The organism is Deinococcus koreensis, from assembly GCF_002901445.1.
Classification (GTDB): Bacteria; Deinococcota; Deinococci; order Deinococcales; family Deinococcaceae; genus Deinococcus; species Deinococcus koreensis.
In genome coordinates, this window is the sequence record NZ_PPPD01000001.1 from 1,331,878 (window position 1) to 1,554,754 (window position 222,877).

217 protein-coding genes and 2 tRNA genes (2 of these 219 running past the window's edge) are annotated in these 222,877 nt (G+C 69.7%); 104 read left to right on the forward strand and 115 right to left on the reverse strand.

Annotated features, from left to right (window positions below):
* On the reverse strand, positions 1-244 hold the 5' portion of the coding sequence (locus tag CVO96_RS06325) for a PaaI family thioesterase (protein ID WP_103311485.1). It extends 179 nt beyond the left edge of the window; 244 of the gene's 423 nt are visible here — the first part of the coding sequence; it begins with the start codon at positions 242-244; its stop codon lies off the left edge, out of view.
* 103 nt (positions 245-347) lie between these two features.
* On the opposite strand from CVO96_RS06325, the gene gcvT reads away from it, so the two are divergent.
* The 4 genes from gcvT to CVO96_RS20725 all read left to right on the forward strand — a co-directional run bounded on the left by gcvT (position 348) and on the right by CVO96_RS20725 (position 6,901).
* Positions 348-1,418: a glycine cleavage system aminomethyltransferase GcvT gene (gene gcvT, locus CVO96_RS06330; protein ID WP_243398190.1), complete on the forward strand. Its 1,071-nt coding sequence runs from the start codon at positions 348-350 to the stop codon at positions 1,416-1,418.
* 120 nt (positions 1,419-1,538) lie between these two features.
* Positions 1,539-1,898: a glycine cleavage system protein GcvH gene (gene gcvH, locus CVO96_RS06335; protein WP_103311487.1), complete on the forward strand. Its 360-nt coding sequence runs from the start codon at positions 1,539-1,541 to the stop codon at positions 1,896-1,898.
* Between the two features lie 169 nt (positions 1,899-2,067).
* On the forward strand, positions 2,068-4,932 hold the full coding sequence (gene gcvP, locus CVO96_RS06340; RefSeq protein ID WP_103311488.1) for an aminomethyl-transferring glycine dehydrogenase: 2,865 nt from the start codon (positions 2,068-2,070) through the stop codon (positions 4,930-4,932).
* Positions 4,933-5,455: 523 nt separating this feature from the next.
* Positions 5,456-6,901: a DUF6575 domain-containing protein gene (locus CVO96_RS20725; RefSeq protein ID WP_133161751.1), complete on the forward strand. Its 1,446-nt coding sequence runs from the start codon at positions 5,456-5,458 to the stop codon at positions 6,899-6,901.
* 176 nt (positions 6,902-7,077) lie between these two features.
* On the opposite strand, the gene CVO96_RS06345 is transcribed toward CVO96_RS20725, so the two are convergent.
* Together CVO96_RS06345 and CVO96_RS06350 are read right to left on the reverse strand one after the other, a co-directional pair.
* Entirely contained in the window at positions 7,078-7,326 is a 249-nt protein-coding gene (locus tag CVO96_RS06345) for a hypothetical protein (protein WP_103311489.1), read from the reverse strand.
* 4 nt (positions 7,327-7,330) lie between these two features.
* Complete coding sequence (locus CVO96_RS06350) at positions 7,331-7,543, reverse strand: hypothetical protein (protein WP_103311490.1); 213 nt, start codon at positions 7,541-7,543, stop codon at positions 7,331-7,333.
* Between the two features lie 423 nt (positions 7,544-7,966).
* On the opposite strand from CVO96_RS06350, the gene CVO96_RS06355 reads away from it, so the two are divergent.
* The gene (locus CVO96_RS06355) at positions 7,967-8,185 is read left to right on the forward strand and encodes a DUF433 domain-containing protein (RefSeq protein ID WP_103311491.1); all 219 of its coding nucleotides are present in this window, start codon (positions 7,967-7,969) and stop codon (positions 8,183-8,185) included.
* Between the two features lie 12 nt (positions 8,186-8,197).
* Here CVO96_RS06355 and CVO96_RS06360 read toward each other — a convergent pair whose 3' ends face one another.
* From CVO96_RS06360 to CVO96_RS06375, 4 genes are all read right to left on the reverse strand, one after another.
* A complete protein-coding gene (locus tag CVO96_RS06360) occupies positions 8,198-8,554 on the reverse strand; it encodes a HepT-like ribonuclease domain-containing protein (RefSeq protein ID WP_165795221.1) in 357 nt (118 codons plus the stop codon).
* Positions 8,555-8,559: 5 nt separating this feature from the next.
* Positions 8,560-8,847 carry a nucleotidyltransferase family protein gene (locus CVO96_RS06365; RefSeq protein ID WP_103311493.1) on the reverse strand — a complete coding sequence of 96 codons (288 nt, stop codon included), beginning with the start codon at positions 8,845-8,847 and terminating at the stop codon, positions 8,560-8,562.
* Between the two features lie 48 nt (positions 8,848-8,895).
* Positions 8,896-9,279: a type II toxin-antitoxin system VapC family toxin gene (locus CVO96_RS06370; protein ID WP_279326998.1), complete on the reverse strand. Its 384-nt coding sequence runs from the start codon at positions 9,277-9,279 to the stop codon at positions 8,896-8,898.
* Positions 9,280-9,721: 442 nt separating this feature from the next.
* Positions 9,722-10,486 (reverse strand): sugar nucleotide-binding protein, encoded by a 765-nt coding sequence (locus CVO96_RS06375; protein WP_103311495.1) that lies wholly within the window; start codon positions 10,484-10,486, stop codon positions 9,722-9,724.
* 154 nt (positions 10,487-10,640) lie between these two features.
* Between CVO96_RS06375 and CVO96_RS06380 the strand changes: the two genes are divergently transcribed.
* Positions 10,641-11,021 carry a nuclear transport factor 2 family protein gene (locus CVO96_RS06380; protein ID WP_103311496.1) on the forward strand — a complete coding sequence of 127 codons (381 nt, stop codon included), beginning with the start codon at positions 10,641-10,643 and terminating at the stop codon, positions 11,019-11,021.
* An 84-nt stretch (positions 11,022-11,105) separates the two neighbouring features.
* On the opposite strand, the gene CVO96_RS06385 is transcribed toward CVO96_RS06380, so the two are convergent.
* Together CVO96_RS06385 and CVO96_RS06390 are read right to left on the reverse strand one after the other, a co-directional pair.
* Entirely contained in the window at positions 11,106-11,429 is a 324-nt protein-coding gene (locus tag CVO96_RS06385; RefSeq protein WP_103311497.1) for a cupin domain-containing protein, read from the reverse strand.
* Positions 11,430-11,485: 56 nt separating this feature from the next.
* Positions 11,486-11,935, reverse strand: coding sequence for a hypothetical protein (locus CVO96_RS06390; RefSeq protein WP_165795222.1), 450 nt, complete (start codon positions 11,933-11,935; stop codon positions 11,486-11,488).
* A 239-nt stretch (positions 11,936-12,174) separates the two neighbouring features.
* On the opposite strand from CVO96_RS06390, the gene dnaG reads away from it, so the two are divergent.
* Positions 12,175-13,941, forward strand: coding sequence for a DNA primase (gene dnaG, locus CVO96_RS06395; protein WP_103311498.1), 1,767 nt, complete (start codon positions 12,175-12,177; stop codon positions 13,939-13,941).
* Positions 13,942-14,330: 389 nt separating this feature from the next.
* Here the strand turns inward: dnaG and zapE are convergent, their stop codons facing one another.
* From zapE to CVO96_RS06410, 3 genes are all read right to left on the reverse strand, one after another.
* The gene (gene zapE, locus CVO96_RS06400) at positions 14,331-15,338 is read right to left on the reverse strand and encodes a cell division protein ZapE (RefSeq protein WP_103311499.1); all 1,008 of its coding nucleotides are present in this window, start codon (positions 15,336-15,338) and stop codon (positions 14,331-14,333) included.
* 1 nt (position 15,339) lies between these two features.
* On the reverse strand, positions 15,340-16,038 hold the full coding sequence (locus CVO96_RS06405; RefSeq protein WP_165795223.1) for a S4 domain-containing protein: 699 nt from the start codon (positions 16,036-16,038) through the stop codon (positions 15,340-15,342).
* A gap of 388 nt (positions 16,039-16,426) precedes the next feature.
* On the reverse strand, positions 16,427-17,389 hold the full coding sequence (locus CVO96_RS06410) for a homoserine dehydrogenase (RefSeq protein ID WP_103311501.1): 963 nt from the start codon (positions 17,387-17,389) through the stop codon (positions 16,427-16,429).
* Between the two features lie 354 nt (positions 17,390-17,743).
* On the opposite strand from CVO96_RS06410, the gene prfA reads away from it, so the two are divergent.
* The 3 genes from prfA to CVO96_RS06425 are packed head-to-tail and all read left to right on the forward strand — an operon-like array spanning position 17,744 to position 19,990.
* The gene (prfA, locus tag CVO96_RS06415; protein WP_103311502.1) at positions 17,744-18,841 is read left to right on the forward strand and encodes a peptide chain release factor 1; all 1,098 of its coding nucleotides are present in this window, start codon (positions 17,744-17,746) and stop codon (positions 18,839-18,841) included.
* Positions 18,828-19,313 (forward strand): NUDIX hydrolase, encoded by a 486-nt coding sequence (locus tag CVO96_RS06420; protein ID WP_103311503.1) that lies wholly within the window; start codon positions 18,828-18,830, stop codon positions 19,311-19,313. Before prfA ends, CVO96_RS06420 begins: the two co-directional genes overlap by 14 nt.
* Before the next feature lie 20 nt (positions 19,314-19,333).
* Positions 19,334-19,990: a Dph6-related ATP pyrophosphatase gene (locus CVO96_RS06425; protein WP_207795280.1), complete on the forward strand. Its 657-nt coding sequence runs from the start codon at positions 19,334-19,336 to the stop codon at positions 19,988-19,990.
* A 568-nt stretch (positions 19,991-20,558) separates the two neighbouring features.
* On the opposite strand, the gene CVO96_RS06430 is transcribed toward CVO96_RS06425, so the two are convergent.
* The gene (locus CVO96_RS06430) at positions 20,559-21,029 is read right to left on the reverse strand and encodes a transcription elongation factor GreA (protein WP_103311505.1); all 471 of its coding nucleotides are present in this window, start codon (positions 21,027-21,029) and stop codon (positions 20,559-20,561) included.
* A 145-nt stretch (positions 21,030-21,174) separates the two neighbouring features.
* Here CVO96_RS06430 and CVO96_RS06435 point away from each other — a divergent pair, with 145 nt between their 5' ends.
* Positions 21,175-21,525 carry a hypothetical protein gene (locus CVO96_RS06435; RefSeq protein WP_103311506.1) on the forward strand — a complete coding sequence of 117 codons (351 nt, stop codon included), beginning with the start codon at positions 21,175-21,177 and terminating at the stop codon, positions 21,523-21,525.
* A gap of 65 nt (positions 21,526-21,590) precedes the next feature.
* Here the strand turns inward: CVO96_RS06435 and CVO96_RS06440 are convergent, their stop codons facing one another.
* Genes CVO96_RS06440 through CVO96_RS06450 form a run of 3 tightly spaced genes read right to left on the reverse strand, consistent with a single transcriptional unit; the run spans position 21,591 to position 24,272 of the window.
* Complete coding sequence (locus CVO96_RS06440; RefSeq protein WP_243398192.1) at positions 21,591-22,724, reverse strand: phosphohydrolase; 1,134 nt, start codon at positions 22,722-22,724, stop codon at positions 21,591-21,593.
* A 5-nt stretch (positions 22,725-22,729) separates the two neighbouring features.
* Entirely contained in the window at positions 22,730-23,527 is a 798-nt protein-coding gene (locus CVO96_RS06445; RefSeq protein ID WP_103311507.1) for an enoyl-CoA hydratase/isomerase family protein, read from the reverse strand.
* A 4-nt stretch (positions 23,528-23,531) separates the two neighbouring features.
* Positions 23,532-24,272 carry a phosphorylase family protein gene (locus CVO96_RS06450; protein WP_103313333.1) on the reverse strand — a complete coding sequence of 247 codons (741 nt, stop codon included), beginning with the start codon at positions 24,270-24,272 and terminating at the stop codon, positions 23,532-23,534.
* Positions 24,273-24,602: 330 nt separating this feature from the next.
* Between CVO96_RS06450 and CVO96_RS06455 the strand changes: the two genes are divergently transcribed.
* The 7 genes from CVO96_RS06455 (at position 24,603) to CVO96_RS21695 (ending at position 31,775) form a co-directional block, all read left to right on the forward strand.
* Entirely contained in the window at positions 24,603-25,793 is a 1,191-nt protein-coding gene (locus tag CVO96_RS06455; RefSeq protein ID WP_103311508.1) for an S-layer homology domain-containing protein, read from the forward strand.
* Between the two features lie 285 nt (positions 25,794-26,078).
* The gene (locus CVO96_RS06460) at positions 26,079-26,531 is read left to right on the forward strand and encodes a lipopolysaccharide assembly protein LapA domain-containing protein (RefSeq protein WP_112778678.1); all 453 of its coding nucleotides are present in this window, start codon (positions 26,079-26,081) and stop codon (positions 26,529-26,531) included.
* Positions 26,528-28,669, forward strand: a complete 2,142-nt coding sequence (locus tag CVO96_RS06465; protein ID WP_243398193.1) for a single-stranded-DNA-specific exonuclease RecJ — start codon at positions 26,528-26,530, stop codon at positions 28,667-28,669. Before CVO96_RS06460 ends, CVO96_RS06465 begins: the two co-directional genes overlap by 4 nt.
* The gene (locus CVO96_RS06470; protein ID WP_243398194.1) at positions 28,650-29,234 is read left to right on the forward strand and encodes a GNAT family N-acetyltransferase; all 585 of its coding nucleotides are present in this window, start codon (positions 28,650-28,652) and stop codon (positions 29,232-29,234) included. Before CVO96_RS06465 ends, CVO96_RS06470 begins: the two co-directional genes overlap by 20 nt.
* 9 nt (positions 29,235-29,243) lie before the next feature.
* Positions 29,244-30,416, forward strand: coding sequence for an acetyl-CoA C-acetyltransferase (locus CVO96_RS06475; RefSeq protein WP_103311509.1), 1,173 nt, complete (start codon positions 29,244-29,246; stop codon positions 30,414-30,416).
* A 49-nt stretch (positions 30,417-30,465) separates the two neighbouring features.
* Positions 30,466-31,140: an ankyrin repeat domain-containing protein gene (locus tag CVO96_RS06480; RefSeq protein ID WP_103311510.1), complete on the forward strand. Its 675-nt coding sequence runs from the start codon at positions 30,466-30,468 to the stop codon at positions 31,138-31,140.
* A gap of 107 nt (positions 31,141-31,247) precedes the next feature.
* Positions 31,248-31,775 (forward strand): hypothetical protein, encoded by a 528-nt coding sequence (locus CVO96_RS21695; RefSeq protein ID WP_103311511.1) that lies wholly within the window; start codon positions 31,248-31,250, stop codon positions 31,773-31,775.
* Positions 31,776-31,879: 104 nt separating this feature from the next.
* Here the strand turns inward: CVO96_RS21695 and CVO96_RS06490 are convergent, their stop codons facing one another.
* The 4 genes from CVO96_RS06490 to CVO96_RS06505 form a co-directional block, all read right to left on the reverse strand.
* Entirely contained in the window at positions 31,880-32,206 is a 327-nt protein-coding gene (locus CVO96_RS06490) for a Rieske 2Fe-2S domain-containing protein (protein WP_103311512.1), read from the reverse strand.
* A gap of 76 nt (positions 32,207-32,282) precedes the next feature.
* On the reverse strand, positions 32,283-32,654 hold the full coding sequence (locus CVO96_RS06495) for a hypothetical protein (RefSeq protein ID WP_103311513.1): 372 nt from the start codon (positions 32,652-32,654) through the stop codon (positions 32,283-32,285).
* 136 nt (positions 32,655-32,790) lie between these two features.
* Positions 32,791-33,687, reverse strand: coding sequence for a hypothetical protein (locus CVO96_RS06500; RefSeq protein ID WP_133161752.1), 897 nt, complete (start codon positions 33,685-33,687; stop codon positions 32,791-32,793).
* Positions 33,688-33,755: 68 nt separating this feature from the next.
* Positions 33,756-34,628, reverse strand: coding sequence for a fructosamine kinase family protein (locus tag CVO96_RS06505; protein WP_103311515.1), 873 nt, complete (start codon positions 34,626-34,628; stop codon positions 33,756-33,758).
* Positions 34,629-35,492: 864 nt separating this feature from the next.
* On the opposite strand from CVO96_RS06505, the gene CVO96_RS21400 reads away from it, so the two are divergent.
* A complete protein-coding gene (locus CVO96_RS21400; protein ID WP_243398195.1) occupies positions 35,493-36,317 on the forward strand; it encodes a hypothetical protein in 825 nt (274 codons plus the stop codon).
* 223 nt (positions 36,318-36,540) lie between these two features.
* Positions 36,541-38,100, forward strand: coding sequence for a tetratricopeptide repeat protein (locus CVO96_RS06515; protein WP_165795224.1), 1,560 nt, complete (start codon positions 36,541-36,543; stop codon positions 38,098-38,100).
* A 52-nt stretch (positions 38,101-38,152) separates the two neighbouring features.
* On the opposite strand, the gene CVO96_RS06520 is transcribed toward CVO96_RS06515, so the two are convergent.
* Positions 38,153-39,148 carry a ribose-phosphate diphosphokinase gene (locus tag CVO96_RS06520; RefSeq protein ID WP_103311517.1) on the reverse strand — a complete coding sequence of 332 codons (996 nt, stop codon included), beginning with the start codon at positions 39,146-39,148 and terminating at the stop codon, positions 38,153-38,155.
* Positions 39,149-39,499: 351 nt separating this feature from the next.
* Here CVO96_RS06520 and CVO96_RS06525 point away from each other — a divergent pair, with 351 nt between their 5' ends.
* The gene (locus CVO96_RS06525; protein ID WP_133161753.1) at positions 39,500-39,898 is read left to right on the forward strand and encodes a hypothetical protein; all 399 of its coding nucleotides are present in this window, start codon (positions 39,500-39,502) and stop codon (positions 39,896-39,898) included.
* Positions 39,899-39,976: 78 nt separating this feature from the next.
* Here CVO96_RS06525 and CVO96_RS06530 read toward each other — a convergent pair whose 3' ends face one another.
* The 4 genes from CVO96_RS06530 to CVO96_RS06545 form a co-directional block, all read right to left on the reverse strand.
* Positions 39,977-42,229, reverse strand: coding sequence for a fimbria/pilus outer membrane usher protein (locus CVO96_RS06530; RefSeq protein WP_103311519.1), 2,253 nt, complete (start codon positions 42,227-42,229; stop codon positions 39,977-39,979).
* On the reverse strand, positions 42,204-42,974 hold the full coding sequence (locus CVO96_RS06535; protein WP_103311520.1) for a fimbrial biogenesis chaperone: 771 nt from the start codon (positions 42,972-42,974) through the stop codon (positions 42,204-42,206). Before CVO96_RS06535 ends, CVO96_RS06530 begins: the two co-directional genes overlap by 26 nt.
* Positions 42,975-43,071: 97 nt before the next feature.
* On the reverse strand, positions 43,072-43,500 hold the full coding sequence (locus tag CVO96_RS06540) for a hypothetical protein (protein WP_103311521.1): 429 nt from the start codon (positions 43,498-43,500) through the stop codon (positions 43,072-43,074).
* A gap of 95 nt (positions 43,501-43,595) precedes the next feature.
* Positions 43,596-44,177 carry a hypothetical protein gene (locus CVO96_RS06545; RefSeq protein WP_133161754.1) on the reverse strand — a complete coding sequence of 194 codons (582 nt, stop codon included), beginning with the start codon at positions 44,175-44,177 and terminating at the stop codon, positions 43,596-43,598.
* Between the two features lie 397 nt (positions 44,178-44,574).
* On the opposite strand from CVO96_RS06545, the gene CVO96_RS06550 reads away from it, so the two are divergent.
* The gene (locus CVO96_RS06550; RefSeq protein WP_133161755.1) at positions 44,575-46,683 is read left to right on the forward strand and encodes an AfsR/SARP family transcriptional regulator; all 2,109 of its coding nucleotides are present in this window, start codon (positions 44,575-44,577) and stop codon (positions 46,681-46,683) included.
* A 17-nt stretch (positions 46,684-46,700) separates the two neighbouring features.
* On the opposite strand, the gene dnaJ is transcribed toward CVO96_RS06550, so the two are convergent.
* The 3 genes from dnaJ to tdh form a co-directional block, all read right to left on the reverse strand.
* On the reverse strand, positions 46,701-47,828 hold the full coding sequence (gene dnaJ, locus CVO96_RS06555; protein WP_103311524.1) for a molecular chaperone DnaJ: 1,128 nt from the start codon (positions 47,826-47,828) through the stop codon (positions 46,701-46,703).
* Between the two features lie 126 nt (positions 47,829-47,954).
* The gene (trpS, locus tag CVO96_RS06560) at positions 47,955-48,950 is read right to left on the reverse strand and encodes a tryptophan--tRNA ligase (RefSeq protein WP_103311525.1); all 996 of its coding nucleotides are present in this window, start codon (positions 48,948-48,950) and stop codon (positions 47,955-47,957) included.
* Between the two features lie 212 nt (positions 48,951-49,162).
* Positions 49,163-50,194 carry an L-threonine 3-dehydrogenase gene (gene tdh / locus CVO96_RS06565; protein ID WP_103311526.1) on the reverse strand — a complete coding sequence of 344 codons (1,032 nt, stop codon included), beginning with the start codon at positions 50,192-50,194 and terminating at the stop codon, positions 49,163-49,165.
* A 204-nt stretch (positions 50,195-50,398) separates the two neighbouring features.
* On the opposite strand from tdh, the gene CVO96_RS21040 reads away from it, so the two are divergent.
* Positions 50,399-50,536 (forward strand): hypothetical protein, encoded by a 138-nt coding sequence (locus CVO96_RS21040; protein WP_165795225.1) that lies wholly within the window; start codon positions 50,399-50,401, stop codon positions 50,534-50,536.
* A gap of 113 nt (positions 50,537-50,649) precedes the next feature.
* Positions 50,650-51,078, forward strand: coding sequence for a uracil-DNA glycosylase (locus tag CVO96_RS06570; protein ID WP_103311527.1), 429 nt, complete (start codon positions 50,650-50,652; stop codon positions 51,076-51,078).
* Between the two features lie 77 nt (positions 51,079-51,155).
* Here CVO96_RS06570 and CVO96_RS06575 read toward each other — a convergent pair whose 3' ends face one another.
* The 3 genes from CVO96_RS06575 to treS all read right to left on the reverse strand — a co-directional run bounded on the left by CVO96_RS06575 (position 51,156) and on the right by treS (position 54,187).
* Positions 51,156-51,773 (reverse strand): DoxX family protein, encoded by a 618-nt coding sequence (locus CVO96_RS06575; protein WP_103311528.1) that lies wholly within the window; start codon positions 51,771-51,773, stop codon positions 51,156-51,158.
* Between the two features lie 64 nt (positions 51,774-51,837).
* Positions 51,838-52,527 (reverse strand): futalosine hydrolase, encoded by a 690-nt coding sequence (mqnB, locus tag CVO96_RS06580; protein WP_103311529.1) that lies wholly within the window; start codon positions 52,525-52,527, stop codon positions 51,838-51,840.
* Position 52,528: 1 nt separating this feature from the next.
* Entirely contained in the window at positions 52,529-54,187 is a 1,659-nt protein-coding gene (gene treS, locus CVO96_RS06585; RefSeq protein ID WP_103311530.1) for a maltose alpha-D-glucosyltransferase, read from the reverse strand.
* A 62-nt stretch (positions 54,188-54,249) separates the two neighbouring features.
* Here treS and CVO96_RS06590 point away from each other — a divergent pair, with 62 nt between their 5' ends.
* Entirely contained in the window at positions 54,250-54,699 is a 450-nt protein-coding gene (locus CVO96_RS06590; protein ID WP_103311531.1) for a GNAT family N-acetyltransferase, read from the forward strand.
* Between the two features lie 476 nt (positions 54,700-55,175).
* A complete protein-coding gene (locus CVO96_RS06595) occupies positions 55,176-57,347 on the forward strand; it encodes a sensor domain-containing diguanylate cyclase/phosphohydrolase (protein WP_103311532.1) in 2,172 nt (723 codons plus the stop codon).
* A 104-nt stretch (positions 57,348-57,451) separates the two neighbouring features.
* Here the strand turns inward: CVO96_RS06595 and CVO96_RS06600 are convergent.
* Positions 57,452-57,525, reverse strand: a tRNA-Gln gene (locus CVO96_RS06600).
* Positions 57,526-57,823: 298 nt separating this feature from the next.
* On the opposite strand from CVO96_RS06600, the gene CVO96_RS06605 reads away from it, so the two are divergent.
* The 3 genes from CVO96_RS06605 (at position 57,824) to CVO96_RS06615 (ending at position 61,848) form a co-directional block, all read left to right on the forward strand.
* A complete protein-coding gene (locus CVO96_RS06605) occupies positions 57,824-59,707 on the forward strand; it encodes a 30S ribosomal protein S1 (RefSeq protein WP_243398196.1) in 1,884 nt (627 codons plus the stop codon).
* Between the two features lie 303 nt (positions 59,708-60,010).
* Positions 60,011-60,874 carry an NAD-dependent epimerase/dehydratase family protein gene (locus CVO96_RS06610; RefSeq protein WP_103311533.1) on the forward strand — a complete coding sequence of 288 codons (864 nt, stop codon included), beginning with the start codon at positions 60,011-60,013 and terminating at the stop codon, positions 60,872-60,874.
* Positions 60,874-61,848: an aldo/keto reductase gene (locus CVO96_RS06615; protein ID WP_103311534.1), complete on the forward strand. Its 975-nt coding sequence runs from the start codon at positions 60,874-60,876 to the stop codon at positions 61,846-61,848. The genes CVO96_RS06610 and CVO96_RS06615 overlap by 1 nt, the downstream gene beginning before the upstream one ends.
* A 2-nt stretch (positions 61,849-61,850) precedes the next feature.
* On the opposite strand, the gene CVO96_RS06620 is transcribed toward CVO96_RS06615, so the two are convergent.
* The 15 genes from CVO96_RS06620 to mscL form a co-directional block, all read right to left on the reverse strand.
* Positions 61,851-62,582, reverse strand: coding sequence for a GNAT family N-acetyltransferase (locus tag CVO96_RS06620; RefSeq protein WP_103311535.1), 732 nt, complete (start codon positions 62,580-62,582; stop codon positions 61,851-61,853).
* A 9-nt stretch (positions 62,583-62,591) separates the two neighbouring features.
* Positions 62,592-64,613, reverse strand: coding sequence for a polyphosphate kinase 1 (gene ppk1 / locus CVO96_RS06625; RefSeq protein ID WP_103313336.1), 2,022 nt, complete (start codon positions 64,611-64,613; stop codon positions 62,592-62,594).
* 409 nt (positions 64,614-65,022) lie between these two features.
* The gene (gene fabF / locus CVO96_RS06630) at positions 65,023-66,261 is read right to left on the reverse strand and encodes a beta-ketoacyl-ACP synthase II (protein ID WP_165795361.1); all 1,239 of its coding nucleotides are present in this window, start codon (positions 66,259-66,261) and stop codon (positions 65,023-65,025) included.
* 102 nt (positions 66,262-66,363) lie between these two features.
* Positions 66,364-66,594 (reverse strand): acyl carrier protein, encoded by a 231-nt coding sequence (gene acpP / locus CVO96_RS06635; protein WP_103311537.1) that lies wholly within the window; start codon positions 66,592-66,594, stop codon positions 66,364-66,366.
* Between the two features lie 153 nt (positions 66,595-66,747).
* The gene (gene fabG / locus CVO96_RS06640) at positions 66,748-67,497 is read right to left on the reverse strand and encodes a 3-oxoacyl-[acyl-carrier-protein] reductase (RefSeq protein ID WP_103311538.1); all 750 of its coding nucleotides are present in this window, start codon (positions 67,495-67,497) and stop codon (positions 66,748-66,750) included.
* The gene (locus CVO96_RS06645) at positions 67,494-67,949 is read right to left on the reverse strand and encodes a hypothetical protein (protein WP_133161756.1); all 456 of its coding nucleotides are present in this window, start codon (positions 67,947-67,949) and stop codon (positions 67,494-67,496) included. The genes fabG and CVO96_RS06645 overlap by 4 nt, the downstream gene beginning before the upstream one ends.
* Positions 67,950-67,960: 11 nt before the next feature.
* Positions 67,961-68,497 carry a DinB family protein gene (locus tag CVO96_RS06650; RefSeq protein WP_103311540.1) on the reverse strand — a complete coding sequence of 179 codons (537 nt, stop codon included), beginning with the start codon at positions 68,495-68,497 and terminating at the stop codon, positions 67,961-67,963.
* 10 nt (positions 68,498-68,507) lie between these two features.
* The gene (gene fabD / locus CVO96_RS06655; RefSeq protein WP_103311541.1) at positions 68,508-69,413 is read right to left on the reverse strand and encodes an ACP S-malonyltransferase; all 906 of its coding nucleotides are present in this window, start codon (positions 69,411-69,413) and stop codon (positions 68,508-68,510) included.
* The gene (locus CVO96_RS06660; RefSeq protein WP_103311542.1) at positions 69,410-70,516 is read right to left on the reverse strand and encodes a beta-ketoacyl-ACP synthase III; all 1,107 of its coding nucleotides are present in this window, start codon (positions 70,514-70,516) and stop codon (positions 69,410-69,412) included. The genes fabD and CVO96_RS06660 overlap by 4 nt, the downstream gene beginning before the upstream one ends.
* A 186-nt stretch (positions 70,517-70,702) precedes the next feature.
* Positions 70,703-71,650: a TIGR03885 family FMN-dependent LLM class oxidoreductase gene (locus tag CVO96_RS06665; protein WP_103311543.1), complete on the reverse strand. Its 948-nt coding sequence runs from the start codon at positions 71,648-71,650 to the stop codon at positions 70,703-70,705.
* Positions 71,647-73,257: an alpha-amylase family protein gene (locus CVO96_RS06670; protein WP_103311544.1), complete on the reverse strand. Its 1,611-nt coding sequence runs from the start codon at positions 73,255-73,257 to the stop codon at positions 71,647-71,649. The genes CVO96_RS06665 and CVO96_RS06670 overlap by 4 nt, the downstream gene beginning before the upstream one ends.
* Positions 73,258-73,349: 92 nt before the next feature.
* Positions 73,350-74,336 carry a beta-ketoacyl-ACP synthase III gene (locus tag CVO96_RS06675; RefSeq protein WP_103311545.1) on the reverse strand — a complete coding sequence of 329 codons (987 nt, stop codon included), beginning with the start codon at positions 74,334-74,336 and terminating at the stop codon, positions 73,350-73,352.
* A 182-nt stretch (positions 74,337-74,518) separates the two neighbouring features.
* Entirely contained in the window at positions 74,519-75,862 is a 1,344-nt protein-coding gene (gene tig, locus CVO96_RS06680; protein ID WP_103311546.1) for a trigger factor, read from the reverse strand.
* 459 nt (positions 75,863-76,321) lie between these two features.
* Complete coding sequence (locus tag CVO96_RS06685) at positions 76,322-77,575, reverse strand: aminotransferase class V-fold PLP-dependent enzyme (RefSeq protein ID WP_103311547.1); 1,254 nt, start codon at positions 77,573-77,575, stop codon at positions 76,322-76,324.
* Positions 77,576-77,690: 115 nt separating this feature from the next.
* Positions 77,691-78,071 carry a large conductance mechanosensitive channel protein MscL gene (gene mscL, locus CVO96_RS06690; RefSeq protein ID WP_103311548.1) on the reverse strand — a complete coding sequence of 127 codons (381 nt, stop codon included), beginning with the start codon at positions 78,069-78,071 and terminating at the stop codon, positions 77,691-77,693.
* A 194-nt stretch (positions 78,072-78,265) separates the two neighbouring features.
* Here mscL and nth point away from each other — a divergent pair, with 194 nt between their 5' ends.
* From nth to CVO96_RS06705, 3 genes are all read left to right on the forward strand, one after another.
* The gene (nth, locus tag CVO96_RS06695) at positions 78,266-78,952 is read left to right on the forward strand and encodes an endonuclease III (protein WP_243398198.1); all 687 of its coding nucleotides are present in this window, start codon (positions 78,266-78,268) and stop codon (positions 78,950-78,952) included.
* 90 nt (positions 78,953-79,042) lie between these two features.
* Positions 79,043-80,269 (forward strand): MFS transporter, encoded by a 1,227-nt coding sequence (locus tag CVO96_RS06700; RefSeq protein ID WP_103311549.1) that lies wholly within the window; start codon positions 79,043-79,045, stop codon positions 80,267-80,269.
* A gap of 88 nt (positions 80,270-80,357) precedes the next feature.
* Positions 80,358-81,083, forward strand: coding sequence for a zinc ribbon domain-containing protein (locus tag CVO96_RS06705; protein WP_103311550.1), 726 nt, complete (start codon positions 80,358-80,360; stop codon positions 81,081-81,083).
* A gap of 298 nt (positions 81,084-81,381) precedes the next feature.
* On the opposite strand, the gene CVO96_RS06710 is transcribed toward CVO96_RS06705, so the two are convergent.
* The 6 genes from CVO96_RS06710 to CVO96_RS06735 form a co-directional block, all read right to left on the reverse strand.
* Complete coding sequence (locus tag CVO96_RS06710; RefSeq protein WP_103311551.1) at positions 81,382-82,347, reverse strand: asparaginase; 966 nt, start codon at positions 82,345-82,347, stop codon at positions 81,382-81,384.
* Positions 82,348-82,380: 33 nt separating this feature from the next.
* On the reverse strand, positions 82,381-83,310 hold the full coding sequence (gene hemC / locus CVO96_RS06715; protein ID WP_103311552.1) for a hydroxymethylbilane synthase: 930 nt from the start codon (positions 83,308-83,310) through the stop codon (positions 82,381-82,383).
* Positions 83,311-83,545: 235 nt separating this feature from the next.
* Positions 83,546-83,899, reverse strand: coding sequence for a DUF2089 domain-containing protein (locus CVO96_RS06720; protein ID WP_103311553.1), 354 nt, complete (start codon positions 83,897-83,899; stop codon positions 83,546-83,548).
* Between the two features lie 88 nt (positions 83,900-83,987).
* Positions 83,988-84,644 (reverse strand): SHOCT-like domain-containing protein, encoded by a 657-nt coding sequence (locus tag CVO96_RS06725; protein WP_103311554.1) that lies wholly within the window; start codon positions 84,642-84,644, stop codon positions 83,988-83,990.
* Between the two features lie 79 nt (positions 84,645-84,723).
* Positions 84,724-85,035, reverse strand: coding sequence for a hypothetical protein (locus CVO96_RS06730; RefSeq protein ID WP_103311555.1), 312 nt, complete (start codon positions 85,033-85,035; stop codon positions 84,724-84,726).
* A gap of 166 nt (positions 85,036-85,201) precedes the next feature.
* A complete protein-coding gene (locus tag CVO96_RS06735; protein ID WP_103311556.1) occupies positions 85,202-86,095 on the reverse strand; it encodes a DUF4097 family beta strand repeat-containing protein in 894 nt (297 codons plus the stop codon).
* A gap of 192 nt (positions 86,096-86,287) precedes the next feature.
* Here CVO96_RS06735 and CVO96_RS06740 point away from each other — a divergent pair, with 192 nt between their 5' ends.
* The 5 genes from CVO96_RS06740 to CVO96_RS06760 all read left to right on the forward strand — a co-directional run bounded on the left by CVO96_RS06740 (position 86,288) and on the right by CVO96_RS06760 (position 90,817).
* The gene (locus CVO96_RS06740; protein WP_103313338.1) at positions 86,288-87,676 is read left to right on the forward strand and encodes an RNB domain-containing ribonuclease; all 1,389 of its coding nucleotides are present in this window, start codon (positions 86,288-86,290) and stop codon (positions 87,674-87,676) included.
* A 120-nt stretch (positions 87,677-87,796) separates the two neighbouring features.
* On the forward strand, positions 87,797-88,066 hold the full coding sequence (locus tag CVO96_RS06745; RefSeq protein ID WP_103311557.1) for a hypothetical protein: 270 nt from the start codon (positions 87,797-87,799) through the stop codon (positions 88,064-88,066).
* Positions 88,067-88,154: 88 nt separating this feature from the next.
* Positions 88,155-88,496: a hypothetical protein gene (locus CVO96_RS06750; RefSeq protein WP_103311558.1), complete on the forward strand. Its 342-nt coding sequence runs from the start codon at positions 88,155-88,157 to the stop codon at positions 88,494-88,496.
* 75 nt (positions 88,497-88,571) lie between these two features.
* Entirely contained in the window at positions 88,572-89,681 is a 1,110-nt protein-coding gene (locus CVO96_RS06755; RefSeq protein WP_103311559.1) for an agmatine deiminase family protein, read from the forward strand.
* Positions 89,666-90,817, forward strand: coding sequence for a GNAT family N-acetyltransferase (locus CVO96_RS06760; RefSeq protein ID WP_103311560.1), 1,152 nt, complete (start codon positions 89,666-89,668; stop codon positions 90,815-90,817). The genes CVO96_RS06755 and CVO96_RS06760 overlap by 16 nt, the downstream gene beginning before the upstream one ends.
* A 31-nt stretch (positions 90,818-90,848) precedes the next feature.
* Here the strand turns inward: CVO96_RS06760 and CVO96_RS06765 are convergent, their stop codons facing one another.
* The gene (locus CVO96_RS06765; protein ID WP_103311561.1) at positions 90,849-91,718 is read right to left on the reverse strand and encodes a VOC family protein; all 870 of its coding nucleotides are present in this window, start codon (positions 91,716-91,718) and stop codon (positions 90,849-90,851) included.
* Positions 91,719-91,781: 63 nt separating this feature from the next.
* Positions 91,782-92,414: a DsbA family protein gene (locus CVO96_RS06770; RefSeq protein ID WP_103311562.1), complete on the reverse strand. Its 633-nt coding sequence runs from the start codon at positions 92,412-92,414 to the stop codon at positions 91,782-91,784.
* A 112-nt stretch (positions 92,415-92,526) separates the two neighbouring features.
* On the opposite strand from CVO96_RS06770, the gene CVO96_RS06775 reads away from it, so the two are divergent.
* The 3 genes from CVO96_RS06775 (at position 92,527) to CVO96_RS06785 (ending at position 95,418) form a co-directional block, all read left to right on the forward strand.
* Positions 92,527-93,702: a substrate-binding domain-containing protein gene (locus CVO96_RS06775; RefSeq protein ID WP_103311563.1), complete on the forward strand. Its 1,176-nt coding sequence runs from the start codon at positions 92,527-92,529 to the stop codon at positions 93,700-93,702.
* Positions 93,699-94,475: a molybdate ABC transporter substrate-binding protein gene (modA, locus tag CVO96_RS06780; RefSeq protein ID WP_103311564.1), complete on the forward strand. Its 777-nt coding sequence runs from the start codon at positions 93,699-93,701 to the stop codon at positions 94,473-94,475. The genes CVO96_RS06775 and modA overlap by 4 nt, the downstream gene beginning before the upstream one ends.
* A gap of 145 nt (positions 94,476-94,620) precedes the next feature.
* Entirely contained in the window at positions 94,621-95,418 is a 798-nt protein-coding gene (locus CVO96_RS06785) for an ABC transporter permease (RefSeq protein WP_103311565.1), read from the forward strand.
* A gap of 70 nt (positions 95,419-95,488) precedes the next feature.
* Here the strand turns inward: CVO96_RS06785 and CVO96_RS06790 are convergent, their stop codons facing one another.
* Together CVO96_RS06790 and thrC are read right to left on the reverse strand one after the other, a co-directional pair.
* Positions 95,489-96,460: a potassium channel family protein gene (locus CVO96_RS06790; RefSeq protein ID WP_103311566.1), complete on the reverse strand. Its 972-nt coding sequence runs from the start codon at positions 96,458-96,460 to the stop codon at positions 95,489-95,491.
* A 157-nt stretch (positions 96,461-96,617) separates the two neighbouring features.
* Positions 96,618-98,072, reverse strand: a complete 1,455-nt coding sequence (gene thrC, locus CVO96_RS06795; RefSeq protein WP_103311567.1) for a threonine synthase — start codon at positions 98,070-98,072, stop codon at positions 96,618-96,620.
* 292 nt (positions 98,073-98,364) lie between these two features.
* Between thrC and CVO96_RS06800 the strand changes: the two genes are divergently transcribed.
* From CVO96_RS06800 to CVO96_RS06820, 5 genes are all read left to right on the forward strand, one after another.
* A complete protein-coding gene (locus CVO96_RS06800) occupies positions 98,365-99,288 on the forward strand; it encodes an ABC transporter ATP-binding protein (protein WP_243398199.1) in 924 nt (307 codons plus the stop codon).
* Positions 99,285-100,136 (forward strand): ABC transporter permease, encoded by an 852-nt coding sequence (locus tag CVO96_RS06805; protein WP_103311568.1) that lies wholly within the window; start codon positions 99,285-99,287, stop codon positions 100,134-100,136. Before CVO96_RS06800 ends, CVO96_RS06805 begins: the two co-directional genes overlap by 4 nt.
* Positions 100,137-100,599: 463 nt before the next feature.
* On the forward strand, positions 100,600-101,190 hold the full coding sequence (locus CVO96_RS06810; RefSeq protein ID WP_243398200.1) for a DUF1349 domain-containing protein: 591 nt from the start codon (positions 100,600-100,602) through the stop codon (positions 101,188-101,190).
* Positions 101,187-102,413 carry a sensor histidine kinase gene (locus CVO96_RS06815; protein ID WP_243398201.1) on the forward strand — a complete coding sequence of 409 codons (1,227 nt, stop codon included), beginning with the start codon at positions 101,187-101,189 and terminating at the stop codon, positions 102,411-102,413. The genes CVO96_RS06810 and CVO96_RS06815 overlap by 4 nt, the downstream gene beginning before the upstream one ends.
* Positions 102,410-103,012: a response regulator transcription factor gene (locus tag CVO96_RS06820; RefSeq protein WP_103311569.1), complete on the forward strand. Its 603-nt coding sequence runs from the start codon at positions 102,410-102,412 to the stop codon at positions 103,010-103,012. The genes CVO96_RS06815 and CVO96_RS06820 overlap by 4 nt, the downstream gene beginning before the upstream one ends.
* A 21-nt stretch (positions 103,013-103,033) precedes the next feature.
* Here CVO96_RS06820 and CVO96_RS06825 read toward each other — a convergent pair whose 3' ends face one another.
* Complete coding sequence (locus tag CVO96_RS06825; protein WP_103311570.1) at positions 103,034-103,270, reverse strand: hypothetical protein; 237 nt, start codon at positions 103,268-103,270, stop codon at positions 103,034-103,036.
* 60 nt (positions 103,271-103,330) lie between these two features.
* Between CVO96_RS06825 and aguB the strand changes: the two genes are divergently transcribed.
* From aguB to CVO96_RS06850, 5 genes are all read left to right on the forward strand, one after another.
* Positions 103,331-104,224: an N-carbamoylputrescine amidase gene (gene aguB, locus CVO96_RS06830; protein WP_103311571.1), complete on the forward strand. Its 894-nt coding sequence runs from the start codon at positions 103,331-103,333 to the stop codon at positions 104,222-104,224.
* A 317-nt stretch (positions 104,225-104,541) separates the two neighbouring features.
* The gene (locus tag CVO96_RS06835) at positions 104,542-105,402 is read left to right on the forward strand and encodes a MurR/RpiR family transcriptional regulator (RefSeq protein WP_103311572.1); all 861 of its coding nucleotides are present in this window, start codon (positions 104,542-104,544) and stop codon (positions 105,400-105,402) included.
* Positions 105,403-105,463: 61 nt separating this feature from the next.
* Positions 105,464-106,717, forward strand: coding sequence for an ABC transporter substrate-binding protein (locus CVO96_RS06840; protein ID WP_103311573.1), 1,254 nt, complete (start codon positions 105,464-105,466; stop codon positions 106,715-106,717).
* Between the two features lie 278 nt (positions 106,718-106,995).
* The gene (locus tag CVO96_RS06845) at positions 106,996-107,901 is read left to right on the forward strand and encodes a carbohydrate ABC transporter permease (protein WP_103311574.1); all 906 of its coding nucleotides are present in this window, start codon (positions 106,996-106,998) and stop codon (positions 107,899-107,901) included.
* A complete protein-coding gene (locus CVO96_RS06850) occupies positions 107,898-108,776 on the forward strand; it encodes a carbohydrate ABC transporter permease (RefSeq protein ID WP_103311575.1) in 879 nt (292 codons plus the stop codon). The genes CVO96_RS06845 and CVO96_RS06850 overlap by 4 nt, the downstream gene beginning before the upstream one ends.
* Positions 108,777-108,833: 57 nt before the next feature.
* Here the strand turns inward: CVO96_RS06850 and CVO96_RS06855 are convergent, their stop codons facing one another.
* On the reverse strand, positions 108,834-109,145 hold the full coding sequence (locus CVO96_RS06855) for a type II toxin-antitoxin system CcdA family antitoxin (protein ID WP_103311576.1): 312 nt from the start codon (positions 109,143-109,145) through the stop codon (positions 108,834-108,836).
* Between the two features lie 200 nt (positions 109,146-109,345).
* On the opposite strand from CVO96_RS06855, the gene dnaK reads away from it, so the two are divergent.
* From dnaK to CVO96_RS06880, 5 genes are all read left to right on the forward strand, one after another.
* Positions 109,346-111,232, forward strand: a complete 1,887-nt coding sequence (gene dnaK / locus CVO96_RS06860; RefSeq protein ID WP_103311577.1) for a molecular chaperone DnaK — start codon at positions 109,346-109,348, stop codon at positions 111,230-111,232.
* A 227-nt stretch (positions 111,233-111,459) separates the two neighbouring features.
* The gene (locus tag CVO96_RS06865) at positions 111,460-112,095 is read left to right on the forward strand and encodes a nucleotide exchange factor GrpE (RefSeq protein WP_103311578.1); all 636 of its coding nucleotides are present in this window, start codon (positions 111,460-111,462) and stop codon (positions 112,093-112,095) included.
* A 14-nt stretch (positions 112,096-112,109) separates the two neighbouring features.
* On the forward strand, positions 112,110-112,394 hold the full coding sequence (locus CVO96_RS21760) for a VF530 family protein (RefSeq protein WP_103311579.1): 285 nt from the start codon (positions 112,110-112,112) through the stop codon (positions 112,392-112,394).
* An 80-nt stretch (positions 112,395-112,474) separates the two neighbouring features.
* Complete coding sequence (locus CVO96_RS06875; protein WP_103311580.1) at positions 112,475-113,383, forward strand: DnaJ C-terminal domain-containing protein; 909 nt, start codon at positions 112,475-112,477, stop codon at positions 113,381-113,383.
* 134 nt (positions 113,384-113,517) lie between these two features.
* Entirely contained in the window at positions 113,518-114,159 is a 642-nt protein-coding gene (locus CVO96_RS06880; RefSeq protein ID WP_103311581.1) for a hypothetical protein, read from the forward strand.
* Positions 114,160-114,211: 52 nt separating this feature from the next.
* Here CVO96_RS06880 and CVO96_RS06885 read toward each other — a convergent pair whose 3' ends face one another.
* Together CVO96_RS06885 and CVO96_RS06890 are read right to left on the reverse strand one after the other, a co-directional pair.
* Positions 114,212-114,631 carry a CBS domain-containing protein gene (locus CVO96_RS06885; RefSeq protein WP_103311582.1) on the reverse strand — a complete coding sequence of 140 codons (420 nt, stop codon included), beginning with the start codon at positions 114,629-114,631 and terminating at the stop codon, positions 114,212-114,214.
* Positions 114,632-114,717: 86 nt separating this feature from the next.
* A complete protein-coding gene (locus CVO96_RS06890) occupies positions 114,718-115,170 on the reverse strand; it encodes a winged helix-turn-helix transcriptional regulator (protein ID WP_103311583.1) in 453 nt (150 codons plus the stop codon).
* A 90-nt stretch (positions 115,171-115,260) separates the two neighbouring features.
* Here CVO96_RS06890 and CVO96_RS06895 point away from each other — a divergent pair, with 90 nt between their 5' ends.
* Positions 115,261-116,037 carry an SDR family oxidoreductase gene (locus CVO96_RS06895; protein ID WP_103311584.1) on the forward strand — a complete coding sequence of 259 codons (777 nt, stop codon included), beginning with the start codon at positions 115,261-115,263 and terminating at the stop codon, positions 116,035-116,037.
* A gap of 74 nt (positions 116,038-116,111) precedes the next feature.
* Here the strand turns inward: CVO96_RS06895 and CVO96_RS06900 are convergent, their stop codons facing one another.
* The 3 genes from CVO96_RS06900 to fba form a co-directional block, all read right to left on the reverse strand.
* On the reverse strand, positions 116,112-118,727 hold the full coding sequence (locus CVO96_RS06900; protein WP_103311585.1) for a S8 family peptidase: 2,616 nt from the start codon (positions 118,725-118,727) through the stop codon (positions 116,112-116,114).
* Positions 118,728-118,879: 152 nt separating this feature from the next.
* Positions 118,880-119,596: a hypothetical protein gene (locus CVO96_RS06905; protein ID WP_103311586.1), complete on the reverse strand. Its 717-nt coding sequence runs from the start codon at positions 119,594-119,596 to the stop codon at positions 118,880-118,882.
* A 124-nt stretch (positions 119,597-119,720) separates the two neighbouring features.
* On the reverse strand, positions 119,721-120,638 hold the full coding sequence (fba, locus tag CVO96_RS06910) for a class II fructose-1,6-bisphosphate aldolase (protein WP_103311587.1): 918 nt from the start codon (positions 120,636-120,638) through the stop codon (positions 119,721-119,723).
* Positions 120,639-120,799: 161 nt separating this feature from the next.
* Here fba and CVO96_RS06915 point away from each other — a divergent pair, with 161 nt between their 5' ends.
* The 5 genes from CVO96_RS06915 to CVO96_RS06935 all read left to right on the forward strand — a co-directional run bounded on the left by CVO96_RS06915 (position 120,800) and on the right by CVO96_RS06935 (position 127,415).
* A complete protein-coding gene (locus CVO96_RS06915; protein WP_103313341.1) occupies positions 120,800-121,951 on the forward strand; it encodes an aminotransferase-like domain-containing protein in 1,152 nt (383 codons plus the stop codon).
* Between the two features lie 84 nt (positions 121,952-122,035).
* Entirely contained in the window at positions 122,036-122,377 is a 342-nt protein-coding gene (locus tag CVO96_RS06920) for a hypothetical protein (protein ID WP_133161757.1), read from the forward strand.
* A gap of 333 nt (positions 122,378-122,710) precedes the next feature.
* Positions 122,711-124,516 (forward strand): 2-oxoacid:acceptor oxidoreductase subunit alpha, encoded by a 1,806-nt coding sequence (locus CVO96_RS06925; RefSeq protein WP_207795281.1) that lies wholly within the window; start codon positions 122,711-122,713, stop codon positions 124,514-124,516.
* Positions 124,513-125,571, forward strand: coding sequence for a 2-oxoacid:ferredoxin oxidoreductase subunit beta (locus CVO96_RS06930; RefSeq protein ID WP_103311590.1), 1,059 nt, complete (start codon positions 124,513-124,515; stop codon positions 125,569-125,571). Before CVO96_RS06925 ends, CVO96_RS06930 begins: the two co-directional genes overlap by 4 nt.
* A 353-nt stretch (positions 125,572-125,924) precedes the next feature.
* Positions 125,925-127,415, forward strand: a complete 1,491-nt coding sequence (locus tag CVO96_RS06935) for a nitronate monooxygenase (RefSeq protein ID WP_423739360.1) — start codon at positions 125,925-125,927, stop codon at positions 127,413-127,415.
* A 69-nt stretch (positions 127,416-127,484) separates the two neighbouring features.
* Here CVO96_RS06935 and CVO96_RS06940 read toward each other — a convergent pair whose 3' ends face one another.
* Positions 127,485-128,036 (reverse strand): hypothetical protein, encoded by a 552-nt coding sequence (locus tag CVO96_RS06940; RefSeq protein ID WP_133161758.1) that lies wholly within the window; start codon positions 128,034-128,036, stop codon positions 127,485-127,487.
* A gap of 174 nt (positions 128,037-128,210) precedes the next feature.
* Here CVO96_RS06940 and CVO96_RS06945 point away from each other — a divergent pair, with 174 nt between their 5' ends.
* Positions 128,211-130,142: an alpha/beta fold hydrolase gene (locus CVO96_RS06945; RefSeq protein ID WP_103311592.1), complete on the forward strand. Its 1,932-nt coding sequence runs from the start codon at positions 128,211-128,213 to the stop codon at positions 130,140-130,142.
* Positions 130,143-130,209: 67 nt separating this feature from the next.
* Here the strand turns inward: CVO96_RS06945 and CVO96_RS06950 are convergent, their stop codons facing one another.
* From CVO96_RS06950 to CVO96_RS06960, 3 genes are all read right to left on the reverse strand, one after another.
* Positions 130,210-131,118, reverse strand: a complete 909-nt coding sequence (locus CVO96_RS06950; protein ID WP_103311593.1) for an ROK family protein — start codon at positions 131,116-131,118, stop codon at positions 130,210-130,212.
* Positions 131,119-131,414: 296 nt separating this feature from the next.
* Positions 131,415-131,720: a hypothetical protein gene (locus tag CVO96_RS06955; RefSeq protein ID WP_103311594.1), complete on the reverse strand. Its 306-nt coding sequence runs from the start codon at positions 131,718-131,720 to the stop codon at positions 131,415-131,417.
* Positions 131,717-132,229 (reverse strand): acyl-CoA thioesterase, encoded by a 513-nt coding sequence (locus CVO96_RS06960; protein WP_103311595.1) that lies wholly within the window; start codon positions 132,227-132,229, stop codon positions 131,717-131,719. The genes CVO96_RS06955 and CVO96_RS06960 overlap by 4 nt, the downstream gene beginning before the upstream one ends.
* A 90-nt stretch (positions 132,230-132,319) precedes the next feature.
* On the opposite strand from CVO96_RS06960, the gene CVO96_RS06965 reads away from it, so the two are divergent.
* Positions 132,320-132,697: a cell division protein FtsB gene (locus CVO96_RS06965; RefSeq protein ID WP_243398203.1), complete on the forward strand. Its 378-nt coding sequence runs from the start codon at positions 132,320-132,322 to the stop codon at positions 132,695-132,697.
* An 84-nt stretch (positions 132,698-132,781) separates the two neighbouring features.
* On the opposite strand, the gene CVO96_RS06970 is transcribed toward CVO96_RS06965, so the two are convergent.
* Together CVO96_RS06970 and CVO96_RS06975 are read right to left on the reverse strand one after the other, a co-directional pair.
* The gene (locus tag CVO96_RS06970; protein ID WP_103311597.1) at positions 132,782-134,086 is read right to left on the reverse strand and encodes a thymidine phosphorylase; all 1,305 of its coding nucleotides are present in this window, start codon (positions 134,084-134,086) and stop codon (positions 132,782-132,784) included.
* Between the two features lie 111 nt (positions 134,087-134,197).
* Positions 134,198-134,656 carry a (4Fe-4S)-binding protein gene (locus tag CVO96_RS06975; protein WP_103311598.1) on the reverse strand — a complete coding sequence of 153 codons (459 nt, stop codon included), beginning with the start codon at positions 134,654-134,656 and terminating at the stop codon, positions 134,198-134,200.
* Positions 134,657-135,332: 676 nt separating this feature from the next.
* On the opposite strand from CVO96_RS06975, the gene CVO96_RS06980 reads away from it, so the two are divergent.
* Positions 135,333-135,533: a hypothetical protein gene (locus CVO96_RS06980; RefSeq protein WP_103311599.1), complete on the forward strand. Its 201-nt coding sequence runs from the start codon at positions 135,333-135,335 to the stop codon at positions 135,531-135,533.
* Positions 135,534-135,547: 14 nt separating this feature from the next.
* Here the strand turns inward: CVO96_RS06980 and CVO96_RS06985 are convergent, their stop codons facing one another.
* Positions 135,548-136,648, reverse strand: a complete 1,101-nt coding sequence (locus tag CVO96_RS06985) for a GNAT family N-acetyltransferase (RefSeq protein ID WP_103311600.1) — start codon at positions 136,646-136,648, stop codon at positions 135,548-135,550.
* A 237-nt stretch (positions 136,649-136,885) separates the two neighbouring features.
* On the opposite strand from CVO96_RS06985, the gene CVO96_RS06990 reads away from it, so the two are divergent.
* From CVO96_RS06990 to CVO96_RS07015, 6 genes are all read left to right on the forward strand, one after another.
* Positions 136,886-137,278, forward strand: a complete 393-nt coding sequence (locus CVO96_RS06990) for an endonuclease dU (RefSeq protein ID WP_341476185.1) — start codon at positions 136,886-136,888, stop codon at positions 137,276-137,278.
* A gap of 117 nt (positions 137,279-137,395) precedes the next feature.
* A complete protein-coding gene (locus CVO96_RS06995) occupies positions 137,396-137,833 on the forward strand; it encodes a MarR family winged helix-turn-helix transcriptional regulator (RefSeq protein WP_103311601.1) in 438 nt (145 codons plus the stop codon).
* The gene (locus CVO96_RS07000; protein ID WP_103311602.1) at positions 137,830-138,804 is read left to right on the forward strand and encodes a ring-cleaving dioxygenase; all 975 of its coding nucleotides are present in this window, start codon (positions 137,830-137,832) and stop codon (positions 138,802-138,804) included. The genes CVO96_RS06995 and CVO96_RS07000 overlap by 4 nt, the downstream gene beginning before the upstream one ends.
* Before the next feature lie 78 nt (positions 138,805-138,882).
* A complete protein-coding gene (locus CVO96_RS07005) occupies positions 138,883-139,851 on the forward strand; it encodes a ring-cleaving dioxygenase (protein WP_103311603.1) in 969 nt (322 codons plus the stop codon).
* Positions 139,852-139,941: 90 nt separating this feature from the next.
* Positions 139,942-140,541 carry an alpha/beta hydrolase gene (locus CVO96_RS07010; protein WP_103311604.1) on the forward strand — a complete coding sequence of 200 codons (600 nt, stop codon included), beginning with the start codon at positions 139,942-139,944 and terminating at the stop codon, positions 140,539-140,541.
* Between the two features lie 88 nt (positions 140,542-140,629).
* Positions 140,630-141,571, forward strand: a complete 942-nt coding sequence (locus CVO96_RS07015; RefSeq protein ID WP_103311605.1) for a DUF4384 domain-containing protein — start codon at positions 140,630-140,632, stop codon at positions 141,569-141,571.
* Between the two features lie 77 nt (positions 141,572-141,648).
* Here the strand turns inward: CVO96_RS07015 and CVO96_RS07020 are convergent, their stop codons facing one another.
* From CVO96_RS07020 to CVO96_RS07050, 7 genes are all read right to left on the reverse strand, one after another.
* The gene (locus CVO96_RS07020; protein WP_103311606.1) at positions 141,649-143,400 is read right to left on the reverse strand and encodes a M3 family oligoendopeptidase; all 1,752 of its coding nucleotides are present in this window, start codon (positions 143,398-143,400) and stop codon (positions 141,649-141,651) included.
* 60 nt (positions 143,401-143,460) lie between these two features.
* On the reverse strand, positions 143,461-144,318 hold the full coding sequence (locus CVO96_RS07025; RefSeq protein WP_103311607.1) for a PSP1 domain-containing protein: 858 nt from the start codon (positions 144,316-144,318) through the stop codon (positions 143,461-143,463).
* A 238-nt stretch (positions 144,319-144,556) separates the two neighbouring features.
* A complete protein-coding gene (locus tag CVO96_RS07030; protein ID WP_103313342.1) occupies positions 144,557-144,934 on the reverse strand; it encodes a RidA family protein in 378 nt (125 codons plus the stop codon).
* A gap of 311 nt (positions 144,935-145,245) precedes the next feature.
* Positions 145,246-147,057 (reverse strand): pilus assembly PilX N-terminal domain-containing protein, encoded by a 1,812-nt coding sequence (locus CVO96_RS07035; RefSeq protein ID WP_103311608.1) that lies wholly within the window; start codon positions 147,055-147,057, stop codon positions 145,246-145,248.
* Positions 147,058-147,059: 2 nt separating this feature from the next.
* Positions 147,060-147,941 carry a PilW family protein gene (locus CVO96_RS07040; RefSeq protein WP_103311609.1) on the reverse strand — a complete coding sequence of 294 codons (882 nt, stop codon included), beginning with the start codon at positions 147,939-147,941 and terminating at the stop codon, positions 147,060-147,062.
* Positions 147,928-148,362: a type II secretion system protein gene (locus tag CVO96_RS07045; protein WP_103311610.1), complete on the reverse strand. Its 435-nt coding sequence runs from the start codon at positions 148,360-148,362 to the stop codon at positions 147,928-147,930. Before CVO96_RS07045 ends, CVO96_RS07040 begins: the two co-directional genes overlap by 14 nt.
* Complete coding sequence (locus CVO96_RS07050) at positions 148,359-148,886, reverse strand: GspH/FimT family pseudopilin (protein ID WP_103311611.1); 528 nt, start codon at positions 148,884-148,886, stop codon at positions 148,359-148,361. The genes CVO96_RS07045 and CVO96_RS07050 overlap by 4 nt, the downstream gene beginning before the upstream one ends.
* Before the next feature lie 922 nt (positions 148,887-149,808).
* Here CVO96_RS07050 and CVO96_RS07055 point away from each other — a divergent pair.
* The 11 genes from CVO96_RS07055 to CVO96_RS07105 all read left to right on the forward strand — a co-directional run bounded on the left by CVO96_RS07055 (position 149,809) and on the right by CVO96_RS07105 (position 159,169).
* Positions 149,809-150,096 carry a V-type ATPase subunit subunit G family protein gene (locus tag CVO96_RS07055; RefSeq protein ID WP_341476167.1) on the forward strand — a complete coding sequence of 96 codons (288 nt, stop codon included), beginning with the start codon at positions 149,809-149,811 and terminating at the stop codon, positions 150,094-150,096.
* A complete protein-coding gene (locus tag CVO96_RS07060; protein WP_103311613.1) occupies positions 150,093-152,177 on the forward strand; it encodes a V-type ATP synthase subunit I in 2,085 nt (694 codons plus the stop codon). Before CVO96_RS07055 ends, CVO96_RS07060 begins: the two co-directional genes overlap by 4 nt.
* A gap of 17 nt (positions 152,178-152,194) precedes the next feature.
* Positions 152,195-152,500, forward strand: a complete 306-nt coding sequence (locus CVO96_RS07065) for a V-type ATP synthase subunit K (RefSeq protein ID WP_103311614.1) — start codon at positions 152,195-152,197, stop codon at positions 152,498-152,500.
* A gap of 1 nt (position 152,501) precedes the next feature.
* Complete coding sequence (locus CVO96_RS07070) at positions 152,502-153,071, forward strand: V-type ATP synthase subunit E (protein ID WP_103311615.1); 570 nt, start codon at positions 152,502-152,504, stop codon at positions 153,069-153,071.
* Between the two features lie 9 nt (positions 153,072-153,080).
* Positions 153,081-154,067 carry a V0D/AC39 family V-type ATPase subunit gene (locus tag CVO96_RS07075; RefSeq protein ID WP_103311616.1) on the forward strand — a complete coding sequence of 329 codons (987 nt, stop codon included), beginning with the start codon at positions 153,081-153,083 and terminating at the stop codon, positions 154,065-154,067.
* Positions 154,064-154,411 carry a V-type ATP synthase subunit F gene (locus CVO96_RS07080; RefSeq protein ID WP_103311617.1) on the forward strand — a complete coding sequence of 116 codons (348 nt, stop codon included), beginning with the start codon at positions 154,064-154,066 and terminating at the stop codon, positions 154,409-154,411. The genes CVO96_RS07075 and CVO96_RS07080 overlap by 4 nt, the downstream gene beginning before the upstream one ends.
* A gap of 122 nt (positions 154,412-154,533) precedes the next feature.
* Positions 154,534-156,282 carry a V-type ATP synthase subunit A gene (locus tag CVO96_RS07085; protein WP_103311618.1) on the forward strand — a complete coding sequence of 583 codons (1,749 nt, stop codon included), beginning with the start codon at positions 154,534-154,536 and terminating at the stop codon, positions 156,280-156,282.
* The gene (locus CVO96_RS07090; RefSeq protein WP_103311619.1) at positions 156,279-157,694 is read left to right on the forward strand and encodes a V-type ATP synthase subunit B; all 1,416 of its coding nucleotides are present in this window, start codon (positions 156,279-156,281) and stop codon (positions 157,692-157,694) included. Before CVO96_RS07085 ends, CVO96_RS07090 begins: the two co-directional genes overlap by 4 nt.
* A 97-nt stretch (positions 157,695-157,791) precedes the next feature.
* Positions 157,792-158,466 carry a V-type ATP synthase subunit D gene (locus CVO96_RS07095; RefSeq protein ID WP_103311620.1) on the forward strand — a complete coding sequence of 225 codons (675 nt, stop codon included), beginning with the start codon at positions 157,792-157,794 and terminating at the stop codon, positions 158,464-158,466.
* A gap of 84 nt (positions 158,467-158,550) precedes the next feature.
* Positions 158,551-158,814 carry a hypothetical protein gene (locus tag CVO96_RS07100; protein ID WP_133161759.1) on the forward strand — a complete coding sequence of 88 codons (264 nt, stop codon included), beginning with the start codon at positions 158,551-158,553 and terminating at the stop codon, positions 158,812-158,814.
* Positions 158,807-159,169: a type II toxin-antitoxin system PemK/MazF family toxin gene (locus CVO96_RS07105; protein ID WP_165795226.1), complete on the forward strand. Its 363-nt coding sequence runs from the start codon at positions 158,807-158,809 to the stop codon at positions 159,167-159,169. Before CVO96_RS07100 ends, CVO96_RS07105 begins: the two co-directional genes overlap by 8 nt.
* 2 nt (positions 159,170-159,171) lie before the next feature.
* On the opposite strand, the gene CVO96_RS07110 is transcribed toward CVO96_RS07105, so the two are convergent.
* The 7 genes from CVO96_RS07110 to ftsH all read right to left on the reverse strand — a co-directional run bounded on the left by CVO96_RS07110 (position 159,172) and on the right by ftsH (position 167,631).
* Positions 159,172-159,636: a Uma2 family endonuclease gene (locus CVO96_RS07110; RefSeq protein WP_243398204.1), complete on the reverse strand. Its 465-nt coding sequence runs from the start codon at positions 159,634-159,636 to the stop codon at positions 159,172-159,174.
* A 111-nt stretch (positions 159,637-159,747) separates the two neighbouring features.
* Complete coding sequence (locus CVO96_RS07115) at positions 159,748-162,018, reverse strand: xanthine dehydrogenase family protein molybdopterin-binding subunit (protein WP_103311623.1); 2,271 nt, start codon at positions 162,016-162,018, stop codon at positions 159,748-159,750.
* Positions 162,019-162,424: 406 nt separating this feature from the next.
* On the reverse strand, positions 162,425-163,159 hold the full coding sequence (locus CVO96_RS07120; protein ID WP_165795227.1) for a cytochrome c biogenesis CcdA family protein: 735 nt from the start codon (positions 163,157-163,159) through the stop codon (positions 162,425-162,427).
* 133 nt (positions 163,160-163,292) lie between these two features.
* A complete protein-coding gene (locus CVO96_RS07125; protein ID WP_103311625.1) occupies positions 163,293-163,775 on the reverse strand; it encodes a TlpA family protein disulfide reductase in 483 nt (160 codons plus the stop codon).
* An 85-nt stretch (positions 163,776-163,860) separates the two neighbouring features.
* Positions 163,861-165,057 carry a hypothetical protein gene (locus CVO96_RS07130; RefSeq protein WP_133161760.1) on the reverse strand — a complete coding sequence of 399 codons (1,197 nt, stop codon included), beginning with the start codon at positions 165,055-165,057 and terminating at the stop codon, positions 163,861-163,863.
* Positions 165,045-165,650 (reverse strand): sigma-70 family RNA polymerase sigma factor, encoded by a 606-nt coding sequence (locus tag CVO96_RS07135; protein ID WP_165795228.1) that lies wholly within the window; start codon positions 165,648-165,650, stop codon positions 165,045-165,047. Before CVO96_RS07135 ends, CVO96_RS07130 begins: the two co-directional genes overlap by 13 nt.
* A gap of 115 nt (positions 165,651-165,765) precedes the next feature.
* Positions 165,766-167,631: an ATP-dependent zinc metalloprotease FtsH gene (gene ftsH / locus CVO96_RS07140; protein ID WP_103311628.1), complete on the reverse strand. Its 1,866-nt coding sequence runs from the start codon at positions 167,629-167,631 to the stop codon at positions 165,766-165,768.
* 193 nt (positions 167,632-167,824) lie between these two features.
* On the opposite strand from ftsH, the gene CVO96_RS07145 reads away from it, so the two are divergent.
* Positions 167,825-168,487: a response regulator transcription factor gene (locus CVO96_RS07145; protein ID WP_103311629.1), complete on the forward strand. Its 663-nt coding sequence runs from the start codon at positions 167,825-167,827 to the stop codon at positions 168,485-168,487.
* A gap of 49 nt (positions 168,488-168,536) precedes the next feature.
* Positions 168,537-169,931, forward strand: a complete 1,395-nt coding sequence (locus CVO96_RS07150) for a sensor histidine kinase (RefSeq protein WP_103311630.1) — start codon at positions 168,537-168,539, stop codon at positions 169,929-169,931.
* A 73-nt stretch (positions 169,932-170,004) separates the two neighbouring features.
* Here CVO96_RS07150 and CVO96_RS07155 read toward each other — a convergent pair whose 3' ends face one another.
* A complete protein-coding gene (locus tag CVO96_RS07155; protein WP_103311631.1) occupies positions 170,005-171,279 on the reverse strand; it encodes an MFS transporter in 1,275 nt (424 codons plus the stop codon).
* A 343-nt stretch (positions 171,280-171,622) separates the two neighbouring features.
* On the opposite strand from CVO96_RS07155, the gene CVO96_RS07160 reads away from it, so the two are divergent.
* From CVO96_RS07160 to CVO96_RS07170, 3 genes are all read left to right on the forward strand, one after another.
* Positions 171,623-172,402 (forward strand): NTP transferase domain-containing protein, encoded by a 780-nt coding sequence (locus tag CVO96_RS07160; protein WP_103311632.1) that lies wholly within the window; start codon positions 171,623-171,625, stop codon positions 172,400-172,402.
* A 78-nt stretch (positions 172,403-172,480) separates the two neighbouring features.
* Positions 172,481-172,717: a ferredoxin gene (locus tag CVO96_RS07165; protein WP_103311633.1), complete on the forward strand. Its 237-nt coding sequence runs from the start codon at positions 172,481-172,483 to the stop codon at positions 172,715-172,717.
* 330 nt (positions 172,718-173,047) lie between these two features.
* Complete coding sequence (locus CVO96_RS07170) at positions 173,048-173,983, forward strand: magnesium transporter CorA family protein (RefSeq protein WP_103311634.1); 936 nt, start codon at positions 173,048-173,050, stop codon at positions 173,981-173,983.
* A 118-nt stretch (positions 173,984-174,101) separates the two neighbouring features.
* On the opposite strand, the gene CVO96_RS07175 is transcribed toward CVO96_RS07170, so the two are convergent.
* The 3 genes from CVO96_RS07175 to murI form a co-directional block, all read right to left on the reverse strand.
* Positions 174,102-174,461 carry a DoxX family protein gene (locus CVO96_RS07175; protein ID WP_103311635.1) on the reverse strand — a complete coding sequence of 120 codons (360 nt, stop codon included), beginning with the start codon at positions 174,459-174,461 and terminating at the stop codon, positions 174,102-174,104.
* Between the two features lie 102 nt (positions 174,462-174,563).
* Positions 174,564-175,319: a ribonuclease PH gene (rph, locus tag CVO96_RS07180; RefSeq protein ID WP_103311636.1), complete on the reverse strand. Its 756-nt coding sequence runs from the start codon at positions 175,317-175,319 to the stop codon at positions 174,564-174,566.
* Positions 175,316-176,158, reverse strand: coding sequence for a glutamate racemase (gene murI / locus CVO96_RS07185; RefSeq protein WP_103311637.1), 843 nt, complete (start codon positions 176,156-176,158; stop codon positions 175,316-175,318). Before murI ends, rph begins: the two co-directional genes overlap by 4 nt.
* A 43-nt stretch (positions 176,159-176,201) precedes the next feature.
* Between murI and CVO96_RS07190 the strand changes: the two genes are divergently transcribed.
* Entirely contained in the window at positions 176,202-176,990 is a 789-nt protein-coding gene (locus CVO96_RS07190; protein WP_103311638.1) for a TSUP family transporter, read from the forward strand.
* A 40-nt stretch (positions 176,991-177,030) separates the two neighbouring features.
* On the opposite strand, the gene CVO96_RS07195 is transcribed toward CVO96_RS07190, so the two are convergent.
* From CVO96_RS07195 to CVO96_RS07225, 7 genes are all read right to left on the reverse strand, one after another.
* Positions 177,031-177,636 carry a histidine phosphatase family protein gene (locus CVO96_RS07195; protein ID WP_103311639.1) on the reverse strand — a complete coding sequence of 202 codons (606 nt, stop codon included), beginning with the start codon at positions 177,634-177,636 and terminating at the stop codon, positions 177,031-177,033.
* Positions 177,633-178,013, reverse strand: coding sequence for an ACT domain-containing protein (locus CVO96_RS07200; protein ID WP_103311640.1), 381 nt, complete (start codon positions 178,011-178,013; stop codon positions 177,633-177,635). The genes CVO96_RS07195 and CVO96_RS07200 overlap by 4 nt, the downstream gene beginning before the upstream one ends.
* A gap of 104 nt (positions 178,014-178,117) precedes the next feature.
* Complete coding sequence (locus CVO96_RS07205; protein ID WP_103311641.1) at positions 178,118-178,639, reverse strand: DinB family protein; 522 nt, start codon at positions 178,637-178,639, stop codon at positions 178,118-178,120.
* A 63-nt stretch (positions 178,640-178,702) separates the two neighbouring features.
* Entirely contained in the window at positions 178,703-179,311 is a 609-nt protein-coding gene (locus CVO96_RS07210) for a GNAT family N-acetyltransferase (protein WP_207795282.1), read from the reverse strand.
* 53 nt (positions 179,312-179,364) lie between these two features.
* A complete protein-coding gene (locus CVO96_RS07215) occupies positions 179,365-179,763 on the reverse strand; it encodes a DUF3224 domain-containing protein (RefSeq protein WP_207795283.1) in 399 nt (132 codons plus the stop codon).
* Between the two features lie 93 nt (positions 179,764-179,856).
* The gene (locus CVO96_RS07220; RefSeq protein WP_103311643.1) at positions 179,857-180,318 is read right to left on the reverse strand and encodes a DinB family protein; all 462 of its coding nucleotides are present in this window, start codon (positions 180,316-180,318) and stop codon (positions 179,857-179,859) included.
* A gap of 3 nt (positions 180,319-180,321) precedes the next feature.
* A complete protein-coding gene (locus CVO96_RS07225) occupies positions 180,322-180,816 on the reverse strand; it encodes a DinB family protein (protein ID WP_243398205.1) in 495 nt (164 codons plus the stop codon).
* A gap of 86 nt (positions 180,817-180,902) precedes the next feature.
* Here CVO96_RS07225 and CVO96_RS07230 point away from each other — a divergent pair, with 86 nt between their 5' ends.
* Positions 180,903-181,910 (forward strand): helix-turn-helix transcriptional regulator, encoded by a 1,008-nt coding sequence (locus CVO96_RS07230; protein ID WP_103311644.1) that lies wholly within the window; start codon positions 180,903-180,905, stop codon positions 181,908-181,910.
* Between the two features lie 157 nt (positions 181,911-182,067).
* Here the strand turns inward: CVO96_RS07230 and CVO96_RS07235 are convergent, their stop codons facing one another.
* The 10 genes from CVO96_RS07235 to CVO96_RS07280 all read right to left on the reverse strand — a co-directional run bounded on the left by CVO96_RS07235 (position 182,068) and on the right by CVO96_RS07280 (position 196,187).
* A complete protein-coding gene (locus tag CVO96_RS07235; protein ID WP_103311645.1) occupies positions 182,068-183,219 on the reverse strand; it encodes an ATP-binding protein in 1,152 nt (383 codons plus the stop codon).
* A gap of 195 nt (positions 183,220-183,414) precedes the next feature.
* Positions 183,415-184,266, reverse strand: a complete 852-nt coding sequence (locus CVO96_RS07240; RefSeq protein ID WP_103311646.1) for a carbohydrate ABC transporter permease — start codon at positions 184,264-184,266, stop codon at positions 183,415-183,417.
* Positions 184,267-184,378: 112 nt separating this feature from the next.
* A complete protein-coding gene (locus CVO96_RS07245) occupies positions 184,379-185,503 on the reverse strand; it encodes a carbohydrate ABC transporter permease (RefSeq protein ID WP_103311647.1) in 1,125 nt (374 codons plus the stop codon).
* A 131-nt stretch (positions 185,504-185,634) separates the two neighbouring features.
* Complete coding sequence (locus CVO96_RS07250) at positions 185,635-186,870, reverse strand: ABC transporter substrate-binding protein (protein WP_103311648.1); 1,236 nt, start codon at positions 186,868-186,870, stop codon at positions 185,635-185,637.
* A gap of 223 nt (positions 186,871-187,093) precedes the next feature.
* Positions 187,094-188,659 carry a lysine--tRNA ligase gene (gene lysS, locus CVO96_RS07255; RefSeq protein ID WP_103311649.1) on the reverse strand — a complete coding sequence of 522 codons (1,566 nt, stop codon included), beginning with the start codon at positions 188,657-188,659 and terminating at the stop codon, positions 187,094-187,096.
* 111 nt (positions 188,660-188,770) lie between these two features.
* A complete protein-coding gene (locus CVO96_RS07260; RefSeq protein WP_103311650.1) occupies positions 188,771-189,262 on the reverse strand; it encodes a GreA/GreB family elongation factor in 492 nt (163 codons plus the stop codon).
* A 122-nt stretch (positions 189,263-189,384) separates the two neighbouring features.
* Positions 189,385-190,509 carry an MFS transporter gene (locus CVO96_RS07265; protein ID WP_243398206.1) on the reverse strand — a complete coding sequence of 375 codons (1,125 nt, stop codon included), beginning with the start codon at positions 190,507-190,509 and terminating at the stop codon, positions 189,385-189,387.
* Positions 190,510-190,580: 71 nt separating this feature from the next.
* Positions 190,581-193,472, reverse strand: a complete 2,892-nt coding sequence (locus CVO96_RS07270) for a GAF domain-containing sensor histidine kinase (RefSeq protein ID WP_103311651.1) — start codon at positions 193,470-193,472, stop codon at positions 190,581-190,583.
* Positions 193,473-193,633: 161 nt separating this feature from the next.
* Positions 193,634-194,326: a response regulator gene (locus CVO96_RS07275; protein ID WP_165795229.1), complete on the reverse strand. Its 693-nt coding sequence runs from the start codon at positions 194,324-194,326 to the stop codon at positions 193,634-193,636.
* A gap of 118 nt (positions 194,327-194,444) precedes the next feature.
* Entirely contained in the window at positions 194,445-196,187 is a 1,743-nt protein-coding gene (locus CVO96_RS07280; protein ID WP_103311653.1) for an ABC transporter substrate-binding protein, read from the reverse strand.
* 294 nt (positions 196,188-196,481) lie between these two features.
* Here CVO96_RS07280 and hslO point away from each other — a divergent pair, with 294 nt between their 5' ends.
* Positions 196,482-197,393 (forward strand): Hsp33 family molecular chaperone HslO, encoded by a 912-nt coding sequence (gene hslO, locus CVO96_RS07285; protein WP_103311654.1) that lies wholly within the window; start codon positions 196,482-196,484, stop codon positions 197,391-197,393.
* Between the two features lie 86 nt (positions 197,394-197,479).
* Here hslO and CVO96_RS07290 read toward each other — a convergent pair whose 3' ends face one another.
* Positions 197,480-198,493, reverse strand: coding sequence for a nucleotidyltransferase domain-containing protein (locus tag CVO96_RS07290; RefSeq protein WP_103311655.1), 1,014 nt, complete (start codon positions 198,491-198,493; stop codon positions 197,480-197,482).
* 160 nt (positions 198,494-198,653) lie between these two features.
* On the opposite strand from CVO96_RS07290, the gene CVO96_RS07295 reads away from it, so the two are divergent.
* The 3 genes from CVO96_RS07295 to CVO96_RS07305 are packed head-to-tail and all read left to right on the forward strand — an operon-like array spanning position 198,654 to position 201,707.
* Entirely contained in the window at positions 198,654-199,922 is a 1,269-nt protein-coding gene (locus CVO96_RS07295; RefSeq protein WP_103311656.1) for a S1C family serine protease, read from the forward strand.
* A gap of 38 nt (positions 199,923-199,960) precedes the next feature.
* Complete coding sequence (locus CVO96_RS07300; protein ID WP_103311657.1) at positions 199,961-201,088, forward strand: tRNA nucleotidyltransferase/poly(A) polymerase family protein; 1,128 nt, start codon at positions 199,961-199,963, stop codon at positions 201,086-201,088.
* 7 nt (positions 201,089-201,095) lie between these two features.
* Positions 201,096-201,707 carry a site-2 protease family protein gene (locus CVO96_RS07305; protein ID WP_103311658.1) on the forward strand — a complete coding sequence of 204 codons (612 nt, stop codon included), beginning with the start codon at positions 201,096-201,098 and terminating at the stop codon, positions 201,705-201,707.
* Between the two features lie 56 nt (positions 201,708-201,763).
* Here the strand turns inward: CVO96_RS07305 and trhA are convergent, their stop codons facing one another.
* A complete protein-coding gene (gene trhA, locus CVO96_RS07310) occupies positions 201,764-202,405 on the reverse strand; it encodes a PAQR family membrane homeostasis protein TrhA (protein WP_103311659.1) in 642 nt (213 codons plus the stop codon).
* 265 nt (positions 202,406-202,670) lie between these two features.
* On the opposite strand from trhA, the gene CVO96_RS07315 reads away from it, so the two are divergent.
* Positions 202,671-204,737, forward strand: a complete 2,067-nt coding sequence (locus tag CVO96_RS07315; RefSeq protein ID WP_207795284.1) for an NAD(P)-binding protein — start codon at positions 202,671-202,673, stop codon at positions 204,735-204,737.
* A 7-nt stretch (positions 204,738-204,744) separates the two neighbouring features.
* On the opposite strand, the gene CVO96_RS07320 is transcribed toward CVO96_RS07315, so the two are convergent.
* A complete protein-coding gene (locus tag CVO96_RS07320) occupies positions 204,745-205,281 on the reverse strand; it encodes an HIT family protein (RefSeq protein WP_165795230.1) in 537 nt (178 codons plus the stop codon).
* A 10-nt stretch (positions 205,282-205,291) separates the two neighbouring features.
* On the reverse strand, positions 205,292-206,800 hold the full coding sequence (guaB, locus tag CVO96_RS07325; protein ID WP_103311661.1) for an IMP dehydrogenase: 1,509 nt from the start codon (positions 206,798-206,800) through the stop codon (positions 205,292-205,294).
* 183 nt (positions 206,801-206,983) lie between these two features.
* Here guaB and CVO96_RS07330 point away from each other — a divergent pair, with 183 nt between their 5' ends.
* The 4 genes from CVO96_RS07330 (at position 206,984) to CVO96_RS07345 (ending at position 209,118) form a co-directional block, all read left to right on the forward strand.
* The gene (locus tag CVO96_RS07330) at positions 206,984-207,691 is read left to right on the forward strand and encodes an alpha/beta fold hydrolase (protein ID WP_103311662.1); all 708 of its coding nucleotides are present in this window, start codon (positions 206,984-206,986) and stop codon (positions 207,689-207,691) included.
* 107 nt (positions 207,692-207,798) lie between these two features.
* Positions 207,799-207,874 (forward strand) — tRNA-Ala (locus CVO96_RS07335).
* A 99-nt stretch (positions 207,875-207,973) separates the two neighbouring features.
* A complete protein-coding gene (locus tag CVO96_RS20730) occupies positions 207,974-208,186 on the forward strand; it encodes a hypothetical protein (protein ID WP_207795285.1) in 213 nt (70 codons plus the stop codon).
* A 137-nt stretch (positions 208,187-208,323) separates the two neighbouring features.
* Positions 208,324-209,118, forward strand: a complete 795-nt coding sequence (locus tag CVO96_RS07345; RefSeq protein ID WP_103311664.1) for a carboxypeptidase-like regulatory domain-containing protein — start codon at positions 208,324-208,326, stop codon at positions 209,116-209,118.
* 88 nt (positions 209,119-209,206) lie between these two features.
* On the opposite strand, the gene CVO96_RS07350 is transcribed toward CVO96_RS07345, so the two are convergent.
* Positions 209,207-210,964 (reverse strand): outer membrane protein assembly factor BamB family protein, encoded by a 1,758-nt coding sequence (locus CVO96_RS07350; RefSeq protein ID WP_103311665.1) that lies wholly within the window; start codon positions 210,962-210,964, stop codon positions 209,207-209,209.
* A gap of 97 nt (positions 210,965-211,061) precedes the next feature.
* Here CVO96_RS07350 and CVO96_RS07355 point away from each other — a divergent pair, with 97 nt between their 5' ends.
* The 4 genes from CVO96_RS07355 to CVO96_RS07370 all read left to right on the forward strand — a co-directional run bounded on the left by CVO96_RS07355 (position 211,062) and on the right by CVO96_RS07370 (position 214,449).
* Complete coding sequence (locus tag CVO96_RS07355) at positions 211,062-211,625, forward strand: hypothetical protein (protein WP_243398207.1); 564 nt, start codon at positions 211,062-211,064, stop codon at positions 211,623-211,625.
* Between the two features lie 339 nt (positions 211,626-211,964).
* Positions 211,965-212,885: a PEGA domain-containing protein gene (locus CVO96_RS07360; RefSeq protein WP_103311666.1), complete on the forward strand. Its 921-nt coding sequence runs from the start codon at positions 211,965-211,967 to the stop codon at positions 212,883-212,885.
* Between the two features lie 57 nt (positions 212,886-212,942).
* On the forward strand, positions 212,943-213,938 hold the full coding sequence (locus tag CVO96_RS07365; protein WP_103311667.1) for an MBL fold metallo-hydrolase: 996 nt from the start codon (positions 212,943-212,945) through the stop codon (positions 213,936-213,938).
* 49 nt (positions 213,939-213,987) lie between these two features.
* On the forward strand, positions 213,988-214,449 hold the full coding sequence (locus CVO96_RS07370; protein WP_103311668.1) for a hypothetical protein: 462 nt from the start codon (positions 213,988-213,990) through the stop codon (positions 214,447-214,449).
* Between the two features lie 252 nt (positions 214,450-214,701).
* Here CVO96_RS07370 and CVO96_RS07375 read toward each other — a convergent pair whose 3' ends face one another.
* The gene (locus CVO96_RS07375) at positions 214,702-217,551 is read right to left on the reverse strand and encodes an HD domain-containing phosphohydrolase (protein WP_103311669.1); all 2,850 of its coding nucleotides are present in this window, start codon (positions 217,549-217,551) and stop codon (positions 214,702-214,704) included.
* Between the two features lie 457 nt (positions 217,552-218,008).
* Here CVO96_RS07375 and CVO96_RS07380 point away from each other — a divergent pair, with 457 nt between their 5' ends.
* Complete coding sequence (locus CVO96_RS07380; protein ID WP_133161761.1) at positions 218,009-218,440, forward strand: hypothetical protein; 432 nt, start codon at positions 218,009-218,011, stop codon at positions 218,438-218,440.
* 76 nt (positions 218,441-218,516) lie between these two features.
* Here CVO96_RS07380 and CVO96_RS07385 read toward each other — a convergent pair whose 3' ends face one another.
* The gene (locus CVO96_RS07385) at positions 218,517-219,650 is read right to left on the reverse strand and encodes a citrate/2-methylcitrate synthase (protein WP_103311671.1); all 1,134 of its coding nucleotides are present in this window, start codon (positions 219,648-219,650) and stop codon (positions 218,517-218,519) included.
* 170 nt (positions 219,651-219,820) lie between these two features.
* Between CVO96_RS07385 and tsaB the strand changes: the two genes are divergently transcribed.
* Together tsaB and CVO96_RS07395 are read left to right on the forward strand one after the other, a co-directional pair.
* Positions 219,821-220,381: a tRNA (adenosine(37)-N6)-threonylcarbamoyltransferase complex dimerization subunit type 1 TsaB gene (tsaB, locus tag CVO96_RS07390; RefSeq protein WP_103311672.1), complete on the forward strand. Its 561-nt coding sequence runs from the start codon at positions 219,821-219,823 to the stop codon at positions 220,379-220,381.
* A 191-nt stretch (positions 220,382-220,572) separates the two neighbouring features.
* Complete coding sequence (locus CVO96_RS07395) at positions 220,573-221,424, forward strand: CAP domain-containing protein (RefSeq protein WP_165795232.1); 852 nt, start codon at positions 220,573-220,575, stop codon at positions 221,422-221,424.
* A 56-nt stretch (positions 221,425-221,480) separates the two neighbouring features.
* Here CVO96_RS07395 and CVO96_RS21045 read toward each other — a convergent pair whose 3' ends face one another.
* Positions 221,481-221,729 carry a YrhB domain-containing protein gene (locus CVO96_RS21045; protein WP_103311674.1) on the reverse strand — a complete coding sequence of 83 codons (249 nt, stop codon included), beginning with the start codon at positions 221,727-221,729 and terminating at the stop codon, positions 221,481-221,483.
* Between the two features lie 115 nt (positions 221,730-221,844).
* Positions 221,845-222,877: the 3' portion of a cytochrome P450 gene (locus CVO96_RS07405; protein ID WP_103311675.1), read on the reverse strand. 209 nt of this gene lie beyond the right edge of the window; 1,033 of the gene's 1,242 nt are visible here — the last part of the coding sequence; its start codon lies beyond the right edge, outside the window; the stop codon is at positions 221,845-221,847.

Genomic DNA, 222,877 nt, shown 5'->3' on the forward strand with positions numbered 1-222,877 from the left:
CGCTGGTCAGCACGCCCACGGCGTCGTCCCAGAGGCCCAGGGCGGCCGCCCCACAGGCGCTGTCCATCACGGCCGTGAAGGCCCCGGCGTGCATGAAGTCGTCGTGCTGGGTGGTCGCGTCCGTCAGGGGCACGCGCACATGCACCTCGCCGGGCGAGGCGTGAACCACCTGGGCGCCCAGCGTCCTCATCAGGCCCTGGCGGTCAAAGAGGGCCTGCTGGACGGCCATCCGGGCTTCGGTCATGGGGCAGTGTAGGGCACCGGAAGACCAGCCGACGCGCGGCCCCGACCCACACCGCGTCCAGCCCGGCCGGACACCCCACCCCCCACTCCGGTACAGTTTTCGTGTGAGTCAACCTGCCGAACTGCCGCTCAAGCGCACGCCGCTGCACGGAGCCCACCTGCGGGCCGGGGCGCGCATGGTGCCCTTCGGCGGCTGGGACATGCCGGTGCAGTACGCGGGCGTGAAGGCCGAGCACGACGCCGTGCGGAGCCGCGCGGGCGTGTTCGACGTATCGCACATGGGCGAGTTCCGCGTGACGGGCGAGGGCGCCCTGGCCTTCCTGCAGAGCGTGACCACCAACGACGTGAGCAAACTGCGCCCCGGCCGCGCCCACTACAACTGGCTGCCAGGAGTGGCCGGCGGGCTGGTGGACGACATCTACGTGTACATGGTGCGGGAGGGCGAATACCTGCTGGTCGTGAACGCCAGCAACGTCGCCAAGGACTGGGCGCACCTGCAGGCGCACGCGGCCGGTTTCGACGTCCAGCTCAGCGACGAGTCCGACCGCTGGAGCCTGCTCGCCGTACAGGGGCCGCTGGCGGAGAACCTGCTGCAGCCGCACGTGAGCGTGAATCTGGCCGAGAAGAAGAAGAACGCCTTCTTCCCCGCGCGGCTCTTCGGCTTCGACGTGATGCTGGCGCGCACCGGCTATACCGGCGAGGACGGCTTCGAGGTCTTCGTGGACGCCAGTGAGGCCGAGACGGTCTGGGACAAGCTGCTCGCCATCGGGATCACGCCGGCCGGGCTGGGCGCCCGCGACACGCTGCGGCTGGAAGCGGGCCTGCCGCTGTACGGGCATGAGTTCTCCGACACCATCCACCCGCTGAGCAGTTCGTACACCTGGGTCGTGAAGGACAAGGCCCACGTGGGCCGGGAGCATATCGACCTCGCGCCGCCACACCGGCTGATCGGCCTGCGCCTGGAGCGCGTGCCCGTGCGCGAGGGCTACCCGGTCAAGGTCGGCGGGCAGGTCGTGGGCCACGTCACCTCCGGCACCAGCAGCCCCACGCTGGGCCACCCCATCGCCCTGGCCCTGGTGGACGCCGCCCACGCCGGAGCCGACGTGTTCGAGGTCGAGGTGCGCGGCAAGGATCACTCGGCGACGAGGATGGAACTGCCGTTTTACAAGCGGTGACGAGGCTTTGAGCCGTGAGCCCTGAGCTATGAGCAAAAGACTCAAAGATTCCAACCCGCGCTCTCTATCCTGCTCATAGCCCACCGCTCAGAGCCCAGAGCCCCCTCCGAAGGAGAATTCATGAATACCCCCAACGAACTGAAATACGCCGCTTCGCACGAATGGCTCGCCGCCGACGGCACCGTGGGCATCTCCGACTTCGCGCAGGATCAGCTGGGCGACGTGGTGTATGTCGAGCTGCCCGAGGTGGGCCGCGAGGTCAAGGCCGGCGAGACCGTGGCCGTGGTCGAGAGCGTCAAGACCGCCTCCGACATCTACGCGCCCGCCACCGGCACGATCACGGCTGTGAACGGTGAGCTGTCCGGCACGCCCGAACTCGTGAACTCTGGGCCCTATGAGGGCGGCTGGCTGTTCAGGATGGACGTGACCAAGGAAGGCGACCTGATGGACGCCGGGGCCTACGCGAGCGCGAATAACTAGAAGGTCAGGGGCGGAGACGGTGATCACACGCGTTACCCCTCTCCCCAGCCCTCTCCCGCAAGGGGAGAGGGAGCAAAGATGAACTCCCCTCTCCCCTTGCGGGAGAGGGGCCGGGGGTGAGGGGGCGTGTGACCACCTTCACCGCCCACCACACCCAAGGAGTCCCCCCATGCGTCCCCTGACCGAACTGCTGCAGACCACCGACTTCACCGACCGCCACATCGGGCCGACTGCCGCCGAGCAGGCCGAGATGTTAGCCGAGCTGGGCGTAGCAAGCCTGGACGAACTGAGCGACACCACGCTGCCCGAGAGCATCCGTTTTGCGGGAGAATTGAACGTGGGCGGGCCGGTCACGGAGGCGCAGGCGCTGGCTGACCTGAAGCGGGTGGCGGCGAAGAACAGGGTGTTCCGCTCCTATATCGGGATGGGGTACCACGGGACGCACACGCCGGGCGTGATCCTGCGGAACCTGCTGGAGAATCCGGGCTGGTACACGGCGTACACGCCCTACCAGGCCGAAATCTCGCAGGGACGGCTGGAGATGCTGCTGAACTTCCAGCAGACGGTGATGGACTTGACCGCCATGCCCGTGAGCAACGCCTCGCTGCTGGACGAGGCCACCGCCGCCGCCGAGGCGATGACCCTGGCCAAGCGCGCGGGCAAGAGCAAGGGCAACACCCTGTACGTGGCCGACGACGTGCACCCGCAGACGCTGGACGTGATCCGCACGCGCGCCGAGTACTTCGGCTACGAGGTCGTGAGCGGCCCCGCCGACGGCGACCTGCCGGAGGGCACCTTCGCCGCGCTGGTGCAGACGCCGGGCACGTATGGCGACCTGCACGACCTCTCCCCCATCGCCGAGCGGGTACACGCGGCGGGCGGCCTGCTGATCGCGGCGACCGACCTGCTGGCGAGTGCCCTCGTGAAACCCGTGGGCGAGATGGGCGCGGACATCGTGATCGGCTCCGCCCAGCGCTTTGGCGTGCCGATGGGCTTCGGCGGGCCGCACGCGGCGTTCCTGGCGTGCCGCAGCGACTTCCAGCGCTCGATGCCGGGCCGCGTGATCGGCGTGAGCAAGGACGCACGCGGCAAGAACGCCCTGCGGATGGCGATGCAGACGCGCGAGCAGCACATCCGGCGCGAGAAGGCGACCTCCAACATCTGCACGGCACAGGCGCTGCTGGCGAACATGGCCGCCGCGTATGCCGTCTACCACGGGCCGGAAGGCATCCGGACGATGGCCGAGCGCGTGCAGCGGATGACGGGCATCCTGGCGAAGGGCCTGCGAGAAGGAGGCCACACCGTCAACGAGACGTTCTTCGACACGGTGACGTTCGAAGGCGATACCCAGTTCATCCAGAAGCGGGCCGAGGCCAGGGGCATCAACTTCCGCTACGAGGGTGAGGCGTACCTTCCCACCCGCATCTCGATCAGCCTGGACGAGACGACCACGCCCGCCGACCTGGTGGACATCCTGGAGATCGTGACCGGGCGGGAGATCGACCTGAACGCGCTCGACGCCGATGCCATCGACGGCATCCCCGACCCCCTCAAGCGCACCAGCGAGTACCTGACGCACCCCGTCTTCAACACGCACCACTCCGAACACGGGATGCTGCGTTACCTGAAGTCGCTGGAGAACAGGGATTACAGCCTGACGCACGGCATGATTCCGCTGGGCAGCTGCACCATGAAGCTGAACGCCACCACGCAGATGATCCCGGTGACGTGGCCCGAGTTCGGGCAGCTCCACCCCTTCGCGCCCGCCGATCAGACCGAGGGCTACGCCGAGCTGCTGAACGAGCTGGAGGCATGGCTGGCCGACATCACCGGCTACGACGCCGTAAGCCTGCAACCGAATTCCGGCGCACAGGGCGAGTACGCGGGCCTGCTGGTGATCCGCAAGTACCACGAGAGCCGGGGCGAGAGCCACCGCACGGTGTGCCTGATTCCGGCCTCCGCGCACGGCACCAACCCCGCCAGCGCCGCCATGATGGGCATGCAGGTGGTGGTCGTGAAGACCGACGACCAGGGCAACATCGACATGGACGACCTGAAGGCCCAGGCCGAGAAGTACAGCGACACCCTGGGCGCGCTGATGATCACCTACCCCAGTACGCACGGCGTGTACGAGGAGCGCGTGACGGAGGCCTGCGAGCTGATCCACGCGCACGGCGGGCAGGTGTACCTGGACGGCGCGAACATGAACGCCCAGGTGGGCCTGACCAAGCCCGGCGTGATCGGCTCGGACGTGTCTCACCTGAACCTGCACAAGACCTTCGCCATTCCGCACGGCGGCGGCGGGCCGGGCATGGGCCCCATCGGCGTGAAGGCGCACCTGGCGCCGTTCCTGCCCAACCACTCTGTACGCCCCACCAGCGAGAGCCGCACCGGGGCCGTGAGCGCCGCGCCGTATGGCAGCGCCAGCATCCTGCCGATCTCGTACCTGTACATCCGCCTGCTGGGCGCGGGGGGGCTGAAGAAGGCCACGCAGGTCGCGCTGCTGAGTGCGAACTACATCGCGCGGCACCTGCAGGGCGCGTACCCGGTGCTGTACACGGGGCGCAATGGGCGGGTGGCGCACGAGTGCATCATCGACCTGCGCCCGCTGAAGGCCGCCAGCGGCATTACCGAGGAAGACGTCGCCAAGCGCCTGATGGACTACGGCTTCCACGCCCCCACCATGAGCTTCCCGGTGCCCGGCACGCTGATGATCGAGCCCACCGAGAGCGAGCCAAAGGCCGAGCTTGACCGTTTTATCGCCGCCATGCTGGGCATCCGCCGCGAGATTCAGGATGTGCAGGACGAGCTGATCGCGGCGGCCGACAGCCCGCTGAAGCACGCGCCTCACACCCAGGACGACCTGATGCAGGAGGAGTGGACGCGGGCGTACAGCCGCGAGACCGCCGCCTATCCGACCGGCGTGCAGAAGCAGTGGAAATATTGGCCGAGCGTGAATAGGGTAGACAACGTGTACGGCGATAGGAATTTTGTCTGTAGCTGCCCGCCTGTTGAGGATTGGGTGGAGGCGTAAGTTAAGCAACGCTGGGTAGCAGCGTGGGTTAGGATGAATCGTCGCAAATATCTTAACCTGTGAGGTTTTCATAGCATGCCTTTCGACGGTCAACATCCTGACGAGCCCGTGTTTCCATCCCACTGCAAGCCGAGCAACGTAGTACCGGGCGACGATGACACCCTATACGTGCGCTTCCTAACGTCAATGCCGCTTACGGAGGAGGATTTCAAAACGCACGCCGAACTCGGTCGGGTAGATCCCAATAGTGCCTTATACTGCCAAGCTTGCACACTCTCACTTTTTGCACCGTTTGAGAAAGCAATTGGGCAATTACGCCGCCGAGTTCAAGGGCAACGCAATAGCACTACCGTACAGACGCCTGTTCTTGAAAATGACGTAGCGGTCGCTGTTGGTAGTGATCTAGATGGCGTCATTGAGAAGGGGCGAAAGGGCCACCATTCTTGGTGGATAAGGAGCGGAGCCGACAGATCAACCGCATTTCGAACGATTGATCTTAGATTTATCTCGACAGGATCTTGACATGTTAACGTTTAGAGGGGCTAATGTTATTCCGTTCAACACTCCTCTAGGTGCATGGGACGACCTAACGTATCTTGAAGTTTTTGAATACTATGATGCTCCATTGTTGTTTTCTGCTGTAGATAGTTTAGGGAAAATCTACTTATCTGTGCAAATTAGTGACGATAAAAAAAGAAATGTAACTGTATGGTTATATAGTGAAATATCTTATTCAAACTACGTATTACTAAGGCAGGGTGATATAGATTTTAGGCGATCCTTCAGCTACGATGATCGTACACCTTATGTTTTAGTCTCAATATATTATGAAACGAAGTCTTGTGAATTTTCACTTATACCCAAAAGTGATCTCGATACAAACTGGCTCCCCGAAGAAGGCGAATTCCTAGGCGAAGATGAGCTTGAAGAGCTTGGAGATGTGCCTCTAGTCAACAAGGTTTTACTTGTGGAATCAAACTCTAGTATATTGATCAATGATAAACAAATTGAGAATTTTCCCGTTTATTTTGACATCAATTCCAATAGATATTATAGAATATATGACGCGATCAAAGCGTTAAAGCTTTCAAATCTTAAAAATCAATCATCAGCAAGAAATTTTACAGATGATCTACCTCATCCTTTCATATCGCTTGCATTTAAAGGAGGTGGATACTCAGTTAAGTTCCCCAGCATAAAGCTATGGGGTGAATCAGCAGATTTAGTTACATCGTCTTACCGAAAAGCATACTACGCTTCCCGTAAAGATGCGGGACACAGCAAGCCTATTTCGTATCCAAATGCACTAGGCTTAGCTGCGAGTGTGACGTTTGAATTATACCCTACAGATCAAAATGGGTTATTTGGATTTGATCCGAAAGAGCATTCGGAATCGTATACATTAAATAATATTGCAAACATCCTAGAGCTGATTCAAGTCGGCGATCTAAATACCTCAGAAGAGAATGTGTCATTTTTAGATTTGATGCTCCAATCTATAGAAGATCTTTCTCCTAAAGAAAACTCAAATTATGAATATGTTGAAGTCAGAGTAGGAGCGGCTCAGGATAAGCCTGTACGCATCTTTACAATATCTCAAGAGACTACGGAATTAATTAGGTCAGCGCGTATCGCTTTAGCCGTTAGAAATGAACAGGCAATGATAATTCGTTTAATTGGTGTTATCTATGAGGTAAAATTCGATTATCAACAAAAACAAGCCAATGTTTGGGTAGATATAATTAGTATTCTTGAAGGTGATGTAGGAGCGCTGAGGGTCGTAGAGCTTCATACAACTATTGACGATGTAAGCGAAATTCTAAAGTACGTATCTGAAAGACCCGTCGAAATAACTGCCGTATACAATGTTGTTGAGCGTTCCAGAGGCAGAGCAACTCGGATGCGCTTGATTTCTATTGAAGAATATGCTCCAAACAACAGTGGTGGCTCAAGCTTTTCTGTAAGCTAAATGTATGTTTTAGAGAAAGTTCTAAATACTATTTCTTTATATATTAGGCTTCCATTTTGGCTTTTATGTGTCAAGCGGGGTAGGGATTCCGCTGTTATAAGCGCTGTCTCTATCCCAGCTCCAGCCTGTGCTTTGGCGGGGTGAGAGGGCGCGGTGGGGGGTGGGTGGGGCGACCTCTACTCCACCTCATCCCCAGGCAAAGGAGCCACGTCCGGCACCTGAGCCATCACCGCATCGAACTTCTCCCGTCTGGCACGGGCTGCACGCTCTTGGAGCCACGTCACCGCTTCTGGGTCAACTTCGGCGTCCCCAAGTTCTGCCTGCTTATGTAAACGCTGCTGCTTGTAGTCGTGGTCTGGGTCGGCGTCAAACTGGCCGACTGCTGCGAGGATCGGAGGCTGCCTGCTTTCCTCATCGTCCGTCATGCGCTCACCCCCTACTGCCGTCCACAACTTTTGCAGCTCTGAGCAGACAGTCGCGCGCTGGATCGTAGCCAAAATGTACCTGCCTCAGAAGTTCCAGCGCCTCAATCCGCTCGGCGGCCGTGCGGCTCAGCCAGTACGCCAGGTCGCTGCCCTCCTGCTCGTCCAGGCTGGTCACGTCCACGGCCTGACGGTTCATTCTGACGTGCCGGACGGTCATACAAGAATTCTATCGTGTCTGGGCTGAGCCTCTGCTTCTGCCTGTGTTTGGGCGGGTGAGGGGGCGCGGTGGGGGGTTGGGTGAGGCGGAGGAAATGGGCGGGTTCGTCGCTGAACTTCCCCCTCACCCCAGCCCTCCGCTTCGCGGCTCTCCGAGTCACCCGCGAGGGGAGAGGGAGCTTGAAAGACGAAGCGTCGCCCCTTGCGACTCACCGAATGCCGTCGTGCGCGCAGCGCGCGGGCAACGCCGCGATCTCGCAGACAGCACATACGGCGCCCACGCCAACGAGACCACCGGGCAGGGCCAGCTCAGGGACGGTGGCGACCACATGCCGAGCGCAGCGCTTCGCTCCCCCTGCCCCCCTGGCTGGGGGGTGGGGCAGCGCCGCAGGCACCCACCTTCCAAACTCCCTAAACTACCCCCATGCCCATCTCCATTGACCCGGAAATCAACGGTGGGAAGCCCACGGTCTCGGGCACCCGCATCAGCGTGCAGACCGTGCTGGGCCACTTGAGCGCCAGAGACAGCGTGCAGGACGTGCTGGACGCCTACCCACGATTAAAGCGCGAAGACGTGCTCGCCTGCCTGGAATACGCGGCGCGGCTGGCCGGGCACGCCGTGACCTTCGAGAAGATCGCTTGATCAGCGCCCGCCTCACCTGAGTTGGTTTTCATCTACACCCAGACCGGCCAGCGCTGCTATCAACAGAGGCCGCAGCGCAGGCAGATGTTCGGTCAGCACAGGCACGACTTCCTCGGGGTCGACAGCGTCGTAGTCGTGGATCAGCACGTCACGGAGTCCGGCCATGCCTTTCCACGGGATTCCGGGGAACTGGGCACGCACCGTATCGGGGCACCGCTTGGCCGCCTCACCGATGATCTCCAGATTGCGGTGAACAGCGTCCCGGATCAGGCGGCTCCCCCGGTACGTATCCGGGTCACCCCCCGTGAATTCCCTAATGGCGTCCACACTGTCGAGCATCTGAACGAGATACAGGGCGGCATTCTTCATCGCGCTCAGAGGGGCTGGGCTTCACGCTGCACACGCTCACGGATCAGGGGATGCAGCGTATCCGGGTTGGCGACGTCAACGGATACTCCCAACAGCTCCTCAACCTCAACCTTGAAGGCAGCCCGATCCAGCAGACTGCGCCCGGCCTCCAGGCGCACCAACAGATCAAGGTCGCTGTCCGGGCCAGTCTCTCCCCGGGCCGTGCTGCCGAAGATCTGCACCTCGGCCACACCATGTTTGCGGGCCAGCGCCTGTAGGGCGTATCGGTGCGCGCGAATCCCGGAAAGCTCCATGCGTAGAGTGTACGCTCCGCCCGCCGCCGGGCTGGGAAGGTACCCCGTTCAACCAGAAAACCAGTTCTCCACCGTCAACCCCTCCACCCGCCGGAACTTCCCCTCGTTGTTGGTCACCAGCGTCACCCCCACACTCAGCGCGTGCGCGGCGATCTGCAGGTCGAGGGGGCCTACAGGCTGGCCCAGGCGGTGCGGGTGCGCCCGCAGGGTGCCATAGCGCCACGCCGCCGCCTCGTCGAAGGGCAGTTCCAGCAGAAAGGTCTCCAGCCGCTCGCGCGTACCCGACCGAGTGCTTTGGGCCGCTCCATAGGCCAGTTCCGCGACGGTCACGCTGCTGACCGCCAGTTCCCCGAGCTGGTACTGCACGAACTTTTCCCGGACGGCCGCCGGGCGATGGTTCAGCACATAAACACAGATATTGGTGTCCAGCACATACCGCAGCGGCGGGCCGCTCAGAGTTCTCCCCAGTCGCGTTCCTGCTTCTGCACTTCAGCAGGCGGACTGCAGAAGGCCGCAGCTGCCCCGAGCCTCCGCTTCTGCCTGTGCTTTGGCAGGGTGAGGGGGCGGAGGGGGCTGGGTTGGGCTGAGGCGGTTTCACCCCCTCCCAGCCTCCCCCATGAAGGGGGAGGGGTTTTTAGTCGAAGCGTCGCCCCTTGCGACTCACCGAAAGCCGTCGTGCGCGTAGCGCGCGGGCAACGACGCGTTCCCGCACGGAGCAGATACGCCGCCCGCGCCACCGAGACCACCGGGCAGGGCCAGCTCAGGAACGATGGCGACCACATGCCGAGCGCAGCGCTTGGCCCCCCCTGCCCCTCCGGGGTAGGGGGCTGGGGGGTGGGGCAGCCCGCCGCAGGCACCCACCCCGAACCCTCTTCTACCCCAGCCGCCCCCGAAGCCCAGGCATCCTCTCCACCCCATCGGCCAGCCGCTGATCGTGCCGGTAGTCCTCCGTCTCCTCGACCTGCCAGGGCTGCCCCAGCTGCCGGGCCAGCGCGCGCACGAGGTCGGGGAAGTTCAGCGCGTCGTTGGCGTTGCTGTCCAGATGTACCGGGCCACGGGAGGCGTCCTGGGCGAGCCCCACCAGGGCGGCGGCCGTGTCGTCCATGAACGAGCAGGCGGGAATCCAGTGGCGGCTGGCGCGGATACGGCCCTGCTCCCGCTGCTGCGCCCCGAGCTGCGCGACCATGTTGTTGCCCGTGGCGTCCGGGTGGATCTGCCAGCCGATGCGGGCGATCACAGCGTCCGGATTCGCGGCCACGATGGCGTCCTCGCTGCGGATCTTGAGCTGCCCGTAGCCGTCCTGCGCGGTACGCGGGTCGCGTGGCTGGTGCGGGCCGTCCGGGTCGTGGTGAAAGACCATCGCGGTGGAGGTGAACACGAAGGGCAGGCCGTGCTGTGCGGCGTAGGCGGCCAGCCGCCCGGCCCAGCCCTCGGAGCCGATGGCAAGGTGGAAGATGCCGCGCGGCTGCAGGGTGTCCAGCCACACCTGGGCGGCGTGCAGGTCGTCGGGCGGGGTGGTCTGCCGGTTCCAGCCGACGGCCCTGTGCCCCTGGGCCTGCAGGGCGGCGGCGACGTGCGGGGCCAGGGTGCCGTTCAGGCCAGTGATCAGCCAGGGGCGGTGGGGGGCGGGGTGGCTCATGGTGGCCCAGTGTAGAGGGGCAGTCTAGGCGCACAGGGGGAGTGAAACCGGGCACACTGGCGCCGGGCACCAAACCTTTATCGCCACTTCACGCCCCCTCCATACGGTGCCCCCGCCCACCCTCCGGCCACGCGGCCCATGCTGCCATAGGCCCATGACGATCACGGAAGACTTCATGGCTGCCCTCCAGACCGCCGAGCAGAGCGGCGACGTGGGCCCCCTACTGGCCCTGCACGCCGACAGCGTGAACCTGATGAACCTCACCGAGAAGACCTGGGAGGGTCAGGAGGGCGCCCGGGAGTTCTGGCAGACCTACCTGGGCAACTTCGAGCAGATCCGCAGCGAGTTCACCGCCCACCGCGAGGCCGACGGCCTGGGCGTGATGGAGTGGATCGCCACGGGCCGCCTGAAGGGAGGCCGCGACCTGAAGTACCGGGGCGTGAGCCTGATCACCCTGGAGGGCGACAAGGTGAAGGTCTTCCGCACCTACTACGACTCCGCCGCCTTCGTGGCCCCGGTGGCCGAAGAGGCCTGAGCCGGACGACCACCCGGACGATGACAGCGCGCCCGCCCCGGAATGCCGGTGGCGGGCGCTGCCTTGTTGGCTGACTTGCGGGTCTTATTTGTCGGTGGCCGGGCTGGTGACTTCCACGGCGGTCAGGGTCTCGGTGATGCGGTAGGTGTGGGAGGCGCCGCGCGGCACGCAGTACGAGTCGCCGGGCTGCAGGGCGATGCTCTGGCCGTCCACGACGAGTTCGGCACGGCCCTCGATGACGTAGCCCAGGGTCTCGTAGTCGTTGACCGTCTCGGGCTTGCCCTCGTTCGGTTCCTCGCGGTGCCACAGGCGCATGGAGCCGGTCTCGCCGCGGATCAGGTGGTGCTCGCCGTCGGGGCCGTGGGTCGTGTCTCGCTGGCTGAGCTTGTAGCGGCTGGTCTGGGTCATGCCCCCAGCGTGGCGCCCACCGCCCGGGAGCGGGTGAGCGGGCGTTCAGGCCGGGTTCACGGCCCCGGTGCGGGCGGCGCCTCGTCCGTCCGCGGGCGGCTGCGCCACGCCAGCCACGCGGCCCAGGCGTTCACCAGGCCGCCCAGCAGGTGCCACACGCTGGCCTGCCCCACCGCCGCCCAGGCCAGCGCCACCCCCAGCCCGGCGAGGTTCAGGCCCACCCCGGCGCGGAAGGTGAGCCACTCGTGCGGCGTGGCGTACATCGGGGTGCGCGGCTGCGGGTCGCCCATGGCGTCCAGGGCCTCGGCGTAGCGGATCAGGGTGAGCACGCCGTAGACCAGCAGCAGCCCGCCCAGCAGCATTCCGCCCAGGCCCAGGTAGGGGCTGGCCACCCCGTAGTCCAGCGCCCCCAGCCCGAAATGCGCCAGCGCGGCCAGCACACTCACCAGCGCCAGGCCCAGCGTGCGCGGCGTGGAGTAGTTGGGAGGATCACCGAGGGCTGGCATGGATACCCCCAGCTTGCCCCCCACTCTCCCCCGGAGGATGAGGAGATGCCCATCCAGCCGCCATCCATGGGAAACAGCCGTCCAGCACGGCGCTTTTGCCCCCTGTTCGGCAGGCGCCGTGAGGAGTAGACTGGCAGACTACCGGACACGTTCGGGCACCCCGCCATGGGAAGGCCAGACCTCCGGCGGTCAGCGCGGGGTCGATGAGCGCGGAGTCAGGGCAGGGGGGGTGAAGCACAGTGGGCACCAAAGAAGACGTCCGGACGCGGTTGAACATCGCGGAGATCGTGGGTGAACACGTGCACCTCTCCCCCGCCGGCAAGGGCCGCCTGAAGGGGCTGTGTCCGTTCCACAAGGAAAAGAGCCCCAGCTTCCAGGTCGATACCGAACAGGGCTACTTCTACTGCTTCGGCTGCAAGGCCGGCGGCGACGTGTTCTCCTTCGTGCAGCGCACCGAGAACCTGAGTTTCGGCGACGCCCTGCGCAAGCTGGCCGAGAAGGCGGGCATCCAGGTCGAGGCCAAGTACGGCGAGAAGAGCAGCCGCGACCTTTACGACGTCAACGCCTTCGCGCTGAGCTACTTCCGCGAGCACCTGCCGGGGCCGGCGCTGGACTACCTGAGCCGCCGGGGCCTGAGCAGCGCGACCATCGACTCCTTCGAACTCGGCTACGCCCCGGAGGGCTGGGACGGCCTGCTGAGGCACGCCCGCGTGAAGGGCCTGTCCGAGCGGCAACTGCTGGACGCCGGCCTGCTCACCGAGAACCCCGAGAACGGCCGCATCTACGACCGCTTCCGGGGCCGCGTGATGTTCCCCATCCGCGACCACCTGGGCCGCCTGGTGGGCTTCGGCGGCCGCGTGCTGGACGACTCCAAGCCCAAGTACCTGAACACCCCGGAAACGGAGGCCTTCCGCAAGGGCGAACTGCTGTACGGCCTGGATAAGGCCCGCGCCGCCCTGAAGGACAGCCGCTCCGAGCTGGTGGTGGTCGAAGGCTACATGGACGTGATCACCATGCACCAGCACGGCTTCACCGGCGCCGTGGCCAGCTTGGGCACCGCCCTGACCGCCGAGCATGCCACGCTGCTCGAGCGCCTGGGCGTGCAGGGCATCACGCTGCTCTTCGACCAGGACGAGGCCGGGCTCAAGGCCACGCTGTCGGGGCTTGATCAGGTGGTGGGCGCCAAGTTCCGCGTGCGGGCGACCTCGGTGCCCAGCGGCAAGGACCCGGCCGATACCCTGCTCGCCGGCGGCGACGCGGCGCTGCGCGAGGCCCTGCGCGGCGGCCTGGATGAAGTCAAGTACCGCGTGCAGGCGGCCATCGACAAGCACGGGGTGAGCACCTCCGAGGGCAAACGCCGCATCCTGACCGAGCTGCTGCCACGTATGCAGAACCTCGATCCGCTCGACGAGATCGCCGAGGGCGTACGCAACGCCGCCTGCGAGACCCTGGGCATCAAGCCCGAGGCCCTGATGGAATGGATCGGCTCGAAGGCCAAGCGCCGCCAGCTGACCGACACCCACCTGGCCGGCATGAGCACCGTGCGCTCCGAGGAAGACCACGAGCTCTCGCTGCTGCGGCAGCTCTTGGTCAACCCCAGCCTGCTCGCCAAGCTGGACGGCTCGACCCCGTGGCGCAACGAGGCGGTTCGCAAGGTCATGCTCGCCCTGCAGGGCGCCGGGGGCGAGGGGGACATCCTGGAACTCTTCCGGGGCCAGCCCGAGGAACAGCTGCTGATCCGCCTGATGTTCGAGGGCCGCGATTCGGGCACCCTCTCCCGCGCCCACGCCGAGCAGTACGACCAGAAACGCGGCGCCTACGCGGCTACCGCCGTGGACGACATCCAGGTCAGCATGAGCATCGACGCCATGCGCGCCGAGGTGAATCTCCTCAAGGCCCAGGTCGGCGCCGCCGCCCCCACCGAACAGCTGGGGCTGCTGAAGCAGATTCAGGAACTCCAGCGCGCGATCGAGGCCGAGAAGCGGGGGCGAAGAAGTCTGACGTAGAGGGTGGGGGTGGTTGGGCGCTGAGTGGGTCACGCTCACCCCTTCGCCGGCTGAGGTGAATACGGCAGGATCGGTGTGAACGGTGGTCACACGCCCCCCCACCCCTCTCCCGCAACGGGAGAGGGGAGTTTAGTTTTTGGTTTTGAAAGTCGATCAGCCGTTCACAGCGTCCCGCCTATCTTCTCACCGCAGACCGCCACCGGCCGTCGTGCGCGAAGCGCGCGGGCCTATCGCGAAATCGGAGGATGGCGTCGAGGCCGGACAAGTCAATGCCGAGTCCCGCCGACCATCTCCAGTCAAATCTCTTCCCTAGCGGAGCGCTGCTCCCCCTGCCCTCTGGGTAGGGGGCTGGGGGGTGGGGAAATCCCTTGCGCAGCTCTACCGCAGCCCTACTCCACCCCCCGCCCCTCCCGCACCATCTCCGAGAGCCGCGACAGACACCGGCTGTACTTCTTCGCATACGCCCCATGCCGGTAGGTTTCGCTGAACAGCCCCCCCAGCGGCGCCCCCGTGAAGGCCGCCGGCAGCCCCAGGTCGTACAGCTTGTCGATGAAGTGCACGAAGCGCAGCGACACGTTCTGGTCGGGCATGGGCGTCAGCTCACGCACACCGACCGCGCCGACGCCCGAGAGGAGCTGCGCGAAGCGGCTGGGATGCACCTGCAGCAGGTGGCGGTTGAGGTCGCGGTGGTTGAGTTCGGCCAGCGTGGCGGGGGGCTGCCGGCCCGCCCACCGCGCGTAGTCGGCCCCGCTCAGGGTGTCCTCCGGGGCGGTGCCGCGCTGGCGGTAGTCGGGGCCGTCGAGGCGGTGGGTCTCGAAGCGCTCGGCGATGCCCTGGATCTGGCGCTGGAAGTCAGAAGCGTTGAAGCGGCCCTGGCCCAGCGCGCCGGGCTCGGTGTTGGAGGTGGCGACCACCGAGGTGCCGGCAGGCATCAGCTGACCCAGGAAGGTGTTCGCCATGTGCGTGTTGCCGGGATCGTCCAGCTCGAACTCGTCGATGAGCAGCAGGTCGTGGGCGCGGAAGGTTTCCACGGCGCGGGTCATGCCCAGGGCGCCGATGATGTACATCAGATCCTGAAAGCTCATGATGGCGCGCGTGCCCTGAGCAGCGAAGTAGGTGCTGGCGAGCAGGTGGGTCTTGCCCACCCCGAAGCCGCCGTCGAGGTACAGGCCGCGCCCCTCGGGCTTGGCGCGGCGGAACAGCCGGAAGCCGCCGGGCCTGACCTGGGCACCTTTCAGGAACGCCTGCAGGCTGGTGCGGGCCTCCTGCTGGCTGGGGAAGTCGGGATTGGGGCGGTAGGTCTCGAAGCGCACCCCCTCGAAGCGGGCGCTGGGGGTCAGGGCGGTGATCAGGGCCTGGGGATCGGAGGCGGGCTGGCGGGCGGTGAGGTCGATCACGTCATTTGTGAACGTCGAGTTCGACCTTGTAGTTGCCGCGCCGGGTCTCGTTCACCACGCGCTTGAAGTCGATGCGGCCCAGCCCGTCGGCCGAGAGGCTGTCGCCCTCGCGGATCTCGCTGCTGGCCCGCGCGGGGGCGCCGTTGAGGCGCACCTTGCCGCCGTCGATACCCTGCTGGAAATACGCCCGGCTGACCCCGAAGCCCTTGGCGCCCACCACGTCCACGCGCATGGAGGGCACCACGACCTCGCGCAGCTTGGAGCCCCTGCCGGCGCTCTCGCCCAGTTCCTCGACCTGCACGGGACGGCCGCCCAGCTCGCTCAGGGTCTCCAGCGCCTGCGCCGCCTTGCCGCTCGCGGCGATCAGGAAGTCGCCGCGCTCCTCGCGCACGTCGCCCAGCTGATCCTCGGCCAGATCCAGACGCCGCAGCTGCACCAGGAAGTCCTGCGCGTCCCAGGCCGGGCCGCCGTCATCGAGCGTCACGCGGAACACCGAGACGCCGGCATCGACCTCCGGAATATGGGCGGGGTGCAGGGTCAGCACGACGCGCCGGGCATCGGGGAAGCCGCCGGCGATCTTGTGGCGCAGGTCGTCCTCATTCAGGAGGCGGCGGTCGATCTCGTTCGCGTCGACGAACTCCGTGCGGATCACCCGGCCTCCACGGGCTTGCGCGACCAGGGTGGCGAGCTTCTGTTTCATGGGGTGAAGGATAGTGCCTGAGCTGCGGGACAGGCCGGATGACGGACACGATGAGGGAGTGGGGGATGGATGGCGGGGAGCGGGCGGGAGCGGTGCGGAGTCGCCCCCTCACCCCAGCCCTCTCCCTCGAGGGGAGAGGGAGCAGTCGAATGGTTTTGAAAGTCGATCAGCCTGAAGAAGCGTCCCACCCAGCGAATGAACGCAGACCGCCACCGGCCGTCGTGCGCGAAGCGCGCGGGCCTATCGCGAAATCGGAGGATGGCGTCGCGGCCGGACACGCTACCTTCAACCCAAGCACGCCGCGCCAGTCAAAACTCTTGCCGAGCGCAGCGCTGAGCTCCCCCTGCCCTCTGGGTAGGGGGCTGGGGGGTGGGGAAGCCCGTCCAGATCAATGCAGCGGAACATGCCCAGGAAACCCGAGCAGATAGTCCAGCAAATCCCCCACCATCGCCGAGGCCGTCACCATCCCCCCCGCCCCGCCGCCCGCGAAGATCAGGGTGCCGCATTCCTCGCCCTCGTAAACAAGCGCGTTGCGGCTGGCCCCGGCGGTACACAGCGGATGGTCGTTCGGCAGCCGCCGGGGCGCCACGGTGGCCTTCCATCCGTGTCCATCCTTCTCCAACTCCGCCACCAGCTTGATGCGCTCCCCGTGCCCCCGGGCGTCCTCGATGTCCTCCGGCGTGACGCCCTCGATGCCCTGAATCTGCACGGCGCTGTAGGGGAAGTCGCCGTCGGCGCTGAAGCGGGCCAGCACGGCGAGTTTGTGGGCGGTGTCGAAGCCGCCGACATCCAGGGTGGGCGGGTCTTCGGCGTAGCCCAGGGCCTGCGCCTCCGCCAGCGCCTGCGCGTAGTCCTTGCCCGCCTCCATCTGGCCCAGGACGAAGTTGCAGGTGCCGTTCAGGATGGCCTGCAGCCGGGTAAACGTGCTGGCGCGCAGTACGGTGCTCATGGGGCCGATGACCGGGGTGCCGGCCATGACGCTGGCCTCGTAGTACAGGCGGCCATCCTGGGCGTAGGGGCGCAGCTCGTCCCAGCGCTCGGCGAGCAGGGCCTTGTTGGCGGTGATGACCGGGCGCCCGCTTCTCAGGTAGGGGCGCAGGATCTCCAGCGGCCGGTCGATGCCGCCCATGCACTCGACCACCACGTTGCATTCCTGCAGGAAGTCGCAGGTGTCGGTGACGCGGGTGCCCGGGGGGATGGAGCGCACCCTGGTCACGTCGCGCACCAGCACGCCCGCGATCTCGATCCGCACGCCCAGGTCGGTGAAGACGCTCTGGCGCCGCTGGATCAGGTTCAGGACGTCCTGGCCCACGGTGCCGCTGCCCAGGACGCCCACAGTGACGGTTCTCATGGGGTGGACTGTAACGCGCCGGGGATCGGGCTCCGGAGGGCCGGGATAGGTGTGGATCGGGTGGGCCGCCAGATTGGGGGCGAGTGACCGGCCGGGCCGGGAGGCGGGCGGTAGACTGCGGCATGTTGTTTCCTGTGTCCACACTCTGTCTGCCGTCTCCCGTGGGGCCGGCTGTACCTTCGCCGTGGCGGGTGCCCACGCGAACGGCGTATGTCACGTGATGCGCTGCTCATCCAGTGCGGGGGGACAGGCCGCCCCACCGCGCCCCTCCCCTGTGGCCGGCTCTGTGGTCGGCTCTGTACCCGGCCGGGGTACTCCAGACGCTGAGCCCCGCAGCCGGCAGGCGGGCCGCCCATGAGTTCGCGCCTGGACGAACTGGCCTCGGAGTTCGGGCTGGTCGAGCGCTCGCTGGGTGATCCGGCGGCGCTGGCCGACTCGCGCGAATACGCCCGCCTGACCCGCCGGCACCGCGAACTGCTGCCCCTGGTGACCCTGCTGCGCGAGCGGGATGCCCTGGCGGCCGACCTGGCGGGGGCCCGCGAACTGCTGGCCGACTCCGACATGCGCGAGCTGGCCGCCGGGGAGGTCACGGCCATCACGGCGCGGCTCTCGGAGATCGAGGCCGAGCTGGAAGTGCTGCTGCTGCCCACGGATCCGGACGACGCCAAGAACGTGATTCTGGAGCTGCGGGCGGGGGCGGGCGGCGCCGAGGCCGGGCTGTTCGTGACCGACCTGCTGCGCCTCTACACCCGCTACGCCGAGGGCGCCGGCCTGAAGGTCAGCGTACTGGACGCCAACGAGTCCGACCTGGGGGGAGCGAGCAAGGTCGTCGCGGAGGTCAGTGGCGAGTTCGCCTTCCGGGCGCTGAAGTGGGAACGCGGGGTGCACCGGGTGCAGCGCGTGCCCGCCACCGAATCGCAGGGCCGTATCCACACCTCCACGGCGACCGTGGCGGTGCTCCCCGAGGCCGAGCCGGACGAGGTGCACCTGAATCTGGCCGAGGTACGCATCGACGTCTACCGCTCGCAGGGGGCGGGGGGCCAGGGCGTGAACACCACCGACTCCGCCGTGCGCGCGGTCTACCGGGCGGGCACACCCGACGAGATCGTGGTGATCTGCCAGGACGGAAGATCGCAGATCAAGAACCGCGAGAAGGCGCTGCAGGTGCTGGCCTCTCGCCTGGCCGAGCGGGAACGGGCCGCCCGCGACGCGCAGGAGCGCAGCGAGCGCGCCTCGCAGGTGGGCTCCGGCGACCGCTCGGAGAAGATCCGCACCTACAACTACCCCCAGAACCGCGTGACCGACCACCGGCTGGAGGGCGACGACAAGAACCACCCGCTCGACAGCGTGATGTCCGGCGCCCTGAGCCCCATCGTGGCCGCCCTGGCGCGGGCAGAACGCGAGCGGCAGCTGATCGCCGTGAGCCGGGAGGGGCAAGATGGCGCGGCGTGACCTGCTGGTCGCGGCGGGCATCCTGCGCGACCGTTTCGGGCGGGTGCTGCTGGTGGGCAACGACTGGCAGGGCCACGGGCGCGTGCGCCACACCCTGCCGGGCGGCGTGGTGGAACCCGGCGAGACCCTGCCCGAGGCGCTCTACCGCGAGATCTTCGAGGAGACGGGCCTCAAGCTGACCGGGATCAAGCACATGGCCTACACCGTGCACATCGAGGACGAGCGCCGGGGCGAGCGGGCCATCGCGGTGGCCTTCGAGGCGACCTGGGACGGCCTGCTCAACCCCGCCGACCCCGACGGCTTCATCGTGGAGGCGCGCTTCTGCACGCCCGAGGAGGCGCTGGAGAAACTGGAGTCGCCCCCCATGCGCGAGCCCCTGAGCGACTTCCTGACCACTGGCGAGCCGGGGCGCTTCTACGCCTTCAAGGGCTGGGACGGCCGGGGAGGCCTGAGGATTCCGGGCCTGAAGTGAGTCTGGAATCCTCTTCGTTCGTGACCTCCTGGAGCGGCGGCAAGGACAGCGCCCTGGCGTATCACCGCGCCACGCGCGCCGGAGGTCGGCCGCTGGCGATCCTGACCGTGCTGGATGAGAACGGAGAGCGCACCCGCTCGCACGGCCTGCGCCCGGAGGTCATGCGAGCGCAGGCCGACGCGCTGGGCGTGCCGCTGTGGACAGCGCGGGCGAGCTGGGCCGCCTACGAGGCCGAGTTCACGGCGCTGCTGGCGCGGGCCGCCCGGGCAGGGGCGTCGAGAGCGGTCTTTGGGGACATCGACCTGCAGGCCCACCGCGACTGGGAGGAGGGGGTGTGCGCCCGCGCCGGTCTGGAACCGCACCTTCCCCTCTGGCTGGAGGATCGCCGCCCGCTGGTGGACGACCTGCTGCGTCTGGGCTTCCGCGCATTGATCGTCGCCGTGCGCGAGGACGCCCTGCCCACTGACCTCCTGGGCCGCGAGTTGGACGCCCCTCTGGTGCGCGAGATCGAGGCGCTGGGGGCCGACGCCTGCGGTGAAAACGGCGAGTATCACACGGTGTTGGTGAACGGCCCGGATTTCAGGAACCCACTGAACCTCGTCCCCGGCCCAGCGGGCATCCACCACACGGGCGAGGGTTCTCTGCGCGTGGCGACGCTGGATCTGGTACTGGCGTAGGACATACAGACTCCGACTCCACCGGCAGGAGTGGGAACACACCCACAACAGGCTTTCCAGAACTCCAGCCCTGTGAAAAGACCGAAGCACCCCCATTGCCCCTCTAACGAGCGCCGTTGAACGTGGCCCCACCCGCTCGGGGGCGGCCCCTCGCTCATCCAGACCAATTCACGTAGGCTCACTCCCTCATAGGCGCGAAGCGCGCGGGCAAGGCCGCGAACACGCGAAGAGCAGGTACGAAGCCCACGCCAACGAGACCACCGCCAGAGCCAGTGGAAAGACCGTGGCGACCACATGCCGAGCGCAGCGCTTCGCTCCCCCGCCACCAGGTTCCAGGCGCGTGCACAGGAACAGCGGCAACGCGCCGGCCGCCCGGCGCGGCGAAGACGTGGCCCCTCTGGGGATGGGGGCTGGGGGGTGGGGAAGCCCGCTGCAGGCGCCCACCTTCAACGTGCCCTTCCTACATCCGTGCCTGAGCCCATCCCCTCCAGAAGCTGCCCACCCCAGGAACCAGCACCGACAAAAAATCAGCGCGAGCCAGCTGCCCGCGCCGATCCCCCCTCCCCTCTCAGTCGTATTCGACAGCCACGATCTCGAACTTCGTGGTGCCCTTGGGGCCGGGAACCTCGACCACGTCGCCGGCGTGCTTGCCGCTCAGGGCCTTGCCGATGGGCGAGGCGTCGCTGACCTTGCCCTTCAGGACATCGACCTCGTAGGTGCCGACCAGCTCGAACTGGCGTTCCTGGCCCTTGCCGTCCTTCACGCGGATACGGGCGCCCAGGCCGGCCCCGCCGGTGGCGTCCTCCTCGACCACGATGGCGCGGTGGAGCTGCTCCTCCAGGGCGGAGATGCGCGACTCGTTCTCGCTCTGCTCCATGCGGGCTTCGTCGTAGGCGGCACTTTCCCGCAGGTCGCCGTCGGCGATGGCGCGGCCCATGTTCTCGCTGATCTGCTCGCGGCGCGTGGTTTTCAGGGTATGCAGGGTTTCCGCCAGTTTGTCATACCCCCGTTGGGTCATGGGAATGCGGTCGTTGGTCATAGCAATCGAGTATAGAGCAGTCGGGCAGAGGGCAGGAACGAAATGGGGCACTTTCCAGCGCTGCGCGGCCCCTCGCGGGCGGCCGATCAGAATTCGTGAAGGTGGCCCTTAGCCGCCCGGCGCGGCCGGCGCCTAGGCTGCGCCCATGACCGGAAACGATGACCAGCGTCCTGAAGAAACGACCGACGAGGTGCCGGGCAAGGAAGGCACGGTGGTGGATGAAGGCACCACGGGCGAACTGCTGCAGGACAAGATGGCGACCGAGTCCATCCTGCGCAGCGACGTGGCCTCCGAGAGCAGCAACCCCAACGACCAGCCGGGTTTTCAGGACGGCCTGCTGGGCGGCAGCGACTTTGAAGACCGCCAGGGCACGCCCAACAACGACGGCGACTCCGACCTGGAGGGCGACGCCCGCGGCGGAGCAGGAGCCGCCCGCAGCGGCGGCGTGGACGGTGGCCCCGCGCGCACCACGCCGCTACCGGGAGCGAAGAAGTAGAGGAGGCGGATGGCTGATAGCAGATGGCTGATGGCTGAAAGATCTTGAGCCATCTGCCATCTGCCCTAACTCCGCTGCCCGCCGATCCCCAGGTTCTCCACGACCGCCTGCTGCGCCTTCTTCTGGCTGTCCTTGACCTCGACCTGCACGCGTTCGCCGTCTTCGAGATCCATCACGAAATGGTCACCCTCCAGACGCACGCGGGAGAGGATCTGTTCGTCGCCCTCGGGGCGGGTCGTGGCGCGCAGTTCCACGTAGCGGCGCATGGGCGTGCGGATCACCTTGGGGGCCAGCACCTCCTCGACCTGGAAGATGCCGCCCGAGTTGTTCATGGTCACGTTGATGAGCACGGGCATGGTGCGGCCCTTCTCGATCACGACCTCATCGACCGCCAGCGCGGAGATGGAATGGATGTCCACCGAACCCAGCGAGAAGGCCTTGCGCCCGCGTCCCTTGGTGATGTCGGTGCCGTCGGCCACGGCGGTGATGCCGGCCTCCAGGGTCAGCGGCGGGGGGTTGAGGTCGTGGGAATTGATCGAGCCCAGGATGAACGAGCGAACCTTGGTGCGCTTGAACACGTCGGGATACAGCGGCCCCATGATCCGGTCGAGGATCGGCAGCGCCAGCGTGACCCCGTGCGCCTCGTGCCCGACGCGGTGGATCTGGTTGCCGATGTCGTGCAGCATGGTGCCCAGGATCACGGTCAGGTACACGTCGTCGGCGTCGCCCACGCCGGACTCCATCAGGTCGGGCTTCACGCCGGCGTCCAGCAGCAGCTCCGTGATCGCCAGGCTGGCCGCCCCGGTGATGAAGGAGTGCACGCGGCCGTGGTCGTTGTACCCCAGCTTGCGCATGGTGATGTAGTTGGACATGTCCCAGTGGGCCAGAGCCTCGGGGTCGCTGCGCAGGGCCTCATAGGCGGCCAGGGCTTTCGGGAACTCGGCCAGATCGGCGCGGATGGCGAGACTGGCCTCCTCGATGAGCTTGGCCCGCGGCGTGGTGAACTCGACGACGCGTTTCCCGTGCTCGCCCGTCGCCGGCAGCTCGCTGTGGCGGCCCTCGACGTCCTGCACGGCGCCGCCCTGCACGCTGAGCTTGAACTTCTGGTCGCTCTGGCGCCGGGCGGGCCGGTCGGGCCGGGGCTGATCGTCCGGGTTCTGGCGCCGCTCGGGGCCCGGTGGGCGCGGGTCGTCGCTCATGGTGGCTACTCCCCCTGGAAGGCCGGACGCCGCTTGTTCAGGAAGGCGTCCACACCCTCCTTGAAGTCGGCGGTGGCGGTCGCCAGCCCGAACATGTCGGCCTCGATCTCCAGGCCCGCCTCCAGGCTGGTGTCCAGACCGCGACGCACGGCTTCCTTCACCAGCGAGAGGGCAATCGGCGCGTTCCGGAGCATCAGTTCGGCCACCTCGCGCGCCCTGGTCAGGGCGTCGTCGGCCACGTAGTTGACCAGACCCATGCCCAGGGCCTCCTCGGCGGGCACCTGGCGGGCCGTGAGCATCATGTCCAGGGCGCGGCCCGCCCCGATCAGGCGCGCGAGGCGCTGGGTGCCGCCGAAGCCGGGCAGCAGGCCCAGCCCGACCTCGGGCAGGCCCAGGCGGGCCGTGCCGGCGGCCACGCGCACGTCGCAGGCCAGCGCCAGTTCCAGACCGCCGCCCAGCGCGTAGCCGTTCACGGCCGCGATGGTCGGGATGGGCAGGCCCGCGATCCGCGACATCACGTCCTGGCCCGAGAGCGCCAGCTCGCGGCCGTCGTAGACGCTCTGCACCTGAGTGAACTCGCTGATGTCGGCGCCGGCCACGAAGGCCTTCTCGCCGGCGCCCGTGATGATCAGCACGCCGACCTCGGCGTCCTCCACGATCAGGTCGACGGCCCGGGCGATCTCGCTGAGGGTCTCGGCGTTCAGGGCGTTCAGGGCGCCGGGGCGGCTGATGGTCAGCACCGCGATGGGGCCATGCTGGTCAATCTGGACGGTGTTGAATTCCAGTTCGTCGAGCTGCGTCATGGCCTCATCCTGACACGGGGCCGGATGAGGGGGCGGAAGCCAGGGCCACGATGGCCTCCAGCGCCACCCTGACCATGCGGTCGACGCCGGCCGCCAGCACGTCGTCTGGCACCAGCTGCGGGTCGCCGATATCGTTGGAGCAGGCGGTCAGGCAGCCGGCGCGCAGGCCACGCTGGGCGGCCACCAGAAAGATCGCGCTGGCCTCCATCTCGAAGCCCAGCACCCCGCGCGAGGCCCACAGCCGGGCGTGCTCGGGCGTGCTCGCGTAAAAGGCGTCCTCGGTCATGACCAGCCCGACGTGGTGCGGGGCCTCCAGGCGGCGGGCGGCCTGCACGGCGGCCTCCACGACCTCGAAGCTGGCGGCGGGGGCGTAGGGCGCCCCGCCCAGCAGCTGCCGGGTGGTGCCGTCGTTGGGCACGGCGGCGGTGGCGATCACCAGATCCGCCGGGGCGACCTTCGGGGTGGCGCCGCCCAGGGTGCCCACCCGGATCAGGGTCTTCGCGCCCAGCCGTGAGAGTTCCTCGGCCACGATGGCGGCGCTGGGACAGCCCATGCCGGTGGTCTGCACGCTGACGGGCACCCCCTGGTAGGTGCCGGTGAAGCCCAGCAGCTGGCGGTGGCTGGTGTACTCACGCGCGCCCTGCAGGTAGGTTTCGGCGATCAGGCGGGCGCGGTTGGGGTCTCCGGGCAGCAGCACATACGGCGCGACCTCTCCCGGCTGGGCCCGAACGTGGATCTGGTTCATGTGCGAAGTATAGGTGCCGTCTGGATGGGCCTTCACGGGAAGGGAGGGCGCCTCACCCCACCAGATCTTCTCATGAAAATTCAAAGCCTTAGGGATTTAAATATTTCTCATTTTATGGCTCCTAAGTTCGTGTGGCAGGAGCACGATCTTCTCACGCAGAATCTGAAGTCGCTCATTTTATCCTCATTGTGACAAAAGAAACGTTGCCGATTGGCTGAACGTGAACCGGAAACGGCTTCAGTTCACAAAGGGCTCACTGCACATGCCTACGGTAAGCGCAGGACGACGGACGGCCCAGGCCCCCCCGTGAGCCCACTTCAAGGAGACTCCATGCGCAAATCACTGCTTCTCGTCACCACCCTGGCCCTGAGCCTCGGCGCCGCCGGCGCCCAGACCACCCCTGCCGCTCCCGCCGCCACCCCCGCCCAGGTCACCCTGAGCGACGTCCCGGCCGGCCACTGGGCCAAGGACGCGGTCGACAAGATCGTCTCCTGCGGTCTGGTGCAGGGCTTCCCCGACGGCACCTTCCGCGGCAACGAGAACCTGACCCGCTACCAGGCCGCGCTGGTGTTCTACCGCCTGCTGCAGTCCGGCACGCTGGCCCAGTGTGGCTTCAGCGCCGGCGACATGACCACCATCTCCAACGGGATGCAGGAAGTCAGCACCGAGCTGGCCGCCATCGCCAACCGCGTGACCGACCTGGAGAAGCTCAGCGCTGACCAGCAGGCCCGCATTACCGCGCTGGAAGAGAAGATCAACGCGGTGGGCACCGCCGGCACCGGCACCGCCAGCGCCGACGTGACCGCCCTGCAGGCGCGCATCGACGCCCTGGAAGCCGCCATCCGCAACATCCCGGCGGGCCCCGCGGGCCCGGCCGGTCCTGCGGGCCCCGCCGGCCCGGCCGGTCCTGCGGGCACCAGCGCGACCGTGACCACGCCCCCCGTGGCCACCACCCCCGCCGAACCCGCCCCGACCACGGTCGTGATCGGCGAGCCCGCCCCCGAAGCCGCCATGAACGCCAGCTCCCTGTACGCCGGTGTGAGCGTGGGCGCCCGCACCAGCCAGGATCAGTGCGTGGTGCGCGGCAACCCCGTCAGCTACTGCGTGACCGCCGGCGCCGTGATCGGCTCGACCAACGTGATCGGCCCCGTGGGTGCCCGCGTCGCCGCCGAGTACCAGCCCGGCAACAACGGCGTGAGCGCCGACGTGAACGCCACCTACCACCTGAACTCGGGCGGCAGCCTGACCCCCTACGTGGGCGCGGGCCTCGGTCTGACCAGCAGCCAGGCGCGCACCGGCTCCGGCCAGGCCACCGACCTGTACGCCAACGTGCTGCTCGGCGCCGACTTCCGCATCACCAACTCGATCGCCGCCTATGTGGAAGGCAACGGCCGCTACTACCTGAGCAACAAGGGTCTGGGCGCCGGTCAGGGCAATGTCGCTACCAACACCGACGCTCAGAACGCTGCCCGCCGCGGCTTCGGCGTGGCCGTCAAGGCCGGCCTGAAGTTCTACTTCTAAACCTCTGAGCACCCCGGGAACTGAGGTTTCCGGACACCGTGGCCCTCCTCGTGGGGGCCACGTTTTCTGTTACCGATATCCGGCTGTTCGTTGTCTGATCCGGGCCCGGCTGGCGTCGGTGCCTCCCCGAGATCCACCAGCCGTCGGCCGGCCTCTGCCGTCTGACCACCGGAGGCCCGGCCTGCCGCTTCGGTTCCATCCCTCATGCTCCAGCCCCGGTGCCCCAGCCCCGATGGCGGGGTTTTTTCCGGTCGCCAGCGGCGGAGCGGCGCTACACTGAGGGCTATGCGGTTCGTGTCCTTTCTTCAGGTGCTGCTTCTGCTGTCCATCGCGGCGTACCTGCTGCTGGTCACGCTGGAGAATCCGCTGCCCGTGCGCCTGCCCCTGCCGCTGGGCGGCGGCGAACTCTCGCTGTCGGTGGGCCTGACCGTCACGCTGTTTCTGGTGCTGGGCGCGCTGTACGCCACGCTGCTGCTGCTGCCGCCCGTGTGGCGTGCCCAGGCCCGCCGCCGCCGCGAGGGGCAGGAGCGCGCGCGGGTCGAGGAGCGGCTGACCGCCACCCTGCAGGCCCGCCTGGGCTCCATGGCCGCGCCAGTGCCCGGCGCTGGCATGAGCGGGGGTCTCAGCAGTGCCAGCCCCAGCCATCCCAGTGTCAGCCACCACAGCGCCGAGGGGGCCCCCGGCAGTGAACTGCACCTGCAGACGCCCACCGCGGCCCCCGAGCGGGACGTGATATGAGCCCGAGATCCAGCCAGGCGCCCGACCGGCCCGAAGCGTCATGGCTCCTGGCGCCGCCCGCCAGCCGCGAGGAACTGCTCTCGGTGATGCGGACGTGGCGGGTCTCGCCGCCGGTGGCGCAGGTGCTGAGCGGGCGCGGGCTGACCCCGGCGCTGCTCGACCCGCCGCTCTCCCCCACCCCCAACCCGGCCCTGCGGGAAGCGGCGCGGCGGCTGGTGCGGGCGATGGGAGCGAACAAACGCATCCGTATCCACGGCGACTACGACGCCGACGGCGTGAGCGCCACCGCCGTGCTGGTGCTGGGCCTGCGGGCACTGGGCGCCGACGTGCACGGCTTCATTCCCCACCGGCTGAACGAGGGCTACGGGGTTCACCCCGACAAGGTCGAGGAACACGCCGCGGCCTGCGAGGTGCTGGTCACGGTGGACTGCGGCGTGACCAACGTGCAGGAGGTCGCGGCGCTCGTGGCGCGGGGCCTGGAGGTCATCGTCACGGATCACCACGCGCCGGGCCCCGATTTCCCGGCGGCGCTGGTCGTCCACCCGAGCCTCACCGATCACTACGACCACGCCCTGCACAACCTGACCGGCGCGGGCGTGGCCTACCACCTGCTGTGGGCGGTGCACAGCGAACTGGGCCTGCCCGAACCCCGCGCCCTGAGCGCCCTGGCGACGCTGGGCACGGTGGCCGACGTGGCCCCGCTGATCGGTGAGAACCGCGCCCTGGTGCGCGCCGGGCTGGACGCGCTGGCCGAGACCGAGCTGCCGGGCCTGCGGGCGCTGCTGGAGGCCGGGCGGGTGCGGCGGCCCACCGCCCGCGACGTGGCCTTCATCCTGGCGCCGCGCATCAACGCGGCCGGCCGGCTGGGCGAGGCCGACATCGCGCTGGAGCTGCTGACCACCGCCAGCGCCCACGACGCCCGGCGGCTGGCCGAATACCTGGAGATCCGCAACGTCGAGCGCCGCAAGCTGCAGGACGACATGTTCGAGCAGGCGCTGGGCATCGCCGACCCGTCCGACCCCGCGCTGGTGGTCACGCACGAGGGCTGGCACGCGGGCGTGATGGGCATCGTGGCGAGCAAGCTCCTCGAGACCTTCCACAAGCCGGTGTTCATCATCGCGCAGGGCAAGGGTTCGGTGAGGAGCACGCCGGGCATCAGCGCCGTGGACGGCCTGCGCTTCAGCGATGACCTGCTCCGGCGCTACGGGGGGCATCCGGGCGCCGCCGGCTTCGCCATCGAGGATGGGCAGCTCAGCGCCTTCCGCGAGCGCATCCACGCCTTCGTGCGGCAGTTCCCGGCCCCCCGGGCGCGCGTGCGGCTGGACGCCGGGCTGCCGATCCTGGGCGCCACCCCCGACCTGCTCACCGAAACGGCCGCCTTCGAGCCCTTCGGGGAGGGCCATGCGCCCCCGCTGTGGCACGTGCGCGACCACCTCAGCGAGACCCGGCTGGTGGGCAAGCGCGGCGACAGCCTGCAGTTCAGGGTGGGGCCGCTCCGGGGCATCAAGTACGGCGAGCACGACGACACGCCGGGCGAGCGCGACCTGGCCTCTCATCTGGTGAGCAGCGAGTGGCGCGGACAGAGCCGCCTGGAATTCCACGCCCAGGCGCTGCGCCCCCCCGGTCAGGTCACCCTGGACGTGTCGGAGAGCGGCGCCAGCGTGCCCCGCCTGCAGCCGCAGGGGGCCATGGAACACCTGCGCGCGGGGGCCAGCGCCTACGCCCTGGGGCCGGTCGCAGCCTACCTGAAGGACAACGTGCCGGGCCTGACCCTGGTGGAGGGCGGCGAGGCGCATCCGGGCGGCGAGCTGATCCTCTACGCCCTGCCGGCCGAGGACGACCTGCGGCGCTGGCTCGCGGACGGGCGCGTGGCCTTCGCCTTCGGGCCCAAGACCCTCTCGGAGCTGGAGGGCGCCCTGACCCGCCACCACCTGGCCGCCCCGCCGCCCAACCCGCTGCAGGACGCGACCCTGGACGATCCTCACATGGAGGCCGCCGCCGACGCCTACCGCCGCTGGCAGTGGGCGCACCACCACAAGGTGCTCGACGACGCCGGCTGGAGCGCGAGCGTGTACGCCATGCTGGGGCTGCCGGCCCTGGCAACGCCCGATCACGACCGTGCGCTCAGTCCGGCCTGACCCTCCCCGCCTGCGCGAGCGCCGCCCGAACGACCTGAGCGCCCTGGCCGCCGTGCTGGAGCGGGTACACCGGGTCGACGGCTATCCCTCGGTGTGGCCGGCCGAGCCACTGGCCTTCATCGCGCCGCCCCACACGCTGGGCGCCTGGGTGGCCGAGTGCGGGGAGCGCGTGGCAGGTCAGGTGATCCTCCGCGCCGTCCCTGGGGCTGTTCCTGGGGTCGTCTCTGGGGCCATCTCTGGGGACGTCCCCGCCTGGGTGCGCGCCACGGGCCTGCACCCCGGCGAGGTGGGCATCGTGTCGCGGCTGTTCGTCGATCCGGCGTGGCGGGGGCAGGGGCTCGCCCGCCAGTTGCTGCAGGTCGCCCAGGCCGCCGCGACCGCTGCCGGCCGGCGGGCGATTCTGGACGTGAACGAGAAGAACCGCGCCGCCACTGCGCTGTACGAGCGGGCGGGCTGGCAGCAGGTCGCCACGGTGCAGGGCGACTGGCTGGAGCCGGATGGGCAGCCGCCCACCGTGCGGGTCTACGTCTGGCCTGACGCCCCTGCCGCCCCGCCCCACCGCTAGACTTCCCCTATGGACAACATCGTGATCGTGGCGGCGAAACGCACGCCGATCGGCAGTTTCATGGGGAGCCTGAAGGACGTGACGGCGGCGCACCTGGGGGTCACGGCCGCGAAAGCCGTGCTGGACGGCGTGGACGGCGCCGATATTGCCGACGTGATCGTGGGCAACGTGCTGCAGGCGGGGCAGGGCATGAACGTGGGGCGGCAGGTGGCCCTGGGCGCCGGGCTGCCCCACGACATTCCCGGCCAGACGGTCAACCGCGTCTGCGGCAGCGGCCTCCAGGCGGTGATGAGCGCCGTGCAGGGCCTGCGGGCCGGCGACGGTCAGCTCTATCTGGCGGGCGGCACGGAAAGCATGAGCCGCGCGCCCTACCTGCTGCCGCGCGCCCGCGAGGGCTACCGCCTGGGCCACGCGCAGGCCCTCGACTCGATCCTGTCGGAGGGCCTGACGGACGTGTTCCACGACTACCACATGGGCGTGACCGCCGAGAACATCGCCGCGCAGTGGGGGCTCACGCGGGAGGATCAGGACGCCTTCGCGCTGGAGAGCCAGACCCGCGCCGCGGCCGCGCTGGCCGGCGGCTTCTTCGGGGACGAACTGGTGGGCGTGGAGGTGCCGGGCAAGAAGGGGCCGACCGTGTTCGACACCGACGAGTACCCGCGCCCCAGCACGGCCGAGGGGCTGGCGAAGCTGCGGCCCGCCTTCCAGCAGGGCGGCACGGTCACGGCCGGCAACGCCTCCGGCCTGAACGACGGCGCAGCCATGCTGCTGGTCGCCACCGAGGACTACGCCCGTGCCCACGGACTGCCGGTGGTGGCCGAGATCGCCAGCTACGCCGCCATCGGGGTCGATCCGGCGGTCATGGGGATCGGGCCGGCGAGGGCGGTGCCGGTGGCGCTAGAGCGGGCTGGGATGACCCTGGCGGACGTGCAGCTCTTCGAGCTGAACGAGGCCTTCGCGGCGCAGTCGCTGGCGGTGGTACGCGACCTGGGGGCCGACCCGGCGCGGGTGAACATTACCGGGGGCGCCATTGCGCTGGGCCACCCCATCGGGGCGAGCGGGGCGCGGGTGCTGGTCACGCTGATCCACCAGCTGCGCCGCACCGGCCAGGAGACCGGAGTCGCCAGCCTGTGCATCGGCGGCGGCATGGGCGTGGCGATGGTCGTGCGGGCACGGGGCTGAGGCCGTCTGGCCCCGGATCAGGCCGAACCCGTACCGGTAGCATGAGTCCATGACCCTCGATCCCGCCCCGCCGACCGAGTCCGAGCGCGCCCTGTTCCTGGCGATCCAGGCCAGCGACGCCGGGCAAGTGCGCTCGCTGCTGCAGGTCGAGCCCGCGCTGCTGGGGGCGGTCAGTCCCATGGGCGTGTCGCCGGTGCTGTTCGCCACCTACTACGGCCGGCACGAGATGGCGCAGGTGCTCATCGAGGCGGGCGCGCCGCTGAACCTGTTCGAGGCGGCGGCGGTCGGGCACGCGGCGCGGGTGCGGGAACGGCTGGACGCTGGAGACGACGTGAACGCCCTCAGTCCGGACGGCTTCTCGCCACTGGGGCTGGCCGCCTTCTTCGGGCGGGAGGACGTGGCCGCGCTGCTGCTCTCACGGGGCGGGGACGTGGGGGCGGTCAGTGCCAACGCCATGCGGGTGCAGCCCCTGCATTCGGCGGTGGCGGGGAACCACGCGGAGCTGGCGCGGACTCTGCTGGACGCCGGGGCCGATGTGAACGCCGCCCAGCAGGACGGCTTCACGCCGCTGATGGGCGCGGCCCAGAACGGCAACGCGGCGCTGGTGGCCGAACTGCTGGTGCGGGGCGCCGACAGGTCGGCCCAGACCGGGGATGGACATACGGCGGCCGATCTGGCGCAGGAGGAAGGGCACGCTGACGTGCTGGACGTCCTCCGCCACTGAGGCCGGGGAAGGATGAGAGCCTTCTCACCTCTGGCCGCCGGGACGACCTGAAGGGAACGGAAACGCGCGCCTTAGCCCAGGCTTAGGCTCAGGACGGACACTGGGGCATGACCCGCAACGACGATGACCGCAGCGCAAACCCGCCCCTGAGCGGCCCGACCGGCGCGCAGACCGGCGGCAACGCCCCCGAGCCGCAGGCCGTCCAGCAGGGCGCCTACGCGACCACGCCCGCCGACGACCGGGTGGGCGCGGCGGATCACGGCAAATACGAGCCGGTCGAGGTGCCGCCGGCCAAGGCCGTGACCGGGCAGTTCGACCACCTCGCCACGCGCGACGTGTCGGCCATGGAACACAGCCTGCAGACCCCGGAGTTCGCGGGGGCCGAGACGGTCGCCCCGCTGGGCGGCGAGGGGACGGCGCTGGACGGCGTCATGCCCTCCGGGGGCCTGGGCCTGGGGGTCAGCCCCGCCGAGGCGGTTCGCCACCACCTGGCCGACGCCAACCTGAACCCCGGCTACACCCCGCCCAGCCTGCAGGGCCCGCCCCACGTCAGCCAGCGCCCGGCCGACCTGCCCGAGGGCGAGACGGCCGAGCTGCAGAGCGAGGTGCAGGGCGGCGGCCCGGAGCGGCGCTGAGCCAGGGGAGAGCCCGATCACCGAGACCCGGACGCGCAGGTGTCCGGGTCTCTGTTCATCTCACGAGGTAGAGTGCGAGTACCACTCACCCCCGCTACAGCGTTCTACAGCGGCAGGACGTACACCACGCCGTCCTCGATCTCGGTCTTGTACAGCCGGACAGGCTTCACGGCCGGCAGGGTCTTGGGTTTGCCGGTCGCCAGCTCGAACTTCGCGCCGTGCTTCTCGCAGGTGATCCGGCCCATGCTGACCTCGCCGCCCAGCAGGGGGAAGTCCTTGTGGGTGCAGTTGTTGCGCAGGGCGTAGAACTGGCCCTCGTGGTTCACCACCAGCACGCCCACGCCGTCCACGACCACCACGCCCTGGTACCCCTCGGGCATCTCGTCCACCCGTCCGGCCTGCACCCGACCCTGCTGTACCTGCTCGCTCATCGGGGCGAGTGTAGAGCACGGCGGGGACTGGCACTGTTCACCAGATCGGGTCAGCAGGTCGGCTCAGCAGCCCGGGTCAGCAGGGCGTGTCGATGCAGATGATGCCGCCCAGCCTGTTCGCGAACTCGCTGGCGACCTGCTGCGCGGCCGGGAAGGAATCGCTGGTGGCCATGACGACTGCCATCACGCGGGCCGATCCGCGCCCGACGCAGGTGGTGGACAGATACACGCCTCCCTTCTGGCCGGCGACCTCCAGCGGGCCGCGCCGGACGTTCGCGAAGCCCAGTTGGCGGGCCGCGTCCTGCGCGAAGCGGTAACAGGTCGCCTCGGACGCCGTCTTGACTTCCAGACGCACGAAGTACAGGGCGGCGGCGGTGGCCGGGGTTGCCGTGGCGAGGCCCAGCGCGGCCAGGGTCACGAGGGAACGGAACGCCGTGGTGCGGAACATGGTGAACCTCCCTGGAGCGGGGGCCCGGATGCCTGCGGGGCCCCCGCCCCTCAGCCCCCCGCGCACGCCTCCACTCTCCGCATCCGCCGTGATCAGGCCATGACCGCCCGCGCCCCGCCGGACAGAGGGGAGCCCGTCACACTCCGCAGCCGCTCTCCAGGCGGATCTTCAGGCCCCCGGTCGGCGTCCATTCCTGCGCCGAGAAGGCGTCGCCCTCGTAGTAGGCGCCGTGGGTGAGCACCTCCATGCGGCCGTCGCCGTTCAGGTCGGCGATGCCCGCCAGCCGGTGCAGGGTCGCCATCGGCATGGGGTCGGCGCTGTCCGGATTCCAGGGCCTGAGGGGCGCCACATGTTCGCCCAGCACCACCGTCCGCACCTGTCCGGCGACCACATGCCGGAGCAGCAGCAGGCTGTAGTCGCCCGGCTGGCCCACGGGCGGCGGAAACTCGCCCTGCCTCTGGACGAAGCGCGACGCCTCGATGATGACCTCCTGGGTGCCGTTGCCGTCCAGGTCGGCGCGAATCAGCGCGGTGAGCCTGACCTGGGGCGTTCTCAGGCCGCGCCTCACGAGTTCCTGCCGCACGATCTCGCGGTAGGCCGTCAGGCCCGTCGGCAGCGGGGTCACGGGGCGTGGGCGGGTGTTCAGGGCCGGGGACGCGAAGACCTCGAAGGCCCCAGGGGCGGCTCCGGGCGTGACCGGCACGTGGAAGGCGTCTTCACAGGGCACCCCCAGCGAGACCGCGCGGCCGCCGCGAACGGTGGAGGGCGGCCCCCACAGCGCCTGCCGGCGGTAGCGCTCCTGCCCGCTCAGGCGGCTGGCCAGCGCCGGCCCGGCCGCGATCCAGCGGCCCGGCTCCCAGGCCCCCAGCAGCAGCGGGGCCTCCTGGCCGGGCGAGCCCATCAGCACCGGCAGGGGCGCAGGCGCGGCGTTCGCCAGGCCGGCGCCCAGACCACTCAGGCCCAGGCCACCCAAGCCCAGCCCACACCCGACGAGTCCCCACCAGACGCCGCGCCGCCACCCTGAACTGGACATGCCCCAGCGTAGCCCCTCCTGGCCGTGATCCCAGTCGGCCCTGCCGCTGGGGGCAGGGGACGCCCCGGTCAGGCCGGGTCGAGGGCCTGCTCCAGGGCCGCCCGCACGCGCCCCAGGTACCCCGCCCCGAACATGTTCAGGTGCGCCAGCAGCGGGTAGAGGTTCCAGAGGGGCACCCGCGCCGGCCAGCCCGGAGCCAGTGGACGGGCCTCCCCATAGGCCGCCATGACCCGCGCTGGCACCGGGCCGAACAGCCTCAGCAGGGCCAGATCGACCTCGCGGTGGCTGAAGGCCACCGCCGGATCGATCAGGGCTGGGCCGCGCGTGCTGTACAGCACGTTGCCGTGCCACAGGTCGCCGTGTACCAGCGCGGGGGGCTCGGCGGGAATGAGCGTGTCCAGACGTGCGCGCAGGGCGCCGAAGCGGGCCAGATCGGCTGGGCCGAGGAGCCGCTGGGCCCGCCTCAGCTGCGGTTCCAGGCGGGACGTCCAGTAGAACCCGGCCGCCGTGGGGGCCGGGGCGTTGATCTGCGGCAGCGCCCCGAAAAAGTTGTCCGCGCCGCCCCCGAACTGCGGCGCCGTGACGCCATGCAGCGCGGCCAGGCCCCGCCCCAGCGCTTCCTCGTCGGCGGGGGTGGGCGCCGCGGGCGTCAGGTACTCCAGCAGCAGGTAGGCCCAGCCGCCGGGCGCGTCGCCGTGGGCGATCACCTCCGGCACGGTGAGCACCCCGGGAGCGCGCAGCCGGGCCAGCCCCTCGGCCTCGGCGGCGAACAGTCCCGGCAGGCCGCGCCGGCTGGCCTTGAGCACCACCTCGCCACGGTCGGTGTGCAGGCGGTAGACGTCGTTGATGTCGCCCCCGGTCAGCCGGGCCGCCCCCCGAACCGGCGTGCCCAGGCTCATCTCGATCAGGGGGCGCAGGGCCGGGGGCAGCTCGGCAGGCATGACGCATGATGGCAGCTCTCCTGGCGGGGGCCTGAGACACAGCGGACTGCACCAAAAGGTGGACGCCTTCCGGCGAGGGGAGGCGTTTACTCAGCTGAGTACACCCCTCAATTCCTTCGCCCACGCCCGAGCGCGTGGGTCGTTTCCCCGGTTTCCACCCGCCTCCGGAGGTAGTTCCTATGGTTCAGTCCGCCCTCGATCTTCTGCACGCCGCGCTGCGGGCGCTGCTCACGCTGGCCCTGCCGCTGGGCCTGATCCTGGGGGCGGCGCTGCTGGCCCTGCTGGTGATCGGTCTGCTCGACCGTGAGCGCCTGCGCTCTGCGCTCCCCCTGATCGCCGCGCGGCTGCCGGCCCTGGCGGGCTGGGGGGTGGTGCTGCTGGCACTCGGCGCCGGCGCCCTGCTGCTGCGCGTGAGCCGGCAGGCGGTGGACGTCCGCCTGGGCACCCAGCAGAGTGCGCGCTATGCCAACGCCGCCGACCCGGACGGCGGCCAGACCGTGCAGAGCGCCCCGCGCGCCAGCCTCGTGCAGACCACCACCTACACCCGCAGCCTGAGCCTGCCCCGCGACATCTACACCCGGATCAACGTGCAGGGGGGCTGGGAGAGCCTGCTGCCGTACCTGGGCTCGCCCACCGGCTCCAGCATCCAGGCCCTGCGCGAGGGCTTCGTGCGCCGGGGAAACAGCCTGGTCTACTCGCGCGAGGTGACCCTGCAGACCGAACTTCCCGTGAACCTGGACACCAGCCGGGTCAGCACCGACCTGAAATTCGTCGATCCGGCGGGCGGGCGGGCGGGGCAGTTACTACAACGCGGCGTTCAAGGCCGACTACACCTTCAGCAACCCCACGCCGGCGCCCGCCACCATGCGCTTCGCCTTTCCCCTGCCCACCGGCAGCGGCACCCTGAGCAACTTCCGCCTCACGGTGGACGGCCGGGACTTCCGGGCCAGCGATCTGGTGAATGGCAGTCTCTGGGAGGGGGAGATTCCCGCGCGGGGCGTGGTCAGGGTGAGCGTGGCCTACCGCAACCAGGGGGCGCGCAGCTGGAGCTACCAGCTCGGGCAGCGGCGCGAGGCCATCAAGTTCTTCAACCTGAACATCACCACCGACCGCCCCGCCAAATTCCAGCGCTACACGCTGTTCCCGACCCGCCAGACGCGCAACCCCCTGAGCGGCCAGCAGTCGCTGAGCTGGCAGCTGCAGGACGTTATCACCGCGCAGGACGTGGCGGTGGTGTTCGCCCAGGGCAGCCTGCGCGAGACGCTGAGCAAGGTGGGCGCGATCAAGCCCGCGGCCCTGGCGCTGGCCGCCCTGCTGTGTCTGGCCTTCGCCTGGTCGCGCCGCGCTTCCCCGCAGCCCCTCACCCTGCGGCCGCTGGCCCTGGCCGCCGCGCTGCTGGGCCTGAGCGTGGGCTTCACGCTGGGCGGCGTGCTCAGCGCCTACCTGAGCGTGCCGCTGGCCGAGACGCTGGGCGCTCTGGCGGGGCTGGGTCTGGCCCTGCTGGCCCTGGGCCGGGCGCTGTGGCTGCCGCTGGCGCTGGGCGCGGCGGTGCCGCTGGCCTTCCTGAGCGGCGGCCACGCCGGGCTGCTGCTGACCGCCCTGGCCGCCCTGATCCTGGTGCTGCTGCGCTCCGGTTACAGGGCTGCCCCGCTGGGAATGCGCGGCCGGCCGACCGGGCCACTGGGCTGAGCGAGTGGGCTGATCAATTGGGCCGGGCCGACGGTTCCGAACACGCCGCGGGGTCAGGCGGGAGTCTGGCCCGCTGCCCGGTGCAGGCAGTTGGGGCCGGGGGGTGTAGACGGGGGGCGCAGGGGCGCCGGAGGGAGCACACGGGCCGATCGTCATCTGGATTAAGAAATCCGTAGGCCCCATGGTGTCAGACTGTGGCAGAGATCACCACGGAGGTCTGTCTGTGCTCCCTGCCCGACGAGTCGCCCTCACCCTGCTGGTCGCCCTGCTGCTGGGCGGCACCACGCGAACCACCGTCAATACGGCGGCGGCGGACTTCGGCGCGGGGCGCTACGCCCAGGCGCTGCCCGGCCTGCGTGCTCAGGCCGCCGCCGGCGACGTGCAGGCGCTGCTCCTGCTGGGGCGCAGCGCCAGCGCCGGCCTGGGCGTGAGCGCCGACCACGCCCAGGCGGCCGGGTTCTTCCGCCGGGCGGCCGAGGCCGGCAGCGCCGCCGCGATGGCGCAGCTGGCCGGCCTGTACAGCGCCGGGCGGGGGGTGCCCCAGAGCGACCGCGAGGCCGCGACCTGGTACCTGCGGGCCGCCGAGGCGGGTCAGACCCAGGTGATGGGGCAGGTGGGCGACCTGTACGCCGAGGGCCGCGGGGTCAGCCAGGACTTCTCTCAGGCGGCCCACTGGTACGCGGCCGCCGCCCGGGCCGGTCAGGCGAACGCGATGTACCGCCTGGCCACCCTGTATGCCGATGGCCGGGGCGTGCCCCCCAGTCCGGCCGAGGCGGCCACCTGGTATCTGCGGGCCGCGCAGGCCGACCACCCGGCCGCCATGAACAGCCTGGGAGACGCCTACCGCGAGGGCCTCGGGGTGCCGCGCAGCGACGCGCGGGCCTCGCGGTGGTACCTGCAGGCCGCGCGGGCCGGGCAGGTCGCGGCCATGCGGAACATCGGCTTCATGTTCGAGGCCGGGCGCGGCGTGCCCAGGGATGAGCGGCAGGCGGCGGCGTGGTACCTCAAGGCGGGCGGCGCCGGGGAGATCCGCGTGATGCAGGATCTGGGGCAGCGCTACGAACTGGGCCAGGGCCTGCCGGCCGACGCCGGGCAGGCGGCGGCGTGGTACGGGCGCGCGGCGCAGGCCGGCGACCGCAACGCCATGAACAGCCTGGGCGACCTGTACGAGAGCGGCCGGGGCGTACCCCAGGACGACCTGCAGGCGGCCCAGTGGTACCGCAGGGCGGCGCTGGCCGGGCAGGTCACCGCCATGAAAAACCTGGGATTCATGTACGACTACGGCCGGGGGCTGCGCCACGACCCGGCGGCGGCGGCGAGGTGGTACCGCAAGGCGGCGCAGGGCGGGAACGCCAACGCCATGAACTACCTGGGCGACCTGTTCTGGGCCGGCCGGGGCCTGCCACAGAGCCACGCCCAGGCGGTGGCCTGGTACCGCAGGGCGGCCGAGGCCGGGCAGATCACGGCGGTCAAGAATCTGGCGCAGGCCTACGAATACGGCCTGGGCGTGCCGCGGGATCTGGAACGCGCCGCCCGGCTGTACCGGAGATCAGCCTGGGGCGGCGACATCAACGCCATGTACAGCATGGGCCGGCTCTCCCGCCTGGGGCAGGGGGTGGCCCGCAGCGAGGCCCAGGCGACCCAGTGGTTCCTGCAGGCGGCCAGCGCCGGCCACCGTGAGGCCCGGCGCGAGCTCGCCCGCCGCTACGACCTGGGTCTGGGCGTGGCCCGCGACCCCGAGCAGGCGCAGCTCTGGCTGGGCCGCGCCGCACGGGGGGAGTAGGGGAAGCGGGAGGGGAACTGCGCTGGCCGCAACGCGGCGACCCCAGGAACGCCTACGAGAACAGGGTGCTGACGCTGGCGCCGGTGTGGATGTTGGAGATGGCGTTGGCGAACAGAGGCGCGACGTCCAGCACGGCCAGTTTGCCCCCCGACGCCGCCATCTTCTCCGGGGAGACCAGCACGGTGTTGCAGCTGGCGACCTGGGTCACGTCCAGGGCCGCGATGCGCTGGATGGCCGGGCCGGAGTACACGCCGTGCGTGACCGCCACATAGACGTCCTTGGCCCCCAGGCTGCGGGCGATGTTCACGGTCTCCACCAGCGAACCGGCGGTGCTGATCTCGTCGTCGACGATAAAGACCGTGCGGCCCTCGACATCCCCGATCAGGGCGCGCGGGCGCACCTCGGTGTCGGAGAGGCGCTCCTTGTCGATCATGGCGAGGCCGGAGTCCAGGCGCCGGGCGATCTGGCTGGCGCGCTTGATGGAGCCGGCGTCGGGCGCCAGCACCACGCCGTTGTGGGCGTCCGGCACACAGTTCTTGAAGTGCTGCGTGAGCACCAGATCGGCCGAGAGGTGGTCGACCGGCACCTTGAAGAAGCCGTGCACCTGGGGGCTGTGCAGGGTCATGGTGAGCACGCGGTCGGCGCCGGCCTCCTGCAGCAGATCGGCGACCAGCCGCCCGGCGATGGAGATGCGCGGCGAGTCCTTCTTGTCGGAGCGGGCGTAGGAATAGTACGGGATGACGGCCGTTACGCGCCCGGCGCTGGCGCTCTTGGCGGCGTCGATCATCAGCATCAGTTCCATGATCGAGTCGCTGACCGGGTAGCTGAAGGTCTGCACGATGAAGATGTCGCCCTCGCGCAGCGACTCCTCGTAATGCACGATCAGGTTGTCGTTGGTGAACTTCTCGGTCTTGCTGTCGCCCAGCGGAATCCCGAGGTTGTCGCAGATCGCCTGCGCCAGCGGTCGGTTGCTCTGTCCGGCAAACACCAGCAGGGGCGAACGGCGACTCTCAAGGACGGGGGTCGGAGCACGGTGAGGGACGGACACGAAGAAGCCTCCAGGGGGAAGGGGGAACCGGGACGAGACCAGCGGGGACAACCGAAACGTGTGCAGCATACCTGTCCACGCCGGGGGTGTCATGGCGCCCGCAGTCCGGTGGGGCGTCTCCAGGCGGGGAACAGCGCCGCCCCCCTCCCCCGCCCTGCCCGCTCCGGCCTGGATGCTTCTGGGCTGGACGTGTCTGGGCTGGATGTGTCTGTGTTGGATGTGAAAGAGGTCGCACGCCCGCCGGCCACCGTCAGAGAGCGGTGAGCCCCCGGCCCCTAGCCTCAGGGCCGGCGCCGGACGATCTCCAGAGGTCATCCAGGTGATCACTGGCGCCGCCCCTGGAGGCCCACCATGAACGCCGAACTCCACAGAGCAGGGCACCGGCAATCCGCGCACCACCGATCAGGGCGCGTCCCGCTGGCAGGGCTGGCCGTGGGCCTGTTCACCCTCGTCACTGTCGCCCAGGGGCAGACCAGCGTCGCCCTGAACTTCACGCTGAGGGTCGGGGGGGCCTGCGAAGTGCGCTCGGTGGAACTGCCCGTGGTCATCCTGCGCTGCACGCGGGGTTTCTCGCCGGCCGATCCCCACACCGTCCTGGCGGCCGGCGCCCTGCCCACGGCCCCGCTGGTCTGGATGGGCGCCACGCCGGCTCCGGATGGCGGCACCCTCAACGAGTACCGGGTGGCCACCGATATCCAGCAGATTCAGGCCCCCTCCGCCTCGCCTGAAGGCTGGGTCGAGTACTACTGAAGCGGAGGCGACCGGATCGAGGACGCCTGAGCCGGGCCGGCTGGGTTCAGCAGACGACTGGGGTCACCAGAAAGGCCCTCAGGGCGTCTGCGGGACGGACGCACAGACGCCCTCCTCGGCACCCGGCGCCAGGGTGAGGAGGCAGCGCCGCGTTCCCGCCGGATCACGCAGCTCGCCGGTACGGGCCGCCCCGGCGCGGGGCACCAGGCCGTAGCCCTCGTCGTCGAGCAGGATCTTCTCGCCGTCCAGGTACAGGTCGGCGCCCGCCGCCACCTCGGTCGGCGTCCAGCGCAGGCGCACGAAGGTCGAGACCTTGAAGTTGTCGCGCCAGTCGACCACCGTCAGGCCGGTGGCGGCGGGCAGCACCTCGGCCTCGACGCTGCCGATACTGACGCCCAGCGGCAGGTCGCGGGGATTGACGCGGAGACTGACCGCCTGGGCCGGGGTGATCTGCGTGATCAGGGCGTCGCCCTGCGCGTTGGTCACGACTCCGCCCAGCCCATTGACCGTGAGCGCCAGCCCCGGCACCCCGGTTCGCACCAGCACGCCGCGCTGGGCCAGCCCCGCGGAGAGCAGCAGCCGGCCGTCCAGATAGGCGACGGCGCCCGTGACCTGCGCGCTGGCCCCACGCGTGTTGGCCGACACGCTGGCGTCGATGCCCCGGCTCAGGGCGTAGGACACGCCGACCTCGCTCAGGTCGGCACTCAGGGAGAGCGACTGCGAGGGATCGGGGCGGTAGTTCAGGGCGACGCTGGGCGACGCCACGCCGGGCCCCACGCTGATCCCGGCGCTGCCCTGCAGCCTGGGCGTGAACACGTAGCTGCCGCGCAGCGCCGCCGACCAGCCCCCCGGCCGCGCCGTGCCGCTCAGATTGACCGAGCTGCGGTCGTTGATCACGCGCGACACCCCGCCGTCGATCTGCCAGGTGTCCGGCTTCAGGGCGCTGGAGGCGCCGGCCGAGAAGGCCCATGGGGCCGCGTTGTAAGTGGCCCGCAGGCTCAGCGTGCTGTTCGGCAGGTCGGCCACGGGCACCTGCACCGCTCCGCTGAGGCCCAGCGGCCCCCGGCTGTAGCCCAGCGTGCCGCTGACGCGGGTGTCCAGCGGCGCGGGGCGGCTGTCCTCGGCCGGCGCGGCGCGGGCGACCTGCACGCCCAGCCCCCCCGACACCGGCGAGCCCGCCACGCTGACCTGCGCCCCGGCGCTGAAGGCCCCGCTGCCCGAGACGCTGCCCTGCGCCTGCACGGCCACCGACGGCGTGAGCGAGTAGGCCACGCTGCCCGCGCCGCTCCAGCCCGCGCTGCCGGCGTCGTCGCTGTAGCCGGCGCTGAGGCTGGCCAGCAGCCCGCCGCTCAGGCTGGCCGCCGACGGGGCCACGTTCTCCAGCGTGCGCGGCGTCACGCCGTTCTCGTCCTCGATCAGGAACTGCAGGGTGTTGCGGGCCTGCCGGGGCAGCGGAATGTTGCGCAGCGTGACCTCGCCGGCCGGCGCCTCCACGCTGCCCAGGCGCTGGCCGTTCACCACCACCGTGATCACCGACGGGTTCTCCAGCTGCAGCGCGGTCGGCGGCGCCACGGCCGGCACCACGCGCCGGTAGGTCGCCGTGACCCCGCTGAAGCTGGAGGTCGAGAATCCCGGCTGGGTCACCCCCGGCGCCCCGTGGTAGGCGGCGTACACCGCGAACGACGGACTCACGGCGTACTGCGCGGTGGCCCGCAGCTGCACCCGCGTGTCCTCGCCCGGGCGACGGCTCGCCACCGCGCCGACATAGCCGGTCGCGTTGCCCAGGCCGCCGCCCACGCCCACGTACCCCCCCAGGGTGCCCAGCGCCGCGGCCGGCTGATCGGGCGCCCGTTCGCCGCGCAGGTCGTAGGTGGCCGCCGCCTGCACCCCGAAGTCCACTCCGAAGGCCGGCACCACCGGATAGGGCGCCGGAACCAGCGTCTGGCCCACGTCGATATCACGCTGGCCCAGCCGCGCCAGCACGGGCGAAATCCGCAACTGCTGGGTCTCGGCGCGGTAGCTCACCCGCAGTTCCGGCAGCAGGCGCAGGTAGGCCACGCCGTCGCAATCGACCCGCGCGGCCACATAGGCCTGTTCGTTCGGGCGCAATACCTCCGGGGGCAGCAGCAGTCCGGTCACGCGGGCGTCCTCGCGCTCGATCCGCACCACCACGCTGCCGCGCGAGGACTGCCCCACCTGCACGTCCAGCAGTTCCTCGGGCGAGTCGCAGCCGGCGGCGCCCGCCAGTCCGGCCGCGGCCAGCGCCAGGGCGACGGCTAACGCCAGTCTCCCAGGGCTGCCAGAACTACGGGAGCGCGACGGTCTGCTCACGGATCTGCCCGTCCTCGGCTTCGTATCTCATGGTCAGGGGGCCGGGCTGCTCGGCCAGCCCCGGCAGGTTCAGGGTGATCGTGCTGCCCGAGAGCAGGGGCAGTACCGCCGTGCCCTGCGTGAGCGTGCCCCGCGTGAACCTGACCTTTCTGAGGATGGTGCGGCGGGCGCCGCTGTTCTGCAGCACCAGCGAGATGTCCTTGCCCGCCGGCGTGGCCGTGACCGCCAGCCTGGGCTGGGCACCGGGCGGCGTGACATACACCGGCAGCGAGAAGGTCAGGGCGATGTTCATGCCAGTCGTGGCACCCTTACCGACACTGCCGGCCCCGACGCTGGGGAGTGCGACGCCCTCGATGGGCACCTGCTTGACCACCAGCCGGTAGGTCAGCTCCGAGCCGCCCGGCTTCTTGCGCACGCCGACACGGATCAGCTGCGAGCCGCCGGGCTTGACCGTAAACGTCGCCGGATTCACGATCAGGTCACGGGTCTCGTCCAGCACTTCCTGACCATTCACGATGTGCCACAGCGCTCCTGTCACCTCGAAGCGGGCGGGCGTGGTCGTGCCGTTGATCAGGGTCGTTTCGGACACCAGATTCCTGGAGGCGTCGATTTCCAGCAGGGTCGGGGTGAACCCGAAGTTCTGGGCCTGAACAGGGGTCATGACAATGGCGAGCAGCGCCGACGCGGCCACCAGGAACCGCCGGGCGAGTCCCCAGGACAGAGAGGGGGGCCGAAGATGCAGCATGAAGTTCTCCTTGGGAATCGGGGCCGATGCAGAGACGCAGATAATGACGCGTGGCCGGTCACAGGACGCTGACCGGCAGTGACATTCAGGACTGCCGTTAGGGCAGGGATGGTCGAAGGGAAAGGGTGAGCGGCTGGGTGTAGCTTCCGACGGGCACCCATTGGCCCGCCTGGGCGATCAGCGCGAAGCGCAGGGTCTGGCTGCCGGTGACCGGCAGGCCGTTCAGCAGGGGCAACCCCTGGTCTATGGTCAGGCTCAGTGGAGCGGCGCCCTGGACGTTCCGGGAAGCGGCGCTATACACAGTCAGGCTCAAGGTGCTGTCCGGGGTGGCGCTCAGGCCCGGCCCTTCCAGCCACAACCGGGCCGTGTCCTGTGGCGTTCGGCACTCGATCCGTACGGCCAGCGTGCCGGTGGTGGCCCGCAGCGCGCTGTAGGTCGGCATGTCCACCTGTGCCTGCGTAATGACGCATTGAGCGCTGGACTGCCCCAGAACCAGAGCGAACAGGATGGCAGGGACGCGGAACATAATCACCTCTGGGTGCAGCCGGGGGTAGAGGCAGCAGGGAGCTGAAGCAGAGCGGGCGCCCTGGATGGAGACCAGCGCGCCCGCCTGTTCGGGGCTCAGTAGCTGACGGTGACGTTCAGCGTGCCCTTGTAGTTGCCCACGGTCGGCTCGAACTGGCCGGGTTTGGGCTTGAACGCAGCGAGCATGCTGTAGATGTCGCCGTTGCCGCCGGGCACGTTGCCCGGGCCGAAGGTCAGCACGAACTCGCCTTCCAGGGTCTTGTCGTCGTTGTTCGTGCCGGCCGACAGGTCGAAGCCGTCCAGGGCCAGCGACATCTTGCCGTCGAGAACCGTGGGGGCCGTGTCGGAGTCAGTGATCTTCTCGACCACGAAGGTGTTGCCCTTGCCGTACAGGGTCTCGGCCTTGATGGTCACCCTGGTGCCGGTCTGGCAGCGGAAGTTGGGCTCCTTGCCGTAGGTGCTGACGACCACGGTGGCCGGGTTCTTGTCCGTGCCGTTGTAGGTGGCACCCTTGGCGCTGTCGTAGCTGGCGTTCAGATCCACGGCGCAGCCCGGAACGACCGCCATGTGGAAGTTCAGCGCGGTCTTGGCGCTGCCGGGGCTCCGGCTGTCCCCATTGCTCTGAGCCTGCGCCATACCCATCGAAACCGCCGCGACAATCATCAGTGCTTTTTTCATAGTGACCTCCCCAGGTCTGCTCCGCGTTGGCAGAAGAAGGACGCCTGCACCGTGTGCTGGTGCGGCTTTTCCGTGATCGTTCTGCTCGGAACGTCTTCACTGTATGAGGGCCCCATAGGGGTGTCAACAAGCTTTTGCCGGGGTCAGCTCAAGTGGAGTTAATTTGAACCGAGACAAATTATCAGCTGGCTGTTGCGTCGTTAACAGACGTTAAAGCCGGGGGCACTCCTGGCGAGCCGGGCAGGGGAATCGCAAAGGTGCCCGGATAACATCTCCGTTAAAGACCCCTGCCCTCGTTAAAGGGCTACCCGGCGGGGGTACGGGCTTAATGAAGGGTTTTTAAGGATTCCATGTCGAATTGGCGGGCGGGCTAGCGGGAATCGGTACAGAATCACGTGTGATTCATGAAGTTCCTCTGACCACTGGACAGAACGCAGGCTATGAGTCATCCACATGCTCCTCATCCTCTCTTCGCCCTGCCATCCGGATCACGGTCTTCGGGGCGCTGCAGATCACCGGCCCGGCGGGATCGCTCAAGGTCTCGGGGCGGGCGTCGACGCTGCTCGCCTATCTGGCGCTGGAGGGGACGCCTCTGCACCGCAGCAAGGCCGCCGAGCTCCTGTGGCCCAGCATGGGGCCACTGGCCCTGCGGAACCTGCGGGTCGAGCTGACGGCCCTGCGCCGGCAGGGGGTCGAACTCAGCCCGAACCGCTCGCCTTTCCTGAAACTGGAGGCCCGCACCGAACTCGACGATCTCGCCGCAGCGCCCAACGCGGCCGCCCGCAGCGCCCTGGCGGCCACGCTGGGTCGGCCGCTGCTGACCTTCAACGACCACGGCAACGCGGCGCTGTCGACCTGGGCCCGCCGGCAGCGCCAGCGGCTGACCCAGGCCGCCCAGGCACCGTACCGCCCGGCCGGGCCAGTGGCCCCCGCCGCCCAGCCGGAACGGGGAGCCGCCTCCGGCCCGGCCGTGCCCCCTCCCGGATCAGGCCAGGCGATCCGCTCCCGGGCCGCCGACGGCCTCGTGGACTGGCTGGCCGCGCGCCTGCTGCCGGATGTCCAGGCCTATGTCCGGACGCCCTCGGTGCGGCCCCAGCTGCTGCTCTACGTGGGGCGACCGGGCAGCGGGCGACGGGAGACGCTGGAACGCCTCCTGCCGCAGCTGGGCCTGAAGCGGGTGGAGGTGACGGCGGCCCCCGGCCTGAACGAACTGCTGGCCGCGCTGGAGGTCAACCTGGCGGCCACGCTGGGCGAAGCCCCGCCCCTGCCGGAGTCGACGGAGCTGGCGCGGGTGGGGCCGCTGCTCATGCGGGCTGGCCCGCTGGCCATCGTGCTGCGCGACGCCGAGCGCCTAAGCAGGGAGTCGGTGCGCCTGATCGATTTCCTGATGGGCCTGTCCCACCCCCTGCTGGTGATCGCCCTGACCACCCCGGCCGGTCAGGCCGGGCTCGAGGGGCTGCTGGGGCACCATGACCAGCCGGGCTGGCTGCAGGTGATCCACGCCCCGGCCCTGACCCCGGAGAGCCTGGACGCCGCTTCCCTGGTTGCGCTGCCGGCCGCCCAGGCCCAGCACGCCGACATCCGTTTCGAGGCCATCCGGCAGACCGAGGGATTCCTGGCCGCGATCCGCAGCGAGCTGCCCACCCTGTCGTCGGCGCGCGGACGCCTGAGCCCGAATCTCAAACGGACGCTGCGGGCCGAGGTCGCGGTGGCGCTGGGGGACGAGGTGGCCGCCCTCCAGACCCTGGCGCTGCTTCCGGGGCCCTTTACCGAAGCCACCGCGCAGGGCACCCTGCATCAGGCCGGGAATCAGCCTGAGGGCCCGTCCGGCCTGGAGCACCGGCCGGCGCGGGGGCTGATCCGGCGCGCCCTGCAGGCCTGCATCCTGGAACGGGTGGACAGCGTGCTGGCCGTGAGGATGCCGGAGATCCAGCTGCGGCTCCCGGATTCGGCCCCCCTGCTCTGTTTCCGCAGCGAACTGCAGCGCGCCGCCCTGGCCGGCTCCCTGGACGCGGACGTGCGCCAGAGCCTCAAACGCCGCCTGTGTGTGGTGCCGGTCACGGCGCAGTCGGCCGGGCCGGAGGTGAGCCTCACGCCGCTCACGGCGGCCCTGGGGGTCGGCGGCGCCAGCCAGACCCACCATCTGCCCGGCGGCTACGCCGTGCTGGCGCGCGAGGACGGCTGGACGGTCATGCGTCTGGGGGCGGCCGGACACACGGTTCCCCGGCTCGAACTGAACTTCACGCCGCCCGCCCACGCCAGCCGCTGGCAGCTCCAATTGCGGCTTCAGCGCCTGGACAGAGGGCCGGAGGACAGCGGTATCCATGTCCTGCACAGCCCCAGCGCCGGGCAGCGGCCGCAAGTCCTGAGCGCCCGCCCCTGGTCACAGCCGCTGGAAGAGGGAGCGTGGGTTCAGGCCGCGGGCGACCTGAGCGGGCGGCACCTGTGTCTGTCGGTGCAGGCCAGCGACGTGATTCTGCACCTGGGCCACCCCCAGTTCAGCTGAGCGGGGCAGCAGCCTCTTCAGTCGCCCCGGAAGATCTTCCCGACCTTGCCGAGAAAACCCTCGTGTTTTTCGTTCACCTCGTCGCCCACCGCGCGGGCGTAGGCCAGCAGCGCCTCGCGGGCCTCGGGGGTCAGCGCCCCCGGTTTGGGCACCACCACGTCGTATTCCACGATCAGGTCGCCGTTGCCGCGTCCCTGCAGGCGGGGCATCCCCTTCTCGGCCAGGCGGTGCAGTTCGCCGTGCTGGGTGCCGGCCCTGACCTCGACCGTCAGGGGGCCGTCCAGCGTGGGCACCTCGACCTTGCCGCCCAGCGCCGCCTTGGCGAAGCCGATCCTGGCCGGGTAGATCAGGTGCTCGGCCTCGCGGCGCAGCTGGGGGTGTTTCTCCATCTCGATATGCACGTACAGGTCGCCGGGGCCGCCCGGCCCCTCGTTGCCCTTGCCCGCCACCCGGATGCGGTAGCCCTCGTCGATGCCGCGCGGCAGCTTGACGCCCACGCGCTCGCTGCCCAGGGTGCGGCCCCGGCCCTTACAGACCGTGCAGGGATCCTGGATGATCTGGCCCTCGCCCCGGCAGGTCGGGCAGGGCTGCTGCGTCTCGACCACGCCGAAGATCGTGCGGGCCTGGGCGCGCACCGCCCCCGCGCCGCCGCAGGTCGTGCAGGTCTTGGGGGGCTGGCCGCCGGGCTCGGTGCGGCTGCCGTGGCAGTGCTCGCAGCTCGTCAGGCGGTCGACCGTGACCTCGACCTCCTCGCCGGCGCGGGCCTGCTGCAGGGTCACGAAGGCTTCGGTTTCCAGGTCGTCGCCCCGTGCCGGGCCGCGCCGCCCGCGCCCGCCCACCGCGCCGCCGAACAGCTGCTCGAAGATGTCCATGGGGTCGAAGCCCGCGCCGCCCATGCCGCCGAAGGGGTCGCCGCCCGGGCCCGGCATCCCCGCGCCCGGCGCCGTGCCGTAGCGGTCGTAGTGGGCGCGCTTGTCCGTATCCGACAAGACCGCGTAGGCCTCGTTGATCTGCGTGAACTTCTCGGCGGCGCCGGCTTCCTTGTTGCGGTCCGGGTGGTACTTCAGGGCCAGTTTGCGGTAGGCACTCTTGATCTCGTCGGCGCTCGCGCTTTTCGCCACGCCCAGCAGTTCGTAATAGTCCATGTCGTGTCTGTCGCCGGGCCTGTGCTGCGGGCCGGGCCTCCGCCCTGCAGGTTAACACGACCACACTCAGGAAAAGTAGGTCAGGATAGAGAGGTCGTGCGGATGTGTGAACCCCCCGAGGGGGCGTCAGAAGTAGTCCAGTCCCACTGCCTCCCGGACGGCCCGCATCGTCTGGGCGGCCACCTCGCGCCCGCGCCCGGTGCCCTCCCGCACGATGTCCTGCACGGCGCCCATATCTCGGGCGAAGACGGCGCGGCGCTCGCGGATGGGCGTTAGCACCGCGTCCAGCACCTCTACCAGCCGCCGCTTGAGGGTCACGTCGCCCAGGCCGCCCTGCCCGTAGTGGTGCTTGAGGGCCGCCACCCCGGCCTGATCCGGGTCGAAGGCGTCCAGGTAGGCGAAGACCGGATTGCCCTCCACCCGGCCGGGGTCGGCGGCGCGCAGGTGGCCGGGATCCGTGTACATGCCCATCACCTTGCGGCGCACCTCGTCGGCCGGGTCGCAGAGGAACACCGCGTTGCCCAGCGACTTGCTCATCTTGCCCTGGCCGCCTAACCCCGGCAGGCGGGAGACCGGGCTCAGCAGTTCGCGCGGCTCCACCAGCACCGGAGCGTACAGACTGTTGAAACGCCGCACGATCTCGCGCGTCTGCTCGATCATCGGCAGCTGATCGGCGCCCACCGGCACGAGGTGCGCCCCGAAGGCCGTGATGTCGGCGGCCTGCGAGACCGGATAGATGAAAAAGCCGGCGGGGACGTTCTCGCCGTAGCCCTTCTGGGCAATCTCGGCCTTGACGGTCGGATTCCGGCGCAGATGGGAGACCGTGACCAGATTCAGGTACAGCACCGTCAGCTCGGCGATTTCGGGCAGCTGCGACTGGATCACGAAGGTGGCCTGCTGGGGGTCGAGCCCCACCGCGAGGTAGTCCAGCGCCACCTGCCACACGTTGTCCCGCACCTGCCGGGGCCGGTCGAAGTGGTCGGTCAGCGCCTGGATGTCGGCCAGCAGCACGTAGGTCTCGTACTCGCCCTGCAGGGCCACGCGGCTCCGCAGCGAGCCCGCGAGATGCCCGAGATGAAGCGGGCCGGTGGGGCGGTCGCCGGTCAGGATGCGTTCCTTCATATGTCCTCCAGAAGTCAGAGCCCAGAGCAAAAAAAGCGGCGCCCGGAGGGTCTCCAGGCGCAGCGTGCGAAAAGGTATGGCACGGTCAGGGGCACCCGGCTATCCGGGCCACCACCAGTTCCGTGCAGCGGGGGTCATGGCCGCATCGTAGAGGGCTCGCCGGGGCCGAGGCGATAGCGCGAGTGGCCTACTCCCCGTTCAGGCCTCCCCGTTCAGCTCTCCCAGTCCAGGATGACCTTGCCGCTCTGGCCGCCCAGCATGTCGTCGAAGCCCTGCTGGAAGTCCTGAATCCCGTAGTGGTGCGTGATGACCGGGCTCAGGTCGAGGCCCGACTGGATCAGCGCGGCCATCTTGTACCAGGTCTCGAACATCTCGCGGCCGTAGATGCCTTTAATCGTCAGCATCTTGAAGATCACGGCGTTCCAGTCGATGTCCACGCGGCCGCTCGGGATGCCCAGCAGGGCCACCTTGCCGCCGTTGTTCATCACCGAGACCATCTGCGCGAAGGCGGCGCCCGAGCCGCTCATCTCCATGCCGACGTCGAAGCCCTCGTGCATCCCCAGTTCACGGGTGGCGACCTCCCAGAGGTCTTCCCGCGCCACGTTCACGGCGCGGGTCACGCCCATCCGGCGGGCCAGCTCCAGGCGGTAGTCGTTCACGTCGGTGATGACCACGTTCCTGGCCCCGACGTGCTTCGCCACGGCGGCCGCCATCACGCCGATCGGCCCGGCCCCGGTGATCAGCACGTCCTCGCCCACCAGGTCGAAGCTCAGCGCGGTGTGCACGGCGTTGCCGAAGGGGTCGAAGATGGCGGCGATGTCGTCGGGGATGTCGTCCGGCAGCTTGAAGGCGTTGAAGGCGGGCAGCACGAGGTACTCGGCGAAACTGCCGGGGCGGTTCACGCCCACGCCCTGGGTGTTGCGGCACAGGTGGCGCCTTCCCGCGCGGCAGTTGCGGCAGTGCCCGCAGGTGACGTGGCCCTCGCCGCTCACCCGGTCGCCGACTGAAAAGCCGCGCACCTCAGAGCCCATGCCCGCGACCACGCCCACGTACTCGTGGCCCACGACCATCGGCACCGGGATGGTGCGCTGCGCCCACTCGTCCCACCTGTAGATGTGGACGTCCGTGCCGCAGATGCTGGACTTGCGCACCCGGATCAGCAGGTCGTTGGGGCCGGGGGTGGGCACCTCAGTCTCCACCATCCAGATGCCCTCCTGGGCGCGCAGTTTGCTCAGGGCGCGCATGGTGTGGGAAGCGGTGTCGGGGAGCGCGGGGGAAGGAGCGGTGGAGGAGGGTGTGGAGGAAGGAACAGTCACGCCCTGCGTTCTAGCGCCGCCAACACTCGGACGCAACGCAGCGGATCACCGGCCACCCCCGAGGCGGCCCCTGAACGCTTCCATAAGCCGCTCCCCGACATGACGCCAGGGCTCTAAGCGTAGGCTGGGGGCATGATCAAGTACCGCCGCCAGAACGCCCTGGAGCCCGAGAAGGACGCCGAGATCAGCGTGGACATAACCCCGCTGCTGTTCTTTCTGGTGGGGTTCCTGGCGGTGCGCGCCCTGATCCACACGGTCAGGACGGCCTGAGCCACAAGGGCGGCCTGAACCCGGCGCTGGCTGGGCCTGACCTTGGCTGGGCGCACGCCCCGCCCACACGCAGGAGCAAACCCTCCCCCGAGCGAATGCTTTAGGCTGTAGCCATGACGACCCCCACCCCTCAGCCCGAACAGTTCAGAAGTGCCGGCAGCAACCGCTATGTGGTGCCCGGCTGGACGAATCTGGTTCCTGGCAAGCCCGATACCATCGAGATCCAGATGGACGTGGCCGCCGGGGATCTGGGCCGCACGCAGGCCAGCCTGCTCATCGAATACTGGGCCACGCCCAACGACATGACCCTGCAGAGCCTGCTGCCGGTGCGCGCCCTGCCCACCGTGCCGGAAGGCTGGTGCGTGTTCGTGCCGGCCCAGGGCCGCGTGATGGTACGCGCCATCGACCCCGAGCCCACCCCGCCGGTGCTGGCGAGCCACTGGATCAACGTCGATCCGGCCACGCCTCCGGGCACCACCGTGCACGTGAAGGTCGAGTTCCCGGCGCCGGTCAATCAGGCCCGCAATCTACTGAACCCCTGAGCGCTCCAGCCGCGTCACCGTCGCCCCCAGCCGCTCTGGACTGGGGGCGAATTTTCATAGACTCAGCCTTCGCAGGCTCAGCGCTGACCCGGGGCGCGGCCGAAGCGGCGGCGCAGGCGGCTGTTGCGCATCTGGATCTCTTCGGCCCGCTCGGCGGCGGCGGGGTCGTGGATGAGGCGCCCGCCCCGCGTGGTGGCCCCCACGACCAGCGCGGCCGCGACCAGCACCAGGTTCTTGATGATGTACTGGCCCTCCAGGGTAGGCACGAAGGGCGCGACCTTGAAGGTCTCGTGCGGGAAGAAGGCCAGCGGCAGGAAGGTGCCGGCCATCTGCGCGAACAGCAGCAGCAGCGTGACCCGCAGGAAGCGGCCGCTCAGCAGGCCCAGTCCGATGGCGCACTCCCAGGTGGCCAGCACCGGCAGGCTCACCGCCGGGGGAATGTGCCCGAAGCTCAGCACCGAGATGGTGTTCGTGGCGAGTTCCTGCGCGACGCTGAGCCCCGGAAAGAACTTCTGCACCCCGAACCAGAAGAACACCACGCCCAGCGAGAGGCGCAGCAGCAGGATGCCGTGCCGCGCCCACCAGCTCACCATCCGGAATTCCAGGGCGTCCAGCTGCGTGGCGAAGATCGGCGGGGCGGCGGGCGGCCCCACCGGCGAGCGGGAAGGGGTGGAGGTGGGCTCAGGTGCAGTCATGGTTGGCTCCGTCGGCGGAGAAGGCCCGCTCACCTCAGCTCTATGCGGCCCAGACCGAACTGGATCAGCCGGGCGGCCCGCGCTGGTCGGCCGCCCCCCTGACCAGCAGCCCCGCCAGCACCGCCTCCAGCCCGCGCCGGGTGGCGTCCAGGGCCTCGCCGATCCGCCACGCGGCGCGGTCGCGGGGGCCGACCAGGTTGCTCACGCCGCGCACCTCGACCACCGGCACCCCGGCCAGCAGCGCGGCGTGCGCAACCCCGGCGCCCTCCATGCCCTCCGTCAGTGCGCCGGGCACGCGGGCCTGCAGCGTGCGGGCGGTCTCGTGGTCGCCGGTCACGCTGCTCAGGGTCAGGGTCGGGCCGAAGGCGGCGCCCAGACGCTCGGCCACGGCCCCCGCTCCCGTCCAGGCAGCGAAGCGGGCCGGGTGGGGCCGATCCGGCAGCACCGAGAGGCCCAGCCCGTCCAGCCCCAGCCACGCCCCGCCGTCCCAGGCGCCCAGGTCGGCCTGGACGATCTCGCTCGACACGGCCAGGTCGCCGGGCCCCAGGCCGCTGGCCGGGTAGGCCCCGCCGATGCCGGCGCTGACCGCCAGCGCGAAATCGGCGCCCAGCAACGCCCGCTGGGTCGCCAGCGCCGCCGCCACCGGGCCGACGCCGCTCACCACGACCTGCACCCCCAGACCGGGGGCATCCAGCCCACCCAGCCGGGCCGCCTCGCCCGGAGTCGCGACGACGACCAGCGCCCGGTTCCTCATCTCAGTTCAGCCGCAGCCAGTAGTAGTCGTACTTGCCCAGGATCATGGGGTAACTCCCTTCGCCCACGGGCGGAAAGGGGCTGGCGCCGGCCAGGGTCACGGGAATGCGGCCCGCGTAGGCGCCGAGCTGCAGGTGCACGGCCTGTGCGTTGGCCGCGAAGTTGCTCACGATCAGCAGGGTCTCGTCGGGCGTGGTGCGGGTGAAGGCCAGCACGGCGGGGTTGTCGGTGTCGATGAACTCCAGCGCCCCCACCGCGAAGCCCGGGTGGCGGCGGCGCAGTTCGAGCTGCCGCGACATCCACTTGAGCAGCGAGCTGGGATCCTGCTCCTGGCTCTGCACGTTCACGCGCCCATAGCCGTACACGGTGTCCGAGATGGGCGGAAAGAAGCACTGATCCGGCGTGGCCGTGGAGAAACCGCCGCTCATGCCGGCGTTCCACTGCATGGGCGTCCGCACACCATTGCGGTCGGCCTGCGAGAGGTCGTCGCCCATGCCGATCTCGTCACCGTAGTACAGGATCGGGCTGCCGGGCAGCGCCAGCAGCACGGTGGTCAGCAGTTCGATGCGGCGGCGGTCGTTGTCGAGCAGCGGGGCCAGCCGGCGGCGGATGCCCACGTTGATCTTCATGCGGGTGTCGGGCGCGTAGGCGGCGTACATGAACGAGCGCTCGTCGTCCGTGACCATCTCCAGCGTCAGTTCGTCGTGGTTGCGCAGGAAGGTCGCCCACTGCCCGAAGGCCGGGATGGCGGGCAGGCGGCCCATGATCTCGCGGATGGAGGTGGTGTCCTCCTTTTTCAGGCTCATGTACAGCCGGGGCATCACCGGGAAGTTGAAGCACATGTGGAACTCGGGGTCTTCGTCGGTGCCGAAGTACTCCACGACCTCCTCGGGCCACTGGTTGGCCTCGGCCAGCAGCAGGCGGCCGGGGTACTCCTGATCGACCATGCGCCGCATCTGCTTGAGGATCTCGTGGGTCTCGGGCAGGTTCTCGCAGTTGGTGCCTTCGCGCTCGATCAGGTAGGGCACGGCGTCCACCCGGAAGCCGTCCAGGCCCAGATCCAGCCAGAAGCGCGCGGCGGACAGCAGTTCCTCGACCACCCGCGGGTTGTCGTAGTTCAGATCCGGCTGGCTGGAGAAGAAACGGTGCCAGTAGTACTTTCCCGCCACCTCGTCGAGCGTCCAGTTGCTCGTCTCGGTGTCGGTGAAGATGATCCTGGCCCCGGCGTACTCCTGGCCGGTCTCGCTCCAGACGTAGTAGTCGTGGTACTCGTTGGGGCTGCCGTCGGGCAGCACGGGGCCGCGCCGCGCCGCCTGGAACCAGGGGTGCTCGCTGGAGGTGTGGTTGGTCACCAGGTCGCCCACGACCTTCAGGCCGCGCGCGTGCGCCTCGCGCAGGAAGACCTTGAAGTCGTCCAGCGTACCCAGATCGGGGTGGATGTTCACGTAGTCGGCCACGTCGTAGCCGTCGTCGCGCAGCGGGCTGGGAAAGAAGGGCAGCAGCCACAGGCAATCCACGCCCAGGGTTCGCAGGTAGTCCAGCCGGCCGGTCAGGCCCGGGAAATCGCCCTTGCCGTCGCCGTTGCCATCGGCGAAGGTGCGAACGGAGAGTTCATAGAAGACGGCGCTCTTGTACCACTCGGGCGCGGCAGATGAGGTCATGATGGGAAGTGTAATTCAGGCCAGCACTGGAAGCACTTCCACTTTTAGACACTTCAGACCCCATGAACCCCACACTGCGCCCCTACCGCCCAGCCGACCGCGCCGCCTGCCTGGCGCTGTTCGACTCCAACGTGCCGGAGTTCTTCGCGCTCCACGAGCGCGCCAGCTTCGAGACCGATCTGGAGCAGGCCACCGAATATTTCGTCGTCGAGGACAGTGAAGGGGTGGTGGCCTGCGGCGGCGTATGGGTGGGCGGGGACGGCCACGCGGATCGACCGGGCGGCTTCGTCTGGGGCATGGTGCGGCGTGCCCTGCACGGTCATGGTTATGGTTCCCTGCTGGTGCAGGCCCGGCTGGAGCGGCTGCGTGAGCTGGGCGTGCGGGAAGTGCGGCTCGACACCAGCCCCAAGACCGCCCCCTTCTACGCCCGATTCGGCTTCCGGGAGGTCGGGCGGGTGGCGGACGGCTACGGGCCAGGACTTGACCGGGTGGATATGGCGCTGACGCTGTAAACAGCCACAGACCACCCACGGACAGGCATGTTCCCGCCCGCTCTGCAGCCGCGGCAGCCTGATCACGCGCCAGATCTTCCGAGAGCGCGCCAGAGTCAGTCCGGCCGCCGCTGCGCCCGGGTCAAGGGGCTGCACGGCCTTGCCCGGGCAGACGCAGATGGAGCCTCAACTGGTGGCGTGACGCGGATCCTGCCCTCTACTTGGCCCCTGAGACCGTTTCAGAAGGACGCCTGAGCAGGCAGAGCGCCCGCCTCCCGCCTGCCGCAGCCGAAGAGATCGGCTGCCGACCGTCCTTCATCTGATCCACATCTTTTCTGCCATCTGGATGCCCCGCGGCGCCCTGGAGCGCTCAACTTCCCTTCACCAATTCAGCGCACTTCACATGAAGAGTTGACCAAGACGCACATACCCCATTCGTAAGAGCCGTGTGAAGCGCAAGTTTCTAACATGACCCCGATGAGTTTCCGGTGGCAACTATGAGAGGGACACGTGTTCACTCCCGCTGGCTGCTGGCAATTGTGGGCATCGCGCTCCTGGCTGGGATCGTCCTCAGCGTGGAGCGCCTGCGGAGCTACGTGGTGGCCCAGTACGAGATCGTGACCTTGCTGAGCGATATCGGCAGTGTGGCCAACCGGATCAGCGCCCTGGAATGGCAGGCCGTCAGCCTGGGCCGGGTGTCGTCTGAACTGGGCGAGGCCCACGACCGGCAGGTGGGCAACCTCAGGCGCGACGCCCGCCGCCTGATGGGCAGCGGCAACCCGCAGGAACTCCGGGAGGTGACCCAGGCCCTCACGGCCTATACCGCCGGAGTGGACGCCGAATTCAGGGCCCTCCGGGCCGGGCGGATAGAGCTGGCGCGGGAGATCGACGAGACCCGGGTCGATCCCATGTACACCACGCTGACCCGCCTGATGGACGCCTCCACCCAGCGGCTGCGCGAGAAGGCGCAGAGGGCCGAGCAGCTCAGCCGCCTGGTCTCGGCGGGCGTCATCGTGGTGGGCCTGCTGCTGTTGATCGGGCTGACCCTCGCCTTCGAGGGGCTGGCCCGCCGGGCGCGGCTGGCCGTGGACGAGCGGCGGCGGCTGGAGGCCCTGGATATCCGCGACGCGCTGACCGGGCTGCTCAACCGCACCGGTCTGGCGCGCAGCTACGCCGCCCTGGACGCCGGGCTGCCGCTCGCGGTGGTCATGGCCGACCTGAACGACCTGAAATCGACCAACGACGTGGCCGGGCACAGCGCCGGCGACCAGGTGCTGCGGCGGGTGGCCCACGCGCTGCAGCGGGGCCTGCCGCCCGAGGCCCTGCTCGCCCGCTGGGGCGGCGACGAGTTCCTGGCGATCCTGCCTGGTACCGACCGGAGCGGAGCCGAGACCCTCCTGCGCGAGGTCTTGCGGGATCTCGACAGCCAGCACCGGGAGGTCGTCACCTTCGCCTTCGGGGTGGGCGAGGCGGTGTCCGGCGAGGCGCTGGACCGGCCCCTGGCGGTGGCCGACGCCGCCATGTACGAGCACAAGGCGCGGGTGCGGGGCACGGTCGTCTCCGGGGCCCGCCACAGCACGGTGGAGGAGTTCGTGGCCCATCTGGCGACCCTGGGCACCGAACACGAGATCCTGAGCCTGGCCCTGCCCACCGCGCGGGCCCTGCTGGGCTTCGATGTGCTGCTGTACGTGGAGGGCAGCGCGCAGGGCTACCACGTGCGCGCCTTCGACAGCGAGAGCCTGGAGGTGCCGGTCGCCCTGCTGCAGGGGCAGAGCACCCCCTTCGCGGGGGGCGTGATCGCGGCGGCCATGGCCAGCGGCCAGACCACCTGGAGCAACGATTACGCCACGGATCCGCGCGCCCTGCCCAGCCTCGGCGGCTTGCGCATCAAGAGCTGCGGGGCCAGTCCGATGACCTGCCGGGGCGTGGCCCAGGGGGCGGTGGTGATCGGGCATCTGCGCACCTGGCGGCCCGTGACGCCGCAGGTGCGCCGGGTCATCGAGACCCTGGCGCTGCAGCTCTCCGACGTGCGCGAGCGGCACCTGATGGTCAGCGACCTGCGCCGGGCGCTGGAGGGCGGGCAGCGCGCCCTGGGCATCGCCCTGGAACTGCGTGACCTGGAGACCGCCGGGCACACCGAACGGGTGGTGACGCTGGCCAGCGAACTCGCCCGGGCCCTCAAGCTGCCCCAGGAGACCCAGGAGATCCTGCGTCAGGGCGCGTACCTGCATGACCTGGGCAAGCTGACGGTGCCGGACGCCGTGCTGCTCAAGCCCGGCCGCTTCACGCCCGAGGAACGCGCCATCATGGAGACCCACGCCCTGCGGGGCTACGAGATCGCCTCACAGATCGCCGGACTGCCGCAGGGCACGCTGGAGGTGATCCGCTCGCACCACGAGAAGTGGGACGGCACCGGCTACCCGGCCCGGCTCTGCGGCGAGGCGATTCCCCTGCTCGCCCGAATCTTTGCCGTCTGCGACGTCTACGACGCCCTGACCAGCGAGCGGCCCTACAAACGCGCCTGGTCGCATCAGGAAGCGCTGGCCGAGATCAGCGCCCAGTCCGGACGGCACTTCGACCCCAGGGTCGTGCAGGCCTTCGTGGAACTGGCTCCGGGGGCGTGGCGCCGGGCGCCCGGGGCCGATACGCCGTACCATGTGGGCCAGTGACCGCGGTAGGAAGGTTCAAGGCAGTGCTGGTGCCCCGACCCCTGCATCTCGGAGATCCGGCAAGGAAAAACCCCGCCTCTCGGCGGGATCTTTCTTTTTACTGGTGGCTGGGGCACAAGGACTCGAACCTTGATCGACAGTGTCAGAGACTGTTGTCCTGCCATTAGACGATGCCCCACCGTGTGCTGCTCTGACGGTCGCCCGGACACAGCGGAACTGCACCTGAGCGACGGAGAGTATAACGGCCCACCAGCAGGGCGTCAATATGGGGCCCACCATCGTCCGGGGAGGCGGGCCGCCTCAGATTTCGGTCAGGAATCTGTGGACTGCGTACAGATCGCGCTTGTGACAAACAGGGCACTCTGGTACACTGAGGTGTTGCCGCGCTGTCGTTGAGCCCTGAGGGGCCCACGCGGGCAGGTATCAGGCTAGGGCCCGCTCGCCAGCTGGCGGCGCGCCCAGGAGGACAAGAGTTCATGGAAGACAACACCCAGACCCCCGCCCAGAACGGCGGGACTCAGCCCGCGACGGGCACCGCACCCACCAGCGCTCCGGCCCCTGAACTGGCCCCGGTTTCCACTCCGGCCCAGGAGCGCGAATACCCCGCCATGACCATGGAGGACATCCTCGCCACTGAGGCGCAGGAACCCCAGAGCGTCACGCGCGGCGATATTGTGGACGGCACCATCGTGTTTATCGGCCAGGAAGGCATCGCCGTGGATATCGGCGCCAAAGTCGAGGGCATCATTCCCCTCAACCAGCTCGGCGAGGAAAGCGTGTCGCTCGAGCAGGCGCAGGAGATGTACAAGTCCGGCGACAAGATCGAGGCGTACGTCGTGCGCGTCGATCTGCCCAACAACCAGATCGTGCTGAGCAAGAAGCGGGCCGATCAGGACAAGGGCTGGCGCGTCCTGGAGAAGATGCAGGAAGCCGACGAGGCCTTCGAGGTCGAGGTGCTGGAGAAGGTGCGTGGCGGTCTGGTGGCCCAGGTCGAGGGCATCCGGGCGTTCCTGCCCGCCAGCCAGGTCGACACGCGGCGCGTGAACGACCTCGATCCCTACGTGGACAAGCCGCTGATGGTCAAGCTGATCGAGCTGAACCGCAAGCGCAACCGCGTGATCATCTCGCACCGCGCGATTATGGAGGCCGAGAAGGCCAAGGCCCGTGAAGCGACCGTGCATCAGCTGACCCCCGGCGCCGAGTTCGAGGGCGAGGTCGTGGAGATCACCGACTTCGGCGTCTTCGTCAACCTGGGCGGCATCGACGGTCTGGTGCACCGCAGCGAACTGACCTACGGCCGCTTCAACCACCCCCGCGACGTGGTCAAGGTGGGCGACAAGGTGCAGGTGCAGGTCATCGACGTCGATGAAGGCCGCGAGCGCATCAACCTGAGCATGAAGGCCCTGACCCAGGACCCCTGGGAAGGCGCCGTGGATCGCTACTCGATCGGCCAGAAGGTCACGGGTAAGGTCACGAACCTCACCAACTTCGGCGCGTTCGTCGAGCTGGAGCCCGGCCTGGAAGGGCTGGTGCACGTCAGCGAGATGAGCTGGACCAAGCGCGTCCGTCATCCCAACGAAGTGATGAAGGAAGGCGACGAGGTCGAGGCCGTCATCCTGCGGATCGACCCCAAGGATCGCCGGATCTCGCTCGGTATCCGTCAGACCACCGATGATCCCTGGAGCGCGTTGCCTGACCGTTACCCGCCCGGCACGCCGGTCAAGGGCAAGATCACCGGCATGACCGACTTCGGCGTGTTCATGGAGATCGAGGAAGGCATCGAGGGCCTGATCCACATCAGCGAACTCGACCTGAACCGCGTGAACAACCCGGCCGACTTGTTCAAGAAGGGTGACGAGATCGAAGCCGTCATCCTGAACATCGACCCCGTGGAGCAGCGTGCCAGCCTCAGCCGTCGCCGCTTCCTGGGCGGTGGCCCGGCCCCGACCCAGGGCGGCGCCGGCGGTGGCAGCCGTGACTACGTCTCGCAGGGCGGCGGCGCCCGCAGCGACCGCTACAGCGGCGCTGGTGGCCCCCGCACCGGGGGTGGCGGCCGTGGCCGTGGCCGCGACGCGGACTACGCCTACAACGCCAAGGACGCCCAGCAGGGCGGCAAGATCAGCACCAAGCTGGGCGACGTCTACGCCGACCTGTTCGCGCAGTTCGGTCTGGGCGGCGACAAGAAGGCCGACGTGGTGGCGGAAACGCCCGCCGAGTCGACTCCTGCCCCGGTGAGCACTGCTTCCACAAGCACTGCGGCTCCGGTCGAGACGGCTCCTGCTGAAACGGCTCCGGTCGAGACGGCCCAGGCCGACACGAACCAGAGCGACACCGACACCAGCGAAAACCCCCAGGCTTAAGCCCAGGCGGATTTCAGAAGAGCCCCGGATGCCTTGTGCGTCCGGGGCTTTTCAGTGATGTGAGGTGTGAGTTGGCGCGGAAGGCGACCCCTCTCCTCCGGAGCTGTACCAGCCAGTCTGCTTCGCAGCCAGCTCCCCTTAAAGGGAGCTAAGAAGAGCGTGCCAGTCGCACTTTTCCTTGCCTCCCTTTTGAGAGGAGGTGCCCCGGAGGGGCGGAGGGGTCGCCTAAGGCGCTAACGAAAACATCACCAACCATGCTCGTTATCTGGCACACGGCATCATATACCTACACGGAGGCAAACCATGAATATCGTCGTTACCGGTGGCAGCGGCAAGGTCGGCCGGGCCACCATCCGGGAACTGCTGGCGCACGGGCATCAGGTGCTCAATCTGGATCGGGCGCCGCTCGCCGAGCGGCTCTGTCCCTTCACGCAGGTCGATCTCACGGACTTCGGCGAGGTCATGGGGGCGCTGTCGGGCATCGACCAGCAGCCGACCGGAACCGTGGAGGCGGTCGTGCACCTCGCGGCCATTCCCGGCCCCAGCCAGCGCCCTGATCACGTGACCTTCGCCGAGAACACCGTCAGCACCTACAACATCTTCGAGGCGTGCCGGCGTCTGGGCATCCACAACATCGTGTCGGCGTCCAGCGAAACGCTGCTGGGCTATCCCTTTGCTGAGCCGCCGAGGAGCGTGCCGGTGGATGAGAGCGTGCGCGAGAGCCGGGTGTCCTACGCGCTGTCCAAGCTGCTGGGCGAGGTGATGGCCGAGGAGTACGCCCGCGAGCACCCGGCCATGAAGTTCATCTGCCTGCGCTTCTCGAACGTGCTGGACGACGCCGATTACGCCCAGGCCCAGGGCTGGCAGGATGATCCGCAGATCCGCCGCTGGAACCTCTGGAGCTACATCGACGTGCGCGACGCAGCGCAGGCGGTGCGGCTGGGCCTGGAGAGCGACCTGACGGGGATGCACGCCTTCATCATCGCCAATGCCGACACGGTGATGCACCGCCCCAGCCGCGAGCTGATGGCCGAGGTGTTCCCGGACGTGCCGTTCACGGCGGATATTCCGGGCACGCAATCCCTGTTCACCATCCAGAAGGCGAGGACGATGCTGGGCTTCAACCCGAAGCACGGCTGGAGACAGCGGTCATCGGGGAGGGACTGATGCAGTACGTCAAACTGGGCCGCAGCGGCCTGAAGGTCTCGCGGATCGCGCTGGGGTGCATGTCGTACGGCGATCCGGCGTGGCGCGACTGGGTGCTGCCGGAGGAGCAGGCCCGCCCCTTTATCCAGCGGGCGCTGGAGCTGGGCATCAATTTCTTCGACACCGCCGACATGTATTCCATCGGGCGCAGCGAGGAGATCACCGGCCGGGCGCTGGGGGACTTCGCGCGGCGCGACGAGGTCGTGCTGGCGAGCAAGGTGCATCACCCCATGGGCGAGGGCGTGAACCAGCGCGGGCTGTCGCGCAAGCACCTCTTCGACGGCGTGCAGGCGAGCCTCAAGCGCCTGGGCACCGATTACATCGACCTCTACCAGATTCATGGCCGCGATCCGGACACGCCCATGGACGAGACGCTGGGCGCCCTGCACGACCTCGTGCGGCTGGGCATGGTGCGCTATATCGGAGCGTCGAACCACTTCGCCTATCAGGTGGCGCGGGCGAATGGGATTGCTGAACTGCGGGGCTGGACGCGCTTCGTGAGCGTGCAGGATCAGTACAGCCTGCTCTACCGCGAGGAGGAGCGCGAGATGCTGCCGCTGTGCCGCGAGGACGGTATCGGTTTTCTGCCGTGGAGCCCGCTGGCGCGCGGCTTCCTGGCCGGTAACCGCCAGGGAGACACCGGGCAGACCACGCGCGGTGAGAGCGACACCATGAGCCGCACCCTCTTCGGCAGCGCGGCGGACGTGGAGATCGTGCGGCGCGTGCGGGAGGCGGCCGAGGCCCGCGGCGTCACGCCGTCGCAGGTGGCCCTGGCCTGGACACTGCGGCACCCTGGCGTCACGGCCCCGATCATCGGCGCGACGAAGATGCACCATCTGGAGCAGGCCGTCGCCGCCGTGGAGGTCGTGCTGAGCGACGACGAGGCGCAGCGGCTGGAGAAACCCTACGTAACCCGGCCCAGCACCCTGAGCTGACTTTACGCGGGCGCCGGGGACACGAGATGGAAGCTTCCGTCTGCCCCAGCCTGCGCCGCGAGGGCGGCCAGCGCCTGCCCGGTGCGGCGTTCGCCCAGCCAGTCCTGCCAGTAGGCGCGCATGGTGTTCAGGAGGAGTTCGGCCGGAACGCTCTCAGCCGGGTCGCGCGGGCAGTACAGCAGATCCATGTTCGTCACGGGGCCGCCGTCCGGGCCGCCTGTGGGCTGCTGGTACGTCACCTTCACCTGCCGGAAGCCCAGGCTCCCGAAGGCCGCACGCCGCTGGGCCGGGTCGGAACCGACCGCCCGCTCAGCCTTCCAGTCCTCAGGCGTCAGGCGCTCCGGGGCCACCACATCGATGAACACGCCCGCGACCCGGCCGTGGACGGCCTCATCCAGCCAGTCCAGGCGGGCGTCGTGCAGGCGGCGGGCGAGGCCCTGGCCCCGGAGTTCGGGCGCGGTCGCCAGGTAGCTGGAAAAGCCGGAGCCGACCTCCGGGAAGGCGTGGAAGAGGGTGCCGCCGACGACCTTCCCGGCCTGCTCGGCCACCAGCAGCAGGTTGCGGCGCTGCGGAGTCTGCCACTCCAGCAGCCGCGAGATGAAGCCGGCGGGAATCAGCATGTCCGGCTCGAAATACGTACGATCCTGCAGCGCGCCGAAGCCAGGAATGGCCAGGTCGTCCGGCTCCGTGACGCGCCGGAGAGTGATCGCCCCTGCGGCTGAAGGGTCAATCATGCAGGGCCGTCAGAGTTCCGGCAGTTCGGGGTGGCGGGCCCGGGCGAAGGTCTGCTGAGCGCTGCGTTCGCCACTGAGCTTCCCATAGTGCCCGTCCGGGCCGAGTTCCCAGGAGCCGCGCTCGTCGGCCCACTCGGTGTCCATGATGGCCAGGAGTTGTGCGCGGTGGGCGTCGTCCAGCACCGGGGCGATCACCTCCACGCGGCGGTCGAGGTTGCGGCTCATCCAGTCGGCGGAGCCGAAATAGACCTCCGGGTGGCCGCCGCCCCCAAAGGCGTAGACGCGGGCGTGTTCCAGATAGCGGCCCAGCAGGCTGCGAACGCGGACACTCTCAGACAGGCCCGGCAGCCCAGGACGCAGGCAGCAGACCCCCCGGATGATCAGCTCGACCCGTACCCCCGCCGCCGCCGCACGGTACAGCGCCTCGATCATGCCGGGATCCGTGAGCTGGTTGACCTTGATGCGCGCCCAGGCGTCCTGGCCGGCGGCGGCCTGCTGGGCCTCACGCTCCAGCAGGGCCTCGAAGCCGGGACGGGCGGTGTCCGGGGCGACCAGCAGGTGGTGGTACTCGGCCTCGGCGTAGCCGGTCAGGTGGTTGAACAACTCGGCCACGTCCGCGCCCAGTTCCGGGTCGGCGCTGAGCAGGCTGAAATCGGTGTACAGCCGGGCGGTCTTGGGGTTGTAGTTGCCGGAGCCGATGTGCACGTAGCGTCGCAGGCCGCTCTCCTCACGCCGCACCACCAGCGCCACCTTGGCGTGGGTCTTGAGGCCCGCCATGCCGTACACCACGTGCGCCCCGGCGTGCTCCAGCTTCCTTGCCCAGGAGATGTTGCGCTGCTCGTCGAAGCGGGCCTTGAGTTCGATCATGGCCACGACCTGCTTGCCATTCTCGGCCGCCTCGCGCAGTGCGCCCAGCAACCGGGGGTCGTCGCCCGTGCGGTAGAGCGTCTGCTTGATGGCCAGCACCTGCGGGTCGCGGGCCGCTTCTTCCAGGAAGTTCAGGATGTTGGTGAAGCCGTCGTAGGGGTGGTGCAGCAGTACGTCGCCCCGTTTCAGGGTGCTGAAGACGCCGTTTTCCTCGTCCTGATCCAGATCGGGGACGGCGGGCACGTAGGGCGGAAAGGCCAGATCCGGACGCGTCACCGGCAGGCCCATCAGGTCGGCGGTGCCCAGCGGGCCGTCGAGCAGGAAGATGTCCTCCGGGGCCAGGTGCAGCCGCTCCTGCAGGAAGGTGATGATGGGCGCCGGAGTGCCCTGCATGACCTCCAGGCGCACCGCCGAGCCGAAGCGGCGGCGGCGCAGGCCGTCCTCAATGGTGGCGAGCAGGTCTTCGGCCTCCTCTTCCTCGAACTCGTAGTCGGTGTTGCGGGTCACGCGGAAGATGTGCGCGGCGAGCACCCGGCGGCCCTTGAAGAGGTCGCCCAGATGCGCGGCGATCACGTCCTCGAGCAGCAGCATCGCCCCCCCCACCACCACGATGCGCGGCAGCACGCCCACCGGCACCTTGACCCGTGCGAAATCCGGATCGTCGTCGCCGGCCTCCAGCAGCACCGCCAGGTTCAGGCTGAGGTTGCTCAGGTACGGGAAGGGGTGGCTGGGATCGACCACCAGCGGGGTGAGCACGGGCTGGATCTGTGCCAGGTACTGCTCGCGCAGCGCCGCGCGGGCGCGCTTGCCCAGCTCGCTGACCCGCATGAGCTTCACGCCATGCCCGTGAAGTTCCTTCAGGGTCGTCCGCGCGGCCTTCTCGATCTCGCGCAGCATCTCGTGTGTCCGGCGGCGCACCAGGGCCAGCGTCTCGCGCGGCTGCAGGCCGTCGGGGCCGGGCACGGAGACGCCGGCCGCGATCTGACGGTGCACGCCCGCCACGCGCACCATGAAGAACTCGTCGAGGTTGCTGCCGCAGATGGCGGCGTACTTCAGGCGTTCCATGGGCGGGTTACGCCCGTCGCGCGCCTCGGCCAGCACCCGCTCGTTGAAGGCCAGCCACGACAGCTCGCGGTTCAGGTAGCGGCTCTCGGGATTCGCCACCGTGCTGTGGGTGGTGACCGCGTGTCCGGTGCCCAGCCCGTTCCCTCCAGCGCCCTCCCCTTTGCGCGTGCCCTTGCGGCGCACCTGGGCAGACCGCCGGGCAGGCGGGGCGGGGGCGGGTTCGGGGGGCTTGGGGGGCACGGTCAGGACTCCTTGGAGGTCGAGATGGACGGAGTAGAGGGGAGGGCAGTCAGGGCCACGTCACGGTGCCCGGTGATCTCATTAAACCAGAGACGACGGTGAGAGCCTCACAGAACTGGCACCCACCGCCTTCTGCACTCGTTTAGACGAGGTTGCGGTGAATCGAAGACGCACCCGACCGAAGGGAGAAGCGAGAAGTACCGAATTTCAGGAGATGGACGAACATCCAGCTCTGTTCTGGATGTTCGGGAATCGGATGAATTCGTTCTTACACCCGCCTGAAGAGCAGCGCGGCGTTCTGGCCGCCGAAGGCGAAGGAGTTGCTCAGGGCGTAGTCCACCTGCTTCTGGCGGGCCCCCTCGGGGATGTAGTCCAGGTCGAGTGCCGGATCGGGATCCGTGAGGTTGATGGTCGGGGGCAGGACGCCGTCCTTCAGGGCCTGGGCCACGGCGATCGCCTCGACCGCGCCCGCCGCGCCCAGCAGGTGCCCGGTCATGGACTTGGTCGAACTGACTGCCAGCGCTCTGGCGTGCTCGCCGAACACGTGTTTGATGCCCTGGGTCTCGTGCAGGTCGTTGAAGTGCGTGGAGGTGCCGTGCGCGTTGACATAGCCCACCTGATCCGGATTCACGCCCGCCGTGGCCAGCGCCATCCGCATGGCGACCTGCGCGCCGCGCCCCTCGGGGGCCGGCATGGTGATGTGGTGCGCGTCGGCCGAGGTGCCGTAGCCCACGACCTCGGCGTAGATGGTCGCGCCGCGCTGAACCGCGTGCTCGTACTCCTCCAGCACCACCACGCCCGCGCCCTCCCCCAGCACGAAACCGTCGCGCGAGGCCGAGAAGGGCCGACTCGCCAGGGTGGGCTCGTCGTTGCGGGTGGAGAGCGCCTTCATGTTGGAAAAGCCGCCGATGGCCATCGCGGTGATGCTCGCCTCGGCGCCGCCCGCGATCATCAGGTCGGCCAGTCCGAGCTGGATGTAGCGCGCCGCGTCCCCGATGGCGCCGGTGCCGGTGGCGCAGGCCGTGACCACCGTGGAGCTCGGGCCGGTGGCGCCGAAGCGCATGGCCACGTGCCCGGTCGCCATGTTGGCGATCTGCATGGGAATGAACATGGGCGAGATGCGCCCGGCGCCGCGCTCCACGTACACCCGCGCCTGATCCTCGAAGGTCTTCATGCCGCCGATGCCCGAGCCGATGACCGTGCCGGTGCGCTCGCCGCGGATCTCCTCTTCCGAGAGGCCGCTGTCGCGCACCGCCAGCTCCGCGCCGGCCAGGGCGAGCTGCACGTAGCGGTCGAGCTTGCGGGCCTCGCGCGGATCGACGAACTCGTCCAGGCTGCCCTTCACCTCGCCGGCGATCTTGCTCGCCGTGTCCGAGGCGTCGAAGTGCGTGATCGGGCCGATGCCGCTCTGTCCGGCCCGCTGCGCCCCCGCGAACGCCTGGGCGCCAATGCCGATGGGCGTCACCGGGCCCAGACCCGTGATGACCACCCGTTTCAACCCTGTAATGACGCTCAAGGCATCCCTCCTCAAGGCAGAGGCGGAACACGGTCTGCACCGCGCTCCGCCCGACCTCAGTTTTCCGCCCCCAGGGGAAGCGGAGAAGCGCGTTTACTGCTTGCTTTCGATGTAATCGACCGCGGCCTGCACGGTGCGGATGCCCTCGGCGTCCTCATCGGAGATGGTCACGCCGAACTTGTCCTCCAGACCCATGATCAGTTCCACGGTCTCCAGGCTGTCGGCCCCCAGATCCTCCACGAAGCGGGCCCCCGGCACCACCTTGTCTGCGTCCACGCCCAGTTTCTCGACGATCACGTCTTTTACATCATCAAAAGTCGCCATAGTTCGTACCTCCTGTCCTTGAAGTCTGCGCCAGTCTACACGTGAGCGCGCCACAGCGGCGCGGCTTTGAACGGGGTGCAAGGGCGGCAGATGGCCGATGGCTGATGGCAAAGACATCCCTGGCCTTCTGCCTTGTGCCATGTGCCCTCTGCATCAATGCGGGTTCAGCCCCCCGTCCACCCCGATCGTCTGCCCCGTGATGTAGGCGGCCCCGTCGGAGGCCAGGAAGGCGACCAGGGCGGCGACCTCCTGGGGCTGGCCGAAGCGGGCCAGGGGGATGTTCGCCAGGTAGCCCTTCTGCACGTCCTCATTCAGCTCCGCCGTCATGTCGGACTGGATGAAGCCCGGCGCGACGGCGTTCACGGTGATGCCGCGCCCGCCGTACTCCTTGGCGAGCGCCTTGGTCAGCCCGATCAGGCCGGCCTTGGAGGCCACGTAGTTCGCCTGCCCCGGATTGCCGGTCAGGCCCACCACGGACGCGATGTTGATGATGCGCCCGGTGCGCGCCCGCATCATGTGCTTGATGGCGGCGCGGCAGGCCACGAACGCACTGCTCAGGTTGGTCTGCAGCACGGCGTCCCAGTCCTCGTCCTTCATGCGGATGGCGAGGCCGTCGCGGGTGATACCGGCGTTGTTCACCAGCACGTCCAGGCGGCCGAACGCCCCGATGACCTCCTCGACCAGCGTGCCGGCGTTCGCGGGCGTGCCCAGGTCGGCGCCGAAGACCTCCGCCCGGACACCGTGGGCGCGGGCCTCCTCGGCCGCCTTCTGAGCTTCCTCGGCGTTGCGGCCGTAGTGGATGGCGACGTCGAAGCCGCTGGCAGCGAGGTGCAGGGCCATGGCGCGGCCCAGGCCCCGGCTGGAGCCGGTGACCAGGGCGACTTTACGGGGGGTGTCGGTCATGGAGTTCCTTTGCTGAGGGTGAAGGTGGAGGCGGTGCCCGACACTCGGCACGACCACTGCCACGGGTCGGTAGCCGCCGGGCCTGAGATGGGCGTGCAGGTCAAGTTCAGGTCTGCCTGAGACGGGCGCTGCAGGGTCAGGGTGTATTCGTCCGGGATCGGGGAAAGCTGAGGGCGCAGGTAGCGGTAGCTCGACCCACCCATCACAGTGCCGGTCACCGTCAGCGCCTCGGCGTTCAGCGTTCCGGTGCCGCTCACGGTGTACCGACTGGAGGTGTCGTAGATGGCGGTCAGGTCGAGGCGCAGGGTCTGCCCCGTGACAGTCCCCGTCCACGTTCCGCGCAGGATGCTGGGATGATCCGCGAAGGCGATGGGCGTGGGGATAAAGCCGACCTCACGGGTGCAGGCGGTCAGCAGAGCAAACATCGTCACGGCAGCCAGAACTTGAGCCATTCCGTAGTGTGTCATGGCTCACTCTGTTCAGGCGGGGCAGCTTCGCCCGGTACCGCCCGCACCCCGTCCAGATGATGCCGGTTGTGCAGCAGCGTGAACTGCAGCATCTCGCGCACGCTCAGCTCGCCCAGCACCGGATGGAGCATGGCGTAGGCGTCCAGATCGGCCTCGCTCCAGTCGTCCAGGGCACGGATCAGGTCGCTCAGCGTGCTCTCGTACCGGGTGACCAGGGCCGTCTGGTCGCCCACCGGCTCCGGCAGGAAGCGGCCCGAGGCTTTCGCGCCGCCCGCCAGCGCCGCCCGGTAGGCCGTCTGGAGGTCGGCGTAGGAACGGGAGGAACCGGCCGGATTACGCGTCGGCAGACGGTCACGGGCACCCAGCCCCCGGACGACCGGCGCGTTCGAGCGGATCAGGTGGTCGGCCACGTGGGCGGGCGACCAGCGCTCGGCGCTGCCGTCCACGAAATCGGCGGGGCTCAGGGCGAGGAGATATGCGCCCACCTCGTTCCGCGTCTGGGCCAGGGCGTCCAGCAGCTCCTCGCGGGTCACAGCGCCCCCCTCACAGCGCGAAGTCCCGCACCTGCCCGGCCGTGCCCACGTTGATCGTCCGGGCGTCGGGCAGGATGCGTTTGACCAGTCCCGTGAGCACCGTGCCGGGGCCGAACTCGATGAACACGTCCGCGCCGGCCGCCTGCAGGGCCTGGATGGTCTCGACCCAGCGCACCGCCCCGGTGATCTGGCGGGCCAAAAGATCGGGCAGCGCGGCGGGATCGCTGTTCGCGGTGGCCGTGACGTTGGCGTAGACCGGGAAGGCGGGCGCCTGGAACGTGGTGGCCTGCAACTCCGGCGTCAGACCGTCCTGCGCGGGCTGCATCAGGGCGCAGTGGAAGGGCGCGCTGACCTTCAGGGGGATGGCCTTCAGGCCACGTGATTTCAGCTCGGCACCCGCCGCCTCCACCGCCGCCTTCTCGCCGGAAATCACCGTCTGGGTCGGCGCGTTGAAGTTGGCGGGCTGCACCCCGTCCAGGCCGGCGCAGACCTCCAGTACGGCCGCCGGGTCGCCCATCACGGCGCTCATGGCGCCCACGCCCACCGGCACGGCGGCCTGCATCAGCTCGCCGCGCTGCCGGGTCAGGCGCAGGGCGTCCGCCAGTTCCAGCGCGCCGGACGCGACCAGCGCGGAGTATTCGCCCAGCGAGTGCCCGGCGGCGAACGCGGGGCTCAGGCCAGTCTGGGCGGCCCAGGCCCGGTACGCGGCGACCGAGGCGGCCACCAGCGCGGGCTGCTGGTTGGCGGTCAGGGTCAGGTCGTCGGGGGGGCCGGTCTCGATCAGCGCCCGCAGGCCGGGCAGCGTGGCGTCGGCCTCGGCATAGACCTGCTGCGCCGGGGGGAACGCGGCCGCGATATCCACCCCCATCCCCACGCTGTGCGAGCCCTGACCGGGGAACAGAGCGGCGATCCTCACGCCCCTACCTCGGTGCCCTCAGCCTTCTGCCTTCTGCCCTCCGCCTTCTGCGCGCCCAGCGACGGCGCCCCGCCCCACCACTTCATGGTTCCGGCCGCCCAGCTCAGGCCACCGCCGAAGGCCACCAGCAGGAGTTGCTGACCGTCCTGCACGCGGCCGTCCTGCACCGCCTCTGCCAGCACCAGGGGCACCGTGGCGGAACTGGTGTTGCCATAGCGGTCGAGGTTCACCACGGTCTTGCTCATGGGAATCCCGAAGCGCTCCATGGCGGCCTCGATGATGCGGATATTGGCCTGATGCGGAATCACCCAGTCCACGTCGCTGCTCTGCAGGCCGGTCTTCTTCAGCACCTGATGGCCGCTATCGCCCAGCACGCGCACGGCGAACTTGAACACCTCGCGGCCGTTCATGCCGGCGTATTCGCCCATGGGGGTGCCGTCGGGGAGGTGGTCGGCAATGGCGCCCATGAACAGCGCCGGGCCGCCGGCGGAGTCGGCCCCCAGCACGAAGTCCTGAAAGCCGTAGCCCGCCGGCACCGGCCCCACGACCGCCGCCCCCGCGCCGTCTCCGAACAGGAAGGCGGTGTTGCGGTCGTCCTGATCCACGATCTTGCTCAGCACCTCGCCGCCGATCACCAGCACCCGCCGCGCCGTGCCGCCCAGGATCAGGCCCTGGGCCATGCTCAGGCCGTACACGAAGCCCGAGCAGGCGGTCGAGAGGTCGAAGGCCCCGGCGCCGGTCAGCCCGACCTGCCCGGCGATCAGCGCCGCCGTGGAGGGAAACATGGCGTCTGGGGTGGCGGTCGCGCAGATGACCATGTCCACGTCTCGCAACGCGTCCGGATCGCGGGCCAGCAGGTCGCGCACCGCGCCGACGCCCATGTGCGAGGTGAATTCGTCCGGCGCCGAGAAATGCCGCTCGCGGATGCCGGTGCGGGATTCGATCCACTCGGCCGTGGTCTCCAGGCGGGTCTCGAAATCAGCGTTGGTGACGATGTGGGGCGGGGCGTAGGCGCCCAGCGCGGTGATGCCGAGGCTGGGCCGCCCGCCCACACTCCCGGTGCTGTCGTTCCCGGTGTCGGCTCTTCCGGTGCTGTGGGTCATGGCTCCACGGTAACATTGTCTGAACGAGCGTTCAATGAATGTCCAGGCGCCGGGTCATGTCCTGCTTTCCCCCACCGGCCCGCGCTGTTGACCTGTGCGGGTTCCAGCTGGCAGCGGTGACCAGAGGAGTGGGTGACCGTCACAGGCGGCGGCCTGCGTGGAGTGAACGGGAGTGCCGCTCCCCCGTCACCGCAGCGCGGGCAGCACCTCCCCGGCGAAGGTGTCGATAAAGCGCTCCTGATCGCGCTCGACGCCGTGCAGGTAGAGGCGGTCGAAGCCCAGGGCCAGATCGGCCCGCAGCCACTCGGCGTGCTGGGCCGCCTCCGGGCTGACGCGCACGCCGGGCCGCAGATCCTCCGGCCGGACGACCTCGCCCAGGGCGTCGAACTGATCCGGGCGTTTCAGGTCGGACAGGACGCGGCTGTCGAAGACGTTCGTGCGCCACTGCTCGTGCGCCGCGTGCAGGTCGAAGGCGACGTGTACCTGCAGGCTCATGGGCTTGCCCTCGCCGCCCCCCTCGCGGAAGGCGTCCACGATGGCGCGCAGCCTGTCCGGCGGGACGTTCACGGTGATCAGGCCGTCGGCCCAGCCTCCCACCCAGCGGGCGGTCTCCTCGCTCAGGGCCGCGCCGTACAGCGGGGGCGGCGTCCGGGGGAGAGTCCACAGCTTCGCCTCGTCGACCTCGAAGAATTCCCCCCGGTGCGTGACCGTCTCGCCCCGCCACAGGGCGCGCATGACCTCCACGGCTTCCAGCAGCCGGCGGTTGCGCTCGGGCTTGGTGGGCCAGCGGCCCCCGGTGATGTGCTCGTTCAGGAACTGGCCGCTGCCCAGGGCGCACCACAGCCGGCCCTCGAACATCTGCGCCAGGGTGGCCGCCGCCTGCGCCAGCACCGCCGGGTGGTAGCGCTGCCCGGGCGCGTTGACCATGCCGAAGCTGAGCTCCGTGCGGGCCAGCGCCGCACCCAGCCACGACCACGCGAAGCCGCTCTGGCCCTGCCGCGCCGACCAGGGATTGAAGTGATCCGAGCACATGGCCGCGCCGAAGCCCGCCGCCTCAGCCCGCTCGACCAGGCGCAGCAATTCGGCCGGCGAGAACTGCTCGTGTGAGGCGTGGTAGCCGATCAGCGGGGTCATGCCTGGCCCTCCTGTGCCCACCACACGAAGCCGTGGGGGCCCAGGTCGGCGCCGCCGGGCCGTACCGTGCTGCCGGGCGCACAGACGATAGGCCGGACAGCGGGCGGCAGCGCCAGATCGATGGCGCGGGGGTGCGCGGTGAAGTTGTGCAGGGCGTACAAGGCTGCGGGGCCGTCCCCGACGCGGTGGGCGAGCACGCCCTCCTCGCCGCTGTCCAGCGCCGTCCAGGCGCCGCGCCCGCAGACCGGGTGCACCCGGTAGACGCGGGTCAGGGTCTGCACGAAGTGCAGCAGCGAGGCCGGGTCATCCGTCTGAGCCGCCACATTGACGTGCTCGGGCGAGAAGTCGCCCTCCGGGAAGGGGCGCACCGGATCGCTGGAGGTGGTGAAGCCCGCCCCCTCCGCCGCCGTCCATTGCATCGGGGTTCGCACACTCTCGCGCTCCTTCAGATCCAGGCGATCGCCCAGGCCAATCTCGTCGCCGTAGTACAGCACCGGGGTGCCGGGCAGCGAGAACAGCAGGCTGTAGAGCAGCCGCAGGCGGGCCGGGTCGCCGCCCAGCATGGGCGAGAGGCGCCGCCGGGTGCCCCGCCCGTAGGCCTGCATGTCGTCCTGCGGGGCGAAGGCGGCGAATACGCGCTCCTGCTCGGCCTCCGTGAGCTGCGCCAGCGAGAGTTCGTCGTGGTTGCGCAGGAAGTTGGCCCAGTTGCCGCCGGGGGGCAGGGCCGGCAGGTGGCCCCAGGCCCGCGCGACCGGCTCAGCCCGGCCGTCGGCCAGCGCCAGGTACAGGTGGTTGTTGAAATAGAAGTTCAGCAGCAGGTGCATCTCGTCGCCGTCGCCGAAATAGGGGCGCAGCTCGGCGGGGGGCTTGTCGGCCTCGGCCAGCAGCACGCCCTGGGGGTCGATCTCGGTCACGGCCGCGCGCAGACGGCGCAGGAAGGCGTGGGGCTCCTCCAGGTGCTCGGCGTGCGAGCGGTCGACGACGATGAACGGCAGCGCGTCCAGCCGGAAGCCGTGGACACCGCGCCGCATCCAGAAGCGCACGACCTCCAGGATCTCCTCGCAGACCGCCGGGTTGGCGATGTTCAGATCCGGCATGAAGTCGTAGAAGGTGTGGAAGTAGAACTGCCCGGCGGCCTCGTCGCGCGCCCAGTTGGAGGTCTGCGGCCCCGGAAAGACCAGGTAGGGGTCGTGGTGCTCGGGCGGCGAGTCGGCCCAGACGTAGTAGTCACGGTAGGGGCTGTTCGGGTCACGGCGCGCGGCCTGGAACCACGGGTGCTCCCGCGAGGTGTGGTTGAAGGGGATGTCCAGCAGCACCCGCAGGCCCACTGAGCGCGCCGCCGCCACGAAGCGGTCGAAGTCCGCCAGCGTGCCGAAGCGGTCATCCACCCCGCAGTGGTCGGTCACGTCGTAGCCGAAGTCCTGCCGGGGCGAGGGGTAGAAGGGCTGCACCCACACGGCGTCCACGCCCAGCGCCGCCAGGTAGGGCAGCCGCCCGGTCAGGCCGGCGAAGTCGCCCACGCCGTCGCCGTCCGAGTCCTGAAAGGTCTCGACGTTCAGCTCGTACAGCACGGCCGTCTCCGACCAGTGGGGGGCAGGGTCAGGCACGCTCGGCTCTCATGGCCGCCCATGCTAGAGAGGCCGCCCGCCGGGCGGATCAGGCCCGCTTCAAGGGGCCTTGAGGCTCAGCACCCCGGCCCCTACCACCTGAGGGCCGCCGCGCCCCAGCTCAGGCCCCCGCCGAAACCCGCCAGCACGAGCTGATCGCCGCGCCTGACGCGTCCGTCGGCCACCGCTTCCGCGAGGGCCAGGGGGATAGAGGCGGCCGAGGTGTTGCCGCAGCGGTCGAGCGTGATCACGGTCTTGGCCATCGGCAGGCCCAGCCGCTCCACCGCCGACTCGATGATCCGCACGTTCGCCTGATGCGGAATCAGCCAGTCGATATCGGAGCTGTGCAGTCCGGCCTTCTCCATCGCCTGTGCGGCGCAGTCGCCCAGCACGCGCACGGCGAATTTGAACACCTCGCGGCCGTTCTGGGTGAGGTACGAGCCCATCGGGGGGCCGCCGGGCAGGTGGTCGGCCACGCCGCGCAGGAACAGGCTGGGGCCGCCCGCGGAGTCGGCGCCCAGCGCGAAGGACTGGAAGCCCGAGCCCTCCGGCACCCCTCCCACCACCGCCGCGCCCGCGCCGTCTCCGAACAGGATGGCGGTGGAGCGGTCGTGCGGATCGACCACCCGGCTCATGACCTCGGCCCCCACGACCAGCACGCGCCGGGCCACGCCGCCCGCCACCAGCCCGTAGGCCACGCTCAGCGCGTACACGAAGCCCGAGCAGGCCACGCTGAGATCCATCGCCGCCGCGCCCGAGAGCCCGACCTGCCCGGCGATCAGCGCCGCCGTGCTGGGAAACATGGCGTCGGGGCTGGAGGTCGCGCAGATCACGCTGTCCACGCCCTCCAGCGCGGCCGGGTCGCGGGAGAGCAGATCGCGTACGGCCTGCACGCCCAGGTCGCTCGTCTGCTGCTCCGGCGCGGCGTGACGGCGCTCGCGGATGCCGCTGCGCGACTCGATCCACTCGGCGGTGGTCTCCAGATGCGCCTCGAAATAACTGTTGGGAATGACCCGCTCGGGCAGATACGACCCCAGCGCCGTGATCCCGATGCTGGGGCGGAGGGAAGAAGCGGTCATATCCGCAACCTAACATTCTTTGAACAGCCGTTCAATGAATTGAGTTCAGAGAAGAGGCTGGCCTTCGGGGTGGGCCGAGCGGTGCTCCCATACGCCCCACGCCCGAGGTGCGGCGGCCTCTTCCCGGCAACGCGAAAGGGGCGCCGTCCCGCAGGACACGCCCCCTCCACTCAGGCCCGCGCTTACTCTTCGGTCTTGGTCTCTTCGGGCTTGCTCTCTTCAGCCTGGGCTTCCTCGGGCTGAGCGTCCTCAGGCTGAGCGTCCTCGGTCTTGGCCGGCGCCGCGTCCGCATCCTGCCCGAGCTGCGAGAGCGCCTGCTGCAGCCCCTTCTCGCGCACCAGGCTGGTGTAGTACGAGTTGATGCCGTTCGGGCCGAGCTGCTTGCTCAGGGCGTCGGGGGTCAGGCCGTTCGCCTGGGCCAGCGCGGTCATGGTCTGGTTGAACTCGGCGTCGCTGACCTGCACTTTCAGGTCTTCGGCGAGCTGCTCCAGGGCCAGGTCACGCCGCACCCGGGTCTCGGCGTTCTTGGCGAGGTCGGCCATGAAGTCGTCGAGCTTGTTCTGCTCTTTCATGAACGATTCGTACTCGCCCCACTTCACGCCCTGGCGGCCCAGATCGTCCTGGATCTCCTCCAGCATGGCCTCGCGGCGGCGATCCAGCAGCGCCTGGGGAATCTCGACCTGCATCCCTTCCACCAGATGCGTGACGAACTCCTCGCGGCGGGCGGTGTCGCCCTCCTGCGTGGCGCGGCGCTCCAGCTCTGCCTTCAGGTCGGTTCGCAGCCGCTCCAGCGACTCGAAATTCAGGCTGCTGGCGAACGCGTCGTCCAGCGCCTGCAGCTGCTTGGTCTTGACGTCCGCGATCTTCACGGTCACGGTGTGCTCGGGGTGCTCGTGGTCGCCGTGCTGGTGGGCCGGCACGGTGATCTCCACAGTGTCGCCCTTCGCCTTGCCGAGCAGCGCCTCGCGCACGTGGGCCTCGGCCACGTCCAGATACACGGGGTAGGTGCCGCCGTCCTCGCCCTGCTCCTCGATGGTGACCTGATCGGTGGCCTCGATGGGCCGCTCGACGCTCTCGAAGGTGGCGTTGCGCTCCTGAAGGTCGCTGAGGGTGCGCTCCAGCACCTCGTCGGTGATCTCGGGCGAGGTGGACGACAGCTGCGCGCTCCGCCAGTCGCCGAGTTTGACCTCGGGGTAGGTTTCACCCTTGACCGTGAATTCGAAGGCCTGGCCGCTGCTGAGGGGCCGGGGGTCGATGGTGGCGTCCACCAGGCTGAGCTTGAGTTCGCGGGCGGCCTGGGTGTAATGGGTCTGCAGCAGGCGGTCGCGCACTTCCTGCTCCACATAACCCTTGCCGACCCGGCTCTCGATGACCTTGCGGGGCGCCTTGCCCGGCCGGAACCCCGGAACGCGCACGTCGCGGCTCAGCCCCGCCCACACCTGATCGTAGGCGCGGTTCACTTCGGCAGCGGGCACCGAAACCTTGAATTCCACCTTGTTGCCATCCCTGTTCATCAGCTCTGCCACGTTGTTCTCCCGTCTGCGCCCCGGTCTCCGGCCAGTCTGCACCCTGGGGTGGATCGGCCGGGGAGGCGCTTCGATATTCTGTGCTGTCGTGCCAGACGCGCCCACCTCGCCCTGTGGGGCCACGGCAGACGCGCGACATGCCGCCCAGCATCATAGAGCCTTTTGGCCCCGGACGCACGTCCTGACCGGGCAGATGAGCGAACTCTCCACACGGGCGGCGGCGACAGGCCGTCCATGCCGCCCCGCTGCCCAGCGCCCCACCGCGCTCATTTTCAGCAGGGCGGCGGGCCTGCAGCGACTATCTACAACCGAACCGAATTCAGAAACCGAGCGGACAGCCGGGCCGCGCAGTGCCAGGGTCAGCCTGCCCCCGATGTCCCGGCGCCGCATGAGGCTACCGAAACCGCCCGACCGGATGGGCGTCCTTCACCATCACCCATCAACCATCACCCATTACCCCTACAGCGCCTGCTCGATATCCGCCTGCAGATCCGCCAGCGCCTCTACGCCCACGCTCATGCGGATGGTCGCGGGGGTCACGCCGGCGGCGGCGCGGGCGGCCTCGGGCACGCGGCCGTGGGTGGTCGTCCAGGGATGCACGACCAGGGTGCGGACATCGCCCAGGTTGGGCGCGATCCTGAGCACCTTCAGGCGGCGCAGGAAGGCGGAGGGATCGGGCACCTCGAAGGTCATGACCGCGCCGAAGCCCCGCCGCAGTTGCCGGGCGGCGTTGGCGTGGAAGGGGTGCGCCTCCAGGCCGGGGTAGCTGACCTGGCCGACCTGCGGGTGGGCGGCGAGCCAGTGCGCCAGGCCCAGGGCGGTCTCGCTCTCGCGCTCCAGGCGCAGGCCCAGCGTCTCCAGGCCCTGCGCGACCAGAAAGGCGCTGTGCGGCGCCAGGGTCATGCCGATCTGGTGGGCGCCCAGCCAGCGCTGCCGCCACGCCAGGGCCTGCTCCCCGCGGACGCTCAGCACGCTGCCCTCGCCGCCCTCGGTGTAGATGGGGTTGCCCCTCAGGTCATGCGCGGCGCCCACCGTGACGCTGCCGCCCATGACGCTGCCGTGCCCGCCCGCCCACTTGGTCAGCGACTGGCTCACGATGTCGGCGCCGTGCTCCAGGGGCCGGCACAGGAAGCCCACGCCGCCGCAGGTGTTGTCGATGGCGAGCAGGGCCCCCTGGGCGTGCGCAATGCCGGCGAGCGCGGCGATATCCGGCACGTCCCCGGCCGGGTTGCTGATCATCTCGGCCCAGACCAGCCGCGTGTTGGGGCGCAGGGCGGCCTGCACGGCGTCCGGGGTGCCCGGCACCAGCGTGGCCGAGATGCCCATCAGCGGCAGGATGTTGCCCAGCATGCCGGTGGTGCCGCCGAACAGGCTGGACGCCGACACCACATGATCCCCCGCGCGGCACACGCTCAGGATGCTGGTCAGGGTCGCCGCCTGCCCGCTGGCCACCGCCACGGTCGCCGCGCCGCCCTCCAGCGCGGTGATCCGCGATTCCAGCGCCCGCACAGTCGGATTCTGCAGCCGGGCGTAGCTGAGGCCGGCGTTCACCTGGAACTCGTCCTGCGCCTCCTCCAGCGTGTCGAACTGGAAGGCGGCGGCCGCGTGGATGGGAAAGCCGATGGTCTCGCCCAGACCGCGCGGAATCCCGGACTGCACGGCGGCCGTCTCGTAGCTCCAGTCGGGGGTGGGGGAAGGGGGCGTGTCGGTCATGGGCCCACGCTATCCGCTGCCCAGGCCGGGCGGCGGGGGTTGTCCGTATGGCATGGAGGTCCCACCAACGGGGCGCGGCCCCGGACATGCCGGAGCCGCGTAGAAAGGAGATGGATCAGGCGCGGGCGCGCAGGGAGTCGCGGATCTCGACGAGCAGCCTTTCCTCGGCGGTGGGCTCGGGCACGGCGGGGGCGGCGGGCTTGGTCATGCGCTCGCGGATGCGGTTGTAGGGCACCACGACCACCGAGTAGATGATGAACATGGTGAGCAGGAAAGTGATGATGGCGGTAATGAACAGGCCGTAATTGAAATCCACCCCGTTTACGGTAAAGACCCCGCCGACTTTGCCGCCACCCGACACCAGTTTGATCAGAGGCTCGATGAAGGCCGTCGTGAACGCGCCAACCAATGCGACAAACGCCGCACCTGTCACGACAGCGATGGCGAGATCAACGATGTTGCCGCGCATGATGAAGTCCCGGAATCCTTGTATCATGGTGAGCAGTTTTACATTTCAAGATGAGGAGAACAAGGTTTCCTTAATGAGATGTCTAGACATTTAAGGGATGTTTGAGGCATTTCTCCGGATTTTTCTGACGGTTTCGTTGTAAGTCGTGACCCGACTCCGGACGCCTCCAGACTGCCTTCATCCTGCGCGGGCGCGGGCGGGGCGCGGTGTACCTTGACCGGGTGATCCCCCCGCCCTCCCACTCCGCCGCCACCGCGGTACCCAGGGGAGCCCGGAGCCGCGCGCCCCGCGTCCTGCAGACCCTGGAAGCGCACTATCCGGATGCCCGCACCGAACTGGCCTTCACGACCCCCTTCGAGCTGCTGGTGGCGACCGTGCTCAGCGCCCAGGCCACCGATGTCAGCGTGAACGCGGCCACGCCTGCGCTGTTCGCGCGCTATCCGGATGCCCAGGCCATGAGCGCCGCGCAGCCGGAGGACATCGAGCCGCTGATCCGCTCGATCGGGCTGTACCGGGGCAAGGCGAGGAATCTGGCGGCACTGGCCCGGCTGCTGCTGGAGCGGCACGGCGGCGAGGTGCCCAACGACTTTGGCGCCGTGGTGGCGCTGCCCGGCGCGGGCCGCAAGACGGCGAACGTGGTGCTCAGCAACGCCTTTGGCTATCCGGCCATCGCGGTGGATACCCACGTGGGCCGCCTCGCGCGCCGGCTGGGGCTGAGCGGGCAGACGAACCCGGACAAGGTGGAACGCGACCTGCAGACGCTGTTTCCGCGGGAACGCTGGGTGTTCCTGCACCACGCCCTGATTCTGCACGGCCGCCGCATCTGCACGGCGCGCGCCCCCGCCTGCGGCGCCTGCCCGATGGCCGACTTCTGTCCGCAAGTGGGTGTGGGACTTGCCAGCCGTTGAGCGTCTGACCCCATCCTCTGGCTTCCTGTCGCTGGCCCCTGGCTTCCTGCCTTCAGCCCCCGGCCCTCTGCTTCCCCAGAGGCCCCCCGCATGACCTGGCGCTTTTCCGGGCAGCTGTGGCTGTTCCTGGCCTCGGCCTTCGCCTTCGGGCTGGGGCAGGCCTTCACGGCCCTGTTCCTGAACTTCTATCTGCGGGCGCTGGGGCTGGGCACCGAATGGCAGGGGCTGATCAACGCCCTGCCGGCGCTCACCCTGGCCCTGCTGAGCCTGCCGGCGGTGGCGCTGGCGCGGCGGATCAGCAACGCCCATACCCTCAAGATCGGCACGGCGCTGGGTGTGCTGGGCAGCGTGCTGCTGGCGCTGGCCGGCGGGCCGGGGCTGGCCCTGCTGGGCGCGCTGGTGCAGGGCGCAGGCGCGGCCCTGACCGTGGTCGCCGGCCCCGCCTTCATGGCCAACCACAGCGACGAGCGCAGCCGGGTCACGCTCTTTTCGGTGCAGAGCGCCCTGATGACTGGCGCGGGCTTCCTGGGCAACCTGCTGGGCGGGCGCGTGCCGGAGGTCTACGGCGCCCTCACCGGCAGCGCCCCTGATGGACTCGACGCCCTGCGCGCCGCGCTGCTGCTGGCCGCCGCGCTGGGGCTGCTGGGCCTGCTGCCCATCCTGGGGCTGCGGCCCAGCGACCGCCCCCGCCCGCCCGGCCGCAGCTTCGCGGTGCGCGACAAGCGCACGATGGCGCGGCTGGTCGCTCCCAACGTGCTGGTGGGGCTGGGCGCCGGGGCCACGATTCCGTTCCTGAACGTGTTTATCGAGGGCAAGTTTCAGGTGGACTACGCCAGCCTGGGCACGCTGTTCGCCTGGGCCAGTCTGGCGACCGCCGGCACCGCGCTGCTGCAGCCCCTGCTCGTGCAGCGCATGGGCCACCTGCAGGCGGTGATCCTGGTGCAGGCCAGTTCGCTGCCGTTCCTGGCGCTGCTGGGCTTCGCGCCGCAGCTGTGGCTGGTCACGGCGGCGCTGTTCGTGCGCGGCGCCCTGATGAACGCCACGGGGCCGGTCTACGGGGCCTACGCCATGAGCACGCTGCCCGAAGACGACCGGCCCATGTACGCCGCCGTGAACACCATCGGCTGGGATCTGGGCTGGGCGGTGAGCAGCCTGCTGGCCGGGGTGGTGCGGGGCCGGCTGCCCTTCGGCCCGGCCTTCGCCCTGCTGTTCAGCTGGACGCTCTCGATGTACGCGCTGAGCGTGCTGGCCATCTATCTGGGCCTCTACCGCCCGGCCCGGCGCCGCTCGCTCGCCGCGTCCTCATCGGCCGGCTGAGCGGCTGGGGGGCTGATCTGAACGGGGAGGGCTGGCCTGAACACACGGCCAACGGGCAAGTGCAGGTCGGGGGGGTAGACTGGAAGGAATGACTGACTCGACCCCCCTTCACCGCCTGCAACGTGTTCAGGAACTCGACCTGAGCCTCGACCGCCTGCGCGATGAGGAACTGAACATCCCCGATGACCTGAAGACTGTGCGCGCCGAGCAGGAGCGCCTGAACAACGATCTGGAGGACACCGAGATCACCCTGGAGGACGTCGACCGGCGGGTTCGCGCCCAGGAGCAGGATCTGGCCGGCACCCGCGAGCAGATCGCCCGGGCCAAGGAAGAGCAGGACAAGAACGCCTTCGATGCCCGCGCCCAGTCACAGTTCGGCAGCCGTATCCAGCAGCTCGGCGAGCGCGCCGACGAGATGGAAGAAGACCTCCAGCCCATGCGCGAGCGGCAGCGCGAGCTGAACGAGCGGGCCGCCAGCCTGCGCGCCCAGATGCGCGCCCTGCGCCCCGGCCTGTCCGAACTCGAAGACCGCGACGAGGGCCGCGTTCAGGACTTGCGCCAGCAGGGCGAGGCCGACCGCCAGGAGCGCGCCCGGCTGGCCGCCGATCTCGACACCCGCACCATCCGCGAATACGACATGATCCGCAAGGCGAAAAAGGGCCTGGGCGTGGTGGAGATCAAGGGCGGGCGCTGCTCGGGCTGCAACGTGGTGCTGCCGGTCAGCGTGCAGCAGAAGGCCGCGATGGGCAAGCTGCCCCCCGTGAAGTGCCCCTCGTGCGGCCGCTTCCTGATCCGCCTCGATCTGCAGGACTGAGCTGAAATCAGGACTGAGCCGAAATATTGAGCCGGTGTGAGACCAGTACGCAAAAAGCGCCGTCTGACCATTGTTCAGACGGCGCTCGCGTTGGTTGATCTGGGGCAAGGGTTGACAAGTACCTGAGTGTGCGATCCCTCGTCTAGAACCATTGGGAAGATCCTCCGCTCCATTTAGGATGACAAGGTTGGAGAGGAAGGCTCTGCAATTCGCCCACTTGCGAGCAGGCGATTGGGATGACCGGAAAAGCCGGGGCGGCCCGATGGAGTTCTCGGGCCGACAGTCCTACTCCAGGTCTTCAGAACGCGTCTTCCTCGAACACCCGGCGCACGGCTGCTCTGTCCAGGCCCAGGCTGAGCAGCGTGAGCAGCAGGAGCCGGGCCTTGTGGGCGTTCAGGAAACTGGCCGGGATCGCGCCGGCCGCGACCAGGGTGGCGCCGCCGCCGGGGTAGCCGTAGACCGGCAGCACGGGCCCGGCGTGGGTGCGGGTGGCGATCACCACGGGTTTTTCGGTCTGCTCGATGAGCGGCAGCAGTTCGGCGGGCAGGTTGCCGGTGCCCAGCGCGGCGATCACCAGCCCGTCGGCGCGCGCACACGCCTCGGCGTAGCCCTCGCCCTGCCAGCCGGCGTAGGCGTACAGGATCTCCACGCGGGCCTCCAGGTGCTCCGGGCGGTACGGCGTGCGGGCCTCGGGCATGGCGAAATACTCGATGTGCGCGGCCTGACCCACGCGGTCGATCCGGCCGATGGGGCCGGGATAGCCGCCGAAGGCATCGACGGCAGTGGTGTGGATCTTGGTCACCGTGCGGGCATCGAAGAGGTCGCCGCCGAAGACCACCAGCGCGCCGCGCCCACGCGTTTTCGGGTGCAGGGCCACCTGGGCCGCGTCCAGCAGGTTGCCCGGCCCGTCCCAGGAGACCTCGCCCATATGCCGCATGGAGCCGGTGAGCACCACCGGAATGGTGGCGGGCAGCAGCAGGTGGAGCAGGAAGGCCGTCTCCTCCAGCGTGTCGGTGCCGTGCGTGACGATCACGCCGTCGTGGGCCGGGGCGACCTGAGCGACCAGACGGGCGAGCCGCAGCATGTGGGCCGGGGTCACGTGCGGGCTGGGCAGCGTGAAGGGCTGGAAATCGCTGATCTCCACGCCCCGCAGCCCCGGCACGCTGGGCGCCTGCTGCGGCGTCACGCCCCGCCCGTCCGGACTGGGGCGGCTGGCGATCGTGCCGCCCGTGTGGATCACGGCCAGACGGCGGGGCTCAGTCATGGGGACGCAGGCATCCGGGAGACGGGGGCCGCGTCAGACGTGGGCCGCTTCGACCAGCTCGCGGGCGCCCTGACCCAGCATGTCGGTGGCCAGTTCGGCGCCCAGTTCGGCGCACTCGCTGGGATCGCCCTGGGTGGTGCCGCGGATGACCTGAGCCCCGTCCAGCGCGCCCACCCAGCCCTCCAGGATCATGACCCCGCCCTTGATGGAGGCGTAGGCGCCCACCGGGGCCATGCAGCCGGCGCCCAGCCCGCCCAGGAATTCGCGCTCGGCGGTGATCCGGTCGTCGGTGGAGTGGTCGTGGATGGCGTAGGCGACCTCGATGCTCAGGTCGTCGTCGGCGCGGGTCTCCAGGGCCAGCGCGCCCTGACCTGGAGCGGGCAGCATGATGTCTGGCTCCAGAAACTCGTCGATGCGGTGGCGCATCTCGGTGCGGATCAGGCCGGCGGCCGCCAGGATGATGGCGTCGTACTCGTCGCCGGCCAGCGCGGCCAGGCGGGTGTCGATGTTGCCGCGCAGGTCGCGCACGACCAGATCGGGCCGGTAGGCTTTCAGGAAGGCCTTGCGGCGCACCGAGCTGGTGCCCACGCGCGCACCCTGCGGCAGCGCGGCGAGCTGCTTCATGCCTTCCTTGCCGATCAGCACGTCGCGCGCATCGACCCGCTTGGGAATGGAGGCGACCTCCAGCTCCGCAGGCTGTTCGGTGGGCAGATCCTTGAGGCTGTGCACAGCGATGTCGATCCGTTTCTGCAACAGAGCGTCCTCGATTTCCTTGACCCAGAAGCCCTTGTCGCCGCGAGCCGCCATCGAGGCCAGACTGCCGCGTTGCTGATCCCCCTTGGTACTGATCGTCTGAATCCGGAAGTCCGTTTCCGGCCACTCTTCCTTCAAGCGGGCGACCACCCAGTGGGTCTGCGCGAGCGCAAGCGTTGAGCCGCGCGTTCCAACCGTCACCGTACGCATAACCCGCGCATTATACGGAACGCCGGTCAGGACACACCTCCACCCTGCGTTGCCCCCCTCCACATAAACCGGTGGTGCGAACAGGGTCAAGCGGCTTTCATGCCCAGATCCGGCGGCCAGCAGGGAGGCGGCCGCGAATTCTTATGTCTCTTCGTGGGAATCCGTCCGGAGAATCGTCGGGCTGAGCACCGCGAGAGAACCGCCCCAGTAAGTGAGGGCAGGCCGGGGGCGGGCGTCAGCGGCGCAGCTTGCGCGCGGCCTCGTCGGGGGTGATCTCGCCTCGCTCCAGGCTGCTCAGCACCTCGGCCTGCGGGTCGGCCAGTTCGGGCTCGTAGCCGATGGCGCGCAGCAGCGTGTCGAAGCGGGCGCGCACGGTGGGATAGCTGACGCCCAGCACGCGCTCGACCTCCTTGAGGTTGCCGCGTACCCGGATGTACAGCCGCAGGAACTCCAGGTTCTCGGGGCTCAGCACAGCGAATTCGTTGAGTTCGAAGGTGCCGCGCACGGTCACGCCGCTGGTCGGGAAGCGCAGTTCCGTGACCAGCGGCGACTCGGTTTCGTCGGGGAAGGGCAGGGGCAGGGGGCGCATAGGGCTCACTTTAGGCAGAAGGCTGAAGGGCCAGGGCAGAGGGCTAGAACGGTTCCGGTCCCCTGCCCCCCGCCTCCAGCGGTCGGCCTCACTTCAGGGAGATATGGACTTCGTTGCCGTGCTGATCCTCGGCGTCGATCAGGGGGCCGGGGGGCGGATCGGCCTCGATCAGCAGCTGCAGGGTCTCCACGCTGAACCCGGCCTCTTCCAGCGCGGCCAGGCCGTGCGGGGGGATCAGCCGGTGCAGGTGCGGGGCCAGGCTGACCGGGATGTTGGCGGTGTATTCGTCACCGTGCTGGGATTCCACCTGAATCCGCAGGACGCGGCTGGAGGTGGGGCGACCGCCGCTGTAGCGGGGCGCGGAGCCCTGGGCGGCGCGCTCGACCTGTTCCGTGATGCTGTCGACCATGGTTTCGATTCCTCCAGTCAGGCGGTCGACCAGACCGTCTACAGGGCCCCGGCGGCCCCGGCGGCCGTCCCAGGTGAAGCCTTCGCCGAAGCGGGGGGCTCCGGGGGGCGGCGGGGGGGGCGGCACGCTGTCGCGGATGCCGCGCAGCAGGAGCAGATGTTCGGCGACCTGGGCGGTGTCCAGCTCGTCACGGGCGAGCAGCGAGGCGACCAGTTCGCGGTCGCTGTCGGTCAGCGCCAGTTTGGGGCTCAGGGCGGCCATCAGGGGGGCGGCGTCGTCCAGGGTCAGTTTCCCGGCGCGCACCAGATCGAGGATACGTTTGACTTTCTCTCTCATGGCAGGTCTCGCATTGCGGGTCTCGCAGGGCCGCGCCCGCAGCCGGTCTCACGTCTCACGGCCATGTTCACGGCCAGTCTCACGGAAGGTCGCTCTGGGCCCGCTGACCCCGCAGGTGGGTGGGGGCGGCTCCGCTGAGCAGGAAGGGATGGCTGCCGATGCTCACGACCTCCGGCAGCGCGCCGCTGCTGAACCGCAGGAAGCGCGCATACCGCTGCTCAGGCGTCAGCCGGGGCCACAGCCACTGGCGCAGGCGCTGCCAGAGGGTCGGTGGGCGGGCAGGGGTGGCCGGAGCCGCCAGAGGCACCGGCAGGCGAAGGGTGGACGGTGGCCGCGCGGCCCGGCGGACGACCCGGTGGCCGACCCGGCGGGGTGAAGTGACGTTCATCATGGTTCCTCCTGGGAAAGCGGCGGGTGAGACCACGGGGAAGATGCGGACACGGGCCGGCGGAGTCATCCTGGCCGGACGCCCGGAGCGGGGCGCGCTGGAGCCTGGGGCGGCGGGGGGGCCGTCCTCATGCCCGCCCGCAGGCCCCCGCCGACGCTGATCAGCACGGTCACGCGCTCACCAGCTTGACCTGACCGGCGGCGACCCGGCAGGACAGGGCGGCCTCGCCGCTGCCCAGCTGACCGCTGTGGTGGGTGGTCACGAAGGAGCCGTGCTTGCGGGTCGGGAAGTCGGCCCGGAAGGCGCCCACGGTGACGTCGGCCTCCACGCGCACGGAGGAGCCCGGCCACAGGTGCAGGGTGGCGTTCCCGGCGTTGACCTCCAGGCGGTGGTCGCCCCCCGAGAGCAGGCCCGCCCACTTGAGGTTGCCGCCGTTCACGCTGGCGTTCAGGGTGTGGGCGCCGCTCAGGGTGAGGTTGCCGCCGTTCACGCTCAGCAGGGTGGGGCCGCCCATCTCGGTGCCGGTCAGGTTGCCGCCGTTCACGTCGGCTTTCAGGCTGGCGGCGCGGCCCATGTGGATATTCCCGCCGTTGACGTCGGCCAGCATCTCCCCGCCGATGTCCGGGAGGTTCAGGTTGCCGCCATTGACCTCGGCGTTCACGTGGCGCGGCGGGAAGGGCACGGTCAGGATGGCCCGCACGGTGTTCCAGCCGCCGTGGTGGTCACCCGGACGGCGGGCCACCCGCCAGCCCCGCGGCGTGGCCTCCAGCAGCAGTTTGCCGTCCTCGTTCGCGTGCAGCTCGGGCCGGCTGAAGTGGCCGTCCACCACGACCTGCAGGGTGTAGCCGCTGACCTCCAGTTTCAGATCCGGCGGGATGTCGGTGTCGTCCAGCTGGGCCGGGTCGCTGCCGGACTGGACGGGGCGCAGGTGCACGCCACTCCCCTCCTCGGCGCCGTCCTGGCCGTCCAGCAGGCCCTGGGCCTCCTCGGCGGTGAGTTTGCCATCGGCCACCAGACGTTGCACCTGGGCACGGAATTCCTCGGGTTGACTGTTCTCACTCATGCTCGCCTCCTGCATCAATAGAAACACCGATCTACTATTCTGTCAAGTTGAACTTGATACAGAGACGGCGGGCATGGGATTTATGCCGCACTGGACGCACCTCCAGGGAACAGATCATCGAATCTTCATGTGAGGTGAAAAGCCAGGATTGCTATTCAGTGAAGTTCAGTCAGACCCCCTATGCTCTGGGCCATGACCTCTCCCGCCCCCGAGCTGACGCCCGCCCAGCGCACCGAGATCGAACTGCTGGCGCGCGGCAAACAGGAAAAGAGCCGTGCCATGCGTGAGCTGGGCCTGAGCGAGACGCCCGAGGCCGCGCACGCGCTGCTGCTGCGCTCCGGGCTGTGGCCCGAGTCCCGCACCCCCTACGCCGACCGGCTGCACGCCACCACCCAGCCGCTGGAGCTGCCCGTGCCGGAATTTCCGGCGGAGGCCCGCCTCGACCTGACCCACCTGGACGCCTTCGCCATCGACGACGAGGGCAACCGCGATCCGGACGACGCGGTGGGCATCGAGGCGCTGGGCGGCGGCCTGACCCGGCTGTGGGTGCACGTGGCCGACGTGGCCGCGCTGGTGCCGGCGGGCAGCGACCTCGACACGGCGGCCCGCTCGCGCGGCGCGACCCTCTACCTGCCGGATCAGACGGTGGGGATGCTGCCCGACGCGCTGGTAGAAAGGGCGGGCCTGGGCCTGCACGAGACCAGCCCGGCGCTGTCGGTCAGCCTCGATCTGGACGAGAGCGGCAACGCTGACGCGGTGGATGTCCAGCTGACCCGCGTGCGCGTGACCCGCCTGAGCTACACGCAGGCGCAGGCCCGCCTGGACGCCGCCGAGAAGCCCTTCGTGTCGCTGCTGCGCCTGGCCCGCGCCAGCCGGCTGCTGCGCGAATCGGAGGGCGCGCTGTCCATCGACCTGCCGGAAGTGCGCATCAAGGCCGACGAACACACGGTCACGATCACCCCGATGCCCAAGCCCGAGATGCGCTTCGTGGTGCAGGAGTGCATGACCCTGGCCGGCTGGGGCGCCGCCATCTTCGCCGACGACAACCACGTGCCCCTGCCCTTCGCCACCCAGGACTACCCCACCCGCGAGGTGCGCGGCGAGGGCCTGAGTTCGCAGTGGGCGCGGCGCAAGACGCTGGCGCGCACCCGCTTCCAGCCGGCGCCGGGGCCGCACCACGGCATGGGGCTCGATCTGTACGTCCAGGTCACCAGCCCCATGCGGCGCTACCTGGATCTGGTGGTGCACCAGCAGCTGCGCTCTTTCCTGAGCGGCGGGGAGCCCATGCCGGGCCAGCTGATGGCCTCGCACATCGCGCAGTCGGGCCTCAACGCCGACGCCACCCGCCAGGCCGAGCGCCTGAGCCGCCGGCACCACACCCTGCGCCTGATCGCCGCGCAGCCGGAACGCGAGTGGGAGGGCGTGGTGGTCGACAAGCGCGGCCCCCAGGCGACCCTGCTGATCCCGGAGCTGGCCTTCGATCTGCCGCTCAGCACCCCGGCGCCGCTGGGCAGCGTCCTGAAGGTGCGCCTGAGCGACGTGAACCTGCCGGCCCTGAGCGCGCGGGCGCGTCCTCTCTGAGGATCCGTTCAGAATCGACCCACGGCATTCCGCCCAGAGACGAAAAAGTGTGTATTGACCGCTACCAAAGCTGCTTCATCTTTCATTCAGGTGGGCCACCGTCTGCTTAAACTGCCTGTCATGAAGTCCGTGAGCACCGCCCCGCGCGACATCGTGTCCCTCCGCATGAGCCATTGCCGAGCCGAACATGCCGCACAGGCGGCGCAGTACCACCTCGCGGTGATGCACTACCGCGAGTGTCTGGAAGCCGCCGAACGCCGCGAGGACTGCCGCGCCACGGAGTTTTTCGCCCTCAAGCTGGCCGAGTGCTACGCCGCGATGGGGCTGGGCGAGAAGGCCTCGCAGTTCCACGCGCTGGCCGGCTCCGAAGACGCCCCGCTGCTGGGCTGAGCCGCCCGCCTGCTGATCCGGGCTGAGCCGCTGGATCGGCGGCTCCCCGGATCAGCTCCTGTTCAGCCCGCTCACGCACACTGGCCCCATGATCCGACTGCTGGCCCTCCTCACGCTCCTGGGCGTGTCGTTCGCTTCGGCCGGGGCCGTGACCCTGGCCCCCGGCCAGACGGGCCAGCTGGGAGACCGCACCGTGACGGTGCTCAGCGTCCGCGACAGCCGCTGCCCGATCAACGCTCGCTGCATTCGCGCAGGTGAACTCGCCGCGAGTGTGCTGGTGGGCCGGGGCCACGCGGCCCAGCTGCTCAAACTGCGTTTTCCAGAGGCGACCGGCAGCGGCTGGGCTGGCCTGCGGATCGCCGCCGCGACCGAACTCGAAGCCGGCAAGCGCACACCGCTGCGGATCACGTTCAGCGACCAGCGGGACTGAGCCACCGGGGCTCGCCACCGCCCCGTGCGGGCGGCCTGACCTGCCGCGTACGGGCCGGGTGATTTAATACCTCCCATGCGTCACCTCTCCCCCACCGATCCCACTCCCCGTGACCTGGGCTTCGCCATGCCGCCCGAATGGGCGCCGCACGCGGCCACCTGGATGAGCTGGCCGGCCGACGACGACCTGTGGTTCGGTCACCTGGAGGACGTGCGCGCCGAGTTCGCCGAGCTGGTGAGGACGATCGCCCGCTTCGAGAGCGTGCAGCTGCTGGTGCGCGACGACGAGAGCGAACAGGACGCGAGGGAGCGCCTGGGCAGCGCCGACGTGAAGTTCCACCGCGTCCCCCTGGACGACGTGTGGCTGCGGGACAACGGGCCGATCTTCGTCCGGAGGGAGGGAGGAGTGTCGAATGATGAGACACGGGCCACCTCATCCCTCGATCCTCAACCCCCATCACTGTCCTTCATCAACTGGCGCTTCAATGCCTGGGGCGGCAAGTTCGACTGGGAGAACGACGACCGCGTGCCCGAGTACGTGGCCGGCGCCCTGAACGCCGCACACTGGGACAGGCCCGAGGTGCTCGAAGGCGGCGGGCTGGAGGTCAACGGGGCGGGCGTGGGCCTCACCACGCGGTCATGCTTCCTGACCGACACCCGCAATCCCGGGCTGGACGAGGCCGGCTACGCGGCGCTGCTGCGGGAGACCCTGGGCATCGAGAAACTCCTGTGGCTCGACGGTGGCCTGGAGAACGACCACACCGACGGCCACATCGACACCATCACCCGCTTCACCGACGAGCGCACCATCGTGACCTCCGTGGAACCCGACGAGGACGATCCCAACCACGAGGTCATGGCCCGCAACCTGATCGCGCTGCGGAACATGACCGACGCGCAGGGCCGCCCCTTCCGGATCGTGGAGCTGCCGCTGCCGGCGAACTATCTGGAGGGCGCCGAGGGCCGCCTGCCGCCCACCTACGCCAACTTCTACATCGGCAACGGTTTCGTGGCCGTGCCGCAGTACGGCGACCCCAACGACCGCCGGGCGCTGGAGATCCTGGCGCCGCTCTTCCCGGGCCGCGAGGTCATCGGCCTGAGCAGCCGCGCGATCATCCAGGGCGGCGGCTCGTTCCACTGCGTGACCCAGCAGCAGCCGGCGGGGACGGTGTGGAAGGGCGAATAGAGCTGGGCAGCGGCTACGCGGCCCGCCCGATCCCGCTGGCCACGTACCGGGATGCCTGCGCCCGGCTGGAAGGGCAGATCTTCGGCGACTCCTGGCTCTATGACTTCGGGCCGTCGACCAGACCGGCGCCGCCCCTGGGCGAGACCTTCTGCTGGGGCCTGTACCACGGCGCCGAATCCATCGGCTGGCAGTTCTCGCACCAATGGGATGAGCGCACGGTGTACATGGCCGATAGTGGCGTGCTGCCGGGGCACCAGGGCCAGGGGCTCTACACCCGCCTGCTGCCGCACGTGCTGGACACCTTCCGCGCCGCCGGCTACACGCTGGTGCAGAGCCACCACCGCGCCACGAACACCCGCGTGCTCGTGCCCAAGCTGCGCGCGGGCTTCGTGCTGCAGGGCCTCAACCTGTACGAGGGCGGCCTGAATGCGGCGCTGACCCTCTCGCTGGACGGGGCCTACCGGCAGGCACAGCACGTCCGCAGCGGCTTCCAGCAGGCGCAGGGCGAGGCGGCGCGGCGGCTGGGGGTCAGGGCGCGGGCACAGGCACAGGACATGGAGGTTCCCTCCGTCCCCCTTCCGGACGGCGTGGGCAGCGGCCTCGACCTGGGGGCCGGGTATACGCTGCACCTGGTGCCCTACGACACCTACCTCGCGGTCTACTCCCGCCTGGAGGCCGCCGCCTATGCGTCCGTGTCGTTCGAGTGGGCGCGGCCTCCCCGTCTGCCCACGCCCGACCTGCCCCGGTCTGCCTGGCTGGTCGCCCACCGGGGCGAGGTCGCCGGCTGGCACCTCTCGCGCCAGTGGGACGCGCGCACCGCCTACATGGTGAACACCGCCTTCCTGCCCGAGCACCGGGGAAAGGGCCTGTACACCCGGCTGCTGCCGCTGGTGCTGGAGCATCTGCGCGCCGGGGGCTACGACCTGGTTCGCAGCCACCACCACGCGACCAATTCGGCCGTGCTGGTGCCGAAGCTGCGCGCCGGCTTCCGGATTCAGGGCCTGCAGGTGGACGAACACGGGGTCATGGCCGTGCTGGTCTACAGCTTCGACGAGGTCTACCGCGACTACATGGACGTCCGTTCGGGCCTGCAGCGGCCCCGGGGCGAGGTCGCGCGGCGGCTCGATCTGGAGTAGCTGGGCCTGGACTCGCTGGGGCTGGAGGAGCTCAGCTCTGCGGAGGAGACAGGAACTCGAAGACGTGCCCGTCGGGGTCGCGGGCGGCGAGGCGGCCGGATTCGTGGACGTGGGGCAGGCCCGCCGCCCCGACCAGCGCGCGCACCGCGTCCACATCGGCATAGAACTGCACCAGGGCGTGATCCCCGCCCAGCATGTCGGCCAGCCCGACCTGCGGATCCCAGGCGTAGAGCCAGCGGGCGGGGGTGCCGTTGCCGTCGGGCTGCGGCTGCGGCCCCAGGGTGAACTGGGCGAAATCACGGTCGTCCTGCTCCTTGGCGTAGGCCAGGCCGTAGGCGCGGGGCAGCCGCTCCTTCATGGCCGCGTAGTCGCCGAAGCCCAGGGCGACCTCGCGCAGCCCCAGCACCGGCAGGGCGTGGGGCGCGGGAGCGTCGGGCTGCGGCGGGGGCGGGAAGACCGGCTGGCGCGGGTCGCGGAGGTTCACGCCGCGCAGTTCCAGCCCGTGCCCGAAGGGGTCGTAGAAATACACGGTGCGGTCGGGCAATTCGGGCGTGCCCAGGTCGATCTCCTGCCAGGGCAGGCCGTGTTCGTCCAGCAGGGCCTCGCAGCGGGCCAGCTCGTCTGGGTCGATCTGGAAGGCGAAGTGCAGGTGGCTGGCGCCGCGCGGCCGCAGGGACTCCATCCACGGGTCGTTGCACTGGCGCGTCACGGGCTGCCAGAGGGTCAGCGACTGGTGGGCGTTCACGCGCAGGCGGGCCACCTTGCGGTCTTCGTCGAGGTGCAGCAGCGTCAGGCCCAGCACCTGGGTGTAGAAGCGCACGCCGCGGGGCAGATGATTGACCTCCAGCGTGAGGCCGGCCAGATCGAGGATCGGGGAGGCGGAACCGGGCGCAGGCAGCATGGCCCAGGCTAGTCCCGCCGGGAGGGTGCGGGGAGCGGGCCGGCGTTTACGCGAGCTTGGGGATCAGGCCGCCGGCTTGGGGGCGGGCCGGTGCCGGGCGCGTTTGATGGTGCCGATGCTGGCGCCGCTGCCCAGCACCGTGCGGTACAGCTCCCACCACTGCCGCGCGGTCTGCGGGTCGCGGGTCAGGAGTTCGAAGCGGTAGTAGGCGGCGCTGCCGTCGGGCAACACGAAGGTGGGCGTGCCGAAGACGCCGATTCCGGCGGCCTCGTCCAGCTCGGCGCGCAGGCCCGCTTCGTCGGCGCGGTCGTGGGCAAAGCGGACGAGGTCGAGCCCCGCCACCCCGGCGGCGTTCAGAATCCCGGCCTCGTCCAGCTCGCCGCCCCCCTCGTGGCGCCGGCGGAAGAGGGCCAGCGTGAAGGCCCAACCCGCTTCCTCGCCCTGCCGCGCCGCTGCCTGGGCGGCCAGGAAGGCGGCCAGACTGCTCTGCTGGTAGGCGTTGCCCTCGCCGGAGGGCTGCTCGTCGAGGTGCCACGTCCGCTCCCCGACGTTGTCCGGGTGGTTGCCCTCGACCAGCGAGAAGTGGCGCAGGCGAAAAGGCTCGCCCTCGCCGCGCAGGACGGCGGCCAGCTCCACGCCCCGCCAGGCGTAGGGGCACAGGAAATCCACGTAGAGATCGGTGCAGGGATCGGTCATGGCTGGAGTCTACGCAGTCTGGGCCGGGCCACTGCGGGCTTCCCTACCCTTGCGGGAGCGTATGTTGTCGCTCGGAGTTGACGCTGCGTCGCCTCCGCTTTACGCTGGCACCATGACCCTTCCCCCGCCCCTGCGCCCGAACGTCCGGGCCATGCGGGAGCGCAGCGGGCTGGGGCCGGCGCAGCTCGCGCGGCGCTCAGGGATCACCCGGCAGGCGCTGCACGCCATCGAGACCGGCGCCACGGTGCCCAGCACCCTGACGGCGCTGCGGCTGGCGCGCGAGCTGCGCTGCGCGGTCGAGGCGCTGTTCACCCTCACAGACGCCGAGGTGCAGGCCCGCGTGGTCGGATCCCTGGACGCCGGGCACGGCTCCCGCGTGGGGCTGGCGCAGGTGGGGGCCGAGCTGCTGGCCTTTCCCCTCGCGGGCGGGGCGCTGGGCGAGTCGGCCGACGGGCTGGCCGAAGTCGCCGATTCGCCCGAACCGGCCCAGGGGAATCTGGCCCGTGTGACGCTGTTCGGCGACCTGGAGGCCGCCCGCCGCACGCTGGTCGTGGCGGGCTGCGATCCGTCGCTGGGACTGCTGGCCGCGCATGTGGGCCGCGAGGCCAGCGGCCACCGGATGCGCTGGCAGCCGCAGCCCAGCCTGGAGGCGCTGCGCTCGGTGGCGCGCGGTGAGGCGCACGCGGCGGGCATCCACCTCTGGGAGGCGGGCACCGGCGTGTCGAACCTGCCCTTCGCCGAGCGCGAGTTGCCGGGGCGCGCCGCGCAGCTCTTCACCCTGTGGTCGTGGGAGCAGGGCCTGATGGTGGCGCCGGGCAATCCGCACGGAATAAGGGGCGTGGCCGACCTGCTGCGGCCAGGCCTGCGGCTGGTAAACCGCGGGGAGGGCGCCGGCAGCCGCCTGCTGCTGGACGCCTGGCTGGACACCCTGGGGCTGAGCCGCCGGGCGAGGCGCGCCCTGAGCGGCTACGGGGACGAGGCCGCCACGCCCCTGGAGGCCGCGCAGCGCGTGGCGGGCGGCGCGGCGGACGTGGCCCCCGGCCCCCGTTCGGCCGCCCAGGCCTGGGGGCTGCCCTTCATCCCGGTGCAGAGCGAGCGCTTCGATCTGGTCGTGCCGGAGGAGCACGCGGGGCACCCGGCCCTGCGCGCGCTGCTCTCGGCCGTGACCCGCCCCGCCTTCCGCGCCGAACTGCTCTCGCTGGGCGGCTACGACCCCACCCACGCCGGAGAGCGCTGGGCGACCACCCAACCGGCTCCGTCCTCCCCGTCTCCCAGGAGCGTCCCATGACCCGACTGCTGTTCCGAGCGCTGCTCCGAGGGCTGGCCCTGAGCCTGCTGCTCGCCCCACCGGCACAGGCCGCGCGCCTGACCGTCTTCGCCGCGTCCTCGCTGACCGACGCCTTCACCGAGCTGGGCAAAGCCTTCGACGCCCAGAGCGGGCACATCACCACCTTCAGCTTCGCGGGCTCGCAGGCGCTGAGGACGCAACTGGAGCAGGGCGCGCGGGCCGACGTGTACGCCAGCGCCAACGCGGCGCAGTTCGAGCCGCTGGTGCGGGCGGGGCTGCTGGACGCCGGCCAGGGCTTCGTGAAAAACCGGCTGGCTATCATCGCGCCCCGGGGCACCATGGCGGTCACCGCGCTGGGCGACCTGGGCAGACCCGGCGTGAAGCTGGTGCTGGCCGATCGCAATGTGCCCGTGGGCGACCTGGCCCGGCGGATGCTCGCGGCGGTCGGGCAGTCGGGCGCCTACGGCCCGGACTTCGCGGCGCGCAGCCTGAAGAACGTGGTCAGCGAGGAACCCAACGCGCGCCAGGTGGCCCTCAAGGTCGGGCTGGGCGAGGCCGACGCGGCGGTGGTCTACGCCACGGACGTCACCCCCGCCCTGAAGCCCCGCGTGCGCGTGATCGCGCTGCCCAGCCGCTTCAACCAGAGCGCCGTGTACCCGCTGGGCGTGTTGACAGGCGCGCGTGAGGGCGCGGCCGCGCAGGCCTTCGTGAAATTCGTCCTCTCGCCGGCCGGGCAGAAGATCCTGCGCCGCTGGGGCTTCCAGGCCCCTTGAGAGGGGACTGGGTCGAGTCCGGGTCGGGCCGTGAACACATCGGCCCGCCTCGCCATCTCTTCAGCCTGGTCTTTTTCCTGAACCCCCTCTCCTGCGGAGCTTTAGCAGCCTGCCCGGCCTCCTCTTCCACCCGGCCCGGTTCTGCATGACCGCCCGGCGCCGCGACCACCCCCCGGCCCTGCCGCTGGCGCTGAGCGCCGTGCTGGTCGCCTTCCTGCTGCTGCCCACGCTGGCGCTGCTGGGGCGCGGCCTGGGCGCCGACTTCCTGCCCACGCTGCGGGGCGAGGTCGTGCTGGACGCCCTGCGGGTCAGCCTGCTGACCACCGGCCTGACGCTGGTGCTGACGCTGGTACTCGTCACGCCGGTGGCGTGGCTGCTGGCCCGCTTCGAGTTTCCGGGCAAGGCCGTGCTGGACACCCTGCTCGACCTGCCCATCGTGCTGCCGCCGGTCGTGGCGGGGGTGGGGCTGCTGCTGACCTTCGGCCGCACGGGGCTGCTGGGGCGGCCGCTGGAACTGGCGGGCATCGAGCTGGCCTTCTCGCCGGCGGCGGTCGTGCTGGCGCAGCTGTTCACGGCCGCGCCGTTCTACCTGCGCGCCGCCAAGGCCGGCTTCGGGGCCATCGACCGCGACACCGAGGACGCCGCCCGCACCGACGGCGCCGGGCGCTGGCAGGTCTTCCGCCGGATCACCTGGCCGCTGGCCTTTCCCTTCCTGCTGGAGGGCCTGGTGCTCACCTGGGCGCGGGCGCTGGGCGAGTTCGGCGCCACCATCCTGTTCGCCGGCTCGCTGCAGGGCCAGACCCGCACGATCACCCTGGCGATCTACTCGGCCATGGAATCCGACCTGGGGCCGGCGCTGGTGCTCTCGGCGGTGATGGTCGTGGTGGCCTTCACGCTGCTGCTCCTCGTGCGGCTCGTGTCGGCGCGGCGGGTGCGCGCCTGAAGGCAGCGGCCCAGGGTCAGCGGCATTGGGTCAACGGCTCTGGGTTAGCAGCTCTGGGCCTGCCCGGCGCTCAGGTCAGCCGGCGGGCCTCCACGGCCTCGATCTCGGCGGCGGCGCCCGCCACCAGCACGGTGTCGCCAGCCTGCAGCACCTCCTCCGGACGGCCCCGCAGGGCCTGGCCCGCGCGCCAGACGGCCACCACCAGCGCGCCGGTCTCGCGGCCCAGCTCCGCCACCGTACGGCCGACCCCGGCCTCGGGCACGCTGACCTCGCGCACGGTGAAATGCTCGCTGGTCACGTCGCCGCTCAGCAGGCGGCTCAGGCGCGGGGCCAGCATCATCGCCGCGATGCGGTTGCCGCTGAGCTGATAGGGGTTGACGACCTCGTCGGCCCCGGCCCGGCGCATCTTGCGCGCCGCGCCCTCGTCGCTGGCGCGGGCGATCACGCGCAGGCCCGGGTTCAGCCCCCTGGCCGAGAGCACCACGTACAGGTTGCTGGGATCGGAGTTGATTACGCTGACCAGCGATTCGGCGCGCTCGACGCCGGCCCGGCGCAGCACGTCCTCGTCGGTGGCGTCGCCGACCAGGGTATGGAGGCCGCGCGCGGTCGCCCACTCCAGGTGCTCGGGGCGGTGGTCGATGACCACGACCTCGCGCCGGGCGCCCAGCAGTGCGCTGCAGACCGCCTCGCCGACCTGCCCGTAGCCGCAGACGATGGTGTGGTGCCTCAGGTGAATCAGGCGGCGCTCCTTGCGGCGTTGCGCGGTGACGGGATCGGTCAGGCCACGGATGACGGTTTCGGCGAGCAGGGTCAGCAGGTACAGCATCAGGCCGATGCCGACCAGCATCAGGGCGGTGCTGAACAGTTTGCCACGTTCGTTCAGGGGCTCGGGCGGGCCGTAGCCCACGGTGGTCAGCGTCATGACGGTCATGAACACGCAGTCCAGCCAGTTCCAGCCCTGGGTCAGCCGGTACCCGGCCGTGCCGAAGGCCACCAGCCCGAGCAGCAGGCCGAGCAGGGTCAGGAGCCGGCGGCGATCCATTGAGGATGAGTGTAATGGACCCTGGGCGCTGCGCCGCGGCCCGGCAGGTTCCGATGCGGGCCACGGTCTCCCGGGGCTGGCGGATCGGGTCTGGCGGATCGGGGCTGGCGAATCGGGGCTGGCCGGTCAGGGCGGGAGGACGTTCAGGCCAGGGGGGTCAGGCCGGCTCCTGCACCTTCACCGTTTCCCTCAGCTTGCGGGCGATGTACGCCTTGAGCGTCTCCACGTCGTTGGGCAGCACGTCGAAGTACCGCTCGGCCGTCTCGATGCCCGCGAAGCGCTCCGGCCGCTCCGGGGCACGCTTCACGGCTTCCTGCACGGTGTCCCCGAACTTGGCGGGCAGGGCGGTCTCCAGGCAGACCATCGGCACGCCCCGGCGCTGATGGCGCTCGCCGATCAGCACGCCGTCGGCGGTGTGCGGGTCGATCAGGCGGCCACACTGCTGGTCGATGCGGCGGATGGTCTCCAGGCGGCCCTGGTGGGTGTTGCGGCCACTGAGCAGGCCACTGGCCTTCACCTCGTCCCAGTGGGACGTGCCGCGCAGATCGACCGGGCGACCCTGGCCGACCTCGTCCCACCACGACAGGGTGTGCGTGGCGCTGCTGCCGGCGATCAGGTACAGGTAGCGCTCGAAGTTGGACGCCTTGCCGATGTCCATGCTGGGGCTGGACGTCATGGCGACCCGGTCTGCGGGCCGGACGTGATACACGCCCGTGGAGAAGAATTCGTTCAGGACGTCGTTCTCGTTGGTGGCCACGATGAGCTGGCCCACCGGCAGGCCCATCCTCTTCGCCAGAAATCCGGCGAACACGTTCCCGAAGTTGCCCGACGGCACGCTGAAGTCCGCCTCGGCGCCCGGCGGCAGTCCCAGGGCGAAGTACGCCTTGAAGTAGTACACGGCCTGCGCCAGCACGCGCGCCCAGTTGATCGAGTTCACGGCGCCGATGTCGAAACGGGCCTTGAAGTCCGCGTCGGCGTTCACCGCCTTGACGAGATCCTGGCAGTCGTCGAACACGCCCTCGACGGCGATATTGAAGATGTTCGGCTCGTTCAGCGAGTACATCTGCGCCTGCTGGAAGGCGCTCATGCGGCCCCGGGGCGAGAGCATGAACACGTTCACGCGGGCCTTGCCGAGCATGGCGTACTCGGCGGCCGAGCCGGTGTCGCCGCTGGTCGCCCCTAGGATGTTCAGCTGCTCGCCCCGCCGCTCCAGCACGTACTCGAATATCTGTCCCAGGAACTGCATCGCCACGTCCTTGAAGGCCAGCGAGGGGCCGTTCGAGAGTTCCAGAAGGTACAGCTCACCCTGGCCCGGTGACGCCGCGCCCAGGCGGGTCAGCGGGGTGATGTCCTGGCTGTGGAACACGTCCGGGTGGTACGTGGCGTGCAGCACCCGGCGCAGGTCGGCTTCCGGGATGTCGTCGATGAAGGGCCGCATGACCCGGAAGGCCAGCTCCGGGTAGCTCAGCCCCCGCAGCGCTTCGAGGGTCTGCGGGCTGAAGGCGGGAATGTGCTCGGGCATGGCCAGGCCGCCGTCCGGGGCGAGGCCCAGCAGCAGGACATCCGAGAAGCGGCCCAACTCTCCCGTGCCGCGCGTGGAAACGTACTTCATGCCAGATCCTCCCGTGCGCCGCCCGCCGCTCAGCGGACGGAGCGCTGCCAGTGCCGCCACTCTACGGGGTTCACGCCCGGCGGCGGGTGCCGTGGCTAGGGCAATCCGGCCCAGGCCAGAGGTGGAACAGGCCAGAGCTGGAACAGTTTGGAGCTGGAGCAGGCCGGACGCGGCGGGCGACCGTGTGGGCGCTGGCCCAGACGACCAACGGCCAACCCACATGACACCTGTCACCCACCCCGCCTGACACCCGGCACTGGGGCCCACCGCCCGGAGAGCGCACCATGCCCCCATGACCGCCCCCATGAACGCCATCGAGCTGACCGACACTGGCAAGACGTTTGGCAGGGTCACCGCCCTGCAGGGCCTGAACCTGAGCATCCGCGCCGGGGAACTGACCGCGCTGCTGGGCCCCAACGGCGCCGGCAAGACCACCGCGATCAGCCTGATGCTGGGCCTGGCCGCCCCCACCAGCGGCCTGGTGCGCGTGCTGGGCGCCGATCCCCGCCGGGGCGACGTGCGGGCGCGCCTGGGCTCGATGCCCCAGGAGAGCGCGGTGCCCCCCGCCCTGAGCGTGCGCGAGGCCGTGACCCTCTTCGCCCGCTTCTACCCGGCGCCGCTCGGCGTGGAGGACACGCTGCGGCTGGCCGACCTGCAGGCGGTGGCGAACCGGCGGGCGGGCGCGCTGTCCGGCGGGCAGAAACGGCGGCTGGCCTTCGCGCTGGCGGTGGTGGGCAACCCCGAGGTGCTGCTGATCGACGAGCCGACCACCGGCATGGACGCGCAGAGCCGCCTGGCCTTCTGGGACGCGGTGGCGCAGCTGCGGGCCACGGGGCGCACCATCCTGCTCACCACGCACTACCTGGAGGAAGCCGAGCGCGCCGCCGACCGGGTGGTGGTCATGAACGCCGGCCGCCTGCTGGCCGACGGCACGCCCGAGGCCCTGCGCGCGCAGGCCGGCGGCGCCCGCGTGCGCTTCACCTCCAGCCTCGTGCTGGCCGAGCTGCGGCGCCTGCCCGGAGTCGAGAGCGCCGTGCTGGACGACCACGGCCACGCCGACCTGCGCACCCGCACCCCCGAGGCCCTGCTGGGCGAACTGTTCCGCCAGGGCACGGAACTGCGCGAGCTGGAAGTCAGCCGGGCCAGCCTGGAAGACGCCTTCCTGAGCCTGACTCGCCCCCAGGAACCCCTGAGTGCACAAGGAGTGAGCGCATGACCCGGAGCCAGACCCTGACCGACCCGACCCCGCCCGCACTGGGCCTGCCGCTTCCCACCACGGCCCCCCGCCGCGCGGCCCGCCTGCCCGCCCTGGCGAGCCTGGCGCTGGCCGAACTGCGCCGGATGCTCAGGAACCCGGCCTTCACCGTGGGCACGGTCGGCTTTCCCGTGATGTTCTTCGCGCTGTTCGGCCTGAGCGCCGTGAACGAGACGACGGCGCAGGGTCTGAAGGTCGGGCCGCTGATCCTGGTGAACTTCGGGGCCTACTCGCTGCTGTCGCTCGCCATGTTCTCCTTCGGCTCGGCGGTGGCGGCCGAGCGCACCGGCGGCTGGCTGAGGCTGCTGCGCGCCTCGCCGATGCCCACCGGGCTGTACTTCGCGGGCAAGCTGATCGCTGCTCTGGCCTTCAGCGCCCTGAGCCTGAGCGTGCTGTACGCCTTCGCGCACTTCGCAGGCGGGGTGACGCTGCCGCTGGGGCTGGCGCTGCTGCTGCTGGGCAAGCTGCTGCTGGGCATGTGGCCACTGGTCTGCCTGGGCCTGTGCATCGGCTTTCTGGTCAGCCCCACGGCGGCGCAGATCACCGCGAACATCGTCGCCGTGATCATGTCCTTCGCCTCGGGCCTGTTCACGCCGCTGGACACGATGCCGGACTTCGTGCAGGGGCTGGCCCCCTTCCTGCCCGCCTACCACCTGGGCGCCATCGCGCGCGGCACGGTGGCCGAGGGGCTGGGGGCTGGACAGGTCTCCGGCGAGCCCGGGCACTGGCTGGCGCTGGCCGCCTTCGCGCTGGCCTTCGGCGCCCTGGCCGCCTGGGGCTTCCGCCGCGACGAGGCCCGCGAGGCGTGAAGGTGATTCCGATTGAAAGCCCTGAGATCAAGAGTGCAGACGCTTTCGATGGAAGGCTGGCACCGTGCCCAGGAAACGCTGTTCAAGACGACAGCCGAGTTCTCACGCCGAAGCATCCCACCCTGCATCTCTACCGAAAGCCGTCGTGCGCGAAGCGCGCGGGCAACGACGCGACACCGCAAATGACGAGTCCAAAGCCCCACGCTAACGAAACCGCCGGGCCAGGCCAATGAGAACACCGTGGCAACCACATGCCGAGCGCAGCGCTTAGCTCCCCCTGCCCTCCGGGTAGGGGGCTGGGGGGTGGGGAAGTCCGCCGCCGGCGCCCACCTCCAGCACGCCCTATCCGAAGCACACGCGTGAGACAACATTCTCATCACAAATTCAAGGCGGAAACGCGAACGCCTGCTGGCTCTACGGCATGAAGCCGCACACCGGCCCGCCCAGGCGCGATACTGGCCCCATGACCACCCAGTGGCCCGGGATGCAGTGGCTCCACCCTCCCCCGCACGTGGCCGAGCAGCCGGACGGCGCGCTGGAGGTGCAGACTGCCCCCGGCTCGGATTTCTGGCGGCACACCCAGTACGGCTTCGTGCGCGACTCCGGCCACGCCCTGCTGCGCCCCGCGCCGCGCGAGTGGACGGCCACGGTGACCGTGAGCGGCGAGTATGGGCAGCTCTACGATCAGGCGGGCCTGATGCTGCACACGGATGAGGAGCGCTGGATGAAGCTGGGCGTGGAATATGTGGGGCGCCAGCAATGGAGCGCGGTGGTGACCCGGGGCTTCTCCGACTGGAGCGTGTTGCCGGCCGACACCCACCCGGCGGTGACGTTCCGCTGCGTTCGCCGGGGCGACGCGCTGATCCTGCACGCGCGGCCCTCCCTTGCCGACCCCTGGACGCTCCTGCGGGTGGCCCCCTACCCGCCCACGCTGGACGCCCAGGTGGGGGTCATGGCGTGCAGCCCCGGCGAGGCCGGCTTCCGCGTGCGCTTCTCCGACTTCGTGCTGGGCGAGGCCGATCGCCGCCCCCTGCACGAGTTGACCCGGCCATGAGGGCGGCGGCGCTGGACTGTCTGGCCCAGCGGCGCCTGACGCTCTGGAGCCTGTTTCCGCTGCTCTGGCTGGCCTTCCTGGCCTACCCGGTGCTGGGCTTTCTCGCCGACTCCCATTCCCTGGGCGAGCATCTGCGTTTCTGGGGCGTTCTGGCAGCGTTCGTCCTGGTCTTCGCGCGGGTCTTCTGGGGCCGCCCGGATGCCCGCTGGGCGGTGGGCGGCTGGGCGCTGAGCGTGCTCGCCTACGCGCTGGTTCTGCCCCTGGCCGGCAGCACGGCCACCGCCTTCCTGATCTACGGCGGCTCGATCATCGGTTACCAGCCCCGCGTGGCGCTGGCGCTGTGGCTGGCCTTCTTCAACGTGGCCCTGATGGTCGCGCCCTTCTGGGCCGGACGCTACGGCCTGGACGACCTGCCCTGGCTGGGCCCCAACATCCTGTTCACCTTCGTGGCGGCCTACGCCAACCACGCCTCGTACCGCCGGCAGGTGGCCGACGCCCGCCTGGCACAGGTGCAGGCCGAGAAGGAGCGGCTGGCCGCCGACGCCGAACGCGAACGGATCGCCCGCGACCTGCACGACCTGCTGGGCCACACCCTGAGCGTGATCGTGCTGAAGAGTGAACTGGCGAGCAAGCTGGCCGGGCGCGATCCGGCGCGGGCCGCCCAGGAGATCCGCGAGGTCGAGCGCATCTCACGCGGCGCCCTGCAGGAGGTGCGCGCGGCGGTGCGCGGCTACCGGGGCAGCGGCCTGAACGCCGAACTCGTGCGCGCCAAAGTGGCCCTCGACGCGGCGGACGTGACCCTCCGCGCGCCTGAGACCCTGCCCGAGCTGCCCCCGGAAACCGAGCAGGCGGCGGCCATGCTGCTGCGCGAGGCCGTGACCAACGTCGTGCGCCACGCCCGCGCCCGCGAGGTGAGGGTCAGCCTGACCCGGCAGGGACGGGACTACCGGCTGGTCATCCACGACGACGGCGTGGGCGGCGTGGCCCCCGAGGGCAGCGGCCTGACCGGAATGCGCGAAGGCCATCGGTGGCAGCCTGGAGCGCTCCGGCGAGGGCGGCACCACCCTCAGCGCGACCCTGCCGGGGGGGGCGGCCGCCGGGCGGGTGGGAACGTGAGGGGGAGAGGCGGCGGGAGGCAGAAGGCCGATGGCAGATGGCCCAACAGCTGTTCAAGCCTCCTGCCGTCTGCCATCCGCCCTCTGCGCCGCCAGAGGCGGCCATGATCCGTGTCCTGCTCGCCGAGGATCAGGGGCTGGTGCTGGGGGCGCTGAGTGCGCTGCTGTCGCTGGAGGACGATCTGGAGGTGGTGGGCGGTGCCCCGGACGGTGAGGCGGCGCTGGCCCTGGCCCGCGAGCTGCGGCCCGACGTACTGGTCACCGACATCGAGATGCCGCGCCTGAGCGGGCTGGACGTGGCGGCGGCGCTGGCGCGCGAGCTGCCCCACACGCGGGTGGTGATCGTCACGACCTTCGGGCGCAGCGGCTACCTGCGCCGGGCGCTGGACGTAGGGGCGCGCGGCTACCTGCTCAAGGACGCGCCGGCCAGCGAACTCGCGGACGCCATCCGGCGGGTGCACGCGGGGGGCCGGGCCATCGACCCCACGCTGGCGGCCGAGGCCTGGGGAGACGCCGATCCCCTCACCGAGCGCGAGCGTCAGGTGCTGCGGGCGGCCGAGGGCGGGGCCAGCACCGCCGCGATCGCCAGCCGGCTGAATCTGTCGGAGGGCACCGTCCGCAACTACCTCTCCGAGGCCATCGGCAAACTGGGGGCCGAGAACCGGGTCGAGGCCGCCCGGACGGCGCGGGAGAAGGGCTGGCTGTAGCGGGGCCTGCACTCTGAGCGTTCAGTCCCGCCGCGTGAAGATCAGCAGCGCCGAGGCGCCCAGCGCCCCCACCGCCCCCTGGATCAGCGGGAGGTCGTGGCCGTGCAGGAAGGCATTGGCGGTCAGCCCCAGCCCCAGGGTGCTCAGGCCCAGGCCCAGCGCGGGCCAGGTCACGCCGCCCCGCGCGAGCTGCGCGCCCCAGCCGGCGCCGGCAAGCAGCAGCAGCCCCGCGCCGACCCAGCCCAGCGCACCATCCATGAGGAGAGGATACCGGCCGGCGTCATGGCGGGCGCGGGGTGCATCCGTTACCCTCGGGGCATGACGCGCACCCCGGACACCGTGACTCTCGCCGTCGTGCAGATGCACGTCACCGATCAGCTGGAGGACAACGTCTCGCGCGCCGAGGCGCATGTGCGGGACGCCGCCGCCCAGGGTGCCCAGGTCATCCTGCTGCCCGAGCTGTTCGAGAACCTGTACTTCTGCCAGGTCGAGCGCGAGGAATACTTCGCGCTGGCGCACCCGCAGGAGAACCACCCCTTCATCGGCCGCTTCCAGAATCTGGCGCGCGAGCTGGGCGTGGTGCTGCCGCTCAGCTATTTCGAGCGGGCGGGGCAGGCCCACTACAACTCGCTGGTCTGCATCGACGCCGACGGCTCGGTGCTGGGCAACTACCGCAAGACCCACATCCCCGACGGCCCCGGCTACGAGGAAAAGTACTACTTCAACCCCGGCGACACCGGCTTCAGGGTCTGGCCGACCCGTTTCGGACGCGTGGGCGTGGGCATCTGCTGGGATCAGTGGTATCCGGAGACCGCCCGCGTGATGATGCTGCAGGGCGCCGACTTCCTGCTCTACCCCACCGCCATCGGCTCCGAGCCCGAGGGCGTGCAGTCCCCCAACAGCCACCAGATGTGGCAGAGGGCGATGGTCGGGCACGCGGTCAGCAACTCGTCGTACGTGGGCGCCGCCAACCGCATCGGCACCGAGCGGGTGGGGGAGCTGGAGCAGACCTACTACGGGCACTCCTTCGTCTCGGACTACACCGGCGAGATCGTGGCCGAGTTCGGAGACGCGGAGGAGGGCGCACTGACCCACCGCCTGAATCTGGCCGAGGCCCGCACCTTCCGCGCCGGCATGGGCTTTTTCCGCGACCGCCGGCCCGAACTGTACGGCGCCCTGCTGACCACCGACGGCGTGACGCGGCGGGGCTGAGGGCCGAGCGTGCAGGGCGGGGATGAGCTGCGTCCCCGCCTCTTTCTTTGGCCCCCCTGAGGGAACCCGCTGTGGAGCGACCGACGCCGGTTCGAGGAATCAGGAGACGATCCGACACACGGTCCCTAGCCGGCGATGGCGTGGAAACGGCGACCTGCGCGGCATCGGCGTGTCTGATTGCACGGAGCCAGGCGCCGACTTCCTTGAATCCGGTTTAAATTTTCAACTTCGCCGCCAGTTGACAAAAATAATTTTCAGGGGGTATGCTGCCCCCAGTTCTTAAACTTCGTCTCGACTCTCCTCCCGTCAGGAGTTCCATGACCCAGGTCGCGTCCCGTCCGGTCTCGCCCGCCGGGGCCATCAGCCGGATCAGGCTGCAGGCCCATTCGCTCTCGCCGTCGCTGCAACGGGTCGCCGACCACGTCGTCTCACACGCGGAGACGGTCGTCCACCAGACGATCACGGAGCTGGCGACCGCCGTGGGTGTGGGCGAGGCGACCATCACGCGGCTGTGCCGCAAGCTGGACTTCGCGGGCTTCCACGCCTTCAAGATCGCGCTGGCGGCCGATGTGGTGGGGCGCGAGAGCAGCGCGCCGGCGCATCCGGGCGACCTCCCCGGACAGGCGGCGCAGGTGATCCGGCAGACCTGCCGCACCCTGGAGGACACCGGGCGCCTGCTCGACCCCCTGGTGCTGGAGGCGGTCGCCGGGGCGCTGGCCCGGGCGCCCCGGGTCGAACTGACCGGGCAGGGCAACTCCGGGCTGGTGGCGCAGCACTTCGCCCACCGCCTGATGCGGATCGGCATCCTGGCGACCGCCTCCACCGACCCCCACCTCGCGGCCGTCAGCATCTCCACCCTGCCGCGCGGCGGCGTGGTGATCGCCGTGTCCAGCTCGGGCTCCACCATCGACACCGTCCAGCACCTGCGGCTGGCCCAGACCCACGGGCACTACACCGTCGCCATCACCCACCGGGCCTCCTCGCCCATCACCCGCTACGCCAGCGCCGTGCTGTTCACGTCCGCCCAGGAGGAACCCCTGACCGACTCCGTGCTCGACACCCTGGCCTCGCAGACGCTGGTGCTGGAGGTGCTGTACGCCGCCCTGCTCGCCCGCCGCCCCGAAGCCGCCGCCATGCTGCGCGTGACCGCCGAGAGCGTGGTGGAAAAGAAGTACTGACCGAGGTCGTGCGACCCCCCGTTCACCCCGCCGTGAGACCCGCGGCGCAAAGGAGATCACCATGAAACGGAGCCTGACTGCCCTGACCCTCGCCCTCGGCCTCTGCGCCGCCGCCTCAGCCCAGGCACAGACCACCGAGATCACCTTCTGGACGTGGTATCTGAGCCCCAAGTTCGACCCGTACATCAAGGACACGATCGCCGCCTTCGAGAAGGCCAACCCGACGATCAAGGTCAAGTGGTTCGACAAGCAGGCCAGCATGGTGCAGGATTTCGTGGCCTCGGTGAACCTGGGCAACGCCCCGGACGTGGTGAACCTGAACATCGACGAGACCGCCAAGGCCGCCCAGAACGGCTTCCTGCGCCCGGTGGACGCGCTGACCAGCCCCGCCACGCTGAAGGCCACCTACTACCCGCAGAGCCTGAAGAATTTCACCGTGAACGGCAAGGTCTACGGCTATCCCTGGTACGGCTCGCTGAACGAGGGCGTGCTGCTCTACAACCCGGATCTGCTGAAGCAGGCCGGCGTGAGCGCACCGAAGAACATGACCGAGATGCTGAACTTGGTCAAGACCATCAAGGACAAGACCGGCGCCTACGCCTGGGTGCCGGCGCTGAAAGACCCGGGCGGCGCGTCCTTCATGGGCTACTTCTTCTCCGACGGCCTGGCGGTGTACGACGCGGCCGGCAAGGCGGCCTTCAACTCGCCCGCGCACGTGGCCCTGCTGCAGAGGTACGTCGATCTCTTCAAGGGCGGCTACCTGCCCGAGGACGCGCTGCGTAAGGAAGCCTTCCAGCTCGCCACCGAGCTGTACCCGCAGAACAAGGTCGCCATGATCGTGGGCGGCCCGCAGGCCCTGAACCGGATCAAGGACACCAATCCGGGGCTCTACGCCAAAACCGTGGTCACGACCGCGCCGCTGGGCAAGGCGGGCGTGCAGACCGGCACCTCCATGGGTCTGGTCATCCCCACCGCCAGCAAGCAGGCCGCCGCCGCCGCGAAATTCGCCGCCTTCTTCGCCAACAACGCCAACCAGGTGGCCTTCGCCAAGATCGTGCCGATCATCCCGACCACCAGTGCCGCGCAGAACGATCCCTTCTTCAAGACCTCCAGCGCCGACCCCATCGCCAAGGCGACCAGCCTGGTGGGCGCGTCGGGCCGTTTCATCAACCCCGGCTTCAAGACCCCGGGCAACTCCGATGACCTGTACAAGAACTTCAGCGACAACATCGAGGCCGCGCTGCTGGGCAAGAAGACCGCCAAGGCGGCCCTGGACGACACCGTGACGTACTGGAACGCGAACATGAGCAAGTAAGCCTGATCGTACCGGGGGCCCGCCTGAGGACTGGGCGGGCCTTCTTGCTTTAAGGCCACTCTTTCCGATGACGTCGGCTCGGCTGCTGTGGCCCGTTTAACCCCTCAGTCACCTTCGGTGCCAGCTCCCCTCCCTTCGGGCTCTGCGAGTCAAGGGGAGCCAAGGATTTTCTTACCTTCCCTTGAGGGGAGGTGCCCCGCAGGGGCGGACTCGCAGAGCGCGAAGCGAGGGGTTCCCTTCGACCCCACCGCCCCCACCCCACAAAGGAACTCCACCCCATGCGAGTCAACTGGCGCCTCACGCTGCTGTCGTACACCTTCCTGGCCCCGGCGCTGATCCTGCTGGCGGTATTCACCTTCTACCCGCTGGCCTACGGCTCGTACCTGGGCTTCACCGAGTACGGCGGGGCACGCTTCGCGCAGGGCCTGCCGCCGCGCTGGGTGGGGCTGGACAACTTCCGCACGCTGGCGGCCGACGACCTGTTCCGCACCTCGCTGCTCAACTCGGTCAAGTACCTGCTGGTGGTGCCGGCGCTGCAGCTGGCCTCGCTGGCGGTGGCCTCGCTGGTCAACAACTCGCTGCCGGGCATGGCGTTCTTCCGGGCCGCCTACTACGTGCCGGTGGTGACCTCGATCTCGCTGGCCGCCGTGATGTGGGAGTGGGTCTACAACAAGGACGGCACGCTGAACTGGGTGCTGGGCGCGCTGCACCTGCTGCCGGCCACGGGCGCCTTCGGCTGGCTGAACAACGAGGGGTCGGCCTTCTGGGCGGTCATGCTGGTCACCTTCTGGCGGGGGTTTGGCTACTACATGGTGCTGTACCTGGCGGGCCTCCAGAACATCCCGGCCGAGCTGGAGGAGGCGGCGGTGCTGGACGGTGCGAATGCCTGGCAGCGCTTCTGGCGGATCACCGTGCCGCTGATGAAACCCACCATCCTGCTGTGCTCGCTGCTCTCCACGATTGCCGCGCTGCGGGTGCTGGAGGAGGTGCTGGTGCTCACCAACGGCGGGCCGCTGAACTCGACCTACACGGCACTGATGTACGTGTACTTCAAGGCCTTCCAGGGCTTCAACTTCGATTACGGCCTCGCCAGCGCCGCCGGGCTGGTCGTGGCGGTGGTCGCGCTGGCGCTGTCGGTGGCGAATTTCCGGCTGTTCCGCGACAGCAGCGGGGAGAACTCGTGAGCGCCGTGACCCAGGCACCGCCCAGAAGCGTGCCCCAGCGCCGCTTCCGGGCGAAGGCGGCGAAGCGGGCGGGGCGTTACGTCCTGCTGGTGGTGATCCTGCTCTTCGCGGTCTTTCCCTTCCTGTGGACGCTCGCCATCGCCCTGACCGACAAGCGCGCGGGCGGCTCCATCTACGACTTCCCGGCCAGCCTGTTCCCCAAGGGGCTGACGCTGCTCAACTTCCAGCAGGTCTACCAGACCTTCGGGCTGGGCCAGTACGTGTGGAACAGCATTTCGATTACAGCGATGACGATTGTCGGCACGCTGGTCGTCTCGGCGCTGGCGGCCTATCCGCTGGCGCGTTTCCGCTTTCCGGGGCGAGACCTGATCTTCGCGGTGATCGTCGCCACGCTGGTGCTGCCGGGCGAGACCACGTTCATCGTGAATACCCTGACCCTGCAGAAACTGCATCTGCTGGGCACCCACCTGGGCGTGGTCGTGCCCACGGTGGCCGGGGCGTTCGGCATCTTCCTGATGCGTCAGGCCTTCTTGTCGATTCCCCAGGCGCTGCTGGAGGCGGCCCGGCTGGACGGCGCCTCGGAGCTGACCATCCTGACGCGCATCATGCTGCCGCTGACCCGGCCCAGCCTGGCCGCGCTGGCGATCTTCACGCTGGTGGGCTCGTGGAACGCCTACTTCTGGCCCATGCTGGTGCTCTCGGCCGCGCCCGACAAGGTGCCGCTCAGCGTGGCGGTGCTCAAACTCAAGGGGCAGTTCAACTACGACCCCTTCAACATCGCCGCCGGCTCGCTGATCATGATGCTGCCGGTGCTGCTGGTCTTTCTGGCCGCCCAGCGCCTGTTCATGCGCGGGCTGGAGGGAGGCGTGAAATAGGCGGGGCTCCTGATGGGGCGGGGCCGGGCCCCGGCGACTGGGTTGCCCGCCCGGGGCTCAGCCTTCTGAAGTCGTCTGCACGCCGCTCGGGGCATGACCCACGACCCGGTAGGTCTCCGCGATCTCCTGACCGACGCTGTGGGCCAGCCAGATGCGGAGCGCGGCCTTCGCATCGGCCATATCACGCTGGCCCGACTCCGCCTCGTCGAGCAGAGGCAGCAGGGGCCGTACCGTTTCAAGGAACCTGGCGAGACTGATCTCGACGAAGGCGCTCATGTTCATGTCCATCGCCGTGAACACCCGCCGCGTTTCCCGGTAGATGTCGGGGTCGATGGTCAGGTTCAGCCTCGCCTTGGTGGTCTTTCCCATACGTACAGCATACAGACGCTTCTTCAGAAATGTACTCTGACGTCTGCCTATGAATCTTCATGGGGCGTTGAGCCTCTCTCTAAACTTGAGTCTAGTACGCTCAAGTCTATTGACTCCAGCTAACTGTAGCCCTATGATAGCTCCTGTTCAGAACTGCTGTCCTGTGGGCAGCAGAATCTTACCCTGCAAGGAGTCAACTCATGGCCAAAGCTGTTGGAATCGACCTGGGCACCACCAACTCCGTCATCTCCGTCATGGAGGGTGGACGCCCTGAAGTGATCGTCAATGCCGAAGGGGCGCGCACCACGCCCTCCGTCGTCGCCTACAAGGGCGAGGAACGTCTGGTCGGGCAGATCGCCCGCCGTCAGGCCGCGCTGAACCCCGCCGCGACCCTCTTCGAGGTCAAGCGCTTCATCGGCCGCCGCTGGGACGAAGTGAAGGAAGAAGCGGGCCGCTCGCCCTTCGCCGTGAAAGAAGGCCCCGGCGGCTCCGTGCGGATCACGGTGGACGGCAAAGACCTTGCGCCCGAGCAGGTCAGCGCCGAGGTGCTGCGCAAGCTGGTCACCGACGCCAGCAACAAGCTGGGCCAGAAGATCACCGACGCCGTGATCACCGTGCCCGCCTACTTCGACAACTCGCAGCGTGAAGCGACCAAGCAGGCCGGCGAGATCGCGGGCCTGAACGTGCTGCGCGTGATCAACGAGCCGACCGCCGCCGCGCTGGCCTATGGCCTGGACAAGAAGGGCAACGAGACCGTGCTGGTCTTCGACCTGGGGGGCGGCACCTTCGACGTGACCATCCTGGATCTCGGCGACGGCGTGTTCGAGGTCAAGTCCACTGCCGGCGACACCCACCTGGGCGGCGCGGACTTCGACCACCGCATCGTGGACTGGCTCGCGGGCGAGTTCGAGAAGGAGCACAAGTTCGACCTCCGCAAGGACAAGCAGGCCCTGCAGCGCCTGATCGAGGCGGCCGAGAAGGCCAAGATCGAGCTGAGCAACGCCTCCGAGACGAGCATCTCGCTGCCCTTCATCACCTTCGACCCGGAAACGCGCACACCCATGCACCTGGAGCGCACGCTGACCCGCGCGAAGTTCGAGGAACTGACCGCCGACCTGCTGCGCCGCGTGCGTAAGCCCGTCGAGCAGGCCCTGGCCGACGCCAAGCTGGACGCCTCCAAGATCGACGAGGTGATTCTGGTGGGCGGCTCGACCCGCATCCCGGCCGTCAAGCGCATCGTGCAGGAGATCGTGGGCAAGACCCCCAACGAGTCCGTGAACCCCGACGAGGCCGTGGCGCTGGGCGCCGCCGTGCAGGCCGGCATCATCCAGGGCGACTCGGCGCTGGGCGACATCGTGCTGGTCGACGTGACGCCGCTGACGCTGGGCGTGGAGGTCAAGGGCGGCATGATCGCCCCCATGATCACCCGCAACACCACCGTGCCCGCCAAGAAGACCGAGATCTACACCACCGCCGAGAACAACCAGCCGGGCGTGGAGATCGTGGTGCTGCAGGGCGAGCGCCCCATGGCCGCCGACAACAAGAGCCTGGGCCGCTTCAAGCTGGAAGGGATTCCCCCCATGCGCGCCGGGCAGGCCCAGATCGAGGTGACCTTCGACATCGACGCCAACGGCATCCTGCACGTGACCGCCAAGGAAAAGACCTCGGGCAAGGAAAGCAGCATCCGCATCGAGAACACGACCACCCTGGACAAGGGCGACGTCGAGCGCATGGTGAAGGAAGCCGAGCAGAACGCCGACGCCGACCGCAAGCGCAAGGAAAAGGTCGAGAAGCGCAACGGCCTGGACTCGCTGCGCGTGCAGGCGCTGAGCCAGATCGAGGAGAACGCCGGAGCCGCGCAGGAGGCCAAGGACAAGCTGAAGGCCGCCGCCGACGAGGCCGAAGAAGCCGTGCGCCTGGACGACGATGCCCGCATTGAGGGCGCGCAGAAGGCACTGGAGGAAGAACTCCGCACCTTCATGACCGCCGCGCAGCAGGGCGCCCAGAGTGGCGACGCGCAGGGCCAGCCGACCGCGAACAAGGCCGACGACGACGTGATCGACGCGGATTTCAAGCCGGCGGAGTAAGGTCAAGGGCGACCCCTCAGTCAGCTTCGCTGACAGCTCCCCTCAGAAGGGAGCCAAGAGGTTGGTTCCTTGCCTCCCTTCTAAGGGGAGGTGGCCCGAAGGGCCGGAGGGGTCGCACGCAGCGCCGTCCGTATGCGCCCCACCAGCACCACCCCACCGGGAGAGGACGGCCGCCGCGCCCCCTCTCCCCTATCTTTAGACCAATGTTCCGACGCCGAGGTAAACCCATGACTGACGACCACACGAAAAATGGTGCGCCCACCGACGCCCCCGACACCGAGCTGAAGACCATCGACGCCGAGACGAACGAAATCGACGTTCCGGAGGACGACACCGACAATCTGGAGGAAGACCAGGACATGGCCTTCCCCGGCATGGACGGCGCCATGTTCGCCCAGGTGCAGGAAATGATGGCCAAGATGGAAAGGGCCGACGAGCTGGAGAAGGAGAACGCCGACCTGAAGTTCAAGCTGGGCCGCCTGGCCGCCGATTTCGAGTCCTACCGCACCCGCACCCAGCAGGACGTGCAGGGCGCCGAGGGCCAGGGCGTCAGTAAAGCTGCCGAGGCGCTGATGCCGGTCTACGACGACCTCGACCGCGCGGTGACGATGGGCGCCGCCGAACCCGCCAAGCTAATTCCCGGGATGCAGGCGGTGCAGCAGAAGGTGCTGAGCATCTTCGCGGGCCTGGGCCTGGAAGCCACCGGCCAGGAGGGCGAGGCCTTCGACCCCCAGTGGCACGAGGCGCTGCAGGTCGTCCCCGGCGAGCAGGACGACGTGATCGTGCAGGTCTACTCCCTGGGCTTCCGTATGGGCGACCGGCTCGTGCGTCCGGCGCGCGTCGTCGTCAGCCGGAAAGGGTAGAAGGGTGATCGTTGATGGTTGATCGAGAAGACGAACCCACGCCGCCTGAGCAGCAGGCCACTCCATCACCTGTCAACCATCGACCATCACCGTCCCGTGATCCCCTGCACGGCGTCACGCTCGCCATGATCCTGGAGCGGCTGCACGCCGAGTACGGCTGGGAGGGGCTGGCCCGCCGCGTCCCGGTGCGCTGCTTCCAGCTCGATCCGAGCGTGCCCAGCAGCCTGAAATTCCTCCGCAAGACGCCGTGGGCCCGGGCGAAGGTCGAGGCGCTGTACGTGGATCTGGTGACGACCTGAGCCCTGTTCCTGTCTGTTAGACCGTTGGACTTTTAGACGGTTAGACCCCTCCCCTCTCCCCGCCCGAAGGAGGCGACCACATGGCCTACAAGGACTATTACGACGTGTTGGGCGTGTCCAGAGGCGCGTCCGACGCCGACATCAAGAGCGCCTACCGCAAGCTGGCCAAGCAGTTCCACCCCGACAAGAACCAGGGCGACGAGAAGTCGGCCGACAAGTTCAAGGAGGTGGGCGAGGCCTACGCGGTGCTCAGCGACCCCGAGAAGCGCAAGGTGTACGACCAGTACGGCCACACCGGTCAGGTGCCGCCGGGCTACGGGGGCGGGGGCGGCTTTCAGGGCGGCGACTTCGCCGGCTTCGATCCGGGGCAGTTCAGCGACTTCTTCCAGGGGCTGTTCGGGCGGGGCGGCGGGGGCGGCGGCTTCCGCAATCCGGCCGGGCAGCAGGTCAACCTGGAGGATCTGCTGGGCGGCCTGGGCGGAACGGGCAGCGGGAGGCGCTTCGTGCAGAACGTGGAAGGCGAGTTGCAGGTCACGCTGGAGGAAGCCTTCTCCGGTTCCGACGAGGTCATCAACGTGGACGGCAAACGCCTGAGCCTGCGCGTTCCGGCCGGCACCCGCGACGGCGCGCGTCTGCGGCTGGCGGGGCAGGGGCCGGGCGGCGGCGACGTGCTGCTCACCATCCGGGTTCTGGAAGATGCCCGCTTCGACCTTGACGGCGATCACCTGACCACCACCGTGGACGTGCCCGCCCCGGTGGCGGCGCTGGGCGGCGACGTGAAGGTGCAGACCCTCAGCGGCGGCTCTGGACAGCTCTCCATTCCGGCGGGCAGCAGCAGCGGGCGCCGGATGCGGCTGCGCGGCCAGGGCTGGCCCAGGAAGGACGGCACGCGCGGCGACCTGTACGTACGGCTGAACATCACCGTGCCGCCCCACCTGTCGGACGAGGAGAAGGAGCTGTACCGCCGGCTGCGCGACCTGCAGCACTGATCCGGGGTGCCGCGTGTGCGGCGCTGGGATGGGGGACGCGGAGACGTATCAACCTTGAAGTGAAGGCGCTGGCCCCCTTGCGGCCAGCGCTGTTTCATTCGATGGATGGCCCAGCCAGTGCGTATGCTGCGGCCATGACCACTGCTCTGAACACATGGCGCCGCACCCTCCTGCTGACTCTGATGGGGACTCTGGGGAACGCCGCACACGCCGCGTGTACCTCGGCCTATTACCCGATCCGCGAGGGGCTCAGCCGCACCTACCAGGGCACCGTCTCCGGTCAGAAGGTCAGCTATACCGAGACGGTCAGCCGGGTCAGTGCCGGGGGCTTCACGGTCACGACCACGGTGGCGGGCGCGCCCCCGACCACCGCGACGTTCAAGTGCGGGCCTGCTGGGGTGATCGCCACTCCGGCCATCAACAATCCGGCCCTCAAGATCACGTCCATCAAGCAGCGTGGCGTGACCCAGCCGCCGGAACTGAGCGTGGGCAAGAGCTGGTCGAGCGGGGTCGTTCTGGACGGCACCGCCCAGGGTCAGGCGGTGCACAACGAGACCGACATCGTGATGAAGGTGGTGTCCAGCGAGCAGATCAAGACCAGACTGGGCACCTTCACCGCACTGAAGGTCGTGTCCACCACGACTGTCAGGATGACGATGGCCGGCCAGAAAATGGCCCCGCCAGCCATCGAATCGACGAGCTGGCTGGTCAAGGGCATGGGGCTGGTGAGGAGCGCGCTTCCCGGCGGCACCATCGAACTGGTGAAATTCAAATAGGCCGGGGGGAGTCTGTTCTCCCCTTTTCACCCCATGATCGGCTCAGAGGGGCTCACCCCACGGTGTCTGCGCTGATGCCCTCCAGGGCCGTCTGGTCGGCGTTTCCCGTAGTGCGGGTCGAGAGGTCGCCCAGGCTGACGATCCCCACGACCCTGCCGCCCTCGGTCGCGGGCAGGCGCCTGAGCTGGCGCTGGGCCATCGACTGCGCCGCCTCGGTCACGTCGGTGCCGCTGTCCATGCTGAACACGTTGCCGGTGGCGTAGTCGTTCGCCACGCTGCCCAGGTCGTGCCCGTAGGCCACCGCACGCACCACGATGTCGCGGTCGGTGATGATCCCGCGCAGCTCGTCGCCGTCCATGATCAGCACGGTGCCGATATCCTCCTGTGCCATCAGCGAGGCGACCTCCTTGAGGGTGGCGCCGGCGTCGGTGGTGATCAGTTCCCTGGTCATGATGTCTCTGAGGGTGGGCATGGGTGCACGCTACGCCCGCCCCGCCTGGCCCGGATGGCAGAACCCTCAAGGCGGCTGCATCCTCGCGCCGGGAGGCCGGCGCCGGCTCAGCCCCCGGTCTCGGTTTCGGCCTGGCGCTGCTGGTAGCGCAGGCGCGAGCGCTCGATGGCCTCCCGGTGCTGCTCGGCCCAGAGCCACACGCCGCAGAAGGCGGCGCCCAGGCTGCGGCCCAGCCCTGTCAGTTCGTAGTCCACATGGGGCGGAATGACGGGGTGCACGGTTCGCACGAGCAGCCCGTCGGCCTCCATCTGGCGCAGGGTCTTGGTCAGCATCTTCTGGCTGACGCCGCCGATCAGGCCGCTCAGCCGCGTGAAGCGCAGCCGCCCGTGCTCCTCCAGGGTCTCCAGCACCAGCATCGTCCACTTGTCGGCCACCCGGCCGATGATCCCGTTCACCAGGGCGTCCAGCTCGGGATCGCCTGGGGTCGTCGGGACAGCGCAGGCAGTTCCCGACTTCTTCAACTGGCTCAGCTTCACCTGCGTCTCTGTTCCCGTCAACACGTCACTCTCCTTTTGGTGCCTATAGAACTTCCGGGTGCCTTCTTCCCATCGGTGCGCATCCAGCTTACACTCCGCCCCAGGAGGTTCACCATGAACATGACTGGCAACACCATCCTGATCACCGGCGGCGGCTCCGGCATCGGCCGGGCGCTGGCCGAAGCCTTCCACGCCCGGGGCAACCGGGTCGTCATCGCAGGGCGCCGCCAGAGCGTGCTGGACGAGGTCACGGCGTGGCATCCGGGGATGCGTTCGGCACTGCTGGATATCAGCGACGCCGGGTCGATGGGCACCTTCGCGGCGCAGCTCACGGCCGAGGTGCCCGAGCTGAACGTGGTCATCCACAACGCCGGCATCATGCAGAACGAGACGCTGCCCTCCGGCGACCTGGGCGTGGCCGAGGCGACCATCGCGACCAACCTGCTGGGGCCGATCCGGCTCACGGCGGCCCTGCTGCCGCACCTGCTGACCCGCCCCCAGGCGACGATCATGACCGTCTCGTCGGGCCTGGCCTTCGTGCCGCTGGCGCTGACCCCGACCTACGGCGCCAGCAAGGCGGCCATCCACTCGTACACCCAGGCGCTGCGCTACCAGCTGAAAGACACGGCCGTGCAGGTCACCGAACTGATTCCGCCCTACGTGCAGACCGGGCTGCAGGGCGAATGGCAGGCGAACGACCCCAGCGCGATGCCGCTGGCGGACTTTATCGGCGAGACCCTGCGCCTGCTGGAGGCTTCACCGGACGCCGCCGAGATCACCGTGGAGCGGGTCAAGGCCCTGCGTTTCGCGGAGGCGGGCGGGGCCGGGGCCTACAACGCCTTCTTCACGCGCATGAACGACGCCGTAAGCGCGGCTCGGGCGCACGGGTAGACCGACAGCAGAAAGGGGCGTGTACCTGCGGCGATCCGCGCGGTACACGCCCTCTTGCCTGTGGCTTCAGTCGCTCAGCGCATCAGCCAGTCGAAGGAGGTCTTCATCAGGATGCTGCGGCTGTTGGGGCTCAGCCCTTCCAGGCCGAAGCCCATGGTCACGGTGCGGTAGCGGCCGGCGTCGTTGGCGACGATGGCGCCGGCGTTCTCGGAGGCGTTCTGGGCGGTCACGCGGGGGCGCTGGCTCTGCTGCTGGCCACCCAGCACCTGGTTCAGGATCGAGCCGATGACGTTGGCTGCGAGGCGCTCGACCAGGCCGCGCGGATCCTGCACCTTCTGGGTGGCGCGGGCCCGGTTGGGATCGATGCGGATGCTCTGGGCCGTGATGGTGCCAGCCGTGGCGTTGGCGCTGCCGTAGGAGGCGACCACCGAGCTGCCGTCCCGATCCGCGATCACGTCGGGGTAGTACTGGTTCGCGGCGCTGCCCTGGGCGTTCAGGGTGAAGGCGGTGCTACCGAAGGCCCCACGCGTCACGAACTTGGCCTCGCCGCTGGAGTCGGCCACGAAGCGGGTCTTCAGGGTGGTCTGGTAGAAGTCGCCCAGGCCGATGTCGTAGCCCACGTCCTGGCCGGTCACGATCAGGCGGCCGCCCTGCGCGAGGTACTGGCGCAGCGTGTTCTGGTCGGCGGGCGTGATGGTGTTCTGGTACTGCTCGCCGGTCGCCCAGATCACGATGTCGGCGCGGGACAGTTCGCTCAGGGGCACGGCGCCCTGGGTCTGGGTGTTGAACACGAAGGCCCCGCCGCTGGCCGCGTTCGCCTTGATGGCGTCGCGCAGCGCGTTCGTCACGTCCGCGCCCTGGCCCATGTCGTCATCGACCAGCAGCACGGTGGGCTTCTTGCCAGTGTTGGGCGCGGGGGTGGGGGCCGGAGCCGGGGCTGGCGCGGGGGTGGGCCTGGGGGCCGGGGTCGGCGCCGGAGTCCCGCCGCCCGCCACGGGCTTGATGAAGCAGCCCTTGGTCAGGCTGGGCGCGGGGTCGCGGCCCCATTCGGCGTTGGTGCAGTTGAAGCCGTCGGTGCCGAGGCCGGTCAGGTACTTGCCATCGGTACCGTAGGCGGCCTGACGCTGGCCGGTGAACTTGCAGAACTGGCCTTCCAGGGCGCACAGCTCGTAGCCGGCGGGGCCGGTGGGCTGCTTGGCCGGGGCGGGCGCAGGGGCCGGAGTGGGTTTGGGCGCCGGCGTCGGGGCCGGTGCAGGGGTCGGGGCGGGCGGAGGCGTGGGGGCCGGCGCGGGAGCGGGGGCCGGAGCAGGAGCCGGAGCGGGCGTGGGGGCAGGAGCCGGAGCGGGGGCAGGGGCGGGGGCCGGCGCACCGGCGTTCACGCCCAGCTTGCCCAGCGCACCCGGCACGCTGATCAGGCCGTAGCCGACGTTGTTGTTCTTGCTGCCGGCGTTGCTGGCGCTGGAGTACAGCGCGTTCTTGATGGCGTCCACGCCCGTGCCCGGCTTGGCCGAGAGCAGCAGGGCCACCGCGCCCGCCGCGATCGGGCTGGCCTGCGAGGAACCGCTCAGCGCGCCGTAGCTGTTGCCGGGGAAGGACGAGGTGATCTCCACGCCGGGCGCGGCGATGTCGGGCTTCACGAAGGTGCCGTTGATCTTGCCCGTCCAGTTCACCGGGCCACGCGAGCTGAAGGAGGCCACGTTGCCGTCCTGTCCCACGGCGCCCACGCCGATCGCGTCGGGCAGGTTGCCGGGGCTGCCGGTGGAGGCCGACGCCGGGCCGAAGTTGCCGATGGCGAAGACCGGCACCACGCCCGCCTGGATCATGTTCTGCACCGGCACGATGAACTCGTCGAAGGTGCCGGGAATGCCCAGGCTCATGTTCACGACGTCCGCGCCGTCGTCGGTGTCGGCGTTGTTGTCGGGGTCGAGGACGTACTGCATCCCGGCGATCACCTGGGCGAACGTCCCCTCGTTGTTGGGCAGCACCAGCGCGGAGATGATCCTGGCGTCGGGCGCCACGCCGACCGAGTTGCCCACCAGCAGGCCCGCCGTGTGCGTGCCGTGGTTGGTGGTGTCGCGCGGCCCGCCGCCCACCTTGTCGCCGGCCGCGTTGAACTCGGCGAACGCCGCGACCTTGCCGCTCAGTTGCGGGTGGCTGGCATCAATCCCCGAGTCCAGGTGCCCGATCCGGATGCCCTGGCCCTTAAAGCCGGCGGCCCAGGCCTGGGGCGCCCCGATCTTCTGCAGGTGCCAGGGGGTGCCGGCCGGCGCGGAGGCCGCGCTCAGGGCGACAGCGCGCGGAATCTGCACCTTGAAGTTCTCGAACACGTCGGTCACGAAGGGCAGGGCGGCCAGGGCGCGGGCCTGCACGGGGGTCAGCGGCAGGTAGATGCTCTGGTCGAGCCACAGCTGCGTGGCCGCGCCCGACTTGAGCGCCTGGTTGATGAAGCCGGCGTTGGCGCCGAACTGGTTGAGCCGACTGACAAGCTGACCGCGCAGGTTCTTGAGCTGAGCGCGGCCACGCTGGTCATTTCCGAAGGCGAAGCGCACGATCACGCCCACCTGAGACTGATCGCCACGTTTGGCGCGTTCCAGCAGGGTCGGCGACAGACCGGCCGCGCCGGCGGTGGACAGACCACCCAGCGTCAGGGCGCCGAGCATCAAGGCGGTACTTCTCAGAGGGCTTCTCATGGGGGCAGCCTAGCGGCGCCCAGGTGACTCGCCCTGAAGGTCACATGAGGAATCCTTGACCTGGGGTCAGGGGGTCATCAGACTTCCCGCCGGCTCGGCCGCAGCCATCACCGCGCTGCGTGGAGCGCCGCCAAGGGCCGCCTTCCCGGGGCTCAGCGTTCGTAGCTGAGGATGATCTCGCCTTCACTGAGCTTACGGGCGATCATGCTGGTGCGCTTGTAGCTCAGGATGATCTGATCGTCGGTGAGCTGCAGCAGGTTCATGGTGCCGTTGACGCCGTTGCCGATCTTCGAATCGCTGCCCTTGATCTTCCACTGGAAGCCGGATCTGACCGGCAGTCGGCCATCCTCGGCCGTATTCGGGGCCACCGCGATCGGCCGGGCCGCGTAGCCCTCCGGCACCCGCATCTCTCCCGTCCTCAGGTCGATGCTCACACCCTTGAGCACGCCGTCCAGCCCCGGCGCGTCCCCGAAGGTCAGCCGGCTGGTCTCCCGCGTGACGGGCAGCCGAACCGTCCGGCCGCTGCTGACCAGCTCTTCCTCGATCACCAGGTAGCGTTTGAACTCCTCGCGGGTGATGCCCAGGCGCTCGTCGTAGGTGGGCTGCACGCCGCTCTGGTAGTCCGAGAGCACCTTGTTCAGCGCCTCGCGGTTGCCCTGCACATACATGACCCGGCGGGTCAGATCCAAGATGGTCAGGTTGGGCTGGCGCCTCATCACGCTCGCGGTCTGGCCCGTCGCCGGCAGCAGCGCGGCCAGCCGGGACTGCCAGCCCGGATTCAGCGGCGGTGCGGAGGTTCCCCCGCTCTGGGCGGCCGTGGCCAATGCCCCCAGGAACAGGAAAAAAGAGAGGGAAAAGGCCGCCCGCATGCATCAGCGAGCATAAGGCGGCTGGGTGAGAATTCTCCGCAGCTTTCCTCTCCCCCATTCAGGGTGGGGTCAGGGCCGGATCAGAAAGGCGCGGCCCCGATTCCCGCCCCGGACGGCCAGCCGCTCAGGCCTTGCCGACGCTGCCCAGCACGCGCATCTTGTGCTCGATGACCTGGGCCATCACGTCTCTGGCCGGGCCGAAGATCTTGCGCGGGTCGAACTCCTTCGGGCTGGCCGTCAGCACCTCGCGGATGCCGACCGTGCTCGCCAGCCGCAGATCCGTGTCCACATTCACCTTGGCGATCCCGTGCTGGCAGGCCTCGCGCAGGTCGTCGTCGTCGATGCCGGCGGCCTCGCCGATCTCGCCGCCCGCCGCCCGGAAGCGCTGCACGATCTCGGCGGGCACGCCGGACGAGCCGTGCGCGACCAGCGGAATGCCCAGCAGCTCACCGATCCGGGCGATGCGCGCCTGGTCGATGTAGGGCCGCCCCTTGCCCTTGTACGCGCCGTGGCTGGTGCCGATGGCGATGGCCAGGTAGTCCGTGCCGGTCTGCTCGACGAACTGCACGGCTTCCTCGGGGTCGGTCAGGAAGGCGTCCTTCTCGTCCACGACGATGTGCTCCTCGATGCCGCCCAGGCGCCCGAGTTCGGCTTCGACCGAGATGCCCATGGCGTGCGCGGCCTCGACGACCCGCCTCGTTTCGTGGACGTTCTCCTCGAAGCCGTGGTGCGAGGCGTCGATCATGACCGAGGTGAAGCCCATCTTGATGGCCCGGAGGGCCGATTCGTAGGAGGAGCCGTGATCCAGATGCAGCGCGACCGGCACGCTGGCGCGCGTGGCGATGTCCTTGACGATGTTCGCCAGATCCTGCCCGCCGTACTTGATGGCGCCCTCGGACATCTGCACCATGACCGGGCTGCGGAGCTTCTCGGCGGTGTGGATGATCGCCTGCGTGATCTCCATGTTGTTCGTGTTGAATGAGCCGACGCCGTATTTGCCGGCGCGGGCGGGAATCAGGATGTCGTTACCGGTGACGAGCATGTGAATACCTCCTTGAGCCGTTTCAGTCTAAGCGTCCAGGCCGCCCGGCCGCTCCGGCCTCGTCCAGTCTGCTCCGCTCCAGGGGCCGGCGTAGGATACAGAGCGTGAGCCCTACGACGTCCACCGACTTTCAGGCGGCCTTCGCCAGCCGGGTGCGCGGCATGACCGCCAGCGCCATCCGCGAGATCCTGAAGATCACCCAGCAGCCCGACGTGATCAGTTTCGCCGGTGGCCTGCCCGCCCCGGAACTGTTCCCGCTCGCCGAGGTGCGCGCCGCCGCGAACCGCGTGCTGGACACCTACGGCCCGGCCGCGCTGCAGTATTCGACCACCGAGGGCCATCCGCCGCTGCGGGGGTGGATCGCCGCGCAGGCCGGGATTCCCGCCCAGAACGTACAGATCGTGACCGGCAGCCAGCAGGGGCTCGACCTGCTGGGCAAGATCCTGATCTCGGAGGGCGACACCGTGCTGGTCGAGGCGCCGACCTACCTGGGCGCGCTGCAGTCCTTTCAGCCCTACGGCCCGAACTACGTGCAGCTTCCCACCGACGAGGGCGGCATCGACGTGGACGCGCTGGAAGGCATTCTCAAGACCACCCGCGCCAAGCTGCTGTACGCCGTGCCGAACTTTCAGAACCCCACCGGGCGCACCCTGAGTCTGGAGCGTCGGCAGCGGCTGGTGGAACTGACCGCGCAACACGGCGTCCTGGTCATCGAGGACGATCCCTACGGCGCACTGCGCTTCACGGGCGAGCCGCTGCCCAGCCTGTACTCGCTGGGGCTGGCGCTGGCGGGCGATGTGGACAGCAATCACGTCATCTATTCCAGCTCGTTCTCCAAGACCCTGGTGCCCGGCCTGCGCGACGCCTGGGTGCAGGCGGCCCGACCGGTCGTGCAGAAGCTGATCATGGCCAAGCAGGGCGCCGACCTGCACACGCCGACCTTCAACCAGATGATCGTTGCTGAACTGGTGGAGGATGTGCTGCCGCGCCAGATCGAGGTCGTGAAGAAGGCCTACGGCGAGCGGGCCCGGCACATGCTGGACTGCATCGGGCGCCACTTCCCCGGCGGCGTGGAGCACACCACTCCCGAGGGCGGCATGTTCCTGTGGCTGACCCTGCCGGAGGGGATCGACACCACCCCCATGCTGGCCCGCGCGGTGGCCAGGAAGGTCGCCTACGTGCCCGGCGCGCCGTTTTACGCCCTGGGCGGCGGCGAGAACACCATGCGCCTGAGCTACTGCACGGCGACCCCCCAGCAGATCGAGACCGGGATGCAGGCGCTGGGGGAGACGATCCGGGAAGCTTTGGACTGAAGATTTGAGAGAAGTGATCCGTGACGTCGCCCGGCTAGCTGAACTGTTCCGGCACGCGGCCATCCTGTTTCCTATCATCGCGCCATGACCCAGAGGCGAAGCCAGCGAACTCTGCAGGTGGCGGCCTCCGGCATCGTGTGCGCCGCTGTGGTGGCCGCGCTCGCCACGTTGACCGCTCTTGTGCTCCACCGCCACCTGACGAGCGATATCGTCGCCCAGGCGCTGGACTGGGGCGGGATCGCGCTGTGCTTTCTCGCGGGGGCTATTGCGTATTCCCAGACTGCGCTGGGCCGGGGAGAGGCTCAAATGCGTGCCCGACTCGGGCAGACCTACCGCCTGCCCACCCTGCCCTTCGACCAGGTCATCGCGGCCCTGATCGGGGCGGCCGTGCTGTTCCTCGTGGAATTCGTCCTGCGCCACGCCTGATCGCGGTGTCGATCTCGGGTAGGGCCGCCACGTCCTGTCCCGGTGCCCACCCCGCGACGACGTGAGTCCGGGCCACCCTCCAGTCTGACCGACCCATGTGGCCTGACCCGCCACGCCCCAGACCTGCCCGCAGGCGACCCCCGGCCCCGTGTCGGGGGATTTGCCATGCTTCCAGTGCCCTATTCCCCACACCTTCGCCGGGAGTACAGTCAGGGCACCGACAACCTGACCGTGGAGCCGGGAGACGACCCGGTTCGCCCCCTCCTTCCCTGAGAGGTTTCCCGGATGACGCACCCCGCCCCGCGACAAGGCCCCCGCCCTGGACTCGACCCGGTGATCAACGATTTCACCATTCAGGTGGCGACGGTGAACGGCTCGGGCTCGCAGACTGCTAACGCCACGCTGGTCGACGCGCTGTTCCACATGGGCCTGCCGGTGAACGCCAAGAACGTCTTTCCCAGCAACATCAAGGGGCTGCCCACCTGGTACTCGATCCGGGTCAGCGGCGAGGGCTTCACGGCGCGGCGGGACGATCCGGAGATCCTGGTGGCCTTCAACGCCAAGACGCTGGATGAAGACCTGCGCGCCCTCCCACCGGGAGGCGTGATGTTCTACCCCGACCACCTGAAGCCGGCCGCGCCCCGGGACGACGTGAGCCTGTACGCCCTGCCCGCGAACGCGATCATGAAGGAGCAGGAGGTCGACGTGAAGTTCCGCGACCGCATGGCGAATCTGGTGTACGTGGGGGCGCTGGCGCAGGTGCTGGGCATCGAGATGACGGCGATCCACGACTACCTGACGCGCAACTTCGCCGGGAAGCCGAAGGTGGTGGGGGCCAACTACGACATCGCCGTGGCCGCCTTCGAGTGGTGCGCGGTGAACCTGACCAAGACCGACCCCTACACGTTGCGCCGGATGGACGCCACCGCCGGCAAGATCCTGATCGACGGCAACACGGCCGCCGCGCTGGGCGCCATCTACGGTGGCTGCACGGTGGTCTCGTGGTACCCGATCACGCCCGCGACCAGTCTGGCGGAGGGCCTGATCGAATGGATGCCCAAGCTGCGCCAGGACAGCGAGACCGGCAAGGCCACCTTCGCCATCGTGCAGGCCGAGGATGAACTGGCCGCGATTGGCATGCTGGTGGGGGCCGGCTGGGCGGGCGCGCGGGCCATGACCAGCACCTCCGGCCCCGGCCTCTCGCTGATGGCCGAGTTCGCGGGGTACGCCTACTTCGCCGAGGTGCCGCTGGTGATCTGGAACGTGCAGCGCATGGGCCCCAGCACCGGCCTGCCCACGCGCGTCTCGCAGGGCGACCTGCTCAGCACCTATTACCTCTCGCACGGCGACACCCGGCACGTGATCCTGCTGCCCGCCACGCCCGCCGAGTGCTTCGAATTCGGCTGGCGGGCCTTCGATATCGCCGACGAGTTGCAGACGCCGGTCTTCGTGAACAGCGACCTCGACCTGGGCATGAACGCCTGGATGTCCGAGCCCTTCACGTACCCGGAGCAGCCCATGAAGCGGGGCAAGGTACTGAGCGCCGAGGACATCGTGGCGCTGGGCGGGCGTTTCGGGCGCTACCAGGACGAGGACGGCAGCGGGGTCGGCCCACGCACGCTGCCCGGAAACGACGCCATGGGGGCCGCCTATTTTACGCGCGGCACCGGACACACCGAGCTGGCGACCTACTCCGAGCGCCCCGAGGACTGGCAGCGCAACCTGGCGCGGCTCGACCGCAAGCACGAGCACGCGCGGACGGTGGTGCCGGAGCCCGTGGTCAGCGGGGAGGGAGCGGACACCGGGATCATCGCGATGGGCAGCACCCACCCGGCGATCGTCGAGGGACGGGTCATGCTGGAGCGGGAGGGCGTGGACACTGACTCCCTGCGCGTGCGGGCGCTGCCCTTCAGCCCGGCCGTCCGGGCCTTCATCGCGGCGCACGAACGGACGGTGGTGGTCGAGATGAACCAGCACGGGCAACTCGCCATACTGCTCCGCACCGAATACCCCGAGTTCGCCACCCGCATTCTCAGCGTGGCCCACTGCGACGGCCTGCCGCTGACCGGGGCCTTCGTGGCTGCGCGGGTGAAAGCGGCCCTTCCTAGCCCCACCCGTCCTGAAGAGGTGAACGCATGACCAGCCCAGCCCCCTCCAACCCAGCGCCCGCCCGCCCCGCCGCCCTGAACAGCGCCGGGCTCGCCAAGAACGACTACAAGGGCCTGCCCAGTACCCTCTGTCCCGGCTGCGGCCACGACTCCATTTCCAGCCGGATCATCGACGCGGCGTACGCGCTGGGCCTGCGCCCGCACATGGTGCTCAAGCTCTCGGGCATCGGCTGTTCCAGCAAGTCGCCGGCGTACTTCCTGAACGGCTCGCACGGCATCAACACCGTGCACGGCCGGATGCCCAGCGTGACGACCGGCGCGCTGCTGGCCCAGCGCGGGCACACCGCCATAGCGGTGTCGGGCGACGGCGACACCGGCTCCATCGGCATCGGGCAGTTCAAACATGCGGTGCGGCGCAACGTGCCGATGGTCTACATCATCGAGAACAACGGCGTGTACGGGCTCACCAAGGGGCAGTTCTCGGCCACCGCCGACCAGGGGCAGACCCTGAAATACATCGGCACCAACGACCTGCCGGCCCTCGACCTGTGCGCCGAGGCGATCCTGGCGGGCGCGGGCTTCGTGGCCCGCTCGTTCGCCGGCGACGCCAAGCAGGTCACGGAACTGCTCAAGGCGGCCCTGAGTTACAAAGGCATCGCCGTGCTGGACATCATCTCGCCCTGCGTGACATTCAACAACCACGACGAGAGCACCAAGAGCTACGGCTATGGCAAGGCGCACGAGGTGCCCATCCACGACATCACCTTCGTACCCGAGTTCGACGAGATCCGCGTGGACTACGAACCCGGCGAGGTGCTCAGCGTGCGGCTGCACGACGGCCCCACCGTGCAGCTCCGCAAGCTGGGCCGCGACTACGACCCGAGGAGCCGCCTGAGCGCCCTGGCGCTGCTGGAGGGGGCCAGACACGGCGGCGAACTCCTCACCGGCCTGCTGTACCTGGACGAGACCCGCCCGACCCTGCTCGACACCCAGCATGTCCACGACACCCCGCTGGCCCTGCTGCCCGAGGCGCTGACCCGGCCCAGCCCGCAGAGTCTGGCGGACGTGATGCGGCAGTTCGGGTAGGGCACGGTTCGGGTAGCGCACGGAGCCCTCCCAGGCCACCGTCCCGACTGACCGGTGCGGTTGTCGTCGAACCGACAGGGGGCAGGACACGCGGAAGCTACTGAACCTGCGGGGGGCAGGCGTCCGGGGGCGCGGCCTGTATCCCCTGCGACCAACCATGCTGCCCAGCGCCAGCCACGCCCCGCACCACGTCACCCTGAACGATTCCTTGACCGTGTTCCAGATCGAGTTTCCTCCGGGCGAACGGGCCGATACTGGCAGGGTATCCGCCGCTTCCGAAGGTGCTGGCCCCAGACGCCAGCCGGGTTGCCGGCGACCCAGGTGACCCCATGACTGCCCCAACGATTGCCCCAATGACTGCATTGACGAGTACTCCGAGCGCCACCCTCCCCCGCATCATCCAGGGGGGCATGGGCGTGGCGATTTCCGGCTGGGAACTGGCCCGCGCCGTGTCCAGCCTGGGCGAACTGGGCGTGGTGTCGGCCACCGGCATCGACAACCTGATGGTGCGCCGCCTGCAGGACGGCGACGAGGGCGGCCACGTGCGCCGCGCCCTGCAGGGCTACCCCGATCAGGAGCGGGTTCAGGAGGTGCTCAGGGGCTGGTTTCTCGAAGGGGGCCGCCCCCCCGGCAAGGGCTACAAGCGCGTGCCGCTGCCCAGCCTGACCAACCACCGGGTCGGCTGGGAGCTGGCGGTCATGGGCGGCTTCGTCGAGGTCACGCTGGCCAAGGAGGGGCACGCCAACCCCGTGGGCGCCAACCTGCTGACCAAGCTGCAGATGCACACCCTGCCGGCCATCTACGGCTGCCTGCTGGGCGGGGTGGACACCGTGATCATGGGCGCCGGCATTCCGCGCGATATCCCCGGCGTGCTGGACGCCTTCGCCCAGGGCAAGGCCGCCTCGATCCGGCTGGACATCAAGGGCGACTCGACCGGTGAGCCGGTCATGGTGACCTTCGACCCCGCCGAGTACGGCTTCGGCGGCCTGAGCCTGGGGCGGCCGCGCTTCTACCCCATCGTGACCTCGCACGTGCTGGCGGGCGTGCTGGCCCGCAAGGCCAGCGGCTCCATCGAGGGCTTCGTGATCGAGTCGCCCACTGCCGGCGGCCACAACGCCCCCCCACGCGGCACGGTCACCTACGACGACCTGGGCCAGCCGGTCTACGGCGAACGCGACCTGGCCGACCTGGACGAGATGCGTAAACTCAGTCTGCCCTTCTGGCTGGCGGGCGGCAGCGGCTCGCCCGAGGCCCTGAGAGCTGCACTCGACCAGGGCGCGGCGGGAATTCAGGTGGGCACCCTGTTCGCCTACTGCCAGGAATCGGGTTTCCGCGACGAACTGCGCTCCCAGGTGCACCAGCGCGCCCAGGACGAGCGCCTGAGCGTGTTCACCGACCCACTGGCCTCGCCCACCGGCTTCCCGTTCAAGGTGGTGCGCCTGCCGGACACCCTGTCGAACGAGGAGCTGTACCGGGAGCGCCCGCGCATCTGCGACATCGGCTACCTGCGAGAGGCGTACCGCGACCCGGCGGGCAAGGTCGGCCTGCGCTGCCCCGCCGAGCCCGTGGACACCTTCCTGGCCAAGAACGGCAAGCTGGAGGAGACCGTGGGCCGCAAGTGCCTGTGCAACGCCCTGATGGCCGACGCCGGGCACGCCCAGATCCAGAAGGGCGGCTACCAGGAACTGCCGCTGCTGACCTCCGGCGACGGGATCAGCGCGCTGAGCGACTGGCCGCTGGGCTACACCGCCGAGGACGTGGTGCGCTACCTGCGGGGCGAGAAGGTCGTCTCCAGTTCGGGTGTCTCCACCCCTTCAGTCGTGTCCACCTCTGCCGAGTCCTGAGCGGAGCAGACCGGTGCGACGGCGCCTATTGAAGAATGTCGGGAAGTGTTGGCAACAGGGGCTCTGGCCTCAGGGGCCGGGCGGCCTCACCGTGATCATCCGCAGGCCCCACGGCTGCGGCAACGTGGCGGGCGCCGTCTGCGGCCACACCAGGGCGTAACCGACCTCCGATCCAGCGACCCTGCGCTGTCCCGCCTGAGCGTCCGGCCAGGGGGATTCGGCAGGGGCGCCGTCCAGGGCGTAGGCCAGCACTCCCCCGTGCCCGTACACGTCCCGCAGGCTCAGGGTGACGCTTCCGGACTCGCCGCTGAAGGTGATCAGGAAGCCCGCCTGCGCCCAGGCCTGGATGCCGGGCCAGTGCCAGCGCAGCAGCATGTCCAGGCTGTAGCCCTGCACCCGGACAGGCCGGCCGTACAGGGCGGGGGCCGAGACCTCCAGCACGGTGTACACGTTACGGGTGCGCCTGACCACCGTATCGGTGACCGGCAGCAGACCGCCCGGCAGGGCCGACACGCGTGGCACGGGCGGCCAGCCGGGGCGCGAGGGAACGCCGGGCAGGCCCTGGGCGCTTCCTGCTCCGGCCAGCAGCGCCGCCAGGGTCACAGCAACGCGGGAACGCATGGTGAGTCCAGTATCGCACCTGCGCTGACACCACGCCCCTGGGCGCCGGGGGGCAGAGGGAGAGGACTGATCTGAAGGGGCACCGCAACTTCATGTGGCATTCAGACGTACCTGCCAAAGGTGAGGCAATCCTGATTTACAACCCCTGATAGGGTGCCCCCGTAGAGGTGCGTTATGAAGAACTTCGCCCATCTGACCGCCATCGCTTCCGCCGCCCTGCTGCTGGCCAGCTGCAACCAGCAAAAACCAGTGGACGATCCGCTGAAGCCCTTCACCGGCCAGACCCTGAACTGGGTGGCCTGCGACCCCACGGTGCTGGGCATTCCAGCGGAGGCCAGAGTCGGCGGCGACGAACAAACGCCCCTGACCCTTCAAGACATCTACAACGACCTCGGCGACCGCCTGAAGTGCGCCGACGTGAAGGTGCCGCTGGACTGGGCCAATCCCGGGCGCGGTACGGCCACGATGTCGGTGATTCGCACGGCGGCGGCCACCCCGGCGAAGCGCCAGGGCATCATCGCCTTCAATCCGGGTGGGCCCGGTGGCGACGGCCTGATCTTCGCGCCGCTCTACGGGTACGCCTGGGGCAAGGCCGACCAGAAAAACGCCATCGGCCGGAACCTCAAGGCGATGGCCGACGGGTACGACCTGATCGGCTTCTCGCCGCGCGGCGTGGGCAACAGTACCCGGCTGTACTGCGGCACGAACGAGCTGGTCGACCCGCTGCGGCCCCCCGCCAGCGACCGCAGCGAGAAGAACATCCAGACCATGATCCGCTTTGGCCAGCTGAGCGCCAAAGCCTGCCAGAAGAATCCGGTCACGCCGTTCATCAACACCGACGCCACCGTGCGCGACCTCGACCTGATGCGGCAGCTGCTGGGCGAGCAGAAGCTGAACTACATCGGGTATTCCTACGGCACCTGGCTGGGCTCGTGGTACGCCAAGCGCTTCCCCCAGAACAGCGGCAAGATGCTGCTGGACGGCAACACCGACTTCTCGAGCAACTTCGAGGAAACCTTCAAGCTCCAGCCCCGGGCCTTCGAGCGGGATTTCCGGGATGTGGTCGCTCCCTACCTGAGCCGCATCAACACGGCCGTGTTTGGGGAGAGCCCCATGACGGCCCAGCAGATCTACGCCCGCGAGCAGGCCCTCGGCGAGCCGCTGCGCTTCATCGTGGGCTACGAGATCGCCGGCTCCATGTACAGCCGCGAGCGACTGCCGAACATCGGCATCATGCTGCGGGCGGCGACCGTCCTGGACGACCTAATCAAGGCCCAGCCGACACTCACGCTGTTCGAGCTGTTCGAGGCGGTGCAGACCAAGACGTATTTCAAAGATCCCACCCTGAACGACCTGGCCCGGCAGATGGCCATCAATCTGGTGTTCATCCGCGACAGCGTACTCAACGCCCCGCCCCAGCCGGTCACGCTGGGAGAATCCTCAGCCACCTTCACGGCCGTCACCTGCAACGACACGCCCTGGAACACCGACCAGAACTACTGGCGGCAACTCGACGAGAGCGAGGCCAAGAAGTACCCGCTGATCGGCGGCTCGTCGCTGGCGAACTCCTGCCTGTACTGGCAGGGCGGCGCCACCGTGCAGAGGCCCGCCCTGCCCGCCACCATGCCCCCCGTGCTGATGGTGCAGAACGAGTTCGACCCCGCCACCGCCACCGAGGGCGCCCTGAACGCCTTCAACGCCACGCCCAGCGCGAGGCTGCTGTTCGTCGAGGACGAGCCGCAGCACACCGCCTTCCCCTACGACACCGAATGCGTGGATCTGCCCATCACGAACTACTTCCTGAGCGGCACACTCACGTCTGAGCGCCGGATCAGCTGCCCCGCCAAGCCCCTGCCCTTCGAGGACAAGGTCTACCCGGTGACCCTGAGTTCCCAGAGCCTGCCCGGCGGCCAGCGCTGCCTGAGCGCCGCCCCGCTGGGCAGCCAGGCGATCCGCGATCCGAAGGCCCTGGCGGCTGCCCAGGCCGCGCGCCAGATCATCGTGGACAGTGCCCGCAGCACCTGGGGGGCAAGGCTCGATCTGCGCCTGCCCAGAGACATCCAGCAGAAGCTGGCGCAGCAGGCCCTGCCCACCACCTGCCCGTAAGCCCGCTCAGGACACAGACGCACCCGGAGGATGGGCCTCCGGGTGCGTTCTCCGTGTTCCGGGTCGCTCAGCCGTGCCGCGCGGCCAGCGCCGCCCCGATCACGCCGGCGTCGGTGCCCAGCTGTGCGCGGCGGATGGTGACCGGAGCGAAGCCCTGGGCATACTCGTCGGCGGCCTTCTGCACGCCCAGGAAGAAATAGTCGCCCACCGAGGCCACGCCCCCGCCGATCACGAAGACCTCGGGATCGATCACCTTCTGCAGATCCGCCAGCGCCACCCCTATGTGTTTCATGGCCTGCCCCACCACGCGCCGCGCGGCCGGGTGGCCCTGCTGGGCGAGTTCGAAGGCCTCGGCCGTGCTCACGTCGCGGTTCAGGGCGTAGCTGGCGTCGCGGGCGATGGCGGTGCCCGACGCGATCGCCTCCAGCGCGCCGTCCAGGCCCGCGCCGCTGACCGGGCCGCCCGGCATCACGGTGATGTGGCCCAGTTCGCCCGCGATGCCGTGCCGCCCCCGCCAGATCCGCCCGTTCAGCACGATGCCCGCGCCGATGCCGGTGCTGACGGTCACGTAGATGCTGCTCTCGGCGCCGCGCGCCGCGCCCAGGTGCGCTTCGGCCAGGGCGGCGGCCTTGGCGTCGTTCTCCAGCACGATGCGCTGCCCCAGGCGGTCGCGCAGGCCGTCGACCATCGGCACGTCGGTAAAGCCGTAGATGTTCGGCGCGAACTTCACGCGGGTGCGGTCGGAGTTCAGCGGTCCCGGCACGCCCACGCCGACCAGCCGGGCTTCCGGATGCTGCCCCTGCAGCGCCAGCACCTGCGCGGCGATGGCGTCCAGCACGGCTTCCCAGCCGGTCTCGGGGGTGGGCTGGACGTGGCGCGTGAGCAGTTCGTCGCCGCGCAGCACGCCCGTGGCGATCTTGGTGCCGCCGACATCGACGCCGATGGAGATGGTTTCGGGGGTGGGCAGAGTGGTCATGGGGACTCCTGGGGTCGGGTGGGGGTGGGAAAGGGGCAGCGCGTCCAGACGGGCGGGCGCCACGATCCGGGTTCAGAGGAACTTTACCCCGCGCACCACGGGAGCGGCGCCCAGGTGGGCTAGTCCTCGTTGAGCAGCCTGGAGATGGCCTGCCCGGGACGGACACCGCCCGGGGAGCCGCTCCACAGCCATGACACGGCCACTTCACAGCTACCGTGCAGGCTCCGTCGGTGAGTTCGGGAAGACGACGCTGATGCGCGCCAATGAGCCTGCGGCGGTTCTCCGCCCGCCTCCGGCTAGTCCTCGGTGCGGTCGTCGGTCTCGGCGGCGACGGCCTCCGGCTCGAAGCCCAGCAGTTCCAGCGCCTCGGCGAGCTGCACCTCCGGCACGTACAGGCCCACGTCGCCCATGTAGCCGCCGGTTTCGATCTCGATCACCGGAGAGCCCATCGCCCACTGGAAGGGCGTGCGCACCACGCTGACCACCCCGCCGTCCGAGAGGCTGCGCCGCCAGCCCTCCGCCAGCAGGCGCGGCAGGGTGTCCACCCGCACCCACACGTCGCCCTGGTACATCACCCGGTCTTCATAGGTGGCGCGGGTCATGGGCGCACCGGCTCACTGTTGGGATCGGTGGGCCGCTCACCGACCGCGTTCCCGCCGATCGCGCGGAAGCTGTCCACGCGCACCGGGGCCACCCGCGCCGCGAAGTCCTGGGGCAGCTCGCGCGGCTGGTGGGCCTCGTCCACGCTGACCTGCACGCCACGCGCCAGGGCACAGGGGCGGCCGTCTGCCAGGAAGCGCGAGACCGTGACCCAGCTCGTGCGCCCCACCCGCTCGATCAGGGTTTCGATCACCAGTTCGTGCTCCAGACGGATCTCGGCCAGATAGTCGAGTTCCAGCCGCGCCAGCACGGACAGGTCGTCCACATCCCCGAGACCCAGTTCCTGCGAGAGCGCGATGCGCGACACCTCCAGATATTCGGCGTAGCGGGCGTTGTTCACATGGCCCATGGCGTCCAGATCGCTGTAGCGCAGCTGGATCACGCAGCGGTGGGCATCGGGCCAGTTGAGCGCCGGGATACGGCCCGCCGGGGGGGTGGTCTGTGCGGTCATGGGCCCAGTGTAGTGGCACCGGCTGGCGGCACCGGACAGAGCGGCCCGGTCTCCCATCCGCCGCGCGTTCCCGGCGGTATGCTGGCCCGGATGGACGACGCCCCACCCTCTGTGCCCCCCCGCCCGCGCGGGTCGTGGTGGCGGCGCGCGGCGCGGCTGCCCCTGGCCTTGATGCTAACCAGCCTGCTGGCCGCGCTGGGCATCGTGCAGTTGTCGTTCCAGCTCGCCAACACGGGCTACCGCACCCTGAGCTGGACCCAGCAGCACCGCCAGACCGAGGCGCGGATCGCCGCCCTGGAGAGCGATATCCGGATCCTGCAGGACGCCCGGGCGGCGGCCAACGATCCGCAGTACCTGCGTCAGCTGGCGCGCTGCCAGGGCTTCGTGGGCGCCGACGAGAAGGTCGTCGTGTCGCCCAGCGCGCCCGACGTGCCCGGCGAGAACTGCCAGATGGTGCGGCTGCCGTAGGAACCCGGAGGCCCGGGCACAGGACGCGGGCCGGCCTTCGAATCGAGCGCAGCCGGCCGGTGAATCGAGACCTTCACCCCGACGTCAATTCACCCGGTCGAGGATCAGGTCGTCGGGCACCGGGGCCAGGGCGCTGATGCTCAGGCCGGAGCGCACCAGGTCGCGGGCCGTCTCCAGGCCTCGGCCGTCACGGTGGTAGAGGCGCAGCACGGCCTCGCCCGCCTGCACCGCCTCGCCGGGCTTCCTGAGCAGCTCCACGCCGACCCCGTGGTCGATCGCCTCGCCCTTGCGCTCGCGGCCACCGCCCAGGGCCAGCACGGCGCGGCCCACGCTCAGGGCGTCGATGCGCTCCACGAAGCCGCCCACGGGCGCGCCCACGTCCTCGCGCCCGGGCGCCACGTCCAGCCGCTCCGGGTGGTCGACCAGCGTGGGGTCGCCGCCCTGGGCCGCGATGAAGGCGCGGAATTTCGCCAGGGCGCTGCCGTCTTCCAGGGTGGTGCGCGCCCGCGCCTCGGCCTGGGTCTCGTCCTCGCCCTGGGCGGCCAGCGCCTCCACCGCCAGGGCCACGCACAGCTCGGTCAGGTCGTGCGGGCCCTCGCCGCGCAGGGTCGCCAGGGCCTCGCGCACCTCCAGCGAGTTGCCGGCCATGTGGCCCAGGGGCGTGTCCATGTCGGTGAGCACGGCGCGCACCTGCCGCCCCGCCCGCGTGCCGATGTCCACCATGGCGCGGGCCAGCGCCCGGCCGTCGTCCAGCGTCCGCATGAAGGCCCCGGCGCCCACCTTCACGTCCAGCACCACCGTGTGCGCGCCCGAGGCCAGCTTCTTGCTCATGATGGAGGAGGCGATCAGCGGCAGACAGTCCACGGTGGCGGTCACGTCGCGCAGGGCGTACAGCTTGCCGTCGGCGGGCGCCAGATCCCTGCTCTGCCCCACCAGCGCCAGGCCGATGTCGTGGGCCTGCGCCAGAAAGCGCTCCTCGGACAGCTCGGACGTCCAGCCGGGAAAGCTCTCCAGCTTGTCGATGGTGCCGCCGGTGTGGGCCAGGCCACGCCCGCTCATCTTCGCCACGGTCAGGCTCAGCGCCGAGAGCATGGGGGTCAGGATCAGACTGGTCTTGTCGCCCACGCCGCCGGTCGAGTGCTTGTCCACGGTGCGCGGCAGATCGCCCAGGTTCAGCTGATCCCCGGACTCGGCCATCACCAGGGTCAGGTCGGCGGTCTCCTGGGGGGTCATGCCCCTGAGGTAGACCGCCATCAGCCACGCGCTGATCTGGTAGTCCGGCACCTCGCCGCGCGTGTAGCCCAGCACCAGCGCCTCCAGCTCGGCGCGCGGGTGGGTCTCGCCGTCGCGCTTCTTGCGGATCAGATCGGGGATGTTCAGAGGAGGCATAGGGCAGTGTAAAGCAGGCGCCGGGCGGTGATTTCCGGAGGGGGTGGTGTCCGGGAGGGCCGCTCCAGACGAACTCCGAGCCCAGACCGTCTGTTCTGGATGAGATCCGGCTCAGGGGCGCGGTTCCTGCCCCTCCCCACTCGTCCAGCCGACCTTCCTGTGCGTGCCGTCGCAGTACGGCTTGTTGCCGCTCTGGCCGCAGCGGCACAGGGCGGCGCGGACTTCTCTGTGCTCGCCGCCCGGCGTCTGGATCACCAGATTCCCCCGGATCATCAGCGGGCCGTCCGGGCTGGGCGTGATCGTGGTGGTGGTGTCCGGCTGTTCCGGTTCTCCGTCCTCCAGCACGTAACGCAGCGCCCCGGTGGGGCAGGTGCGGACGACCGCCGCGACCGCCTGGGCTCCGGCCTGGCCCGCCTGGATCCAGGGGCGTTCCTGCGGCCTGAAGACCTCGGGGAGCCCGCGCACGCAGTTGGCCACGTGCAGGCACCGCCGCGCGTCGTAATAGACCGTGACACCTTCGCCGGTATAGGCCCGGCCCAGGGCCAGGGCGTCGTTCGTGGGCTGGGTCATGAACCAGTGTAGGGCTGGAGGCGGGCCACCGACGGTCGTCCCCTGGCTATTTGACTCCGCCTGGGGCGTGGGGTCGCCTCCAGCCCCCTCCTGCTGGGTCTGGCTGCTGGGTCTGGCCGTTCACCCGGAGGCCCCGGCTCGCTCGTGTCGGCCCCTGTGATGTGGGGTGGAAGCCGGCACCTCTGCCCAAAGCCCCTCGCCTGTCGTGGATCCACCACGTCTCTGACGGCCTTTCAGGAAAGAGGGTGGGGGGACGCCGACCCCCAGGCCGTCAATTCCGGATAAAGCACGCCCCTGGATTCTGAAGCTTGACTTAACCCGGGCTGGTCTCCACCTAAAGAGTGGCATCATCCACTCGTTCAGCCCTTCCCACACACTGGGGGCATGACCCTCCCCCCTATCCTTCTTCCCCAGGTGGACAAGGTGCCGCTGCCCACTGGGCGCACCCCGGCAGTGAGGCCGCGTCCGGCCACACACAGCAGTCACCTGACCTGGGCCGGCTGAGATTTCAGCGCAGCCGAACTGTTCCAGCGCACCAGACCCGATCCAGACACCCAATGCAGGGGCCAGACCAGCGGCCCCTGCATCTCGTTTCTGACAGAACTGTCACAGCCCAGGCGCTGACCGGACAGGGGGCTGTAAGACTTGAGAGAGGGTTCATCTTCCATGCTGAACCATGACCAGCGTGGAGTATGGCCGTCATGTCCGCCGCGTTCTGGAATGGGACGAGGTCGTCGCCGAGCCGGAGGAGGCTCCGGCGCGCGCGCCCGTCGATTTTTCACATGGCTCCGTCTTCCTCGTGGACGATGAGCCCGTGCCGGCCCAGCCGTCGCTGCTGGCCTCGGTGGCGCGGCTGCTGGGCCGGAAAGTGTCCTGAAGCGGCCTGACCGGTCATGACCGGCCCGGGCTCGGGCGCTCCTCTGCCAGCTTCAGCTGCCATTCGGTGAAGGTCTGCCAGGGCGTGAAGCCCAGCGCCACGTTGATGCCCAGCATGGCCTCGTTCACGTGGGCGTTGCTGGTGCGAATCCAGCGGGCGCCGGGGCACCGGGCCAGCACGTGCTCCAGCATGGCGGCCTTGAGCCATTTGCCCAGGCCCAGGCCACGGGCGCTGGGGCGCACCGCCGTCGCGCCCTGGTAGACCAGCGCGGCGCGTTCGGGAGACCAGAAGACCTCGGTGTAGCCGTCGAGCTGCCCACTGCGGATATCCTCGGCCGCCATGAAGAAGCGCACCTCGCCCCCCTCCTCGATCATGGTGTCCCAGGCGCGGATCATCTCGGGGGTGACCGTCCAGTCGTCCACCTCCAGATCACCGCGCGGCGCGGTGTTCATGACCATGATCATGTCGGCGGCGCGGAGCAGGAAGTCGTCGGGCACCTGACGCCAGACGCGCAGCCGGTACGGGTCACCCTGCGGGCGAACCTGCCACGCCCGCAGGAGCCCGGCGTCCAGGGCCCCCAGGTCGAGGCGGCTCTGGCGCATGGGCAGCGCGGGCTCGGCGCCCAGGGCAGCGGCGAATCTCTCGCCGTCCAGGGAGGTGCTGGACGTGCCGAAGGTCACCACCCGCCGGCCCTCTCGCTGCGCGGCGTCTTTCAGGGCCCGCCCCAGGGCCTGCCCCAGCCCCCGGTGGCGGTGCTCCGGATGCACCACGGCCCGCGCGTGGGCGGCGTGCGTGTTCTGCTTCAGGTCGTAGCTGAGCGAGGCCCAGCCCAGCACCTGACTGTTCTGCGCCTGACTGCTCTGCTCCTCACTGTTCTGCGCCTGCGGGCCGTCCCAGATCACGAAATGATCGGCCCGCTCGTCCGGCCCCAGGTGGGTCAGGCCGATGGCCTCACGGTGGGGGAGCAGGGGTGGGTCGTCCGGCAGGGCGTAGGCGTAGGCCGCCGCCAGCAGCGTGCCCACCGCCAGCCGCTGCTCGGCGGGGGCGCCACGCGGATCGAAGGGGGTCACGCTCACCTCGCCCGGCGGCCGCGTCTGTAGAGGGGTCGTCGTCATGGGGGCAGTGTGAACCCGGGGCGTCAGGAGCACATGCGCCAACTGGCGGATAGGCGCCGGCTACCCTGGAGCGTGGCCCTGACCCACGCCATCGGCGCAGGGCGACGCCCCCTTCGCCCGCGGGTTCCGGGGAGACGTGCGGGTGTTCGGCGCACTGTACGCGGGCTACATCCTGCATAGGCGGTCTCCGGCCGGGTACGGCGCGACGGGCGCCACAGCACGCGGGAACTGGCCCGACTGAGCGCGCTGGCCGGCGATCAGGCGGGGCTCATCCTGCTGCAGGGCATCGCGCTGGCAGGCTTCAACGTCGTGGACATCCACGCCCTGCACGCCGCATCCGGGCGGCCCGTGCTGGTCGTGGCCCGGCGGCCTCCAAACCTGGGCGCGGTGCGGGCGGCGCTGCTGGCGCACGTGCCGGGCGGGGCGCACCGGTGGCGGCTGATAGGGGCGGCGGGCGAGATGGAGGCCTGCGGCGGCGTGTACGTGCAGCGCGCCGGTCTGACGCTGGACGAGGCCGCAGGCGCGCTGACGGCGCTGACCGTCACCGGCCGGATCCCCGAAGCCCTGCGGGCGGCCCACCTGATCGCGGGCGGCGTGGCGCGCGGAACGAGCCGGGGCCAGCGGGTCTGAACGTTCTGTGCAGAGATCGTTCGATGTTCACTCATCTCTTTAGTTTGCAAAGCAAGTAGCCTGAGTGGAGCGGGCTCACCTCCCTCCCACTGTTCTCCCACCCACCGAAGGACACCCATGCTGAACCTCACCCCCACCGAAAAGCAGGCCTGGCGCGGCTTCCTGCACACGCACGACAGCCTCTGGAAGGCGCTGGACGCCGAACTGGGCAAGGACGAGCTGAACCTGCCCGCCTACGAGCTGCTGACCACCCTGCAGGACACCGGCCTGAGCGGCATGAGGATGACTGAGCTGGCCCGCTCCCTGCGCTTCTCCGGCGGCGGCCTGACCCGGCTGGCCGACAAGTTGCAGCGCCAGGGCCTCATCGGCCGGCGCCGCTGCCCCGAGGACGGCCGGGGCTGGGAGGTCTACCTGACCTCGGTGGGCGAGGAGAAACTGCGCCGCATCCACGCCCGCCACCTGCGCGAGGTTCGCAGCCGCTTCCTGGACAGGCTGAGCCCCCAGGAGACCGAGCTGCTGGCGGGCATCTGGCGCCGCTTCGAGGAGACTCCATGACCCCCCCTCCCCTGTCCGGCGTGCACCACGTCAGCGCCCTGAGCGCCGAGATCGCCGCCAACCACGATTTCTACACCCGCGTGCTGGGGCTGCGGCTGGTGAAGAAGACCGTCAACCAGGACTCGCCGGGCATGTACCACCTGTTCTACGCCGACGGCGCGGGCAGCGCGGGCACGGACATGACCTTCTTCGATTTCCCGCGCGCCGCCCGCGAGCACCGGGGCCGCGACTCGATCACGCTCACCACCTTCCGCGTGACCGGCGAGGCGGCGCTGAGCTTCTGGGTGCAGCGGCTGGACGATTTCGGCGTGCCCCACGGCGGCGTCCATTACCGGGACGGCCGCGCCCACCTGGACTTCGAGGACGTGGACGGCACCCGCCTCTCGCTGTTCGACGACGGCGGCGAGGGGCCGCGCGGCGTGCCGAACGACCAGAGCGACGTGCCCCAGGAGGATCAGATTCAGGGCCTGGGCTACAGCGGCCTGACCGTGGCCGAGCTGGCGCCCACCCGCGATTTTCTGGAACGCGGCCTGGGCCTACGGGAAGTCCAGACGTATCTCACCGACGGCTTCACCACCCACGTCTTCGAGATGGGCGAGGGCGGCCCGCACGCCGAGCTGCACGTCACCGGGCGAGACGACCTGCCCCACTCGCGCCCCGGCGCCGGCAGTGTGCACCACGTCGCCCTGCGGATGCGCGACGAACAGGAACTGCGGGCCTGGCTGTTTCATCTGGACGCCGAGGGCCTGGGCAGCAGCGGGCGGGTGGATCGCCACTACTTCGCCAGCATCTACCTGCGCGACCCCAACGGGCTGGTGATCGAACTCGCCACGGACGGCCCCGGCTTCGCCACCGACGAGAGCCTGGACGAACTGGGCGAGCGGCTCTCGCTGCCCCCGTTCCTGGAACCGCGCCGCGCGACCATCGAGGCGCACCTGCGGCCGCTGGCGCTGGGCGCCGGTGATGGTTGATGGGCGATGGTCGATAGGGAACAGCGCTCTTTCCATCAACCATCAACGATCGACCATCACCCCTCCGAAGGAGACCCCATGACCCTGCAGCTCACCGGCTTCCACCACCTCACCGCCGTCTCGGCCGACATCCGCGAGAACAAGCGCTTCTACACACAGGACTTGGGTATGCGCCTGGTCAAGCGTTCCGTGAACCAGGACGACGTCAGCGCTTATCACCTGTTCTACGCCGACTCGGTGGGCTCGCCCGGCAGCGACATCACCTTCTTCGACTGGAAGGTGCCCCGCGAGCGGCGCGGCAACAACACCGTGACCCGCACCGGCCTGCGCGTGCAGGGCGAGGCCAGCCTGGGCTACTGGAAGGCCCGCTTCGCCGAACTGAACGTGAGCCACGGGGACATTCACGACAGAGGTGGCCGCCCCGTGCTGGACTTCGAGGATCATGAGGGCCAGCGCCTGAGCCTGACCCCGGACGGCGGCGCCGGGGACGCGCCCGTGGCCTGGGCCGGCAGCCCGGTGCCCGCCGAGCACCAGATCCGTGGGCTGGGCCCGATCACCATGACCGTGCCGAACCTGCGGAACACCGATCTGGTGCTGCAGAGGGTGATGAACCTGCGCCCCCTGCGCGATTACCCGAATCCCGAGAGCCCAACCCACACGGTTCACGTGTACGAGATGGGCGACCCGGCCCAGGCTGGCCCCCACGCCGAGCTGCACGTGGCGGTGCGCCCCGACCTGGCCCCGGCCTCGCCCGGCGCGGGCGGCGTGCATCACGTGGCCTTCCGTACGCCCAACGACGAGCAGTACCACGCCTGGACCCAGCACTTCCGGCACTTCGGGCTGCAGACCAGCGGCGAGGTCGACCGCTTCTGGTTCCGCTCGCTCTACTTCCGCGAACCGAACGGTGTGCTGTACGAGATCGCCACCGACGGCCCCGGCTTCGGCGTGGACGAGGACATGCACACCCTGGGCGAGAAGGTCATCCTGCCGCCCTTTCTGGAGGGCCGCCGCGAGCAGATCCTGGCGGGCCTGAAGCCTATTGACTGATGCAGAAGGCTGAAGGCTCAAGGCAGAAGGCTAAAAAGATCCTTGTTCTGGCCTTCTGCCATCAGCCATCTGCCTCTCCGAAGGAGACTTATGAACTGGATTCACCATCTGCAGCGCGGAGAGAGCGACCTGACCCTGCTGCTGCTGCACGGCACCGGCGGCAACGAGCATCAACTGATGGACTTCGGGCGGCAGGTCGCCCCGGCGGCGACGCTGCTGGGCGTGCAGGGCCGCTCGCTGGAGGAGGGCTCGCCGCGCTTCTTCCGGCGCTTTTCCGCCACCTCCTACGATCAGCCCCACCTGCTCTCCGAGGCCGGGGCGCTGGCCGACTTCGTGGGCGAGGCGGCGCGGGAGTACGGCCTGAATGCAGCGAGGGTGGTGGCGCTGGGCTACTCCAACGGCGCGAACATCGCCCTGGCGAGCCTCGCGCACCGGCCTGACGCATGGGCCGGGGCCGTGCTCCTGCGCCCCGTCATGCCCATGGACGAGCCGCCGGAGGCCGACCTGAAGGGCCTGCCCGTGCTCGTGCTGAGCGGCGAGCGCGATCCCTACCAGCCCTTCGCCGCGCCCGTGGTGCCCTACCTGAACCGGGCGGGGGCGCGGGTCGAGGAGCATCTGCTGGCCGCCGGCCACGAACTGACCCCCCAGGACGCCCAGCTCACAGCGGCGTGGCTGGCGGGCATGTCCTGAGCGTGACATGAGCACAGCCCCCTGAATTCCCAAGGCTCCGTCAGGAAAGGTCAGGGGGCCGTCAACGACCGGCCGCACACTGCGCCCTATGAAGACCGCCCTGACCGCCCTGCTGGCCCTGTCTGCCGCCACCCTGAGCACCGCCGCCGCCCAGCCGCAGCTGAGCGCCCAGAGCATCATCGTCAACCCCGTGCAGACCGCGCTGGATGTGAAGGTCTGGACAGACCGGGCCGCCGGCACAGTCGTGCCCAGCTACCGCATCGGCGAGCCCATCCGGATCTCGGCCAGCGTGAACCAAGACGCCTACGTGTACCTGTTCAACGTGGACGTAGACGGCACGGTCGACCTGATCCTGCCGAACACCTACAACGGCGGCGCGAACTTCGTGAAGGCCAACACCACCGTGCAGTTCCCGGCGCCCCAGGCGGGTTTCACGTTTACCGTGGACGGCCCGGTGGGGCTGAACAAGGTGCTCGCCCTCGCCAGCCTGACCCCGCTGAACCTGGGTGAGATCGCCTCCTTCAAGGGCCAGCAGAACTCCTTCGCCACGGTCAGCGTGCGCGGCGAGCAGGGGCTGGCGCAGGCGCTGAGCATCGTGGTGACGCCGGTGCAGCAGAGCTGGACGAGCGATACCGCCCTGTACAGCGTGGCGAACCGGGTCTCCGTGGTCATGCCCCGGCCGGTGCCGCCCATGCGTCCCCTGCCCCCGGTGCGCCCCGTGCCGCCCGTGCGCCCGGTCGAGCAGGCGCAGCCCGTGACCACCCCCCAGACGCCCCTGCTCGACCTGATCGGCGCGCTGTTCGGCGGCCTCCTGAACGTGGGCAGCGTCTCGCCGGTGCAGGCCACCTTCGACCAGCAGCTCCAGAGCCTGCAGGCCGAGGGCTACCGCGTGCTGGGCACGCGCGCCGTCGCCGGCGGATATGAGGCGACCCTGCAGAGTGGTACCGGCAGCGCCCGTCTGATCGTGACCCAGGGCCAGGGCCGCACCGTGGACGTCAGCGTGACCAGATCCAGCCGTTACCGCTACTGAAGCCGGTCTGAAGCTGGTCGGGGAGCCTCCGCTGTGGAAGGCTCCCCGACTCCATGTCACAGAAGTGTCCCAGCAGCCTAGTGGCTCCGGTCGGCTGTCCCGCCCCCGGTTGCCTCCCCCTGCCCCAGCTGCTCCTTCAGGAACGTCATCAGGCCCCGGATGTGCTCGCGGTCGAAGCGGAATTCCACTCCCGCCGCGCGGTACAGCTCGGGCACGCTCACCGCGCTGCCCAGGCGCAGGGCCGACTTGTAGCCCTCCAGGGCGGCGGCCGGGTCGCGCTGCGCCCCACGCCAGATGCCCACGGCGGCCAGGTAGCACATGGCGTACTCAATGTAATAGAAGGGCACGTGGAAGATGTGGTAGTACTGCCAGCCCTTGGCGCGGGCGGCCACGTCCAGCCCGTCCCAGTTCACGAAGCTGTGGAAGGTCTGATCCAGTTCCAGCCATTTGGCGTCCAGTTCCGCGACCGTGACCGTCGAGGGCGCCTCGGCGTACAGCCAGTGCTGGAAGGCGTCCATCTGCGCGGCCCAGGGCAGGAACGACACCACGCCCTGGAGCTGCGAGCGTCTGTAGCGGGCCAGCTCCTCCGGCGAGAAGACGTGCCCCAGGTGATCCAGGGTCAGGAATTCCATGGCCATCGACGGGATCTCCACGAACTCGGTGGGGCTCCAGCGGTTCCAGACCAGGGGCTGCGTGTCGCCGCTGTAGAAGCCGTGGAAGGCGTGCCCGACCTCGTGGAACAGCACGCGAACGTCCTCGGCCGTGCCGACCACGTTCATGAGCACGAAGGGCTCGTTGCGGGTCGGGAAATACTGGCAGTAGGCGTGGGTCATCTTGCCGGGGCGGGATTCCAGATCGAGCAGCCCGTTCGAGCGCATGTAGCCGAAGCGCGCCGCCAGGTCGTGATCCAGGCCCGAGAAGGCCTGCTCGGCCAGCGTTTCGAGCTGCCCGCCGTCCTGGAAGGGAGCCAGCGGCGCGCGGCGCTGCACGTCCAGCAGGTTGTTGCGGTTGTAGTCCCAGGGCCGGATGGCGTCCAGGCCCAGGGTGTCGGCCACGCCCTTCATCAGCTCCGCGAGGATCGGCACGACCTCGCCCTGTACCGCGTCGTGGAAGGCCCGGCAGTCGGCGGGGCTGTAGTCCACCCGGTCGAGCGCCTTCCACTGGTAGTCCAGGTAGGTCGCCTCGTCGGCGTTGCGGGCCAGGGTCCAGCGGGTGACGATCAGGTCGAGCATAACCTGATCCAGTTCCGGCGCGACCTGCAGGTTGCTGGCCGACAGCGCGCGCCACGCCGCCTCGCGCGCCTCACGATCCGGGCTGTCCAGGCGCTGCTTGGCCTGGGGAATGGTCAGCTTCTCGCCCCCCAGCAGCACCGACTGGTTGCCCGTGATTACCGAATGCCGGTTCTTCTGCTGCTCGTGGGTCACGCCCAGTTCCACGTTGGCCTCGCGGAACAGCGCGGCGGCGTCCCGGAAACGGCGGTAGTTCAGGGCGAAACGGGCGTCCGGCACGTAGCCCGGCACCGACAGCAGTTTTTCCTTGAGCGCCTGATCCGCCCGCTCGGCGCTGGGCATCAGCTCGGCCAGGAAGGTCTGGTAGCGCTGCTGGATGTCGGGGGCGTCGGTGTGCAGGTCGGCGTGGGTGGAGAGCTTGCTGGCGGTCTCGTAGAGTTCGGCCGACAGCTCGCTCCAGCGCCGCAGCCAGTCGGGCACCCCGGCGGCGTCCAGGCTCTCGGCGAGCAGGGCCTCGAAACGCGGCGCATAGGTGGGCCACTCCGAGGCGGCCGGCGGTACGGCCAGTTTGCGTTCAACAGCGTCCAGGGTGCCCGTCATGCCCGGAGTGTAGCGCCCGGCAGGAGGCCCTGAAGGTGTGATTCAGGACGGGGGCTGGCCTCAGGCGTCGGCGTCGCGGGAACGGGGGGGCTTGGGCGCCCGCTCCGGCCCCGCCTTCGGGTCGCCCTCCGGGGCGCGGCGCAGTTCCCCGGCGGGAACGCCGAGCATCATGCCCTGGTCGGTCACGACATCGACCGTGCCGGTCAGGGGGTGCAGCTTGGTGACCTTGCCGCAGGCGCCGCTGCCGTCGTGGCAGACCTTGGCGTTCTTGCGCGGCAGGTTCTTGAGCAGGTCGAGGTACTGGGTGTGTTCGAACTGCAGGCAGCACAGCAGCCGCCCGCACGGCCCGGACAGCTTCTCGGGGTTCAGCGGCAACTGCTGGTCGCGCGCCATGCGGATACTGACCGGCGCGAAATCCTGCAGGTGCGTGCTGGAGCAGTTCTCGCGCCCACAGGCCCCCAGCGTGCCCAGCATCTGCGCCTGCTCACGCGGGCCGATGGCGGCGAAATTCACCCGCGCCCGCGTGTGGGAGCGCAGCTCGCCGATCAGGCTGGTCAGCTCGATGCGCTCGTCGGCGGAGTAGCTGACCGTGACCAGGCTTTCGTCGAGGGTGAACTCGACCGCCACCAGCTTCACGGGCAGGTTGCGCTCACGGGCGCGGGCCCGCAGCAGCCACTTCAGATCCTCGCCGGTGCGGTGCAGGTCTTCCCAGCGCTGCAGATCCTCCGGAGTCGCGGCGCGCAGCACCGAGCCGTAGCGCTCCGAGGCCAGGGGCGATCCGGCCTCGCCGCGCACCGTGGCGACCTCCGGCCCGCGTTTGCCCTGCACGACCACCTTCGCCCCGACCGCGTGGGGCGCCTCACTCAGCATGGGGTGGAGGCGGGGACTGCGCTCGAAGCGAACCGGCAAGACGAACATTGAGCGCAGGATGTCATGCCCGGAGCGGCAGCGTCGAGAGGCGGTGCACAAAGCCCAGGCAAAGGGCCTGGGCTGGGGCCAGAGTCCAGCTCGGCGCAGACACAGCAGGTGGCTCTCCAGGTGGGGCCTCACCGCGGGTGCACGGGTGACACGGACGCGGTGGTCGGGGGTGGCGCCGACCCGCAGGCGAACCGGCACCCGGCGGCCTGTTCCCGTGGCGGCGGATCAGGTCAGCGGATCAGTGCCGCTCGGCCAGCACCTCGATCTCCACCCGCACGTCGCGCGGGAGGCGAGCCACCTGCACGGTGCTGCGGGCCGGATACGGGGCCTGGAAGTGCCGCTCGTAGACCGCGTTCATGGCCGCGAACTCGTTCATGTCGGCCAGGAAGACCGTGGTCTTCACCACCCGGTCGAGGTCGGTGCCCGCCGCGCTCAGCACCGCGCGCAGGTTGGCGATCACCTGCTCGGTCTGCTCGGTGACGCCGCCCTCGACCAGCGCACCGGCGGGCGTCAGGGGAATCTGGCCGCTGGTGACCACCAGGTTGCCGAAGGTCACGGCCTGGCTGTAGGGGCCGATGGCGGCGGGGGCGTCCGGGGTGGTGATGATGTCTTTCATGCCCCAGAGCATATAGAACCGGAGCGTCCGGACAGGGCGGGGGGAGCTGGACACCCGCCGGCGGGCTCCGGACGACCCCTGCTGACCGACCGCTGCCCGACGTCCACTCCGCGGGGCCGCGTTCCTGCAGTCGCCGGCCGCCCCCAGGGTCACCCGTCCCCGCCTCTCCCACCATCTCCCTGCTCCCCCTGGACTGCACATCGGCGCCGCGCAGGGCGGCCCGCCGCTCTCTCCAGCGGGGCCTGTCCCCGTGCCTGCAGTCCGGGTTCACCGTCCAGGCCAGCCGCCCGGCCAGCTCCATGCTCTGCCCTTCAGAAGTTGCGGGCGAAGAGCAGCTGGCGCAGGTACACGAAGCGGGGGGCCAGCGGCGGCAGGTTGGCGGCGTTGTCGTAGCGGCTGTCGTAGTCCCAGTCGCGCCTGGGGGGCGAGTACACGCCCGCCTTGCCCCAGGCGCCGCTGGCGTGGGCCGGCTGATCCAGACTCACGAAGGAGCCCCGGTAGCGGAAGGTCTTCCCCGACCAGTCCTCGTGGAAGCGCGGGTAGTTCTCCAGACCGCCGTTGTACTTGCCCCCGGCGGTGATGTCGGTGCCCGCCAGGAACGCCGCGTTGACCTCGGTGTCGCTGGCGGTGTGGGTTCCGGCGCTGTCGCTCCAGCTGTTCGACAGGACGTTGACCGTATCGGCCAGCACGGAGGCCGGTTTCCAGCCGATCTTGTTGAAGTCGCCCTGCAGGTACGCCGCCTGATCGGTGACGATGGTCAGGCCCTTGACCGCCGGGGCACCCGCCAGGCCGCTGCCCAGCGTGGCGGCGTCGGTCACGCGGACGCCCAGGTTGCTCTGGGTCTTCGCGGCATCGGCGTCCTGAAAGCTGAAATTCCAGACCAGGCCGTTGCCGGTGGTGTCGTCGAGTTTCAGCGTGTTGCCGGCGGGGTTCAGGAACGTGCCGGCCGGCGCGGTGTGGATGCAGTTCATCAGCAGGCGCTGGTTGACCTCGATGAGCGTCTGGCGGGCCTCCTCGCGTCTGTTGTTGAAGGTGCCCGTGCCCGCACCGCTGGCGGGGTTCATCGACAGCGCCCCCGCACAGTCCGGGGCGTTCTTCAGGCGGCTGGTGGCGGCGGTGTTGAGCAGCCCGTCGGCGTTGCGGGCCTCCAGCAGCCACACGCCGGCGCTGTCACGGCGGGCCACGATCCGCAGGTCGGCCTTGCTGAACAGCTCCTCACCGGGAACGGGACTCAGCGGCTGTTTGGGCACGGTCAGGCTGTCCAGCCTGGTCTTGACCCGTCCGTTGAACTGCGTGAAGTTGCTGTCCGGCACGAGCGCGCTGCTGCACCCCTGCATGGTCTTGGTGGTACTGGCGGTGTCCGACACCGTGACCGGGCCGGCGTCGCAGCCGCCGCTTTCCTTGCGTTTGCGGAAGATGTCGCCGCCCGTGGTGATGCGCCCCCCGATCTTCAGGCTGGTCGAGGGCGACAGGTAGAGATCACTGTTGGTGTGCACCCGGCCGTTCAGGGTCATGGCCGGGCTGGGGTTGATCTCCAGGTCGTTCTTGTAGAAGGCGGCGAACTGGAACATGGGCACCAGGCGGCTCTGGAACTCCATCTGCAGCCGCGCCTCGGTGTCCGGGCTGCCCTGGCGCTGCGCCTCGCTGACCACACGGTAGGAATACTGCTGGTAGTTCAGCCCGGCGTAGGTCTCCCCCGGATTGACGACGCCGATGTTCTTGGCCGGATCGGGGTCGGTGGTGTCCAGCACGTAGGTGGCCACCTGCCGCTGGGCCAGGGTCAGCGAGGTGTCGCAGGCGAAGTCGCCGCTGCCCACGTTGCTGCCCTGGCAGGGCGTCGCCGTCGCCGGAGACGAGCCGGCGGGCCGGCTGTAGTCCACGAACTTGCCGCGCACCTTCTCGGCACGGATGTTCAGGCCCCCCTCGGCCGCGTAGAAGCCGGTCAGGCTGTTGGCGACGTTGGAGGTGTCGCGCTGGTTGCCCAGCGTGATGCTGATGTAGGCGATGGCCAGGGCGCTGAGCACCATCATGGCGATCATCACGCTGATCAGGGCGTAGCCGGCGCGGTGCTCAGCCGTGGTGCGGGCCGGAGCCGGGGAGGGGCGGGCGGTGCGGGTGGGCATGGTCAGTCCTCCGCCGAGAAGGCGTTGCGGGGGGTCACGGTTTCAGACAGGGCGCGGCTGGTGGTCTTGCCCCGTGAGGTCGAGGAACCGCTGAGGCTCAGCTGCACCGAGCGGACGTCCTTCCAGCTGGTGCCCGACGTGGGGAAGTCCCCGCTGGGCACGCTGCCGTCCTTCAGGGTCAGCGACACCTTCAGGCTGCCGATGCTGGGCGCCACGGCCTCGGCGGACTCCCCGTCCACGCTCAGGGTCAGCTGGCCGGCCGTGACCGCGTAGGTGCGTGTTTCCAGCAGGTAGATCACCGGGCCGTCGTTCGTCCTGTAGGAGTTGAGCCACGTTCCGCCGCTGCGGTGGATGAAGCGGCCGGCAGCGTCCGCGGCGTCGTAGGTGAAGGTCTCGCCCCGCCCATGAACCGGATCGAAGATGAAGGCCTTGACCGCGCCTCCGTGCGCGTTCCGGAACGCCTCCCAGGGAGCGACCAGGGCCGGCGTGGCCGCCTGACAGTCGGCGACCGGGGTGCCCGGCTGCAGGGCGACGTACAGCGTGGCGGCGGTCGTTCCCGAGTCCAGATCCGCACACAGCGGCAGCACCACGTCCAGCAGGTTCCTGCGGATCGTCAGGGTGTCGCTGCTGCCGACGCGAAGCTCCAGGGCGGGCACGTTGCGCCGCAGCCGCTCGCCGGTCTGGCGCACGTCGTTGCTGACTACCCGCAGCGCACTCTGCAGGTTCTGGTTGACCTCCACGCGGCGGCTGTCGGTGTCGTACAGCCGGCGGTTGCTGTTCACGACCTCCAGGGTCAGCACCAGCAGCAGGCCACTGATCATCATGGTGACCAGCAGCTCGACCAGGGTCAGGCCCTGCTCGCGGCGCGGCTCAGGGCGCGACATAGTTGACCTCCGCGAAGACCGTCTCGGCCTCGTAGTACGGGGCGCCGTCGAGCAGGGCGGTCGCGCTCACCATGCGGCTGTTTTCCGTGCACAGGGCGGGCAGGCGGCAGTAGACCAGCCGAACCGTGTAGGTGCGGCCCCCCACCACCTTGAGCACGTCCTCGCTGCCCGACTTTGTGTTGATGGTCTGGGCACGCAGATCGTCCAGGGCGCTTTCCACGGCGCTGGCGGCCTGCGAACGGCGCTCGCTGCGGGTGTTCAGCTGGGTGTTGCTGATGAACAGCGGAATGATGAAGCTCAGGATGATGACCAGCACGGCCAGCGCCACCAGCGCCTCGACCAGCGTGAAGCCCGCCGAGGGCCTGAGTCCTGAGGAACTGGATCCTGAGGGTCTGCGCCGCGCGGGTCTGGAGCCCTTCATGGCGTGACCTGCACGGCCCCGCCCAGGAACACGGCCAGGGTGTAGACGGCCGTGCCGGTGTCGTCGCGCAGCTGCACCTGACGCGCCGAGTCGGCCACGCCGCGTGAATCGAAGCAGACCTGCCAGACCGTGGGCGCCACCGGCGAGACGAGCACCACCCTGGGGTTGAGTTCGACCGCCGTGCTGGCCGGCAGCTCCGTCCAGGTCGTGGCGGCGCAGCTGCCGGCCTTGCGGGCACTGAAGCGCCGGGCGGCGTAGTCCAGCCGCACCTGCACGGCGCCCGTCGAGGCGATGGCCGTGCTGCGGGCCGCCTTGACCGCGCTGGCCAGGGCGCGCGCGTCACTCAGGGCCGGCCGCTGGAACCCGCGCAGGTTGAGCGCGGCCACGCCCAGCAGGATGCCCAGAATGCCCAGCACGGCCAGGAGTTCGAGCAGGGTGAACGCCCGGGTCGACCACCCCCCGCGCCGCTGTGTCCGGCGGCCCCTCAAGTTGTCCGGTTGTCGGTTTCGAGTCTTGACAGACATACTGTGGCCCTCTCCTCGCCCCTCTTGGGGATGACATCCCCAGGGGCAGCCCTGCCCACTCGACCCTGCTCCCTCGACTGGCGGGTGCTCTGAAGGTCAGGCCACCTCGCCCGCCACTTCAACTGCATCTTGGGTCAGAACGCTGGCGAAGTGCGCGCTCTGCCCCCAACCGGGGGCGGATTTTTATGCGGAAACAGGGCCAATTCCCCCAACCGGGGGCGGCCTGCCCAAGTCCTCGACCAGGCTCTCATGGCGATTTCGAGTGCCATCCGCTCTGTGTCCGGAGTTCATCCGACCGGAGGAACTTGCAGGGCAGCGAAGCAGAGAAGCGACAAGGGCGGAGTCCGCCGCAGGCGAGGAACACCCGGTGCGCTCCTGGGTGTGACGGAATGAAGCGGCAGGCCGCATCAGGGAGAACCGCCGTCTGTCCGGCCCATCCCAGGCTTGCCCGGGTGCCGCCCTCCGGTGGACGCCGTGGAGTCCCCACCGCCCACACTGCGGAGCCGGACGCGCGTCTAGACGGCGCTCAGCTGGGAGAAACCCGGTCAGGCAGCGCTTTCATGCAAGCCCACGCACATCAGGGGCCCGGATGCCCGGCTCGGGCACCGACAGGCCGGTTCGGCTACATCTGAGGATGGCAGTCTTCCAGTCTACAGCGGCTGCCGACGGGCCGCGCCGTCCCGCGCTGAGTGACGCTCGGCGGGCGCTGTGAAGGGACGCTTGCCCCGCCGGCTGCATTTCAGTGCTGTGTTACGATGGGGTCTGAGTCTGACGTAATTATTACAAGAAGGTCGGGCCACCGGAAACCCCTGAGCAGCAGCCATCACCTCATCCCCCGGGATGAGGCTTTTGGAGCGGCCCAGGCACAAGATCGGGAAAGGAGGAGTGAGTTTTGGACGTCTCAAGTCGAGTCTTAAGTGAATTGGCGAGCCGCGAAGCGGCGCTGGACGCGCAGATCGAAGCGGCCCGCGTGCAGGCGCAGCAGACCGTGGACGCTGCCCAGGCGCAGGCCGCCGGCATCATTCGGGACGCGGAAGCTCAGGTCAAGGCCATGCAGGCCGAGCACGAGCAGAAGTTGAGTGCCGAGATGCAGCAGATTCGCGCTCAGGCACGCGCCGAGGCAGGCATCCAGGCTGAACAGACGCGCGGCCGCGCACAAGCCCGGCTGGATCAGGCGGTGGACACCATCATGAGGGCGGTGCTCCCGTGATCAACCCGATGCAGCAGGTGGTGGTCGCCCTGCGAAGGCGCGACAGCGAGTCAGTCATCGCTGCCCTGCAGGACGCCGGAGTGCTGCACCTGAAGCCAATTACCGACAGCCCCCTGAATTCGGGCACGCTGGTCAGCGAGGACGCGCAGTCGCGCCGGGAAGACGAGCGCCTGCTGGCCCGCGCGGAGAGCACCATCGCCGAGCTGGGGGCCTATCGTCCGGCCCCGGCGGGTCTGCCCGATCCTGCAGACTGGAGCGAGGTGATCGAGCGTGCGGCCCAGCCCGTCTCGGCCCTGGCCCGTCAACGCCAGGAACTGCAGGCGGATCTGGACGCCGAATCCGCCTATGGCGGCGCCGTACGTGCACTGGCTCGCCTGGCTGGAGGACTCGACCGCAGTCGTCGGCTGAGCGTCGTGCCTTTCCTGCTCCAGCCTTCCGACGCTCCGGGCGACCTCGAGGCCGCGCTGAATTCGGCTCTGGAGGGGCGCTATGCCCTGGCGACCGAGACCGTGGGGCAGAACCGGGTTGGCGTGATCGCGACGCTGCGTAACGAGCGAGACCTGGCGCGCGCCGCCCTGAGCAAGGCGCGGCTGGGCGAACTGCGCCTGCCGGGCCGTTTCGACGGCCTGGCCCTCTCGGACGCGGCTGCCCAGATGGAAGCAATCCAGCGCGGCGGCGTGGCCCGCCAGGGCGATCTGAACGCTCAGCGCGACCGGCTGGCCCAGGAGCATGGCCCGCAGCTGTACGCCGTGCGTGACGCCCTGAAAGACCGCGTGGCGATCCATGACGTGCGCGCCGTCTCGGCCCGTGGCAAGTACAGTCTGGCGTTGCAGGGTTACGTGCCCGCAGACCGGCTGGGAGCGCTGCAGGGTGCCCTGGGCGCCTTCGGGGACGCCGTGAGCTACGAGGTGTACCCGGTCGACGAGCACCACGACGAGCGCATCCCGGTGCAGCTGAAGAACAACGGCTACGTGCGGCCCTTCCAGACCGTAATGGGTCTGATGAGCCCGCCCCGCTATGGCACCTTCGATCCCACCTGGGTGATCGCGCTGTTCTTCCCGCTGTTCTTCGGCATCATCATCGCGGACATCGGCTACGGGCTGCTGTTCGCGCTGTTCGGGCTGTGGCTGCGCGGCAAGGCCCGCCGGAACGAGGGCTGGGATCTGAGCTTCTTCGGCGCCTACGTGCCGCCGGGCACCCTGAAAGACCTGAGCTTCGTCACGCTGGTGATGTCGGCCTGGAGCATCGTGTGGGGCTTCCTGACCGGCGAGTTCTTCGGCACCCTGCTGGAGCACATGCACTTCTTCTACATCAATCCCGGACTGCTCGACCGGCTGTGGGGCTGGACGGGTCTGAGCTTCCCGGTCGAGGCCGAGAAGCTGGAGAAGGGCTACTACAAGGGCCTGATTCCCATCGTGTTCCCGCGCCTGGAAACCGGCTACTTCAGCAACGTCGCGCTGGTCTTCGCGCTGCTGTTCGGCATCCTGCAGGTGCTGTGGGGCTGGGCCATCCGCATTCAGCAGGGAATCAAGCACCGCGATTCCGTTCATACCTGGGAGGGCATCGCGCTGTTCGGCGGCGTGTTCGCCCTGATCATGCTGGCCTTTACCAGCCGCGCCGGCAAGGAAATCGGCACCGCCTTCTCCGACTTCAGCGACCCCCGCGTCTGGCTGATGTACGCCGGCTTCGCGGCCTTCCTGATCGGCTACCTGCGGATCATCGGCAAGTACCCGATGCTGCCCATCGAACTGCTCTCGCAGGGCGGCGCCGTCATGAGCTACGCCCGTATCTTCGCAGTGGGGCTGGTGTCCGCCATCCTGGCCAAGCTCTGCACCGACCTGGGCTGGAGCATGTACGAGCGCATCGGTGTGCTCGGCATCCTGATCGGCCTGCTGCTGGGCGCGGCACTGCACTTCTTCGTGCTGGCCCTGACCCTGATCGGGCACATCGTCCAGCCGCTGCGTCTGCATATGGTCGAGTTCCTGAATCCCACCGGCTTCAACAACGAGACCAGCCCCGTCTACAACCCCTTTCGCCGCCTCAGCCCGGCTGCCCAACAGGTCAGCGGGCAGGTCAAATAACCTCAGGAGTGTTCACCATGACCAAGTACAACAAGATCGTCCTCGCGTCCTTCGCCCTCGCTCTGGCCACCACGGGTCTTGCTCAGGAAGCCACCACGGCCGCTGGCAACGACGAACTGTACCGCGGGATGCGCGCCATCGGGGCCGGTCTGGCCCTGGGCCTGGGCGCCGTCGGCACCGGGATCGCCCAGGCCCGCATCGGCTCGAGCCTGGTGGGCGCCGTGGCGGAAGATCCCAGCAAGGCCGGCAGCCTGCTGCTGTACTTCCTGATCCCCGAAACGCTGGTCATCTTCGGCTTCCTCGCGCTGTTCATCCTGAACTGATATGGCGCTCGACAAGCTTCTCGAAAACGAGGCGCTCTCGGAGATCGAGCGGATCCGGGCGCTCGCCCAGGGCCAGGCCGAGCAGATCGTCACCCAGGCCCGTGAGCGCGCCCAGGCGATGATCGACAGCCGCCGCCGGGCGCTCGACAGCGAATACGCTGCCGGACTGACCCGGGCGCGCAGCGCGGCTGATCTGGACGGGAACGCGCAGCGGCTGGAGGCGAACAACAGTCTGCAGGTGCAGGCCTTCGAATTGGCCGAGCGGCATCTGCGAAGCGCTCCCCAGGCCCCGGAGTACCCCCAGGTGCTCTCCCGCCTGATCGCTCAGGGCCTCGAATCGCTGCCCGGCGCCTCGGTGGTCGAGGCGCACCCGGCCGAGCACGACGCTGTTCATCAGGCCCTGGCGCAGCTGGGCCGCTCCATGGACGTGCGCGCCAATCCACAGCTCGCCACAGGCGTGCGGCTGGTCAGCCCTGATGGCAAGACCAGCATCCAGAACACCCTGCTGGGTCGTCTGGAACGCGTACGTGGCGACCTGGCCCCGCAGATCAGCCGTCTGGTCGCCGAGTAAGGAGGCGAGATGCCGGACGACTATTCCTACATCAATACGCGTGTCCGCGTGATGCGTACCAAGCTGCTGGACGGCCGGGCGCTCGATTCGGCGCTGGCCGCCGGCAGCTACCAGGAGTTCCTGCGCGTCCTGACCGAGACCGATCTGGCCTCCAACCTGCGGGAGACCACCGGGGAGAGTGCCGGGCTGAGCGAGCTCGACCAGGCCCTCAGCCAGAACCTCTTCGCCACCTCCCAGAAGGTGCTGCATTTCGCTGATGGCGACGCCAAGCGAGAGATTCAGGCGCTGCTCATGAAGTGGGATCTGGTCAACCTGAAGACCATCGCGCGCGGCATCGTCAACAGCCGCGGCGCCGACAACATCATCCAGAGCCTGGTTCCGGGCGGCACCATCAAGCCCAGCGCGCTGCAGAGCGCGGCCCAGTCAAGCGAACTGCAGAGCGCGGCGGCGACCATCGCGGTCAGCGGGCACCCGCTGGCCCGAGCCCTGCGTGAAGGCGCCCTGGCCTATGGCAGTTCCGGCCGCCTGCTCGACCTGGAGGTCGCGCTGGATCAGGGTTACTACCGTTACGCCCTGAGCGTGGCCCGTAACACCAGCCTGCGCCGCTACCTGAGCCGCGAGATCGACGTGACCAACGCTCTGATCGCGCGCGCCGTGCGGGGGCAGGCGGGGGCCGCCATGGACTCGCGGCTGTTCGTCGCCGGCGGCACCCTGGACGCGGCCGGTTACACCCGGCTGGGCAGTGGGGACGCGGGAGGACAGGCCGATATCGCGGCGATTCTGGAGGCGCCGGGACTGGAGGAGGCTGAGGTCGTGGCCCGCACAGTGCTCGACCGCTCTGCCCGCAACGTCGCGGCCGGCGATCCGGAGGGCGTGGGCATCATTCTGGACTTCCTGCGCCGCAAGGAGATCGAGATCGCCAAACTGCGTCTGATCGCCCGGGGCAAGTTCTACGACCTGCCGGTCGAGCAGATCCGCAAGGAGGTGCAGGCATGACCCGGGGCACTTCCCAGACCCAGCGCGTGGCGGTGCTCAGCGACGCCGAGACCGCGACCGGCTACCGGCTGGCCGGGGCCACCGTGCTGGAGGCCACTCCAGCCACTGCCCTGGCTGAACTGGAGCGGGCCATCCAGGCCGACCTCTACGGACTCATCGCGGTCGATACCGGTCTGATCCCCGATCCGATCACGGCGACGGCCCGCCTGATGCGCGGCCGCGACCTGCCGATCCTGCTGCCGATCCCCTCCCTGAAAGACGCCTTTTCCCCCGATACCGTGGACGCCAAGGCCTACATGGGCAAACTGGTGCGCGATACCATCGGCTTCGACATCAAGCTGTAAAACGGAGGCAGAAGGCAGATGGCACAAGGCAGATGGCAAAAACAAAGAATGGTCTTGAGCGTTTGCGCTTTTAGCCTTCTGCCATCAGCTTTCCGCCTTCAGCCTCTCCCAAGGAGAACCAAATGACGCAGAACAAGAGTGGCGTCGTGCAGAGCATCGCCGGCCCGGCGGTCATCGCCAAGGGCATGTACGGCGCCAAAATGTACGACATCGTGCGCGTGGGCACGGAACGTCTGGTGGGCGAGATCATCCGCCTCGACGGCGACACCGCCTTCGTGCAGGTGTACGAGGACACGTCCGGCCTGACGGTCGGCGAGCCCGTGCAGACCACGGGCCTCCCCCTCTCGGTGGAACTGGGGCCAGGGATGCTCAACGGCATCTACGACGGCATCCAGCGCCCCCTGGGCAAGATCCGCGAGGCCTCGGGCGACTTCATCGCGCGCGGCATCGAGGTCTCTTCGCTCGACCGCGAGCAGCTGTGGGACTTCACCCCCAGCGTGAACGTGGGCGACTCCGTGGGCGGCAGCTCGATCCTGGGCACCGTGCCCGAGTTCAGCTTCACCCACAAGATCCTGACCCCCCCCGAGAAGAGCGGCCGGGTCTCCTGGATCGCGCCGGCCGGCCAGTACAACATCGACCAGACCATCGCCCGCCTGGAAGACGGCAGCGAACTGCGCATGGCCCACTACTGGCCCGTGCGTGCCCCCCGCCCCGTGGCGAAGAAGCTCGACCCCAGCCTGCCCTTCCTGACCGGGATGCGCATTCTGGACGTGCTGTTCCCGCTGGTCATGGGCGGCACCGCCGCGATCCCCGGCCCCTTCGGCTCGGGCAAGACCGTGACCCAGCAGTCAGTGGCGAAGTACGGCAACGCCGACATCGTGGTCTACGTGGGCTGCGGCGAGCGAGGCAACGAGATGACCGACGTGCTGGTGGAGTTCCCGGAACTGGAAGACCCCAAGACCGGCGGGCCGCTGATGCACCGCACCATATTGATCGCCAACACCTCCAACATGCCGGTGGCGGCGCGTGAAGCCTCGGTGTACACCGGCGTGACCCTGGCGGAATATTTCCGCGACCAGGGCTACTCGGTCTCGCTGATGGCCGACTCGACCAGCCGCTGGGCCGAGGCGCTGCGCGAGATCTCCTCGCGCCTGGAAGAGATGCCCGCCGAAGAAGGCTACCCGCCCTACCTGGGCGCCAAGCTGGCCGCCTTCTACGAACGCTCCGGCGCCGTGACCACCCTGGGCGGCGAGGACGGCGCGGTGTCGATCATCGGGGCCGTCTCCCCGGCCGGCGGCGACATGTCCGAGCCCGTGACCCAGGCCACGCTCCGGATCACCGGCGCCTTCTGGCGTCTGGACGCCGGTCTGGCGCGCCGCCGCCACTTCCCGGCGATCAACTGGAACGGCTCTTACTCCCTGTTCACGCCGATCCTGGACAAGTGGTACCGCGCGAACATCGGCGAGGACTTCCCCGAACTGCGCCAGCGCATCAGCTCGATCCTGCAGGAAGAGGCGAGCTTGCAGGAAGTCGTGCAGCTCGTCGGCCCCGACGCCCTGCAGGACAACGAACGCCTGATCATCGAGACCGGCCGCATGCTGAGGCAGGACTTCCTGCAGCAGAACGGCTTCGACCCGGTGGACGCCAGCGCTTCCATGCCCAAGAACTACGGCCTGATGAAGATGTTCCTGAAGTTCTACGATCAGGCCGGCGCCGCGCTGAGCAGCGGCTCGAGCATCGACGAAATCATCCAGAGCCCCGTCATCGAGAAGCTCGCCCGCGCCCGCTACACGCCCGAAGGTGACTTCGCGGCCTACGCGGACGGCGTGCTGAGCGAACTCGACAGCACCTTCAAGGCGGTGAAAGCGTGACCCTACTGCAGAAGGAATACAACGACGTCGCGTACATCTCCGGGCCGCTGCTGTTCGTGAATGCCGCCTCGGATCTCGCGTACGGCGCCATCGTGAACATCAAGGACGCGAACGGCAAGATGCGCGGCGGGCAGGTCATCTCGGTCAGCGACCAGAACGCCGTGATCCAGGTGTTCGAGGAAACCCGCGGCCTCGACCTCGCCACCGCCTCGGTGAGCCTCGTGGAAGACGTGGCCCGGCTGGGCGTGAGCAAGGAAATGATCGGCCGCCGCTTCGACGGCCTGGGCCGCCCCATCGACGGCCTGCCCGAAGTGGTCGCCGAGAGGCGCCAGAGCATCAACGGCCAGCCCATGAACCCGGCGGCCCGTGCCAAGCCCGAGGAGTTCATCCAGACGGGGATCTCCACCATCGACGTGCAGACCAGCCTGATCCGTGGCCAGAAGCTGCCGATCTTCTCGGGCTCGGGTCTGCCGCACAACGAGCTGGCGGCGCAGATCGCCCGTCAGGCCAAGGTGCCCGGCCACGAGGGCGACTTCGCCGTGGTCTTCGCCGCGATGGGTCTGACCCAGCGCGAGGTCTCCTTCTTCACGCAGGAGTTCGAGCGCACGGGCGCGCTGGCCCGTTCCGTTCTCTTCCTCAACAAGGCCGACGACCCCGCCGTGGAGCGTCTGCTGACCCCGCGCATGGCCCTGACCACCGCCGAGTACCTGGCCTTCGAGCACGGCTACCACGTGCTGGTGATCCTGACCGACCTGACGAACTACTGCGAGGCGCTGCGTGAAATCGGCGGCGCCCGCGAGGAAATCCCCGGTCGGCGCGGCTTCCCCGGCTACATGTACACCGACCTGGCCTCGCTGTACGAACGCGCCGGCGTGGTCGAGGGCAAGCCCGGGAGCGTCACCCAGGTGCCGATCCTCTCGATGCCCGACGACGACATCACCCACCCCATCCCCGACCTGACCGGCTACATCACCGAGGGGCAGATCGTGGTCGACCGTACCCTGAACTCCAAGGGCATCTTCCCGCCGATCAACCCGCTGCCCAGCCTGAGCCGCCTGCAGGGCAACGGCATCGGCAAGGGCAAGACCCGCGCCGACCACAAGAACATCAGTGATCAGCTGTTCGCCGCGTACGCCAACGGCCTCGACCTGCGCAAACTGGTGGCCATCACCGGTGAGGACGCGCTGACCGAGACCGACAAGCTGTACCTGAAGTTCGCCGACGACTTCGAGGTCTACTTCATCGGCCAGGGCGACCAGGACCGCTCTATCGAGGACTCCCTGACCGTCGCGTGGGGCATCCTGAGCAAGCTGCCCCAGAGCCAGCTGACCCGGATCTCCAAGGACTCCATCGACAAGTTCTACGGCACCAAGATGGACGAGATGTGGAAGGGCGGCCGGTCAATGCAGTAACGCAGAGGGCAGAGAGCGGAGAGCATAGTGCTAAAATAGGTTGAGCCCTCTGCTCTCGGCCCTCCGCCCTCTGCCTCACCGACGAAGGAGGTGACATATGGCAGGACAGATCAGCCCCACCCGCTCCGCGCTGCTGGCCAGCAAGGCCAGCCTGAAGACCGCGTCCGGCGGCGCCGACCTGCTCAAGCGCAAGCGCGACGCATTGATCGGCGAGTTCTTCGCGCTGGTCAAGGACGCCCTCGCGGCGCGTGAACAGCTCTCGGGCGTCTCCAAGGGCGCCTACACCAGCCTGTTCGGCGCGAAAGCCTGGGACAGCCCCGAGGCCGTCGAGAGCCTCTCGCTGGCGGGCAGTTCCGACTACCAGATCGACATGCAGATCGAGAACCTGTATGGAGTGAAGGTGCCGAAGATCAACGTGCCCGAGCGTGCTCAGGCCAGCGCCTTCAGCCCGATCAACGTCGGCGCCCGCACCATCCAGGCCTCGACCGACTTCGGCGGCGTGCTGGAGGCCATCGTGAAGGTCGCCGGCACCGAGACCAAGCTGCGGCGCATCGGCGAGGAGATCAAGAAGACCTCCCGCCGCGTGAACGCGCTGGAGCAGGTCGTGATTCCGGGCATCGAGGCGGACATCCGCTTCATCCGCTCGGTGCTCGACCAGCGCGAGCGCGAGGCGGGATTCACGCAGAAGAAGATCAAGGCCAAGATCGAACTGAAGAACAAGGTCGCGCGGGAAGCCCTGGCCGCGACGAGCCACGGTTCGGCTGCGGACTGAACCAGAGCGGGAAAAAGAAGGCCGCCCTCCGTCTGGGGGCGGTTCTCTTTTCTTCTGATAGGAAGTGGTACGATTCATACCACTATGACGACCATCCAACGAGTGAAGGTGACCCACACCCTCTCACGCCAGACGCGCGAGTCATTGAAGCAGCTCGTCGAATCCGGGGCCGTGAGGGACGCCAGCAGCTTCATCGAGGAGGCTGTGCAGAGAGCCCTGAGCGAGCGCAAGTTCCGCACTCTGGAACTGGAGCTGACAGCCTTCGACGACCCGGCCCACGTGGCGGCAGTGGCGGCGGCCGGTGACGACGGCCTGGACGACATCGCCACTGAGCTGCGGCGTGACTGACTGGCAGGGTTGTCAGCGGGGCGAGGTCTGGCAGGTGCAGTTCAACCCCTCTCTTCGAAGCGAGGGCAAGGACGAACATCCGGCGGTGATTTTGAGCATCGATCAGCTCAACCGCTCGCGGATGCCGCTGACCACGATCATCCCGTTCACCAGCGCCGTGCCACGTTACGAGGGGATGCTGAATGTGCGCGTGGAGCCGGATGCCAGCAACGGCCTGACTAAGATCAGCTGGGCGCAGCCCCACATGATCCGCGCCGTGAATCGCGAGCTTCGGCTGGTGCGTCGGCGCGGCGCTCTAGCCGAAGCGGACTTCGCACGCATCCAGGAAGCCGTGCGGGACGTGCTGGGGTTGTAAATCTACACCACCCCGTCATAGGTCTCATCCAGGCTCAGGCGGCGGCCCAGGCAGGGCAGGTCGATGTGGCCCTCGCCCTGCAGGTCGCTGAGCACCCAGCGCTCGCCGTCGCGCCCGTAAGCGTAGACACGCCGCTCGCTCTGCTCCACGATCAGGTAGGTCTGAAGGCTGGGAATGGTGGTGTAGATGCCGTGCTTGCCGAAGCGGTCATGGCTGGCGGTGCTCTCTGAAAGCACCTCGACGAGCAGGCATGGCGAGGTTTCCGCGTGGGGGCTGCCATCGTCGGGCTCCCACACCAGCATGACATCTGGATAGACGAAGGCGCTGCCCTCGACGACCAGCTTCATATCGTTCTGATAGAGGTGGCCCCCGGCTTTCCGGGCGTTCTGATACAGAGTGCCGAAGATGTTGCCTCCGATCAGCGTATGCCTCTTACTCGCCCCAGCCTGCCCGTGTAGGGGATACAAGAAGCCGCCGACATACTCGCGCTTTACGGGGCTTTTTTTTCCGTCCGCAGGTACTCCTCCACGCTCGTGGCCCTGATCGCGGAGTTGGACATGGCCTCATGGTACCGCCCCTCAATCGGCGGCGGGTCTCCCCTCCTCCATCAGCTCCCACACCTTCTGCGCCGTGACGGGCAGTTCGGTGATCCGCACCCCCACAGCGTCCCGGATGGCGTTGGCGAGGGCGGCGGCCCCGGCGGTGATGGGCGGCTCGCCCACCACGCGCGCCCCGAACGGCCCGTGCTCGGAGGGCCGCTCGACGATCACGGTGGTCAGAGGCGGGATATCCGTGGCGGTCGGGAAGGCGTACTCCATGAAATTCGGGTTGGTCAGGCTGCCGCCCGCGAAGTTCAGGCCCTCGTACAGGCCGATCCCCAGGCCCTGCGCCATGCCGCCGTGCATCTGTCCCTCGACCAGCAGCGGGTTCAGGGCATAGCCGACGTCCTGCACGATGACGGCCTCCAGCGGGGTGACGTGCCCGGTGGCCGGATCGACCCGCACGCGCACGAGCTGGGCCGTGAAGCCGGGCGCCCCGGCCTTCATCGCGGCGCGGCCCTCGGCGACCACCGGGCCGGGGCCGCCGGGCGTGCTCTGGCCACGCCGGGCGAGCTGCCCCAGCGTGACGCTCTGGCCGGGCACCCCCTTCACGCGGGCGTGGCCCTGCGCGAGTTCGATGTCGTCGCGGTGGGCCTCGAAATGCGTGGCGGCGAGGTCGAGGAGCTGCTCCCTGACCTGCGTGCTGGCGTCCAGCACCGCGCCCGACAGGCTGACCGTGACCTGCGAGCCGCCCGAGCCGGGCGCGAAGGGGCCGCTGTCGGTCGTCCCCTGCACGATCTCCACGCTGTCCGGGTCGACACCCAGCGTCTCGGCGGCGATGAGCACCATGCTGGAATGCACGCCGCTGATATCCACGCTGCCCACATGCAGGCGCACGGTGCCGTCGGTGTCCACGCGGCACACCGCGCCGGCGGGCGAGAAGGCGCCGGGCCAGCCGCCGATGGCGAGGCCCACGCCCTCGTTCGCAGCGGTGCCCCGCGACTGCCACAGCCCATGCTCGCGCACGCGCTCCAGACAGTCTTTCAGGCCGATGTCGGGCCAGGGGCGGCCGGTGCCGGTGGAGTCGCCTGCGCCCACCGCGTTCAACAGGCGCAGCTCCAGCGGATCGTGGCCGAGGGCGCGGGCCAGTTCGTCCACGGCGGATTCCAGGGCGAACAGGGCCTGCGGCATGCCGGGCGCGCGGTAGGCCCCGGTGGGGGCGCGGTGCAGCAACAGTTCCTGGGTCTCGATCCGCACGTGCTCGCAGCGATACATGCCGCCGATGACGGTGGCGATGATGCCGGCGTGCCCGAAGCGGAAGGCCCCGTTCTCGATCACGGCCCGCACGTCCAGACCCACGATCTTCCCGCTCTGGTCGGCTCCCAGGCGCACGCGGATGGTGGTGCGAGGGGCGGGCATGGTGGTCAGCATGTCCTCGGTGCGCGAGAGCACCATCCGCACCGGGCGTTCCACGCGCAGGGCGGTGGCCGCCACCAGCGCGTCGATGATGCCGTACTTGGCGCCGAAGCCCCCGCCGACCGTCATGGGTTCCACGCGCACGTCGCCCACGCGCAGGCCCAGGGCGCCCGCGACCTCGCTCCGTACCGTGTACTGGCCCTGGGTGCTGGTGTAGACCGTGACCTGACCGGGCCGGCGGCCGGGTTCCGCGACCACGGCGTGCGGTTCCAGGTACGCCTGATGCACGGCGGCGTTGGTATACGTACCCTCGACGACCCTGTGGGCACCCGCCAGGGCCGCGGCCGCGTCTCCGCGCTCGAAGACGCGCTGCTCGTCGATGTTCGAGGGCGCGGCCGCGCCCTGGGCGCCGGCCTCCCCGCCGTGCAGGCTCGCCAGACTGGCCTCCGACTTCGGGACGCCCTGGGGCCACACCAGCACCTCGTTGGTGAGGGCCTGCGCGGCGTCGTCCACGCTGGGCAGCACCTCGTAGTCGATGTCCAGCAGCGCGGCGCCGTCGGCCGCCTGGGCGCCTGTGTGCGCCACGACCACCGCGACCGCCTGCCCCGCGAAGACCACCTCGCCCGCGGCCAGGATCATGCTGGGCCGCGAATGGGCCACACGGCCCCCGTTCAGGTCGTCGGCCGTGAGCACCGCGACGACGCCGGGTACGGTCAGCGCAGCGGAGGCGTCAATGCCCACGATGCGGGCGTGCGGGTAGGGCGAGAGCACGGGGCGGGCGCACAGCAGACCGGGCAGCCCGACATCGGCGGCGTAGCGAGCGCGGCCCCGGACTTTTTCCAGGCCGTCGATGATCCTGCGGCGTTTGCCGAGATAGGTGGTGGGCGTCGTCACGGGAACCTCCTGGGGGTCAGAAGGGGAGTCTACTTCCCAGTCCGTGCCGGGACTGTCGGACTGGGCTCGGTGGGCGACGGGTCGGGAGGAGTGCCTGGGACGAATGCCGAACTGAAAGCCACTTGACGAAGCAGCAGAACGACCGTCAGGCACACCGGTTGAAGATGTGCCTGAGCGGGGGAAGTCCAGCGTTTCCGGGGGTGGTGGATTTGATGGCGCTGCGGACGACCCCTCCGCCCCTCCGGGGCACCTCCCCTTAAAAGGGAGGCAAGGAAAAGACCCAGTGGCACGCCTTTCGTGGCTCCCTTTTTAGGGGAGCTGGCTGCGAAGCAGACTGAGGGGTCGCCCGCGAGCCACACGCACAGGGCAAGCGTTCAACTCTGCGATTGCCCCGTGCGTACGACTCCTACCGCGTCTGTCGTTCCAGCTCCTGCTGCACTACTGCCGTCTCTTCCAGAAAGGTCAGCTTCTGGAGGGCCGGGATGGAGTTCACCAGCACGGTCTGGGCCTGGCGATCCAGCCCGAAGACCATGCCCACAGCAAACAGTACCAGCACGACCCCGAAGGCCTGCTGGATGCCCGCCAGACGACCCAGCAGCGCGGGCCGATGCAGCAGCTTCCGGCCGCCCCACATCACGCCCAGCATGGGCACGGCCACGCCCAGGGCGTAGGCCAGCGTGGCGGCGAAGGCGAAGCCTGTGACCTGACCGCTCAGGGCCAGGGTGGTCACCGATGCCAGGATCGGCCCGACGCAGGGTGTCCAGACCACGCCCAGGGTGGCGCCTACCAGCATGCCGCCCAGGAAACCGTCACCGTCCCTGCCCCGGCGCTGGGGCACGGCGCGGGCCATCACCAGCTCGAAGCGCGTGTGCAGCGCGGGCAGAGCCAGGGTCAGGCCGAAACCCAGGAGCAGCGCCACGGCCACCCAGCGGATCACGTCCGGACTGAGGTTGAGCGCCCCCACGATGCTCGCCAGGAACAGCGTGAGCAGCACGAAGCTGCCGATAAAGCCCACGATGATGCCCGGCGGCCGGCCCCGCCCCCCGACGGTGCCGGACAGCAAGACCGGGAGCACCGGCAGCACGCAGGGCGAGAGCACGGTGAGCACGCCGCCCAGGAACGCCACGAGAATCAGGAGCATAACGACCGGCCGGAGACTCCGCTCCATCCCCTGCGCTGCGCTCCGGTAATTCCACTCCGCTCCGTGATCACTTTTCCTTCTCTGCTTCGCAGCTCTGCGAGTCCCTTCGGTCGGGCACCTGCGGCGCCGGAATTCACATCTTCTTCGCAGCGGCGGCGTTGGCCATGATTTCCTTCAGGCCGCCGCCCGCCCACTTCTTCAGGGCCTTGCCCTGCGCGTCGACCAGCACGAAGGTGTGCTGGTAGGTCACGGCGTACTGCTTCTTCAGCGCCGTTTCCTTGTCGTAGTCGGTCTTGAAGATGACCACGCCGGCCGGCAGCTTCGCCAGATTCTTGGTGATATCGGCGTCGGCGCCCTTGCAGTTGGGGCACCAGGTGGCGTGGAAGAACAGCACGCGCACGCTGCCCTTCGCGGCGTCGAAAGCGGCCTTCGAGTAGACCTGATAGCCCTTCGTCATCTTGTCCATGCTGCTCGTGTCGTGCCCGGCCATATCGGCAGGTTTCGTCATGGTGTCGGCAGGCTTGACCATCGTGTCGGTGGCCGGCTTGGTCATGCTGGCGGCGGCGGTGGCGGCGATCAGGGCGGCGGTCAGGGCGGGCAGAAGAAACTTGTTCATGGGGAACCTCCGGGGGTCGGGAACTCGGGCGCAGGCGGGGTGCTCTGTCCTCTGGTGGTGATACGGGGCGCAGACCACCAAAGGTTCAACGCTGCCCTTCGACGCTGGAGGTGGTCTTCAGGTCGCCGTCCAGCACGCGCAGGCCCCGGCCGCCCTCGGCCACCGCGAAGCCTCCGCCGGGCAGGCTGACCACGTCCATGGGGTGGGTGACACTGACCCGCTCGACCTGACCACTGGACAGGCTGACGCGGGTGACGGTGCCGCCCCGATCCGTCAGCAGCGCCACGTCGCCATTCACGCCCAGCTTGTCCGGGTGGCCGCCCACCGTCCAGACCTTCTCGACCTCGCCGTCCAGAGACAGTCTCAGCAACCGGCCGGTCACGTCCAGCGCCAGCACGCCGCCCCGTACCTGCTCCAGCGCGACCGGCATCCCGCCGACCTTCACACGTTTCCGCACTGCCAGCGTCCGGGGGTCGAGCAGGCAGACCTCGCCGCTCAGGTGGTGGGTCACGAACAGGTGTCCACCCGCCAGCAGCACGCCGTCCATCACGTCGGCCAGGGGCATCCCGGCTTCCTGCGCCACGGTGATCCGGACACCCTGATCGAGCGTCCCGACCTCGCCGCGCACGCTCTTGAAGTACACGCGTCCCCCGTCTTCGCCCGTGCTGGCAGTCAGACCGGCCACGCCGTCGGGCACGGGATAGGTCTTCAGGATTTTGAGGGGGCTTGGCTGCACCTCCAGCACGCGGTCGTTCGCGGCGTCGGCCAGAAAGACCCGCTCGCCCAGACGCACGCCCTCGGTGAACCAGGAGGCCTCGCGGCCGCCCGACCCCAGGCTGGCGGTGACCCGTCCGCCCTCCACCACGCTGAGGGTGCCCGCGCGGTCGTTCGACGCGATCAACAGCGACCCGCCCGTGCTGACGACCACCGCCGGGTCGGGCAGCGTGGAGGCCACCGCGCCACGGGGCGTGAGCAGGCTGCCCAGAACCAGCAGACCGCCCATCGCCGCCGCCACACCCAGCGCCGCCGGCCACCAGCGTCGGGCCGGACGGGGTGTTTTCCGCGCCGCCTCCAGCACGTTCGCCTTCAGGGCGTGGGGTGGGGCGACCTCCGGAACGCCTTGCAGCAGAACGGATTCAAGGTCGCGCAGCAGGGCGAGGTGGGCACGGCACTCCGCACACCCGGCCAGATGCGTCTGGGCGGACTCGGAGAGCACTGTTCCGGTCTCGACATGGAGTTCCAGCTCGTCCTGCACCTGCCCATGCACGTCTAGTCCAGCCATACGCTCACCTCCTCTCCCAGCACGCGTTTCAGGTGCTTCAGGGCATAGCTCAGGCGGCTTTTGACCGTCCCCACCGGCACGTCCATGGCGTGGGCGATCTCCTCGCGCGTCTGCCCGCGCAGGAAGGCGCGCTCCACCGACTCGCGGTGCGTGGGCGACAGCTCGTTCAGGGCCGCCTGGATACGCTCCCGGCGCTGGGCCGTCTCGGAGCCGTGCACCGGGCCGGGGCGGGCGTCGGGCAGGGGCAGCTCGGCGCCCTCGTCGGTGTAGAGCGGCAGGGTGGCCCGCTGGGCGCGCAGGCGATCCAGGCCCCGCGAGCGCGCCATGACCAGCAGGTAGGCACGCAGGCTGGCGCGGGCCGGATCGAAGGCGTCGGGGCGCTCCCACAGGCGCAGGAACACGTCCTGGGTGACCTCCTGGGCGCTGGCGTGATCCAGCAGGCGCATCAGCACCCCGTACACGGCGCCCGCGTGCCCGTCGTAGACCTCACCCAGCGCCGCCTCGTCGCGGCGGCGCAGGCGCGCGACCAGCGTCACGTCGTCCACCGACCGGGCCGGTGGGGCGGCCAGGGTCAGCGGACGGGGGTCAGTCATGAGCGCCCATGTCACACCCATAGTACGGACAGGGCGGAGCGGGGGGTTCAAAGGGGAACTGCAGGCCAGAAAAACCCCCCGCACCGGGCGGGGGGTTTCCAGAGAGGATCCGGATTCAGGCGGTCGTCTGGGGCATCGGCTGGGCCGCGCCGCCGACCCGCGCCACCGCGTCGCGCACCACGTCGCCGGTGATCAGTTCCTGGCTCAGCAGGGCCTCGGCGACCTCGTTCATGGCCACGCGGTACTCGGAGACGATCTCGCGGGCCCGCTCGAAGGCGCGGTTCAGGATGCGCTTGATGTCCTCGTCCACGAGCTGCGAGGTGTGCTCGGAGAAGGCCTTGGGCTTGGTCATGTCCTCGCCCAGGAACACGGGGCCGGAATCGGTGACCAGCGCCATGTTCTTGAAGTTGTCGCCCATGCCCCACTCCAGCACCATCTTGCGGGCGATGTTGGTCGCCTTGCGGAAGTCGTCGGCGGCGCCCGAGGTCACGTTGCCCATGAAGACCTCCTCGGCCGCGCGGCCACCCAGGGCCACCACGAGCTGGTTCTCCAATCTCTCCTTGCTCATCAGCACCTGTTCTTCGGGCAGGTAGAAGGCGGCGCCCAGCGCCCGGCCACGCGGGATGATGGAGACCTTCTGGAGCTTGTCGGAGCCGGGGATCACGGCCGCCGTGACGGCATGTCCGGCCTCGTGGTAGGCGATGGCCTTCTTCTCGGCGTCGCTGATGGTCAGCGAGCTGTTCTCCAGGCCCAGCGTGATCTTGTCCAGAGCGCGGTAGAAGTCGCTCATGTCGATCTGGGTCTTGCTCAGGCGGGCGGCTTCCAGCGCAGCCTCGTTGGTCACGTTCTTGAGGTCGGCGCCCGAGAAGTAGGGCGTGCTCTTGGCGACCTCGTTCACGTCCACGCCGTCGGCCATGGGCTTGTTGCGCAGGTGCACCTTGAGGATCGCCTCGCGCTCCTTGAGGTTCGGCAGGTCGATGGTCACCTGGCGGTCGAAACGGCCGGGGCGCAGCAGGGCGGGGTCGAGCACGTCGGGGCGGTTGGTGGCGCCCAGCACGATCACGTTGCTGGCCTTGTCGAAGCCGTCCATCTCGGACAGGATCTGGTTCAGGGTCTGCTCGCGCTCGTCGTGGCCGCCGCCGATGCCCGCACCGCGCTTGCGCCCGATGGAGTCGATCTCGTCGATGAACATGATGGCCGGGGCGCTCTTGCGGGCGTCCTCGAACAGCGTCCGCACGCGGCTGGCGCCGACGCCCACGAACATCTCCATGAACTCGGAGGCGCTGACCGAGAAGAAGGGCACGTCGGCCTCGCCGGCAATGGCGCGGGCCAGCAGCGTCTTGCCGGTGCCGGGAGGGCCGACCAGCAGCACGCCCTTAGGAATCTCGGCGCCGATCTGGTGGTACTTGCCGGGGTTCTTCAGGAAGTCCACGACCTCGATCAGTTCCTTCTTGGCTTCCTCGTGACCGGCCACGTCGGTGAACTTGGTCTGCACGCGGTTTTCCTTGCCGTACTTCTTGGCCTTGCTCTGCCCGAACTGCATGACGCCGTTCTGGCCGCCCTGGGCGCGCATGAAGAAGAAGTACATCATGCCGAACAGCAGGATGATGGGCAGGAAGTTCAGCAGGATGCCGAGCCACTGGCTGGGCGCCTCGAAGCGGTAGTTGACGTTGCGCGCCTCCAGCTGGTTGATCAGCGTGGAGTCGGGCGTGGCCGCCGAACCGGGCAGCCGCACCGAGAAGTTCTCGCGCTCGATCTGGGACGCCCCGCGTGGGCCGTTCACCGCGACCTTGGTCGGTGCCTTGAGGGTCACTTCCGCGTTGTTCTCCCGGATAATGACGCGCTCCACCTGTCCCCGCTCGAGGAGGGATTTGAACTCGTTATAATTCACGCTCACGCGCGTCATGTTCGACGACTGCGAGAACATCAGGAACAGTGCCAGCACGAACAGCACGATCAGCCAGGGATTAAGCCGCCTCAAGAACAGTCCTCCAGAAAGGAAAAGGTGTCGTTGGGGCGCATCCCGCCCCGCGAAGTTGAGTGTACCAGACTCAAGGTAAGCCAACTGTCCCCTCCCACACCTGCGCTTGAGCGTTCGGCAACCTGGCCCGGCCGCCCGCGGTTCACGCTGGCTTAACCCCCGCCCGTACACTGGGCCCTGTGAGATCCACCCCATGAGACTGCTGTTCGTCGAGGACGACCCCCGGATCGCCGAACCGACCGTGGCGGCGCTGCGCGAGGCCGGCTACGGCGTGACCTGGGAGCGCACCGGAGACGCCGGCCTGGAGGCGGCCATGCTGGGCGACTACCCGCTGGTGGTGCTGGACGTGATGCTGCCGGGCTTGGGCGGCTTCGAGATCGCCCGCCAGCTGCGCGCCGGGGGCGTGGAGTCCGCCGTGCTGTTCCTGACCGCGCGCGGCGAACTGGGCGACCGCGTGCAGGGCCTCGATCTGGGCGGCGACGCCTACCTCGTCAAGCCGTTCGCCATGCCCGAGCTGCTGGCCACACTGCGCGCCCTCTCGCGGCGCGAACGCGGACAGGGGGCGCCCGTCCTGGCCTTCGGTGGCGGCCGGGGGCGGCTCGACACGGTGGCCCGCACGGTCAGCTGGGACGGCCAGGAGGTCGCCGTGACCGGCCGCGAGTACGCGCTGCTGGACGTGCTCTCGCAATCCCCGGAACGCTGGTTTACCCGCGAGGAACTGCTCGACCGCGTGTGGGGGCCGGAATTCGGCGGCGAACCGCGCATCGTGGACGTCTATATCCGCTACCTGCGCCGCAAACTGGCCCCCGAGGCCATTGCCAGCGAGCGCGGCCGGGGCTACCGGGTCGAGAAATGAGTCCCCTCCGCCTGTTGCCATCTGCTCTCTGCCATCTGCTTTCCACCCCATGCGCCTGACCCTGCGCGCCCGGCTGGCGCTGTGGGCCGCGCTGGCGACCGGCGTGGCGGTGGTGCTGGTGGCGGCGGGGCTGTTCATCGCGGTGAATACCTTCTTGCGCCAGGCCCAGGTCGAGCGCCTGCTGAGCGCCACCAGCGCCGTGCAAGACCGGGTAGAAAACGCCCTGAACCGCCCCCCCGACGAGCTGGGCCTCGACGAACTGCTCTCCGGAACGCTCTCGCAGCAGGAGCTGGAGCGCATCTCGGACGCCGATCCGCAGACCCGCAACATGGAACTGCGCCTCGTGAGGGTCGGCCCACGGGGGCAGATCGTCACCGTGACGGGCACACCCAGATTTCCGCCGAACGTGCCCGTGAACCTGCGCGTGCAGCTGTACCAGTCCGGCACCATCCTGATCGCCGACCGGGTGCTGCGCGGCGGCAACGCCATCCTGACGGTCGTGACCGATGCCCGCGTGCTGGGCGACGCACAGCGGGCCTTCACGCGCGCCCTGACCTGGCTGCTGCCGCTGGCGCTCCTGATCTCGCTGGCGGTGGGCTGGACGGTGGCGGGCCGGCTGCTGCGCCCGGTACGGACGCTGGAGAACGCCGCGCGCACGGTGGGCGACAGCGGCGACCTGCGCCGCCCCCTGCCCGGCGCGGGACAGGGCGACGAACTCTCCCGCCTGGCCCTGACCCTGCAGGGCAGTTTCACGCGCCTGGCCGACGCCCGCGACCGCGAACAGGCCTTCCTGCGGGCCGCCGCGCACGACCTGCGTTCACCGCTGACTGCCCTGACCGCCCGCGTGGAGGGCACCCTGGCCTATGACCGCGACGCCGAGCGCTACCGGGCCGACCTGCGTGAGATCGGCACCGACATCACCCGGCTGTCCACGCTGGCCAACCACCTGCTGCTGCTGGCCCGCGACCCCGCCGCGCTGGGCCGCGCCCCCGTGCCCCTGCGCGACCTGGCCGCCGACGCGGTTGACCGGGCCCGCGAACTCGCTCCCGACGCTGACGTGGATCTGCACGCCCCGCAGGAGGTCACGGTGTCTGGCGACCGCATCCTGCTGGGGCAGGCCATCTGGAACCTGACCACCAACGCCGTGCGGCACGCGCCGGGGGCGACCGTGAGCGTCCGGGTGGACACAGACGGCGGCCTGGCCCGCGTGACCGTCCACGACGACGGCCCCGGCGTGCCGGCCGGGGTACTGGCCCGGCTGGGCGAGGCCTTCTACCGCCCGGAGGAGAGCCGCTCCGGCGAGGGTCACGGCCTGGGGCTGGCGCTGGCCCGCCGGGCCGCCGAACTGCACGGGGGGACGCTCCGGCTGGAGAGTGCGGAGGGGCAGGGCTTCACGGCCACCCTGGAGGTGCCGGTGGAGCGGAGGGCTGTCTCGGAGATGTGAGCGCTGTGGTGGATCTCCGTCTCCGGTGGCCGACTCCGGTAGCTGGGGAACATTGGGCCTGCCGCGCCGCAGCTCAGGTCAGCGGCCCGGGTGTGACCACCCCCGGCGCCGCCTCCCGCTCCCGGAACAGCCAGGCCGACAGCAGGCCGGCCCCCACCGTCACGCCGCCCATCAGCAGGAACGACCCGCGCAGCCCCACCCGGTCGCCCAGCACGCCGGCCGCCGCGATCGACAGGGCGCTGGCCGTGCCGGACACCGTGCCCAGCACGGATCCGACCCGGCCGCGCACCTGCGGCGCCGTGGAGGTCTGGAAGATGGTCGACATGGCGGTCTGCATGGGCGCGGCGGCCAGTCCCAGCAGCACCTCGTTGGGCAGCACCTGCCAGATGCCGGTCAGGCGCGAGACCAGCGCCAGCGACAGGCCCGCGACGACCATGGCCGCCGGCCCCAGCAGCCGGGCGCTGAGGCGGGCGGCCAGCACCGTGACCAGAGCGCTGGAGAGCACCATCGCCAGCGTCATCGCCAGTTCCACGCCGCCCAGCCAGCCCACCGAGACCCTCAGTTCGCGGTCGAGAAACGGCGCGTAGAGCACCTGCGTGGCCCCCAGGCCCAGCTCCCCCACCCCGACGGCGATCAGGATGCCCGTCAGGGCGCGGGAACGCCCGATCACGCGCAGCCCCTCGCGCAGCTCGGCCAGGAAGCCGGGGCCGGCGCCGCGCTGGGCCGCACCGTCCGGGGTGCTCTGCCGGATGCCCGCGACCAGGGCGGCGGCGGCCAGGAAGGTCAGGCCGTCGACCAGGAACACCGGCCAGGTGGTGTGCAGGAACCCGACCACGAGGCCCACCACGGCGGCGCCCAGGGCGGCCGCCGCGATCCGGCCGGAGTGCATCAGGGCGTTCGCAGCCAGCAGCCCACCCTCCGGGATAAGGGTGGGCATCAGGGCGCTGCGGGCCGGCATGAACAGCGTGCCCAGCGCCGCCTGCACGAAGCCCAGGGCGTACAGCGCCCACAGGTGCCCACCGAGCGCCGCCGGGATGAACCCCAGCACCAGCAGTCCGCGCAGCAGATCACTGACGACCATGATGCGCTGGCGGTCGAGGCGGTCCACGAACACGCCCGCCACCAGCCCGAACACGACCTGAGGCACCGTGACCGCCAGCGCCATGCCCGCGACGGCGGCTGTGGAGTGCGTCAGGGCGTTCACCACGATGATCAGGGCCAGCGAGGTCAGGGTGCTGCCGAACTGGGAGACCAGGTGGGCCAGCCACAGACGCTGGAAGTTCGCCAGCTTCAGGAGTTCCCTGGCACTCAGGGGCGCAGCGGTGAGGGGCACGGCGGTGTCAGTCATAGGGTGGCCTCGGTCTCGGGTGAGGGCGGACGGGGAAGGCGGCAACGGACGGGCGGGCGACGCGGGCACTCCGGACGGGGTTCAGGGGTGGCCCCCCTCCGGCACACGCGCCGACAGACCCCTCTTCTTCCCACTCCTGCGTGCTCTGAGTTTTCGATGAGTCGACTATAAAAAATATGAAGATGGCCTGGGGAAAAAAATGACCGGGCGATCCGCGAGCGTATAGACAGGTTCTGCTCCGACCCCGGAGTGGAGGGCAAGGCAGTGTCCTGGCGCCGGCCCTGCCCGTCCGGCGCCGACAGCGCCGCCCCACGCGCGGGGCCCCTCTGTTACCCTGAGCCCAATGAATCAAGGCGAAGTGCGCTGGAGCGCCGTGGTGCTGGGCGGTGGCGATCCTGGCGACGCCTTCGCGGCGGCCCACGGAGTCAAGGTCAAACCCCTCATTCCCATCTGCGGTGAACCGATGGCGCTGCATGTGCTCCGTGCCCTGCGCGGCAGCGGGCGGATCGGGCGCGTCGCCTACGTGGGGCCGACCACCCCCGCGCTGCACGAGCTGATCGACGTGCGCGTGACCGACCACGGCACCCTGCTGAGCAATCTGGAGGCCGGGGTCGAGGCGCTCAGTGCGGGCGTGCGCCCCGGCGAGCGCGTGCTGGTGGTGACCGCCGACGTGCCCATGATCACCGCCCAGCAGGTGCAGGACGTGCTGGACAGCGCGCCCCTGGACGCCGGACTGGTCTACCCGGTGGTGCGCCGCGAGGTGGTCGAGGCCGCGTATCCCGGCGTGAAACGCACCTACGCGCGGGTGCGCGACGGGACGTTCACGGGCGGCAACCTGTTCATCCTCGACCCGGCGCTCATCGGCCGCTTCCTGCCCCGGCTGCGCGAGGTGCTGGCGGCCCGCAAGGCTCCGCTGCGGCTGGCCGCGCTGATCGGGCCGGGCATCCTGGCGCAGCTGCTCACCGGCCGCCTGACCGTGGAGGCGCTCGAGGCCCGGGTCTCGGCCATCCTGGGGGTCAGGGCGCGGGCGCTGATCACCCCCCACGCCTCGGTCGGGACAGACGTCGACAAGGACGCGGACCTGACGCTCGCGGAGGCCCAGCTGAGCACCCAGACCGCCTGATCCGGGCCGCGCAGAGCGTGAAAAAACTGTCTACGTTCGCCCTTGCGCCCCCTGAACAGGGTGTGCATACTGTCCCCCATGCCGCACATCATCACCAGCCCCTGCATTGGCACCAAGGATCAGGCCTGCACCGAAGTCTGCCCCGTGGAGTGCATCTACGACGCCGGGGACATGTTCCTGATCCACCCCGACGAATGCATCGACTGCGGCGCCTGCGTGCCCGCCTGCCCGGTCAGCGCCATCTTCCCCGAGGAGGACGTGCCGGCCGGCGAGGAGAGCTTCATCGAGCGCAACCGCGTGCACTTCGGCCTCTAAAGCCAGCCCCAGGCCGTCTCCAGGGCGGAGCACTCCGGACATCGCGCGTCCGGGTGCTCCGCTTTTCATGTGGCGGGGGGTGCTCGCTTGCCTGCGGCTTTCGCCGGGGGCTAGGATGATTCCGCCCGTGTCGGTGGCCCCTGTCTCCTAGGGCGGGGCGGGCCGACTCCTGCGGGCACCCCGTGTCCACGGAAGGGAGGTGATGACGTGCAGTACGAACAGGTTGAAGCGGAACCCCCCAGTTGGCCGCCCGGACGCCCTCAGCCCACGCCATCCCACCACCGGAGGACGCGCCATGCACCACACTGAGAGACTGCCCAGGCGGCCCACGTGCTGACCTACTACCGCTCCATCGGCGGGAAGCTGACCACCCTGGACGGCTACACCGACGGCTGCTGGATCAACGCCGCCGACCCCACCCCCGAGGAACTGGCCCGCGTGAGCCGCGAGACCGGCCTGGAACTCGATTACCTGTCCTATCCCCTCGACCCGGACGAGAGATCGCGCTTCGAGCGCGAGGACGGGCAGCTGCTGATGATCATGCAGACCAGCTACCGCCTCCCCGAGGAGAGCGACATCCCCTACGACACGGTGCCGCTGGGCATCCTGCACACCGATCACTGCATCGTGACGGTATGCGCGCTGCCCGAGAATCCGGTCGTCAAGGACGTGCTGAGCGGGCTGGTGCGGCGGGTCAGCACGGTCAAGAAGAACCGCCTGACGCTGCAGCTCTTTCTGCGCAACGCCCAGCGCTTCCTGATCGATGTGCGGCAGATCAACAAGCGCGTGGACGCGATCGAGGACAAGCTGGAGAACTCGCAGCAGAACCGCGAGCTGCTGAACCTGCTGAAGCTGGAAAAGAGCCTGGTGTACTTCATGACCGGCCTGAAGGCCAACGAGGCCATGATGGAGCGGGTCAAGCGCGACCGCATCTTCGAGATGTACGAGGAAGACAGCGACCTGCTCGATGACGTGCTGATCGAAAACCTGCAGGCCATCGAGATGGCGAGCATCGCCAGCAACATCCTGACCTCCATGGCCGGGGCGTTCGCCAGCGTCATCAGCAACAACGTCAATCAGGTCGTCAAGGTGCTGACGGTCACGACCATCCTGGTGGCGATTCCCACGCTGGTCACCAGCATCTTCGGCATGAACGTGCCGGTGCCCTTCCACGACGATCCCAACGGCATCTGGATCGTGCTGGCGATCGCCGTGGCGCTGGCGGGCACGCTGGCCCTGACCTTCTACCGGCTGCGCGTGCTGTGAGGGCCGGCGGGCGGCGCCCTGGCCCGTCGAGCAGGCAAACCGTCGAACAGGCAAACCGTCTAAAGGTCGAACTACCTCTCTTCTGTTCGACCGTTCGACCCTTAGACCTTTAGACCCTTCAGTCCTGCCCGGTGATGTACAGCAGCGCGCCGAACAGCGCGAGGTTCTTCAGGAACTGCACCTGCTGCTGCGAGCGCTCCTTGCCCTGCTTGTCCCAGAAGGGGTGGCCGATCACGGTGGTGGGCACCAGACTGGCGGCCAGGGCGGTGCTCATCAGGCGGGGGGCCACGCCCAGGGCCAGCAGGGCGCCGGCACCCACCATGACACCGGAATTGATCTTGACCGCCAGTTCGGGCTCGGGCACCTCGGCGCCGCGCGCCGCGCGCACGATCGGTTCAGGGTTCTGCAGGTGATCCAGCCCGTTGCGGATAAAGACGCTCGAAAGTAGGGCCCGGCCGATAAATCCTGTCACGCTCATGCAGACCTCCGTGGAATGTTCCGGAGTGTAGCGCAGCCCCCCGGCCGCCCTGGGTGACTCCGGCTTCAGAGACCTTGAGCTTCCCTGGGCCGGGGGAGGGCCTCAGAGCCCCTGGATGGCCGAGAGCTGCCGGCCCAGATCGACCATGATGTCCTGCACGGCCCGCGTGCCGGCTTCCAGCAACTGCACGTACTCGGTCTGCGTGAGCGGGCCTTCCTCGGCCCCGCCCTGCACCTCGATGATCATGCCGGTGTCGGTGGCGACCACGTTCAGGTCGGCCCGCGCCACCTTGTCTTCCACGTAGTCCAGATCGACCCGCAGCTGGTCGCCGACCAGGCCCACGCTGATGGCCCCGACATTGTGGACGACCGGCCACTCGCTGAGCCTGCCGGAGTTGATGAGGTGGTCGCAGAAATCGTGCAGCGCCGCGTGCCCGGCCAGGATGCTCGCCACGCGGGTGCCGCCGTCGGCCACCAGCACGTCGCAGTCCACGTAGAGGGTCTGGTTGCGGAAGTGGCGCAGGTCGAGCGAACTCCTCAGGGCGCGCCCCAGCAGGCGCTGGATCTCGTGGCGCCGGCCGTTCTGCAGGTTGCGCTCTCTGGCCTGGCGATCCTCGGTGGCGCGCGGCAGCATGGCGTACTCGGCGGTCAGCCAGCCCTCCTTGGAGCCGCGCATGTGCGGAGCGGGCTTGTCCTCCAGCGTGACGGTCGCCAGGATCTCGGTGCGCCCGAGCTTCAGGTGGGCGCTGCCGGGGGCGTGAGGATTCACGCCGCGCTTGACGATCAGCGGGCGGGGGGTCAGCAGATCGCGGTCGTCGCGGGGAGGCAGTTTGGGGGCGGACTTGTGGGGAGCGCTCATGTCTGGATGGACTCGATTCTCGGCGCCTCTGGGGGCGCCGACGGGATGTGCCCTCCATTGTGCCCGTTTTCGGTGCTCAGGGTGGCGATCACGGGCCGCAGCGCCTCGGCGCTCCCGGTCACGAGGTAGGTGACCTGGCCCGCGTCGTCCCGGTCATTGAGCAGTCCCGCGCCCTCCAGCACGCGCCGGGTGTGCCGGGCGACCGCCGCGCCGCTGTCGACCAGCGTGAGGGTCTCGCCGAACTCGGCCCGGATGCTCCCGGCCAGGAAGGGGTAGTGCGTGCAGCCCAGCACGAGCTGATCGGCCCCGGCCCGGGCCAGCGGGGTCAGCACCTCCCGCAGCACCTCCCGCGCCCGCGCGCCCTGCGCCTGCCCCGCCTCGACCAGCGGCACCAGCTCGGTGCTGACCGCCTGCAGCACCCGCACCCCGGCGGGCACGGCGAAGCGCTCGATCACGTCGCGCAGCAGCGTGCCGCGCAGGGTGCCGGGCGTGGCCAGTACGCCCACCACCCCGGAGCGCGTGGCCTCCACCGCCGGCTTGACCGCCGGCACCAGCCCGATGATCGGCAGCTCGAAGCGGGCGCGCAGGTGATCCAGACTGAAGGCCGAGGCCGTGTTGCAGGCCACCACCACCGCCTTGACGCCGCGTGCGTGCAGCGCCGAGACCGCCCGGTTCGTCAGCTCGCGGATCTCGTCGTCGGGGCGCGCGCCGTAGGGCATGTGGGCGGTATCGCCCAGATAGAGCCAGTCTTCGGCCGGCAGTGAACGCCGCAACTCGGCCAGCACGCTCAGGCCACCCACACCACTGTCCATGACCCCGATGGGCGCCGCGCTGCTCATAGCCGCGATGATAGGGCCCGGGGCGCGCTAGCGTGAACTCCGGATGACCGGCCCGCTGCCTGACCTGGAGCCCTGGCGCTGGCTGCTCGCCGGACTGGCCGCCCTGCTGATCGGCTTCGCCAAGTCCGGCGTGCCCGGCGCCGGGATTCTGTTCGTGCCGCTGATGGTCTCGGTGTTCGGGGCGCGGCTGTCGGTGGGCGCGACCCTGCCCCTGCTGCTGCTGGGCGACCTGCTGGGCGTGCTGATCTACCGCGCGCACGCCGACGTGCCCACCCTGCGCCGTCTGGCCCCCTGGGTGGCGGGCGGGCTGGGGCTGGGGGCGGGCGTGCTGTGGGGGCTGGGGCGGGCGCCGGCGGGCGGCGCGTGGCTGGGGCCGCTCATCGGGGCGGTGATTCTGGCGCTGCTGGGCCTGACCCTGGCGCAGCGGCGCGGCTGGCTGACGTGGCGGCCCCAGTCGGCCGCCAGCGTGGCCTCGGTCGGCCTCCTGACCGGCCTGACCACCATGGTCGCCAACGCCGCCGGGCCGGTCACGGGCCTGTACCTGAGTGCGCTGGGCCAGTCGGCCCGGACACTGGTGGGCACCAGCGCGTGGCTCTATCTGCTCATCAACCTCGGCAAGGGGGCGCTGCTGCTCCTGCTGAGCCTGGACACATCGGCCCCGCCGCTGTTCACCCCGGACACCCTCTGGGCGAACCTGATTCTGGCACCGCTGGTGGGCCTGGGCGCCCTGCTGGGCCGCGCCTTCCTGCCCCGGCTGCGCGAGGACACGTTCACCACGCTGCTGCTCGTGCTGGCCGGCGTGGCGGCGGTCAGGCTGCTGTTTCCGGGGTAAGGGCGCCGGGGCGGTCTGACCTGCCCTGATCCCGACTGTTTCAGATCGGTGGCGCGACCTGAGCCAGTTCCGCCACCGTCCATTCGCCGTCGACCTGGCGGAGCACCGAATACGCCGCGTTCTCGTGCGTGAAGCGGCCATCGGCCCAGGCGGCGGCGGGGTCGGCGCCCAGCAGCACGATGAGCAGGGCCTGCAGGGCGAAGCCGTGCGAGACGACGACCGCCGTCTCATGTGGGCTCAACACGGGTTCGATGGCCTGCCACATGCGCCGCCCGACCCCGGCGGCCGTCTCGCCTCCGGGAAAGGCCGGGGCGCCGGTTCTGTCCAGCACCTCGGCGCGGTGGTCGTGCAGGTCGCGGTACGAGCGGCCCACCCAGGTGCCGCAGTCCACCTCCTGCAGCCCGTCCAGCACCGCGACCTCGCCGCGCAGCGCCCCGGCGATCGCCTGCGCGGTGTCCTGGGCGCGGCGGTAGGTGCTGGCGTAGATGCGGGGCGTGAGCAGCCCCAGCGTCCGCAGATGCTCGCCCAGCGCGCGGGCCTGCGCCTGCCCCCGTTCGGTCAGAGCGTCGCTCTGGCTGCCCGGCCCCCGGAACACCTGTTCGGTGTTGCCGGCCGACTCGCCGTGGCGCACCAGCACCAGCTTCATGCCCGCACCGTGTGGCCCGCCCCGCGCAGGGCGCTCAGCGCGTCGTCCAGCCGCTCCGACTTGACCAGCACGTAGTCCGTATCGAAGGTGCTCAGCGCGAAGATGCCCACGCCGGCGTCCCGCAACGGGTTCAGTACGGCCGCCAGGATGCCGGTCAGGGTGAACTCGAAGGGGCCGTGCAGTTTCAGGGCCGTCCAGCCGCGCTCGCACTTCGCGCCTGTGGGCACGAACGCTTCCTCGCAGACCAGCGAGAGTTCGCCCCCGGTGCCGGTCAGGGAAAAGAATTCGCCCCCCAGCACGGGCAGTGGCGCGTCGGGGGGCAGCTGAGCGACGGCGAACCTCGCGGGCAGCACGGACAGGGTGAGCTGGGGCGACATGGCCTCAGGAGAGCACGCCTGTTGATCCTCCAACCGCACCCTGCACTGCTGTCCGGTGGACGGCGGGAGAGCGGCGGGATCGGACGGAAGTTCCGTCTCCTCCCCTACTCGCGCCAGATGGCCCAGTGCTCGTCGAGCTTGTCCATGTCTTCCTTGCTGCGCCCGCCCTCCCGCAGCAGGGTCAGGATCTGGCCCCGGTGGTGGCTGTCATGGACGATCGTGTGCTGCAGGAAGTGCGCGGGACTGGTCTGGTAGGTGCCCTCGTTCCAGGGATCGGGGAAGGTGCGGCCCTCCTCCAGCGCAGCCTGAACCGCCGTCACGGCGGCTTCGTCGCCGGCGGTGAAGGCGTCGCCCAGTTCATGCGGAGCTTTCTCGTGCCAGCGCCACTGCGGATCGCCGTCGGCGTCCTTCCGGGTGTGATCCAGCAGCGGCTCGGCGTGCTCGCGCGAGATGTTCCACAGCCACCCGACCCGGAAGCTCGCCATGTGCCGCAGCGTCTGCGCGACCGTCATGCCGCCCCGGCCGTCCGAGAGGTCATAGTCGGCGGGCGTCAGGGCCTCCAGCAGAAAGGCGTTCACGCGGGCGTTGCGCCGGAACGATTCGAGCAGCAATGTCAGGTCGGTCATGTCATGTCTCCTTTGGCGTGCCCAGAAGGATCTCGCCGCTGCGACGGGATACCGGCGACGTTCCTATCCTGCCGGCACCACCCTGCTCATCACACAGTTGCCCTTGCCCTTGGGCCGCAGGTACGTGAAGCCGGCCTGTTCGTAAACCCTCCGGGTGCCGTTGTACAGGAACGAGGCCGACACTTTCTTCCCCTGGGTGTCGTGGGGGTAGCCCTCCACGGTGCCGCCGCCCGCCTGCGCGATCAGGTGCAGCGCTCCCCGCAGCGCGACGGCCGCCACCCCCTGACGCCGGTACGCCTTGTCCACGAAAATGCAGGTCAACCGGTAATCGGGCGGGGTGGTCTGCGTGGCCTCGTATTCCTTGCGGTGGTGGATGTTCGGCAGCTCCACAGGGGGGCCGTACTGGCACCAGGCCACGGCGGCCTCTCCGTCGAAGACGACCGCCGCGTGTGCCCGGCCCTCGCAGACCAGGCGCTCTTTCAGGGCGCGGTTGCCCTCTGCCGTGTGGGTCTTCTCGGCCTGGGTGGTGTGGAACCACGTGCACCAGCAGCCGCCCCACACACCGTTGTGCCGCAGGGCGAGGCGGGCGTAAGCGTCCCAGGTGGAAGCATCGAGCGGCTTCACGACCAGTGCTGGCAGGGCGGCCACGTCGGAACGACGCTTCCGTGTCATGGCGTCCTCTTCAGGGCGTGCAGGGGGTGGAGAGCTGGCGGCGTCGGCATGGGTCAACCTCCGGGCAGTTCCCAGGTCAGCGTGTAGTGGTGCACGCCATCCACCCGGTTCAGCGTCAGGGCGCCGGACATGCCGCTCAGCTCGCCGCTGCCGGAGTGTGGGACGACCTCGTAGGTCAGGCTGGACTGCCCGGCGTGCATGTCGCCCGACTGCCGGAACGCGAAGGAGCCGCCGCGCCCCGCCAGGGTTCCGGTAAAGACCTCCAGCACGACATACGAGGCGGTGCCGCTGGCCGGGTCGCCCACCGAGAGCATCTCGCCGCGGCTGTGGCCGCTGAGATCACCGCTCCAGGTCTTATCGAAGTGCATCCTCCCGATGGCCGGGCTGGGCGCCTGGGCCGGAGCGTGGGGCGTCAGGGTGATCTGGAAGGTGCCGTGGGGGGCTGGGGTCAAGTGGGCCTCCGGAGGCGGCTGGGGCGCGGGGAAGGGCGGTGAGGGGGTGGCCGCGAGGTTGTCGGTTGCGGCGAGCATACCCGGTGCCCGCCCTCAGGAGCGATCCCAGAAGTCCGGCGGCTGGGTGCCGAGTTCGCGCAGATAGACCATCCCCTGCCCCCGGTGATGCACCTCGTTGTCGATGGAGCCGATGACGGCCGTGAACACCAGCATCTCGCCCCAGGACAGTGTCAGCGTCTCGCCGTAGCGCTCTGCGGGCACGCCGGGCAGGCCGGTCTCAATCCGCGCGGTCTGGCCGTCCCAGGCGGCCAGCACCGCGGCTCTGTCGGTGCCGGGCAGCGTGTCCCAGGTCGGCTCGCCCCAGTCGCCGTCCAGCAGGCCGCGCAGGGTGTAGGCCGTCTGGCCGTGCAGTTCCCAGACCATCTCGCCGAAGGGCCGCAGGGGGGGCGCGGGCGAGAAGGTGAACAGCGCGTCCGGGGGGAAGGCCGCGATCACGCGCCGGGTCAGGTGGCGGTGGCCCAGCCAGTGGGCGGCGAATACAGAAGGCTCGATCACGGCTCACCGCTCAAAGAAAGCGGGAGGCTCTATGCCCAGCGCCCGCAGGTACACATAGCCCTGGCCCCGGTGGTGGATTTCGTTGTCGATGGCGTACAACACGCTGTCCAGCGGCGGCATGGTGCCCCAGGCCATGTCCTGCGGGCGGGTGAACCAATCCGGGTCGGCGGCGGGCAGGGCGGCGTCCAGGGCCGGGGTCAGGGCGTCCCAGGCGGCCAGCAGGGCGGCGCGGCTCTGGGGCGGGGCGGTCTCGGGTTCATGCCAGCTCCAGTCGTCGGTGGTCAGGCCGGTCAGGTTGTAAGCACTGACGCCAGACATCTCCCAGGCCAGTTCCCCGAAGGGGCGCATCCCGCCGACGCTGAAACTGAACAGCTGGTCTTCGGGGAAAGCCTCGATGACGCGGCGGGTCAGGGCACGGTGCCCCTGCCAGTGCGCCCGCAGGGCGTCGAGCGACAGGACGGACGAGCTGGTCGTGGTGGTCATGTGGGTACTGGTCATACCGGAACCTCCCGGGGTTGAATCTGCCCTCAGCATAATCTGGATTCCCGACAGAACGTGACGCCTTTTACACTTACACTGTTCCTATGTACGACCCGTCCATGCGCGTGCTGACGGTGCTGGAACTCCTGCAGTCGCGCGAGACCGTGACCGGCGCGGAACTCGCCCGCCGCCTGGAGGTCAGCCCGCGCACCGTGCAGCGCTACGTGACCCGCCTGCAGGATCTGGGCATCCCGGTCGAGGGCAAACGCGGCGTGGGGGGCTCGTACCGCCTGAAACCGGGCTTCCGGCTGCCGCCGCTGATGTTCACGGGCGAGGAAGCGCTGGCCCTGACGCTGGGGCTGCAGGCCCTGCGACACCTGGGGCTCGACGCCCTGACCCCCGCCGCGCAGGGCGCCAGTGCCAAGCTGCTGCGAACCCTGCCCCACGCCCTGCGCGAAGGAGTTCAGGCGCTGGAGGGCGCCGTGCAGCTCGACACCTCTCCCTGGGTGATCCGCACCGACGCGGCGCTGCTCTCGGCGCTGCTGCGGGCCGTGCGCGGGGCGCAGGTCGTGAGCTTCTCCTACGCCTCGCCACAGACCCCGCCGGCGAAGCGCCGCGCGAACCTCTACCGGGTCGTGCACCAGGGGGGCCGCTGGTACGCGGTGGGCTGGTGCCAGCTGCGCGCGGGCCTGCGCTCCTTCCGGCTCGACCGGATGCAGGCGCTGGAGGTGCTGGACGAGACCTTCACGCCGCCCGCGGACTTCGACGCCGTGGCCTACCTGCGCTCGCACCTGCCGGCCACCCCGGAGACGCACGAGATCGACGTCTGGCTGGGCCGGCCACCAGAGGACTTGCGCGGCCAGGTCTCCGGCTGGTTCACCGAGCTGAGTGCCGAGGAGGGAGGCACCCGCCTGCGCGCCCGGCGCGAGCATATGCAGAGCTTCGCCGCCTTCCTGCTGGGCCTGGACTGCGAGCTGCGGATCTTCAGCCCGCGGTCGCTGCTGGACACCTTCGCCGCGCTGGGCGCCCGCTGCGCGGCCCTCCAGGTGGGGACGCCCCACCGGGCCGGGGGACAGTCAGGCCACGCCGGCGCGGGTCACAGCGCTCCCTGACAGCGGTAGCCAGACCACTGGTCTGGGGCGAGCAGACTGGCACAGCTCCGCAGGAGAGCGAGGAGCCGCCATAAACAGCGGCTGCAGTGGAGCCCAGGGGGGTGTCGTTCACCCGTAGGCGCAACGGAGTGCCGCTGTGAGTCCGGGGCGCCCGCCCTCAATTCACCAGTTCCACGAAATCGTCGTCCTCGCCCTCGGCGGCCAGCGGCAGGGTGCAGTAGAAGGTCGCGCCCTTGCCCCGCTCGGACTCGACCCAGATGGTGCCGCCGTGCTCCTCGATGGCCAGCTTGCAGAAGGCCAGGCCCATCCCGGTGTCGAAGCGGCCATGCAGGGTCAGGCGGCTCTGCTCGAAGGCGGCGAACAGGTTGGGAATGTCCTCGGCGGGAATGCCCTCGCCGTCGTCGCGCACGAGCAGCTGCACGCCATCAGGCACGGAACGCACCAGCAGCGCGATCACGCCGCCCGTGGTCGTGTGCTTCATGGCGTTGCTGATCAGGTTCGCCAGCACCCGCCGCAGGATCTCCGGATCGACACTGGCCGGCGAGAGATCCTGCTCGACCTCCACGCGGATGTGCCGGTCGCGCAGGCCGCTGCCCACGTCGCCGCGCGCGAGCTCGATGACCTCCGCGAACATCGGGCTGAAGACCAGTTCACGCTTCAGGTTCATCTTGCCGGCCTGGATCTTGCGCACGTCCAGCATGTTCACCGCGAGGTGCAGGAGGTGCTGGGTCTCGTCGCGGGCGACCTTGATCAGCTCGCGGTTGTCCTCGGGCACGCGGTCGTCCTCGTAGACGATCTCCAGCAGGCCCATCACGGCGGCGATGGGGTTTTTCAGGTCGTGCACCAGCATGTGCACCAGCTGGTCGCGCACCCGTTCCTCGTGCTCCCAGGTGTCCATGCGGCGCTGCAACGCAGCGATGCGCGCCTGCGTGTCGCGGTGCTGCTGCGAGCGGCCCAGCAGGGTTCTGACCTGCAGCACCAGCGCCGCCGTGGGCGTGGTGTCGCTGATCAGGGCGTCGGCGCCGGCGCCCAGCATCTCGCCCAGGCCCTGGGTGCCCACCGCCAGCCAGCGGGTGCCGGCGAGTTCGGCACGCTGGCGCAGCATGGGCAGCACCTGCCACAGCGGCACGCCGGGCGTGTCGGTGTACAGCAGCGCCACGTCCGGCGGCGTGACGTGGGCTTCACGCAGCAGCGTTTCCGCGTCAGCGACCGGGATCAGGGTGACCTGGGGCAGCGCGTGGACGAGGGTCGCCGTGCGGGCCGGGTCGGCCGAGACGACAAAGACCGTGGGGGAATCAGCGGTTGGCATGAACTTCCGGCCAGTGTACCCCGTGCGGCGACCCCCGGACACCGCTTTTCGGCCCGTTGTCCAGGCGGGGTGGCCGGTCCACGGGTTCAGGGCGGCCGGGAGGACAGGACAGGGGCCGGAGCACTCCGCCCCGGCCCCAGTGAGGCCACCAACAAGGCCAGTCAGCCAGCCCCACTCCCTGGCACTGTCCGGCGCTCAGCCCTTGACGCTGCCCGCCAGCAGGCCGCGCACGAAGTAGCGCCCCAGCAGGATGTAGACCAGCAGGGTGGGCAGCGCCGCCAGGATTGCGCCGGCCATCGGCAGGTTCCACGACACCGCCTGACCGCCCGAGAGCTGCGACAGGGCGTAGGTGACCGGCTGCGAGCCCGTGTTGGTCAGGGTGGCGGCGAACAGGAACTCGTTCCAGACCTGCGTGAACTGCCAGATGATCACGACCACGAAGCCCGGGATGCTGATCGGGAAGATGACCCGCCGGTAGATGCTCCAGAAGCCGGCCCCGTCGATGGTCGCGGCCTCCACCAGCGCGTCGGGCACGTCGGCGTAGAAGTTGCGGAAGATCAGGGTGGTGATCGGGATGCCGTACACCACGTGCGCCAGGATCAGGCCCCAGATCGAGCCGTACAGGCCCAGCGCCTTGATGAACTGGAACAGCGGGATCAGCACCGCCTGATACGGAATGAACATGCCGAACAGCATCAGCGCGAAGAGCGTGTTGGCGCCCCGGAACTTCCACTTGCTCAGGGCGTAGCCGTTCACGCTGCCCAGCATCGCGCTCAGGATGGTGGCGGTGACCGCCAGGAACAGCGAGTTGCCCAGGTTGCCGCCGATCTTGGCCCAGGCTTCACTGAAGCTGGCCCAGTTGAGCGCCGCCGGCCAGTGCCAGGAGGTCGCCAGATTGATGGCCTCCGGAGCTTTCAGGGCGGTGGCGAACAGCAGATAGATCGGCACCAGGAAGAACAGCGCGGCGACCACCAGCAGCACGTAGGTCAGCACCCGCCCGGGCTGCACACCGGGGCGCGGCGGAGAGACGGGAGGCACCGCCGTCATGCGCGGCCTCCCCGCTCACTCGGCCGGGCGCCCTCCGCCCCGTGCCTTGCGCCCTGTGCCTCCCGCCCTGTGCCTTCTGCCCTCAGCCCTCTGCCCTCCGCGTCTCTCCCCCTCATGCGTGCCCCTCCTGCTGGCGGAACTGGCTGACCAGATACGGCACGATGATGAAGGCCACCAGGATCAGCAGCACGGTGCCGATGGCCGCGCCCAGCGAGAACTGGTTCTGCCGGAAGGAGGTCAGGTACATGTTGAGCGCCGGCACCGAGGTGCTCAGGTTGTCCGGCCCGGCCATCGCGTACACCAGATCGAAGATCTTGAGGCTGATGTGCCCCAGGATGATCATGGCGCTCAGGGTGATGGGCGCCAGCAGCGGAAAGACCACGAAGCGGTACATGCCGGCGTCGCTGGCGCCGTCCACCTTGGCGGCCTCGCGCAGTTCCTCGGGGATGCCGCGCAGGCCCGCCAGATAGAGCGCCATGGTGTAGCCGCTCATCTGCCACACGGCGGCGATGATGATGCCGATCAGGGCCAGGTTGAAGCCGTGCAGCTCGGGAGCCGGCAGCATCTTCACGTTCGGGCCGATGAAGACCGCCCAGACCAGCAGCAGGGCCGCGCACAGGCCCGCGACCAGCGTGCGGCGGCGATCTCCGGCCCTCAGTGCCTGCACCGCCAGCACGATCAGCACGATTCCCACCACCGACGCCGTGATCAGCGGCAGCAGGTTCCAGTCGAACTTCAGCACGGCGTCCTGGCTGCTCAGCCAGCCGAAGGTGCTGGGCGGCGCGCCCAGCAGCGTGGGCGCCTGGTTCACCCCGCCCTGCGGCTGCAGCATCCAGCGCCAGATGGTGCCGGTCACGATGAAGCTCAGGCTCATGGGGAACAGGAAGATGGTGCGCCACAGCCCCTCGCCCCGGGGGTTGCGGTCGAGGATCAGCGCCAGGCCCAGGCCCAGGCCCAGGCAGCCCAGGATGAAGAACACCGTGAAGAAGATGGTGCTGACCAGTTCCTGCCGGAAGCGGCCCTGCAGGAAGCCGCTGAACAGCTCGGAGTAGTTGGCGAGCCCCACCCAGCGGATGACCGGGTTCTCGGCCAGCGCCTGGGCCGGGTCGTTGCCCCAGTCGGTCATGGAGACGTACACGCTGCGCGCGATAAAGCCGTACACGAACACCGCGATCAGGATGATGCTGGGAGTCAGGACGGCGATCGACCACAGGCGGTCTTTACTCAGGCCTTTCAATTCAGGCCTCCTTTCGGGTCAGTGGTGGCGGGACAGAGTGGGGGCGCGACGGAAAAAGGAGAGTGGGCCGGGGCCGGCGGGAAGACGCTCCCACGGCCCACAACCCACACCCTACAGCCGGTGGCTGCGCTCTACTTGCTGAAGCCCGAGCGAATGGCCAGCTGCTGCGCGGCGGCGGCGGCCCCGGCGCTGTTCTTGCTGGCCACGAACTGGTCGATCACGGCGCCGAAGGCGCTCATGAAGCTCTCGGGGGCCACGGCGCCGTGCACCAGGGAGCCCACGATCTTGGAGTTCTTCCAGTCGGTTGCGGCGCTCTTGGAGTAGGTGCTGTACTTGCTCAGGTCGGAGTCGGTGCGCGCGGCGATCGAGCCCTTGAGCGGGTTGAAGGCGTCCTGACCCTCCTTACTGCCCAGCACCTTGAGCCAGTTCATGGTCTCGGTGCGGTTCTTGGCGCCCTTGGGCAGCCCGAAGGAGTCGGCCAGCATCACGAAGGTCTTGGTGGTGCCGGGCGAGGCCGCCCAGCCGAAGCCGGTGCCGGGGGCCAGCTTCTTGGTGGTGGTGAAGTAGCCGGCGGCCCAGTCGCCCATGATGTTGAAGGCGCTGGTGCCGTCGATGATCCGGTCACTGGCCTGCTGCCAGCTCAGGCCCGAGGCGTCCTTGTTGGCGCAGTCCATGACCTTGCCGTAGGTCGTGAAGGCCCCGACCACGCGCGGATCGGTGAACTTCAGCTTGCCGGAGAACAGGTCTTCCCAGCCCTGCGCCCCCAGCGTGCCGATCATGACGCTTTCCCACAGGTGCTGCTGGGTCCAGTTCTCGCCGACCACCAGCGGCGCGGCCACGCCCTTGGCCTTCAGCGTGGCACAGGTCGAGATGAACTCGGGCCAGGTCTTGGGCACGGTCACGCCCCACTGCTTGAGCTTGGCGGGGTTGTACCACATGACATTCGAGCGGTGGACGTTGACCGGCACGCTCCAGATCTTGCCCTTGGAGGAAATCAGCCTCACCAGATCCTTGGGGAACACCTTGCTCCAGCCCTCGGACTTGAAAAGGGGCGAGAGGTCTTCCATGCGGTTGGCGACCACCCAGGTGCCGATGAGTTCCTGGCCGGCGTGCGCCTGGAAGGAGTCGGGGGGCGTGCCGCCCAGCATCCGGGTCTTCAGGACGGCCTTGGCGTTGGTGCCGGCGCCGCCCGAGACCGTGGCGTTGTCCACCGCGACCGAGGGGTACTTCTCCTTGTAGAGCTTGACCAGGGCCTCCAGGGCCGGGCCTTCGTCGCCCGACCACCACGAGAAGATTTCCAGTTTTCCGGTGGCCAGGGCGCTGGACGTGACGGCAAGGGCGGTGGCGATCAGCAGGGCTTTTTTCATGTGTTCCTCCGGGGAAACAGGGCAGTGCAGCACTTCGGGCCGTATTCGGCGCTGGGTTGTGGAACGTCATGGATGATAAGCCCTGCGGAGGCCGGCGTGATACTCCCTGTCGATTCAGCGCACGGCGGGCGGGTCAGCGCCACACGGCGGGCCGGACAGCCGCCGATCTCTCCGGCGCCCGCCCGGCCCTCTGTGCCCTGCCCGTCGGCCTTTCTCGCCCCGTTTACCCCCTGGCCGCGGCGCCAGCTTCACCCTGGCCTTCCGCATCCCGGCCGTCGGGGCCTGCCTGACCCCCTGGGCGCAGCAGCGGAAAGAGCAGCACGTCGCGGATGGAGTCGGAGTCGGTGAGCAGCATGGCGAGGCGGTCCATGCCCATGCCCATGCCGGCGGCCGGCGGCATCCCGTACTCCAGCGCCAGCAGGAAATCCTCGTCCTGCTCGTGGGCCTCGTCGTCGCCGGCGTCGCGGCGCGCGGTCTGGGCCTCGAAGCGCTCACGCTGCTCCAGGGCGTCGTTCAGCTCGGAATAGATCGGAGCGAGTTCGAAGCCGGCCACGAACAGGTCGGCGCGCTCGCTGAGGCCCGCGCGGCTGCGGTGGGCCTTGACCAGCGGGCTGATCGCCAGCGGCACGTCGGTCACGAAGGTCGGGTGGATCAGGGTGTGCTCCACGTAGTCGCCGAACAGCTTGTCCAGCAGCTTGTAGTCGGGCACCTTGCGGAGTTCCGGGTGCCGCTCGTCGGCCCACACGCGCAGGCGGGCCAGATCGGTGGGGTCGAAGTCCAGGCCGGCGGCTTCCTTCAGCGCGCTCACGAAGTCCAGGCGCCGGAACGGCAGCGAGAAATCGACCTCCTGGCCCTGATAGGTCAGCCGCGCCTCGCCCCGCAGTTCGGTGACGACGCTGTGCAGCATGGTCTCGACCAGGCTCATCATGTCCTGATAGTCGCCGTAGGCGAAATACGCCTCCAGCATGGTGAATTCCGGGTTATGCGTGCGGTCGATGCCCTCGTTGCGGTAGTTGCGGCCGATCTCATAGACCCGCTCGAAGCCGCCGACCAGCAGCCGCTTGAGGTACAGCTCCAGGCTGATCCGCAGGCTGAAGTCGTGCGACAGGGCGTTGTGGTGGGTGGTAAAGGGTTTGGCCTCGGTGCCCCCGGCCACGGTCTGCAGGGTCGGCCCCTCGACCTCCATGAAGTCCTGGGCGTCCAGGAAGCGCCGGATGGCCCGGATGGCCCGCGAGCGCACCCGGAAGGCCTCGCGCCGCTCGGGGTTGATGAGCAGGTCCACGTAGCGCCGCCGGGCCCGCAGCTCCTCGTCCTGCAGGCCGTGGAACTTGGAGGGCAGCGGATGCAGGCTCTTGACCAGCGGCTGCCACGACGTGACCTTCAGGGTGACCTGCCCGGTCTTGGTCACGAAGGGGTGCCCGGTCACGCCGATGATGTCGCCCAGGTCGATCTTCTTCGTCGGATCGAACTGTTCGGTGTCCTGCTTGCTGAAGAACAGCTGCAGCTTGCCGAACTCGTCCTGCAGGTCGGCGAAGGCCGCCTTGCCCATGTGCCGCAGCAGCGTCACGCGGCCCGCCAGCGCGTAGGGTTCCTCCGGCCACTCCTGCCCCGGCTCCAGCGTGCCCTCCGGATCGGCCGGATGGGCAGCGAGCACGTCGCGGGCGTGGTGGGTGCGCGGGTACGAGTACGGGTAGGCCTCGAAGCCGGCCTCCACCTGCGCGTCCAGGTTGTTCAGGCGGGCGACGGTCTGCTCGTGCAGTCCTTCAGGGCGGGGACGGGGGTCGGACATGGGGGGAAGTATACGGAGGCGGAAGGCAGAACGCAGAAGGCAGAGAGCAGAAAGCGGAGGGCAGAGCGCCAGGATTCCCAGCATTCTGCCCTCGGCCCTCCGCTCTCTGCGTCAGTACTCGATGCTCTTGACCTTGTACTTCATCTGCTTGCCGTTGTCGAGGTTGACCACGAAGGCCTCGCCCTTCTTGCGGCCCATCAGCTCCTTGCCCACGGGGCTGTCCTCGCTGACGCGGGGCAGGCTGCCGCCCGTGACGGTGGCCTCGGGCGCGCTGACGACCAGCACCTTCATGTCCTTTTTGGTGGTCTCGTTGCCCAGCACCACGATGGCGCCCAGCTCGACCCGGCCCTCGTTCTCGTGATCCTCGATGACCGTGGCGCGGGCCAGGGTGTCCTCGAGTTCGTCGATGCGCGCCTCGATGTTCATCTTCTCGCGCTTGGCATCTTCCAGCCCGGTGTCCTCGGTGTCCGAACTGGTTTCCATCTGCTCCTGCAGGATGCGGGTGGCTTCCGCCAGTCTCGTCTGTTCCTGCTCCAGGGTCTGCTGAAGGCGCTCAAAGCCTTCCCGGGTGAGTTTCACCTGTCTGCTGGTCGCTTGCGCCACTCTGGCCTCCGTGACTTCTCAGGTGTCCCCGCAGGGACGAGTTCGGTCGATTGGTGAGAATCAGCGCGCATTCTGCCACACGCCCCCCTCTCTGACAACGCCCGCCCCCGCCGAGGGGGCTCTCAGGCGGCGGGCGAGACCCGCAGCACGCGCCGGGTCAGCACGACCAGCGCGACCAGCACCGCCCCCAGAGCGGCCAGGAACACCGGCACCGCCTGCGGGCCCGACCGGGCGAAGGCCAGCCCGATCAGCCAGGGCACCAGAATCCCGCCGACCGAGCCCGAGACCAGCAGAAAGGGCAGCAGCCGCACGGGCAGCACCCCGGCCGACCAGACCAGCACCGAGCCGAACAGCGGCCCCAGCGTCAGGCCCACCAGCGGGTAGGCCAGCGGCGCCAGGGCCGGCACGCTGGCCGCCAGGGCCACCAGGGCGCTGAGCACGGCGCTGACCAGCACCAGCCGATCCGGCCGGAAGCGGCCCCCGAAGGCGCTGGTCAGCGCCCGCCCCAGCGTGAAGCCCCCCCAGTACAGGCTGACCGCCAGCGCCGCCGACCCGAAACCCACGCCCTGCAGGTGCTTGATGCCCCAGGCGCCAAACCCCACCTCCAGGCCCACGTAACACACCAGCATGGGCACGAACAGCGCCAGCGAGCGGGCCAGCCCCCGCCCCCCGTCCTGCGGGCGCGCGGGCGGCAGCTCCGGCAGTCCCCAGACCTTCGCGGCCAGCAGGGTGAGCAGACTCAGCGACGCGATCAGCACGAAGGGCCAGGCCAGACCCAGCGGCGCCAGGCCCACCGCGATCAGCGGCGCCAGGATGCTGGCGGCGGCGAACACGGCGTTCACGAAGTTGATGGCGCGGGTGCCCACGGAGGCGAACACGGCGTTCAGGGCCGCGCTCACCCCGCCCATGCCCAGGCCCGCCACCACCGCGCCCGCCACCGCCAGCGCCCAGAGGGGTGCGAGCCCCACCAGCACGGCCCCCAGCGCCAGCAGGATCAGGCTGCCCACCACCACCCGGCGCGTGCTCAGGCGCCGCAGCAGCACCCCGGCCAGCGGCGGCGCGGCGGCCGAGCCCAGGAAGTGCGCGCTGGCGATGATCCCCACGCTCGCCGTGCTGACCCCGAAGCGCTGCTGGAAGAAGGGAAAGAGCGGCCCGTAGATGGGCTGCAGCACGCCCATGACGAAGTAGGCGGCGGCTCCGGCCCCCAGCAGGTTCAACGTCGGGCGCACGGAGGGCACGGAGGTCACGGGGCCGAAGGTAGCACCGCGGGGGGCCTGCGGAGGTATGAGGGCACGGGAGGAGAGCCCCGAAGCGCTCCTCAGCCCGGCAGGGTGAAGGCCAGCGTGGCGCCCTGTCCGGGAGCGCTGACCACCTCCAGCTCGCCGCCCGCCAGCGTGGCCCGCTCGCGCAGCCCGAGCAGGCCCAGGTGCCCCGAGCGGGCCTGCGCCTCGGCCTCCTCGGCGGTGAAGCCCCGGCCGTCGTCGCTGATCGCCACCCGCACCTGCCCCGCGCCGAAGGCCACGCGGATGGCGGCGGTGTGGGCGTGGGCGTGCTTGTCCACGTTGTTCAGCGCCTCCTGCGCCAGCCGGAACACGGTGAGTTCGGCGGCCGGGCTCAGGCGCCGCTCCTGGCCGCTGATCTCCAGGCGGGTCTCGGTCTGGGCCTGGGAGGCGAGCCACTCCAGCGCGGGCAGCAGCCCCAGGTCGTCCAGCATGGAGGGGCGCAGGTTGCGCGCGAAGCGCCGCACGCTCTCGATGGCGGCGTTCAGGTCGCCCAGGATGTCGTCGGCGCGCTCCTTGTGCTCGCCGCCCAGCTCGCGGGCCAGCCTCGCCACCCGGCGGGTCGTGGCGGTCAGCACCTGGGCGGTGTCGTCGTGCAGCTCGCGGCTGATGCGCCGCCGCTCCTCCTCCTGCGCCTGGGTAAAGAGGGTCAGGTAGCTGCGCAGTTCCAGGGTGCGGCTGGTGGCGGCCTCCAGCGCCTGCCCGCGCCGGGTGATCTCCTCGGCCAGGGTCTGCAGCTCCGAGAGGTCGCGGGCCACCAGCAGCACGCCCTCGCCGGCCCCCACCGCGCTCAGGCGCACCTCCAGCCGGTACGAGCCGACCTGGATCTCCGCGCGGCCCCCCGCCAGGCTGGTCGAGGCCGCGTCCCAGGCGGCGCGCAGGGCGCCCTGGGTGGCGGGCGTGGGCAGGCTGAGCACCTGGGCGCCCGGCAGCGGCCCGGTCAGCGGCTCCAGCAGCCGGGCGGCGGCGGGGTTGGCATAGGTGATGATCCCCTGGGTATCCGCGCTCAGGATCAGGTCGTGGGCGCCCTCCGCGAGCTGGCGGTAGCGGGCTTCCTCGCGCTCCAGCGCGACCAGCAATCGCTCGCGGGTCAGGGTCAGGGCCATCTGGTCGGCGACCGAGCGGGCCAGCGCCAGCACCCGGTCGCTGGGCGGCTCGGTGCCGGGGTCATCCACGTACAGGAAGCCCAGGATGCCGCGCCCGTCGCCGCCGCTGCCCACCACATCGCCGCCGTGCAGGGGCACGATCAGGGCGCTGCCCGCCACCGGCAGACAGGCCCGGCGCGCCAGGGGCCGGGGCCCGCGCCCCAGCTGCGAGAGCAGCGAGGCCAGTTCCTCGGGCCTGGGAGGGTGCAGGTTATAGGTGGCGCAGCGCGTGACCTCGCCGCCCTCGCCCAGCAGCGCGATCAGGCCGCGCCCGGCACTGAGCGCCAGGGTCGAGAGCCGCGCGGCCTCGGCCAGCGTCTCGTCGCCCTGATCCTCGCCCAGCAGCCGCCCCACGTTCAGCAGCACCGCCGATTCGCGCTCGCGGCGCAGCTCCTCCTCGTACAGGCGGGCGTTCTCGATGGCCAGCGAGGCCTGCGCGGCGAAGACCCCGCACAGCGCCTGGTCGTCCTCGTCGAGCGGCAGCGGGGCGTCCCAGTAGAGGGTGAGCACGCCGAAGACCCCCGCGCGCGTGACCAGCGGCAGCCCCACCACGCCCCGGTAGGGGTACTTGCCCTGCGCCAGCAGTTGCCGGGTGTAGCGGCTGCCGCCGCCGTAGTGCTCGGTGGTCAGGTCGCGCGCGGCGACCACCTCGCGGCGCTCGGCGGCCCGCCCGGTCACGCCCGCGCCCACCTTGGCCCGCACGCGCAGCACGTACTCGGACGGCAGGCCCAGCGCCGAGCGGATGTTCAGGGTGCGGCCGTCGGGCTGCAGTTCGTAGACCGCCGCCGCGTCGGCATGGAACAGGGTCACGGCGCGCTCCAGCACGCGCGGCAGGGTGTCCGAGAGATGCAGGCTGCCGGCCAGCGCCGCGCCGGCCTCGCGCAGCGCCTCGGCGGCCTCGCGCTTGCGGGTCTCGATGGCGTAGAGCCGCGCGTTGTCGATGGCCAGCGAGGCCTGCTCGGCCAGCGCCAGCACCAGCCGGGCGTCGTCCTCGGAGGCCCCGGCCCCCGGCGTGCGGGAATCGACGTACAGCAGGCCCAGCGGCCGCCCCCGGGCGCTCAGGGGGGCCAGCACCGCGACCTCGGGGCCCAGTTCGGCCAGACTGGCCGCGAAGGGGGTGCCGGCGTCGCGGGCGCGGTCGTAGCGGATCGCCTCGCCCCGGGTCATCAGCCGCTCGAAGCTGACCGGGCCGACCCCGATGCCGCCCGTGAAGGCGTCGTCGAAGCCGTAGGTGAAGACCTCGCCGGTACGCGCGCCGCCGTCCTGCACCTCGTCGAACAGGCCCACGAAGGCGCGCGAGAAGCCCAGCGCCAGGGCCGCGCTCTGGGCGGTCACGGTCAGCACCTCGCGCAGGTTCAGGCTGCCGCCCAGCCGCCGCACCAGCCCCTCCACCGTCTCCGCGATGCGGCCGTGACCGCGCCGCGCCTCGCGCGCCTGCACGCCCTCCAGCGCGAGCGTCAGCAGGGGCGAGACGCCCTGCAGCGCTTCCAGGCCCTCAGGCCGCGCCCCCACGAACTCCAGCACGCCGCAGCCGAAGGGCAGCGCGGACAGCATCCCCTCTTCCAGCACCGCCCCCCCGGCGAGTGCGCGCCCCGCCAGCGTGCCGTCGCTGAGGCCCAGGCCCCGGCCCTCCTCGGCCACGGCGTCCAGATGCGCGTCGTGCACCACCCAGACCCGCACCCCGTGGGCGCCCGCGACCCGGCAGGCGAACTCCGCGAGCGCCGCGGCGAAGCCGGCCACGGACGAGGCGTTGGTCAGGGCGGGGGGAAAGGGGGGGAGGGTCATCTCTTTTTGCTCCTCCCCCCTTGCGGGGGAGGCTGGGAGGGGGGGAACGCATACGTCCCGCAACACAGCTGAACCGAATGGCAACGAATCTTGGGGCAACCTTGGCTGGTCTCACGCCCCCTCACCCCGGCCCTCTCCCACGAGGGGAGAGGGAGCAGGGCTCACACCATCTTCGGGTCGATCCAGCCGCGCTTGATGCCGAACAGCACGGCCTCCGTGCGGCTGCCCACGCCCAGCTTGGAGAAGATGTTCGCCAGGTGCACCTGCACCGTGCGGGGGCTGATGTCGAGGTCGCGGGCGATCTCCTTGTTGGTGCGCCCGGTGGCGGCCACGCGCAGGACTTCGAGTTCGCGGGGCGAGAGGTCGTCCTCGGGCGGGGTGGGGGTGGTGTTCGCGCTGAAGCGTTCGAGCACCTTGCGCGCCACCGAGGGGTGCAGGGCGCTCTCGCCGGCCGCCACGGCGCGCACGGCGCCCAGCAGGTCGTCCTCGGAGGCGTTTTTCAGCAGGTAGCCGGCGGCGCCCGCCTCCAGCAGCGCGAACACGTAGGCGTCGTCGTCGTAGGAGGTCAGCACCAGCACGCCCACGCCGGGCTGCTCGGCCTTGATCGCCCGGGTCGCCTCGATGCCGTTCATGCCGGGCATGGACACGTCCATCAGGATCACGTCGGGGCCCAGCTCGCGGGCCCTCAGGATGGCCTCCTCGCCGCTGCCGGCCTCGCCCACCACGTGCAGATCCGCCTCGCCTTCCAGCAGCTCACGGGTGCCCTTGCGCACGACCGGGTGGTCATCCACCAGCAGCAGGGTGATGGCGCGCGGCGAGTCCGGGCCCGTGTCCAGCGTATCGGCGTCAAGCATGGGTACAGGATACGGTGCCGGCATCCCGAGCCGGCGCCAGGGTGCGGGCCGCCCACCAGAGCAGGGCACGAAAAAAGCCCCCCCGGGTGGGGAGGCGTGCAGGGGGCCTGGCCGGGGCTCAGCCCTTGCTGAGGTTCTTCCAGAGGGTGCCCGCGATGAACGCGTTCATGGGGTTGAAGGTGTCGGCGCTGATGCCCTTGACGGTGTCGCGGTGGGCGACCACGCCGATACCGGCGGGCATCTGGATGTACCAGGCGTTCTCCTGGGCACGCTTCGCCACCTGGGCGTACAGCTCGCCCCGGCGATCCGCGTCGGTGGTGGCGCGCGCCTCGTTGATCCAGGTGTCGATCTGCGCGTCCTTGGCCCCGATGCGTGGGTTGTAGTAGCCGGTGCTGGAGTAGAAGGTGCTCACGAAGTTGTCCGGGTCGGCGTAGTCCGGCGCCCAGGCGGTCATGACCATCGGCTCGCTGCCCTGGTTGCTGCCCTTGATGATCTCGCTCCATTCCTTGGAGACGATGTTCACCCTGAACTTGGGATTGAGCGCCTCGATGTTCTTCTTCAGCAGTTCGGCGGCCGTCTGGTCGCCCCGGCTGCCGGCGCGGTACGACACGCTGACCTGGAAGCCCTGTTGCCACACCTGACCGCCCCAGGCCTGCTGGAACTCGCGGCGGGCGGTGTCGAGGTCAAAGGCCACCGGCTGCAGATCGGCGTCGTAGCCGGGGAAGGTGTCGGGCAGCAGGAAGTTGCGGGGCTGGCCCTTGCCGAGCTGCACCTCCTTGATGTAGGTGGGCACGTCGAAGGCGGCCACGAAGGCGCGGCGCACGTTCACGTCGCTGAAGAAGTTCGCCGGGATGCCCTGGCCGTCGAGCTTGCCGCTGCCGATGGCCTGGCCCTTGATGTTCTGGTTCATGGCGATGCCGGCGGCCGAGGTGTTGGGCAGGTCGTCGAGGATCGCCACGCCGTCCTGGCCACGCAACTGCTCCTCGATGATGGCGCGGCCGCCGGTCTCGACGATGTCCGCGTCACCCTTCAGGAAGGCCTGGATGCGCGCGGCCTGCTCGGGCACCTTCTGGATGATCACGTTCTTGATGGCCGGCTTCTCGCCCCAGTAGCCGTCGAAGGCGGTGGCGCTGAGCGCCGTGGACTCCTTCTTCAGCAGCCGGTAGGCGCCGGTGCCGCTGGGCTGCTGCGCCAGCGGGCTGCCCGTCAGGTCTTTGCCCACGGCGGCCTGCCAGGTGGCCTCGGTGCCGTCCCACTCGCCGATCTTCTGGGCGTGCGCGCTGTCCACGATGCCCTGGCCGATGTACGCCAGCTTGGACAGGAACGCCGGATCAGCCTTGGGGAGCGTGAAAACCAGGGTCTGGCCGTCGCACTTCACGGCGTCCGTGATGCGCTGCCAGGTGATGCTCTTGTCGTCGCCCGCGTTGCTGGGCGTGCCCAGCAGGCTCTCGGAGAGGAACCAGTTGCCGCTGTCGGCCGAGTTGGTGACCAGGTTGCGCCGGAAGGTGTATTCGGCGTCCTTGCACTCGAAGGCGTTGCCGGAGTGAAACTTCACCCCTTCGCGCAGCGTGAAGCGGTACTCGCGCCCGCCGTTCCCTTCCTGCCACTCGGTCGCCAGCAGCGGAGCGAGTTCCCGGATCGAGTTGCCCTTGTAGGTCACCAGCGTCTCGTAGAGGTTCTCCACGACCTGACCGCTGGCCGTGTCGTAGGTGATGCCGGGGTCGAGGGTCGGGATGTCGGCCGACTCCTGCACGACCAGGGTGCTGCCTTGGCCGCCCCCCTGCTGGTTGTTACAGGCGGCGAGCGTCAGGGAGAGCGTGGTGAGCGCCAGGGCGCTGAAGGTGCGGGGACGTGGGTTCATGATGACTCCTGGGGCAGACGGCAAATGAGCGTCGTCAAGGGAGAAAAGGGGTGAATTCTGGACTCGGCTCAATTTTGAACCGAGGTGCCCCGCAGCTTAGAGAATGCCCATGAGAACGATTTGGCAGGACGCTCAAGATGGCGTGGATTCCTTAAAGATTCCCGGTCAGTTTCGCTGGCCGACCTCCGCCGGAACCCGGGCCAGCCTCGCCGGGCAGGCCAACCTGGACGGAGTCCTGAGTGAAGTGAGAGTCCCCCCACAGCCCACCGGCCCCCCTGCCTGTAAGGTCTGCACATGTCTGATACGCCCTCTCCTGCGTCCTATCTGCTGCGTGGCACGGCAGCGGGCAACACCCTAAGACTGATCGGCATGGACGCGACCCGGGTGGTCGAGGACGCCCGGCTGCGCCACGACCTGAGCAAGACCGCGACCGCCGCGCTGGGCCGCACCCTGACCGCCAGCGCCCTGCTGGCCGTCGTGCTGGGCAAGCGCAGCGACAGCCGCGTGACCGTGCGCGTCGAGGGCGGCGGCTCCATCGGCTGGATCGTGGCCGAGGGCAGCGCCGACGGGCAGATCCGCGGCTACGTGAGGCGCCCCCACGCCGACCTGCCCCTGCGCGAGTCCGACGGCAAGCTGGACGTGAGCGGCATCGTCGGCCGGGACGGGGAACTAGCGGTCACGCGGCTGCTCGACAACGGGGAGCCGTACACCGGCTCGATCCACCTCACCAGCGGCGAGATCGCCGAGGACATCAGCACCTACCTGGGAGTCTCCGAGCAGATACCCAACGCCGTGCTGCTGGGCGTGTACGAGGAAGGCGAGCGGGTCACGCACGCCGGCGGGCTGCTCGTGCAGGCCATGCCGGGCGCCAGCGACGAGACCCTGGCGCGGCTGGAGGCGAATGTCCGCGCCATCGGGCAGATCACGGATCGGCTGCGCCGGGGCGGCCTGATGCACGTCATGGAGCTGGCGACCGAGGGCCTGGGCCTGACCCTGGCCCCCGGCGCCCAGGCCGCCCGCTTCGAGTGCCGCTGCTCGCGCGAGCGGGCCAGCGACTCCCTGAAATTCTTCAGCCCCACCGAGCGCCAGGAGATGATCGACGACGGCGGCCAGGAGATCGTGTGCCACTGGTGCGGCGAGCACTACCAGATCACCCCGGAGGAGATCGCCGCCCTGGACGCCCCGGTCGAGCGGGCACGGGCGTAGGGGCCGGGCTGGGTGATGAGACGGGCTGGGTGATGAGGAAGGAGTGATGAGGCCAGCCCATCCCCTCCCTCATCACTCCTACCTCTTCACAGTTCCTCCAGCCACCTGTGTCCGGGCCGGGTGCGCTCCAGGGCGGCCCGCAACCAGTCCCGCGCCTCCCGGTTCAGGGTCGGCGCGGCCCTTGAGAAGTCCTGCTCGTCCTTGCCGCGCGGGTCGTGGCCGTCGGTGGAACCGGCTTTGAACAGCAGCACGATCTCGGGTGCCAGGTAGGGCAGGCCGTCCGGAGTGATCCGGCGGGCCTGCTCGAGCGGCGCGGTGAGGGCCGGGTCGCGCCGGTAGCGCCACAGGCCGCCGCTCAGGTCGCCCAGCATGAGGTCGAGCATCAGGACGTCGGGGAGTGCCGGGTGCCGGGCGTGGATCTGGTAGACGGGGGGCGCGAGCGGCACCGTGAACCCCTGGTACACCCCCCCCACCGACGCGTCCAGCCGCCACCCGGCCAGGAGACCCGGCAGCGCCCCCTGCGCCTCCCGGGGCACCGCCACGTCCAGATCGTCGTGGGGCCTAGCCACGTGACCCAGGTGCAGGTCGAGGGCCACACCGCCGGCGATCATCCAGGGGGCGTCCAGCGCGGCCAGGGCGCGGGCCACGAAACGGGCCGGGCTCAGGCCCACGGTGCGGGCATGGTGCGCCGTGGCCGGTGCCCGCAGCGCCTCGTCGGCGGCGGCTCTCCCCTGCCCGGCGAACACCCGACGGTACTCCCGCGCCGCCGCCGGGTCGGCCCGCAGCAGCGCCCGCAGCGCTCCCTGCGCGGCCCGCCAGCCGGAGCCGTGGTCGCACAGCACCAGCCGCCTGCCGCCGGGATGGAGCCAGCGGGACTCCAACTCCGACACGTAGCCCAGGCCGCTCAGCCCCTCCAGCTGGGTCGCAGTCGGCACTCCCGGCAGCAGGTCGAGGTGCAGCTCGGGCACGTCCAGATCGGCCAGGGCCGGCACACTGCCCGGCCCACCGGGCTGGACGTGGAACACGCCGTCCGGGCGGCCACGGTCGAGAAAGTCACCGAGGGCCCATTTCAGGGCGGTGACGGCAGAGGAGACGTCCACCCCCACAGCTATGCACAGCGGGCACGCGGGCGCATCGGCAAAGTGGCGCAGCGGGCAGGTGACACAGCGGGCAGGTGGCGCAGCGGGCCCTGGGCGGATCGCAACATTCCCTCAAGAGCCGGTGGGAGGGCGGGGAGCCGGGCCCGGCGATAATGCGGGCATGAGAGGCAAGGGCGTCGCCGTGATTCTGGTTCTGGTCGGCCTCGGGCTGGGGGCGACCCTGCTGCGCGATCAGGTGCCGCTGGGGGTCGCCCAGCAGGGCGCCCCGGCCAGCGCGAACCCCGTGGCCGCCGAGGCCGGCGCGCGGCTGCAGAACGAGCAGAACACCATCGACGTGGTGGCGCGCTACGAGCCGGGCCTGGTCTTTATTAGCACCGAGAACGAGGTGATGAGCCAAGACCCCTTCGCCATGATGTTCGGCGGCGGCGAGACGCAGGTGCAGCAGGGCGTCGGCAGCGGCTTTTTCGTGAACAGTGCCGGCGACATCCTGACCAATTACCACGTGGTCGCGGGCGAATCGGGCGCCGGGGCGGCGCAGAAGATCAGCGTGCGCCTGATGGGCCGCGAGCAGAGCGTGCCCGCCCGCGTGATCGGTCTGGCCCCGCAGTACGACCTCGCGCTGATCCGCCCGCAGGGGCTGGAGCCCAGCCTGATCCGCCCGATTCCGCTGGGCGACAGCGACGGCCTGAAGGTGGGCCAGAAGGCCATCGCCATGGGCGCCCCCTTCGGCCTGGATTTCAGCGTCACCGAGGGCATTGTGAGCAGCACCGCTCGCCAGATTCCCATCGGCTTCTCGGGCGGGGGCGGCGAGGGCATCACGCAGAAGGCCATCCAGACCGACGCCGCCATCAATCCCGGCAACTCCGGCGGGCCGCTGCTGGACTCCGGGGGCCGGGTCATCGGCATCAACACGCAGATCATCAGCCCCGGCGTGCAGGCGGGCGGCGTGGGGCAGAGTGCGGGCGTGGGCTTCGCCATTCCCATCAACGCCGCGAAGAACCTGCTGCCCCGGCTGCAGGCGGCGGCGGGCGGCGTGGTCAGCGCGCCGCGCATCGGGATCGTGCCCGGACTGGTGGCGCAGAGTGGCGCCCAGGGCGTTCCGGTAGGGCTGAGCATGCTCAGCAGCCAGGGCAAGCAGGAGCTGAAGTTGCCCGAGCGCGGGCTGGTGCTGCGCTCGGTGCAGCCCGGCTCGCCGGCCGCGCGGGCGGGCCTGCAGGGCGGCACCCGGATCCAGGAGTTCCGGGGCGGCGCGGTCAGTCTGGGCGGCGACGTGATCGTGGCCGCCGACGGCAAGCCGGTGGACGCCATCGAAGACCTGCAGGCCGCCCTGATCGACCGCAGGCAGGGCGACACCGTGACCCTGAAGCTCTGGCGGGCGGGCCGGGAGCGCGACGTGAAGGTGACCCTGGACGCCAGTTCGTTCCAGTAGATCCTCCGGACAGGGGCCTCCCTGGGCATACTGGGGGCATGAGTGACGCCCTGGCCCCCCGCGTCTGGTCGCGGCTCAGGCCGGAGGATCAGGCGTGGCTGGCGTCGCTGGCGACCCTCGCCGGCCCGCAGGCCCGCGTGGCGCTGGTCGGCGGCGCCGTGCGCGACGCCCTGCTGGGCCCCACCCCGCTCGATCTGGACGTGGTCGTGGAGGGCGCCGACGTGCAGGCGCTGGCCGGGGGAACCGGCCTCCCCGTCGTGTTCCATCCGGCCTTCCGCAACGCCACCGTGACCCTGCCCGGCGGCCGATCCGCCGACATCGTGCAGGCGCGGCGAGAGCACTACCCGGTGGCGGGCCGGAATCCGGTGCCGCAGCCCGGCACCCTGGAGGACGACCTGCAGCGGCGCGATTTCGGCGTGAACGCCATAGCGCTGCTCATCTCCCCCGGCGGGCCGGGTGAACTGCTGGACGTGACCGGCGGCCTGGACGACCTGGAGGTCCGGACGCTGCGCCCCCTGCACGCCGCCTCCCTGCGCGAGGACGCCAGCCGGCTGGTGCGCGGAGCCCGGCTCGCCGCCCGCCTGGGCCTGAGTGCCCACCCGGAGCTGCTGGAACAGGTGCCCGCCGCCGTGCGGATGGCCGACCGGACGCCCCGCCTGTGGGCCGAGCTGAAGCTGACGCTCGCAGAACCGCGCCCCGGAGCGGTGGCCCGGACGCTGCGCGAGTGGGGTGCGGGGTACCTGCTCCCCGAGGCGGCGCGGCTGGAGGCCCTGGACGCCGTTCAGGACGGCGGCCAGACGGTCTCCCCCACCGCCTACGCCGCCGCCCTGCTCTCGGCGGCCGACGATCCCGCCGGGCTGGCGGAGAGGCTGGAACTGGGCGAGCGGCCCGCCGCCTTGCTGGAGCGCGCCCTTTCGGACACCTTCTATCCGGAGGGCACGCCGGAACGCCTCCTGCGGGCCCTGCTGCGCCCGGACGCCTACGTGGGACTGACCGGCCGGGACGTGCTCGCGCTGGGCGTGCCGCCGGGCCGGGCGGTGGGCGAGGCCCTGGCGCACCTGGCCCAGCTCCGGCGGGCGGGAAGCCTGCACACGCCCGAGGATGAGCGGCGTGAGCTGGAATCGTATCTGGCAGGCAAAAGCCCATGCGGGCGGCCCGTAGAATGACGGCCATATGGGCCTCATCAACCTCCTGACCTCGAACCCCCTGGCGTTCGTCATCATTGCCGCCGCGCTGGTGCTGTCGCTGGCATTCCACGAGTTCGCCCACGCCTACACGGCCGACCGTCTGGGTGATCCCACGCCGCGCCGCTACGGCCGCGTGACCCTGAATCCCATCAAGCACCTCGACCCCTTCGGCACGCTGCTGCTGCTGCTGGCGGGCTTCGGCTTCGCCAAGCCGGTGCCGATCAACCCGAACAACCTGGGCCGCTGGGGCACGCTCTGGGTCTCGGCCGCCGGGCCGATCAGCAACCTGCTCATCGCCGTGCTCACGGCCGTATTGATGAAGATCTTCGCCGGCAACTTCCTGGCCATCCAGATTCTCGGCATCGTGCTGAGCATCAACGTGGTGCTGGCGGTGTTCAACCTGATCCCCATCCCGCTGCTGGACGGCAGCCGCATCCTGGGCGCGCTGGTGCCCTCGCTGGGCCGCAGCCTCGCGCAGTTCGAGGCCCAGCCCTTCTCGTTCCTGATCGTGATGGCCTTCATCTTTCTGGCCCGCGACCCGATCGGGGTCATCATCAACAACGTGCAGGGCTGGGTCGAACGCCTGATCGGGGTGTAGGCCGGCAGGAACGCGGGGCGGAGGCAAGCATCGCCTCCGCCCCCTTCGTTGGCTCCTCAGCGCAGGTTGAACATCATGGCGATGTGGGCGCCGGTGCCGCCCAGCACGAACAGGTGCCAGATCTCGTGGAAACCGAAGCCGTCTCTGGGATTCCAGCGTTTGGTGCCGTAGATGACGGCGCCCACCGAGTACAGCACCCCGCCCGCCGCCAGCCAGAAGATCGCGGCGGCGGGCAGGTTGCGCGCGAGCTGCGGCAGGAAGGCCAGGGCCAGCCAGCCCATGCCCACGTACAGTAGGGTGCTGACCCAGCGCGGCAGCCGCATGGTGATCAGCTTCAGCGCAATGCCGGTCAGCGCGATGCCCCAGATCACCCACAGCACCACGCCCTGCCACACCCCCTCCAGGCCGTAATACGCGACCGGGGTGTAGCTGCCGGCGATCAGCAGGAAGATCCCCGCGTGGTCGAGTTTGCGCAGCCACAGCAGGCCCCGTTCACTGACCCGGAAGGAGTGGTAGCTGGCGCTGGCCGCGTACAGGGCGACCATGCTCACGCTGAAGATGATGAAAGGCCACAGCGCCAGCCCCTTCCATTCCGCCCACCACAGCAGCGGTCCCAGCACCACCAGCGCGGCCAGGGCGCCGCCCCAGTGGGTCAGGGCATTCACCGGTTCGCGGGGGGCAGTCAGCAGACGCTTCACCCGTGCAGGGTACGCCCGACCGGCATGAAGCGGGTGGGCGGCGGCACAGTTCCCGGGGTTGGCTCAAGGTCGCCTCACGACGGATGCTGTCGCCCCGATCCACTGGTGGAAGCGCTTCGTCCGGCAGGCTTCGTGGACAGGTTCCAGCGCCCGGCCCGCTTCCTCTGGGGAGCCGACACAGTGCAGGGCGCCGGGGTGGACGCCTAGACTGGCTCTGACCACCGTGCCCACCTGAACGCCGAAGCGATCTGCGGATCAGGAGCCTATGCCCCCAGGCCCTCCCTTGCCCGAGGTGACTATGGACAGCGAGCGCGACAGCAGCCCTTCTCCGGACGCCCCCGCCCCCGAGCCCGGCCCCACGGCTGACGACCGCGCGCTGGGCATGCACCGCCCGATCGAGCGCCGCGATTTCCTGAACGGCCTGGCCTACACGGCCGCCGCCGTGGCGGCCCAGGGCCTGATGCCCTGGGGCCGCGCCCACGCGGGCGGCGCGGGCGGCCCCGCCGCCGGCCCCTACCCACCCGCCACCCAGGGCGCCGTGGTGGGCCAGACCGGCGCCGCGAGCGCCGTGATGCACGCCCTGCGCGACGGCACCCTGACGCCGGGCGCGGGCGTGAGCACCGGCGAGACCTTCGATCTGGTGGTGGTCGGGGCGGGTATCTCGGGCCTGAGCGCCGCGCACGAGTTCGGCCGCCTGAACCCCGGCGCCCGCGTGCTGATCCTCGACCCGCTGGAGGACATCGGCGGCCACGCCAGTCGCAACGAGTTCCGGGTGGGCGGCAAGATCCTGATCGGCTACGGAGGGTCGCAGTCGCTGCAGACGCCCAGCTATTTCAGTCCGGCCGTGAACGCCCTGCTGGGCAGCGTGGGCATCGAGCCCCGCAAGTTCGAGGGCTACTACGACGGCGAGTGGTTCGATCAACGGGGCCTGGGCTCCGGCGTGTACTTCGACCCGGCCGTGTGGGGCCGCGCCGCGACCGTGCTGGAGACAAAGGAGGTCGCCGACTGGGTGAGCCGGACGCCGCTGAATACCCGCGCCCGCCGCGAGCTGACCGAACTGATCGATGCGCCGCGCGACTACCTGCCGGGCCGCAGCGCCGCCCAGAAACGCGCCCTGCTGGCCGACACGACCTACCGCGACTTCCTGCTGAAGATCGCGCAGGTCGATCCGCAGATCGCGACCTTCTACCAGGACAGCACGCGTGAGTATTTCGGCAGCGGCATTGATCAGGTGGGCGCGCTGGACGCCTGGGCCAACGGCAACCCCGGTCTGGACGGCCTGGAACTGGGCGACGCCCCGGACCGGGCCATGAGCCCCAGCGGACGCCTGATCAAGACCGATCCCGACGAGTACATCTACCACTTCCCCGACGGCAACGCCTCGGTGGCCCGCGCGCTGGTGCGTTCGCTGGTGCCCCGGAGCCTGCCGGCCGGCGACATGCCCGCCCTGGTGCTGGGCCGGCTGGACTACGGGCAGCTGGACGCGAGCGGCCACCCGATCCGCATCCGGCTGGGCAGCAGCGCCGTGCGGGTGCGCCACCTGGGCGACCCGGCCACCGCCCGCTCGGTGGAGGTGACCTACGCGCGGGGCGGCGGCCTGCACACGGTGGTCGCCGGTCACGTCGTGCTGGCGTGCTGGCACCGCGTCATCCCCTACCTGACGCGCGAACTGCCGCCCGCGCAGGTCTCCGCCCTGCAGGATCAGGTGAAGGTGCCGCTGGTATACGCCAACGTGGTGATCCGCACCTGGCGCGCCTTCCAGAAGCTGGGGCTCTCGGACTTCCGGGCGCCGGGGCACTTCTGGATCGGCGCCGACATCGACTTCCCGGTCAGCATGGGGGCCTACCAGTTCGCGCGGACGCCGGACGACCCGGTGATCCTGCACCTGCGCCGCATTCCCGGGGGGCCGCTGGGGCAGGACGTCCGCATCCAGTTCAATGCCGGCCGCGCCGAACTCATGCGGCTGAGCTTCACGGACTACGAGCGGCAGACCCGGGCGCTGCTGGGCGGCGCGCTGGGGGCGGGCGGTTTCGACCCGGCGCGCGACATCGCCGCCATCACGGTCAACCGCTGGGCGCACGGCTACGCCTACGAGTACATGCGCCCCGCCGACCGCTTCTGGCCGGGCGGCCCGCTGCCGATCACGCTGGCCCGGCAGGGCTGGGGGCGCGTGGCCATCGCCAACTCGGACTCCGGGGCCTACGCCTACGCCCACAGCGCCATCGACCAGGGAGTACGCGCGGCGCGGGAACTGCTGGGCGTCACGGCTGGCCCCGCCTACGCAGACTTCCCGGGGCCGCCGCAGGACAAGCTGAAGTTCTTCGGCTCGTAGGTCAGGATCACTGGCTCACGGTATGAACCCCCAGCACCTCGCGCAGCCGCTCCAGGATCGCCCGGCGCACCCCCGGCGGCACCGGCACGTCGCGCCACTCGAAGGGCTCCCCGAAGGTGGGGTCGCGGAAGGTCATCCCGGCGACCTCCAGCGGGGACGGATACCGCGGGGTGACGTGCCAGTGGACATGCGGGTTGGGCCGCCCGTTCTCCAGCGGCGGATCGGGGTTCCGGGCGCGGTAGGCCCAGTTGCGCTGATAGGCCAGGTTGACCAGCGGGGCGCCGTAGGCGCGCTCCAGCCCCGGCTCCAATACCCGCAGCACGGCCTGAAAGTCGTGCGCCTCGTCATCGGTCAGGTCGGCCATGCGGGGCACATGGCGCCGCGCGACCAGCAGCACGCTGCCGGGTGAGCACTGCGAGGGGTGCAGCACGACCTTCCAGTGGTCGGTGGAGGCGACCGTCTCCGGGTCGTGCTCAGGCGGGGTGCAGCTAATGCAGACAGGATCCGGCTGGAAGGGGCCAGACAGAGCGGGGGCCCGGAACACCCCTCGCCCCTCAGCGGCCTCCATAATTCGGGGCTTCGCGCGTGATGGTGACGCCGTGCGGGTGGCTCTCGATCAGGCTGGCGCCGGTGATCCGCACGAACTGGGCGCTCTCCCGCAGGGTCGCCAGATCGGGGGCCCCGCAGTAGCCCATCGAGCTTTTCAGGCCGCCCACGAACTGGTAGATGACCTCGCCCGCCGTGCCCTTGTACGCCACGATGCCCTCGATACCCTCGGGCACGAACTTGCGGCTGCCGGCCTGGAAGTAGCGGTCGGCGCTGCCCTGATCCATGGCGCCCAGGGAGCCCATGCCGCGGTAGCTCTTGTAGCGCCGGCCGTCGCGCAGGATGGTCTCGCCAGGCGCCTCGTCGGTGCCGGCCAGCATGGAGCCCATCATGACCACGCCCGCGCCCGCCGCGATGGCCTTGGGCACGTCGCCGGTCTGCTTGATGCCGCCGTCGGCGATCACGGGAATGCCGGCCTCCAGCGCGGCCGCCGAGGCCTCGAAGATCGCGGTGATCTGCGGCACGCCCACCCCGGTCACGACGCGGGTGGTGCAGATACTCCCAGGGCCGATGCCCACCTTGACGGCGTCGGCGCCGGCCAGGATCAGGTCGCGGGCGCCCGCGCGGGTCGCCACGTTGCCGGCGATCACGTCCACGTCGAACGCCTCCTTGACCCGGCCCAGCGCGTTCAGGATGCCCTGCGAGTGGCCGTGCGCCGAGTCCAGCACCAGCACGTCCACCCCCGCCTGCACCAGCGCGCCGGCCCGATCCATCAGGTCGGCCCCCACGCCGATGGCGGCGGCCACGCGCAGGCGGCCCAGGGCGTCCTTGGCGGCGTTGGGGTACTTCACCCGCTTGGTCAGATCCTTGATGGTGATCAATCCGCGCAGGGTCTGGTCGGCGTCCGTGACGAGTAGCTTCTCGATGCGGTTTTGCTTGAAGATCTCGTGCGCCTCGTCCAGCGTGGTGCCCACCGGCACGGTGATCAGGTGCTCGCGGGTCATGACGTCCTCGATGCGCGCCGTGGGGTCGTCGATGAAGCGCATGTCGCGGTTGGTGATGATGCCCAGCAGCTTGCCGGCGGGATCGGTGATCGGCACGCCGCTGATCTTGTACTCGGCCATCAGGCGGTCGGCCTCGCCCACCGTGGCGTGGGGGGGCAGGGTGATCGGATCGACGATCATGCCGCTTTCACTGCGCTTGACCTTGCGGGCCATCTCGGCCTGCGCCTCGATGCTCATGTTCTTGTGAAGCACGCCGATGCCGCCCTCGCGGGCCATCGCCACCGCCATGCCGGTCTCGGTCACGGTGTCCATCGCCGCCGACACGAAGGGGATGTTCAGCCGCACGCGGCGCGTGAGCTGCGCCTCCACGTTGACCTCGTGCGGCAGCACCTGCGAGTGCCGGGGCTGCAGCAGCACGTCGTCGAAGGTGATGCCTTCCTGGCCGAACTTGTACGCGAAGCGGTCGTCCTGGTGGTCGGTGGTCGCGGGGGCAGACGTGACAGGCGCGCTCATAGGGGCGAGTCTAAGCCCTGCGCGAACCGGGCAAGGTGACCGTGTCCAGGCGTGGTGGGCAGGCGCGCGGGGAGGCGGATCGACCGGGGAGAGGCAGACGCTCCCACCCGTCACCGCTGAAGCCCGTCACCGCTGAAGATCGTCTGAAGGTCGGCACCCTCCAGGCTCCGTACACTTCCGGGCATGTCTGCATCCACGCCGCGTACCGTGCTGCTGCTGCACGCCTATCCCCTGTCCGGCGCGATGTGGGCGGCCCAGGAGGCGGCGCTGACCTCGGCGGGGCTGAGGGTCACGGCACCCCACCTGCCGGGCTTCGGTGGACGGGGCGGCGAGATCGGCAGCCTCGCCGACGCGGCCCGTGACCTGCTGGCCGAACTGCCCGAGGGGCCGCTGAGCGTGGTCGGCCTGAGCATGGGCGGGTATCTGGCGCTGGAACTGCTGACCCAGGCGCCGGAGCGCTTCGAGCGCGTGGTACTGGCCGACACGACGGCCCGCGCCGACGACGAGGCCAAACGGCGAGACCGGCGTTCCCAGGCTGGGCGCGTGCGGCTGGAGGGGCGCGGCTTTCTGATCGAGGCGGCCGAGAAGGAGCACCCCGCCGGAACCTTCCACCAGATCGTGCCCATGATCGAGGCGGCGTCCCTAGAGGGCGTCGCGGCGGCCCTGGAAGCGATGGCCGCGCGCCCCAAGCGGCTGGACACCCTGCGGGCCCTTCAGGCGCCCCTGCTGGTGCTGGTCGGCGAGGACGACAGGGTCACCCCGCCCGCGCTGGCCCGCGAGATGGCCGAAGCCGGACGCGGCGACCTGGTGATCCTGCCGGGGGCACAGCACCTCTCGAACCTCGACCAGCCGGCGGCGTTCACCCGGGCGCTGCTGGACTTCCTGGCCTGAACAGTGGCTGGGCAGAACACTGACTGACCCGGCGACTGGCCCCGGGGCAGCCCGCACCACGCGCTTGCAGGTTCTTCCGGGGTCATGGTAGATTCCTCTTCGCTCCTGGGGCCATAGCTCAGCTGGGAGAGCGCGTCGTTCGCAATGACGAGGTCAGCGGTTCGATCCCGCTTGGCTCCACCACACAGAAAAGCCCGCCCTCACCGGCGGGCTTCTGCTTTTGGCGGCGGCGCCCGGTGGCCGGCCCGCACATGGTCGGAACGTAATAGGCGTGGGTGGTTGGTGTCCCGGGTGGGTGACCTGACCTGGAGCCTGCCCTTCCAGCTCGTCCACCGGGCCGAGTTCATGCCCGCCGGCCATTCCCTGCCGCCGCTGGGATCGCACGAACCGCCGCTGGGCCCGCTGCTCAACCAGTGGACATGGCGCCAGGGCGTGCTGAGCATGGCAGGGGCCAGCGAGTTCACCTCCCTGAAGGTGTGCCACGCCCCGAAGTGAGGGCTGAGCGCACGGGCACGGGACGCGGATCCCGCCCGGCGCGGCCCGCGCCCCCAGTCACGCGCCAACCACGGCCCCGCCTGCACACTTCACCCACGGCGACTCCAGCGGCGCCGCCCCCACAAGGAGACCCGACCATGCGTACCCTGACTCCGCGCACCCTGACCGTGCCCCTGCTGCTCTCGCTGACCCTCGCCCTCGGCTCCTGCGGCGGCGCCAGCCCCGCCCAGGGCAACCCGCCCCCCGGCAGTGGGGGCACACCTGCGCCCGCCACCGCCTACACGATGTCGGGCACGGTTCGCAACAGTACGGGGCAGCCGGTCGCTGGCGCCCAGGTGTTCGCCGGGCACACCGCCTACTTCAACACCAACGCGCTGGCGACCACGGGCCCGGACGGCCGCTACCGGGTCAGCGTGCGCGAGCCCGCCGGGTCGTGGTACGCGGGCGGCACGGTGGAGGCGACGATGGACGGCCAGACGTACGTCTTCACCCTGCGCCCGGACTCCAGCGAGCCCTTCACCGGCGCGCAGGGCGCGGTGCGCAACTTGACCTGGCCGCTGACCGGCACGCGCCCCGACGGCGGCCGGTACGGCGCGCCCATCACCGTCTACGCCGACTTCTTCGATCCCGGCCTGCTGGACTGGCTCCCCGACATCGAACTGATCCTGACGCCCACGGGGCCGCGCATCGACGGCAGCCCGGGCGTGGGGGTGCGGGGCAAGGTCAAACAGACCCCTGACGGCCAGGAGGGCCTGGTGGACATTGCCCTGGGCCGCTACACGGTCTCGGCGCGCTACGCCCCTGCGGGCGGCGCGCCGCAGACCCTCCGGATCCGTCCGCGCAACGCGGGGGAGTTCGGCGCCAGCGTGGCCTCGCGCTTCGTGCAGCGCGGCTCCGGGCAGATCATGGAGGTCGAGGTCTCGCGGCAGTGAGCCTGGCGGCCGCTCAGCCCCGGCCGTACTCGGCGGCGTGGGTGGCGCTCAGGCCCTATCCTCGCGCGGCTCCGGCCAGGCCGCGCCCTCAGCGCCCGATGACGTCCGGGTACTCGGGCCGGGCCTGGATCGGGGCCAGCCTCCGCACGTCCAGCGGGAACCGGGTGACTTTGCCGCCGCGGGTCAGGGTGTAGGCCGGGGCCGGCGTGAAGCTCAGGGCGGCCCGGGTCTCGGGCAGATCGGCCAGCGCTGCCAGCGAGACGTAGGGCACGCTGGCGAACACGCTCAGGCTGAGGGTCACGGCCTGTGCGGACGTGGGCTGTGCGGACGTGGGCTGTGCCGAGTTGACCAGGGTGGCCGTCCGGACGGTGAGGGTGCGGATCGTGAGCCCCAGCGCAGCGGCGGCTTCACGCAGGGGCACGAACACCTGACCGTCCTGGACGCGGGCCTGCGTGGCGGCGGCCAGGGCCTGCTGCTCGGGCGTCAGGGTCGGCGCGGGGGCCGGTGCAGGAGCGGGGGCTGGCGTGGCCGGCGCAGAAGTGGACGGTGCAGGGACGGACGGCGCAGGCGGCTGCGACGCTCCCGGCGGGGTGGGCTGGGGAGCGGCCGGCGCCGCTGGCGCGCTGGGCCGGAGCTGCGCCAGCACGGCACTCGCGGCGGCCCGCCGAGCCTGGGTGAGCGCCTGGGTGTCCTGCGGGGTCAGGGCGCGGCCCCAGGCAGTCGGCCGGGCGTGGAAGGTCGTCCAGGGGCCGACCGCCAGCGGGCGCTGCTTCGTGATCACGTTCAGGCCCCCGCCCTCGGTCACGAAGTACAGGGTGCCCTGGTCGCTGACGCTGACGCCGAGGTCGATCTTCTTGCCGGTCGGGATCGTCCACAGCGGCTGGCCCACCTTGTTCAGCGCGTGGACGGTGCCCTTCAGGTCGGGAACCACGATCGTGCCGTCGCTGAGTTCGGCGGCCGGCGCGGCGATGGCGGCGCCGGCCGCGTACGTCCACTGCACCTGCCCGGCGGGCGTGATGGCGTAGAGCTTGCCGTCGTAGCTGCCCACCACGATCAGCCCGGCGGCGGTCACGATCGGGCTGGCGTTCACGAACAGGCCGGTGGGCACCGTCCAGAGCGGCTGGCCGGCCGGGCTCACCGCGTGCACCCGGCGGTCGCTGGAGCCGAAATAGATGGTGCCCTGGGCGTCCAGCGCCGGGCTGCTGAAGACCAGCGAGCCGGCCGCGTACGTCCATTTCAGCTTGCCGTCGGGGGTCAGGGCGTGCAGGCGGCTGTTCTGCGCGCCGAAGTAGATGGTGCCGTCCAGCGCGATGGCGGGCGAGCTGAACACGGGCGCCCCCACCTTGTACGTCCAGAGCGGTTTCCCGGCGGCGCTGACGGCGTGGATGGTGCCGCCCGCCGTGCCCACGATCACGCTGCCGTCGGGGCGCAGGGCCGGAGTGGCGAAGATGTCGCCGTCGAGCTTGAGCTTCCACTGCAGCTTGCCGGCCGGGTCGAGGGCGTACAGGGTGTCGTCGTAGGACGCCGCGATCACGCCGCCCTGGGGGGTGATGACCGGGTAGGCGCGGCCCAGGTCACCCACCGGAAAGACCCACTTCTCGCTGCCGCGGGCGTCCGTGCGGCGCACCTTGGCGTCCGAGCCGATGAACACCAGATCGCCCGAGTCGGTGACGCTGACCCCGGAAATGACGCGCAGTTCCTTGAACAGATCGATTTTCGGAGCCTGGAAGGCGGGGCCTGTGGGGCTGGCCTGGGCGCCCGGAGTGGCGGTGGTCTGGGCACTGGCCAGCGGGGGTACGGCCAGAGAAATCAGGAAGGTGAGGGGCAGAAAGAGGGTGTTCCTCATAAGAAGGTAAGCTCCTTTACATTCCCTTTACGCTACGGCGTATCCGGGGAACAGGTGATGGACGCCTGCCAGGGTACGGCCTAAGATGCGAACTGTTATGAAGAAGATTCTCATGCTGACCGCGTTCGCGCTGACCGGCCTTGCCGGCGCGCAGGACACCACTCCCGCCCCTGAAACCCCCACGACCGAGACGGCCCCGGCCACCACGGAAACGGCTCCGGCGACCACGGAAGCCGCCCCGGCCGCCCCCGCAGCCGCCCCCAGCACCATGAGCGCTGGCGAGAACTACTCCAAGGCGCAGGAATTCGCCGTGCAGGCCGACGTGGCCTACCCCGTGCCCTTCTACGACCGCACGCTCTGGAAGGCCGCTGTGGATCATTCCTACGCCGCCGCCTCGATGGAAGCGTCCAACCGCGACTACAACGCGTACCTCGCGCAGCTCTACACCAAGACCCAGTGGTGGATCAACGCCTACAACGCCTGGGACAAGCTGGGCGAGCTGAACGACACCGAGAAGACCTGGGCCTCCCTGAGCGCCGCCAAGCTGGCCTACCTGGCCCTGCAGCGCGGCGACAACGCGGCCGCCAAGACCTACGTGGACAAGGGCATGGGCTGGGCCGACAGCGCCAGCCTGCAGGCCATCATGAAGCGCCTGCAGTAAGCGTTCAGACGGACACTGGTTCCAGCTCCTGAACGCCAGCATCAACCCACCGAGAATCGAGTGGCCCGGACATGTCCGGGCCGCTTTTCGGTGTGTCCTGCCGTCTGCTGGAGGCCGCCTTCCTGTCAGGGTCTGAGATGAGAGCGGCGAGTAAGGCGCACTGTCGTCCTACACGATCAAAACAGCCTCCAGATCCGTTGAGCGTCAATCTCGTTTCACCCCAGAATTCAAGGGAGCGTGGCCCCAGGCGCACACCACCCCCGCCGCGCGTCCGGAAGGGATGAACGCCGCGTCAGCTGGCCTCAGCCGCCGGGCCGCGCGGGCGCCTACGCTGAGGGCATGAAACAACTGGGATGGAGTCTGCTGCTGGCGGGCCTGCTGGCCGGGTGCGCGCCGGCGGTCCTGCGGGCCCAGCCGGGTGCACAGCTCCGGGTCGAGACGCGGCTCGCCACCGCGCCCCTGAACACCGTCACGGGCGAACGGCTGTACCGCGAGCCGGGGCCGGGCGCCCTGCTGATCCAGACCGACCGTCCGGCCTTCGTGACCTCGCTGCTCGTGCCGGCGCAGGGCGGCGTCCGGGTGCTGCCCGCCGGGCCCGTGCGGAGCGGCGAGACGGTCTCGCTGCCCCTGCCCGGCGCGCTGGGCTTCACGCAGGTCTTCACCGTGGCCAGCCTCGCGCCGGTGGATCTCTCGGCGGCGCAGGGGGCCCGGACGCTGGACGCGGCCGCCCAGGCGGTGCAGGCCGCCACCCGCAGCCTGGGTGCCGGCGCCTACACGGTGTCCACCACCACCTACACGGTGGGCCGCTTCGGCTCGCTGGAGGTCACGGCCCCGCTGCCGGGCGCGGAGGTGCGCGTGAACGGCACCCTGGCGGGGCGCACGCCGCTGCTGCTGCCGGAGGTGCCGGTCGGCAGCGTGGTGGTCAGCGTGTCGCGCCCCGGGTTCACCGACTTCTCGCAGCGCGTGAACGTCCAGCCGGGCACGGTGAGCGCCGTCCGCGCCAGCCTGCGGCCCATCACGGGCACCCTGCAGGTCACCTCCGGGGTGCCGGCCCGCGTGATCGTGGACGGCCAGCCCGCGGGCCAGACCGGGCCGGACGGCCTGAGCCTGGCCCTGCGCCCCGGCACGGTGGGCGTGAACGTCGTGCCGCTGGACAGCGCCCTGAAGCCCCAGAACCTGCTGGTCAGGATCAGGGCCAGTCTGACCACGACCATCGACTGCGCGGTGGTCGCGGGCGACTACACCTGCCGTACCCCCTGAGCCCGGCCGCGCCCCCTGAACCCGGATCAGGCGCGGAGGCGGTGCTAGCCTCGGGCCATGACCGACGCTGGCCCGCTGCTCACGCCTGTGCTGGGCTCGCTGTACGCCCTGCAGGTGCCGATTCCCTACCCCATGAAGACCGTGACGGTGCTGCTGGACGTGCCGGCGCACGGCCCGGTCAGCATGGTCGATACCGCGCTGGACACACCGGAGGCCCAGGCGGCCATCGAGGACGGCCTGAGCGCACTGGGCCTGCACTGGAGCGACATCGAACAGGTCATCATCACGCACCACCACCCGGATCACTACGGGCTCGCCGGGGTGGTCGAGGAGCGCAGCGGCGCCGCCGTGCACATGCTGGACGTGGAGATCGGGCGCGGCGAGCGCTACTGGCACCTGTGGGAGGAGTGGCTGCCGGGGCACCTGAAGCATATGCGCGACCACGGGCTGCCCCAGGAGTCGCTGGCGAGCATGGGCGCCGACAACCGCCGGGGGCGCGACCGGGTGCATCCGGCCAGCCGCGTGCAGCCGCTGCGCGAGGGCCAGTACGTGAGCCTGACCGGCCGCGACTGGGAGGTGCTGTGGCTGCCCGGCCACGCCGACGGCCACCTGGGGCTGTGGAACGAGCAAGGCAGCGTGCTGATCGCCGGCGACGCCATCCTGCCGCGCATCAGCCCCAACGTGGGCCTGTACGCCTACACCCGCCCGGATCCGCTGGGCGACTACCTGCAGACCCTGGGCAAGCTGGAGGCCCTCAACCCCGCGCGGGCGGTGGTCGGGCACCACGGGCCGGTCATGGAGGGCGTGCAGGCGCGGGCGCGCGAACTGCGCGGGCACCACCACGAGCGGCTGGATTTCATCGCGGCGCAGGCCCGGCAGCAGCCCCGCAGCGCCTACGACCTGTCGCTGGCCATGTTCAACCGCGAGCTGAACATCAGCGGGCGCCGCTTCGCGCTGGCCGAGACGCTGGCCCACGCCGAGCACCTGAGGCTGCTGGGGCAGCTCTACCGCACCTGGGACGAGGGGCGCGGGGTCTGGATCTACCACGCCTGACCGGCCCCGGCTCCAATTTCCGCCCCGGCGGGGCTTTATACTCCCCGGCATGACGGCCTCGCAGACAGAGTTGCAGCGCATCGTCGCGGCGCTGCAGAACAGCGGTTTGACCGTCGAATCGGTAGAGGACGGAGCGCTGATCCAGCAGGGCGAGACCCGCGTGGCGCTGTTCGCCGAGCGGGATCATCAGGGCGGCGTGATCGTGCGCCTGCACCTGGATCTCGATCTGTACGTGGAAGAAGACAGCCTGCCCGACATCCTGATGGGCATCAACCTGCTCAACCAGGGCCTCGATTACGGCGCCCTGAACCTCGACCCGGTGGAGAGCGACGACGAGGATGAGGAGGACGAGCCCGCCACCTTCGCGGTGCTGGGCCGGGCCGTGCTGTGGCTGCCGGATCTGGGCCCCGGCGAACTGGAGCGCCTGCGCGAACACCTGGGGCGCTTCGAGGCCGAGATCACCGAGGCGGTCGAGCGCACCCTGCACGGCAGCAAGGGCATGAGCGCCTGAAGGGACAGCCCCCCATGGGCCGCCCCTCCCCTCAATCGCCTGACGCGACCTGAAACACAGCGGCCGGGACGCCCTTTTTTGCCTCCTCTGGGAGACCCGTCAAGGTGCGAAGCAGTAGGCAGGTCATGCCCGCCTGCATGCTGGACGATCGAGAGTCGACCTCTCGCCCAGCGGGCTCCACTCCCGGTGTGCATCAGGGGTTGAGAGGTACGGCCGCTGAGCGGTGCAGCCCCTCCTCAACGGTGCTCCTCCTCAACGGTACGGGGCGCCGCTCTCGGCGCCCGGCAGACCCGCCACCTCGGCGTGGGGCAGGCCGGGCCGGGCCGCATGACGGGACGCCGCCTTCTCGCCCGAGAGCTGCAGATCGGCCGCGTGCAGCAGGCCCTCGACGGTGCTGGGGCCACCCGGGCCCGCGCTGCCCTGATCCCCGTTGCAGGGCACACTGGACGCCACCCCCACATGGACGCTCAGGCCCAGAAAGGCCGGACACAGGGCGAGTTTCACCGCGCAGCGGGCCTGCTGCGCGGCCTGGGCGAGCGCCTCGGGTGAACAGGGCGTGATCAGCAGTGCGAACTCGTCGCCGCCCAGGCGGTAGACCGGGGGGCCGAAGGTCTGGCTCAGGATGCGGGCCACCGTCCGCAGCGCCTCGTCGCCGGCCGGGTGACCCTGCGCTGCGTTCACGGTCTTGAAGCCGCCCAGGTCGAGCAGCAACAGTCCCACCGGGCCCTGAGCCTCCGGCGCTGGGTCGGCGTCCAGCCCGGCGTCCGGCGACGCGGCCGCGCTCCTGAGCCGATCCTGCAGGTCGTCCTCCAGGGCGCGGCGGCTCAGCAGCCCGGTCAGGGCGTCGGTGCGGGCCAGGCGCTGCAGCGCCGCCAGGTGGCTGGCCCGCTGGCAGGCGGTGCTCAGGGTGCGGGACGCCGCTTCCAGCAGGGCCTGCTCGCGCGGTGTCCAGGGCTCGGCGCTGCCCGCGCGCACCACCATCAGCACGGCTTCGGACTCTGCGGCCACGAGGGGCAGGAAGGCCACGGACTGCACCTGCCGGACGAACTGCGGGTTGGCCGCCGGCTGGTCGGCGTAATTCTGGATGAACAGGCTGGCGCCGCTCTCGATGGCCGACCAGATCAGGCCCTCGCCGCGCGGCAGCGCGATGGTCTCAGGGAGCGCCGGCGAGGGGCGCAGGGCGTAGACCTGCCACATCACCTCGCTGCGGATACCGTCCTGATCCGCGCGCATGAGTGCGCCCCAGTCGAAGGCCACGGCCGAGGCCAGGGTGCTGAGCACGTCCCGGGTGATCCGCTCCACGCTGTGCGGCAGCGCCGAGAGCCGGGCGAGGGTCAGCAGGGTCTCGGCGTCGCCGAGCGCCTCGTTCAGCCCGCGGGTGTGATCCTGCAGCCGGTGCTCGAAACGGCTCTGCGCTTCCTGGGCCGCGGGCTGCGGCGAGCCCTGGGTCAGCACGCAGTCCAGGTCGAGGGTCAGGAAGGCCTGCACCGACTCGGGGTCGAAATGCCGCCCGGCCTGGGCCTGCAGCTCGGCGCGCGCCGCCTCGGCGCTCCAGGCCGCCTTGTAGGGCCGCACGCTGGTCAGGGCGTCGTAGACGTCGCACACGGCGAACAATCGGGCCAGCCGGGGAATGGTCTGGCCGCTCAGGCCGAAGGGGTAGCCGCCGCCGTCCCAGCGTTCGTGGTGGTGGCGGATCACGTCCAGCGCGCCCGCCGACAGGTGGGGTAGCCGGGCGGCCAGCGCGTGCCCCCGCGCCGCGTGCGACTGCATGACCGTCCATTCCTCGGGGGTCAGCTTGCCCGGCTTGAGCAGGATCTGGTCGGGCACCGCCAGCTTGCCCAGGTCGTGCAGGTAGGCGCCCTCGACCAGACTGTCCAGTTCCGCCGCCGAGAGCTGCAGGGCCTGACCCAGGGCGTGGGCCCACTTCACCACCCGCTCGGTGTGCCCGGCCGTCTCGAAATCGCGGGCCTCCAGCGCGGTGCCCAGACTGAGCAGCCCGCCCTCGAAGGTGGCGCGGATTTCCAGGGTGCGCTCCCGCACCTGCTCCTCCAGGCTCGCGTTGATCCGCTGCAGATCCAGCCGCAGGCCCTGCGCCTCGTGCCACGCCAGGGTCTGCCGGGCCGCCACCAGCAGCGTGACCAGCAGCATGGAGACCAGGGCGAGGGGCGCCAGCGCCGGGGCGTTCTCCAGGCACCAGACCAGGAACCCGGCCGACGTCAGGGCCGCGCCGTAGGGCAGCACGAACGAGAGGGCCGGCCCCGCCCGGCTCAGCCAGGACGCGGCGGGCGGTTCCGCGGCGCCGGCGCCCACCGGTACAGAACCCACCGGTACAGAACGCACTGGCACCGGCGTCTGGACAGCCACCGCGCACAGCACGGCCGCCAGCGGCCAGCACAGATCGACCAGATCGCCCGTCTGGTAGCGGTTCTGGCTGGTCAGCAGCGCGAAGATCAGGTCTCCGCAGGCGTAGCTGGCGACCGCCGCCCCCAGCCAGCGCAGGTAGGGCGGCGAGGGGCCGCGCAGGGCCATCTCCATGAGCAGCGTGAGCAGCAGCAGGTCGAGCAGGGGGTAGAGCCCGGCCAGTCCGCGGGCCAGCAGGGAACCGTCCGCCGCCAGGGCCGGCACCACCAGCAGCGCCCAGAACCAGCTGCCCACCGCCACCAGGAACACCAGCAGGTCGAGCCCCAGCGTCCAGGCCGCGACCCGGCTCAGGGCCGGGCGGGGAAAGCTGAAGATCGCCACGGCCAGGCAGGGCGCCACCAGCAGGTACCCCAGATCGGCCACCGAGGGAAAGGGAGGGGTGCGGGTCAGGAGTTCCAGCCCTGCCCAGCCCGCCGCGCCCCACACGTAGGCCAGCAGCCCGGCCACCACCCAGCGCCACCCGCGCCGCTCCGGCTGCGGCCGCCCGGGCAGCGCGCGGACGATCAGCCCGATGGCCGCCACGCACACCACGACCACCCACAGGTTGCCCAGCCAGGGCTGCCAGCCGGCCGGCCCCCAGCGGGTCAGCAGCCAGCTCAGGTGACCGGCGAACAGGGCCAGCACGACCAGCAGGGCACGGGAGCGGGGACGGGGGACGCTCGGACTTACGGTGGTGTTCAATTCGGGCCGTCCTCCATGAGTACTGCAGTCAGGTTCTCACATTGTGGCTGTCCGGCTTCTTACAAGTTGTAAGCGTCTTCTTGTTTGAGGGGCAGTTCATGAGACGCCTGGGTGAGGTCGATTGACTCACATTTCAGATCGTTTAAGGTGAAGCGGTTCCAATTAAAAGGATCTGGCGTGTGAAGTCTTCGACATTCGGCTGTGGCCAATCGGGTCGGCCTGGTCGCTCCCGCTCCGCACCCCCCGCGCCCGACAATCTTGTGAGCCGACTCCTAACGTCGGCTTCGGGGCCGGGAGTACCCTCGGGGCATCTGTCCCTCTGGCCGCCCCCGCGTCCGGTCGCCTGCCCGCCGATTCTGGGAACCACCGCTGGAAACACCGATTCTGGAAACGTCAGTTCTGGAAACACCGTGCCCGCTCATGGTTCACCGACCGCCCCCGTCCTGGGAGGAGCCCTATGCCGAACCGTCCGCGTCCGCAGCCACGTTCAGGTCTCGCGCACTTCACGATGCTCAGCCGGGGCCGGGTCTACGGCATCTTCCAGTCGCTCGAAGACGTCCAGCGCTGCGCCGCCCGCCTGCTGGAACTGGGCCTGGCCGATCAGGCCGTGCAGATCATCATGGGTGAGGACGGCGAATATGCCCTGGATGTCGACGGGCACCGCCACGGCGTCTGGGCACGCTTCCTGCGCCTGATGCAGGGCATGACCGACGAGCGCCCGCACATCGAACAGTACGTGCGCGCCCTGAGCTGCGGCGAGATCGTGCTGAGCGTGGACATGACCGGCTCGACCGGCGCCGTCGCGGCCGTCGCGGAGGCCTTCGCCATCGGCCGCGCCCGCTTCGTGAACTATTACGGCCCCTGGGTCGTGGAGCCGCTCAGGGCTTAGGGGAGGCGGAAGGCTCAAGGCAGAAGGCAGATGGCTCAAGATCTTCAAGCCATCTGCCTTCTGCCTTCCGCGATCCTTAGATCCTGTCCTGCAGCTTCACGTAATGGGCGTCGGTGGCGCCCGTGTACACGGCGTCGGGGCGCAGCAGGCGGTTGTCGCGGGCGTACTCCATGACCGAGGCGCACCAGCCGGAAATCCGTGCCAGGGCGAAGATCGGGGTGAAGTATTCCTTCCCTATCCCCAGGTCGGAGTACACCGTGCCCGAGTAGAAGTCCACGTTCGGGTAGATGCCCTTGGAGCCGATGCGGTCGACCACGACCTTCTCGATGGTTTCCAGGATCTGGTAGTAGTTGCTCTTGCCTTCCTTGTTCGCCACGACCTCGGCGTAGTCGCGCAGCACGCGCGAGCGGGGGTCGAAGTACTTGTAGACGCGGTGTCCCACGCCCATGATCTTCTCCTTGGCGTCCAGCTTGGCGTTGATGTAGGCCTCGGCCTTCTCGGGCACGCCGACCTCGTCGAGCATGTCCATCACGGCCTCGTTGGCGCCGCCGTGCAGGGGCCCCTTCAGGGCGCCGATGGCGCTGACCACGCAGGAGTACATGTCCGAGAGGGTCGAGGAGGTGGCGATCGCCGTGAAGGTGCTGGCGTTCATGCCGTGGTCGGCGTGCAGCACCAGCGCGATGTCGAACAGGCGGGTCTGCTCGGCGCTGGGCTCCTTGCCGGTCAGCATGTACAGGAAGTTGCCGGCGTGGGTCAGGTCGCTCCGGGGCGCCACGACCGGCTGGCCCTCGCGGCTGCGCGCGATCGCGGCGATGATGGTCGAGAACTGCGCGATCAGCCGGATGCTGATGTCGCGGCGCGCGGCCTCGCTGGTCTCCTCGGCCTGGGGGTCGAACAGGCCCAGATAGGACACGGCGGTTCGCAGCGCCTGCATGGGCGCCACCGTGCGGGGAAAACTGGCGATCTCCTCCACCAGCTTCTCGGGGATGGCGCGGTTGGCCTTCAGGTGGGCATCGAAGGCGGCCAGTTCGGCGGCGCTGGGCAGCTGGCCGTTGAGCAGCGCCAGCGACAGCTCCTCGAAGGTGCTGCTCTGTGCCCACTCCTGAATCGGGATGCCCAGGTGCGTCAGGATGCCTTCTGACCCGTTGATAAACGTCAGTTTGCTCTCGGTGAAGAGAACTCCTTCCAGGCCCTTGGCAATGTTCGTCATGTCGGGTCAGAGAATATCACCGGGGCACGCGCCGCCCGCGGCCGCTCACGTTCCTGACGGGGTGACATTGGCGATGGATGAACAGTCGCCGCGGCGATGGATGAACAGTCGCCGCCCGGCGGGCCGACCCCCCAGCCGACCCCCGCGCCGCCGCCCTAGAATGCCCCGCGATGACCCACCCGGAACCCGCCCCCGTGACCCTGGCGCTGGACACCGCCACGCCGTTCCTGACCCTGGCCCTGGCCTGGGCCGGCGGGGAGCGCGCGGTCTCGCGCGAGGTCGGGCGCGCCCACGCCGAGGAGTTGCCCGGCGCGGCGCGGGCGCTGTTCGAGCAGGCCGGGCTGCCCTTCCGAGCCCAGACCATCGTGATCGGCACCGGCCCCGGCTCGTATACCGGCGTGCGGGTGGGCGCGAGCTACGCGCTGGGGCTGGCCTCGGTGTGGGGCGCGCGGGTGCTGGGGGTCTGCACCCTGGAGGCGCTGGTGCGGGGCGACGGCCCCCAGGGCGTGTCGCTCGACGCTCGCAAGGGCAACGTGTACAGCGCGGTGTACGGCGTGCAGGGCGGCGTGGTGACCTCGGCCCTGCACGCCCCGGCCAGGCGCCCCCTGGATGAGTTCGGGGGGCTGCTGGGCGGTCTCCCCCACCACCACGACCTCGCTCCGGCCGGGCTGGCCCTGCTGCGGGCGGGACTCGCCCACGGCGCGCCGGACTGGGCGCTGGCCTACCTGTGATGGCCTGCCTGTGAGGCCCCCCCAGGCAGGGGTCAGGGAAGGGCCTCAGCATGTGAAGCATGAGTTTTTGCCAATGCAGGAAGCTTCACACTGGGGCCTTCCAGCCCCTGTGACACGCCGCTGCCCCAACGTGAGACATGAGCGTCCGGATCGGCGGCTCCTCACACGTCTCCCCCGTCTACTGCGGAGCGATGATCAAGTCGACCCCTGCCCTGCTTCCCCTCGCCCTGAGCCTGCTGCTCGCCTCCTGCGGTCAGGTGGCCCAGCCCACTGCCGCGCCCACCCCCAGCACCTCCCCGGCCGCCCAGCCCCAGCCGGCGGCGGGCGCTGGTGAGCTGAAGGCGCAGGCCGTGGCCGGCAGCACCACCCTGAGCGCCGGGCAGACCCGGCAGTTCACCGTGACGATCGGCGGCCAGCCCGCGCAGACCGGACAGCTGGTGTGGACGACCAGCAACGCCGGGGTCGCCAGCGTGACCCAGAGCGGTCTGGTCACCGCCCGGGCCGCCGGCACCGCCACGGTTCGCACCGCGATGGCCAGCAACCCCGCCGCGTTCATCGATTTCCCGATCGTCGTGCAGGCGGCCACCACGACCACGCCGCCCCCCACCACCCCGCCCAGCACGACCCCCAGCGGCACCTTCGCCCAGCGCGTGCTGGCGCTGACCAACGCCGCCCGCGCGCAGGCGCGAACCTGTGGCACCGCGTCCTACGCTGCCACCACGCCGCTGGCCTACAACGCCGCGCTGGAGAAGGCCGCCCAGGCCCACGCCGCCGACATGGCCGCCAAGAACTACTTCTCGCACACCAGCCAGGACGGCCGCAGCTTCTCGCAGCGCATCACGGCCGCCGGCTACTCCTGGACGCGCATCGCCGAGAACATCGCCGCCGGGCAGACCACTCCGGACAGCGTGGTCGCCGGCTGGCTCCAGAGCCCCGGCCACTGCGCCAACATCATGAACCCGGCCCTGAGGGAACTGGGCGTGGGCTACGCGCAGGGCGGTTCCTACGGCCACTACTGGGTGCAGGACTTCGGCACCCGGTAAGGTTCAAAGTGAAGGGCGGCCACGCTGATGTCGTGGCCGCCCTCATCTTTCGCCCCCTACAAGGTCGCGTCATCATCCATGTCCACCCTGGTGTCATACGGGATGGTGCCAGCCTCGTACATCTTCAGTGTGCAGCCACTGCCGAAAGCGTGGTGTTCGCCCGTGGCCCGCCGGACGATCAGCGGGCCACCTCCGACCAGCAGATCCTGAAAATCGGGTGTCTCCTGATGGATGACGCTGTTCACGAAGCAGACCCAGCCGTATGGTTTTTCCTGCGTGAACCCGTCGAAGATGACGACTTGCACTTTGCCATCCCAGTCCGGGATGCGTGGGACATTCCTCCGACTGACATACCGGTGAACGAGCGCCCGGGCTGCCAAAAAATCCATACGCCCAGGCTCCGCCACCACACAGTCTCCGCTACCCCAGCGCGATCCGGAAGCCGCGCAGCTCATAGCCCTTGATGACCTCGTTGTAGGTCATGGTCGGCTCGCGCACGATCCGCAGGTCGTTCCAGATCAGCAATCTCCGCAGCAGCGCGTCGGTCTCGCGGATCGCCAGGAAGGCGCCGGGGCAGCGGTGGTGGCCGTCGCCGAAGGACAGCATGGGCGCCTGCACCCCGCGCGGCAGGGCGCGGCCGGGGCACAGCTGGCCCGCGTCCTCGCCCGCCACGGCCGGATCGCTGTTGGTGTTCTGGATGTTCAGCGCCAGCACGCTGCCCTGCGGGATGAGCTGATCCCCGACCATAAGGTCGCTCACCGTGCGCCGATAGAGGGTGTTCACGACCGGCTCCAGCCGCAGGATCTCGTGCAGGATGGCGTGGCGCTCGCCCTCCGTGCCGTGCACGTAGTCGGCACGCAGTTCCGGATGCCTGAGCAGGTGCCACACCGCCACCGAGATGAACTCGCGGGTGGTGACCATGCCGGCCGTGCCGTAGGTCAGGCACTCGGTCAGGATTTCCAGGTCGCTGTACTCCTTGTCGATCAGGTGGCTGATCAGGTCGTCGCGGCGCTCCCTGCGGCGGGCTTGGATGGCGGGCCTCACGTCCAGCGTGTAGAACAGCGGGACATCCACCAGCTGGTGCAGCTTCGCCAGGGGCGTCTGGGTGTTGGGAGCGCCCGGCTCACTGTCGCCCTCGCCCTCGACGAAAGCCATCACGCGGCGCTGGAGGCCGGGCAGGACGCTGTCGGTCAGGCCCACCACCTGAGCGGCCACCTGCACGGCCAGCGTCAGGCTCAGCTCGTCGAGATCGAGTTCGCCCCGCACGGCGAGTCTGCCCACCAACTGGTCGGCCAGCCGGGCGATGAAGGGCTGGTACGCCGCCACCGAGGTCGGCGTGAAGTAGCGCGCGGTGTCGCGGCGCATCTCGTGGTGCTCCTCGCCCTCGGCGTACAGCACCGGCTGGTGCCTGAGGGCACTGAGCTGGGTCACCATGTCGGCGCCGAAGCCGGCC

Excerpts from the sequence above, each read along its gene's own strand:
- gcvH (WP_103311487.1), top strand. The coding sequence starts at position 1,539 with ATGAATACCCCCAACGAACTGAAATACGCCGCTTCGCACGAATGGCTC.
- gcvP (WP_103311488.1), top strand. The coding sequence starts at position 2,068 with ATGCGTCCCCTGACCGAACTGCTGCAGACCACCGACTTCACCGACCGC.
- CVO96_RS20725 (WP_133161751.1), top strand. The coding sequence starts at position 5,456 with ATGTTAACGTTTAGAGGGGCTAATGTTATTCCGTTCAACACTCCTCTA.
- CVO96_RS06345 (WP_103311489.1), bottom strand. The coding sequence starts at position 7,326 with ATGACGGACGATGAGGAAAGCAGGCAGCCTCCGATCCTCGCAGCAGTC.
- CVO96_RS06350 (WP_103311490.1), bottom strand. The coding sequence starts at position 7,543 with ATGACCGTCCGGCACGTCAGAATGAACCGTCAGGCCGTGGACGTGACC.
- CVO96_RS06355 (WP_103311491.1), top strand. The coding sequence starts at position 7,967 with ATGCCCATCTCCATTGACCCGGAAATCAACGGTGGGAAGCCCACGGTC.
- CVO96_RS06360 (WP_165795221.1), bottom strand. The coding sequence starts at position 8,554 with ATGAAGAATGCCGCCCTGTATCTCGTTCAGATGCTCGACAGTGTGGAC.
- CVO96_RS06365 (WP_103311493.1), bottom strand. The coding sequence starts at position 8,847 with ATGGAGCTTTCCGGGATTCGCGCGCACCGATACGCCCTACAGGCGCTG.
- CVO96_RS06375 (WP_103311495.1), bottom strand. The coding sequence starts at position 10,486 with ATGAGCCACCCCGCCCCCCACCGCCCCTGGCTGATCACTGGCCTGAAC.
- CVO96_RS06380 (WP_103311496.1), top strand. The coding sequence starts at position 10,641 with ATGACGATCACGGAAGACTTCATGGCTGCCCTCCAGACCGCCGAGCAG.
- CVO96_RS06385 (WP_103311497.1), bottom strand. The coding sequence starts at position 11,429 with ATGACCCAGACCAGCCGCTACAAGCTCAGCCAGCGAGACACGACCCAC.
- CVO96_RS06390 (WP_165795222.1), bottom strand. The coding sequence starts at position 11,935 with ATGCCAGCCCTCGGTGATCCTCCCAACTACTCCACGCCGCGCACGCTG.
- CVO96_RS06405 (WP_165795223.1), bottom strand. The coding sequence starts at position 16,038 with ATGAAACAGAAGCTCGCCACCCTGGTCGCGCAAGCCCGTGGAGGCCGG.
- CVO96_RS06410 (WP_103311501.1), bottom strand. The coding sequence starts at position 17,389 with ATGAGAACCGTCACTGTGGGCGTCCTGGGCAGCGGCACCGTGGGCCAG.
- prfA (WP_103311502.1), top strand. The coding sequence starts at position 17,744 with ATGAGTTCGCGCCTGGACGAACTGGCCTCGGAGTTCGGGCTGGTCGAG.
- CVO96_RS06420 (WP_103311503.1), top strand. The coding sequence starts at position 18,828 with ATGGCGCGGCGTGACCTGCTGGTCGCGGCGGGCATCCTGCGCGACCGT.
- CVO96_RS06430 (WP_103311505.1), bottom strand. The coding sequence starts at position 21,029 with ATGACCAACGACCGCATTCCCATGACCCAACGGGGGTATGACAAACTG.
- CVO96_RS06435 (WP_103311506.1), top strand. The coding sequence starts at position 21,175 with ATGACCGGAAACGATGACCAGCGTCCTGAAGAAACGACCGACGAGGTG.
- CVO96_RS06440 (WP_243398192.1), bottom strand. The coding sequence starts at position 22,724 with ATGAGCGACGACCCGCGCCCACCGGGCCCCGAGCGGCGCCAGAACCCG.
- CVO96_RS06445 (WP_103311507.1), bottom strand. The coding sequence starts at position 23,527 with ATGACGCAGCTCGACGAACTGGAATTCAACACCGTCCAGATTGACCAG.
- CVO96_RS06450 (WP_103313333.1), bottom strand. The coding sequence starts at position 24,272 with ATGAACCAGATCCACGTTCGGGCCCAGCCGGGAGAGGTCGCGCCGTAT.
- CVO96_RS06455 (WP_103311508.1), top strand. The coding sequence starts at position 24,603 with ATGCGCAAATCACTGCTTCTCGTCACCACCCTGGCCCTGAGCCTCGGC.
- CVO96_RS06460 (WP_112778678.1), top strand. The coding sequence starts at position 26,079 with ATGCGGTTCGTGTCCTTTCTTCAGGTGCTGCTTCTGCTGTCCATCGCG.
- CVO96_RS06465 (WP_243398193.1), top strand. The coding sequence starts at position 26,528 with ATGAGCCCGAGATCCAGCCAGGCGCCCGACCGGCCCGAAGCGTCATGG.
- CVO96_RS06475 (WP_103311509.1), top strand. The coding sequence starts at position 29,244 with ATGGACAACATCGTGATCGTGGCGGCGAAACGCACGCCGATCGGCAGT.
- CVO96_RS06480 (WP_103311510.1), top strand. The coding sequence starts at position 30,466 with ATGACCCTCGATCCCGCCCCGCCGACCGAGTCCGAGCGCGCCCTGTTC.
- CVO96_RS21695 (WP_103311511.1), top strand. The coding sequence starts at position 31,248 with ATGACCCGCAACGACGATGACCGCAGCGCAAACCCGCCCCTGAGCGGC.
- CVO96_RS06490 (WP_103311512.1), bottom strand. The coding sequence starts at position 32,206 with ATGAGCGAGCAGGTACAGCAGGGTCGGGTGCAGGCCGGACGGGTGGAC.
- CVO96_RS06495 (WP_103311513.1), bottom strand. The coding sequence starts at position 32,654 with ATGTTCCGCACCACGGCGTTCCGTTCCCTCGTGACCCTGGCCGCGCTG.
- CVO96_RS06500 (WP_133161752.1), bottom strand. The coding sequence starts at position 33,687 with ATGTCCAGTTCAGGGTGGCGGCGCGGCGTCTGGTGGGGACTCGTCGGG.
- CVO96_RS06505 (WP_103311515.1), bottom strand. The coding sequence starts at position 34,628 with ATGCCTGCCGAGCTGCCCCCGGCCCTGCGCCCCCTGATCGAGATGAGC.
- CVO96_RS21400 (WP_243398195.1), top strand. The coding sequence starts at position 35,493 with ATGCGCTTCGCCTTTCCCCTGCCCACCGGCAGCGGCACCCTGAGCAAC.
- CVO96_RS06525 (WP_133161753.1), top strand. The coding sequence starts at position 39,500 with ATGAACGCCGAACTCCACAGAGCAGGGCACCGGCAATCCGCGCACCAC.
- CVO96_RS06535 (WP_103311520.1), bottom strand. The coding sequence starts at position 42,974 with ATGCTGCATCTTCGGCCCCCCTCTCTGTCCTGGGGACTCGCCCGGCGG.
- CVO96_RS06540 (WP_103311521.1), bottom strand. The coding sequence starts at position 43,500 with ATGTTCCGCGTCCCTGCCATCCTGTTCGCTCTGGTTCTGGGGCAGTCC.
- CVO96_RS06545 (WP_133161754.1), bottom strand. The coding sequence starts at position 44,177 with ATGAAAAAAGCACTGATGATTGTCGCGGCGGTTTCGATGGGTATGGCG.
- dnaJ (WP_103311524.1), bottom strand. The coding sequence starts at position 47,828 with ATGGACTATTACGAACTGCTGGGCGTGGCGAAAAGCGCGAGCGCCGAC.
- trpS (WP_103311525.1), bottom strand. The coding sequence starts at position 48,950 with ATGAAGGAACGCATCCTGACCGGCGACCGCCCCACCGGCCCGCTTCAT.
- tdh (WP_103311526.1), bottom strand. The coding sequence starts at position 50,194 with ATGCGCGCCCTGAGCAAACTGCGCGCCCAGGAGGGCATCTGGATGGTG.
- CVO96_RS21040 (WP_165795225.1), top strand. The coding sequence starts at position 50,399 with ATGATCAAGTACCGCCGCCAGAACGCCCTGGAGCCCGAGAAGGACGCC.
- CVO96_RS06570 (WP_103311527.1), top strand. The coding sequence starts at position 50,650 with ATGACGACCCCCACCCCTCAGCCCGAACAGTTCAGAAGTGCCGGCAGC.
- CVO96_RS06575 (WP_103311528.1), bottom strand. The coding sequence starts at position 51,773 with ATGACTGCACCTGAGCCCACCTCCACCCCTTCCCGCTCGCCGGTGGGG.
- mqnB (WP_103311529.1), bottom strand. The coding sequence starts at position 52,527 with ATGAGGAACCGGGCGCTGGTCGTCGTCGCGACTCCGGGCGAGGCGGCC.
- treS (WP_103311530.1), bottom strand. The coding sequence starts at position 54,187 with ATGACCTCATCTGCCGCGCCCGAGTGGTACAAGAGCGCCGTCTTCTAT.
- CVO96_RS06590 (WP_103311531.1), top strand. The coding sequence starts at position 54,250 with ATGAACCCCACACTGCGCCCCTACCGCCCAGCCGACCGCGCCGCCTGC.
- CVO96_RS06595 (WP_103311532.1), top strand. The coding sequence starts at position 55,176 with ATGAGAGGGACACGTGTTCACTCCCGCTGGCTGCTGGCAATTGTGGGC.
- CVO96_RS06605 (WP_243398196.1), top strand. The coding sequence starts at position 57,824 with ATGGAAGACAACACCCAGACCCCCGCCCAGAACGGCGGGACTCAGCCC.
- CVO96_RS06610 (WP_103311533.1), top strand. The coding sequence starts at position 60,011 with ATGAATATCGTCGTTACCGGTGGCAGCGGCAAGGTCGGCCGGGCCACC.
- CVO96_RS06615 (WP_103311534.1), top strand. The coding sequence starts at position 60,874 with ATGCAGTACGTCAAACTGGGCCGCAGCGGCCTGAAGGTCTCGCGGATC.
- CVO96_RS06620 (WP_103311535.1), bottom strand. The coding sequence starts at position 62,582 with ATGATTGACCCTTCAGCCGCAGGGGCGATCACTCTCCGGCGCGTCACG.
- acpP (WP_103311537.1), bottom strand. The coding sequence starts at position 66,594 with ATGGCGACTTTTGATGATGTAAAAGACGTGATCGTCGAGAAACTGGGC.
- fabG (WP_103311538.1), bottom strand. The coding sequence starts at position 67,497 with ATGACCGACACCCCCCGTAAAGTCGCCCTGGTCACCGGCTCCAGCCGG.
- CVO96_RS06645 (WP_133161756.1), bottom strand. The coding sequence starts at position 67,949 with ATGGCTCAAGTTCTGGCTGCCGTGACGATGTTTGCTCTGCTGACCGCC.
- CVO96_RS06660 (WP_103311542.1), bottom strand. The coding sequence starts at position 70,516 with ATGACCCACAGCACCGGAAGAGCCGACACCGGGAACGACAGCACCGGG.
- CVO96_RS06665 (WP_103311543.1), bottom strand. The coding sequence starts at position 71,650 with ATGACCCCGCTGATCGGCTACCACGCCTCACACGAGCAGTTCTCGCCG.
- CVO96_RS06675 (WP_103311545.1), bottom strand. The coding sequence starts at position 74,336 with ATGACCGCTTCTTCCCTCCGCCCCAGCATCGGGATCACGGCGCTGGGG.
- CVO96_RS06685 (WP_103311547.1), bottom strand. The coding sequence starts at position 77,575 with ATGACCGACACGCCCCCTTCCCCCACCCCCGACTGGAGCTACGAGACG.
- mscL (WP_103311548.1), bottom strand. The coding sequence starts at position 78,071 with ATGATACAAGGATTCCGGGACTTCATCATGCGCGGCAACATCGTTGAT.
- CVO96_RS06700 (WP_103311549.1), top strand. The coding sequence starts at position 79,043 with ATGACCTGGCGCTTTTCCGGGCAGCTGTGGCTGTTCCTGGCCTCGGCC.
- CVO96_RS06705 (WP_103311550.1), top strand. The coding sequence starts at position 80,358 with ATGACTGACTCGACCCCCCTTCACCGCCTGCAACGTGTTCAGGAACTC.
- CVO96_RS06710 (WP_103311551.1), bottom strand. The coding sequence starts at position 82,347 with ATGACTGAGCCCCGCCGTCTGGCCGTGATCCACACGGGCGGCACGATC.
- hemC (WP_103311552.1), bottom strand. The coding sequence starts at position 83,310 with ATGCGTACGGTGACGGTTGGAACGCGCGGCTCAACGCTTGCGCTCGCG.
- CVO96_RS06720 (WP_103311553.1), bottom strand. The coding sequence starts at position 83,899 with ATGCGCCCCCTGCCCCTGCCCTTCCCCGACGAAACCGAGTCGCCGCTG.
- CVO96_RS06725 (WP_103311554.1), bottom strand. The coding sequence starts at position 84,644 with ATGAGAGAGAAAGTCAAACGTATCCTCGATCTGGTGCGCGCCGGGAAA.
- CVO96_RS06730 (WP_103311555.1), bottom strand. The coding sequence starts at position 85,035 with ATGATGAACGTCACTTCACCCCGCCGGGTCGGCCACCGGGTCGTCCGC.
- CVO96_RS06735 (WP_103311556.1), bottom strand. The coding sequence starts at position 86,095 with ATGAGTGAGAACAGTCAACCCGAGGAATTCCGTGCCCAGGTGCAACGT.
- CVO96_RS06740 (WP_103313338.1), top strand. The coding sequence starts at position 86,288 with ATGACCTCTCCCGCCCCCGAGCTGACGCCCGCCCAGCGCACCGAGATC.
- CVO96_RS06745 (WP_103311557.1), top strand. The coding sequence starts at position 87,797 with ATGAAGTCCGTGAGCACCGCCCCGCGCGACATCGTGTCCCTCCGCATG.
- CVO96_RS06750 (WP_103311558.1), top strand. The coding sequence starts at position 88,155 with ATGATCCGACTGCTGGCCCTCCTCACGCTCCTGGGCGTGTCGTTCGCT.
- CVO96_RS06755 (WP_103311559.1), top strand. The coding sequence starts at position 88,572 with ATGCGTCACCTCTCCCCCACCGATCCCACTCCCCGTGACCTGGGCTTC.
- CVO96_RS06765 (WP_103311561.1), bottom strand. The coding sequence starts at position 91,718 with ATGCTGCCTGCGCCCGGTTCCGCCTCCCCGATCCTCGATCTGGCCGGC.
- CVO96_RS06770 (WP_103311562.1), bottom strand. The coding sequence starts at position 92,414 with ATGACCGATCCCTGCACCGATCTCTACGTGGATTTCCTGTGCCCCTAC.
- CVO96_RS06775 (WP_103311563.1), top strand. The coding sequence starts at position 92,527 with ATGACCCTTCCCCCGCCCCTGCGCCCGAACGTCCGGGCCATGCGGGAG.
- modA (WP_103311564.1), top strand. The coding sequence starts at position 93,699 with ATGACCCGACTGCTGTTCCGAGCGCTGCTCCGAGGGCTGGCCCTGAGC.
- CVO96_RS06785 (WP_103311565.1), top strand. The coding sequence starts at position 94,621 with ATGACCGCCCGGCGCCGCGACCACCCCCCGGCCCTGCCGCTGGCGCTG.
- CVO96_RS06790 (WP_103311566.1), bottom strand. The coding sequence starts at position 96,460 with ATGGATCGCCGCCGGCTCCTGACCCTGCTCGGCCTGCTGCTCGGGCTG.
- thrC (WP_103311567.1), bottom strand. The coding sequence starts at position 98,072 with ATGAAGTACGTTTCCACGCGCGGCACGGGAGAGTTGGGCCGCTTCTCG.
- CVO96_RS06800 (WP_243398199.1), top strand. The coding sequence starts at position 98,365 with ATGACCGCCCCCATGAACGCCATCGAGCTGACCGACACTGGCAAGACG.
- CVO96_RS06805 (WP_103311568.1), top strand. The coding sequence starts at position 99,285 with ATGACCCGGAGCCAGACCCTGACCGACCCGACCCCGCCCGCACTGGGC.
- CVO96_RS06810 (WP_243398200.1), top strand. The coding sequence starts at position 100,600 with ATGACCACCCAGTGGCCCGGGATGCAGTGGCTCCACCCTCCCCCGCAC.
- CVO96_RS06815 (WP_243398201.1), top strand. The coding sequence starts at position 101,187 with ATGAGGGCGGCGGCGCTGGACTGTCTGGCCCAGCGGCGCCTGACGCTC.
- CVO96_RS06820 (WP_103311569.1), top strand. The coding sequence starts at position 102,410 with ATGATCCGTGTCCTGCTCGCCGAGGATCAGGGGCTGGTGCTGGGGGCG.
- CVO96_RS06825 (WP_103311570.1), bottom strand. The coding sequence starts at position 103,270 with ATGGATGGTGCGCTGGGCTGGGTCGGCGCGGGGCTGCTGCTGCTTGCC.
- aguB (WP_103311571.1), top strand. The coding sequence starts at position 103,331 with ATGACGCGCACCCCGGACACCGTGACTCTCGCCGTCGTGCAGATGCAC.
- CVO96_RS06835 (WP_103311572.1), top strand. The coding sequence starts at position 104,542 with ATGACCCAGGTCGCGTCCCGTCCGGTCTCGCCCGCCGGGGCCATCAGC.
- CVO96_RS06840 (WP_103311573.1), top strand. The coding sequence starts at position 105,464 with ATGAAACGGAGCCTGACTGCCCTGACCCTCGCCCTCGGCCTCTGCGCC.
- CVO96_RS06845 (WP_103311574.1), top strand. The coding sequence starts at position 106,996 with ATGCGAGTCAACTGGCGCCTCACGCTGCTGTCGTACACCTTCCTGGCC.
- CVO96_RS06855 (WP_103311576.1), bottom strand. The coding sequence starts at position 109,145 with ATGGGAAAGACCACCAAGGCGAGGCTGAACCTGACCATCGACCCCGAC.
- dnaK (WP_103311577.1), top strand. The coding sequence starts at position 109,346 with ATGGCCAAAGCTGTTGGAATCGACCTGGGCACCACCAACTCCGTCATC.
- CVO96_RS06865 (WP_103311578.1), top strand. The coding sequence starts at position 111,460 with ATGACTGACGACCACACGAAAAATGGTGCGCCCACCGACGCCCCCGAC.
- CVO96_RS21760 (WP_103311579.1), top strand. The coding sequence starts at position 112,110 with ATGGTTGATCGAGAAGACGAACCCACGCCGCCTGAGCAGCAGGCCACT.
- CVO96_RS06875 (WP_103311580.1), top strand. The coding sequence starts at position 112,475 with ATGGCCTACAAGGACTATTACGACGTGTTGGGCGTGTCCAGAGGCGCG.
- CVO96_RS06880 (WP_103311581.1), top strand. The coding sequence starts at position 113,518 with ATGACCACTGCTCTGAACACATGGCGCCGCACCCTCCTGCTGACTCTG.
- CVO96_RS06885 (WP_103311582.1), bottom strand. The coding sequence starts at position 114,631 with ATGCCCACCCTCAGAGACATCATGACCAGGGAACTGATCACCACCGAC.
- CVO96_RS06895 (WP_103311584.1), top strand. The coding sequence starts at position 115,261 with ATGAACATGACTGGCAACACCATCCTGATCACCGGCGGCGGCTCCGGC.
- CVO96_RS06900 (WP_103311585.1), bottom strand. The coding sequence starts at position 118,727 with ATGAGAAGCCCTCTGAGAAGTACCGCCTTGATGCTCGGCGCCCTGACG.
- CVO96_RS06905 (WP_103311586.1), bottom strand. The coding sequence starts at position 119,596 with ATGCGGGCGGCCTTTTCCCTCTCTTTTTTCCTGTTCCTGGGGGCATTG.
- fba (WP_103311587.1), bottom strand. The coding sequence starts at position 120,638 with ATGCTCGTCACCGGTAACGACATCCTGATTCCCGCCCGCGCCGGCAAA.
- CVO96_RS06915 (WP_103313341.1), top strand. The coding sequence starts at position 120,800 with ATGACCGCCAGCGCCATCCGCGAGATCCTGAAGATCACCCAGCAGCCC.
- CVO96_RS06920 (WP_133161757.1), top strand. The coding sequence starts at position 122,036 with ATGACCCAGAGGCGAAGCCAGCGAACTCTGCAGGTGGCGGCCTCCGGC.
- CVO96_RS06930 (WP_103311590.1), top strand. The coding sequence starts at position 124,513 with ATGACCAGCCCAGCCCCCTCCAACCCAGCGCCCGCCCGCCCCGCCGCC.
- CVO96_RS06935 (WP_423739360.1), top strand. The coding sequence starts at position 125,925 with ATGACTGCATTGACGAGTACTCCGAGCGCCACCCTCCCCCGCATCATC.
- CVO96_RS06940 (WP_133161758.1), bottom strand. The coding sequence starts at position 128,036 with ATGCGTTCCCGCGTTGCTGTGACCCTGGCGGCGCTGCTGGCCGGAGCA.
- CVO96_RS06945 (WP_103311592.1), top strand. The coding sequence starts at position 128,211 with ATGAAGAACTTCGCCCATCTGACCGCCATCGCTTCCGCCGCCCTGCTG.
- CVO96_RS06950 (WP_103311593.1), bottom strand. The coding sequence starts at position 131,118 with ATGACCACTCTGCCCACCCCCGAAACCATCTCCATCGGCGTCGATGTC.
- CVO96_RS06955 (WP_103311594.1), bottom strand. The coding sequence starts at position 131,720 with ATGACCCGCGCCACCTATGAAGACCGGGTGATGTACCAGGGCGACGTG.
- CVO96_RS06960 (WP_103311595.1), bottom strand. The coding sequence starts at position 132,229 with ATGACCGCACAGACCACCCCCCCGGCGGGCCGTATCCCGGCGCTCAAC.
- CVO96_RS06965 (WP_243398203.1), top strand. The coding sequence starts at position 132,320 with ATGGACGACGCCCCACCCTCTGTGCCCCCCCGCCCGCGCGGGTCGTGG.
- CVO96_RS06970 (WP_103311597.1), bottom strand. The coding sequence starts at position 134,086 with ATGCCTCCTCTGAACATCCCCGATCTGATCCGCAAGAAGCGCGACGGC.
- CVO96_RS06975 (WP_103311598.1), bottom strand. The coding sequence starts at position 134,656 with ATGACCCAGCCCACGAACGACGCCCTGGCCCTGGGCCGGGCCTATACC.
- CVO96_RS06980 (WP_103311599.1), top strand. The coding sequence starts at position 135,333 with ATGACCAGCGTGGAGTATGGCCGTCATGTCCGCCGCGTTCTGGAATGG.
- CVO96_RS06985 (WP_103311600.1), bottom strand. The coding sequence starts at position 136,648 with ATGACGACGACCCCTCTACAGACGCGGCCGCCGGGCGAGGTGAGCGTG.
- CVO96_RS06995 (WP_103311601.1), top strand. The coding sequence starts at position 137,396 with ATGCTGAACCTCACCCCCACCGAAAAGCAGGCCTGGCGCGGCTTCCTG.
- CVO96_RS07000 (WP_103311602.1), top strand. The coding sequence starts at position 137,830 with ATGACCCCCCCTCCCCTGTCCGGCGTGCACCACGTCAGCGCCCTGAGC.
- CVO96_RS07005 (WP_103311603.1), top strand. The coding sequence starts at position 138,883 with ATGACCCTGCAGCTCACCGGCTTCCACCACCTCACCGCCGTCTCGGCC.
- CVO96_RS07010 (WP_103311604.1), top strand. The coding sequence starts at position 139,942 with ATGAACTGGATTCACCATCTGCAGCGCGGAGAGAGCGACCTGACCCTG.
- CVO96_RS07015 (WP_103311605.1), top strand. The coding sequence starts at position 140,630 with ATGAAGACCGCCCTGACCGCCCTGCTGGCCCTGTCTGCCGCCACCCTG.
- CVO96_RS07020 (WP_103311606.1), bottom strand. The coding sequence starts at position 143,400 with ATGACGGGCACCCTGGACGCTGTTGAACGCAAACTGGCCGTACCGCCG.
- CVO96_RS07025 (WP_103311607.1), bottom strand. The coding sequence starts at position 144,318 with ATGTTCGTCTTGCCGGTTCGCTTCGAGCGCAGTCCCCGCCTCCACCCC.
- CVO96_RS07030 (WP_103313342.1), bottom strand. The coding sequence starts at position 144,934 with ATGAAAGACATCATCACCACCCCGGACGCCCCCGCCGCCATCGGCCCC.
- CVO96_RS07035 (WP_103311608.1), bottom strand. The coding sequence starts at position 147,057 with ATGCCCACCCGCACCGCCCGCCCCTCCCCGGCTCCGGCCCGCACCACG.
- CVO96_RS07040 (WP_103311609.1), bottom strand. The coding sequence starts at position 147,941 with ATGTCGCGCCCTGAGCCGCGCCGCGAGCAGGGCCTGACCCTGGTCGAG.
- CVO96_RS07045 (WP_103311610.1), bottom strand. The coding sequence starts at position 148,362 with ATGAAGGGCTCCAGACCCGCGCGGCGCAGACCCTCAGGATCCAGTTCC.
- CVO96_RS07050 (WP_103311611.1), bottom strand. The coding sequence starts at position 148,886 with ATGTCTGTCAAGACTCGAAACCGACAACCGGACAACTTGAGGGGCCGC.
- CVO96_RS07065 (WP_103311614.1), top strand. The coding sequence starts at position 152,195 with ATGACCAAGTACAACAAGATCGTCCTCGCGTCCTTCGCCCTCGCTCTG.
- CVO96_RS07070 (WP_103311615.1), top strand. The coding sequence starts at position 152,502 with ATGGCGCTCGACAAGCTTCTCGAAAACGAGGCGCTCTCGGAGATCGAG.
- CVO96_RS07075 (WP_103311616.1), top strand. The coding sequence starts at position 153,081 with ATGCCGGACGACTATTCCTACATCAATACGCGTGTCCGCGTGATGCGT.
- CVO96_RS07080 (WP_103311617.1), top strand. The coding sequence starts at position 154,064 with ATGACCCGGGGCACTTCCCAGACCCAGCGCGTGGCGGTGCTCAGCGAC.
- CVO96_RS07085 (WP_103311618.1), top strand. The coding sequence starts at position 154,534 with ATGACGCAGAACAAGAGTGGCGTCGTGCAGAGCATCGCCGGCCCGGCG.
- CVO96_RS07095 (WP_103311620.1), top strand. The coding sequence starts at position 157,792 with ATGGCAGGACAGATCAGCCCCACCCGCTCCGCGCTGCTGGCCAGCAAG.
- CVO96_RS07100 (WP_133161759.1), top strand. The coding sequence starts at position 158,551 with ATGACGACCATCCAACGAGTGAAGGTGACCCACACCCTCTCACGCCAG.
- CVO96_RS07120 (WP_165795227.1), bottom strand. The coding sequence starts at position 163,159 with ATGCTCCTGATTCTCGTGGCGTTCCTGGGCGGCGTGCTCACCGTGCTC.
- CVO96_RS07125 (WP_103311625.1), bottom strand. The coding sequence starts at position 163,775 with ATGAACAAGTTTCTTCTGCCCGCCCTGACCGCCGCCCTGATCGCCGCC.
- CVO96_RS07130 (WP_133161760.1), bottom strand. The coding sequence starts at position 165,057 with ATGGCTGGACTAGACGTGCATGGGCAGGTGCAGGACGAGCTGGAACTC.
- CVO96_RS07135 (WP_165795228.1), bottom strand. The coding sequence starts at position 165,650 with ATGACTGACCCCCGTCCGCTGACCCTGGCCGCCCCACCGGCCCGGTCG.
- CVO96_RS07145 (WP_103311629.1), top strand. The coding sequence starts at position 167,825 with ATGAGACTGCTGTTCGTCGAGGACGACCCCCGGATCGCCGAACCGACC.
- CVO96_RS07150 (WP_103311630.1), top strand. The coding sequence starts at position 168,537 with ATGCGCCTGACCCTGCGCGCCCGGCTGGCGCTGTGGGCCGCGCTGGCG.
- CVO96_RS07155 (WP_103311631.1), bottom strand. The coding sequence starts at position 171,279 with ATGACTGACACCGCCGTGCCCCTCACCGCTGCGCCCCTGAGTGCCAGG.
- CVO96_RS07160 (WP_103311632.1), top strand. The coding sequence starts at position 171,623 with ATGAATCAAGGCGAAGTGCGCTGGAGCGCCGTGGTGCTGGGCGGTGGC.
- CVO96_RS07165 (WP_103311633.1), top strand. The coding sequence starts at position 172,481 with ATGCCGCACATCATCACCAGCCCCTGCATTGGCACCAAGGATCAGGCC.
- CVO96_RS07175 (WP_103311635.1), bottom strand. The coding sequence starts at position 174,461 with ATGAGCGTGACAGGATTTATCGGCCGGGCCCTACTTTCGAGCGTCTTT.
- rph (WP_103311636.1), bottom strand. The coding sequence starts at position 175,319 with ATGAGCGCTCCCCACAAGTCCGCCCCCAAACTGCCTCCCCGCGACGAC.
- murI (WP_103311637.1), bottom strand. The coding sequence starts at position 176,158 with ATGAGCAGCGCGGCGCCCATCGGGGTCATGGACAGTGGTGTGGGTGGC.
- CVO96_RS07190 (WP_103311638.1), top strand. The coding sequence starts at position 176,202 with ATGACCGGCCCGCTGCCTGACCTGGAGCCCTGGCGCTGGCTGCTCGCC.
- CVO96_RS07195 (WP_103311639.1), bottom strand. The coding sequence starts at position 177,636 with ATGAAGCTGGTGCTGGTGCGCCACGGCGAGTCGGCCGGCAACACCGAA.
- CVO96_RS07200 (WP_103311640.1), bottom strand. The coding sequence starts at position 178,013 with ATGTCGCCCCAGCTCACCCTGTCCGTGCTGCCCGCGAGGTTCGCCGTC.
- CVO96_RS07205 (WP_103311641.1), bottom strand. The coding sequence starts at position 178,639 with ATGACCGACCTGACATTGCTGCTCGAATCGTTCCGGCGCAACGCCCGC.
- CVO96_RS07210 (WP_207795282.1), bottom strand. The coding sequence starts at position 179,311 with ATGACACGGAAGCGTCGTTCCGACGTGGCCGCCCTGCCAGCACTGGTC.
- CVO96_RS07225 (WP_243398205.1), bottom strand. The coding sequence starts at position 180,816 with ATGACCAGTACCCACATGACCACCACGACCAGCTCGTCCGTCCTGTCG.
- CVO96_RS07230 (WP_103311644.1), top strand. The coding sequence starts at position 180,903 with ATGTACGACCCGTCCATGCGCGTGCTGACGGTGCTGGAACTCCTGCAG.
- CVO96_RS07235 (WP_103311645.1), bottom strand. The coding sequence starts at position 183,219 with ATGCCAACCGCTGATTCCCCCACGGTCTTTGTCGTCTCGGCCGACCCG.
- CVO96_RS07240 (WP_103311646.1), bottom strand. The coding sequence starts at position 184,266 with ATGACGGCGGTGCCTCCCGTCTCTCCGCCGCGCCCCGGTGTGCAGCCC.
- CVO96_RS07250 (WP_103311648.1), bottom strand. The coding sequence starts at position 186,870 with ATGAAAAAAGCCCTGCTGATCGCCACCGCCCTTGCCGTCACGTCCAGC.
- lysS (WP_103311649.1), bottom strand. The coding sequence starts at position 188,659 with ATGTCCGACCCCCGTCCCCGCCCTGAAGGACTGCACGAGCAGACCGTC.
- CVO96_RS07270 (WP_103311651.1), bottom strand. The coding sequence starts at position 193,472 with ATGACCCTCCCCCCCTTTCCCCCCGCCCTGACCAACGCCTCGTCCGTG.
- CVO96_RS07275 (WP_165795229.1), bottom strand. The coding sequence starts at position 194,326 with ATGCTTGACGCCGATACGCTGGACACGGGCCCGGACTCGCCGCGCGCC.
- CVO96_RS07280 (WP_103311653.1), bottom strand. The coding sequence starts at position 196,187 with ATGAACCCACGTCCCCGCACCTTCAGCGCCCTGGCGCTCACCACGCTC.
- hslO (WP_103311654.1), top strand. The coding sequence starts at position 196,482 with ATGTCTGATACGCCCTCTCCTGCGTCCTATCTGCTGCGTGGCACGGCA.
- CVO96_RS07295 (WP_103311656.1), top strand. The coding sequence starts at position 198,654 with ATGAGAGGCAAGGGCGTCGCCGTGATTCTGGTTCTGGTCGGCCTCGGG.
- CVO96_RS07300 (WP_103311657.1), top strand. The coding sequence starts at position 199,961 with ATGAGTGACGCCCTGGCCCCCCGCGTCTGGTCGCGGCTCAGGCCGGAG.
- CVO96_RS07305 (WP_103311658.1), top strand. The coding sequence starts at position 201,096 with ATGGGCCTCATCAACCTCCTGACCTCGAACCCCCTGGCGTTCGTCATC.
- CVO96_RS07315 (WP_207795284.1), top strand. The coding sequence starts at position 202,671 with ATGCCCCCAGGCCCTCCCTTGCCCGAGGTGACTATGGACAGCGAGCGC.
- guaB (WP_103311661.1), bottom strand. The coding sequence starts at position 206,800 with ATGAGCGCGCCTGTCACGTCTGCCCCCGCGACCACCGACCACCAGGAC.
- CVO96_RS07330 (WP_103311662.1), top strand. The coding sequence starts at position 206,984 with ATGTCTGCATCCACGCCGCGTACCGTGCTGCTGCTGCACGCCTATCCC.
- CVO96_RS07345 (WP_103311664.1), top strand. The coding sequence starts at position 208,324 with ATGCGTACCCTGACTCCGCGCACCCTGACCGTGCCCCTGCTGCTCTCG.
- CVO96_RS07350 (WP_103311665.1), bottom strand. The coding sequence starts at position 210,964 with ATGAGGAACACCCTCTTTCTGCCCCTCACCTTCCTGATTTCTCTGGCC.
- CVO96_RS07355 (WP_243398207.1), top strand. The coding sequence starts at position 211,062 with ATGAAGAAGATTCTCATGCTGACCGCGTTCGCGCTGACCGGCCTTGCC.
- CVO96_RS07360 (WP_103311666.1), top strand. The coding sequence starts at position 211,965 with ATGAAACAACTGGGATGGAGTCTGCTGCTGGCGGGCCTGCTGGCCGGG.
- CVO96_RS07365 (WP_103311667.1), top strand. The coding sequence starts at position 212,943 with ATGACCGACGCTGGCCCGCTGCTCACGCCTGTGCTGGGCTCGCTGTAC.
- CVO96_RS07370 (WP_103311668.1), top strand. The coding sequence starts at position 213,988 with ATGACGGCCTCGCAGACAGAGTTGCAGCGCATCGTCGCGGCGCTGCAG.
- CVO96_RS07380 (WP_133161761.1), top strand. The coding sequence starts at position 218,009 with ATGCCGAACCGTCCGCGTCCGCAGCCACGTTCAGGTCTCGCGCACTTC.
- CVO96_RS07385 (WP_103311671.1), bottom strand. The coding sequence starts at position 219,650 with ATGACGAACATTGCCAAGGGCCTGGAAGGAGTTCTCTTCACCGAGAGC.
- tsaB (WP_103311672.1), top strand. The coding sequence starts at position 219,821 with ATGACCCACCCGGAACCCGCCCCCGTGACCCTGGCGCTGGACACCGCC.
- CVO96_RS07395 (WP_165795232.1), top strand. The coding sequence starts at position 220,573 with ATGATCAAGTCGACCCCTGCCCTGCTTCCCCTCGCCCTGAGCCTGCTG.